A 230,686-nucleotide genomic window follows, 5' to 3' on the forward strand; every position below is an offset into this window, starting at 1 on the left:
CGGGTGGCGGCGGTCTTCACGTCCACGATGGGCCGGGCGGAGCAGACCGCGCAGATCGTCGCCGATGGGCTGGGCCTGGCCGCGGAAGAGCTGCCAGGGGTGCAGGAGTACGCCATCGGGGACCTGGTCGGGAGCGAGGACCAGGAACGAGTCGATGCCGTATTCGACTCCTGGGTGGCCGGCGACCTGACGGCGGCGTACCCGGGCGGGGAGTCCGGTGCCGACCTGGTGGCGAGGTTCGGCTTGGCGATCGACGACGTGGCGGACTCCTATCGCGGGGAGACCGTGGTGGTGATCAGCCATGGGGGAGTGATGGCTGTGGCGATCCCGCGACTGGCCGGGCGTGCCACCCCGGAACTGCTCGCCGCGCGCTGGCTGCCGCACTGCGCGATCGCGCGGGTGGACGTGGACAGCGACGGCTGGGCGCTGCAGCACTGGCCCGGGTCGCCTGATCCGGCAGCCGCCGAGGTTGTGGACAACTCGGCCGAGTAGGGGAGTTCCGGGCGAACCTGTGGACAACGTCCGCGCCCAGCGCGGAACTGCGGTTCGCTGGCGGGATGAGTGCGACGGTCACCGTTCCCGGCTACACCCTCACCGGCGTGGCGGGGTTCGGCGCGGACGGTGCCGTGCGCCGGGGTACCGACGCCGACGGCCGGCCGGTCGCGCTCCGGTTCCTGACCGAGGCACCGGCCGGACTGCGGGCTCGCGTCCAAGCGGCAGCGCGGGTACACGATCCCGGCGTCGCCGGAGTGCTGGGCCTGGTCGAGCTCGCGGACGGTCTCGCCGTCGTGCAGGACTTCATCGACGGGCCCACCCTGTCAACCCTGCGGGCGGCCCGCCGCGGTCTGAGCGTGCCCGAATGCACGCAGCTGGCCGGCGGGCTGCTGGCAGCGCTGGAGGGTCTGCATGCGGCCGGGATCATCCACGGCGATGTGTCGCCGGCGAACGTGATCGTCACCCCCACCGAGGAGGGCGCCGGCCGGCCGGTGCTGGTGGACCTGGTCGGGGGAGCGGGACCGGACCGCGGCACCCGCGGGTTCCGCGCACCGGAAGTGGATACCGGCGCCGCCCTCGGCACTGCGGCAGACGTCTACTCAGCCGCGCAACTGAGCCTGTGGGCCGCCGAGTCGGGAGCGCGTGAGGAGGTGGCGGCGCTACTCGCGCCGTTGCTGTGCCGGGAGCCCGGGGAGCGTCCATCTGCTCGGCGCGCGCGTCAGCTGCTCGACGGCGGAGCTCAGGTGGCGATCGCTCTGGCACCGGCCGAGGTGCTTGCCTCGGCAACCCTGCGTGAGCATGCGGCCCGGGAGCTCACCACCCGGGCGCGCAGCCGGCGCCTACGCCCACGGCGACGGCACCGGGCGGTGGGGCCACGGCAGTGGCTGCTGCGGGCGGCGGCCGCTGCGGTACTGCTCACGCTGGTGACGGGGTCTGCGGTGTGGCAGGGGGCCGTTGACCTGACACCGGAGGCGCCGCCGAAGGCCGCACCGGTGAGCATGGCGGCGGGGATAGCCAGTCGCGTCGCCCAGGCGGCAGGCGAGGCCCGCGCAGGCCACGTGCAGACGAGCCAGGGGCAAGCGGGTGACGAGGAGACCTCCACCGACACCACAGCCGAAATCGCCGCAGCGGTTCATGACCTTCTCGCCAGGCGAGATGCGGCGCTCACGGCACGGGACGCCGTCGCCCTGGCGGATGCCACAGTGCCCGGCTCGCCGCTGGCCGCCGCCGATGCCACGGTGCTCACCGAGCTCACCGACGCCGACCTGCAGCTGCGCGGCTATCGGACCGAGGTGGTCCAGCTGCGGGTCCTCAGCCGCGATCCGGCTACCGCAGCGGTGCAGGCCGAGCTCTCCCAACCGGCGCACGAGCGTCTCGCCGCGGACGGCTCCGTGTCGCGGGTACCCGAGCAGCCGGCGCGGTGCGTGCGACTGGAGCTGGACCGTACCGGCGACGACGCTTCATGGCGGGCTACGACCGCCACGCCCTGCTGAGCCCGGGACGCGAACACTCGCCCGCGCGACCTGATTCGACACGACGTCCGTACCAGGCACGCGCCCTCGGTCGCGCTTTCCAGGGAGGTTGTGTCCACACCCGCGCACGCTGACGCCTTGCCCGATTCGACGAGCAATTGAGGTGACCGCTCCGTAGTGACCGCGGGTAGGGTGTGCGGCATGTCGAGTCCCGAATCGGACAGGTCAGGGGTTGTCGGTCACACCGCCAGCCCCTTGAACCACTAGTTCCGACGCCCACAGCCTGTGTGGGCGTATGGGCGGCGTGCTTGAGCCGCTGGCCGTGGTGACAAGAAGAGCCAATTCTTGATCGCTCACCTCGGAGTCCTCGATGCCTTTTGCTCTCTACATGCTTGCCCTGGCGGTCTTCGTCATGGGCACTTCAGAATTCATGCTCGCGGGACTGCTCCCGGCGATCGCGGCTGACCTTGACGTGTCGGTCGGCACGGCATGTCTGCTCACCACCGCCTTCGCGATCGGTATGGTCATCGGCGCGCCAGTGATGGCAGCATTCGCTCGCCGCTGGCCACCGCGGCTGACACTGATCGTCTGCCTTCTGGTGTGTGCGGGAAGCCACGTGATGGGCGCGATGACCCCCGTGTTCTCGCTCCTGCTGATCACCCGGGTGCTCAGCGCTTTCGCACATGCTGGGTTCCTCGCCGTAGCACTGAGCACGGCCACGACCCTCGTGCCAGCGAACCAGAAGGGGCGCACACTGTCGATCCTGCTCTCCGGCACGACGATGGCAACTGTCGCGGGCGTCCCCGCAGGAGCACTGCTCGGCACAGTGCTGGGCTGGCGGACGACGTTCTGGGCGATCGCCATCCTCTGCATTCCCGCCGCCATCGGAGTGGCCCGGGGCATCAGTCCCAAGAGCGGGCAGTCGGCGACGAGCGCGTCCTCGCCACGGCTTCGTGCGGAGCTCAGCCAGTTGGCGACGCCCCGGCTCATCCTGGCCATGGCCCTCGGAGCACTGATCAACGGAGGGACCTTTGCGGCATTCACCTTCCTGGCGCCCGTCGTGACTGAGACGGCTGGTCTGGCCGAAGGCTGGGTCTCCGTTGTTCTGGTGATGTTCGGGATCGGTTCGTTCCTTGGCGTCACGATCGCGGGCCGGCTATCCGATCAACAACCTGGCCTCGTGCTCGCAGTCGGCGGACCGCTGCTGCTGACAGGCTGGATCATGGTGACATTCGCCGCCCCGGATCCCGTTGCGCTCATTCTCCTTGTCCTCGTTCAGGGCTTCCTGTCGTTCGGCGTCGGCAGCACCCTGATCACGCGCGTGTTGTACGCAGCGTCGGGCGCGCCAACGATGGGCGGTTCGTACGCCACCGCAGCATTGAACATCGGAGCCGCCGCGGGGCCGGTTCTCGGTGCAGTCGGCCTCGCGACCGGGCTGGGGCTGCTTGCGCCGGTCTGGGTAGCTTCCGCGCTGACAGCGATTGCTCTCGTCATCATGCTTCTCACCGGACGCGCACTCACGCAGAACCCTGCGGAGGTCCGTCGATGACTCACGCGAAGGTGCCTCTATGCCCTACCAACACGAGGTCAGCGGGCGAAGAAGTGGTCGGCGGCGGCATCCAGATCGGGCCACCGGAACTCGAACCCGTCGGCGAGCAGGTCATCCGGCGTGATCTTCTGTGAGATCGCCAGCTCCTCGGCGAACGCTCCGGCCACGATCTTCACCGCGAACAGCGGGATCGGCAGCAAGCCCGGACGGTTCTTCGCATGCGCTAGGGCCCTCATCGCCGAGGCGTTCCGGCGCGGGTTCGGTGCGCTCAGATGCACCGGGCCGGAGACCTCGGAGGTGACCAGATGCACCACGGCGCGCACCCAGTCCTCTCGGGTGATCCAGGACCACCACTGCTTCCCACCGGCGATCGGCCCGGCGATCCCGAGGCTCAACGGCAGCAGCATCTCCTCCAGCGCACCGCCGCCCGGATCGAACACGATCCCGGTACGCAGGTGCACCACCCGGTGCCCGGCTTCCTTCGCCGGCGCCGTGGCCGCTTCCCAGGCCACGCATACGCCGGCGAGGAACGACTCGCCGGGAGGGTCCGCCGTCGAGATCTGTTCCTCGCCCCGATCGCCGTAGTAACCGACGGCGGAGGCGTTGATCAGCGGCACCTCGGGGTGACCGGTGGCAGCCAAGGCGCGGGCGAGCAGGGTGGTCGAGGTGATCCGCGACGTGACCAGTTCCTGCCGCCGCGCGGGGGTCCAGCGTTTGTCGCCGACACCTGCCCCGGCCAGGTTCACTACTGCCGTGATGCCCTCGAGCGTGTCCTCGGGAAGGTGCCCGGTGGCCGGATCCCAGGTGATCTCGTCGGCGGTTTGCGCCGGGTGGCGAACCAGACGGGTGACGTCGTGTCCGGCCTCCCGTAGTGCGGTGACCAGCGGCGTGCCCAGAAAACCGGAGACTCCCGCGGCCAGTACGTGTCCCATCCGGTCAGCCTGCCAGGTTCGGCGGCAGACCGCAGCGGGCACCCAGCCATCCGCCCGGAGGAACGAAAAAGCTCGTCGATCTGGCGACGAATCGTCACCAGATCGACGAGCACTCTCCGATCAGAGGCCGAGCTGGCCTTCGAAGCTACCTTCCTCGAGCCGCTTCTTCATCGCGGTGAGGAAGCGTGCGGCGTCCGCACCGTCGATCAGGCGGTGGTCGTAGGAGATGGACAGGTACACCATCTGCCGGACGGCGATCACGTCGCCACCGTCCGGACCGGGTACGACTACCGGGCGCTTGACGATCGTGCCCACACCGAGCATCCCGACCTGCGGCTGGAACAGGATCGGGGTGTCGAACAGGGCACCACCGGAACCGGTGTTGGTGATCGTGAAGGTGCCACCGGCCAGCTCGTCCGGCTTGGCCTTGTTGGTGCGGGTGCGCTCGGCCAGGTCCGCGATGCTGCGGGCGATCCCGGCGAGATTCAGGTTCCCGGCCTCCTTGATCACCGGCACGATCAGGCCGCGCTCGGTGTCCACGGCGATACCGACGTTCTCCGAGCCGTGGTAGACGATCTCCTCGCCCTCGATGCTCGCGTTCAGCTTCGGGTACTGCTTCAGCGCCTCGACCGCTGCCAGGGTGAAGAACGGCAGGTAGGTCAGCTTGACGCCCTCGCGAGCGAGGAAGTCATCCTTCGCCCTGGCGCGCAGCCGGGCGATCTTGGTGACGTCCACCTCGAGCACAGTGGTGAGCTGTGCGGAGGTCTGCAGCGACTCGACCATCCGCTTCGCGACGATCTTGCGCAGCCGGGTCATCTTCTCCCGGGTGCCACGCAGCGGGGAGACCGCCGGAGCGGCGGCGCTCTTCGCTGCCGGGGCCTGGGCCGGTGCCGGTGCTTCCTCAGGTGCCGGCTTGGCAGCGGCCTCTGCGGCCTCGAGCACATCCTGCTTGCGGATCCGGCCACCGACGCCGCTCCCGGTGAGAGAGGCCAGGTCCACGCCCTTGTCCGCCGCGAGCTTGCGCACCAGCGGGGTGACGTAACTGGTGGCCGGCTCGGCGTCGCCTGCCGGCTCCTTCTTCGCGGGTGCCTCCTGCGCAGCACCCTGGGGTGACGGCGCCGGCTGCTGGGGTGCGGCCTGCTGCGCCGGGGCGGGCTCGGGCTGCTTGGCCTGCGCCTTCGGCTCCTCCTGGGGCTCTTCCTTCGGCTCCGGGGCGGACTCGGCAGGCGCGGACTCCTCGGCCGGAGCCGATTTCTGCGCCGGGGCGGGGGATGCCGCTGCCGGACTCGGGGCTGCGGCACCCTCAGCGCCGATGACCGCCAGCACACCGCCGACCTCGACGGTGTCGTCCTCGTTGGCGCGGATCTCCAGCAGCGTGCCGGCCACGGGGGAGGGCACCTCGGTGTCCACCTTGTCCGTGGACACCTCGAGCAGCGGCTCGTCCTCGGCGACGTCGTCTCCAACCGCCTTCAGCCACTGCGTGATGGTGCCTTCGGTGACGCTCTCACCGAGCGCCGGGAGCTTGACCTCCGTGCCCTCGGCGGCGCCGCCACCGGAGCTACCTCCCTGAGCGGGCTGCTCGGCGGGCGCTTCCTGCGCGGCTGCGGGCTGCTCGGCGGGCGCTTCCTGCGCGGCTGCGGGCTGCTCGGCGGGCGCTTCCTGCGCGGCTGCGGGCTGCTCGGCGGGCGCCTCCTGCGCAGGTGCGGGCTCCTCGGCGGGCTCCTCCGCCTGCGCGGAATCAGAGCCGGAGTCCTCGCTGCTGCCGCCTTCACCGGATCCGATGATCACCAGCTCGGCACCGACCTCGACGGTGTCGTCCTCCTCGACCAGGATCTTCTCGATGACCCCTGCCACCGGAGAGGGCACCTCGGTGTCCACCTTGTCAGTGGAGACCTCGAGCAACGGCTCGTCGACCTCCACCGAGTCGCCCACGGCCTTGAGCCACTGCGTCACGGTGCCCTCGGTGACACTCTCGCCAAGGGCGGGCATTTTCACGGATTCGGACATGACCGGGAGTCTCCTTCTCGGTGTTTCAGTTGTGGGAGTGCAAAGGTGAACCGGCCAAGGCCAGTGCAGCCTCACCCAGTGATTCGTTCTGTGTCGGGTGTGCGTGGATCAACGGTGCGACGTCCTGAGGGTAAGCCTCCCAGTTCACCAACATCTGCGCTTCTCCGATCTGTTCCCCCATCCTTGCACCCAGGAGGTGGACGCCGAGGATCGGGCCGCCGCGATGGCGGACCATCTTCACCATCCCGGTGGTGTGCAGGATCTGGCTCTTGCCGTTACCGGCCAGGGACTGCTCCACGGTATCGATCTCGTCGCCGAACCGCTCGCGGGCGGCCGGCTCGGTCAGACCCACCGACGCCACCTGGGGGTCGCAGTAGGTGACCCGAGGGATGTTCTCTTCCGGCACCGGCTGCGGGGAGCGCCCCGCGATCTCCTCAGCCACGAAGATCCCGTGGCCGAAGCCGCGGTGGGCCAGCTGCAGGCCGCGGACCACATCACCGACCGCGTAGATGCCCTCGGCACTGGTGCGCAACCGCTCGTCGGTGCGGACGAAGCCGCCATCGAGCTGGACACCGGCGGAGTCCAGGCCGAGGTCGGCCGTGACCGGTCCGCGGCCGACCGCCACCAGGAGGACATCACCTTCGAGCACGGTGCCGTCTTCCAGAGCCAGCCGCACTCCGCCGTCGTGCTCCTCGGCATTCGCTACCCGAGCACCGGTCCGGGCGGTGATGCCGCGGCGCTTCAGCGCACGCTGGAGTCCCTTGCTGATCGCGGGGTCCTCGCCGGGAAGCAACCGGTCCACGGCTTCCACGATGGTCACCTCGGCGCCGAAAGAGGCCCAGATCGAGGCGAACTCCACACCGATCACCCCGCCGCCGAGCACGAGCGCCCGCTGGGGCACCTGCTCCAGCCGCAACGCCTGATCGGAGGAGATGATCCGCTCACCGAAAGCTACGCCGTCGAGCGTGCGCACCTGCGAACCGGTGGCGATCACCACATGCCGCCCGCGGACCAACCGGGAAGAACCGTTGGTGCCCTGGACCGCCACCGTGTCCGGAGCCACTAGACGCCCCCGACCCGGGACCCAGTCCACGGTCGCTGCCGAGATCAGCCCCTGCAGGCCCTTGTGCAGCCGGTCGACCACGGACTGCTGGTAGGCGAGCAGACCAGGACCGTCCACGCCGTCGAAGGTGGCCCGCACCCCTACCTGGGACGCGGAGCGGGCCTCATCGGCCACCTCGGCGGCGTGCAGCAGCGCCTTAGTGGGGATACAGCCGCGGTGCAGGCAGGTGCCACCGAGCTCGGCCTCGTCGATCAGGGCGACCCGCAGGCCGAGCTGGGAAGCTCGCAGCGCGCAGGCGTACCCACCGCTGCCGGCGCCGAGGACGACGACGTCGTAGGCGGCCTCCTGCGCTTCGCTCACGTACTGCTCCTCATCCGATGCGCGCCGGGCACACCTTCGCCAGTGCTCCACCATCTTGTCACCGGCGAGGCGTCCTGCCCAAGGCTTGGCGGGCGTGCGTGGGTGAGTTTGCTCACCTACCGACGGCGGAGAGTAGCTCGACGAGGGTGCGTACCCCCATGCCGGTTCCCCCCTTGGGCACGTAATGCCGGGCCCCGCCCTCGTTGAACGCGGGGCCGGCGATGTCCAGGTGCGCCCAGGGCAGTCCGCCGGTGAACTCCTTGAGGAAGATGCCGGCCACCAGCATCCCGCCCATCCGTTCGCCGATGTTGGCCAGGTCCGCCGTGGGGGTGTTCAGCGAGGCGCGCAGCTCCTCCGGCAGCGGCATCGGCCAGAACTGCTCTCCGGCGCGGGTGGCGGCCTCGGCCACCGAACTGCGCTCGGCGTCGGTGCCCATCACCGCGCCGACCTGGTTGCCCAGGGCCACCGCCTGCGCACCGGTGAGGGTGGCGATGTCCACCAGCAGGTCCGGCTTCTCCTCGCTGGCTGCCACCAGCGCATCGGCGAGCACCAGGCGGCCCTCGGCGTCGGTGTTCAGCACCTCAACGGTCTTCCCGCCGCGGATGGTGACCACGTCCGAGGGACGCTGCGCCGCGGCGGAGGGCATGTTCTCCGCCAAAGCCAGCCAGCCGGTAACGGCGACCGGCAGCTCGAGGGCGGCGGCGGCGAGCACGGTGTGCAGCACTGCGGCGGCGCCGGCCATATCGGACTTCATCGTCTCCATGCTCTTCGGCGGCTTCAGCGAGAGGCCGCCGGAGTCGAAGGTGATGCCCTTACCCACCAGGGCGATCTTGCGCTTGGCGCGGGCGGGGGAGTAGCTGAGCCGGACCAGCCGCGGCGGCCGCTGCGAGCCCTGGCCCACACCGCTGATACCGCCGTAGCCGCCGTCGAGCAGCTGCTTCTCGTCGAGCACCTTGATCGAGATCTTGGTGCCCTTGACCGCCTTCGCCGCGCGGTCGGCGAAGGAGGCCGGGTAGAGCAGGTTCGGTGAGGTGTTCACCAGATCGCGGACACCGTGCACCGCGTTGGCAGTGACTTCAGCGCGGGCGAGGGCGTCCTTCGCAGCCTTGCCGCGGGCAGCGGTGGCAATCTCGATCGTGCCGACCGGGTTCTTGATCTTGTCCTTGGTGGTGCCGGGCCGGTCGTAGACGTAGTTGCCGAGCAGTGCGCCCTCGGCCACCGCGCCGGCGTCCTGTGCACCCTCGGTGGGCAGGGCGAAGACCACATGACCGGTACCGGCCAGTGCGGCGGTGGCGGAGCCTGCGGCACGGCGCAGCCGCTCCCGGCGTCCGTCGGGGTCCTCGACGGCGCTGCCCAGGCCGACCAGGACGAGCAGATCCGCCTTGACCGCGTCCCCAGCGGGAATCCTGGTGATCTGGCCGGTGTCCCCGGTGACCCCGAGCAGGGTGATCGCACGGGCGACCGACTCCGACGCGCTGCGGGAGAGGAAGTCGGCGCCCTCCACGGTGGCGGAGGCGCCGTCACTGCGGACTCCGATCACCAGGGCATCGGCGGCGAGGCGGGCAGGGTCCTTGGAGCTGAGATTGAGAGTGGTCACCGTTTCATCGTAGGGGAGGCGGCGCGGCAACGGCCCCGCCCCCCTTCCTGGGTCGTCCTGTCACCCGTGCGCTGGAGCGCACCCCTGACATGACGACCGCTGTACGAGCGGGTGCTGGGCACCGATTACCCTGCTCGGGTGACCGTTATCGTCGGCGTGCTGATCGCCTGCAGCCTGGCCCTGGCCGTCTGGGCAGTGGTCCGCGCGGTGCGGGATCAGGCAGTGATCACCCGGCAGCTGATTGCCGCCGCGGTGATCGAGGTCGGGATCCTGGTGCAGATGGTGGCCGCCGGCGTGTTGTCGGTGGGCGGGCACGAGCTGGCCGAGGGCTTCACCTTCTGGGGCTACCTGGTAGTGGCGCTGATGGTGCTGCCGGCCGCTGCCGTGGTGGCCGTCGTGGAACGCACCCGGTGGAGCTCGGTGGCTCTGATCGTCGCGTGCGCCACACTGGCGGTGATGCAGTTGCGGGTGCAGCAGCTCTGGAGCGGAGCGTGAGGAGACCGGATGGAACGGGAAGCGACGGGACCTCGTGCGCGCTGAGACCACGGAGCGGGACGTGACCGAGGACGGTCAGGTGGAGGACACCCGACGGCCTGCCTATGGCCCGGGGCGAGTGCTGATCTTCGTCTACGGCGTCTTCGCGGTCAGTGCCACGGCGCGCGCCTCGGTGCAGCTGATCCGGGACGCCAGCGAGGCGCCGGTGGCGTACTCGCTGTCCGCACTCTCCGCTCTGGTGTACATCGTGGCCACCGTGGCGATGGCGCACAATGGCCGCCGGATGCGCCGCCTGGCCTGGGGCGCCGTGACCTTCGAGCTGGTCGGGGTGATCACGGTGGGTCTGCTCTCGCTGACCCATCCCGAGCTGTTCCAGCACGCCTCGGTGTGGTCGAAGTTCGGCGCGGGGTACGGCTACGTTCCCGCAGTGCTGCCGGTGCTGGGCCTGTTCTGGATGTGGCGGTCCTCGCCGGCACGCATCGCGCACAGCTGAACGGTTCGGCGCGGGGTACGGCTTCGTGCCCGCCCGGCGCTGCCGATCCACTGATCCACCCCTCGCCGCCGATCCACTAGCCCCGAATACGCAGTGGCATCGGTAATCACTGCGTATCTCGGGCACGTCAATGGGGGTTCGAGCTGGCGGCGGGAAACGCATTAGGCTCGCATCCGTGCCCCGGATCTACGACACACTCTTCCGCCTCGGCTTCACCCGACTGGACGCTGAGCAAGCCCACCACCTCGCTGGGGCGCTGATCCGGGTGGCGGGTGCGACGCCTCCGCTGCGCGGTGCAGTGCGGGCCTCGTTCGGCAGGCCCGCCGGGGCTGCCGGCGAACCGATGACGCTGTTCGGCCGCGAGGTCTACGGCCCGCTCGGCGTGGCCGCCGGTTTCGACAAGAACGCGACGATGGCCGCCGGCCTGGGTGCCCTCGGCTTCGCATTCGTGGAGATCGGCACTGTGACCGCCAGGCCCCAGCCCGGCAACGAGAAGCCGCGGCTGCACCGGGTAATCGAGCGCTCCGCACTGGTGAACCGGATGGGCTTCAACAACGCCGGCGCACACGCGGCCGCCCGCCGGCTAGCCCGGCTGCGCCGCACCCCGCACGGGCGCCGGCTGGTGCTCGGGGCGAACATCGGCAAGACGAAGCTGACCCCGGCGAGTGACGCCGTCGCCGACTACGTCACCAGCGCCCGTGCCGTGGCCCCGCACGTGGACTACCTGGTGGTGAACGTCTCCTCCCCGAACACGCCGGGCCTGCGGGACCTGCAACAGACCGAAGCGCTGCGCCCGATCCTCGCCGCTGTGCGGGACGCCGCTACCGCCGCTGCCGCGCGGGAGGTGCCGGTGCTGGTGAAGATCGCACCGGACCTGGCCGATGCCGATGTCGACGGCGTTGCTCACCTGGCGAGCGAGCTCGGCCTGGCCGGGGTGGTCGCCGTGAACACCACGATCGCTCACGAGTACGGCGCCGGCGGGCTGTCCGGCGCACCGTTGGTCGATCGCGGAGTGGAGGTGGTCCGCCGGGTGCGCCGCGTGCTCGGGGACGACGCTGTGGTGATCGGGGTGGGCGGCATCTCCACCGAGAACGACGCTCGCCGCTATCTGGACGCCGGCGCGACCGCCGTGCAGGCCTACACCGCGTTCATCTACCGCGGACCGGCGTGGCCAGGCCGGTTGAACCGGGCGCTCGCGCGGCGCTGAGGAAGGAGCGGGGACACCCGATCCGCCCCGCACGCCGGTGAGGAAGGAGCGGGCGACACCCGATCCGCCCCGCACGGCGCCGCCCGCAGTGGCTCGGCGCCGAGCGAGGACCGGATGCTCAGACCAGCCGGATGCTCAGACCAGCCGCTCCTTGGGAGAGATGTCATAGGTGTGCTGCGGGTCGCGCACCACGGAGTCGCCGAGGATCTCGTCGATCCGAGTCATCAGTTCCGCAGGGATTTCCACCCCTGAGGCGGCCACGTTCTCGGCCACCTGCTCCGGACGGGAGGCGCCGATCAGCGCCGCGGCCACGTTCCGGTTCTGCAGCACCCAGGCGACCGCCAGCTGCGCCATCGTCAGGTTGAGCTCCTCGGCCACCGGCCGCAGGTCCTGCACCCGGCGGAGCAGCTCCTCGCGGCCGAGGAGACCGGAGATCATCTTCGCCCCGCCCTTGGTGTCGGCGGCCCGAGTGCCCTCTGGCGCCGCCTGCCCGGGCAGGTACTTCCCGGTGAGGATGCCCTGCGCCACCGGCGACCAGACGATCTGGGAGATGCCGAGATCCTCACTCGCGGGCACCACCTTCTCCTCGATCACCCGCCACACCATCGAGTACTGCGGCTGGGAGGAGATCAGCTGGATCCCCAGGTCACGGGCCAGCGCGTGCCCGGCGCGCAGCTGCTCCGCCGTCCACTCGCTGACCCCGATGTAGAGCGCCTTGCCGGAGCGCACCACGTCAGCGAACGCCTGCATGGTCTCTTCCAGCGGCGTGGCGTGGTCGAAGCGGTGAGCCTGGTAGAGGTCCACGTAATCGGTGCCGAGCCGGCGCAGCGAGCCGTTGATCGACTCCATGATGTGCTTGCGGGACAGACCAGTGTCGTTCGGTCCCTTCGGGCCGGTGGGGAAGTAGACCTTGGTGAAGATCTCTAAGCTCTCCCGGCGCTGGTCGGCCAGCGCCGCGCCGAGCACTTCCTCCGCCCGGGTGTTCGCGTAGGTGTCCGCGGTGTCGAACGTGGTGATGCCGGCATCCAGTGCGGCCTGCACACATTGCGCGGCGGTCTCGTTCTCCACCTGCGAGCCGTGGGTGAGCCAGTTGCCGTAGGTGATCTCACTGATCTTCAGGCCGGAGTGGCCGAGGTGTCGAAAGCGCATGCCCCGATCTTACGACCGGCTCAGACGGGGAACTCGCCGCGCTTGACCTGCGGTTTGGGCAGCCGGGTGCGCCGGATCTGGAACACCCGCATCGCGACGTACATCACTGCACCCTTGCGTGCCCCGTCGCCGAACTTCTCCACGGCCTTGCGGCGCACCCGGTAGCCGAGCAGCACGGCGTCGATCAGGGCGATGAACATCACGATGTACAGCCCGTAGAAGGCGCCGGTGGCCACCACCACCGGGATCGGCAGGAACGAGGCGAGCAGCAGGATCACCACGATCAGCACTGCCAGCGGCATGAACGCCTCACCGATGCTCCAGCGGGCGTCCACGTAGTCACGCAGGAACCGGCGGGCGCGCCCGCGGTGCTGGGCGGGCAGGTACTGGTCGTTACCGGTGACCATCGCCTCGTCCATCTTCGCCCGCGCCGAGGCCATCTTCTCCCGCTGGGCGCGGCGCGCGGCAGCACGGTCGCTGGGCACCAGGGGTCGCTTGTTGCGCGCCTCGGAGACCTTCCGCTTCGGTGTGGGGCGACCCTTGCCTATCGGCTCGGGTTCCTCCACCGCAGTGGGCTCCGCCGTTTCCTTCTTCCGTCCGAACACACCATGCAGACTAATCGAGACCAGCGGGCGCTGGGAGCCACGATCGCCACCGGCGCAATCTCGCAGCGGCCCTCCCGGCACCCGCCGGGTCCCTCACCAGTGCGTGGGCGGCTCCGCGGTCGGTTCGAAGTGCAGCTCCCGCCGTACCCGCACGCACGCCTGCGCCGAGTCCAGCCGTTCGACCAGGTGCAGGGCCAGGTCCACGGCATGGCCACCGGCCGCACAGGTCACCAGGTCGCCGTCGTCGACTGTGCTGGCCGCCGTGTCCAGCAGCGCACCCGGCTCCACGGACAGCAGCTCACCGGCCAGATCCGGATGCACGGTCACCGCTCGCCCGGCCATCAGCCCGGCGGCCGCCAACGGCAGGCAGCCGGCGCCGAGGGCTGCCAGCATCGGTGTCCGGTGGCGCACCCGGCGCAACCAGCCCAGGTACTGCGGATCCCGGGTCAGCCGTCGCGCTCCTGGCCCGCCCGGGTGGATCAGCACGTGCAGGTGCTCGAACTCCGCCGGGGCAGCAGTGGGTACCAGGTCCAGGCCTGCATCGCAGCGCACCGGCTCCCCGTCCCGGGAGATCAGCAGGACGTCCGGATGCGTGGACGCCGAGCGTGCCCAGGTGGACAGCACCGCGTGCGGGCCGACGATTCCCAGCTCATCCGCCCCGTCGAACAGCACGATGCCCACACGCACCGGCGAGTGTGTGCCCACCGCACGGATGCTGCCACAGCCGCCGCCACCGTGCGAGTGGGGGAGGATGGGGGCATGCACGTGCTGATCGCTCCCGAGTCCATCGCCCCGATGCTCTCGGCGGTGGACACTGCAGCCGCGCTGGCCGCACCCTGGCGGGAAGCCGGGCACCAGGTGCGGGAGATGCCACTGGGCACCGGCGCGACCGGCCTGATCGACGCCGTCTCGGCAGCCAAGGGTGGGACGACGCACCCGGTAGCAGTCCGCGGTCCGCACGCGGTTGCTGAGATGCTGCTCGTCGAGCGCACGGCGTTCCTGGAGGCCGGACCGGTGCTGGCCGGGGCTCCACAGCCGGACGCCCACGGTCTGCTGGGCAGCACGGCGCCGGTCGCCGAGCTGCTGTTGGCAGCCCAGCAGGCCGGGGCCACCCGGATGGTCCTGGGCCTGGGGGCCACCGCGATGCACGACGGCGGAGCAGGCGTGCTCTCCCGTCTCGCCGAGGCCTTCGGGTGCTCAGCCGAACCGTCCGCGGACACGCTGACCGCGCTGCGGAACGGTGTGGCGGGACTGCAGATCGACGTCGCCGCGGGCACCGACCTGCCACTGCTCGGACTGCATGGTGCCGGTGCGGCGCTGGCCCGGTATCCCGGCCTGGACGCGACGATCGCGCAACGAGCGGAGAACCGGGTGGGCGAGCAGGTCTCCGCCTGGGAGCGGGCCGATGCCGGCACTGTGCGGCACAGCCTGCTCACCGGCGACCGGGCACCGCGCCCCGGACGGGCTCCGCATTCTGGCGCCGGCGGGGGAGCGGGCTTCGCCCTCGCCCTGCTCGGCGCCCGGCTACTGCCCGGTACGGAGCTGGTGGCCGCCGAGGTAGGCCTGGCCGAGGCGGTGGCCGAGGCCGATCTGGTGATCACCGCGGCACCGGCTCTGGACGGCGACGCGATGCACGACGGGGTGCCGGCGGTCGTCGGCCAGAGCGCGATGGAGGTCGGGCTGCCCGTGGTGGCGATCGGGTGGGAGGTGCACACCTCCCGGCGCGACGGTGCCCGGGTGGGGATCTCCGCGACCTACCCCGTGATCGAGGCGAGGATGCCGGGCAGCCAGGCTCCGCCGTCGCCGGATCCGTTGACCGCCTTGCGGGCGCGCGGCGTGCGGATCGTGAAGACCTGGGCGCAGTGACGTAGTCTGGGAGATGTCAGGTTCACCAGCCGGCGGAACAATCCCGGCCCGGCGCGTGTTCACCCCTGGCGAAGAGACCGGCCCGCCGGTGCGAACGAGCCTCGGAGATACAGATGTCGCAGACCACCACCCCCACTGAGGAGCTCAGTCACGAAGTCGCCCTGACCGACCTCGCCGCCGGCAAGGTCAAGGCGCTGCTCAACCAGGAGGGCCGCGACGACCTGCGGCTGCGCGTCGCTGTGCAGCCGGGTGGCTGTTCCGGCCTGATCTACCAGCTCTACTTCGACGAGCGCATGCTCGACGGTGACGCGGTCCGCGACTACGAAGGTGTCGAGGTGATCGTGGACAAGATGAGCGTCCCCTACCTGGCCGGCGCCACCATCGACTTCGCCGACACGATCGAGAAGCAGGGCTTCACCATCGACAACCCGAACGCCGGCGGATCCTGCGCCTGCGGCGACTCCTTCCACTGAGCCGCCCGCGGCGACCCACACAGAGCATCACCACGGCCGCGTCGCTCCTCGCCGAGCGGCGCGGCCGTGGTGTGTCCGACCACGGCGGCCCCGGCGCCGCACCCGTAACGAGACGAGAGACCACGTGATCCGAACCCGACTTCTGCCCGGCCTGCTGGCCACCCTCACCTGCGCCGCTCTGGTGGCGGGTTGCGGCTCCGAGGATCCAGGGCCGGACCCGACCGGCCCGGCAGGCAGCGAGTCCCCGAGCGCGGAGGCGTCGGCCGATGGCGCCGGCGAGGCAGAGGGGGCGGGGGACGGTTCGGGCGAGGCCGGGACGGCACTGCCGGAGGCCACCGGGGAGTTCGGCGACGCCCCCGAGTTCACCTTCCCCGAGTCCGCACCGCCGGCGGACCTGCAGGTGGAGGTGCTCAGCGAGGGCGACGGGCCGATGGTGCAGCCCGGTGCGGCAGTGCTCGCCCACTACGCCGGGATCGTCTGGGGCGGCGACACCACGTTCGACGACTCCTACAGCCGCGGTGCGGCGTCCATGTTCTCCCTCAGTGGTGTGGTGCAGGGCTGGACCGAGGGCATCCCGGAGCACCCGGTCGGCTCGCGACTGCTGATCTCCATCCCGCCCGACCTGGGCTACGGACCCAGCGGCGGCAACCCGCAAGCCGGGATCGGTGCCGAGGACACGATCGTGTTCGTCGTCGACGTGGTGGAGACCTACAACCCGGACATGACCGGCCAGGAGGACGCGACGGTGCAGACGGAGGCCGCAGAACTGCCGGTGGAGGTCGCTGGTGAGCTGGGGGAGCCGGCCACCGTGACCATCCCGGAAGACGCTGAGGAACCGGCCGAGCTGGAGGTGATCACCCTGGCCGAGGGCAGCGGTGACCCGGTCGCCGCCGGCGATCAGGTGGCCCTCGCCTACGCCGTGGACTCGTGGGACGGGTCGATGCAGGGCAGCAGCTGGCCGAGCGACTCCGCAGAGGGCACCGGCCCGTTCGCGGCGGCTGCCGGTCAGGGCTCGATCGTGGACGCCGTGGTGGACATTCCGGTGGGATCGCGAGTCCTTCTCCTGGTCCCTGGCAACGAGCAACAGCCGGCGACTGCCTACGTCGTGGATGTGCTGGGCGCGGCCTAGTCCCACCCCGCGGCGGAACCGTCCCGATCGGGGCGACTTCCGGGTGCGTCCTGGCGGCCGGAGGGCCCGGTTCGGGATAGGGTAGGGCCTGACCGGTGCGGATGCGCGCGGATGCCGTTGGAGGTACGCGGGTGCAGACGAATCGGGACCTAAGTTGGTGAGACGTTGGAAGGCTTGAAGATCGTGCCATCGCCCTCTTCCCGATCCAGGAGGCGCCGCGCTGCGACCCTCGGCGGAGTCGGGCTCCTCGCGGCTCTCGTCCTGAGCGGCTGTTCTACCGAGCGGGTGGCTCGTGGGTGGATGCCCTCCGACCCCGGCATCACCGAGCACACCGAGGGGATCCTCAACCTCTGGACCGGGTCCTGGATCGCTGCCCTGGCGATCGGCGTCCTGATGTGGGCACTGATCATCTGGTGCGTGATCGTCTACCGCAAGCGCAAGGACGACAACCGTCTCCCGGTGCAGCTGCGTTACCACCTGCCGTTGGAGCTGCTCTACACGTTCGTCCCGATCGTGATGGTCGGCGTGCTGTTCTACTACACCGCCACCCTCCAGGAGGAGATCACCAACCCGGACGTCGAGCCGGACGTGCATGTGACCGTGTACGGACGCCAGTGGAGCTGGGACTTCGTCTACGAGGACGAGGACGTCTGGGACGCGGGCACGCCCGCTGAGCTGGACGGCACGATGGCCCCGGCCGGTGACCTGCCGACGCTGTACCTCCCGGTCGACCAGACCGTGGAGATCCAGCTGCGCAGCCGCGACGTGGCGCACTCCTTCTGGGTGCCGGCCTTCCTGTACAAGGAGGACCTGCTGCCCGGTGTGGAGAACGAGTTCATCATCACCCCCGGCGAGGAGGGCACCTACCTCGGTAAGTGCGCCGAGCTGTGCGGTGAGTACCACGGCAACATGCTGTTCAACGTCGAGGTGGTCTCGGCGCAGGAGTACGAGCAGCGAATGACTGAGTTGCGAGACGCCGGTCAGACCGGTGAGCTGGGTTCGGAGCTGGACCGGCAGAACGCCGCCGACGTGCCCGACCCCACGACTGTCGAGGGAGCTGACGACTGATGGCAGTCCAGGACGATGCCGCACCGGAGATCACGGAGACCACGGCGGAGCAATCCACGATCCCGGGTCTGCGTGATGAGCGGCGGACGTTGGGCCGCACGGTGGTCTCGTGGATCACCACGACCGACCACAAGACGATCGGCTACCTGTATCTGATCACCTCGTTCCTGTTCTTCTGCGTCGGCGGTGTGCTCGCGCTGCTGATCCGCGCCGAGCTGTTCGAACCGGGCGTGCAGATCGTGAACAGCTCCGAGCAGTTCAACCAGCTGTTCACGATGCACGGCACGATCATGCTGCTGCTGTTCGCGACCCCGCTGTTCGTCGGGTTCGGCAACGTCCTGGTGCCGCTGCAGATCGGTGCCCCGGACGTGGCCTTCCCCCGGCTGAACATGTTCGCCTACTGGCTGTTCCTGTTCGGTGGGCTGATGGCTGTGGCCGGGTTCCTCACCCCGCGCGGCGCCGCCAGCTTCGGCTGGACCGGGTATGCCCCGCTCGCGGATGCCACCTACAGCGCCGGCCTCGGCGGCGACCTGTGGGTGATGGGTCTGGCGATGACCGGGTTCGGCACGATCTTCGCCTCGGTCAACTTCATCACCACCATCCTGTGCATGCGCATGCCTGGGATGACGATGTTCCGGATGCCGATCTTCACCTGGAACATCCTGCTCACCTCGGTGCTCGCACTGATGGCGTTCCCGGTGCTGGCCTCTGCTCTGTTCGGTCTGGCCTCCGACCGTATCCTCGGCTCGCAAATCTTTGCCGCGAGCAACGGGGGAGTGATGCTCTGGCAACACCTGTTCTGGTTCTTCGGCCATCCAGAGGTCTATATCATCGCGTTGCCGTTCTTCGGCATTATCACCGAGATCCTGCCGGTGTTCTCCCGCAAGCCCGTGTTCGGCTATCTCGGCTTGGTGATCGCGACCATCTCGATCGCCGGACTGTCCACCACGGTGTGGGCGCACCACATGTACTCCACCGGTCCGGTGCTGCTGCCGTTCTTCTCGGTGATGACGATGCTGATCGCGGTGCCGACCGGGGTGAAGTTCTTCAACTGGGTGGGCACGATGTGGCGCGGGAAGCTGACGTTCCAGTCGCCGATGCTCTGGTCGATCGGCTTCCTGGTGACGTTCCTGTTCGGTGGTCTGACCGGTGTGATCCTGGCCAGCCCGCCGCTGGATTTCCACGTCACCGACACCTACTTCGTGGTGGCGCACTTCCACTACGTGGTGTTCGGCACGGTCGTGTTCGCGATGTTTGCCGGGTTCTACTTCTGGTGGCCGAAGTTCACCGGGAAGATGCTCGACGACCGGCTGGGCAAGGTGCACTTCTGGATGCTGTTCTTCGGCTTCCACGGCACGTTCCTGATCCAGCACTGGCTCGGCGTGATGGGGATGCAGCGCCGGATCCCGGACTATCTGCCGGAACCGGACTTCGTCTGGATGAACCAGCTGTCCACGGTCTCCGCGGTACTGCTGGCGGTGTCCACGCTGCCGTTCCTGTGGAACGTGTACAAGACCTGGCGGCACGCGCCCAAGGTCACCGTGGACGATCCGTGGGGTCACGCCAACTCGCTCGAGTGGGCGACCTCCTGTCCACCGCCGCGGCACAACTTCGTCACCTTGCCACGGGTGCGTTCGGAACGCCCAGCCTTCGACCTGCACCACCCCGAGGTGGCGGCGCTGGACCACGCCGAGCCTGAGCCGGCGCTGATGGGCGGCGAGCCGAGCAGCTCGTCGGAAAGGAAGGACCGATGAGCGTCAAGGTGCGCGCCCCGCGGCAGACCAAGTCCCACCACCCGCGGACCGACCCGTACAAGCCGATGCGGCCGGAGGCGATCTTCTTCATCGCCCTGGTGGCCTTCTTCCTGCCGGTGTTCCTCATCTACGGGTTCTGGTCCTCCTGGGAGCCGGTCGGCTCAACCGTCCTGCTGCTGTGCGTGGGCCTGTGGGGGCTCACCGGGTTCTACCTGATGCTGGTCAGCCGGCGGATCGACCCACGTCCCGAGGACAACCCGGTGGCCGAAGTGGCCGAGGGCGCCGGCGAGTACGGCACGTTCTCCCCGTGGAGCTGGTGGCCGCTGGTGATCGGGCTCGGGGTGACCTTCGCGTTCCTCGGCGCCGCCGCCGGCTGGTGGCTGACCGGCATCGGCTTCGTGATCGGCCTGGGCGGACTGGTCGGCCACGTGCTCGAGTACAGCCGCGGCCCGCACGCGCACTGAGCCACCACTGGTCCGTCCGGCGCGAGTCGGGCAACGAGGCGACGCCCGCCCACCGGGTGCCCGGTTCGAGTTGCCCCAGATGCGCAGTGTCGGACGACGGCCTTGCGCATCTGGGGCAGTTCGATGGGGGCGCGCTCAGCTCAGCGCCGGGTGAGCGGACTAAGCCACGCGAGCTGCGCCGTCAGGGGAGTGCGCCCTGTGCGCCCCTACGCCTGGGGCGAGACCTTATGCCACGCGAGCTGCGCCGTCGGCGGAATGCGGTTGGCCCACCCACGTCCGGCGGACCAACCGCCCGCCGGCGTCCTCCACCGCTCTCCCGAACGACTGGCATCTGCCCACGCCGCACCAGCGGACGTTCGGTGCACCCTGCGGACACACCTCGGCCCCCGCACCGACGAGTCGGTACAGGGGCCGTGAGAGCGCTCAGCGTGGCCGAGGCGCCCGAGGGTGGCGGCGTCAGACGGTGCTGTGCGCGCGAGCCTTCTCGAAGCGGGCAGCCACGTCCTGCCAGTTGGCGATGTTCCAGAACGCCTTGACGTAGTCCGCCTTGACGTTCAGGTAGTCCAGGTAGAACGCGTGCTCCCACATGTCCAGCATCAGCAGCGGGGTGATCGACACCGGCACGTTCGCCTGCTGGTCGAAGAGCTGGAAGATCGCCAGGCGCTGGCCCAGGCTGTCCCAGCCGAGCACCGACCAGCCCGAGCCCTGGATGCCGGTGGCGTTGGCCGTGAAGTGCGCCTGGAACGCCTCGAAGGAGCCGAAGAACTCCTTCACCGCTGCGGCGAGCTCACCGTCCGGCTGACCGCCGCCGTCGGGGGAGAGGTTGTTCCAGAAGATGGTGTGGTTGATGTGCCCACCGAGGTTGAACGCGAGGTTCTTCTCCAGCAGGTTCACCGCGGCCAGATCACCGCTGTCGCGCGCAGCCTCAAGCTTCTCCAGCGCGGCGTTCGCACCCTGCACGTAGGTGTTGTGGTGCTTGTCATGGTGAAGCTGCATGATCTTGCCGGAGATGTGCGGCTCGAGCGCCGCGTAGTCGTAAGGCAGGTCAGGAAGCGTGTACTGCGCCATCGGGTTCCTCCCAGTCGTCGTGGCCTTGCTGCTGCACGGCCACGCAGTCTGCGCCCGCCGTGCTCACCGGCACGGATCAGAATCCGATCGCCTGCCGGAGGGTTAGTGTCACCCCCACTTTAGGCACGTTCTCAGTGGGTGCGCGCTTCAAGCTGTTCCGTCTCAGATCCCTCGAGCTGATCGTGCTCCCCGTGGGACTGCGCCGCTGCCAGCTCGGCCGGGGTGACCGGCTCGATCCGGTCCTCGTAGAAGAACTGGGACAGCCGCCGCCGGCGCTTGTCCTTCTCGAACCCGGGCCGAGCCACACCGTTGGCGTCCTCGGCCGGCTCGATCTCCAGCGGGGCGGGGGAGTGATGGCTGACCAGCACCCACCGCTCGTAGGAGTCCAGCGGCTTGTGCACCTCGATGAACTCCCCGGAGGCGAACCGCACCACCCGGCCGGTCTCGTGCCCGTGCAGGGCGAGCTCACGGTCCTTGCGCTGCAGGCCGTAGCAGATCCGCCGGGTGATCATGAACGTGACCACCGGGAGCACGAAGAACAGGATCCGGAAGATCCAGGTGATCAGGTTCAGCGAGACGTTGAAGTGCGTGGAGATCAGGTCGTTCGAACCGGCGCCGATCAGCACGAACCAGATGCTCAGGAAGCCCGCACCGAGGGCGGTGCGAGTGGCGGCGTTGCGTGGCCGGTCCAGCAGGTGGTGCTCACCTCTGTCCTTGGTGACCGCCCCCTCGATGAACGGGTACAGCGCCAGGAAAGTGAACAGCAGCCCCGGTATCACCACACCCGGGACGAGGATGTTCAGCGACAGCGTGTAGCCCCCGATCACGAACTCCCAGCCGGGCATCAGCCGCAGGGAGCCCTCGAGGAAGAGCATGTACCAGTCCGGCTGCGCCCCGGCGCCGACGATCGAGGGGTCATACGGTCCGTACGCCCACACCGAGTTGATGCTCATCGTGGCCCCCATCAGGGCGATCACGCCGAACACGATGAAGAAGAAGCCACCGGCCTTGGCGGTGTACACCGGGAACAACGGGAAACCGACCACGTTCTTCTCGGTCCGGCCCGGACCGGGGTACTGGGTGTGCTTGTGCCAGACCACCAGGAACAGGTGCACGGCGATCAGCGCGAGGATCAACGCCGGGACCAGCAGGATATGCACGGTAAACAGCCGCGGAATGATATCCGTTCCCGGGAACTCACCGCCGAAGAGGCCGTAGCTGCCGTAGCTGCCGATGATCGGGATGGCCCGGAGCACACCGTCGGCGATCCGCAGGCCGTTCCCGGAGAGCACGTCGTCCGGCAGGGAGTAGCCGGAGAACCCGGCGAGCAGGCCCATGATCAGCAGCAGGAACCCAACCAGCCAGTTCAGCTCGCGGGGCCGGCGGAACGCGCCGGTGAAGAAGTTCCGCAGCATGTGGATGACCATCGAGCCGACGAACAGCAACGCGGCCCAGTGGTGGATCTGCCGCATCAGCAACCCACCGCGCACGTGGAACGAGATGTCCAACGTGGAGGCGAACGCCTCGGACATCCCCAGCCCCTGCATGGTGACCGGCAGTGCGTCCTCGGGGTAGGTCGTGTGCGCCATGCTCGGCACGAAGAACATGGTCAGGAACGTGCCGGAGATCAGCAGCACGATGAAGCTGTACAGCGCGATCTCGCCGAGCAGGAAGGACCAGTGGTCCGGGAAGATCTTCCGGGCGAACTCCTTGACGATCTTGGAGATACCTACGCGTGTGTCGAGGAAGTCGGCGGTGGCGGCGAGCCGCGGATCCGGCTTCTGCGCGGGCGCGTCAGTTCCGGCGCTCATTTCTGCTGCTCCCAATAGCTCGGTCCGACAGGCTCGGTGAAGTCACTCTGCGCGTAGAGGTAACCGTCCTCGTCGACGGCGATCGGCAGCTGGGGCAGCGGCCGTTTCGCCGGGCCGAAAATCACCTTGGCCTGGTCGGTGATGTCAAAGGTGGACTGGTGACACGGGCAGAGCACGTGGTGGGTCTGCTGCTCGTACAGCGCCACCGGACAGCCCACGTGGGTGCACACCTTGGAGTACGCGACGATCCCGTCGTAGGACCAGTCCTTCTTCTCTTCCGGCTCCTTGAGCAGACCCGGGTCCAGGCGCATCAGGATGACGATCGCCTTGGTCTTCTCCTCGAGGAAGTGCGGTTCATCCTCCAACCGCCACGGCTGGACGTGCACCATCGAGCCGCGGGTGACGTCGGAGGCCTTGATCCGCCGGTCGGTCGGGTCGGTCGCCAGGTAGCGGCGACCGCCGCCCGGAGCGGAGGCCCACGCGGTGTACCGGAACTTCGACACGTTCCAGTCGGCGCCGAGGTTGCCCACCAGCGGTACCAGGAAGGCCAGCGGTGCGATCGCCACCGCGGTGCCGAGAGCACCCTTGAGCATCGGTCGGCGGGCGATGCTGGAGTCCGCGACGCCCTCGGTCATGATGTCCACGGCTTCGGCCCGGGCGGCGTCGTCTCCCCGCTGGGGGTGGCGCTCCTCGACCTTCTCGTGGTCGTTCATCAGGCTCTTCGCCCAGTGCACCGCGGCCACACCGATGCCGAGCGCGCCGAGGCCCAGGCCAAGCCCGATCACCAGGGTGGACATCCGGACGTTACCGGCGTCGGTGCCGTCCACCGGGAAGGCGAAGTAGCCCCAGATCCCGGCGATGGTGGCCAGGATGGAGATCACGAACAGGACGACGACCTGGCGCTCGGAGCGCTTGTTCGCCTTCGGGTCCCCATCGCCGAGCCGCGGCCGGTGCGGCGGCAAGCCCGGATTCTCGAAACGCTCCGGGTGGGCCGGATCGGGTTCCTTGTGCTGCTCGATGGTCACGACGACCGCGCTCCGATCCACACGGCGAAGCCGATCAGCAGGCCCATCCCGACGGCGAAGGCCCACAGGCCCTCGGACACCGGGCCGAGCGAACCGAGCGAGAAGCCACCGGGAGCCGGCTCACGCTGCTCCATCAGGTACGCGATGACGTCGCGCTTCTCATCCTCGGTGAGGTTGGCGTTGTTGAAGACCGGCATCGACTGCGGTCCGGTCAGCATCGCCTCGAAGATCTCGGTGGGCGTGGAGTCGTACAACGCGGGCGCATGCTTGCCGTTGGTCAGCGCACCGCCGGCACCGACGGCGTTGTGGCACATCGCGCAGTTGGTGCGGAACAGCTGACCGCCGAGGGTCGGGTCACCCAGCGCGGGATCGACCTGCTGCTCGCTCGGGATGCCCGGGCCGGGGCCGAGGGACGAGATGTACGCAGCCACCTGCAGCGCCTGCTCCTCGTCCAGCTGCGGAGGCTTGGCCTCGGCCTGGGGCTGGTTCGCATCCATCGGCATCCGGCCGGTGGTGATCTGGAAGTGCACGGAGGCGGCGCCCACGCCGATCAGCGACGGGGCGGTGCCGGCTCCCTCAGCGTTCAACCCGTGGCAGGTGGAACAGTTCGCGATGAACAACCGCTCACCGGCTTCGACGTCACCAGCGCTGGCCGTCTCGGCCTGAGCCGGGGAGGGCGCCAGGGCGGCGTACAGCACACCGGTGAACAACAGCGCCAGCGTCATCAGGACGACTGGCGCCAACCGGTGCCGTCTGCCTGCGGCTAAAGCCTTCACTTCTACGAATCCTCAAATCAGGTGGGGACGGACAGTTACCGGGGAGGGAGCTACAGCTGCAGCAGCGGGAGCAGGTAGATCGTGCCGAACAGCACGATCCAGACGGCGTCGACGAAGTGCCAGTAGTAGGAGACCACGAGTGCGAACGTGGCGTCCCGCTCACCGAAGCGGTGTGCGGAGAACGAGCGCAGCAGCACGAACAGGAACGCGATCAACCCGCCGAGCACGTGCAGGCCGTGGAAGCCGGTCGGGATGAAGAACACCGAGCCGTAGCTGGAGTTAGCGATGGTCAGACCCTCGTGGGCCAGTTCGGCGTACTCGAAGACCTGCCCGGCGACGAAGAACGAACCCATCAGGAAGGTCAGGATGAACCACTCCTGCATCCCCCATCGGGTCACCTGCCAGATCGGCCCGGAGCGCACCTTGCGGAACTCCTCAGCGGCCCACACCCCCAGCTGGCAGGTCACCGAGCTGAGCACCAGCACCAGGGTGTTGATCGCGGAGAAGGTGACGTTCAGGTGGTCATATCCGGCCGACCAGACCTCGGGGCCGGCGACTGCCTGGTGGGTGAAGTACATCGCGAACAGACCCGCGAAGAACATCAGCTCCGAAGAGAGCCAGACGATGGTGCCGACCTGGGTCAGATTCGGTCGGTTGACCGCCAGGTGAGGGGTACTGGGAGCAGAGGTTGCAGACGACACGATGTCATTATGGCGGTTCTTCGGCGGTGATGGGCACCTTCTGCTCGCCGTGTTGTCACTTTTCGGTGTCCCGACGCGGTAAAACCATCGACCCGCCGCCTTCCGCCGGGCGTGGGTGGTGACGTTCGGATCGGCGGCGTCACCTCGACCTCGTGCGGGCGGCCTCTGGCCTGCAGAACACCTCGTGCCAGGCGGCTAGGATGCAGGTGGAGTCGACGGCGTAACCCGCGCGCCATGCCGCGGGCCGGAAGGAACACGATGACCGCGGTAGTTCGGGAGGACGCCATGGCGCCCAAGGGTGAGCAGACCGAGCAGGAACCGGTGTCGGTGCTGCTCTACAGCGACGACGTCACGACCCGGGAGCAGGTCCTGACCGGGGTGGGCCGGCGTGCCTCCTTCGACACCCCGAAGATCCGCTGGCACGAGGCCGCCACGCCGGCCGCCGTCGTCGACTACGTGACCAACCGGGAGTACGACCTGGTGGTGCTCGACGCGGAGGCCGCCAAGCTCGGCGGGATGGGGCTGTGCCGGACCCTGAAATCGGAGGTCTACCAGTGCCCGCCGGTGCTGCTGTTGATCGCCCGCGCACAGGACGCCTGGTTGGCGGCCTGGTCCGAGGCGGACGCCGTGGTCTCGATGCCGCTGGACCCGATCGAGCTGCAGGAGACGATGGCCGACATGATCCGGCGCCGGTGAGCCATGGCGACCGGCGAGGTGACCTGGCCTGACCTGATCACCCGGCTGATCGGTGGGGGCGACCTGGCCCCGGACGAGACCAGCTGGGCGATGGACCAGGTGATGTCTGGCAACTCTCACCCGATCGCGCTGGGCGGCTTCCTGGTGGCCCTGCGGGCAAAAGGAGAGACCGTGCCCGAGGTGCGCGGCCTCGCGGATGCGATGGTGGCCCATGCGGTGCCGATCGACGTCGATCGGGACGCTGTGGACATCGTCGGCACCGGGGGAGACCGGCACCGGAGTGTCAACCTCTCGACGATGGCGGCGTTGGTGGTGGCCGGCACTGGGACGACTGTGGTCAAGCACGGCAACCGGGCCTCCTCCTCGGCCAGTGGCTCAGCGGACGTGCTGGAGGCGCTCGGAGTACGCCTGGACCTGCCGCCGGAGGAGTCGGCGCAGGTGGTGCAGAGCGCGGGTATCACCTTCCTGTTCGCGAACGCCTATCACCCCAGCTTCCGGCACGCGGCAGCGACCCGACGCGAGCTCGGGGTGGCGACGGCGTTCAACATCCTCGGCCCACTGACGAACCCGGCGCGCCCGCGCGCCAGCGCTATCGGCGTGGCCGATCCGCGGATGGCCCCCCTGGTGGCCGGAGTGTTCGCCGATCGCGCGAACTCCACCCTGGTGTTCCGCAGCGAGGACGGTCTGGACGAGATGGCCACCACCGCGCCGGTGCGGATCTGGGAGGTGACCGAGGCCGGCGGCCCGGAGATCGCCGAGCACCTGCTGGACCCTGCCGAGGTGTTCGGCCTGCCCCGGGCCACGCTGGAGGACCTGCGCGGCGCGGATCCAGCACATAACGCGCAGGTGACCCGGGACGTGCTCGCCGGCGCCGAGGGCGCGATCCGGGACACGGTGCTGCTGAATGCTGCCGCTGCGCTGGTCGCGCACGCCCGGCTGGACGGCACCACCACCGGTCCGCTCACCGATCGGCTGCTCGCCGGGTTGGAGCACGCCCGCCGATCGATCGACGACGGCGCCGCAGCGGCCACGCTGCAGGCGTGGGTGGCTGCCTCGCAGGCTGCCTAGCGCACCACGTCGTGAATCGATTCACTCGTTACTGGTGTCGGTGATTCGTGCTCCGCGGTATCGACCGGCCGAGCGGAGTAACGACCGGGCGCGCCGGCCCCGGGCGCGCCGGGTACTCGCGATCGGGCCCGCTGTACTCGCGATCGGGCGTGCCGTCCCCAGTCACCGTCGGGTACTCGTGACCGGGCCGTACCCGCGACCGGGCGCCTCAGTCGTCCAGACCGAGGGCGAAGGCTGCGTCCAGGTCGTGCCGGGAATAGGTCTGGAACGCGATGTAGGTCTGGGTGCGGACCACGCCGTCGATCTTGCTGATCCGGTCGGCGATCACCCCGGCCAGGTCTTCGTGCTGGCTCACCCGCACCACCGCGATCAGGTCCACATCACCGGTCACCGAGAACGCCTCAGTCACCCCGGGCAGCTCGGCTACTTGGCCGGCGACTTCCGGAATGCTGTCGGCTTCGGTGTCGATGAGAACGATCGCGGTAATCATGGCGGCTCCCTCGGGGACGAACGGCGGGTCAGATAGGTCCATCATGCCGTGCCCGAGAGCCTACGGCCGCGGGCTGAGACGGTCCAGGTGCCGGCCGGCACCCCGCACCGGTAGCGACCAGCCAGGCCCATCCGCCCCGTCCAGGTCAGTCTCGATCAGGCGAGTACCCGGACGTTCCAACCAGTCCGCGAGCAAGGCAGTCTCCTCGTCGCTGGCCGCCCCGGCCCGGGTCTGGCCCGGCTGCACCTGCGCGCCGGTCTCGCGGAGCGAGTCCACCACCGGCATCGGTGAGCGCCCGGGCGGGGACACGGCGGTCCCGGCGAACCGGCCGTACCGGACCAGCAGGATCTCCCAACCGCCGCCGTCGGCCCGCCGGGCGGCGAGGATCTGCCGGGCCCGCCGAAGCGGGTCGAGGCGCTCGGCGCGGGCGGCAATGCGCAGGTAGGCAAGCAGCTGGTCCCGGCGCACGGCAGCCTCCTCGAAGCGTTCCTGGGCGCTGAGCCGGGAGATCGTCGCCGTCATCGTCTGCACCACGGCATCGGCGTTGCCACCGAGGACCTGTTCGGCGCGCAGCACCCGGTCACCGTAGTCGGTGTCCGGATGCACGCACGGAGCCGAACAGCGGCCCAGCTCGAGCAGAATGCAGGCATTTGCTTGGGGCTTCGGAATGCGGGGAAGGCTGCCGGTGCAGGTGCGCAGACCGGTAGCCGCGACCATCGCCTCCACCGCTAGGGCAGCAGAAGCACGCGAGGGAAAGGGACCGATCGCCGCACCGCCATCGACCTGCGGCGCGGAGCGCGCCACGGAGAGACGCGGGTAGGCCTCAGCGGTCAGCCGTACCCAGGGCCGCCGGCCGGGTGCCTTCGATCGACGGTTGTAGCGCGGATCGTGCTCGGCGATCGCGCGCAGTTCCCGCACGGCAGCTTCCAGCGCCGTGGCACACGGGATCGGCTTGACCGCCGTCGCCAGATCGACCATCTCGCCGATCCGGGCGCGCTTCTCCGCGGCGGTGAAGTAGCTGCGCACCCGCCGGCGCAGGTTGGTGGCGGTGCCGACGTAGAGCACCTCCTGGCGAGGACCGAGGAACAGGTACACCCCAGGGCAGGTGGGCAGATCGTCCGCCAGGGTGGCCTTCCGCCGTCGCGCCGGCGGAACAGGATCGGACGCCGTGGCGAGGTCCTCGACGTGGGTGAGCCCGAGCGAGGACATCCGGGCGAACAGCCCGTGCAACACGTCCACCGTGGCCCGGGCGTCGGTCAGGGCCCGGTGGTCAGGTGTCACCTCGGTGCGGAACAGCGCCGCCAGGGTGCCGAGCTTGTGGTTGGGCGCCTCGTCCCGGGTGACCACCCGGCGGGCCAGCGCCAAGGTGTCCACCACCATCGGCCGGGGCCAGGGGAGATCGAGCCGGGCGGCGTTCGCCTTCAGGAACCCCACGTCGAAGCGGGCGTTGTGTGCTACCAGCACGGCATCGCCGACGAACTCCAGGAACGCCGGCAGCACGGTAGAGATGCGCGGCGCCGGCAGCACCATGGCATTCGTGATCCCGGTGAGCAGGGTGATCGTCGGCGGGATACCTACGCCGGGGTTGACTAGGGTCTGGAACTCCCCGACGGTCTCCCCGCCGCGGACCTTCACCGCGCCGATCTCGGTGATCGCGGACTCGTTGGCCGAGCCGCCGGTAGTTTCCAGGTCCACCACCACGAAGGTGGCGTCGAACAGAGGAGTGCCGATCTCGTCGAAGCCCAGCTGCTGGGGGAGGCCGATAGCGCCCGCACCGGCATCCGGCCGGTCGATCCGGCCACCGGGGCGGGCCGCAGTGAACAGGCTGGCGCGCATCTCGGCTCACGCTAGCCGCGGGCACCGACATTCTCGCGCGCCCCGCGCCGAGGCCCCGCCGGGAGCGCACCAGGCCACACTGGCGCCGACTGGTCAAAATCCGTTGTCCGGTGGCGATCCGGGCAACGGACTTTGGCCAGTCGCGGGGCAGGTGGCGGGCGGGTTGGGCGGTGGGCGCGTGCACCAGGGGCAGGTGGCGCCCAGATCAGCCGGGTGGCCGCGCCCGGCGCCCGTGGCACCACCGGCACCCCACGCGCGGCGCCCGTGGTACCCCCGGCACCCGGCGCCCGTGGCACCACCGGCACCCCGCGCGCCCGTGGGGCACCACCGGCACCCCCGACCTACACCTAGTGCTGCTCGGAGGCCCGCTCCGCGGCCGCCTTCTCGTACAGGGTGTCGATCCGGTCGGCGAAGTCGCGCAGCACCAGGTTGCGCTTCACACTCAGCTTCGGCGTCAGGTAGTCGTCCAGGGTGAAGTCCTCGTCGAGCACCTCGTACTTGCGGATCGATTCGGCGCGGGAGACGGCCCGGTTGGCCCGGTCGATCGCCCCCTGCAACCCCTCCTGCACCTGCGGGTGTGCGGCCGCCTCGGTCACGCTCATCTCGGGCAACCCCTGGTTGGACAGCCAGGTCGGCAACATCTCTGTATCCAAGGTGATCAGCGCGGCCACGAACGGGCGCTGGTCGCCGACCACCACGCACTGGCTCACCAGCGGGTATGCACGGATCCGGTCCTCGAGCACCGAGGGCTGCACATTCTTCCCGGCAGCGGTGACGATGAGCTCCTTCTTCCGACCCGTGATCTTCAGGTAGCCGTCCGCGTCGAGCTCGCCGAGGTCACCGGTGTGGAACCAGCCGTCGGTGATCGACTCCGCGTCGGCCTCGGGGTTGTCGTGGTAACCACGGAAGTTCGCGATGCCCCGGGTGAGGATCTCGGTGTCCTCGGCGATCTTGATGCTGACCCCGGGCAGCGGGGGCCCCACCGTGCCGATCTTGGACCGCTCCGGCACGTTCACGGTCACCGGCGCGGTGGTCTCGGTCAGGCCGTACCCCTCGAGGACCCGCACCCCGACGCCGCGGAAGAAGTGTCCGAGCCGTTCGCCCAGGGGCGCCCCACCGGAGATGGCGTACTCCGCCTGACCGCCGAGCGCCTCGCGGATCTTGTGCAGCACCAGCTTGTCCGCCAACGCGTACTGGAGGCGCAGGCCAAGGCCTGGACCGCCGTCGTCCAGGGAGCGGGAATAGTCCCCGGAGACCTTGGCGGCCCAGCGGAAGATCTTCACCTTGCCGCCGGCAGCGGCCTTCTGCTCGGAGGAGTTGTACACCTTCTCGAACACGCGCGGTACGGAGAGGATGAAGGTGGGCTTGAACGTGGCGATGTTCGGCAGCAGCGTGGTGGTGTCCGAGACGTGCCCGATCGGCACTCCGCAGCAGAGGGTGAGGATGGACACGAACCGCGCGAACACGTGCGCGAGCGGCATGAACAGCAGGGTGCGGGCCTGATCGTGCAGGATCTGCGAACCCAGTGCGGCCTGCGCGTTCCTGGTCAGCTCCACGAAGTTGCTGTGGGTGAGCTCCACGCCTTTCGGCCTGCCGGTGGTGCCGGAGGTATAGATCACCGTGGCCAGGTCGCTGAGGCGCAGCGCGTCGTAGCGCTCCCGCACCTGCTCCTCGGTGACGTCGGCGCCGGATGAGGTCAGCTCGTCCAGCGCGCCGTCGTCGATCACCCAGACCGGGATCTCGCGCCCTACCTGCTGCGCCGCCTCGGACACGGTCGCGGCGTGGCCGGCGTTCTCCACGAACACCCGGTCAGTGCCGGAGTCCTCGAGGATCCACGCAGTCTGCTCGACCGAGGAGGTCTCGTAGACCGGTACGGTGACCGCCCCGGCGTACCAGATCGCGAGGTCCGCGATCGTCCACTCCGCGCGGGTGCGAGACATGATCGCCACCCTGTCACCAGGGCCCACCCCGGAGGCGATCAGGCCGCGGGCCAGGCCGAGCACCCTCTCGTGCAGCTGTGCTGCGGTGATCGGGGACCAGGCGTCGCCGTCCGGAATCTCCATCAGCACTCGCTGCGGTTCCTTGGCAGCCCAGTCGATCAAGAGGTCGGGAATGGACAGCTCATCGGGAGTCTCGACCAGTAACGGGGTCTCGGTCTGCGACATGGTCTGGCTCCTTCGGCAGGTCGGGAGGGGCTGGGCACAGCCTATCCGGGCAGAAGCCGTGCTCAGTGCGGTTCGGCGGCGAGTTGCCGCCACGTGCCAGGTGCCCGGGACTCAGAGGACAGCGCCGTTGTCGTCCCCGGAGTCGCTGCGCCCCTTCGGCATCCGCCAGAACAGCACGAGCCACCCGGCCAGCGAGGCGCCGACGGCGGACAGGTACAGCCAGCCGGGCGCGGTGGTCCAGAAGATCAGCAACAAGACGGTGAGGATCGGGCCGCCCAGGGCCATCAGCCAGGCAAGCGTGGGCAACGGGTCGGTGGCGCCGATCGGAGGCGGCTCGGGCGGGATGTAGCCCTCGTCCTCCTCATCGTCGGGCATCTCGTAGTCACGCGGTCCCGCGCTGGCGGAGCCCGGCGGGATGTCCCCCAGCGTGGGCGGCTGTGGCCGGGCCGACGACGGCGGTCGGCGTCCGAAGTCAGCGAGGTCACCGGGATCGGAGGTGCTCGGGGAGCGGCCACCGTAGGCGGGGAAGATTCGGGGCGTCTCCGGGTCACCGGGGGCAGGAGCGGTCGCTGTCGTCCCCGGCACACCGGCGGCGGGGTCATCGGGATCGCTCTCGTCCGGATCGTTCTCGGCACCGGGCCGGGTGTCGAGCTGGGCCAGATCGGACAACCCCGCAGTGATCCGCTCCCACTCCCGCTCGACGTCGGCGTCCGTGGGCTCGCGGCGCCCGGGGCGCGACTCGCCCTCCTCGGGACTTCCACCGGCCATGGGGCCACTGTACGGGGGATGCGGCTATCCACGCATCGCTGCCCGGGCGATGGTCGCCGGCCGGCTAGCCGCGCTCCGGGGTGGCGGCCGCCTTCGGCAGACCGGCCCGGCGTGCCGGATCGGTCACCCAGTGCATCATTCGTGCTGTCGTTCGGCGGCTTGCGAATCGGATCGCCGTGGCGGTGAAGCGGTTTGCCGCGCCGTCGATCACGCTGGGCCCTGGGTTCCGGCTCTCCAGATGTGCGAGCGCAGTGAGCACGACGGCCTCGGGTGTGCGCGGCTTCGCGCCTGCTGTGGCGTCCTCGGTGCCGACCACGGCGTTGAACTCGGTGCTCGTCGCTCCCGGCGACAGGGCGAAGACGGCCGCACCGGTCCCTTGGGTCTCGGCCCAGAGCGATTCGGTGAAACTGAGCACGAAGGCCTTCGATGCGCCGTAGACAGCCATCCGAGGGGTCGGGGTGTACGCAGCCATACTGGCCACGTTGATCAGGAATCCATGCCGAGTCACGATCTCGGGCAGGAAGGCATGACTGAGCTGCACCGGGGCTGACACGTCCACGGCAATCTCCTGCGCTAGCCTTGCGGGCTCTTCGGATCCAAACTCGCCGAACGTGCCGAAGCCCGCGTTGTTGATCAGGGCAGTCACCGAGACGTGGGCGGTCCGCAGCGCGTCGAGAATCGTGGCTACCGCAGCGGGAGAGGCAAGGTCGACCGATACCGCAAGCACGGCGACATCATGATCTGCTCGTAGCTCAGCGGCGAGTTCCTCGAGGCGATCACGGCGGCGTGCCACCAGCACAAGGCTCGCACCCCGTGCAGCCAGGGAGCGAGCAAACGACGCTCCGATGCCTGAACTTGCGCCCGTGATGAGGACGGTGTGCTGACGGTAGCCCTGGTACGACATGGCAACTCCCTGGCGGTGATCGACGGCGAATGAGTGCATCCTATGCCACTGTGGCACTCAGTGCCACAGTGGCGTTGAGTGTACGGTGGACGAGATGAGTGCAGCGGAGGGTCTGTGGGCGCGGTCGCGGCGCGCTGCGTATGCGGAGATCACACAGGTGGCGATGGCGCTGTTCCTCGAGCATGGGTTCGACAACGTCACGATCGATGAGATCGTCTCTGCGGCCGGCATCTCGCGCCGGTCCTTCTTCCGGTACTTCGGGACCAAAGAAGACGTGGTGCTGGGGGACCTCGCCGGACAGGGCGCAGTAGTACGTGACGCACTGGAGGCAGTACCGCTCAGCGTCGCACCGTGGGAAGCGCTGGATCAGGCGATATGGGAGACGGAGAGCCTTCAGGAGGAGTCGGGCGTTGCACTGAAGATCGCGCAAATGATGTACAGCACGCCTTCCCTGCGTGCCCGCAACGTCGAGAAGCACCTGCAGTGGCACGAACTCCTCGAGCCGAACATCCGAAAGCGGCTGGCCATGGATCCGGACGACCCCGACGATGCGGCCGCCGCCGCCATCGTCGCCAGCGCCATAGCGTGCCTCGATGCGGCGGGGAAGGTGTGGGCGAGAAGCAACGGGTCCCTCGATCTCAGAGACCTCTATCAGCGTGCCACCCGGGCAGTGCGTTCGTGAGTGCTGGCCAGCAGTCCCAGGCGCGCGTCATCGCCGTCCGGATCGAAGCACCGACCGCTCCTGAAGACTGAGGTGGACTTCCCGCGCGACTCGTCGTTGACGGACGCCCTAGATCCGAGCCACGGCCGCTGACCAGCTACCCGACGCCCTTCGCCACCCCGGCAACGGAGCGCCGCCCCGCGCTGGGCGCGCCGCTGAGGTGGCCGGTCACCATGCGGTCCGCGCGGTGCTGGCCGATCAGTAGCATGGGGCGCAGGCGTCGGCTGCTCGGCGGGCCCGAACCTGAGGTCCGTACCCGCCGGGCGCACCGACCTGTCTGTGCGCGGCCCTTCGATTCCGCGCTGCACCCCGCTACTGGAAAGGTCCGCCCCCATGACCACAGCTGCGCCGATCCGCCGGATCGCTCTGCTCACCGCCGGAGGCTTCGCGCCGTGTCTGTCCGCCGCCGTGGCCGGACTGGTACGCCGCTACGGCCAGGTTCTGCCGGAGGCGGAGATCATCGCCTACCAGTACGGCTACCACGGCCTGCTCACTGGCACCTCGATCGTGATCGACGACGACGCCAAGGCGGCGATCGACGTTCTGGACAATTTCGGCGGCAGCCCGATCGGGAACAGCCGGGTGAAGCTGACGAACGCGAAGAACCTCATCGAGCGGGGTCTGGTGGCCGAGGGTGAGGACCCGCTGAAGGTCGCGGCCGAACAGCTGCGCACCGACGGCGTGGACGTGCTGCACACCATCGGCGGCGACGACACCAACACCACGGCGGCCGATCTGGCCGCCTACCTGGAGGAGCACGGCCATCACCTCACCGTGGTCGGCCTGCCGAAGACGATCGACAACGACATCGTGCCCATCAAGCAGTCCCTCGGCGCGATCACCGCAGCCGAACAGGCTTCCCGGTTCGCGCAGAACATCATCGGTGAGCACCGGTCCAACCCCCGGATGCTGATCGTGCACGAAGTGATGGGTCGGCACTGCGGCTGGCTCACTGCTGCCGCCGCCGCCGACTACCGTGGCTGGCTGGATGAGCAGCAGTGGAACCCTGCACTCGGCCTGACCCGGCAGCGGTGGGACGTGCACGCGGTGTTCCTGCCCGAGCTGAAGCTGGACATGAAGGCCGAGGCGGCGCGGTTGCGCGCCATCATGGACGAGATCGGGAACGTGAACATCTTCCTCTCCGAGGGGGCCGGCGTGCCGGAGATCGTTGCCGAGCTCGAGGCTGCCGGCGAGGAGGTCCAACGGGACCCGTTCGGGCACGTCAAGCTGGACACGATCAACCCCGGTGCCTGGTTCGCGAAGCAGTTCGCCGAGCTGATCGGGGCGGAGAAGACCATGGTGCAGAAGAGCGGGTACTTCTCCCGCTCCGCTGCCGCGAACGCCACCGATCTGGAGCTGATCGCCGCGATGACCGATCTCGCCGTAGACACCGCGATCGCCGGTGACTCCGGGGTGATCGGGCACGACGAGGAGAATGGCGACACGCTCAGCGCCATCGCGTTCCCGCGGATCGCCGGCGGGAAAGCCTTCGACATCTCCCAGGCCTGGTTCACCGACCTGCTCGCCGACCTTGGCCAGCAGGTAGCCGCAGCGGACCCGGTCGAGCACTGACCCCTCACTCCGGGTCGTCCTGTCAGGGGTGCGCCATAGCGCACGGGTGACATGACGACTCGGGCAGGGTGGGGAGTCCGCGAGGTGGACGCGGGCCGGGGCACTCGGTGGGCGGGCCTATCCTGGACCGCGTGAGCGTTCTTCCCGATCCCGCAGTCGTTGCCGGCCTGGATCACTGGCGCCAGTTCGACGCCAAACAGCAGCCCAGCTGGCCCGATCCGCAGGCGCTGCGCGCGGCCACTGCGCGGCTGGCCGAGGTGCCGCCGCTGGTGTTCGCCGGTGAGGCGGACCGGCTGAGTGAGCTGCTCGCCGCCGCCTCCCGCGGTGAGGCCTTCCTGCTCCAGGGCGGGGACTGCGCGGAAACGTTCGCCGATCTGAGCGCCGACTCCATTCGGGACAAGATCAAGACCATCCTGCAGATGGCGGTGGTACTCACCTACGGCGCGAGCATGCCGGTGATCAAGATGGGCCGGATGGCCGGGCAGTACGCCAAGCCGCGCAGCTCCGACACCGAGACCCGCGACGGGCAGACCCTGCCCGCCTACCGCGGCGACATCATCAACGACTACGCGTTCACCCCCGAGTCCCGGATCCCGGACCCGCAGCGGCTGCTCGACGCCTATCACAACTCGGCCAGCACCCTGAACCTGATCCGTGCGTTCACCCAGGGCGGGTTCGCCGACCTGCGCCTGGTGCATGACTGGAACCGCGGCTTCTCCGCCAACCCGGCATACGCCCAGTACGACGCGTTCGCCGCTGAGATTGACCGTGCGATCCGGTTCATGAAGGCCGCGGGCGCGGACTTCGACGCGATGCGCACCGTGGAGTTCTTCTCCAGCCACGAGGGCCTGCTGCTCGACTATGAGCGCCCGCTCACCCGGATCGATTCCCGCACCGGATTCCCCTACGACTGCTCGGCGCACTTCCTCTGGATCGGAGAGCGCACCCGGCAGCTCGACGGTGCACACGTGGACTTCTTCTCCCGGGTGCACAACCCGATCGGGGTGAAGCTCGGCCCCACCAGCACGGTGGACGATGCCCGGGCGCTGATGGACAAGCTCAACCCGGACGGCCAGGCCGGCCGGCTCACCTTCGTCTCCCGGATGGGCGCCGACAAGATCCGTGACCTGCTGCCCGCCCTGGTGGAGGGCGTGAAGGCGGACGGCCGCCCGGTCACCTGGGTCTGCGATCCGATGCACGGCAACGGTTTCACCTCGGACAACGGCTACAAGACGCGCCGGTTCGCCGATGTGATCGACGAGGTCCGCGGCTTCTTCGAGGTGCACCGCGCGGCTGGAACCGTACCCGGCGGCCTGCACGTGGAACTGACCGGATCCGATGTCACCGAGGTGCTCGGTGGCAGCGAGCAAATCGACCAGGAGGCGCTGAGCCGCCGCTACGAGACCAGGGTCGACCCCCGCCTGAACCACCAGCAGTCCCTGGAGATGGCGTTCCTGGTGGCGGAGATGCTGCGGGGCGGCTGAGGATGTCCTCCGATGCTCCTTCCGGCGGCGCTGCCGGAGATCCGCCGCCAGGGCAGTATTGGCGCGACGAGCCGGAGATCATGCACTACGGCCGCATCCCGGCGCTGCGCCCGGACCGGTGGACGTTCGCGGTGGGCGGGGCGACCGCCGACGGGCTGGAGCACACGTTCGAGTGGGCGGAGGTTCTCGCGCTGCCTCGGCACGAGCTGGTCGCGGACATGCACTGCAATACCCGGTGGAGCGTCCAGGGGATGCGCTGGTCCGGCCCGCGGGCGACCGATGTGATCGCGATGGCTCCGCCGGGCCCGGAGGCCACCGGTGCCTTGGTGTTCGCGGAGTTCGGTTACGCCGCGAACGTGCCACTGGCTGACCTGGGCGTGCCGACCGCGCTGCTGGCCACCACGTTGGAGGATGAGCCACTCACCGCCGAGCGTGGCGCGCCGATGCGGTTGATCATCCCGCACCTGTACACCTGGAAGGGTCCGAAGTGGGTGCGCGGCTGGAACTACCTCACCACAGAGGACGACGACCTGGGCTTCTGGGAGAAGCGCGGCTACCACCGCCGCGGACACGCCTGGCAGGAGCAACGGTACGACTACCAGGGTGAGCATCCCTGACCGCGCCCCCACCTCCGGGTCGTCAGGTGAGGGGTGCGCCATAGCGCACTCCCGACATGACGACCCCGGAGGGTTACTAGACCACGGTGAGCACGATGACCGTGCCTGCCGGGACCATCTCGCCCGCGTCGACGGACTGCAGCCGGACGGTGCCGAAGAACCCGCCCAGGGTGTCCTCGCGCCGCACCTCGAAGCCGATCCCGGACAGCTCGTCCTCGGCGGCGCCGAACTGGTCCCCGACCACGTTCGGGACCTCGAACAGCTCCGGACCGCGGGAGAGGGTCAGGTGCACCACGTCCCCGCGTAGGGCCTCTCCGGTGACGGTCTGCTCCAGCACGTGCCCGGCCGGGACGTCGTCGCTGTACTCCCGACCGTCCACCTGCGGGACCGCACCGGCGTCCTCCAGGCTGGCGACGGCGTCGTTCTCCGCCTCGCCGGCCACGTCCGGGATGTCGATCGGCTCGCGACCTCGGGAGACCGTCAGCGTCACCTCGGTGTCATGGCGGACTTCCTCAGCCGGTTCGGGGTCGATACTGATCACCCGGCCCGCCTCGACCTCCTGGTGGTACTCCCGTTCCACTGCGCCGGCCGCGGTGAAGCCGTCCTCCTCGAGCTGGGCGAGGGCGTCGTCCTCCGGGCTGCCGACCACATCCGGCACCGCCAGCATCTGCACACCGAGGGAGACCACCAGCTGCACCTCGCCGTCCCGGCGCACGTCCAGGCCCGGGCCGGGGTCTGTGCTGATCACCGCCCCTTCCGACACATCGTCGGAGTAGCTGGTCTCGACCTGGTAGGCCAGGTCTTGTTCGGTCAGCGCAGTCTCGGCTTGCTCCTGCTGTGCACCGAGCAAGTCCGGTACTTGCGTGTAGGCCCCCGGGCCGATGTTCAGGTACCACCAGGTGCCACCCACGCCGAGCCCGGCGATTAACAGCACGAGCAGCACCACCAGCAAGACTCGCCCGCGGCGCACCCGGCGCCTCGGCGGGGCCTCCTCATCGATCGAGTCGGTGAGCGGGACCGCCCCGACCGGGAGGGCGATCGTGCCGGTATGCCCGACGGCGGTCGTCTCCTCTCCCTCCAGCTCACCGGTATCGGGGCTGATCGGGGACGGGTCCGGCTCCAAGTCAGTGGCCGTGTCGGCCTGGCGTTGCAGATCGTGCTCGTCGAGCGAGGTGCGCACCCGGTGCACCAGGATGCGTGCGGCTCCGGCATCGGCCGGCCGGCCGGCCGGGTCACGGGCGGTGAGGGTGGCGACCAGCTCGTCCACCTGGTAGGGCAGCCAGAGGATCGCCTCCGACGGCGCAGGCACGGTGGCGTGCACATGCTGGTAGGCGATCTGGATCGGGGTGTCGCCTTCGAACGGCTGGTGCCCGGTGAGCAGTTCATACAGCATCGCGCCGACGGCGTAGACGTCGGCTCGGGCGTCTGCCTCACCATCGGTGACAATCTCGGGGGAGAGGTAGGCCACGGTGCCGAGGAGGCTCCCGGTGGTGGCGACGGTCGCCTCGGATACCGCTCGTGCCAGGCCGAAGTCGGCCACTTTGATCTCGCCCTCGGTGGTGACGAGGATGTTCTCCGGCTTGACGTCACGGTGCACCAGACCGGCCCGGTGGGCGGCGGCGAGGGCGTCCAGGATGCGCTCGATGGTCTGCAGGGCCTCGCCGACCGGCAGAGCACCGCGGCGGCGGAGCACGGCCCGGAGGTTCGTTCCGTCGACGAACTCCATGGTCAGGTAGTTCATCTCGTCCGTGCTGCCCTGATCGAACACGCCGACCACCCCAGGGTGGGCCAGCCGGGCCGCGGCGCGAGCCTCACGGCGGAACCGGGCCGCGACGTCCACACCATCACCGAGATGCGGATGCATGATCTTCAGCGCGACTACTCGGTCCAACCGGCGGTCCAGCGCACGGTAGACCGTGGCCATCCCACCGCGGGCGATGCGCGCGGTGATCTCATACCTGCTGTCGACCAAGCGGCCGATCAGCGGGTCGGAGACAGTGGTGGCCATGTGCGGAGTTTACGGGCGAAACTCCGCAGATCGGTGGCTCAGGAGTAGCGTGTCATCAGCGTCTGCACGTTCGCCACATACCGGCGAGTGTCGTCATACAGACCGTTGCGCTCCACTGAGCCGAGGCCCTGGTAATAGCCGCCGATCGCATCGGAGCGGTTGTCCGCCGACCGCTGGAGCTGGCGCAGGATCGCCACACCGGCGGTGACATTGTCCTGCGGGTCGAGCAAGTTCAGCTCCTGGCCGACCAGCTGGGACGCCCACTCGCCGGAGGACGGAATCACCTGCATCACGCCGACGGCGTTCGCGGGGGAGACCGCTGCCGGGTTGAAGCCGGACTCCTGGTGGGCCACGGCCAACGCAAGCGCCGGGTCCACCCCCATCTGCCGGGCGGTCTGCCGGATGATCGACTGCATCTGGTCTCTGCTGGGCAGGTTCGCGTTCAGCAGCTGGCGCTTGTTCGAGTTCGCGGCAGCGGTGACATCGCCGGAGTAGGTGTAGTGCAGGAAGGTGTTCGAGACCAAGCCGTCCGGGATCTGCAAGGTCTGCCCGACCCGGATCGACGCGTTGGAACCGAGGTCGTTCGCATTCACGATCGCACTCACGCTGGTGCCGTACTGCGCAGCGATCGAGGACACCGTGTCTCCGCCGATCACCTTGTGCGACGTCGCACTGGAGGAGCTGCTGCTCGAGCCGGACGACGAGCTGGACGACGAGCTGGACGACGAATTGGAACCAGAGCTGCTGGAGTTGCTGGAGGAGCTCTGACCGGGGATACGCAGGCTCTGACCGATACGGATCATCGCGTTCGAGCCGAGATCGTTGGCGTTGATGATCGCCCGCACCGTGGTGTCATGCCGATGCGCGATCCCCGAGACGGTGTCCCCAGAACGGACCGTGTAGCTGCCGCCGCTGCCGGAGGTGGAACCGCCCGCATTCGAGCTGGAACCAGAGCTGCTGGAGTTGCCGGCGGAACTCTGACCGGGAATGCGCAGGCTCTGACCGATACGGATCATCGCGTTCGAGCCGAGATCGTTCGCGTTGATGATCGCCCGCACCGTGGTGTCATACCGATGCGCGATCCCCGAGACGGTGTCCCCAGAACGGACCGTGTAGCTGCCGCCGCTGCCGGAGGTGGAACCGCCCGCATTCGAGCTGGAACCAGAGCTGCTGGAGTTGCTGGAGGAGCTCTGACCGGGAATGCGCAGGCTCTGACCGATACGGATCATCGCGTTCGAGCCGAGATCGTTCGCGTTGATGATCGCCCGCACCGTGGTGTCATACCGATGCGCGATCCCCGAAACAGTGTCCCCGGAACGGACGCGATAGCTACCGTCTGAACTGCCGCCCGAAGAAGAGCTGGACGGTGACGACGCACCGGAACTGGCGCCGTCGGCGGGGATGCGCAGAGTCTGACCGATGCGGATCAGCGCCTGGGAGTTGAGGTCGTTGGCGTTGACGATCGCCCGCACCGTGGTGTCGTAGCGGTGGGCCAGGGCAGAGACGGTGTCTCCAGCGCGCACCGTGTACGCCACGCTCGAGCGCTGCGGTGCCCGCTCCACCGCACTCACCAAAGGGGTCCGCTCGGCCGCTCCGCCGGGCAGGGCCCGTGGCGAGAACAGTGGGGAACGAGCCTGTGCACTGTCCGACGGCTGAGCCTGGGCCGGTGCTGCCGAACCAAGACCGACAGCGGTGACCGCGCCGATGGCACCAAGCGTGCTCAGGGTGGAGTAGCGGCGAGCAGCAGCCCGCTGGGACCGACGATTCGTTCGGGACATGTGATCTTCCCCCCGGGAAGTAGGCCTCGGACTCACAATGCGGTTCACGACGGCGTGTTGCAGTGAACAACGTGGTTCATGTGGTGTAAGTGGATAGTGGGACAGGTGTGACAGTAGTGCTTATGCGAAATCGTGACAACCCCGTGACCTTTGCGCAGCGCTCGACGCCGAGCCGGCAGAAGCCACCGATTCCTCAGCCGCGCCCACCGCGGACTACGCTGATGGGGTGGTTGACGAGCAAAACTGGCTGAGCCTGCCCGAGGTGGCCGAGGCCACTGACCTGCAATTGCGTACCGTGCGCGGCTACCTGCGCGACCGGGTCCTGGTGGCCACTCGCCGCGGGGAGAACAACGCCCTCGCCGTGCCGGAAGGCTTCCTCGTCCCCGGTGAGGAGACCGGAACGCTGATCGTGTTGCCCTCGCTGCGGGGCACGATCACTATGCTCGCCGACTCCGGCTACGGCGACGACGAGATCGTCGACTGGTTGCTGCGAGAGAACGACGAGCTGGGGGCGACGCCGTTGGCCAACCTCCGCGATGGCCGCACGCACGCCGTGCGCCGGGCGGCGCAGGCACTGGCGTTCTGACCGGCCGCTGAGACTTCAGGACGTGCGGCTGACCGCCGCCCGCACCAGGGAGCGGAGCACGGCATCGGCTTGCGGGCTGACGGCGGCGGCGTCCAGCACCCCTAACCCTTCCGCCACCCGCTCAGCGATCAGCGCTTCCACTTCGTGGTCGGCGCCGGTCGCGTAGAGGATCTCTCGGACCTGATCGATCTCGTCCGGCTGCAGCTGCGCATTTCCTAGCGCCTGCTGAAGCACCGCCCGCTGCGCCGTGCTCGCACGAGTCATCGCCGAGGCGACCAGAACTGTGCGCTTACCCTCCCGGAGATCGTCACCGGCAGGCTTGCCCGTCAGGTCCGGATCGCCGAACACGCCCAGCATGTCGTCCCGGAGCTGGAACGCTTCACCGATCGGCAGGCCGAATGCCGCACAGGCCGCCAGTCCGGCATCGTCGGCTCCGGCCATCGCTGCCCCGAGCCGCAGCGGTTGCTGCACGCTGTAGCTGGCCGATTTGGCCCGGATCACGCGGCGCGCCCGGTCGAGGTCCACTGCGGGATCCTCGCTCCACGGGGCCGCTTGGGCGTAGATGTCCAGGTACTGCCCGACGGTGACCTCGGCCATCATCGTCAACAGGATCGACCGGCCACGCCGGTCGGCCGGGCTCGGCAGCACGTCCAGGCCGCGTTCGACCTCCTGCTGTGCGGCCACCAGCAGCAGGTCACCCAGGAGCAGCGCACCGCTCTCGCCGAACCGGTCCGCATCGCCGTCCATGCCCAGCTCACCGTGCCGGAGGGCAAGCTGGCGATGTGCGGCCGGCATGCCCCGGCGAGTGGTCGAGGCGTCGATGATGTCGTCGTGCACCAGAGCGGCCATCTGGAACAGCTCCAGACCGGCTCCGGCGCGCACCACCGGACCCGCCAGCTCGGCTCCGCCGAAGGCGGTCCACCCGGCGGCGGCGAATGCGGCACGCAGGCGCTTGCCGCCGCTGAGCAGGCCGGTGGAGATGGTGAACAGGTCGGCGACCTCCGGACCGATGTCCGCATGGCTCTCGGCCAGCTCGGCGATGCTGGCCGTCACTCTCGTCGAGACCGCCTGCCGAAGCTCGTTCAACCAGCGCTGCGTCTCGAGAGTGTCCACCGCCCCAGCGTATCCGCGCGTGAGCAGGCCCGATGCCGTCGTATCCACAACCCCCTCCACGCACTGGCATGGCCTCGGCCGACCTGCAGTGGGATCGGTAGATGGACGAGATCACCCCGTACCCCAGGACCGACCACCCCACGAACTCCCGTGGCCCCGCACCCGACGCTGCGCAGCGAGCCGCTGCCTCCGCGGCGGCCGAGCCACGGGCCGAAGACTTCCCAGACCCGGACACTCCCGAGGCCACCGACGACCGATGCCGGGACCGAGCGACCCTTCACCTCGATCGCCCCGCCGAGGTCCTCGCCTGGCTGCCGTACCAGGTCAAGTTCTGGCCGCAGGAGTCGGCGGTGCTGCTCTCCCTGCGACGCGGTCAGCGCGCAGGCCCGTCCTCGGACGGTGCCGGCGCTTCCACCACAGCCCTGGAACCGGGCCTGATCGCCCGCACCGATCTCGCAGTGATCGGTGGCCTCGCGGACGGGCGCCAGGCGCAGGTGGACATGGGTCGACACCTGCAGCGCGACGGTGCTCACCGAGCACTCTGCGCGATCTACACCGACCAGTCCTTCGCCTCGGTGCTCCGCGGCCAAGGCCCGGCCGGGCGCACGCTCACCTGGTGGCGGACCACCCCGTGGGCAGAGCTGGGCAAGACCTATCTGATCGGTCCGGAACGGTTCCGATGCGTGGACTGTGCCGACGCACCATGCTGTCCGCACACCGGACAACCGCTCGAAGTATTGGACAACACCGAGTCCGCCGCCTGGCACGTCTTCCACGGTCACGGCTACGTACGCGACCGGCGCCTGCTCGTGCCGGACCTGCGGGCGAGCACCCAGCGCCGGCGCGCGGTCGGGGCGGCCGCACGCCGTCACTACGACCAGCGCCCCGATCTTCCCGGGAAGAGCCGGTCCGACTGGCACCGGGAGATGGAGTACCGCTGGGTAGCCCTCGTGAAGGCCTGCGCCAAGGCCGATCGCGCCGCCCGGACCACACCGGCCGGCACGGCCCCAGAACAGGCGACCCTCGCGGAGCAGCTCCCTGCCGGGGACCTCGGCGCGGTCCTCGCCGGGCTGGCCGATCCGTGGGTGCGCGATGCCGCCCTGCTCTGGAGTGGGACCGGGCAACTTCTCGGCGACGCTGTCCGGGACAACGTGGTCGACGCCGTCTTCTCGGGCCGGCTGCTGCCGCAGATGCGCCGACTGCATGCTGCCGACCGGACCCTGACGGTCCTCGGCGCGCACGCCACCGATCGGTGGAAAGCCCCCGTCCTCGCCTCCCGTGCGTGGCTCGCCTGGTGGAGCGGCGAAGGCGCCAAAGCGAACATCCTGCTCGAGCGCAGCCTCCGGGCCGATCCGGACTACTCCCTGGCCCAACTGCTCGGCACGGCCCTGGCGCATGGCATCCCTCCCGGGTGGGCCCGCAGCGGACGCTTGGCGTCCTGACGGGAGCACCACCGCGCTGTGCCTCCCGACTGCAGCACCACCGCGCAGGGCCCTGTACGTCCTGACTGGAGGAGCACCGTGCGCGGCGCTCTGCCTCCCGACCGAACGACCGCCGGGCGGGTTGACCCTCGGCCCCCGATCGGCATCGCTCGACGACCCGACCCCGATCAGCGGGCTCACTCTCGATGGCATGCCCGGCCCCCTCGGACACGCTAGGGTCAGCCGTAGCCGATGGGAGGAGCACCAGGTGATCGTGGTCGGGTTCATCGCCACCGCAGAAGGACGTGCGGCCCTCGAAGCCGCTGTGGCGGAGGCACAACGTCGCGCGGAACGGCTCCAGGTGTTGGTGCACGGCGCCCGCGGCTCCGAACAGTCGGATATCGAGAGCGCTGTGGACGAGGCCCGCAAGCGGTTGGACGGCGGTGACGTCGGCTATGACGTCCGGCATGTGCAGCGTGGCGACGACGTCGCGGAGGCGCTGATGAACGCCGCCGAGAACGGCAACGCCTCGTTGATCGTCATCGGTTTGCGCCGCCGGTCTCCACTGGGAAAGCTCATCCTCGGCTCGAATGCGCAACGTATCCTGCTGGATGCACCCTGCCACGTGCTGGCAGTGAAACCGGCCCCGGCCTGAGGCCCGCCGCGGAAGCGGTCGGCACCCGATGGCGGCACCCGAGGATGAAGAGGTCATGACAGAGCTGAGCACACCCCTGCACACCACCCACGTGGCCGCCGGTGCGGTCATGACCGACTTTGCCGGCTGGCAGATGCCGCTTCGGTTCACCGGTGACCGGGCCGAGCACGAGGCAGTGCGCACCCGGGCCGGCTTGTTCGACCTGTCCCACATGGCGCAGATCGAAGTACACGGCCCCCAGGCTGCCCAGGCACTGGATGCGGCACTGATCAGCGCTGTCTCCCGGCTCACCCCCGGCCGCGCCCGGTACACGATGCTGGTCACCGCCGACGGCGGGATCCTCGACGACCTGATCGTCTACCGGCTCACCGAGGACGAATTCCTGGTGATCGCCAACGCCGCGAACCGGGGACACCGTGCTCGACCAGCTCACCGTCCGCAGTGCCGCGCACCAGGGTCGGCATCGTGGACCGGACCACCACCCGCGCCCTGATCGCCCTCCAAGGCCCGCGGGCGGCCGCGGTGCTCAGCAGTCTCACCGACGCCGACCTGACCGAGCTGCGCTACTACGCCAGCATGTCCGTCGAGGTCGCGGGTATCCCGGTGCTGCTCGCCCGCACCGGCTACACCGGCGAGGACGGGTTCGAGCTGTCCGCCTCCGCTGTCTCCGCGGTCGACCTGTGGCAGAGCCTGCTCGATGCCGGTCAGGACGCCGGGGTGATTGCCTGCGGTCTGGCCAGCCGCGACTCGCTCCGCCTGGAAGCAGGCATGCCGCTGTACGGGAACGAGCTCACCAGCCAGATCACGCCCTACGACGTGGGAATGAACCGCCTGGTGCACCTCGACCGCGAGTTCGTCGGCCAGGAGGCGCTTGCCGCCCGGGCGGACCAGCCGGCCCGCCATCACCTGGTGGCGCTGCAAGGCGCAGGCCGGCGAGCGGCACGGGCCGGTTACCCGGTCTACCTCTCCGGTCAACAGATCGGCGAAGTCACCTCCGGGATCCTGTCCCCGACCCTGGGGTACCCGATCGCGCTGACCCGGCTCGACCGGCAGCTCCCAGCCGAGACCGACGTCACCGTCGACGTACGCGGCACCCCGACACCGATGACCGTGACCAGCACACCGTTCTACCGCCGTCCGCAGTAGCCGAGAAGAAGGAGGGCCCACGATGAGCCTGCCGACCGACCGCCAGTACACCGCCGAGCACGAATGGGTGCAGATCTCCGGCGACGTCGCCCGGGTGGGCGTCACCGACTACGCCGCCAGCTCGCTGGGGGATGTGGTCTACCTCGACCTGCCGGATGCGGGCAGCACGATCACCGCCGGCGAGACCTGCGGCGAGATCGAGTCGACGAAGTCTGTCAGTGACCTGTACGCCCCGGCCACCGGTGAGGTGCTCGAGGTCAACCAGGCCGCTGTGGACAACCCGGAGCTGGTCAATACCGACCCGTTCGGCGAGGGCTGGTTGTTCACCGTACGGACCGGTGGGGATACCGCTGAGCTCCTCGATGCCGACGCCTACACCACCCTGACGCAGAGCTGAACCGACTAGCGATGACCTTGAGCTCCGACCCCACCGGCCGCACTGAGCCCGCTGCACCGTTCACCGCCCGCCACATCGGACCCACCAGCGCCGAGCAGCAGCACATGCTCGAGGCCCTCGGCTATTCGGGCCTCGATGCGCTGATGGCCGAGGCGATCCCGGAGAACATCCTCGACGCCGACATCCCGGACCTGCCCGAGGCTGCCGGGGAGGCCCAGGTGCTCGCTGAACTGCGCGAGATCGCGGCGAAGAACACCGTGCGCACCTCGATGATCGGCCAGGGCTACTACGGCGTGCACACCCCATCGGTGATCTCCCGGAACGTGCTGGAGAACCCTTCCTGGTACACCGCCTACACGCCGTACCAGCCGGAGATCTCCCAGGGCCGGCTCGAGGCGCTGCTGAACTTCCAGACGATGGTCATCGACCTCACCGGCCTGGAGGTCGCCGGATCCTCGATGCTGGACGAGGCGACCGCCGTTGCCGAGGCGATGCTGCTGGCGCGGCGGGCGGTGAAGGGTGAGGCCGGTGTGTTCTACGTGGACGCGGACACCTTCAGCCAGACCAAGGCGGTACTGCGCACCCGTGCCGACGCGGTAGGGATCGAGCTGCGCGAGTTCGATGCCGCCGCGCCTCCGGAGCAGCTCGACGGCGGGTTCGGCGTGTTGCTGTCCTACCCGGCCGCCAGCGGGCGGGTACTCGACCGGGCGACCGTGGCGCACTGGGAGCGGATCACCCACGATGCCGGCGCGCAGCTCGTGGTCGCCGCTGACCTGCTCGCCCTCACCCTGCTGGAAGCACCAGGGGCCTGGGGTGCGGACATGGTGGCCGGCAGCACCCAGCGATTCGGCGTGCCGATGGGTTTCGGCGGCCCGCACGCCGGTTACCTCTCGGTGCGCACCGGTCTGCAGCGCCAGCTGCCGGGCCGGCTGGTCGGTGTGTCGAAGGATGCCGACGGCCAGGTCGCCTACCGGCTCGCGCTGCAGACCCGCGAGCAGCACATCCGCCGGCAGAAGGCCACCAGCAACATCTGCACCGCACAGGTACTGCTGGCCGTGATGGCGTCGATGTATGCCGTCTACCACGGCCCGGACGGGCTGTCCGCGATCGCGCGGCACGCGCACACCCAAGCCGTGACCCTGGCGAGCAGGCTACGCGAGGCGGGTGCCGCCGTCGTGCACGAGCAGTTCTTCGACACGATCTGCCTGCACGTGCCTCGGCAGGCCGGCGCCCTGCACGAGGCGGCGCTGGCCGAGAACGTGGCCGTGCACATGGTCGACGAGAACTACGTGACGCTCTCCTGTGACGAGACCACCACCACCGAGCACCTCGACCGGGTGCTGTCCGCCTACACCCGGCTCACCGGCGGGACCGGTGGCGAGGCCACCGGCCAGCGGTGGGGGTTGCCGGAAGAACAGCTGCGCACCAGTGAGTTCCTCACCCATCCGGTGTTCCACACCTACCACTCCGAGACGTCGATGATGCGCTACCTGCGTCGACTGGCCGGCAAGGACTACGCGCTGGACCGGGGGATGATCCCGCTCGGTTCCTGCACGATGAAGCTGAACGCGGCCACCGAGATGGCGTCGATCACCTGGCCGGCGTTCGCCGATGTGCATCCCTACGCCCCGGCCGGGGATGTCACCGGCTATCTGGAGCTGATTGACGGGCTACAGACCTGGCTGGCGCGCCTGACCGGCTATGCGAAGGTCAGCGTGCAGCCGAACGCCGGCTCCCAGGGCGAGCTTGCCGGGTTGCTTGCGATCCGCCGCTACCACCAGGCCCGTGGAGACTCCCAGCGCACCGTGTGCGTGGTGCCGGCCAGCGCGCACGGCACGAACGCCGCCTCCGCCGTGCTCGCCGGGCTGGACGTGGCGATCGTGGCCACCGCCGAGAACGGGGACGTCGACCTCGACGACCTGCGCCAGGTGCTCGCCAAGCACGAGGGCACCGTCGCCGCGATCATGGTCACCTATCCCTCCACGCACGGTGTCTACGAGAGCGGGATCACCGAGCTGTGCGAGCTGGTGCACGCCGCCGGCGGGCAGGTGTACATCGACGGCGCCAACCTGAACGCCCTGGTCGGCTGGAGCGGGCCGGGCAGCTTCGGCGGGGACGTCTCCCACCTGAACCTGCACAAGACGTTCTGTATCCCGCACGGCGGCGGTGGGCCCGGCGTGGGACCGGTGGCGGTGGCCGAGCACCTCGTCCCCTACCTGCCCGGGCACCCCCTGGACCCCGCACAGGGTCCGACCGAGGGCGCGGTCAGCGCCGCACCGTACGGGTCGCCGTCGATCCTGCCGATCAGCTGGGCCTACCTGCGGCTGATGGGCACCGAGGGGCTCCGGTCCGCAACGGCGGCGGCCGTGCTCAGCGCGAACTACCTGGCACAGCGCCTCGGCGACGCCTTCCCGGTGCTCTACCGCGGTGAGAACGGCCTGGTGGCACACGAGTGCATCCTGGACCTGCGGGAGCTGACTGCCAGCACAGGGATCACCGTGGACGATGTGGCCAAGCGGCTGATCGACTACGGGTTCCACGCGCCGACGATGAGCTTCCCAGTGGCGGGCACGCTGATGGTCGAGCCCACCGAGTCCGAGGACCTGCGCGAGCTGGACCGGTTCGTCGAGGCGATGCTCGCGATCCACGCCGAAGCGCAGAAGGTGGCCGAGGGCACCTGGCCGGCCGAGGACAACCCGCTGGTGAACGCCCCGCACACGGCCGCGCACGCGCTGGGGGAGTGGGCGCACCCGTACAGCCGGACCGAGGCGGTGCACCCGGTGCCGGCCGTGGCCGCGGACAAGTACTGGCCACCGGTGCGGCGGGTGGACGGTGCCTATGGTGACCGGAACCTGATGTGTTCCTGCCCACCGGTGAGCGCCTTCGCCCAGGCGTGAGCGCGCGAGTTCAGGTGGTATCGGCAGGTCGCCGACGGCGGGACGTAGGTGGCATACAGCCCTCGCCGGTGGCGAGGCGTGGGCCAGTCGTGCGCGGTCGGCCGGGAACAACACAGCCGCCCGGTGCGTTGGACTAGCAGCCGAGTTGTCCCGGCGCGCCACCATCGGCGCGCATACCCGGCGAGCAGTGCGGAGCCAGGTTATAATTGTAGGGCGCCGCGACATCCAGTTCGCCGTTCGCCCCACGTTCCCACGCCGAAAGGTTCTCTGTGACGTCGCTTCGTCCTACCGCTGTGCTGCCCCGAGAGTTCGAGAACTCAGCCCTTCAGGAGGCATACCAGCGAGGTGTGGAGTGCGGATCGCTCACTGCAGCAGAAGTCCGGGCCGCCTGTGAGCAGGCAGACGTCAAACCTCGCCGACTCAAGGAGGTTCTCGGCGCCATGCAGGCAGCGAATATCACCGTGACCGAGGTGCCCGCGAAGGCAGTTGCCAACGCCGCACCCCGCCGCGGTACCACGATGACCATCGAGAAGGGGGAAGAAGCCACGTCCGCCACGAAGACCCAGCCGGCCGCGAAGAAGTCCACTGCGAAGGCCGCCACGAAGAAGAAGTCCACCACGTCGGCCAGTGCTGCGCCGGAGGCCAGCGCCACCGAGGCAGCATCGGATGCCGGCTCGACGACCGGCAAGACCGCAGTCGCCGCGAAGTCCAAGACCGCAGCGAAGAAGGCCACCACGGCACGGAAGAAGGCCGCCAAGGGCGCCGATGCCATCGTCCCGTCCAGCCCGGACGAGGCAGCCGAGGACGCTGTGGCAGAGGAAGCGCACGAGACCAAGGTGCAGGCCAAACAGGAGCAGAAGGCTGCAGCCGAGGAGGCGGGCGGCTTCGTCTACTCCGACTCGGACGACGACGACGCACCGGTGCAGCAGGTGGTCACCGCCGGCGCCACTGCGGACCCGGTCAAGGACTACCTGAAGCAGATCGGTAAGGTCGCCCTGCTGAACGCCGAACAGGAGGTCGAGCTCGCGAAGCGGATCGAAGCCGGCCTGTTCGCCGAGGAGAAGCTCGCCAGTGAGGCAGAGAAGATCCAGGGCAAGCTCAAGCGTGAGCTGAGCTGGATCGCCCAGGACGGACGCCGGGCGAAGAACCACCTGCTCGAGGCCAACCTGCGCCTGGTGGTCTCGCTGGCCAAGCGCTACACCGGCCGCGGGATGCTGTTCCTGGACCTGATCCAGGAGGGCAACCTCGGCCTGATCCGCGCCGTCGAGAAGTTCGACTACACCAAGGGCTACAAGTTCTCCACCTACGCCACCTGGTGGATCCGGCAGGCGATCACCCGTGCCATGGCCGACCAGGCCCGCACCATCCGTATCCCGGTGCACATGGTCGAGGTCATCAACAAGCTCGCGCGGGTGCAGCGGCAGATGCTGCAGGACCTCGGCCGTGAGCCTACTCCGGAGGAGCTCGCCAAGGAGCTCGACATGACCCCGGAGAAGGTCGTGGAGGTGCAGAAGTACGGCCGTGAGCCGATTTCCCTGCACACTCCGCTCGGTGAGGACGGCGACTCCGAGTTCGGTGACCTGATCGAAGACTCCGAGGCGATCGTGCCTGCCGATGCGGTGAGCTTCACGCTGCTGCAGGAGCAACTGCACGCCGTACTCGACACGCTCTCGGAGCGGGAGGCCGGTGTGGTGTCCATGCGCTTCGGGCTGACCGACGGGCAGCCGAAGACCCTGGACGAGATCGGCAAGGTCTACGGCGTCACCCGGGAACGGATCCGCCAGATAGAGTCCAAGACGATGTCCAAGCTGCGGCACCCGAGCCGTTCGCAGGTCCTGCGCGACTACCTGGACTGAGATCCCGCTGCGCTATCCGGTGGTCTGAGTACCGATCGGATATCTGAGTACCGAACTTTCGGGCCTCAGATGTCCAGGAAGTACTCAGACAACCGTCTGGCCCGGGACGGTCACAGCGCGCCGCCGGCGGCCTCCGGGGCATCTGTGGACCCACCCGCGTCCCCGATGGTCTCCCGGGCGACGAAGTTCTCCAGGTCGAACAGGTTCTCGCTGGCCCGCTCGGCGACGGTCAACAGGGTGGTGGCGGCAGCGACCTCCTCGACCTGCTCCTTGAGGAACCAGAGCATGAACTGCTCGCCGAGCACATCGTTCTCGGCGCGGGCCGCTTGGAAGATCGCCTCGATCTGCTCAGTGACCTGCCGTTCCTGGGCCAATGCCAGAGCGATCGGCTCGCGCACGTTTGTAAAGTCGCTGCGGACCTCGGCCGCCCGCGGGAAGCTGACGTCGAGGTCTCGATCGAGCATGTACTGCACGATCATCATGGCGTGGTTGCGCTCCTCCAGCGACTGCCGGTAGTAGTGCGAGGCGAGCTGGGGCAGGTCGTGGGAGTCGCACCAGACGGCGATCGCCACATACTGCATGTGCGCGTCGAACTCGTGGCCGATCTGCTCGGTCAGGAGGGTGACGAACCGGGAGTCGGGCGTGGGCGAAGTAGTCATGGCAAGACACTACTGACCGCCGCCGGTGACCGCACCGGTGGCAGGCGGTGACCGCACCGGTGGCAGGCGGTGACCGCACCGGTGGCAGGGGTCGCCGCGCGGCCGCGCGGTCACCCGCCCCGGGCAGAAAAGCCACGAGGGGCGGACCCTACGGGCCCGCCCCTCGTGCTCAGCGCTGTGCGCGCCGGATCACCGACCTGGTCGGTCAGCGCTCGTTCTCGGTCTCGGCGTGCAGCCGTTCCGTCTCGTCGTGGATGTGGGTGGCCACCGAGGACAGTGCCTCGGAGTGCTTGCGCGCATGGTGTGCGCAGAAAAGCAGTTCGCCGCCCCCGGCCATGAGGACCCGTACGTACGCCTGTGCGCCACAGGCGTCGCACCGGTCGGCCGCTGTCATCTCGGGTGCCGCGTTATCGGCAGTCAAGGTACTCACATTGGTATGTAACCATCGCGAGGCCCATTTGCGTCCATTGAACGCGGTGAGTTCGCTCACTGCGGAAACTGGCGAGATCCCGATCACCGCCGCCCCGGCCCCGGATCCATGCGCCGAGCCTGTGGAAAGGCATGGCGTTCAGCCGATCCGGCCCCGGAGCGGCCTATTGTGGTGATGTGTCGAAGACCTCCACTGAAACCAGCTATACCGCCCGGCACCTCTCGGTGCTCGAAGGCCTGGAGGCCGTGCGCAAACGGCCCGGGATGTATATCGGGACCACCGACTCCCGCGGCCTGATGCACTGCCTCTGGGAGATCATCGACAACTCCGTCGACGAGGCCCTCGAAGGGCACGGGGACGCGATCGAGATCGTGCTGCACCCGGACGAGTCCGTGGAGGTGCGCGACAACGGCCGCGGCATCCCGGTGGACACGGTGAGCAACGTCGGCCTCAGCGGTGTGGAGGTCGTCTTCACCAAGCTGCACGCCGGCGGAAAGTTCGGAGGCGGGTCCTACGCGGCCTCCGGCGGGCTGCACGGCGTGGGCGCCTCGGTGGTGAACGCTCTCTCCGCCCGCCTGGACGTGCAGGTCGACCGTGGCGGCAAGACCTACGCGATGAGTTTTCACCGTGGTGAGCCCGGCACCTTCAACGACTCGTCCGGCCCGTCGCCGGACAACCCGTTCAGTGCGTTCACGAAGAGTTCCGAGCTCGCGGTGGCCGGCAAGGTGAAACGGGGCGTGACCGGCACCCGGGTGCGGTACTGGGCAGACCGGCAGATCTTCCCCGCCACGGCTGCCTTCTCCTACGACGAACTGATCACCCGGGCGCGGCAGACCTCCTTCCTCGTTCCTGGGCTGCGGCTGGCCGTGCGGGACGAGCGCCGCCTGCCCGGCACCCCGGGGGAGGACGGTCCGGTGGAGGAGGTGTTCCGCCACGACGGCGGTGTGGTCGACTTCGCCGACTTCCTCGCTGCCGATGCGTCGGTGACCGACACCTGGCGGCTGCAGGGATCGGGCACGTTCACCGAATCCGTGCAGCAGCTGGACGGTCAGGGCCACCTGCGCCCCGTCGACGTGGAGCGCACCTGCGAGGTCGAGGTCGCGCTGCGCTGGGGCATCGGCTACGACACCGAGGTCCGGAGCTTCGTGAACATCATCGCCACCCCGAAGGGGGGCACGCACCTGTCCGGCTTCGAGCAGGGCCTGCTGAAGTCGGTGCGCAAGCAGGTGGAGGCGAACACCCGTCGGCTGAAGATCGCCAAGAACGGCAAGGAGAAGATCGAGAAGGACGATGTCCTCGCCGGGCTGACCGCCGTCGTCACCGTGCGCGTGCCCGAACCGCAGTTCGAGGGCCAGACCAAGGAGGTGCTCGGCACCGGGCCGGTGCGCGCGATCGTGAACAAGGTGGTGGACACCGAGCTCACCGGTCTGCTCACCTCCAGCAAGCGGCAGGAGAAGACCCAGGCCGCGGCTGTGCTGGAGAAGGTGGTGGGAGAGATGCGGGCCCGGATCGCTGCCCGCACACACAAGGAGATCTCCCGCCGGAAGAACGCCTTGGAGACCTCCACGCTGCCGGCCAAGCTCGCCGACTGCCGCACGGACGATGTCGAACGCTCCGAGCTGTTCATCGTCGAGGGAGACAGTGCCCTGGGCACCGCACGCCTGGCCCGCACCTCGGAGTTCCAAGCGCTGCTGCCGATCCGCGGCAAGATCCTGAACGTGCAGAAAGCGTCCCTGGCGGACATGCTGAAGAACGCCGAGTGCGCGTCGATCATCCAGGTGATCGGCGCCGGCTCCGGGCGCACCTTCGACCTCGCGGACGTGCGTTACGGCAAGGTCATCCTGATGACCGATGCCGATGTCGACGGCGCGCACATCCGCACGCTGCTGCTCACCCTGTTCTTCCGGTACATGCGGCCGCTGGTCGAGGACGGGCGTGTGTTCGCCGCGGTCCCACCGCTGCACCGGGTGGAGACGATGGCGCACGGCAAGCGAGCCCGCGAGGTCACCTACACCTACTCCGAGAAGGAGCTGCACCGGCACCTGGCCAAGCTGGAGAAGTCCGGCCGTCGGTACAAGGAGCCGATCCAGCGGTACAAGGGCCTGGGCGAGATGGACGCCGACCAGCTCGCGGAGACCACGATGGACCCTGCGCACCGGACGCTGCGCAAGATCACCATGGCGGACGTCGAAGCCGCGGAGACGGTGTTCGAGTTGCTGATGGGCAACGAGGTCTCGCCACGACGAGACTTCCTCATCGAGGGCGCCCAGGACCTGGACCGCGAGCGGATCGACGCGTGATCCCACCGGCGTCGTCCGGCAGCGGCGTACGCCTGACTCGGCCGGGCCCAGAGGGGCGGCGGTGCCCGCCTGGCCACGGGCCGGACCGGGTGAACGTCACGACTCACGCACCGGCCGCCGTCGGGCAGGCTTTGCTCCAGGGTGCCCTGGCCGCATACCCTGCCCATGACATAGACAGAGCACGCCCGGATGTCTGGGCCCCGGTTGCGGGGCTGATCGACACGTGCACCGCACTCAGCATCACCGTGCGAGGTACGTGCGTGCTGTATTCGATCGAGAGCTGAGAGACCCCTCCCATGCACCCAGCACCACCCTCCGCCTGCTCTGCCCCCGGTCTCCGGGAGGCAGCGTGAGCCCAGCTCTGCCCACGGCCGGCCACGACCTCCGCTGGTGTCCTCTGACTTCCGAGGACACCGGTGACCTCTATGCCCTGCTGCGCAGGATCGAGGAGCACGATGACCCGCCCTACCGCAGCACGCGGGAAGAGGTGGACGATGCAGCGCTCACCCAGTGGGGAGATCTGGCGGCAAACTCGCTCGCCGGACGCGACGCCGATGGCCTGCTGCGCGCCTACGGGGTGGTCATCGATGCCGAGGGACGCCGGGCGGCCCCCCGCACGCTGCTCGAAGGCGGGGTGGACCCGGCGGTCCGGCACCGGGGCGTGGGCAGCGCGGTCCTCACCTGGCAGGTGGACCGGGCCAAGGAGATGCTCATCGACGCCGAGGAGCCCGGCCGGGTGATCGTGCACGTGGAGGACGACATGTCCACCACCGCTGACCTGGTCGAGCGGCACGGCTTCGCCCCGGGCGGGTTTCACACTGAGATGCGGCGCGACCTGTCCTCGGTGGAGCTGGACGAGGTCAGCCTCGCCCGGCCGTTGGAGCTCGTCCCGTGGACTGCCGAGCTGGACGACGCCGTGCGCCTTGCGCACGGGGAGGCGTTCGGTACCGGTGTACACGCCCCCAGCCAGGAACGGTGGCAGGAGGGGCGTACCTATTTCGTGCCGGAGTGGAGTTTCCTGGTACTGGACCGCACCAGCGACCGCGCCCAGGTGGCCGGCTACCTGCTTTCCAGCAAGTACGAGCAGGACTGGCCCACGCTCGGCTGGAGCGAAGGCTATGTCGACATCCTCGGTGTCCGCGCGCCGTGGCGGGGCCAGCGGATCGCCACTGCTCTGGTCACCCGCGCCATGCGTGCCTTCGCCGACTCCGCGATGGAGTATGCCGCACTGGGTCTGGACCATGCGGCCAAGGAGGAGAACTTCGGGCTCTTCGACAAGCTCGGCTTCACCCCGACCCGGGGTTCGACCACCTACGTGCTGCAGGTGTGAGCGATGGGTGCGCGGTCGTGGCAGGTGGCCCTCGGCCTGGTCGCGATCACGCACCTGGTGGCGCAGCTGCTCGGCGCCCGTACCTGGGCGGACGGCACGCAGGTGCTGCTCATCCCCGCCCTGGCCGGGCTGGTCTGGTCCGCCGGGCTGCTGCCTGCCCGAGCCTGGAGCACCCGGGCGTACGCCACGGCGCTGCTGCTGTCCTGGCTGGGTGATGCGCTGCCGCGGGTGGTCGACGGCGATGCCTCCTTCCTCGTGATGGTCACCCTGTTCCTCGGCGCCCAGGTGGGCTTCATCCTCACCTACGTGCTGCTCACCCGGTCCTGGCCAGCCGTGCTGGTGATGGCGGCCTATGCCGTGGTGTTCGGGGCGCTCTACCTGCTCTGCGCCCCTGGAGCGGGCAGTCTGCTGCCGCTGGTGGCCGGCTACGGTCTGTTGCTGGTCACTGCCGGGTCGCTGAGCAGCACGGTGTCTGTGGTCACCGGGATCGGCGGGGCAATGTTCGTCGGTTCGGACGCACTGATCGCCCTGCACCAGTTCGTGGAGGGTTATGCGCTGCCGCAGCACGACTTCCTGGTGATGCTGACCTACATCGGTGCCCAGGTGCTGATCGCCTACGGACTGCTCAGCCGGGCACGGGCCGACGCCCGCCCGGCGTCACTCGGGGACGCCGCCGGCGGGCGCTCAGCCGAGCCCGGCGACCGGAGCACCGAGCGGCCGGCCTGAACCGTCTCGCCGCTCGTCCAGCTCGGGCAGCTCCACGGCCTGACCGGCGGAGCCGACGGCCCGCACCGGATCGGGGGCCACCGCTGCCAGATAGAGGGAGTCCTCCCCGCGCAGAAACCGGTGTGCGCGTACCCCGCCGGTCGCTCGGCCCTTGCCCGGGAACAGCGCGAACGGGGTGACCTTCGCCGATCCGCCGACAGTGCCCGGCAGCGCACCCTCGGACCCGGCCAGGGTGACGACGAGGGCATGCTCGGCCCGGGCAGGGGAGAGCACGGCAAAGGCGACCACCCGGGCACCGGCAGGGAGCTTCATCCCCGCCATCCCGCCGGCAGCACGTCCCTGCGGACGCACGGCGGAGGCGGGGAAGTGCAACAGCTGCGCGTCGGAGGAGACGAAGACCAGTTCGTCCTCGTCACGCGCGGGTGCGGCCGCCACCACCTCGTCATCGTCCTTGAGCGCGATGATCTCCCAGGAATCCTTGTTCCGCGGGTGGTCAGCGCTCACCCTCTTGATCTGCCCGCTCCGGGTCCCCAGAGCCACCGCCGGGGCATCCTCGGTGAGCGGCACCAGCCCGACGACCTGCTCCTCCGGCTCCAGCAGCAGCACCTCCGTCACACCCACCCCGCCGGACAGGCTCGGTGGTGAGTCCGTGGGGGGCAGTGCCGGTACGTCGATCACCGAGAGCCGCAGCACCCGGCCGGTGCTGGTGACCGCCCCGACGAATCCTCGGGCGGTGGCCCGCACTGTGGTCCGCAGCGCGTCGTGGGCACTGCGACGCCCGCTGCGCACCGGCTCGGTGTCGTCGGCAGTGCGGGCGAGCAGCCCGGTCACTGAGAGCAGCACCCGGCACGGGGCGTCGGCCACCTCGAGGGGAAGGGCAGCCGCCTTCCGACCGGCCGGTGCCTTGGCGGCCGTCGCGGTGGCGCCGGACGCCTCCAGCAGCACGGTCCGCCGGGGTGTGCCGTGCTCGGTGGAGACCGTGGCGAGCTCGTCGGAGACCACCTGCCGGAGCAGGGCGCCATCACCGAGGATCGCCTGCAGCTCCTCGATCTGCCGGGCCAGCTCGTCCCGTTCGGCTTCCAGGTCGATCCGGGAGAACTTGGTCAGCCGGCGCAGCCGCAGCTCCAGGATGTACTCCGCCTGCGGCTCGGACAGGTCGAAGACCACCTTCAACCGCTCCCGTGCCGTCTCGGCGTCGTCACTGCTGCGGATCACCTGGATCACCTCGTCGATGTCCAGGATCGCGATCAGCAGACCCTCCACCAGGTGCGCCCGCTCGGTCTTCTTCGCCAGCCGGTGCTCCGACCGGCGGCGGACCACCTCGAGCCGGTGGTGCACGTAGACCTCGAGCATCTCGCGCAGCCCCAGCGTGCGTGGCTGGCCGTCCACCAGAGCCACGTTGTTCATCCCGAAGGACTCCTCCATCGGGGTGAGCTTGTACAGCTGCTCAAGCACGGCGTCCGGGTTGAACGCGTTCTTCACCTCGATCACCAACCGCAGCCCGTGCTTGCGGTCGGTGAGGTCATTCACTGCCGAGACGCCTTGCAGCCGCTTGGCCTGCACCGCGTCCTTGATCTTCTCGATCACCCGCTCCGGCCCCACCTGATAGGGCAGCTCGGTGACCACGATTCCCTGCTTGCGGGCGGTGATCCGCTCGATCCGCGCCGTCGCCCGGGTGCGGAAGGAGCCACGCCCGGTGGCGTACGCGTCTCGGATCCCGTCCAGCCCGACGATCTTGCCCCCGCTGGGCAGGTCCGGACCGGGCACGAACCGCATCAGCTCCTCGAGAGTGGCCTCCGGGTTGTCGATCAGGTGCCGCGCAGCCGCGATCACCTCCACCAGGTTGTGCGGGGCCAGGTTCGTAGCCATCCCGACCGCGATCCCGCTCGCTCCGTTGACCAGCAGGTTCGGCAGCGCCGAGGGCAGCACCACCGGCTGGGTGAACTGGTTGTCGTAGTTCGGGACGAAGTCCACCACGTCCTCGTCGAGGTCCGCGGTCATCACCATCGCCGCCGGAGCCAGCCGTGCCTCGGTGTAGCGCGGTGCCGCCGGACCGTCGTCCAGCGAGCCGAAGTTGCCGTGCCCGTCCACCAGCGGCAGCCGGAGCGAGAACGGCTGCGCCATCCGCACCAGCGCGTCGTAGATGGCGGAATCGCCGTGCGGGTGCAGCTTTCCCATCACCTCGCCGACCACCCGGGCCGACTTCACGTGCCCACGGTCCGGCCGCAGGCCCATCTGGGCCATCTGGAACAGGATGCGCCGCTGCACCGGCTTCAGGCCGTCCCGGGCGTCCGGGATGGCCCGGGAGTAGATCACCGAGTAGGCGTACTCCAGGTAGGAGGCACGCATCTCCGCCGAAACATCGGTATCGAGGATGATCGACTCATCGGTGGGTTCTGCGGGCCCGGTGGAGCGACGGCGTGACATGGCTGCCATTGTCCCGGATCGGCGGGCTTCCGGGCGCCAGCACACACCGGGCGCCGTGGGATGTCACCGTGATCCTGCACATAGCGCTCGGCTGCAGCGGTCGTCATGGCAGGCGGGCAGCAGAGCCTCGTCCCACCTGACCGCCTGCTCGGGATCCGGCAGCGGGAAGGCGCCCGGTAAGGTCGAGGTATGCCAGACGGTGCGCCCCTCGACCCGCCGGCGGACTCGCCGAGCTATCCGGAGCACTGGGAAGCCGATGTGGTGCTGCGGGACGGGTCCACGATGCGGATCCGCCCGATCCACCCCGAGGACGGCGATGCGCTGCAACGCTTCCACGCCCGGCAGTCGCCGGAATCGGTGTACCTGCGCTTCTTCGCACCGTTGACCCGGCTGCCGGAGAGGGATCTGCACCGGTTCACCCACGTCGACCATCACGAGCGGGTGGCGCTGGTGGTGACCTGGCAGGAGGAGATCGTCGCGGTCGGCCGGTTCGACCAGATCGGCGGCGGCGACGCCGAGGTAGCGTTCAACGTCTCCGACTCCGCTCAGGGCAAGGGACTGGGCTCGGTGCTGCTGGAGCATCTGGCCGCTGCCGGCCGGGAGCTCGGGGTACGCCGGTTCCTGGCCGACGTGCTGCCGCAGAATGCCCGGATGCTGCGGGTGTTCACCGATGCCGGCTATGACGTGAAGCAGGCCTACGACGACGGCATCATGGCTGTCTCCTTCACCATCCGGCCCACGGACCGGTCCCTGGCGGTGCTCGCCGAACGAGAACGGCGTGCCGAGGCACTGAGCATGGCCGCAGTGCTCGCCCCGCGCCGGGTCCTGCTCGTCTGCGCCGGCGACGAAGGGCGCGCTTTCGGTGCCCGACTGGTGGACCAGCTGGGTGGTCCCGAACGGCTCCGAGTGGTGGGACTGCCCGGCCACCCGGACACGCTCGCCGAGCTGGAACCTCGGGAGGAGGAGGATCTGGCCCTGCTGGCCGCGGACGCGCCCACAGTGCTCGATCTCATCCCCGCCCTGGCCGACCACGGCATCAAGGCGGTGGTGCTCTACACCGGAGGCTTCGCCGTCGACCCGGGCACCACCAAGGTGGCCCAACGCACTCTGGTGACCACGCTGCGCCGGAACGGCCTACGGTTGGTGGGCCCCCGGTCGTTCGGGTTGCTCAGCGCTGCCGCTGACCCGGTGGACGCCACGCTGTGGCCCGGACCGCTGCGCCCGGGCACGGTGGGAGTCTTCTGCCAGTCCGCGGCCGCCGGCCTGGGCCTGCTCTCCGGCGCAGCCGAACGAGGACTGGGGATCTCCTCGTTCCTGTCCGCCGGCCACCGGCTGGACGTCTCCGGTAACGACACGATGCAGTTCTGGACCTCGGACGAGGGCACCGAGGTGGCGTGCCTGCGGCTGGAGTCGATCGGCAACCCGCGCAAGTTCTCCCGGGTGGCCCGCCGGCTCTCCGAGAAAGGACCGGTGGTGGCGATGATCGCCGGCTCCACCGGGCAGCTGAACCCGCCCGGTCACGCCGTGCGCACCACCGCCGAACCGCGCCGGGCACTCGATGAGCTGATGCGCCAGGCCGGTGTCCTGGTGGCCGACTCCGAACCGGCGCTGCTGGACCTGGCCGGGCTGCTGGCCGAGCAGCCGCTCCCGACCGGAGACCGGGTGGTGGTGCTGACCAACTCCGGCACCCAGGCCGCGATCCTCGCCGAGCTGATCCAGCACCACGGGCTCACCTCCTCGATCGAGCCGATCGCACTGCCGGCCGGGTCGGACGGCGCCGCCTACGCGGACCAGGTCCGTGACCTGACCGCTCGTTCGGACTGGGATGCGGCAGTCGTGGGGTACGTGCCGTTACTCACCGACGACGGCGCAGCCGTGGCGGACCAGGTACGTCACCTGGCCGCGGCGAGCGGGCGGACCACGCTCGCCTGCCTCTTCGGGGTCACGCTGCTCGAGGGGGGGCCCCGGGCGGGGCCCGGCCCGGCCGGGCGAGCGGGCCAGCCGCGACGCTCCGGCCGAGCCGGGACCGCGGGTGCCGACCTTCCCCAGCGCTGAGGCCGCGGTGACGGCGGTCGGCTCCGCCCGGGAGTACTACCGCTGGCGGCACAGCGACCGCGGCGCCCGGGTGGACCCTGGCGACATCGACCGGCGCACGGCCAAGGCGTTGGTGCAGTCGGCGCTGGCCGACCTGCCGGCGGGTAGCAGCAAACGCCTCGGCGGCCCGGAGGCGGAGCGGCTGCTCGGCTGCTACGGCATCCAGGTCTGGCCCGAGCGCCGGGTCACCGGTCCGGAAGCCGCACTGGCCGCGGCGGACGAGCTGGGCTGGCCGGTGGCGCTGAAACCCGCGGACGAGGTGCTTCGCCACCGGACCGATCTGGGCGGAGTGCGGCTGGACCTGTCCACGCCGCACGAGCTGGCCGAGGCCTACACCTCGGCAGCAGCACGGGTGGAGTCGATCATCGGGCGCCCCTGCGCCTTCGACATCCAGCCGATGGCGCCCCCGGGTGCGGGCTGTGTGGTTCGGGCGGCGGAGGACGAGCTGTACGGGCCGATCATCAGCCTGGGCCTGGCCGGTGACGCTGTCGAGCTGCTCGGGGACGTGTCCTACCGGGTGCCGCCGCTGACGGCTACGGATGTCACCGAGATGATCGGCTCCCTGCGCGCGGCCCCGCGGCTGTACGGGCACCGGGGGATGCCCCGACTGGACGTGACCGCTCTCGAAGGCGTGCTGGCTCGCGTCTCGGTGCTGAAGGAGGAGCTCGCCGAGATCTCCGGCATCGTGCTGCACCCGGTCCTGGTGGGCGAGCAGGGGGCCGCAGTTCTCGGGGTCCGGGTGGACGTGGCGCACCCGCGGCGCGGGGACGTGGCCCGCCGGGTGCTGCCGTGAGGCCGCAGCCGGACCGGACGCCAGAACCGCGCAGCAGGTGTCAGACTGGGCCTGTGACCTCACGGACCGAACATCTGCAGGACCTACGGCGGGACATCGAGCGCGCCGGCTACTACCCCGCCCTGGTGACCGATGTGCTGGAGATCGCCCTGGCCGGGGAGGAGGTCCGCGCCCACCTGGTGCACCAGGAGACCATGTTCGAGCGCACCGAGGTGCGCCGGCACATCACCACCCTGGTGCTCACCCCGACGCGGCTTGTGCTGGCGCACGTCGATGACATCCCTGCGGAGAACGCGGACGGGGACCCCACGGCGGCCGCGACCACGGAGGCGGTGGCGCTGCGGCAGGTTCGCTCGGTCGGCCTCACCCACGGGGTCGCGGACCCGGCGACCTACCCGGACGGTGCGGGCAGCACCGAACTGACCCTCGCCCTCAACTGGGGAGCGGTGCGCCGGATCGATCTCGAACCAGCCGCATGCGCCGACCCGAACTGTGAAGCCGACCACGGCCTGACCGGTACGTCGATGAGTGACGACCTGGTGGTACGGATCAGTGCCCATGCGGAGGGACAGTCGGCCATGCGGGCGGCGATCCACTTCGCCACTGAGCTCTCGGCGGCCACGGCGGGAGCCGGGCAGCCGAGGCCGTGACCGGACGGGGTGCCGAGAGCGGCGCCGAGCAGGAGGCACCACGCCTGGGGGAGGTGCTGCTGGGGGCTGCCGGGGCCTGCGGGATCAGTCTCCCGGGTGTGGATACGCTGGCGGCGGCCGCCGGGCTCGGCCTGCCGGAGGCGCGTCAGGTGTGCGTCGTACTGGTCGACGGGCTCGGCTGGCACAACCTCGCCGCTCGTGCTGACGAGGCGCCGTTCTTGGCTGGTACCGACCCGCGGCAGGCACGCGCGACCTTCCCGTCCACCACGGCCACCAACCTCGCCTACCTGGGCACTGGCCGAGAAGGAGGCCAGACCGGCATGCTCGGCTACACCGTGCGGGACCACGATGGCCGCCTGCTCAACCTGGTCTCCTGGAACCGGGACGTGGACCCGCTGCAGTGGCAGCCGGTGCCCACAGTGTTCGAGCGGCTGGCCGATGCCGGCCGGGTGGCCGTCAGTGTCGGCCCGTGGCGGTTCGCCGAGTCCGGCCTGACCCTGGCGGCGCTGCGCGGTAGCGAGTACAGCCCGGCCCAGTCGCTGGCCGAGCGGGTGGACTCCGCCCTGAGCCACCTGCGCGACCCCGAGGTGGACCTGGTCTACCTCTACTGGGGAGAGGTGGACTCTGCCGGGCACCAACACGGCTGGCGCTCGGCGCGGTGGACGGAGGAGCTACGCAGCGCGGACGCGGAGCTGGAGCGCCTCGCCCAGCGCGTACCGCCCGGCACGGTGCTGATCATCACCGCCGACCATGGCATGGTCGATGTTCCGCTGGCTGACCGCACCGATGTGGCCGACCACGAGCTGCTGGCCCAGGACGTCGACCTGGTCGCCGGCGAGCCACGCGCCGTGCACCTGTACACCCGGCCCGCCCGCGCGGCAGCCGTCGCCCGCCGCTGGCGGGAGCTGTTCGGCGATCGCGGCGAGGTGCTCGAGCGGGAGGAGGCGATCGCCGCCGGCCTGGTCGGACCGGTGGCACCGGCAATGCGCCGGGTGCTCGGGGACGTGCTGGTGATCGCCCGGGGCACCCATGCGGTGCAGGACACCCGGAGAGCATCGACGAGCGGGACCTCGATGATCGGCATGCACGGCGCCCGCACGGAGGAAGAGATGACCGTGCCGCTGATCGTGCTCACCGGCTGACCCTGGGCCAAGCAGGCAGTGCTCGTCGGTCTGGTGACCAGGTGGGCCCAGTTCGACGAGCAGTCTCGCGCTGGGGTGGACCAGCGCGGGTCAGTCGTTCTTGGCGCCGAAGACGATCTCGTCCCAGGACGGCACGCTGGTGCGGCGGTTCTTCCGGGTGCGGCGGCGTGGAGCCTGCTTCTTCTCCTGCTCCTCGCTCTCCGGCTCGACGGCCGGCTGCTCCCCGGGTGGGGTGAGCACCTCGGGACTCTCCGGTGTCTCCTCGGGATGGGACGCCGACGGGTGCGCCGCTGGCGGGTGGCCAGCCGGAGGATCGTCCCAGAGCATCGGTTCGTGGACGCCGTCGTCCTCGGCTACCGCGCCGGGGCGGACGCCGCGGCTGGCGCTCAGCTCCGCGAGCAGCGCGGCTGTCGCCTCGTCCTCGTCCTCGGGGTCGTGGTCGGTGCGGGCGTCCCGTTCGAGTCCGGCGTCCACCGCCTGCAGCGACTCCACCAGCTCGGCATCGGTGGCGGCCTCTTGTTCGTCGTCGGCCTGGTCGTACAGCGGAGTACTGCGGACCGATTGCAGGTGCCGGCGACCGGAGGGGGACTCCAGGTCGGTCTCGGACAGCCACCGGGCCTCGTCGTCGACGGCGCGGGTCATCTTGGCGGTGAGGTCCACCTCCCAGGTCGCCTCCCGGAGCTTGTCGCCGGAGCTGAACCGCACCAGCACCTGCCACGGCTCGTGGCCGTTGCGCCGGGCGTCCCAGCTGATGCTGTCGGTGTCCACGCCACGGGTGGCCAACCGGTCCAGCACCACATCGCCCAGCACCGGGGCGCCGGAGTCCCGGCCGATCGGTAGCCCTTGAGCGCGCATGCTCACGTGCTCCCGCTCAGCCAGCACCGGGCCCTCGTAACGCCGCACCGTCTCGATCGGCAGCCCGGAGACCTCGGCGACGTCTTCGGCACTGGCGCCGGCGCGGATCTGCACCTGGATGTCACGAGGACGCATCGCACCGGAGGAGCGCACCTTCTCCAGGTGCGGGCGATCACGGCGCACCGCTGCGCGCAGGGCCTCGTCAATGACCAGGCGGTAGCGCTCACCGTCAGGGGCCATCACGATGAGGTGCTCCCCATCGCTGTGGATCCCGACCAGTTCTAACTCAACCATGACGCCTCCGTGCCCTGTGCCTGATGACCTGCCCCGGGGCCGCCCGGGGGATGTGGCTTGCCAGCCATGGTGCGGCACTCGCGTCGAGCGTGCCAGGTGTCAGCGCCGGCACGCGACATTGTGCCCGGTGTGGCGCGGAATTTCCGCACCGTGGGTGCACCCGGCGACCAAGGAAGGTGCATTTGTCTCGCCGATGGTGCACAATGCCCTCGCCACGGGAACATTTCGGCGCGCCGAGCGTTGTACGTGCGAATGTCCATTCCGAAGAGAAACCGGAGCGCTTGCTCACTATGGCGACCGATTACGACGCACCCCGCAAGACGGAAGAAGACCTCTCCGAGGATTCCCTCGAGGAGTTGAAGGCCCGTCGCGCGGACAAGACATCGAATGTGGTCGACGAGGACGAAGCTGAGGCTGCAGAGGGTTTCGAGCTCCCCGGAGCCGATCTCAGCGGCGAAGAGCTGTCCGTCCGCGTCGTGCCACGGCAGGCTGACGAGTTCACCTGCTCCCAGTGCTTCCTAGTGCACCACCGCAGCCAGCTGGCGTATGAGAAGAACGGCCAGCCGGTCTGCTCGGAGTGCGCTGCCTGACCCTGGGTCGGGCACGGAAGCAGGCAGTCACCGTTCTGTCGACGGTGGCTGCCTTCTGCTGTGCGCGAACGCGCCGGGCCATCGCACTGCCGGGCTGACCCGGGCGTGCCAGCGATGGCCGCCCGGGTCTCAGCGGCCGGTGTGGCCTCGGGTCAGCGAGACTCGATCGGGTGACCGAGCGCTGCGGCTAGTTCCTCGGGTCGCCGGGTGGAGATCAACCAGTACGGGGTCGGGTCCTCCGGATCGTTCAGGACGATCCGCACCGAAGTCTTGGCCCAGGCGCGGTGGCGCAGGTGGGCCCGAGCGTCCAGGTCTGGCCCCATCGCCTGCTCGGTCTGGGGCCGGTCGAGGATGTCGACGGCGGAGATCAGCTGGATCGGCAGTCTCGCCCGGTCCACGGTCACCATCCCGTCTCGCACCAGGATCGCCGGTGATACCCGCCAGAGCAGCAGAGCGATCACCAGCGCGACGACCACCCCGCCGATCACCGCGGGAGTCGGCCCGATCGGCAGCAGCATGATCCCCACCAGCACGGCTCCGGCCGGCACCAACAGCCATACGGTCAGCGACGGTGAGACACGCTCGGAGAAGGACTCGGCCATACCGCAAGCCTGCCATGCCAGGCAGCCGCGGCCGTACCACTGGGCACGGGTGCCCGCCGGTAGGTGCGCACCGGCTGCCGGGGAGGTAAGCGCGCACCGGCTGCCGGGGACGGGTCGACACCAGCACGCACTGTCCCGGTGAGCCGGATGACCGTACTCACGGCTGAGAAGCTGCGCTCCCCGCACGCGTTAGGCTCACTGACGTGACCGAGACCCCGAACGCCGACGTCGAAGTGCTGCTGCAGCGCTTGGACGCCGACCTGCCGTTGCCCAGCTACGCCCACCCCGGTGACGCCGGACTCGATCTGTACGCCCGGGAGAGTGTCCAGCTGGCACCGGGAGAGCGCTACGCGATGCCGACCGGTATCGCGGTAGCGCTTCCGGCTGGCTACGCGGCGTTCGTGCACCCGCGCTCCGGGCTGGCCGCCCGGGACGGCGTGACGGTGCTGAACGCACCCGGCACCGTGGATGCGGGGTACCGTGGAGAGATCAAAGTGATCCTGGTGAACACCGGCACCGGCAGCACGGCAACTCTGAGCCGCGGCGACCGGATCGCCCAGCTGGTGATCCAGCGGGTGGCAGCCGCTCGGCTGATCGAGGTGGAGCACCTCCCCGGCAGCGCACGCGGTGACGGGGGCTTCGGTTCCACCGGGCGCGCAGCGATGGAAGGACGTGGATGATGGCGCTGTTCCGGCGCAAGCGGACCCGGGAGGATTCCGAGGCGGCCACCGACGTGGCCGAGTCCGCACAGAGTCCGGACGAGGCCCCCGACGGGGACGCAGGGGCCGAGCGGGCCGCGAGCAGCGGCGAGGAGCCCGATCAGGGTGAGGCCGCCGTCGGAGAGCTGATCGGCCCGTGGGACGTGACCGAAGAACCCGAGCTGGGTTCCCGGATGGACCTGGGCGCACTGCGAGTGCCGAAGCGACCGGGGCTGCAGATCCGCATGGAGGTGGACAAGAAGACCCGCCGGGTGGTGGCTGTGAACGTTGCCCTGGACGGGTCGTCGCTGCAGCTTCAGGCCTTTGCCGCTCCGCGGTCCGAAGGGCTGTGGGAGGATCTGCGCGGCGAGCTCGCGGCGCAGGTCGGTAAGCAGGGTGGGTCCACCCAGGAACGTTCGGGTCCGTTCGGTGAGGAACTGCTCGCCCGGCTCCCGGTACGGCTTCCGGACGGTCGCAGTGGCCACCGGCCGGCACGCTTCCTCGGTGTGGATGGGCCGCGCTGGTTCCTGCGCGGCGTACTCACCGGGAAGGCGATGGTCCAAGAGCAGGCGGGGGCCGATATGGAGACCATCTTCGGCGACGTGGTCGTCGTGCGTGGGGAGGGCGCCCGCGCGCCGCGGGACCTGCTGCCGCTGCACCTGCCGGGGAAACGTCAGGATCCCGCAGAAGAAAGCGGCCGGCCGAGCCTGGAGCTGCCCCGCCGCGGCCCCGAGATCACGGAAACCCGCTAGATGGGCCTGCGTCGATGAGTCTGCGCCAGGTGCTGCGCTCGGTGCTCGCCTCCCGGACCGAGCTGGACGCCGGTACGGAGCAGCAGGAGTCGCTCAAGCATGGTGCTCAGCCGGTGTCCGGCTGTCGGGTCCGCCAGCGGGTGGACGTGGCCGGACTGGTCCGATCGGTGACCTTCCCCCCGGCGGGAGCAGCACCAGAGCTCATCGCCGAGCTGTATGACGGCACCGGCAGCATCGACCTGGTCTGGCTCGGCCGTCGAGAGATCCCGGGCATCGAACCGGGCCGAAGGATGAGTGTCACCGGCACGCTGTGCGCCCCCGAACCTGGCCGGTCCCGGCCGGTGGTCTACAACCCGGGCTACCGTCTGTTTGCCGCCAGCGAGGCACCGCCGCGTTCATCTCAGGGTGCACAGTGAGCGAGGACCGGGTGAGCCGAACTGACCCGGAGAGCTCCGCCGTCGAGCCGGCCGGACCTCCCGACCCCGTCACGAACGCTGCGGCAGACGCCGCGCCAGACGGCGACGACGGTGCCGCCAGCGAGGAGCAGACCGCTGGGACCGGACGCGGGCTGCGCCAGCTCGATGCCGACGAGTTCGACGCGCTGGCCTCGGTGGGCGGGGTGCGGGGGCTGATCGAGACCGTGCTTCCCGGTGTGGTGTTCGTGGTGCTGTTCGTGATCACCCGGGACCTGACCACGTGCTTGATCGCCTCCGTGGGCATCGCCGTGGTGGCCGTGATCGCCCGGCTGGTCACTCGTTCCCCGATCACCCCGGCCGTCTCCGGGCTGCTCGGGGTGGGGATCGGCGCGGTCTGGGCGTGGCGGACCGGCGAGGCGGCGGACTACTACCGGTGGGGGCTGTATGTGAATCTCGCCTGGTCCGTGGGGGTGCTGGTCTCGATCCTCGCCCGATGGCCGGTAGTCGGCGTGGTGGTCTCCCTGCTGTTCAATCGAGGATTCGGGTGGCGCCAGGACCCGGTGCTGCGCCGCCGGTACGCGTTGGCGTCCTGGCTGTGGGTGGCGGCCTTCACCCTCCGCCTCGTGGTGCAGGTGCCCCTCTACCTGGATTCGCAGGTGGGCTGGTTGGGCACGGCCCGGTTGGTGATGGGGCTGCCGATGTGGGCGCTGGTGCTCTGGATCACGTGGTTGTTGGTCCGGCGCCGAGAAGCTCCTGAAGATCAAGAAGAGCCTGCGGCTGACCCGAGCTGACCACCAGCAGCAGCTCGTCTCCGGCTTCCAGGGTGTCATCGGTGCTCGGGGTGATCGGCCGGTCACCGCGGATGATCGCCGCCAGCGCCGCATCGGCGGGCCAGGGGATCTGCGAGACCTGCTGACCCACGACGGCGGCTCCCGTGGCCAGGGTGATCTCGTACATGCTCGCCCCGGACTGGTGGAAGGTGAAGATCCGCACCAGGTCGCCGACCGAGACCGCTTCCTCCACCATGGCGGTCATGATCCGCGGTGTGGAGACCAGTACGTCCACCCCCCAGGCGTCGTCGAACATCCACTCGTTCTTCGGGTTGTTCACCCGGGCCACCACGCGGGGGACACCGAACTCGGTCTTGGCCAGCAGTGAGACCACCAGGTTCGCCTTGTCGTCGCCGGTCGCGGCGACCACCACGTCGCAGCGGTCCAGCTCGGCATCGGCGAGCGAGGAGATCTCGCAGGCGTCCGCGAGCAGCCAGTCCGCCTCGCTCACCGAAGAGACCTTCATCGCGGCGGGCTCCTTGTCGATCAGGGTGACGTCGTGGCCGTGCCCGATCAGTTCTCGGGCGATCGAGCGGCCCACGCTGCCGGCGCCGGCGATGATCACGCGCATGGTCAGGCCTCCTCGGCCGGCGGCCGGCGGTTCAGGATGCGCTGGACGGTATCGATCTCCTCGCTGTAGACGAGTGCGTGCAGCAGATCGTGCTCCTGCAGCACGTCCTCGGCCGAGGGGATCAGTCCGTCCCCGAATCGGGACAGGAACGCTACCCGCACCCCGGTAGCCGCCTCCACCTCGGCGACGCTGCGGCCGAGCCAGCCCGGATCGACGTCGAGCTCGGACAGGCTGACCCGGCCGGAGGCGTCCCGGTACTCGCTGTTGGCGCCGGTGGACATCATCCGGCGAAGCACCTGGTCGGCGGTCCACCGGACGGTGGCCACCGTGGTGATGCCGAGTCGCTGGTAGATCTCCGCCCGGCCGGGGTCGTAGATCCGTGCCACCACGTTGTCCACACCGAACGTCTCCCGCACCACCCGGGCGGCGATGATGTTGGAGTTGTCCCCGCTGGAGACGGCGGCGAACGCGTAGGCGTCCTCGATCCCCGCTTGGGTGAGAGCGTCCCGGTCGAAGCCCATCCCGGTGACCCGCCGGCCCTCGAAGTCCTCCGGCAGCCGGCGGAAGGCGTCCGGGTTCTGGTCGATGATCGCCACCGAGTGGCCCCGGGAGGTCAGGGCCACGGCCAGCGTGGTGCCGACCCGGCCCGCGCCCATGATCACGAAGTGCACAGCGCTGACGCTACACGCCCCGATGCCCACCCGCCGGGGCGTGTGGACACACCGTCGCCGGGCGACGGCGCAGCTCTCACCCGAGGCCCTCGCCCGGCCGCCACCCAGGGCCCTGGCGCACCCGCCACCTGGCGCCCCCGCGCACCCGCCACCTGGCGCCCCCGCGCACCCGCCACACGAGACGCCAGGCGCTACCACCGCTCGTGGCGCCGCGCGGCGCCGCCGCGCGTAGCATGGCCGCGTGCCAGACCTCGCTGATGCCGCCAAACGGCTCCTGGTGGGCCGGCCGGTACGCAGCGACCGGGCCGGGCATGTGCTGCTCCCGAAGCGCGTGGCGCTGCCGGTGTTCGCCTCCGACGCGCTCAGCTCGGTGGCGTACGCCCCGGACGAGATCCTGCTCACCCTGGCGCTGGCGGGTACGGCGGCGTATGTCACCTCGCCGTGGGTGGGGGTGGCGGTCGCGGCGGTGATGCTCACCGTGGTGGCCTCCTACCGACACCTGGTGCGTGCCTACCCCACCGGGCGCGGCGACTACGAGGTGGCCAGCGAGAACCTCGGTGCCAAAGCCGGCCTGACCGTCGCCAGCGCCGTGCTGGTGGACTACGTGCTCACCGTGGCGGTCTCCCTCTCCTCCGGGACCCAGTACCTGGTCTCCATCCTCCCGGTGTTGCGCGGTCACGAGGAGTGGATCGCCACCGCCATGGTGGCCTTGGTGACGCTGGTGAACGTGCGCGGTGGGCGGCGGCCACGGATGTTCGCCGTCCCGGTGTACCTGTTCCTCGCCGCGATGGGGACGATGGCGCTGGTCGGTGGCATCCAGTGGCTCACCGGATCGATCGGGCGGGCCGTCAGCGCCGACTACCAGGTGCTCGCGGCTAGCGGCTACGAGGAGGGGTTGCTCGGCCTGGCCGGCGGCTTCCTGGTGCTGCGAGCGTTCTCCTCCGGTGCGGTGGCGCTCACCGGGGTGGAGGCGATCAGCACCGGCGTCCCCGCGTTCCGCCCGCCGAAGGCTCGCAACGCCTCGGCCACGCTGGTGCTGCTCGGGGTGCTCGGTGCGTTGATGCTGCTGACCGTGCTCGCCCTGGCGCAGGCCACCGGGGTGCGGATCGTGACCGACCCGTCCAGCCAGCTCCTGATCGACGGCCAACTTCCGGGTGAGGACTTCCGGCAGACGCCGGTGATCGGGCAGATCGCGTTGGTGGTGTTCGCCTCGGCGCCCTGGCTGTTCTACGTGGTCGGCGGCGCCACGGCGCTGATCCTGCTGCTCGCCGCGAACACTGCCTTCAACGGTTTCCCGCAGCTCGCCTCGGTGCTCGGCAAGGACGGGTTCCTACCCCGGCAGCTCCATGCCCGCGGTGACCGGCTGGCGCTGACCAACGGCATCCTCTCCCTCGCGGTGGCCGCGGTCGCGCTGATCTGGGTGTTCGAGGCGGAGGTCACCCAGCTGATCCAGCTCTACATCGTGGGCGTGTTCGTCTCCTTCACGCTCAGCCAGCTCGGCATGATCAAGCACTGGAACCAGCGGCTGCGGACCGTGGTGGCGGCCAAGGAACGGCGGGCGATGCTGCGCGCCCGGGCCACGAACGCGTTCGGTTTTGTGCTCACCGCGGTGGTGCTGGCCGTGGTGCTCGCCACCAAGACCACCCACGGTGCCTGGATCGCCCTGGGGCTGATGGCCGCGTTGTTCCTGCTGATGGGCTTCGTCCGGCGCCACTACGACCAGGTGGCACAGGAGCTGGCCGTAGTAGACCCCTCGAAGGCGAGGGCACTGCCCAGCCGGGTACACGCCGTCGTGCTGGTGGCAGGTGCGCACAAGCCGACCATGCGCGCCCTCGCTTACGCCCGGGCCACCCGCCCCTCCAGCCTGGAAGCGATCGCCGTGGCGGCCGACGCCGGCGAGCTGGCGGACCTGCGCCGCCAGTGGGACGAGCTGGGGGTGCCGGTGCCGCTGACCGTGCTGGACTCCCCGTACCGCGAGCTGACCCGGCCGGTGGTGGAGTTCGTCAAAGCGATCCGGCGCAGCTCGCCGCGGGACCTGGTGGTGGTCTACGTCCCGGAGTATGTGGTGGGCCGATGGTGGGAGCGGGCGTTGCACAATCGCAGCACCGCGAGGATCAAGGCCCGCCTGCTGCATATGCCGGGAGTGGTGATGGCCTCCGTTCCGTGGCAGCTGTCCTCCGCCGAACCTGAGACCCTGGACTGAGCAATGGACGACATCGTGGAGCTGACCGCCGGCCCGCCGGTGCACGGCGGGCACTGCCTGGCCCGGCTGGACGGGCGGGTGGTGTTCCTGCGGCACGCGATTCCTGGCGAACGGGTGCGCGCGAGGCTGACCGAGACCCGGCGGAAGGGGCACTGGCGGGCGGACGCGATCGAGGTGGTGGCGGCCTCGGAACACCGGGTGCCGCAGGTCTGGCCCGAAGCGGGTCCCGGTGGCGTGGGTGGGGGAGAGCTGGGTCATATCGACCTGCCCGGCCAGCTGGAGTTCAAGCGCGCCGTGGTGGACGATGCGCTGGCCCGGATCGCCGGCCTTCCGGCTGAGCATCCGATCCGCACCGGACTGCACGTGCAGCACCCGCCCGGCGAGGATGAGCGCGGGGGGCTGAGGTACCGCACCCGGATCGATCTGATCGCCGACGGCGCAGGCCGAGCGGGGATGTACCGGTACCGCAGCCATGAGGTGCTTCCCGTCACGCAGATGCCGCTCGCCGCGGCCGGGATCGACCTCGCTGAGCTGGTCGCGACCCGGTGGCAACCCGGTGCCCGGATCGAGGCAGTCGCACCGACTGTGGGTGAGCCGCTGGTACTGGTGGATGGCGAGCCGAGGCGAGGCCGCCGCCGGGTGGTCCGAGAACAGGTCGCGACCGCCGCCGGCAGCTGGAGCTATCGGGTGGATGCGGCTGGCTTCTGGCAGGTGCACACCCGCGCCCCGCAGGTACTGGTCACGGCAGTGCTGGCCGCAGCCGATGCGGCGCCCGGGGAGACAGCGTGGGACCTGTACTCCGGTGCCGGGCTGCTCACTCTGCCGCTGGCGGATGCCGTCGGCGAGACCGGCGCCGTGCACGCCGTGGAGGCCGACCCCCGGGCGGGGCGCAGCGCACGCCGCAATGCCCACGCCCGAGACCAGATCCGGCTGCACGAAAGCCCTACGGAAGCCGCGCTGACGGCACTGCCCGCGGCTGACGTCGTCGTCCTCGACCCACCGCGCAGCGGCGCCGGACAGGCGGTGATGTCCCACCTGACCGCCCGGCGCCCGCGGCGGATCGTGTATGTGGCCTGCGACCCCGCAGCCCTCGCCCGGGACCTGGCCTACGCCCGGGAGGGCGGGTACGACGTCACCGCACTGACTGGGTATGACTTGTTCCCGCACACCCACCACGTGGAGTGTGTGGCGGTACTGGAACCCGGCGTGCCGGTCGCATCGCAGGAGGAGGTGCGATAAGATATCTCGACATCGAGATAATTATCTGACGCGGGTGTTTCACAACTGGCAGCATGAAGGAAAGCACACCCGCACGTGAGCCGAGGAGTGGCCGTGAGCACCGTCGACAGCTTTTCCGCCAAGGGCACCCTGAAGGTGGGGGAGAAGGAATACGAGATCTACCGGCTGAGCGCCGTGGAGGGTGCGGAGCGACTTCCGTACAGCCTCAAGGTGCTCGCCGAGAACCTGCTGCGCACTGAGGACGGCGTGAACATCACCGCCGATCATGTGCGCGCGCTGGCCGCCTGGGACCCGAATGCGCAGCCGAGCACCGAGATCCAGTTCACCCCGGGGCGCGTGGTGATGCAGGACTTCACCGGTGTGCCGTGCGTGGTGGACCTGGCCACGATGCGTGAGGCGGTCGCCGAGCTGGGTGGGGACCCGTCCTCGATCAACCCGCTCTCCCCGGCCGAGCTGGTGATCGACCACTCGGTACAGATCGACGTGTTCGGCCGGGCCGACGCGTTCGCCCGGAACGTAGAGTTCGAGTACCAGCGCAACCACGAGCGCTACCAGTTCCTGCGCTGGGGCCAGACCGCCTTCGACGACTTCAAGGTGGTACCTCCGGGCACCGGCATCGTGCACCAGGTGAACATCGAGTACCTGGCGCGGGTCGTGATGACCCGCGAGGTTGACGGTGTCCTGCGCGCCTACCCGGACACCCTGGTGGGCACCGACTCGCACACCACGATGGTCAACGGACTGGGCGTGCTCGGCTGGGGCGTCGGCGGGATCGAGGCCGAGGCGGCGATGCTCGGCCAGCCGGTGTCGATGCTCATCCCGCGAGTGGTCGGGTTCAAGCTCAAGGGCGAGATCCCCTCCGGTGTGACGGCCACGGACGTGGTGCTGACGATCACCCAGATGCTGCGCGAGCACGGGGTGGTGGGCAAGTTCGTGGAGTTCTACGGCAAGGGTGTGGCCGAGGTGCCGCTGGCCAACCGCGCCACCATCGGGAACATGAGTCCCGAGTTCGGCTCCACTGCCGCGATCTTCCCGATCGACGACGTCACCCTGGAGTACCTGCGCCTCACCGGCCGGGACGAGGAGCAGGTGCAGCTGGTGGAGGCCTACGCCAAGGAGCAGGGCATGTGGCTCGCTCCGGAGGACGAGGACTACAGCGAACCCGCGTTCTCCGAATACCTCGAGCTGGACCTGTCCACTGTGGTGCCCTCGATCGCCGGACCGAAGCGCCCGCAGGACCGGATCGAGGTCACCCGGGCCAAGGAACAGTTCCACGCCGACCTGAAGAACTATGTGCTGAACGGTCACGGGATCGAGAAGAGCCCGGTGGACGAGGAGCTCGCGGATTCCTTCCCGGCCTCGGACGCGCCCTCGCACGATGCGCACGAGGAGTCCTCGCCGTTGGGCAGGTCCACCAGCTCGCCGGTGGTGAAACCGCGCCGTGCGCACAACCTGGTGGACGTGACCGGCGAGGACGGGAGCACCTACCAGCTCGACCACGGGCGGGTGGCGATCGCCTCGATCACCTCCTGCACGAACACCTCCAACCCCGAGGTGATGCTCGCCGCCGGCCTGCTGGCCAAGAAGGCGGTGGACAAGGGGCTGCAGGTCAAGCCCTGGGTGAAGACCTCGATGGCGCCCGGCTCCCAGGTGGTGACCAACTACTACGAGAAGGCCGGCCTGTGGCCGTACCTGGAGAAGCTCGGCTACCACCTGGTGGGCTACGGCTGCACCACCTGCATCGGTAACTCCGGCCCACTGCCGGAGGAGGTATCCAAGGTGGTCAACGAGCACGATCTCGCGGTGGTCTCGGTGCTCTCCGGTAACCGGAACTTCGAGGGCCGGATCAACCCGGACGTGAAGATGAACTACCTCGCCTCCCCGCCGCTGGTGATCGCCTACGCGCTGGCCGGCACGATGGACTTCGACTTCGCCTCCGAGCCGCTCGGGGAGACCGAGGACGGCACTGCGGTGTACCTGGAGGACATCTGGCCCTCCCCGCAGGAGGTGCAGGACACCATCAGCTCCTCGATGAACCGGGAGATGTTCACCTCCGACTATGCCGACGTGTTCGCCGGTGACGAGCACTGGCGCGCACTGGACACCCCGGAGGGGGACACGTTCGCCTGGGACGGTGAGTCCACCTACGTGCGCAAGCCCCCGTACTTCGAGGGCATGGGCGCGCAGGCGGAGCCGGTCGAGGACATCGCCGGCGCCCGGGTGCTCGCGAAGCTCGGTGACTCGGTGACCACCGACCACATCTCTCCGGCCGGGTCGATCAAGCCGGACTCGCCGGCGGGCAAGTACCTCGCCGAGCACGGCGTGGCGCGCAAGGACTTCAACTCCTACGGCTCCCGGCGCGGCAACCACGAGGTGATGATCCGCGGCACCTTCGCCAACATCCGGCTGAAGAACCAGCTGCTGGACGGCGTGGAGGGTGGCTTCACCAAGAACTTCCTCACCGGTGAGCAGGACACCATCTTCGATGCAGCCCAGGACTACCAGGCCAAGGACATCCCACTGGTGGTCCTCGGCGGGGCGGAGTACGGGTCCGGTTCCTCCCGCGACTGGGCGGCCAAGGGCACGCTGCTGCTTGGCGTTCGCGCAGTGATCGCAACCAGCTTCGAGCGGATCCACCGGTCGAACCTGATCGGGATGGGTGTGCTGCCGCTGGAGTTCCCGGAAGGCAAGAGCGCCGACGACCTGGGCCTGGACGGCACGGAGAGCTACGACATCTCGGGCGTCACGGCCATGAACGACGGCTCCATCCCGGAGACGGTGAAGGTGACCGCTACCAAGGAGGACGGCTCGACCATCGAGTTCGACGCGGTGGTGCGGATCGACACCCCGGGTGAGGCGGAGTACTACCGCAACGGCGGCATCCTGCAGTACGTGCTGCGCTCCCTCGTGGCGGCCTGACCGAACCGACGAGTTCCCCCGATGCCCGGGCCACCCACAGGGGGCCCGGGCATCGGCGTCTGCGCGTGACGCCGCATCGCCGTTCGCAGCCAACACCTCGAGCACCGCTACTTCGAGAGTTCGCATTCGGACCCGGTGGTGCGGCCTAGGAGCGTCTTGTGCCTCCCGCTGAGCAACCGATCAAATTTGAGTAGTAACTCAATATTTGTGTTAGCGTTTCCTGTGTAGCTTGCGCGCAGGTCTCGGCACGGTACTGGAGGTGGTCGCGTGCCTCGCTCTTGTCGAAGCCCGTCGGCCCTTCTTCCAGCACCACGAGCGCGAAGCCGGTGCGCAACCTTTCGGTCAGCTGTCTGACGAGCACCACCGTTCTCCGGGCGAAGGTCACGGTCGTGAGCACACCGCACCGTTTCACCTTCCCCCATGCTGCCGCATCGACTTCCCACAGAGATGGAACACACTATGGAACATCACCAGGCGGACCTCGTCATCGTGGGCGGAGGCCTTGGCGCGGTAGCCGCGGCGCGCGCGGCTACGCGGCTGGGTCGGACGGCGATCATCGCGACCCCGGGGGACTGGCTGGGAGGCCAGTTGACGGAGCAGGGCGTTCCACCAGACGAACATCCGTGGATCGAGACCGAGACGATCTCGGCCGGCTACCGCGAACTTCGTGAGCGCATTCGCGATCACTACCGGCGGCACTATCCGCTCACCGACGAGGCTCGGGCAGACGAGCGTCTCAACCCCGGCGGGGGCTGGGTATCGCAGTTGTGTCATGAGCCACGAGTCGCGGCCGTGGTCTTGGAGGAAGTGCTCGCACCTGCCATCGAATCCGGGCAACTCGCCGTGCTGCGCAACTGCTCACCGGTGACGGTGACGCGCTCGGCGGACACGGTTCGTTCGGTGACGGTCAAGGACGACGCCGGAATGCTGCACGAACTCACCGGCCACTTCGTCCTTGACGCGACCGAATTGGGTGATCTGCTCGCCCTCGGCGACATTCCCCACGTGATCGGCGCCGAGTCGCGTGAGCAGACCGGTGAGCTGCACGCTCTCGAGCACCCGGACCCCCGCGATCAGCAGGCCATCACCTGGTGCGCCGCGGTGGAGTATCGGCCCGGTGAGTCACATGTGGTGGATCGACCGGCGGGGTATGAGCGCTGGCGCGACACTCTCGACCCACGATGGCCGGGCTCGCAGCTCTCCTGGACCGATGTGCATCCGATCACCCTCGAGGACCGGTACCAGCCGCTGTTCGTCGGGGAACCTGAAGCGGCGGTACATCGTGATGACCGCGATCTGTGGCATTTCCGGCGCATCCTGGCCCGGAGCAAGTTCGACTCCTCCTACACGGGCGGCGAGATCACGCTCATCAACTGGCCGCACACGGACTACTGGGGCCTCCCACTGTTGGGTGTCTCCGAGGAGGTCCGGAAGAAGGCGCTGGACGAATCCCGCGACCTGACCCTGTCTTTCATCCACTGGATGCAGACAGAGGCACCGCGCAGCGACGGTGGTCACGGCTATCCCGAACTACGGCTTCGAGGCGATGTGCTCGGTACCGACGACGGTCTGGCACGCGAGCCCTACATTCGTGAATCCCGGCGTATCAAGGCCCTGTTCACGGTGACGGAGGCGCACATCGGTTGCGAGATGCGCGGGGAGGGCGCCGGTTCCGAGTTGTTCCCGGACAGCGTGGGCATCGGCCACTACCGCATCGATCTGCACCCGTCGACCTCGGGCCGGAACTACGTAGACATCTCCTGCTTCCCGTTCCAGATCCCGCTCGGCGCACTCGTGCCGATCGGCACCGTGAACCTGCTGGCTGCAAACAAGAACATCGGCACCACCCACATCACGAACGGTGCCTATCGGCTTCATCCAGTCGAATGGTCCATCGGAGAAGCGGCGGGGGCACTTGCCGCCCACTGTCTGAGCAGCACGCTGACCCCCGCACAGGTACGCGAGAGCGCACCAGACCTCCGCCGGTTTCAGGACACCCTTACCAGCGAGCTGGGGATTCCGCTCGCCTGGCCGGACGAGATCCGCCGCACCGGGAAGCCGGACGCGCCGGCCCGCCGACCGGTCCGGTAGTCGGCCCGCGGCGGGCCAGGCCGAGTGAGGGGGTTACGCGGGGGTGAAGCCGAAGACCTTGCCGTAGAAGGCGAGCTCGGCGGTCAGCGCCCGCTCGTTGGAGACCGCTTTGCGGAAGCCATGCCCTTCACCCTCGAACAGGTGCACCTCCACCTCGTGCCCGGCGGCGCGCACCGCAGCGGCCATCTCCTCCGCCTGGTTGGGTGGCACCACCCGGTCCTGAGCGCCTTGAAAGATGATCATCGGCGCCGTCAGCGAGGCCACGTGGTGGATGGGGGAGCGGTCCCGGTAGATCGCGGCGGCCTCCGGATACGGGCCCACCAGTCGGTCCAGGTAGCGGGACTCGAACTTGTGCGTCTGTGCCGCCAGGGCCTCCAAGTCGCCGATACCGAAGTAGCTGGCACCGGCGGCGAAGGTGTCGGTGAAGGTCAGCGCGGACAGGGTGGTAAAACCTCCGGCACTGCCACCCCGGATCGCCATCCGGGCGGAGTCCACGAGCCCGCGGTCGGCCAGTGCCTGGGCACCTGCCGCGCAGTCGGCCACGTCCACGATGCCCCATCGTCCGCGCAGCCGGTCCCGGTAGCTGCGGCCATACCCGGTGCTGCCGGTGTAGTTCACGTCCAGGACCGCGAAGCCGCGGCTGGTCCAGTACTGGGTGCCGGCATCGAACCCGGGAAGGGACGCCCCGGTGGGTCCACCGTGGGAGAGCACCAGCAGCGGCGGCAGCTCGCCGTCCGGCCCGGCCACGGCGCCGGCCGGCGGGTAGAAGAAGCCATGGGCGATCCCGGTACCCGAGCTCCAGCTGACCCCTTCGGCTACTGAGACCCACTCCGGCGGCACGCTCAGCTCACTGCTGGAGCGCAGCACGTTCACCTGGCCCTGAGCCAGATCCAGTTCCACCACGGCCGCGGCGTCGGTGTCGGAGCGGCCGACGAACACCACCCGGCCATCGGCGGCGGCTACCGATCCGATCGGCTGCCAGGGACCGTCCCACGCCTCCAACGCGCCGTTCGCGGTGCGCACTGCGGCCAGGTGGCGGCGTCCGGCCGCGGTATAGGCGGCCATCAGGTGGCCGGAATCCAGCACGCAGAGGGTGTGGGTGCCCAGCTGCCACTGCGGCAGGGTGAACTCGGCCTCGGCCGGGTGCAGGTGACGGGTGCGCAGCTCCCCGTCGCGCTGCTCGCTGCGGTACAGGTTCCACCAGCCGGTGCGGTCATCGACGTGCACCAGATCGCCATCGGTGGTCCACACCGGTTCGGCCACCGAGATCCCAGCACCTCCGGCCAGGGTGCGGCGATGGACCAGCCGGGCTCCGCCGTCGGTGACCGAGGCGATCTGCAGCCGGCTCGCGTCCCACGGCATGTCCGGATGAGACCAAGCGATCCAGGCGAGCACAGCGCCGTCGGGGCTCAGCCGGGGTGCGGCCACGAAGTCCTCGCCACGCACCAGGGTGGCGAGCAGGCCCGGATCGTGGGCAGCGGACCCGTCCAGCGGGATAGACACCAGCGTGGTGGCCGGGTCGGTCCGGAACTCACCCGGACCACCGTGGTCTTCGGCGACGGCGTAGAGCACCTCGCGGAGGTGGTCCACCTCCAGGTCGGCGTACCGGCGCCCGTCCGCCGGCACCAAGGCGATCGGCTCGGCCCAGCCGTCACCGTCGGCGTCTATCCGGTAGAGCCGGTCGTCGGCATGCGCACTGAGCACCACTCCGGTGGCGGTGAGCGCGTAGCTACCGCCGCCATACTCGTTCACCCGGGTGCGGACCGCCACGGGTTCGTCCTGGCCGCTGCGCCCCGGCCAGCACACCCGGGTCAGCGCCCCGCTGGAGTCGCGGCGGACCAGGAACGAACGCCCGGCCCCAGGATCGGACTCCACCCAGTAGGTCTCCGGCCCAGCGGCGCGCACCTCGCTCAGGCCGCGGGCGCCAGCGGCCAGATCGGCGGCGCTGATCGGCGCGGGCCACGACCCGTACGGCAGCTGCGGGTGCTGCTCGACGCCGCTGCGGGCGGGCGGGAGCCCGGTCATCGGGGAATCCGCTGTCATCCGCGCTCTCACCAGCCGGCCGGGAGCGGTCGGCCCTCGTCGTATCCGGCGGCGGACTGCAGGCCCACCACCGCCCGTTCGGCGAACTCCGCCATCGAGGTGGCCCCGGCGTAGGTGCAGGCGCTGCGCAGTCCGGCCGTGATGTGGTCGAGCAGGTCCTCCACCCCCGGGCGCTCCGGATCCAGGTACATCCGGGAGGAGGAGATGCCCTCTTCGAACAGCGACTTGCGAGCCCGGGCGAATGCCGTGGAATCGGCGGCCGTGCGTGCAGCCACCGCGCGAGCCGAGGCCATCCCGAAGCTCTCCTTGTAGGCACGGCCGTCGGCATCGTGGTGCAGGTCCCCGGTGGATTCGTGCGTCCCGGCGAACCAGGACCCGACCATCACCTGGGATGCCCCAGCAGCCAACGCCAAGGCGACGTCCCGGGGGTGCCGGACTCCGCCGTCGGCCCACACGTGGGCGCCCAGCTCGCGGGCGCGCTGGGCGCACTCCAGCACCGCGGAGAACTGCGGCCGCCCGACGGCGGTCATCATCCGGGTGGTGCACATCGCGCCCGGTCCCACCCCGACCTTCACGATGTCCGCACCGGCCTCGACCAGGTCGCTCACCCCCTCGGCGGTGACCACGTTCCCGGCCACCAGCGGCACCTGCGGATCGAGTGACCGCACTGCGCGCAGCGCGTCCAGCATCTTCGACTGGTGCCCGTGCGCGGTGTCCACCACCAGCGTGTCCACCCCGGCCTCGAGCAGACCCCGGGCGCGGGCGGCCACGTCACCGTTCACCCCGATCGCTCCGGCCACCCGCAGTCGCCCGGAGGCGTCCAGGGCGGGAGCGTAGATCGAGGATCGCAGTGCACCGATCTTCGTGAGCACGCCGGCCAACCGGCCCTCGGCATCGGTCACCGGGGCAAACCGGCGCCGCGCGGACTCCTGCGCCTCGTACGCCGTCTCCAGCGCGTCCGGACCGGTGAGCACATCCAGGGTGAGCATGGTGGGATCTGGCGTCATCACCTGTGCGGCCTGGGTGAACTGGTCCACGCCCTGGCAGTCCGAACGCGTGACCACACCCACCGGGCGGCCGTCGTCGACCACCACGGCTGCGCCGTGGGAGCGCTTGTCGATCAGGGTGAGCACCGTGTGCACCGTGTCGTGGCGGTCCACGGTCACCGGGGTCTCCAGCACCGGGTGCGCCGCCTTGATCTCGCCGATCGTGCGCTGCACCTGGTCCAGGGCCACATCCTGAGGGAGCACCGCCATCCCGCCGCGCCGGGCGACCGTCTCGGCCATCCGCCGGCCGCTGATCGCGGTCATGTTCGCCACCACCACCGGAATGGTGGTGCCGGTGCCATCTCCGGTGGTCAGGTCAACGTCGAACCGAGAGGAGACCTGGGAGTAGGAGGGGACGAGGAACACGTCCCCGTAGGTGAGGTCGTGTCCGCTGGAATGGCCGGGCAACATGCGCATGCTCGTAGCCTAAGCGGTGCGCGGGTCACCCGGCACCCAGAACCCGGGAGCAGAAGCTCAGGCGAGCGGCCGGAAGTACCCGGTGAACGAGACGGCCGCCAGGCGGCGGCATCCGCCGCGTGGGTGGCGAGAATCCCGCCGATGAGCTCGGCGTGGGCCCGGCCGAGTCGCACGGATTCGGTTCAGGCTCTCGACGGCGGAAGGTGGCCGCGGCTGCGCAGGGTCCGGCGTCGTGGCCGGGCGCCCTGGCATTCTCGCCTAGGTGAGCAGTTCTCACTTTGCCCTCGAGCCCAGCCGCTGCAACGCTCTGTTCGTGCCCTCTCTCCTCAGGCCAGCCATCGCGGCAGGTTCTTTGTCTCCCGCCCAGCCTGTTCTGACCGACGGAACGCTCACCCTACGGCCGTGGATCACTGGCGACATCCCCGGACTGGTGGCGGCGTACGCAGAGCCCGAGATCCAGCGGTGGCACGCTCGGTCGATGTCGGTAGCGGAGGCCGGTGACTGGATAGCGGACGCAGGCCAGACGTGGTCGGCGGGAACGGCAGCAAGTTGGGCTGTCGAGACCGACAGCCTGCTGGCCGGTCGCATGACCCTCAGATTTCACCTGCCCGACGGGTTCGCTGAAGCGGCGTACTGGACCCGGAGTACGTTCAGCGGACGTGGGGTCGCCTCTCGTGCGCTGCACGCGGCCACGGAGTGGGCCTTCTCGATCGGCATGCATCGAGTGGAGCTTGAACACTCCACGTTGAACTCCGCTTCGTGCCGAGTTGCCCTCAAGGCGGGGTTCACCGCAGAGGGGACTCGCCGTGAGGGGGCGCTGCACACCGACGGGTGGCACGACATGCACACCCACGGCAAGATTTCGGCAGAGGCGACGGGCAGTCAGGCGACGATGCCGTGCGCGTGACCCCGGTGGGGAGCCCATGCCGCACGCGTGCCCCCGGTCGGGCGACGACGCCGCACGCAGCGGCCGGGGGACATCCGTACTGGGGCAGGTCACCCGACGCCTCGCACGGGTGCAGCCCCTATGCGGCGGTGCCGGCCTGGTCCGCAGGGATGATCAGTTCGAGGTACTCACGCAGTCCAGCGGCGACGTCAATAGCAGGATTCAGCAGCCATTGGGTCTGCAGCCCGTCCCAGAGCGCGATCAACGATGCCGCCGCGCGCTCCGGGTCTACCCCGTCCCGCAACTTCCCCAGAATCTGCAGCTCGCGGAGCTCATCCGTGTATTCAGTGCGCAGTCGATCGAAGCGCTGCACGAAGTAGGACCGGCCAGGGTAGTCGTCGGTGACCGACTCACCGCACAGCACCGCATAGAGCTCAATCAGTCCCGGCACGCTCTCATTGAGGTGTGCCTGCTCCACGATCTGGTCCTGGAAGGCCATCCCTTCACCCAACTGGCTGGAGTCGGAGACTTCGTCCCGCCTGGCCAGGACCGCGACGAGCAGGTCGCGCTTGGAGGGGAAGTAGTGCAGCAGCGCCGTCTGGCTCAGTCCGACACGGTCGGCGACATCCTGCAACGATCCACCGCGATAGCCGTTCGCCGCGAACACCGCGAACGCCGCCGCGACAATGCTCCGGCGACGATACGCAGACTTCGCGTAGGGACCGCGGCGACGCGGCTTAGCCTCCTGTGCCATGGCTCCACACTAACGTCGAATGAATGTTGAGTGGGTACTCAACATTGATGCTACCGTCAATCCTGATGCTTGCGCACACCTCTCGCGACGAACACTGGGGGAGCCAGGCGTGGACCACTCGCCTCGGAGCTCCACCGCGGGGGCGCTCGTGGTTCCCGCGATCGGGCCCGACTCACCCAGTCGCCGCATCGATCGTCACCCATGACCGCCGACGCGTCCCGTTCATTGCGCTCACGATGACCGTGCAGAGGTGGTGACTACTGTGGCCGCTGGCAGCTCCCACACTTCCAGGAGAACAATGGATATCTACGCTCATCGTGGCGCATCGATCGAGTTGCCGGAGAACACGCTTGGAGCCTTTGCGAAAGCGATCGAGTACGGCGTCGACGGTGTCGAGCTGGATTGCTATCGGGCCCGGGACGGGCGGATCGTGGTGATCCATGACGAGACCCTGGAGCGCACCACCAATGCCACTGGCCCGGTGCGGGAGCGGACCGCGGCCGAACTGCGCCAGGTCGATGCCGGCCAGAGCGAGTATGTCCCCACTCTCGACGAGGTGCTTGCTCTGGTGGCCGGGAAGGTGCGGGTCAACATCGAGATCAAGGATCCCGAAGCCGTCGATGGAGTGATCGCGGCAGTGGCGGCTGTGGAGGGTCTGGACTGGTTCGCCTCCTCAGGAGACTGGTCTGCCCTCGAGCAGCTGTATGAGCGCGCGGGAGCGCCCGTGTACCCCTTGACCATCGGGGCGGAGGCAAACGTCACCGAGCGGATCGAGCGGCACCGCGGGCAGGCCAGCGCCGAGCAGCTGGAGAGGCTGAGCAGGGACTGGACAGACGCCGTGGCCTTCGCTCGGCGGCTGAGCGCCCCCGGCATCTCCATCTTTCAGCAGAACCTCACCGCCGATATCGTTGCCGGAGTTCACGACGCCGGACTGCAGGTGTGGGTCTGGACGGTGAACGAGCCCGCACGTGCCCTGGAGCTGATGGCGATGGGGGTGGACGCGATCTGCACGGACGCCCCTGCCGATCTCCTGACCGCCCGAGACAGTGTCGACCGATAGCTCAACCACTCCCATTCTTCCGCGGCAGTTTGCGAATGGGGGGCATGTGGCCCCGCGGTCTATCGGCGCGGATGAGCATGCCTCGAGAGGCGGCACGCACCTGAGGCCCTGAGGGAGGGATCGCGGCAGAGTGTGCCGTTCCCTCGGTCGGCGCCGGGCACCTGCCTCTCGCCGCCATACCCGCTCGCTCCCGTTCGCAGATCGTCACCGTCACGTCACCCGGCGGCCACGGCGGCGACGGATTCGGGACACCGTAGCCGTGTCAGATGGTGGCGCAGCTGTGCGTGCGCGGCCTTCTCGTACAGCGGAACTTGAATTTCGAGTGGCTACTCGAGTTTGTGTTAGCCTGCAACGGCACCGGCTCACCAGTCACGACGACAGCCCAGGAAGAAGAGGCCGACGATGCAGGAAAATGGAGCATGTCCGCGCTGAATGAACTGGCGCAGATGCGCCGCACGCGGGGCAAGAAGCGTCAGAGTCTGACGGGACGCGAGCGGCGGGAGGAACGCACCGCCTTCGGTTTCCTTACTCCGTGGCTGCTCGGCCTCGCACTCATCACTGTCGGCCCGATGGTGGCATCCCTGTATCTGTCGTTCACCGACTACAACTTCCTCCAGGACCCACAATGGGTCGGCGGAGAGAACTACGTCCGGTTGCTCAACGATCCAAGGTTCCACCAGGCACTACTGGTGACCTTCAAGTACGTCGTGATCTCCGTGCCTGTCCAACTTGCCGCGGCCCTACTGGTGGCGATCGTGCTGGACCGTGGCCTGCGGGGTCTGGCGCTCTACCGCTCCGCGTTCTACCTTCCGTCGCTGCTCGGCGGCTCGGTCGCGATCGCGATCCTGTGGCGCCAGATCTTCGGCGCCGAGGGGCTGGTGAACTGGGTGCTCGGGCTCGTCGGCATCGAAGGGATGAGCTGGATCGCGAATCCGGAGACCGCCCTCGGCACGCTCATCGTGCTGAATGTGTGGACCTTCGGTGCACCGATGATCATCTTCCTTGCCGGATTGCGGCAGATCCCCACGATGTACTACGAGGCAGCGGCAGTGGACGGCGCAGGCCGGGCACGGCGCTTCGTCAAGATCACGCTGCCGCTGCTCTCGCCCATCATCTTCTTCAACCTGATCCTTCAGTTGATCGGCGCGTTCCAGGCATTCACGCAGGCCTTCATCATCTCGGGCGGTAATGGCTCACCGGCCGATTCCACCCTCTTCTACACGCTCTATCTCTACATGCGCGGGTTCGGCAATTTCGAGATGGGCTACGCCTCGGCCATGGCCTGGGTGCTCGTCGCCATCATCGGCCTGTTTACGCTCATCAATTTCGTGGTCTCCAAGTACTGGGTTTTCTATGACGACTGATCGATCTGGAATCATCCGCCGCCTCGGGCGCCACGCAGTCCTTATCGTGGTGGCGGTGCTCATGCTCTATCCCGTGCTGTGGATGCTGCTTTCCTCACTACGGCCAGATGAAGCGATCTTCAACAGCGGCGGGATCTCCTTCTCCGACCTCTCCTTCGACAATTACGTCGAAGGATGGAACGCGCTGCGTCATCCGTTCACGCACTACCTGATCAACTCCGTGATCATCACCGCCGGCGCCATCATCGGCAACTTGGTCTCCTGCAGCATGGCGGCCTACGCCTTCGCACGGCTCAATTTCCGCGCGAACAAGGCCTTCTTCGCGATCATGTTGATGACGATCATGCTGCCGGTGCACGTGCTGCTCGTGCCGCAGTACGTCCTCTTCTCCGAACTCGGCTGGATCAATACCCCGCTCCCGCTCATCGTGCCGAAGCTGCTGGCGACCGACGCCTTCTTCGTGTTCCTCATGGTGCAGTTCATCCGTGGCATCCCCCGGGAGCTGGACGAGGCAGCCACGATCGACGGCGCAGGTCCCGTGCGCATCTTCGTGCGGATCATCCTGCCGCTGACCGTGCCGGCCCTCGCCACCACAGCCATCTTCACCTTCATCTGGACGTGGAACGACTTCCTCGGTCCGCTGATCTTCCTCACCGACTCCGACGCCTACACCGTGCAGTTGGCGCTGCGCACGTTCATCGATTCCAGTGGTGGCGGTGGCGGTTCGTCGTGGGGGTCGCTCTTCGCGATGTCCACAGTGTCCCTGCTGCCGGTCTTCGTGATCTTCCTGGTTGGCCAGCGGTACCTGGTTCGAGGTATCGCGACCACCGGCGGTAAATAACCCGACGGCGAGTGACCGTCAAGCACAGTCCAATCGAAAGGATTCACCATGAGAAGGCCGACAAAGCCGCGGGCGGTCGCCGCAGTCGCCGGGACCGCCGTGTTCAGCTTGGCTCTCGCCGCATGCTCGTCTGAGGAGGCCGACGACGGCACGGTCGTCATCGAGTACGGCTGGTGGGGGAGCGCGGAGAGCAACGACGCCACCTTCGCCGCTATCGAGGCCTTCGAAGCCGAGAATCCGGAGATCACCGTCGAAGGGGAGGCCTCGCCCTGGGACGGCTACTGGGACAAGCTGGCGACGATGACCGCCGGTGGGGACGCTCCCGATGTGATCCATATGCAAGAGCGGTACATTCGCGAGTACGGCGAGCGCGGCGCTCTTGCCGACATCCGCACCCTGGACGGGGTCGACCTGGACGCGCTGGACGAGGAGATGGTCTCCCTCGGTGACGTCGATGGCGCGCTGTACGCGCTCCCGGCAGGAGTCAACACCTTCACCGTTGCCGTGAACGAAGACCTCTTCGCCGAGGCCGGGGTCGAGGTGCCCGACGACCGCACTTGGACCTGGGAGGACTACTACGAGGCGTCGGCGGCGACCGCCTCCGAGGACGTGACCGGAGTCAACTACCGGGCCGGGATCGAGAACCTTCGCCCATGGCTGCACCAGCACGGCGAGACGATGTACAACGAGGAAGGCACCGGCGTCGGATTCTCCCGCGAGGTCTTGGTCTCCTACCTCGAGAACATCTTGACCCAGCGAGAGAACGGCGGGCCCACAGCCGATCAGGTCTCCGAAGAGATGGGACTGCCGATCGACGCCACGCTGTTCGGCACCGGCCGCCAGTCGATGACCTGGTTCTACACCTCCGAGCTCTCGCCGTTCGCCGACGCCGTAGGCGATCACGTGCGGCTCATGCGCGTCCCATCCCAGACCGGGGAGCCGACCGACTCGGGCATGTATCTCCGGGGCTCATCGTTCTACTCGGTCTCGGCGTACGCCGACGAGGAGGAACAAGAGGCAGCAGCACAGTTCATCGACTTCATGATCAACGACGCGGACGCGCTGGCAGAGATCGGCATGCTCCGGGGCGTACCGCCGAACACCCAGCTGGTCGAGGACATCAGTGGCGACCTGGGCGAGTCCGACCAGCAGGTACTCGACTTCGTGACCGAGCTCAGGCCCGACCTCACTGTCGACCCGGTGGCTCCGTCCGCACCGGGCACTGGCAACGTGCAGGGCATCTTCGACCGCGAGGTGCTCGAGATGCTGTACGACCGCACCACTCCGGACGAGGCAGCAGACCGAATCATCGAGGCGATCGACAGTGAGCTCGCCTGAGCAGCGGCGCCCCCCGGTGCGCCTGGCCGTGATCCGAGCAGAAGATCGCGGCCAGGCGTACCCGAACAGGATTCGTTCGACCTTGGACCAGGACCACGTCGCGCCGTGGCTCGCAGTAACCGAATCGGGGCTCTCCGACCTGCCGGGAAATGACCTGACGGCGAGTGGCCCTCGAGCACAGTCCCATCGAAAGGATCCATCATGAGGAAGCCTGCAAGGCCACGGGTGGTGGCCGCAGTCGCTGGGACAGCGGTGATCAGTCTGGCCCTCGCCGCCTGTTCGTCCGAGGAGGATGACGGCACTGTCGTCATCGAGTACGGCTGGTGGGGGAGCGCCGAGTCCGACGAGGCCACCTTTGCGGCCATCGAGGCGTTCGAAGCCGCGAATCCGGGGATCACTGTGGAAGGGGAGGCCACGCCCTGGGACGGCTACTGGGACAAGCTGGCGACGATGAGCGCCGGTGGGGACGCCCCCGATGTCATCCACATGTCCGAGCGATACATTCGCGAGTACGGCGAGCGCGATGCTCTCGCCGACATCCGTGGTCTCGACGGGATCGACCTGGACAGCCTGGACGAGGCCGTGGTCTCGCTCGGTGAATCCGACGGCGCGTTGTACGCGGTTCCGGCGGGAGTCAACACCTTCACTGTTGCCGTGAACGCGGACCTCTTCGCCGAGGCCGGGGTCGAGGTGCCCGACGACCGCACTTGGACCTGGGAGGACTACTACGAGGCGTCGGCGGCGACGTCATCGGGGGAGGTGACCGGAGTCAACTACCGGGCGGGAGTCGAGAACCTTCGCCCGTGGCTGCACCAGCACGGCGAGACGATGTACAACGAGGAAGGTACCGGCGTCGGGTTCTCCCGCGAGGTACTGGTCTCCTACCTCGAGAACATCTTGACCCAGCGGCAGAATGGTGGGCCCACGGCCGATCAGGTCTCCGAAGAGATGGGACTGCCTCTCGAGGCCACGCTGTTCGGCACTGGTAGCCAGTCGATGACTTGGTTCTACTCCTCCGAGCTGGGGCCGTTTGCCGCAGCTGCGGGTGAGGACGTGCGGCTCATGCGCGTCCCATCTCAGACCGGGGAGCCGACCGACTCGGGCATGTATCTGCGCGGCTCATCGTTCTACTCGGTCTCGGCGTACGCCGACGAGGAGGAGCAGGAAGCGGCGGCACAGTTCATCGACTTCATGATCAACGACGCGGACGCGCTGGCAGAGATCGGCATGCTCCGGGGCGTGCCGCCGAACACCGAGCTGGTCGAGGAGATCAGCGGCGACTTGGACGAAGTCGACCAGCAGGTGCTCGAGTTCGTGACCGAGCTCAGGCCCGATCTCGCCGTGGACTCGCCGCCTCCCTCCCCACCGGGCTCCGGCAACGTGCAGGGCATCTTCGACCGCGAGGTGCTCGAGATGCTGTACGACCGCACCACTCCGGACGAGGCAGCAGACCGAATCATCGAGGCGATCGATAATGAGCTCGCCTGATCAGCGGCGCACCCCGGTGCGCCTGGCCGTGATCGGAGCAGGAAACCGCGGCCAGGCGTACCTGGACTGGGTTCGCTCGAACCAGGATCGAGCTGTTCTGGTCGCGGTCGCCGATCCGCGGTCCTCGGCGAGGAACGAGATCCGGCGCGGTTTCGCCGAGGTGCACGAGTACGAGGACTGGCGCCCGCTGATCGCGGCAGCCGATGCACTCGAACTCGACGCAGTGATCGTCGCGACCCAAGATCGGGACCACGTCCAGCCGTGCCTCGCAGTCGCCGAATCCGGGCTCGCATTGCTGGCGGAGAAACCGCTCGGAGTCACGGCCGAGGAGTGCGAGACGATCGTCACCGCCGTGCAGCGAGCGGACATCCCGTTCGCCGTCGGGCACGTGATGCGGTACACCCCGTACACCGACCTGGTGCGTCGCGTCATCGGATCGGGGCAGATCGGCGAGGTGATCAATGTCCAACACCTGGAGCCGGTCGGGTGGTGGCACGCCGCGCATTCCTACGTCCGGGGGAACTGGCGCAACACGGCGCAATCGTCGCCGATGCTGCTCGCGAAGAGCTCGCACGACATCGACTGGCTCATGTACGTCACCGGGAAGACGATCGACTCGGTCGCCAGCTTCGGCAACCGTTCCCACTTCCGCGAGTCGGCGGCTCCCGACGGGTCGGCGGAGCGTTGTCTGGACTGTGCGGTCGAACCGGACTGTCCCTACTCTGCGAAGAAGATCTATCTCGAACCGACACAGCGTTCAGGGCGTGTCCAGTGGCCGGCCACTGTCGTCACCGACGGCGAATCGGAGGCCGAGCTGATCGAGGCGCTTGCCTCCGGCCCGTATGGCCGCTGCGTCTACCGCTGCGACAACGACGTGGTCGACCACCAGGTCGTCGCGCTCCGCTTCGACGACGGGACGGCCGGTACCTTCACCATGACGGCGTTCTCGGAGCACGCGAACCGGCGGACGCAGTTCTTCGGCACCCGGGGGAGCATCGATGGTGACGGCGACAGCATCGAGGTCTTCGACTTCGCCACCGGAGAACGCGAACGGATCGAGGTGACCAGCCAGGGATCGTTCGACGCTGGTGGGGGTCACGCCGGCGGCGACGACGGCCTGATCTCCGCCTTCGTCCAGGCGCTCGCCACCGGGGATCGCTCGCACATCCGCTCCGGACCGACCGAGACGTTACGCAGCCACCTCAGTGTGTTTGCTGCCGAGGAGTCCCGGCTCGATGGACAGACGAAGCAGGTAGTTCTCCCAGCCCGGTAGCCACGACACCCGACCCGCGAGGCACCACCGGTTCTCGGTTCATCGAGGCTACGGTAGGCGGGTGCCCGAGTACCGCTTCGCCCGCAACCCCGGTGGTGGGGTGGTCTCCTCGGCGGACCGAGTGGCCTGGCTGCGCGCGCGGCTCTGGGGCGTGACCGCCACGGACGCCCGGCGTCTGGTCACCTCCCGGGGCAAGGTAAGCAAACAGCGCACCCGCCTGCTCGCGGAGAAGCTTTCCGGGCGCACCCTGCCTCGCCTGCCGCAGTTCGCCCACGGGATCGAACGCGAGCCGGTGATCGCCCACTGGGTGCACCAGCGGTTTGGCATCGCCCCGAGCGGGGCGCTCTGCCACGGTGCGAACCACCGGCACCTGGCCACCCCGGACGGTCTCGGCGAGCATTCCATCGCCGAGATCAAGACCTCGGTGGCAGATCTGGACAGCACTGCCCGCACCTACACCGACCAGCTGCAGTGGCAGCTGCACGTGACCGGCTGCGAGCAGGTGCTGTTCGTGGTGGAGCACCGGCACACGATGCGCCGCGACTTTCGCTGGGTGGGCCGGGACGAGGCACGGATCGCACTGCTCGCCGAGCATGCGGACACCTTCCTCGCCGAGCTGGACGCGGCCCGGGCTGCCTGGGTCGAGCGCGCCGAGCAGGAGGAGCAGGTGGCCCGCTGGTGGGACGAGCGGGCACCGGAGACTGCCGCCGCACCACCGGACTGGGCCGGCGCCGGCCATGCGCCAGCGTCCTCCCGCGCGGCGACGTAGCATGGGAAGCCGCGCGTGGCACAGCGATCGGAGGGCGCCGGGTGAGCGAGCTGGAACGGCTACACAGCCCTGAGGACCTGCGCAGGTTGTCCCCCCGCCGGCTGGAAGCGCTGGCTGAGGAGATCCGCACCTTCCTGATCGAAGCGGTCGCCCGCACGGGCGGCCACCTCGGCCCGAACCTCGGCGTGGTGGAGCTGACGCTGGCGATCCACCGGGTGTTCCGCTCACCGCGGGACTCGATCGTGTTCGACACCGGCCACCAGGCCTATGTGCACAAGCTGCTCACCGGCAGGCAGGACTTCGCCACGCTGCGCCGCCGCGGCGGGCTCTCCGGCTACCCGAGCCGGACCGAGTCCGACCACGACATCGTGGAGAACTCGCACGCCTCTACCGCCGTCTCCTGGGCGGACGGCATCTCCCGGGCCCGGTTGCTGGCCGGCGACACCGACCGGCACGTGGTGGCGGTGATCGGTGACGGTGCGCTCACCGGGGGACTGGCGTGGGAGGCGTTGAACAACCTCGCCTCCTCTCCGAACCAGCGCGTGGTGATCGTCGTCAACGACAATGGCTGGTCCTACTCACCGACCGTGGGCGGCCTGGCCCGCTACCTGGACGCCGTGCGTACCGACCGCAACTACGAGCGCATGCTCGGCTGGGGCAAGCGCACGCTGCACCGCGGGGGGCCTCCTGGCCGGCTGGCCTATGACGCACTGCACGGGATGAAGAAGGGGCTCAAGGACGTCCTGACTCCCCAGCGCCACATGTTCGACGAGATCGGGATCAAGTCGATCGGCCCGGTGGACGGGCACGATCTGGACGCCATGGACGCCGCGCTGCGGGCCGCGAAACGGTTCGGTGGCCCCGTGATCGTGCACGCCATCACCCAGAAGGGCCACGGGTACACGCCGGCCGAGAGCGACGGCGTGGACCGGTTCCACACGGTCAAGGCGATCCATCCGGAGACGGGGCTACCGGTCGTTGCCTCCCGGTTCGAGTGGGGGGCGGTATTCGCCGACGAGATCGTCAAGATCGCCCGGGCCCGCTCGGACGTGGTCGGGATCACCGCGGCGATGCCGGTCCCGGTGGGCCTGGCGCCGATGGCCGAGCAGTTCCCGGACCGGGTGGTCGACGTGGGGATCGCCGAGCAGCACGCGCTCACCTCCGCCGCCGGGATGGCGTTCGCCGGCCTGCACCCCGTGGTGGCGCTGTACGCCACGTTCCTGAACCGCGCCTTCGACCAGCTGTTGATGGACGTCGCGCTGCACCGGGCCGGCGTGACGCTCGTGCTCGACCGCGCAGGCCTCACCGGTGACGACGGGCCCAGTCACAACGGGATGTGGGACCTGGCGATGCTGCGTCTGGTGCCCGGTCTGCAGTTGGCCGCCCCGCGGGACGAAGCCACGCTCCGCGAGGCACTCCGGGAGGCGATCGCCGTCGACGACGCACCCACGGTGCTCCGCTACCCCAAGGGGGCGCTCGGGGAGCCCATCCGGGCGATCGCTCGCACCGGTGGGGTGGACGTGCTCGCCCGGCACACTGGCCTGGGGGAGCACCGGGTCCTGATCGTGGGCATCGGCGCCTTCGTCAAGGCCGCGGTGGAAACGGGGGAGGCGCTGGCCGAACAGGGATTCTCGGTCACCGTGGTTGACCCCCGTTGGCCGATCCCGATGCCGGAGGCAGTGCTCGACGGCGCTGCTCGCCACTCTCTGGTGGTCACCATCGAGGACGGTCTGGTCTCCGGTGGGGTCGGTGCCGGGTTGCGGGAGCAGCTCGCCGAGCGGGGGGTCAGCACGCCGGTGCTCACCCGCGGTGTGCCGCACCGGTTCCTGGCCCACGCATCCCGGGCGGAGCTGATCGAAGAGTTCGGTCTGCGCGCCCAGGACATCGCCCGTGACGCTGCGGCCGCGGTGATGGCACACACGAGTAGTAGAGCCGATGACCGCCTCGCGCCGCGCGCACCAGGTTCCGCGGGCTAGCATGGTCGCCAGGCAGGTCACCGACGCGAAGGGAGGCCGGATGCGTCACGCCGGCGGGTGGGATGGCACGAACGACATCGTGGTCTTCAGCGGCAGCGCTCATCCGGCGCTGACAGACCGCATCTGCGCTGAGCTCGGCCTGCAGGTCGCACCGTCGCGGACCTCGCGGTTCAGCAACGACTGCCTGCAGTCACAGCTATTGAGCAACTGCCGGCAGCGGGACGTGTACATCGTGCAGCCACTGGTGCCGCCCACCCAGGACCACCTGATGGAGCTCCTGCTGATGGTGAACGCCGCCCGCGGCGCGTCGGCGGCCCAGGTGACGGCGGTGATCCCGCACTTCGCCTATGCCCGCTCGGACAAGAAGGATGCGTCCCGAATCTCCTTGGGCGGGCGCCTGGTAGCGGACATGCTGCAGACCGCCGGGGTGGACCGGGTGCTGACGATGACGCTGCATGCCCCGCAGGTACACGGCTTCTTCTCTGTGCCGGTGGACCACCTCACCGCCCTCGGTGTGCTCGCCGACCACTACCGGGAGCAGGACCTCAGCAACTCGATCGTGGTCTCCCCGGACCTGGGCAACGCCAAGGAGGCCACCCAGTTCTCCCGGTTGCTCGGGCTGCCGGTGGCCGCCGGGTCGAAGCAGCGGATGAGTGACGACCGGGTAGTGGTGGACGCGATCGTCGGTGACGTGGCCGGGAAGCGGGCGATCATCCTGGATGACGAGATCGCCACCGGTGGCTCGATCATCACGCTGTTGGAACGCCTTGCCGCCGACGGCGCCACCGGAGCCTCGGTCGCCTGCACGCACGGGCTGTTCACCGGATCCGCGCAGGAACGGCTCACTGAGCACCCGATGATCACCGAAGTGGTCACCACGGACACGGTGCCGGCGCCGGCGGACTGGCACGACCTGACCACCCGGTCTGTCGCGCAGCTGTTCGCCGAGGCGATCCGGCGGGTGCACGAGGGGGAGTCGGTCTCCAGCCTGTTCGACGGCGTCGACCCCACCCACGCACCCCCGCAGCCCAGCCTGTTCGAACCGGACCGGCGGACCATGCCGCGCCGGGACTACGCCAGCGCGCCCGCCCGCTGAAGGTAGGGGGTGATCCCGCCGAGGTGGAAGGGCCATCCGGCGCCGAGGATCATGCCCAGGTCGATGTCCTCCTTCTCCGCCACCACACCCTCGGCGAGCATGAGCTGCGTCTCTTCGGCCAGTGCCTGCTGCACCCGGGTGAGCAGCCCCGCCCCGTCCTGGCCGCCGGCTTCGGCGCGGGAGCCGAAGTACCGGCCGATCGACTCATCGACAGGTGAGGCGGCGCTCGGGCGAGACTCGAACGCCACGAACGGGGCGCCGTCGGCAATCATCTGCTCCAGCCCCGGTGACGTGGGGTAGCGGTCCCCGAGCTGCTCGCGCAACGTGTCCAGCACGTGCCCGGCGACGGCCGGGCCAACCAGCTGGAGCAGCTGGAACGGCCCCATCGGCAGGCCCATCGGGCGTAGGGCCCGGTCGGCCACCGCAACCTCGGTACCGTCCTCCAGGGAGCCGAGCACCTCGCCGAGCAGGCGCACCAACAACCGGTTCACCACGAAGCCGGGAGCATCGGCCACGGCGATCGCGGACTTGCGGCACGCCTTGGCGACGGCGAACGCGGTGGCATAAGCGGCGTCGTCAGTGCTCTCGGTGCGGATCACCTCGACCAGCGGCATCTGCGCCACCGGGTTGAAGAAGTGGATGCCGACCACCCGCTCGGGGTGCGCCAGCCCGCTCGACATGGCGGTGATGGACAGGGCGGAGGTGTTCGTCGCGAGCACGGCGTCGGGGCGGATCACCTGCTCCAGCTCGGCGAACACCTGCTGCTTGACGCTCAGTTCCTCGAACACCGCCTCGATCACCAAGTCCGCCTGGGCGAGGTCCGACAGTTCGGTGGTGCCGGAGACCAGGGAGCGGACCCGGTTGGCCTCCGCGTCGCCCATCCGGCCCTTGCCGACCAGCTTGTCCAGCTCGGCATGGACATAGCCGACGCCGCGCTCGGTGCGCTCAGTGTCCAGGTCGCGCATGATCACCGGGACCTGCATCCGGCGGGCGAACAGCAGCGCGAGCTGGGAGGCCATCAGGCCGGCACCCGCGATGCCGATGCTGCGGACTGGGCGCGCCTGATCCGCATCCGGGGCACCGGCGGGGTTCTTGGCGCGGCGGCTGGTCAGATCGAAGGCGTATACCGACGCGGCGAACTCGGGAGAGCAGATCAGCTCGGCGAGCGCCTGGTTCTCCGCCTCGAAGCACTCCGCCCGCTCACTGGTTGCGGACAGCTCCAGCAGGTCCAGGGCGCGGTAGGCGGCGGGTGCGGCGCCGTGCAGGCGGGCGTCCACCTGCTCGCGGGCGGCGCTGATCAGCTCGTGCGCCTCGTCCGCGGACGTCGGTTCCCGGCGGGGTGGGGTGATCTCGCCACGGAGCACACCCGAGGCGAACCGGATCGACTCGGCGAGGAAGTCCGCGGAGTCGATCACGGCGTCGGCGATGCCGAGCTCGCCGGCCTGGGCGGACTTCAGCTGGGTGTTCTGCTTCATCGGGTTGCTGATGATCACCTGCAGCGCATTGGCCATCCCGATCAGCCGGGGCAGGTGGTAGGTGCCGCCCCAGCCGGGGATCAGACCGAGGAACACCTCCGGCAGGCCGATCCCGCGCACTGCGGAGGACACGGTGCGGTAGTCACAGGCCAGGGCAAGCTCCAGGCCGCCGCCGAGGGCAACCCCGCCGACGAAGGCGAACGTGGGCACCGGCAGGTCGGCGAGGATCGTGTAGGTCTCGTGGCCCATCTCGGCGATCTGCCGGGCGGCCTCGGGGGTGGTCAGCTGGGCGGCCTGATGCAGGTCGGCGCCGGCGGCGAAGTGGAACTGCTTCCCGGTGACGCCGACGGCGACGATCTCGCCGGCCTCGGCACGGGCGCTGAGCTGCTCGAGCGCCGTGCGCAGCTCGGCCATCCCCTCTGGTCCGAAGGTGATCGGCTTCGTCGGCCCGGCGCCGTTCTCCAGGGTGATCAGGGCGAGGGTGCCCAGATCGGCCAGCTGCACGTCCCGCACGAGGGCGCGGGTGATCCGCTCGGTCATCGCTGGGTCTCCTTCTCGTCGGTGTGGTGCGGGTTGGCCCAGATCACCGAGCCGCCCTGACCCAGTCCCACGCACATCGTGGTCAGGCCGTAACGCACCTCGGGGTGGGCCTCGAACTGGCGGGCGAGCTGGCTCATCAACCGGATGCCGGAGGCGGCCAGCGGGTGGCCGACGGCGATCGCGCCGCCGTAGGGGTTCACCCGAGGGTCGTTGTCAGACAGATCGAAGGCGTCCAGGAACGCGAGCACCTGCACGGCGAACGCCTCGTTGATCTCGAACAGGCCGATGTCGGAGATCTGCAGCCCGGCCCGCTCCAGGGCTCTCCGGGTGGCCGGCACCGGGCCGAGACCCATCAGTGCGGGATCCACCCCGGCGTAGGCGTAGGAGACCAGTCGGGCCCGTGGGGCCAGGCCGTGCTCGGCGGCCAGGTCGGCGGAGGTGAGCAAGGCGGCCGTGGCGCCATCGGTCAGTGGTGAGGAGGTGGCGGCAGTGACCCGGCCGCCCGGGCGGAAGGGTGTGGGCAGATCGGCCATCCCGGCGACGGTGGTGCCCGGGCGGGGCGGCTCATCGGCAGACGCCAGGCCCCAGCCACGCTCGGGGTCGGGCACACCGACCGGCACCAGGTCCGGATCGATGTGGCCGGCGGCCAGGGCCTCTGCGTACTTGCGCTGGGAGGCTTCGGCATAGGCATCGGCGCGGGCCCGGGTGAGGGCGGGGTAGGCATCGTGCAGGTTCTCCGCGGTGGCGCCCATCACCAGGGCGTCGGTGGAGACCAGGCGTTCGGTCATGAACCGGGGGTTCGGGTCGGCATCCTTCCCCAGCGGGTGGTGCCCCATGTGCTCCACCCCGCCGGCGATGGCGGCGTCCCCGGCACCGATCGCGATCTGCGCGGCCACGCTGGTGACGGCGGTCATCGCCCCGGCGCACATCCGGTCGATGGCGTAGCCGGGCACCGTTCCGGGCAGGCCGGCGAGCACGCCGACCGTGCGGCCGAGAGTCAGGCCCTGGTCGCCGACCTGAGAAGTAGCAGCGATCGCGACCTCGTCGATCTGCTCCGGCGGCAGCTGCGGATGGCGGCGGAGCAGATCGCGCACCACCGCCGTGGCGATGTCGTCGGCACGGGTGTGGGCGTACAAACCGTCCGGCCTGGCGCGGCCGAACGGGGATCGGAGCGCGTCGACAAGCACGACGTCACGGCCGAGGAGTGGCATCAGGACCTCCCGGTCACCTCAGTGAGACTGTGAGTACTAGGTACTTCTCGTCCCACTCTAGTACCAGGTGGAGGGGAACGCTGCCCATGGCTTGGCACAGACCGGCGCGTCGAGTGGTCGCCAACGATGGGTCCACCGTCATCGCACCCGGCAGGAGTGGCGACGCGCGGGGGAGGGCGGGCAGCTGGGTGGGGTGGGATCAGTGGTCGGTGGCGGTGACCAGCTCGTGGCTGAGGGCGTCGGCGACCGCCTGCACCTGCCAGTCTCGGGCACCGAGGCCGCGGAGGTAGTCCGCCACCGACTCGGTGCTGAGGTCCTTCGGGGGTGACCAGGCGAGCCGGCGCTGATACTCCGGGGTGAGCAGGTTCTCCTGTGGCAGGTGCAGCTCCTCGGCGAGCATGCGCACCGTGGCCCGCACCAGCACCAGGCGCTGCGCCCCCTCAGGATTGCGGTCCTTCCACGCCTTCGGCGGCGGTAGCGTGTCCGAGGCAGGCGCGCGCCGGGAGGGGTAGCGGGACGGGTCCAGGTCCTTGGCCCGCTGCAGCGCCTCGAACCAGGTCCGCATCCGGCGGGCGGCGTTCTTGGTGCGGAAGCCGGGCAGCTGAGCCAGCTGAGGCATCGTGGCCGGCCGGCTCACCGCAGCAGCCACGATCGCGGCATCGGTGAGCACCCGGCCCGGGGCGATGTCGGCGCTGCGTGCCTGGGCGTCCCGCGCGTTCCACAGCTCGCGCACGACTGCCAGACCCAGCCCGTCCCGGACCTGGTGGCTGCCGGAGGTGCGCCGCCACGGCTCGCGCCGCGGTGGCGGTGGGGGCGCCGTGCGCACCGCCTCGAACTCCTGAGTGGCCCAGTCCAGCTTGCCGGCGTCGGACAGCTCGGCAGCCAGCTTCGTCCGGAGCTCGACCAGCACCTCCACGTCCAGTGCGGCGTAGCGCAACCAGTTCTCCGGCAGCGGCCGGGTGGACCAGTCGGCCGCCGAGTGCTCCTTGGCCAGCTCCAAGCCAAGCTCGGCGGCCACCATCGTGGCCAGACCTACCCGTTCGTAGCCGAGTAGCCGGGCGGCCAGCTCGGTGTCGAACAGGGTGGCGGGAGTCATGCCTACTTCGGCGAGACAGGGCAGGTCCTGGTTCGCGGCGTGCAGCACCCATTCGGCCGGGGCGATCGCCGCGGACAGCTCGCTCAAGTCGGGGACCGCCTGCGGGTCGATCAACGCCGTCCCGGAGCCCTCCCGGCGCAGCTGAACCAGATAGGCGCTCTGCCCGTACCGGTAGCCGGAGGCCCGTTCGGCGTCCACGGCCACCGGCCCGTTGCCGGCGCCGAAGGCGTCGATGGTTTCGGCGAGAGCGGCCGGGGTGTCCACCACGCCGGTCAACCCGTCGGCGGGTTCGGTCAGCGGCGTCAGCGTCTGGTCGCTCTCCGGGGTATCTGCAGCACTCATCGCTTCGGCTTCAACGGGCTGACGTTGTCCGGCATCGGCGGCAGCCCGGCGGCCTGGCAGGTCATCAGCGCCCAGGACCGCAGGTGCGGTGCGAGATCGGTGGTGCGAGGCGTCCAGGAGGCCCGGATCTCGATCTCCACCTCACCAGAGCGCAGCTCGAGTCCGCCGAAGGTCTCCGAGAGTACCCGGGTGACGGTGCCGGACAGCGAGTGGTAGGGCGCTTCCTGCGCCTCGAGGGCGTCGGTGAGCCAGGACCAGCCGACCTCGCCGAGCATCGGGTCGCCGGCGAACTCTGCCTCCAGCGTGGCTCTGGCCATCACGATCACCCGGAACTCCCCGTTCCACGCCTCCTGACCCTCCGGGTCATAGAGCACCACGAACCGCCCGGAGCCGAGCAGCTCGTCCGGATCTCGGCTCGGATTCACCTCACCGGTCAGGGCCAGCGCGTACGGCGCGATCCGGGTGGGCGGCGGGATCTCCTCGAGATGGAACTCGGGCCGCATCCGGTGCCCGCGCAGGCTCAGCAGGGCGGCCTCGAAGTCCGGAGGCGCGACCGGGGTGCGCTGCACGTTCACGTGTACAGGCTAGGCCGCGTACAGCATCTGGGCGGACAGGGCGCGCCGAGAGGGAGCCGGTAGACTCACCGCCGCCCACCGGTACCGCATCAAGGAGGTCCACGTCCGGATGAGTCCCACCTCGCCCCGGCCAGTGCTGCTCGGCACCGACCTCGGCATCTACGCGATGGCGCGCTCCTTCCACGAAGCATTCGGCGTCACCTCCGTGGTGATCAGCGAGCTGCCCCGCGGGCCGGTCAACGATTCGGCGATCGTGCGGAACGTCTTCACCGGATCGGGCTCCAGCGATGAACAGATCCTGACCGCTCTCCAGCGAGTGGCCGAGCAGGAGCCGGAGGCCACGCCTGTGCTGGTGGTGAACTCCGACCACCAGCTCGCCTTCGTGCTCCGGCACCGGGAGCGGATCGAACGGCACTACGTGGTGCCGTACGCGGCGGAGCGGACCATCGCCACCCTCGCGAACAAGACCGCGATGTACCAGGTGACCGAGCGCCTGGGCATTCCCACACCGGCGACAGTGGAGGTCGACCCGTCCGCGGACCCGGAGACCTGGCGCACAGCTGCGGCCGAGCTGACCTTCCCGATCGTGATGAAACCGTTCGCCGGTGCCGAGTTCGAGGAGCTGGAGTTCGCCGGGCATCGCAAGGTGTACCGCCTCGACGACCCTGCTGAGCTCGTCACCGAGCTGGAGCGGATCGCCGCCGCCGGGTACACCGGCACCATGCTGCTGCAGCAGCTGATCCTGGGTGATGACGCCTATAACCGGGTGGTCAACCTGTACCGGGACGGCCGGGGCCAGATCACCATGGCCGCCTCCGGCCGGGTGCTGCTCGCCATGCACCAGCCCACGTTCATCGGCAACTCCGCGATCATCATGGTCGACTACGACGAGGAGCTGATCGCCCAGGCCACCGCCGTGCTGGACGCAGTCGATTACCGCGGCTTCGCCAGCATCGACTACAAGGTCGACTCCCGGGACGGCCTCGCCTACCTGCTGGACATCAACCCGCGCCCCGGCCGCTCGCACTACTACGCCGGGGTCGGCGGCGCTTCGGCCGCGCGCAGCGTGGTGGCCGATTTCGTCACCGACGAGCCACTGCCTACCCAGCGGGCTACCACCCCGGGCATCTACGCCTACATCCCCACGTTCGTGCTTCGCCGGTACGTACGCGATCGGGAGCTGCTGCGCCGAGCGCGAGCCGTGCTCCGCCGTCGCCGGGCAGTGCACCCGTTGGCCTACGCCGCGGACCGCAACCTCAAGCGCTGGTGGTACCGGATCCTCGCTCAGGTGAACCAGTTGCGCGGACTCTGGCGGTTCTACCGCCGGCCGACCGACTCGGGATTCTGACCGCGCGCCGGTCACCGGCAGCGGTCTTGACCTTGACACCGTGTCACGGGATCAGATGGGCGGCGTCATGTTGAGCATCGGAGAGATCGCCCGCACCACCGGCACCACCCGCCGGATGCTGCGGCACTGGGAGAGCCTCGGACTGGTCGAGCTGGCCGCGGTGGACGAGACCACCGGCTATCGCCGCTACGCCCCGAGCCAGATCGGCCGGGTCCGAGCCGTGGCGTCCTTACGGGCGCTCGGTTTCGGGTTGGAGGCGATCGGCGGGTTGTTGGATGCCGGCCTGACTGAGGAGCGCCTGGTGGCGCTGCTGCAGTCCCGTGAGCGTGAGCTCGTGGCCCAGATCGACGATGACTCAGCCCGCCTGGCCCAGGTGCGTTCGCGCCTGCTGGCCTTCGAGAAGGGACACGCGATGATCAGCAGTACGTTGGAGCTGAGCCCGTTGCCTGGCGTCGGACTGAACGCAGCCAGCACCCGAGTGCTGGATGAATCCGAGATCGGTGCTGCGGTGACGGAGGTGCTGCGCACGCTCCGGGAGACGATTCCTGCCACGGCGAGCTCCGCCGTCGACCTGGTGCTGGTCTACGACGGCCGGTCGGAGGAGTACATCGGTGTGGCCGCCGGCCATCCCGGCGAGGAGCAGGTACCCGGCCTGCAGCGTCTGGATCTGGCAGCGGTGGCCGACGGCGTCACCGTCACGTTCGCGGAAGCCCCCGGGGATGTGGGCGATGCGTGGATCGCGATCGACAGCCGGCTGGCGGAGCGGGGCCTGCGGACCAGTGGCGTGTACCGGCAGGTGGTCACCGCTGCTGGCCCGGTGCTGCTGCAGGCCCCGGTGGTGGCGCGTTAGCCGAGCCGGTTCATTCCGGCGTACAGGTGCAGGACCGGCAGGCCGAGCTCCTCCCGGGCGCGGGAGGCCCAGTCGGCGTGGAAGGTGTCCTCCACGGCGTGCGGGCGCGTGATCACCACCAGCTCGTCGGCGTCCAGGTTGTTCACCGCCTGGGTCACCGCCGGGAGCGGATCGTCGGGCACCACGTACCCCTCTGCTTCCAGGCCAGCCTCGGTCAGCTGCCGCAGGGTGGTCGCCAGTGCCTCGTCCGCCTCCTGCCGGGCCTCGGCGGGCTCGGTGCGCTCGGTCAGGGCTTCCCAGGCCTCCCGCAGCTCGAACAGGCTGAGGTGGTTGATGATGTCCGAGATCACGTTCCGCTCAGTGTCGGCCGGCACGAGCACGTGGAAGGTGGCGCCGGAGTACAGCTCCCGGAGCTTCGTCACGTCGTAGTCGCTGAGGGCTTCCTCGGTGAGGACGATGATCGTGGCCATGCCTCGAGCATAAACGTGCGACGGCGGCCCGCGCCCGGCGTTGGCCAGCCAAGTGCCGTACTGGTCCAGATCGGCCGGTGCACCGGGTCCGGAGCGAGGCTAGTCTTCCGGCACGTGTGCTGCGTGCCCGGCCGTGCGGAGCGCCTGGCGCAGCGTGGTGGCGGCCGCGTCCAGGTCCTTACCGGGGACGTCGGTGGCAGCGGCGCTGAGGTCGAAGTCGGCAGCGGACCGGCTCGGCCACACGTGCACATGCGTGTGTGGGACCTCATAGCCCTGGATCAGCAGCCCGATCCGGTTCGGGGTGAACGCCTGCTGCTGGGCTTTGCCGATGGTCTGCGCGACGGCGAACAGGTGCGCGGCCAGATCGGGCGGCAGGTCCACCCAGTGCGCGATCTCCTCCCGCGGCACCACCATCATGTGACCGGGCTGCAGCGGCTCGATGGTCGCGAAGGCGACGCACCGCTCGTCGGTCCAGACGAACCGACCCGGGATCTCGCCGGCGATGATGCGGGTGAAGAGACTGGCCACGGATTCCTCCTTGGGTGTGCGGTGTCCCCACGCTAGCGGCTCGCCGCACCCACAAGGTCCTGTAGAACCGGTCACCGATGCCCGATGTTGCGTGACCTTGTGGTCGGTAGTCCGGGGGTGGCTATCCTGCGAGAGTGAGTACACCTTCCACCGCGCCACAGTTACCGCTCTTGCTCATCGTCGACGCGCCCACCGAGAGTGAACCGCTGACCGGTACCGGTTATACCCCGGCCGACCCGGCCACACCGCAGCTCCGGGTCGACGATCTGGGCGCGAGCCGCGGCGACGGGGTGTTCGAGACGATCGGCGTGTTCGACGGACAGCCCCGGCAGCTGGAGCCGCACCTGGACAGGTTTTCTCGGTCCGCGGCCCTGCTGGATCTGCCTGCGCCGCGGCTCGACGTCTGGCGTGCCGCCGCGCTCGAGGCGATCGATGCTGCCGGTGGGAGCACCGACCTCGCGGTCAAGATGGTGCTGACCCGAGGAGTGGAGCAGGCGCAGACGTGCACCGGATGGGTGCTCGCCTTCGCGATCGCGAATATGGACGCCGTACGCACCGACGGGGTCCGCGTGGTGACCCTGGACCGGGGGTACACCTCGGACGTCGCGGTCACCTCGCCGTGGCTGCTGCAGGGGGCGAAGTACACCTCCTACGCGGTGAACATGGCCGCCCTGCGCGAGGCCCGGCGCCGGGGCGCGGACGATGCGATCTTCGTCAGCTCGGACCGGTTCGTGCTGGAGGGCCCGACCTCGACCGTGGTGCTCCGCGACGGTGACACGCTGATTACTCCGGCCACTGATCAGGGCATCCTGCCCGGCACCACCCAGACCGAGGTCTTCGCGTTCGCGGCCGCACGCGGACTGCGCACCCACGCTCGCCCGGTGCCGGCCGCCGAGCTCCACGCGGCCACCCAGGTGTGGTTGTGCTCCAGCATTCGGCTGTGCGCGCCGGTCCGAAGCATTGACGGCCGTGAGCTGAGCGTGGACCGGGACTTCACCGCCGAGCTGCAGGCCTATCTCCGCTCCGGGTCCTGAGGCCTCTCCATGCCCGTGAGCTACACCAAGTCGCGGCGAGAGGCGCCACCAGGGTTCTTCGTCACCGAGGCGGCCGGCCTCGGCTGGCTCGCCGCAGCCGGTGGGGCGCCGGTGGTCGGGGTGCACCGGGTGGAGGACTCCGCGCTGGTACTGGACCGGCTGCAGCCAGTCCGTCCGGACCCGGACGCGGCACGCACCTTCGGGCGCGGGCTGGCCACGACCCACGCCGCCGGTGCCGAGGCGTTCGGAGCACTGCCACCGGGCGCAGCCGGCTACTGGTTCGGCCCGATGTCCGATCCGTTGCCGCTCCCGGAGGTCACCACGGAGCGGTTCGGCACCTTCTACGCCGAGGGTCGTCTCTGGCCGTTGACCGAGCGGTGCCGGCAGGCCGGCGCGATCGACGAGTCGCTCGCCGCGGACCTGTCCCGGGTGTGCGCAGAACTGGCTGCCGGTCGGTGGGATGACCAGGACGGTCGGCCGGTGCTCCCGGCACGGCTGCACGGCGACCTGTGGGCCGGGAACCTGTTCTGGACCTCCGACGGCGTCACCCTGATCGACCCGGCCGCCTGCGGTGGGCACCCAGAAGCCGACCTGGCGATGCTGGAGCTGTTCGGCGCCCCGCACCTGAGCGAGATTCTCGCCGGCTACGCCGAGGCCGGCAGGCTGGCTCCGGACTGGCGCAGCCGGATCGGGCTGCACCAGCTGTTCCCGCTGTTGGTGCACGCGCTGCTGTTCGGCGGCAACTACGCCTCGGCGACCCGGACTCGGGTGGACTCGCTGCTGTCCTGACGCAGGATCACCACACCGACCGGTGGGAGGGTGATCCCTGCGCCGGTCACCGCGACCGGTGGTTCCCAGCTGAGCAGGGTGGTCATCGCGGCCGCTCCGGGCAGCGGAATCTCCACCGGTGCACCGCCGGGGGCGTGGCTGATCGCCACCTGCACCCGGCCCCGGGTGAGCACCAGCCAGGTTCCCTCCGGATCGTGCTCGACGCCGGTGGCGGTCCGATCGCCGGTGGCCAGGTCCGCTTCCTGCGCGCGGAGCGCAATCAGCCGGGTGTAGAAGTCCCGGATCGCCGCGTGCCGACCGGTGCCGGTCTCGCCCCAGTCCAGCACGCTAGCGGCCATCGTGGCCGGGGACTGCGGGTCGGGGACCGTGAGGTCGCCCTGGCCGTAGATCTGTTGCCAGCCGTGTTCGGCGAATTCGCGCTCCCGGCCGGCCCGGACGGCGGCGGCGAGCTCGGGATCGGCGTGATCGGTGAAGTACTGCCAGGGGGTGCTGGCGGCCCACTCCTCGCCCATGAACAGCATCGGCGTATACGGTCCGCAGAGCAGCAGGGCTGCCGACACGGCGAGCTGGGCATCGTCCAGGCTGGCCGCCGGCCGGTCGCCGAGGCCGCGATTACCCACCTGGTCGTGGGTGGTGGTGGAGACGACGAACCGGTGACCGTCGGTGTCCGCCGGCACCGGGGCGCCCCAGTCCTGGCCACGGAAGGTGGAGTAGCCGCCGTCGTGCACGAACACCTCGGTGAGCGCCTTCGCCAGCGTCGTCACCGCACCGAAGTCTGCGTAGTAGCCGTGCCGTTCTCCGGTGAGGAACGCGTGGATCGCGTGGTGCACGTCGTCCGCCCACTGCGCGGTCATCCCGAGCCCGCCGGCGGTGGTCGGGGTGACCATGACCACGTCGTTCAGGTCGGACTCGGCGATCAGGCTGAGCGGCCGGCCGAGCTCGACCGACAGGTCCGCGACCGCGTCGGCCAGCTCCGTGAGCAGGTGCGTGGGTGAGTCGTCGATCAGTGCGTGCACGGCATCGAGGCGGAGCGCATCCAGGTGGAAGTCGCGGAGCCAGCGCACGGCGTTGTCGATGATGAACGCGCGCACACCGGTACTGCCGGGGCCGTCCAGGTTCACCGCCTGACCCCAGGGGGTGTGGTGCGCATCGGTGAAGTACGGGCCGAACTGGGCGAGATAGTTACCGGCGGGCCCCAGGTGGTTGTAGACGACGTCCAGGCTGACCGCCAGGCCCAGACCGTGGGCGGTGTCGACGAACGCCTGGAGCGCTTCCGGCCCGCCGTAGGCGCGGTGCACCGCGTACAGGTCCACGCCGTCGTATCCCCAGCCGCGTTCGCCCTCGAAGGCGGCCACCGGCATCAGCTGCACCAGCTGGACGCCGAGAGCCACCAAGTCGGGTAGCCGCTCGGTGGCGGAGGCGAGCGTGCCCTCGGCGGTGAAGGTGCCCAGATGCAGCTCGTAGATCACCGCGCCGCGGGCGTCCCGTCCCCGCCAGCCGGCATCGGTGAACGCGAACCGGGTGGTGTCGAAGTGCCGGGAGGCGCTATGCACCCCATCGGGTTGCCACGGACTGCGTGGATCGGGGAACGGGCCCTCGCCGTCGAGCACGAAGGCGTAGTCCTCGCCGTGTTCCAGCGGGCGAAAGGTGTGCCACCCGTCGCCGTCGGGGTGCATCGACTCGCGGCCGGTGCTCAGCTCGACCTCGACCCGGCTGGCGTTCGGGGCCCAGACCCGTAAGGGTTCGGTGCTCATCGCGGCTCCAGCTGCTCCAGCACGGCGACCGGTCCGCTGCGCAGCAGGTCGGCGAGCGACACCTCGCCGGCCGGGTGCTCAGCGCCGGTGATCACGTCCCGCCAGCGCCCTGCGGGCAGCACCAGGCTGTGCGTGCCCCACCCGCCAACAGCCCGCAGCTGGTGGTGGCGCCGAGTGATCACGGTGACCACCTGCGGCGCCTCGGCCACGGTCCGGGCGAACGCTACCGCGTGCCCGGTGGAGGTGCGCAGCACCTGGTAGCCGGCGTCGACACCGACGAAGACCTCCGGCCGTCGACGGCGGAGCCGGAGCAGGGCAGCGGTCATCCGTAGCTTTTCGCTACTCAGGTCCCAGGGCCCGGCGCCGTCATCGAGCCGGGCGAGGTCTTCGGTGATCGGCGAGTAGTCCACCGGCCGCCGGTTGTCCGGGTCGACCAGGGCCACCGTCGTCACCTCGGTGCCCTGGTAGGTGTCGGCCACCCCGGGGATGGTCAGCTGCACGGCGCGCGCACCCAGGATCGCGGTGCGGACCGCCTCCGCCGTGCGGTCGGTCCACGCGGACATCGCGGCGGCCACCTCGGCCGAGCCGAGGACGTGGTGGGCGAACGAGACCAAGGCGGCTTCGCCGTCGTCATCCGGTGCGGTCCAGCTGGTCCAGACCTTCGCCTCCCGGGAGGCTTTGACCAGGTAGTCACTGAACCGCTCGGCGGCCAGCGGCCCCTCGGCGGTCCAGGTCCCGGCCAGCGTCTGCCAGAGCAGGTTCTCGGTCCGGCCGTCCAGATCGGCCGGTCGGGCGCCGGCGGTGCTGGTGCGCAGGAGCTGGACCAGCTCCACCCACTCCGGCGCGAGCTCGGCCAGCACGCCGATCCGGGCACGGACGTCCTCGCCACGCTTCGCATCATGGGTGCTGAGCGCGGTCAGCGTGTGCGGGTAGAGCTGCTGAGTGCGTGCGCTCCAGGCATGCAGCTCGTCCGGTTCCACCGCGAAGGAGGTTGGCGCTCCACCCACCTCGCAGAGGCTGGTCAGGTGAGTCCACCGGTAGTACGCGGTGTCCTCGACCCCCTTGGCCATCACCGCTCCGCACACCTGCTGGAACCGCACCACCGCCTCGTCCCGGCGCTCCTCTCCCCGGCGCCCGGCGCTACCGGCCTCCTGGCCGAGTATCAGCGCGGTCACCACGGCCAGGGTCTCGTGCCGTTCGGGATCCAGCGCCGTGGCTGCCTGCTCGGCCCAGCCGTGCACCAGGGTTGCCGTGGCGGCATCGAGCGGCTCCCCGGGCCGGAGATAGGCGCGGTATCGGTGGCAGGCGACGACGAGCTCGCGGACACAGTCGGTGATGGCGCCGAGGGTGTGGTCGCGCAACCGGATGTCGTCGTCGCAGATCTCGGCGAGGAGCGAGGCGAGCCGATGGAGCTCCGCCCGCAGCGAGGTGGTGATGACCTCCCGCTTCGCATCGGTGATCAGCGCCGGCAGAGTTCCCAGCGCATCCGGGGTGAGCGTGGCCATCACCCCGCCCAGGGGCAGGGACCCCGCCTGGTCGGTGAGCACCTGGCCGATCCGCCAGGCGGCGTCGTACCCGGTGGTCCCGGCGACCGACCAGCCGGACGGCAGGTCCTCGTGCGGTTCGAGAATCTTCTCCGCGACCGTCCACACGCCGCCGGTCGCCTCAGCCAACCGGCGGAAGTACTCGCCCGGGTCGGCCAGACCGTCCGGGTGGTCGATGCGCAGCCCGTCGATCAGGCCGCCGGTCACCAGCTCGAGGATGAGCGCGTGCGTAGCCTCGAACACCTCAGGCCGCTCCACCCGCAGCCCGACCAGCGAGCCGACGTCGAAGAACCGGCGGTAGTTCAGCTCCTCACTGGCCACCCGCCAGTAGGCCAGCCGGTAGTGCTGGCGTTCCAACAGCTCCTCCAGCGGCAGGTGCTCGGTGCCTTCCCGGATCGGGAACCGGTGCTCGTAGTAGCACAGCACCGGGCGGTCCGGCCCGAGGTGTGCCTCGGGCTCGTCCACGTGGTCCACCCGCAGCGCACCGGAGGCCAGGGCCGCACCGATCCGCTCACCGAGCACCGGCATCAGGACCTGGTCGGACTCGGAGGAGTCCACATCGAACCAGTCGGCGTAGGCCGATGCCGGCCCATGGGTGAGCACGTCCCAGAGCACCCGGTTGTGGCTGGCGGGGGTCGGGACCGCCATGTGGTTGGGCACCACGTCCACCACGATGCCCAGGTCCCGTTCCCGGGCCGCTCGCACCAGCGCCTCGAAGCCGTCCCGGCCACCGAGCACCTCGCTTATCCGGGTGTGGTCCACCACGTCGTAGCCGTGCGTCGATCCAGGTGCGGCGGTGAGGATGGGGGAGAGGTACAGGTCGGTGACGCCGAGGGTGACCAGGTGGTCGAGCAGACCGGCGGCATCGGCGAAGGTCAGGTCCGGGCCGAGCTGCAGCCGGTACGTGGAGACCGGGATACGGGTGCTCACGCAGAAGGCTCCTCGTTGCTGGGCTGGCGGGCGAGGATCACGATGCAGCGCCCGGTGATCGTCAGGGTGGCCCCTGCCTGAAGCTCATCGGGAAGGTCCAGCTCGGTGTCGGTACTGAGCACCGGGGTCCAGGACGCACCGTAGTCCGCACCCGGCAGGGTGAACTCGAGCTGCTCGGCGTTGGCACTGACGAAGACCAGCAGCGAGTCGCCGATGATCCGACCACCGGTCATATCCGGTTCATCGATCGCTTCCCCGTTGACGAATACCGCCAGGGAGCGGGCGTAGGAGGTGGTCCACGCCTCGGTGTCCATCGGTGCCCCGCTCGGTTCGAACCAGGCGATGTCCGGCAGCTCGGGCAGTCCGTTCGCGGCCGAGGTGGAACCGTTGAAGAACCGGCGGCGGCGCAGCACCGGGTGTTCGGCGCGGAACGCGATCAGCTGCCGGGTGAATGCCAGCAGCGGTTCGTCGACGTTCTCCCAGTCGATCCAGGACAGCTCGTTGTCCTGGGCGTAGACATTGTTGTTGCCCTGCTGGGTGCGCCCGACCTCGTCGCCGTGGGAGAGCATCGGCACCCCCTGGGAGATCAGCAGGGTGGTGAGGAAGTTGCGCTGCTGCCGCCTGCGCAGCTGGAGGATCTCCTCGTCGTCGGTGGGGCCTTCGACGCCGGAGTTCCAGGACCGGTTGTGGCTCTCGCCGTCGTTGTTGTCCTCACCGTTGGCCTCGTTGTGCTTGTCGTTGTAGGAGACCAGGTCCGCCAGGGTGAATCCGTCGTGCGCGGTGACGAAGTTGATCGAGGCGATCGGCGTGCGCCCGGTGCGCTCGTACAGGTCTGAGGACCCGGTCAGCCGGCTGGCGAACTCACCCAACGTGGAGGGCTCACCACGCCAGAAGTCGCGGACCGTGTCCCGGTACTTGCCGTTCCACTCGGTCCACAACGGGGGAAAGCCACCCACCTGGTAGCCGCCGGTGCCCAGGTCCCACGGTTCGGCGATCAGCTTGGTCTGGGAGATCACCGGGTCCTGCTGGATGATGTCGAAGAACGAGGACAACTTGTCGACTTCGTGGAACTGTCGGGCCAGCGTGGCGGCCAGGTCGAACCGGAACCCGTCCACATGCATATCGGTGATCCAGTAGCGCAACGAGTCCATGATCAGCTGCAGTACGTGCGGGGAGCGCATCAGCAGGGAGTTGCCGGTACCGGTGGTGTCGAAGTAGTGCGCCTTGTCGTCATCGACGAGCCGGTAGTAGGTGGCGTTGTCCAGGCCGCGGAAGGAGAGCGTGGGGCCCTGGTGGTTGCCTTCGGCGGTGTGGTTGTAGACGACGTCGAGGATCACCTCGATATTCGCGGCGTGCAGTGCCTTGACCAGGCTCTTGAACTCCAGCACCTGCTCACCGCGTGAGCCCCAGGCGGAGTACCCGTTGTGCGGGGCGAAGAAGCCGATGGTGTTGTAGCCCCAGTAGTTGCGCAGGCCGCGGTCGATCAGGGGCGGGTCCTGGACGAACTGGTGCACCGGCATCAGCTCCAGTGCGGTCACCCCCAGATCCACCAGGTGCTCGATGATCGCGGGGTGGGCGAGTGCCGCGTAGGTACCGCGAATCTCCTCGGGCACCTCCGGGTGCAGCATCGTCAGGCCGCGTACGTGCGCCTCGTAGATCACGCTCTCGTGGTACTCGTGGTCCGGCGGACGGTCGTGCTCCCAGTCGAAGAACGGGTTGATCACCACTGACGTCATCGTGTGCGGTGCGGAGTCCGCCTCGTTGATCTCGCCGGAGTCGTCACCGAAGTGGTAGGAGAACAGCGCCTCGTCCCCGTCGATCTGTCCGTCGATGGCCTTGGCGTACGGATCGAGCAGCAGCTTGGCGGGGTTGCACCGGTGCCCGGCGTCGGGGTCGTAGGGGCCGTGCACCCGGTAGCCGTACCGCTGGCCCGGGCTGACCCCGGGCACGTAGGCGTGCCACACGTACGCGTCCATCTCGGTGACGTCGATACGCTCCTCTGTGCCGTCGTCGTCGATCAAGCACAGCTCGACCTTCTCCGCCACGCTCGAGAACAGGGCGAAGTTCGTGCCGCTGCCGTTGAACGTGGCGCCGAGTGGATAGGGCTGTCCGGGCCAGGTACGCATTCTCACAGCGTGCCATTATCCCTGGTCCCGCGCCCTTCGCACGAATGTCGTCCGGTCCGGCGCCGGCTCCAGCCTCCGCCAGAGCGGACGGCCGATCCGTCAGCGGACGTCCAGCGAGATCACGTGGTAGCCGCTGGAGCCGTTCGGTGCCGGTGCAGCGGTGGTGGCCGTCTGCACGCCGGTGGGGTCCCACGCCCGGCAGCGCACCGCGTGCCGTCCGGCCGGTACGTCCGCGAGGGTGAGCGACCACTGCCGCCAGGTGTCCACGCCGGGTGTGGCGGCCAGCTCGGCGTCCAGCCAGGGGCCCTCGTCGAGTTGCACCTGCACCCGGTCGATCCCGCGATGCTGCGCCCAGGCAGTGCCAGCGACTGTGACCGAGCCGGCCGACGGTTTGGCACCGGAGCGCGGGACGTCGATCCGGCAGGCGGTCTTGATCGGCCCGCGGGCATCCCAGCCGCGGGTGGTCCAGTACCCCTGATCGTCGGCGAACCGGGTCACCTTCAGCTCGGTGACCCACTTGGTGGCCGAGACGTAGCCGTAGAGCCCAGGCACCACCATCCGGACCGGGAAGCCGTGCTCCACCGGCAGCGGCGCACCGTTCATCGCCACCGCCAGCAACGCGTTCCGGTCATCGGTGAGCGCCTCCAGCGGGGTCGAGGCGGTGAATCCGTCCGCGCTGCGGGAGAGGACCATGTCCGCCTCGTCCTGCACCCCTGCCCGAGCGAGCACCTCTCGCACCGGTAGCCCGATCCAGGTGGCGTTCCCGACGAGGTCGCCACCGACGGTGTTCGAGACACAGGTGAGGGTCACGTGCGCCTCGACCAGCGCGCTATCGAGCAGCTCGTCGAAGGTGAGGACCACCTCGCGGTCCACCAGCCCGTGCACCTGTAGCTGCCACTCCTGCGGATTCACCTGCGGCAGCACGAACGCGGTGTCGATGCGATAGAACTCCCCGTTCGGGGTGACGAACTCCGGCATTCCCGCCACCTCCAGCTGGGCGCCGGCCGGTATCGGATCCACCGGATCGGTCGGCTCTGGCAGGGCGATCTCGGCTCGCACCGTTTCCGTGTTGCTCCGCGCCCGGCTGAGGAGCCCGCCAGCGCCGGCCACCAGGGCCGAACCGGCGGTCACGCCGCCGACCGCGGCGAGGAACCTGCGCCGGTCCAGACCCTCGCCGCCGGTGTCGGCCCGGCGGAGCAACAGCTGGAGGGTGCCAACACCGGCCACAGCGCCGAGCACGCTGGGCAGCACCGCCCAGGAGCTGGTGTCCGCACGGGTGGCCCCCGCGAGTGCGCACACGGCAGCGAGCAGACCCACGGCCAGCACGCCGAGACTCGCCCGACGGGCAGCGAGCACGCCGATCCCGGCCGCCAGAGCTGCCGAGACCAGCGCCAGGCACACGGCGAGGGCGACCTTGTCCGCGGTGCCGAAGGTGGAGATCGCGAAATCCTTCAGCCAGGCCGGCGTGAGATCCACTACCGCGGCGCCCAGGGCAGCGTGCGGAGCGGCCGGTGGGTCCAGCAGGGCAGCAGCGGCCCAGCCGACCAGGAAGAAGACTCCGCCGGCGATCAGGCCGGAGAAGGCGGCTGCGCCGCGCGTGGCGCGCGAATGAGCTGGCATGCGGCCACGGTACGCCGCGGCCCTGGGCTGCAGCCGAGTTATTGCAGAGCCGTAACCATCAGGTGCACCAGCGCATCGACCTGCACGGTCTCGCTGGAGACGATCTCCTCGTCGCTGCCGTCCAGGGCACGTGCGGCCAACGACTGCTTGGAGTCGATCAGCTCGGCGATCTTGGTGTCGATCGTGTGCGCGGCGAGGATGCGCCAGGCGGTCACCGGTTCCTCCTGGCCGATCCGGTGCACCCGGTCGATCGCCTGCTCCTGCTCGGCCGCGGTCCAGGACAGCTCCGCGAGCACCACGTTCGAAGCGGCGTGCAGGTTCAGGCCAACACCCGCTGCCAGCAGCGAGCAGACGGCCACCGACACGTCCGGGTCCTTCTGGAACGCGTCGATCGACGCCTGGCGAGCCTTGGCGGACTGGTCACCGCGAATCGACACGGTGCGCAGACCAGCCTCCTCGAGCACCTGTTCGGCGGTGTTCATCACGTCGATGTGCTTGGCGAAGAACACCACCTTGCCCACCGAGTGCACGAGCTGGGCGGCGTAGTCGGCGGCCAGCGCAGCCTTGGCCTGCCCGATCCGGCGGACCATGGTGAAGACGTTGTCACCCTTGGAGCTGGGCGAGGTCGAGTCCACCTCGGCCCGAGCGATGCGGCGCATCAGCTCCAGGTCCGGTCCGTCGGCAGGATCGGCGTGGGACTCACCGGCCTCGAGCATCCGCTGGTAGCGCTGCAGCAGCCGGCGGGCCAGGTCCTGCTCCGCGGATCGGATGGAGCGGCCGATCTCGTTGTCCAACTCCACCGGCAGGTCGGCCACCCGCTTCGCGGGCAGGTCCTTGGCCACGTCCGCCTTGGTACGCCGGACGATGCCGAGGTCGATGACGGCGGCTCGCGCCTGAGGGTAGAAGTCCCGGTCCGCGGGGGTCAGCCCGGTGGCCTCCAGCTTGGCGGTCAGCTCCCGGCTGGGGCGCTCACCGTCGGTCCAGCCGAGGAACTGCCAGATCGCGTTGAAGTCTTCGACATCGTTGATCAGCGGAGTCCCGGTCAGCGCCATCAGCAGCGGGTTGCTGCCGGGGGTCCGCTCGCGCAGCTGACGGGAGAGGTTGAGCACGTGCTGCGACCGCTGCGAGCTGAGGTTCTTGATGAAGTGCGCCTCGTCCACCACCATCGAGCGGAAGCCGAGGTTCGCGAGCCAGGTCAGGTGCCGGTCCAGCACGGCGTAGTTCACCACGAACACGTCGGCGAAGGCGTTCATGTCCTGGCCGTCGCCGTTGATCACCGTGACGGTCCGCTGCGGCGTCCACCGTTCCACCTCGCGGGCCCAGTTGATCTTCACCACGTTCGGCACCACGGCAAGCATCGGGAACGCCTGGGCGGCGGAGGCCGCCAGCACTGACTGAGCGGTCTTGCCCAGACCCGGCTCGTCGGCAAGCAGGAAGGTGCGGTGCCCGCGGCGGACAGCCTCGAGCAGGCGCGCCTGGTGGGCCATCAGCTCCAGCCCGGGCGGGGAGTACCAGTCCTTGCGAGGTGGCTGCGGGAGCTGCTTGGAGGCGGCCCCACCGCCGGCACCTTGTTCGAAGGCACGGTAGAGCGGGCCCATCAGGTCCCATCCGGAGAGGTAACCCGGGGGCACCTCGGACACCGGCTGAGACAGGTCAGGCTCCAGGAACGGGTTGGCGCGGGCGCGCGCCCGCACCTGAGTGGGCACCACCTGCCGGGAGGCGAGCTCGGCGGGAACCAGGGGAGTGCGCCGCTGCTCCGGAGCCTTGATGACCAGTTCTTCCTCGGACAGCTCGGCACCGGACTCCAGCAGCCACTCATTGCGCATCCGCTGCGCGGCGGCGCCGGGTTCGGTGTCCGGGTCGAGCAAGGAGAGCAGCGACGTGTCCTGCGCCGCCGTGCGGGCCAGGATGGTGGCCACCCCGTCGAGCCGTTTCAGGATCTCGCTGCGGGCCGAGGTGGAGACGTCCTGATCAGACTTGATCCGGGCCCGCTCCTCGCGCACCAGCAGTGCGATCACCTGGAACTTCACCCGGTTGGTCGGGCCCACTTTGCCCTTGACCGACTTGGCCTCCACCTCGCGCACCCGGCGGGCCAGGATAGGCAGGATGGGCGCCGGGTCGTTGCGGCGCGAAAGAGTACGGGTCCCGTTCCGACCCGAGGTACGGCGGCGGCCGTTCGACGGCATGATCCTCCTGGATACGACGGGGAAGCCAACGGCTAGAACCCCGTGAGGCGTGGCGTCCCGGACAAGACAGCGGACACAAGAGCCGACGTCGTAATCGAGAAGTCGGACCGCTGCGCACGGGACCTGCGCAGCACCAGTCTACGGGAGAACTTCGCCTCCGGGCACCAGGGTTCTCCGGCGAGTGACGTGGTACACATCACGTGCCCCACCCGGTGGTCAATCGTCGGAGGCGACCACCAGAAGCAGACACTCGGTTACGCGGTCGATGACCACGAACTCGTGGAAGCCCAAGCTTCCGGTGGCGAAACCGTACTCGTGCTCGGCATCGGTGCCAGGGTTGTTCAGGCGGTAGAGGCGCCCTGACCGGAGCAGGTTCACGACGCCCTCCACCCGGGCTCGGACCTTCGGCGGTTGGCGGTAGCCCGGCTCCGTCCACTGCTGCTCGTCGACCCACACCTGCAGCAGGGCCTCGGCATCGTGCGGGGTACACCGCGCGAAGAGAGCGGGGTGAATCGTCTCCAACCGCCAGCGGCCATGAACGGCGCTCTGTTGCACCTCCTCGTCCGGATCGAAGGGAGAGGCGTAGTCGTGGGCGTACCCCGGGCTGGCGATCAGCGAGCTGAGGAGGGACCGATCACTCTGCTCAGCCTCGATGGCGAAATGCGTGACCTGGATCCACATGTACGTGCCCTCGTCCAGGTGGATGAGGTCCGAACCACGCAGTCGCAGGGTCATCCGCGCACTGTAGTGCGATTCGCACCGGGCGATGGTCGCGCCGACTTCCGCGCCGCACCGGGCGCCCGTCTCCCTGGGCCAAAACCCAGAAGACCGCGGTGGGGAAACTCCCTGTCCGCGGCCTGCTGTGGGCGATACTGGGATCGAACCAGTGACCTCCTCGGTGTGAACGAGGCGCTCTACCGCTGAGCCAATCGCCCGCATCACGACCCTCGCCGTGACGGATAACGATCCTAGCAGCCGATTTCGGGTGGCTCGTCCACGTGTGCGGGCCCACCGCTGGCCAGTCCGACCAACCGCGCGGCCTTCAGCTCGGTCTCCGCCCACTCCCGCTCGGCATCCGATCCGATCGTGATGCCCGCACCGGTGCCGAAGGACAGCAAGCCCTCCGCCCAGGTGAACGTGCGGATCGCCACAGCCACCTCCGCCGTCCCGGCGTCAGCGTCGATCCAGCCGAACTGGCCGCAGTAGACCCCGCGATGGGCGGTCTCCAGCTCACCGATCAACCGCAGCGCGCTCGACTTCGGGGCCCCGGAGGTGCTGCCGGGAGGATGAAGTGCGCCGAGTACCTCGCTCCAGGCGACCGGCTCGCGGGCCAGCGAGCCGCGGATCCGGGAGACCAGGTGCACCAGGCCGGGATGGGTCTCCGTCGCCAGCAGGTCGGTGACGGTCACCGTGCCGGGGGAGCAGATCCGCTGCAGGTCGTTGCGCACCAGGTCGGTGATCATCACGTTCTCGGCCCGGTCCTTGGCCTGCAGGTCCGAGGGGGTACGGCCGGTGCCCTTGATCGGACCGGAGCGGATCACGCCATTCTCGACGGCGAAGGACAGCTCGGGAGAGGCGCTCACCACCCAGGCGCTCGGCCAGGCAGGCCCGGCCGGCACATCGAGGTACCCGGCATAGGGGGCCGGGTTGCCGCGGCTGAGCACGGCCGCCAGGGTGGCCGCGTCCGGGCGGGAGGGGAGCGGCGCGGACAGGATGCGGCACATGTTCGCCTGGTAGACGGCGCCCTCGCGGATCGCATCCTGCGTGGACCGCACGGCGGCCACGTAGGCCGCGCGGTCCATCGACGTGGACCACAGACTGTGGTGCGGTCCGGACCATAGGTAAGCTCCGCCGTCGCCGGTGACCTCCGCGGGCTCCGTGCCGGGTGGAACGTCTACCACCGCCTCCTGGCTGCTTTGACTACGCGGGCGCGCCCGCACGCGAGCGAATCGCCAGGCGTGCACCGGGCCATCGAACTCACCGGCCACCGCCCACCATCCGCCGCCCTGCAGAGCGTCCGGCGAGCGGGTCAGATCGGCGTAGTCACACACCCCGCTGGCCTGCATTCCGGCGAACGTCGCCACCCCCGGGAAAGGGCCGCTGCGGACCGTGGCGGAGTGTGACATGACCGACACGCTAACGGTGTGGAGCCGATTGGACGTTGTCGGATCGGTTGGGTTAGAGTCTTCGACGCACGCAGAACGCATTTCGATGCGGAATGCGGGTATGCGGATGTGGCTCAGTTGGTAGAGCATCACCTTGCCAAGGTGAGGGTCGCGGGTTCGAGTCCCGTCATCCGCTCGGAGGCGGCGGCCCCAAATGAGACGGCGAGTCTCACGTCGTTCCAGGGTGGGTTGGCCGAGAGGCGAGGCAGCGGCCTGCAAAGCCGTATACACGGGTTCGAATCCCGTACCCACCTCGCACGGGCGATTGGCGCAGCGGTAGCGCGCTTCCCTGACACGGAAGAGGTCACTGGTTCGATCCCAGTATCGCCCACCACCTGACATCCTCTTCGGAGCAGCAGCGCCCTGGTCCGAGCGCTCTGGTCCACCTGCGCCGCTAGGGTGTGCGCGCTTCGTCGAGGTGGTCCAGGAGGTAGCTGACCGTCTCCTCGACAGTCCACCCGGTGCTGTCCACGTGCAGTCCTCCCGTGGTGGATCGGGCCGCTGCATCGAGCTCGCCAGCGGTCCATTCTCGGTAGGTGTGCTTATGTCGAGCGTCATCGCGGGCGGCGAGCGTGTCAGCGTCCGGGGTGAGGATGAAGGCATAGCAGGGCCTGGTGCGCACCCGTCGGGTGAACCGCACCAGGTCGTTCTCCAGCAACAGGTCCTGAACCACTGCGGTGATACCTGCGGCGGCATAACCGTCGGCCGCCTGCGCGGCGAGGCTGTGCCGCAGCTCCAACTGGGCCCGAGCCTGCTCGGACAGCGGTGGATCCATCGGTGCCTGCCCGCTGACGATGAACCGCCGGAACATGTCTCCGCGGACGTGGGCGGCCACCGGGAGGCGGCGGCTGAGCGCTTCGGCGACTGACGACTTTCCGGCGGCCATCGCTCCGGTGATGACGATGACCGCAGGGAGGTCAGACAGGCGGCCCTCGGCCGGCGGCGGCACGGACATGCCCTGGACCGTACGCAGCGGCCGGGCCGGCGTCGAGGGCTTTTGCCCAGATGCGCGGGCGCCGCCGTAGCCTGGTGTGGTGCCTCGCGTCGTCCTCATGTGCGGTCCGGCCGGATCCGGAAAGACCACCTATGCCCGTGGGCTGGAAAGCGATGGCTTCGTCCGGTTGTCCATCGACGAGGAAGCCTGGGCACTGGGACTGGACCAGCAGCCGCTGCCCGAGCCGGTCGCCGCTCGGATCGAGGCACGGCTGACCGATCGCCTGCTGGAACTGGTCCACGCCGGCGTCGATGTGGTGATCGACTTCTCCTTCTGGTCCCGCCGCAAGCGGCTCCAATACCGGGCTCTGCTCGCCGAGGTCGGGGTGAGCGCCGAGACCGTGTACCTGACCACCAGCCGCGAGGTGGTGCTGGAGCGGGTGGCGGCGCGGCGCGGCGCCCACGCCGACCACGTGGTCCTGGACCACGCCACGGCGGCGCACTACTTCGACCACTTCGAGCCACCGACAGAGGACGAGGGCCCCCTCACCGTGATCGACGGAGCCTCCCGCCAGCAGCGATGAGGGCTGCCTGCCGACCCTGCGAACCAGCCGCGCTGGGCGAGCAGAGCCTCGGCCGGGCGGCGTGCTTGGATCTGGCGAGAACCACGACGGCGGAGCACCCGTGCCGCGGCCACGTCACCGGGGCGCGTCAGGGAATCAGGTGTGGAGCAGGCATTCGGACTCGCTACCATCGATGGGTCCGACCATCACCCAGCTCAGGAGCATGACCGTGCCCGAGATCTCCCTGCTCATCGACGGAACACCACGATCGTTCCCGGCGGGCACTACGGGAACGGACGTGTTCGGCCAGGACCGGGCGATCGTCGCGGTGCGAGTGGACGGCGAGCTGAGTGACTTGGCGGCCGAGCTGCCTGCGGGCGGGGCGGTCGACGGGGTACGCATCGACTCGCCGGACGGACTGGACATCCTGCGCCACTCCACCGCCCACGTGCTCGCCCAGGCGGTGCAGCAGGTGAACCCGGACGCGCGGCTGGGTATCGGCCCGCCGATCGCCGATGGCTTCTACTACGACTTCGACGTGGCCGAGCCGTTCACCCCGGAACAGCTCAAGGCCCTGGAGAAGGCGATGCAGCGCATCGTCAAGGAGGGGCAGAGCTTCCGTCGCCGGGTAGTCACCGATGCGCAGGCCCGCGAGGAGCTCGCCGCCGAACCGTACAAGCTCGAGCTGATCGGGCTGAAGGGTGCCGGTGACGATGGCGGCGACGCGGCCGAGGGTGCCTCGGTGGAGGTCGGCGCCGGTGAGCTGACCATCTACGACAACCTGCGCCGGACCGGCGAGACCGCCTGGAAGGACCTCTGCCGCGGCCCGCACCTGCCGTCCACCAGGCTGATCGGCAACGGCTTCTCGCTGATGCGCAGCGCGGCCGCGTACTGGCGGGGGAGCGAGAAGAACCCGCAGCTGCAGCGGATCTACGGCACCGCCTGGCCGAGCAAGGACGAGCTGGTCGCTTACAAGGAGCGACTGGCCGAGGCAGAGCGGCGCGACCACCGCAAACTGGGTGCCGAGCTGGACCTGTTCTCGTTTCCGGACGAGATCGGCTCTGGGTTGCCGGTGTTCCACCCGAAGGGGGCGATGGTCCGGATGGAGATGGAGGACTACTCCCGCAAGCGGCACGTGCAGGCCGGGTACTCGTTCGTCACCACCCCACACATCACCAAGGCGAAGCTGTTCGAGACCTCCAAGCACCTGGAGTGGTACGCCGACGGGATGTACCCGCCGATGCACCTGGACGAGGTCCGCGACGGGGACGGCCAGGTGACCAAGCCGGGCCAGGACTACTACCTGAAGCCGATGAACTGCCCGATGCACAACCTGGTCTACGGCTCCCGGGGCCGGTCCTACCGTGAGCTTCCGCTGCGGCTGTTCGAGTTCGGGCAGGTGTACCGGTACGAGAAGTCCGGGGTGGTGCACGGCCTCACCCGCGCCCGCGGCTTCACCCAGGACGATGCGCACATCTACTGCACCCGCGAACAGCTGCGCGACGAGCTCGCCTCGCTGCTGTCCTTCGTGCTCGACCTGCTGAAGGACTACGGCCTGGACGACTTCTACCTGGAGCTCTCCACCCGGGACCCGGAGAAGTCGGTGGGGGACGAGTCCACCTGGGAGGAGGCGACCCGCACCCTGGCCGAGGTGGCGGATGCCTCCGGCCTGGACCTGGTAGATGACCCGGGTGGGGCGGCGTTCTACGGTCCGAAGATCTCGGTGCAGGCCAAGGACGCGATCGGGCGGACCTGGCAGCTGTCCACGATCCAGCTGGACTTCTTCGAACCGGAGTTGTTCGAGCTGGAGTACACCTCGCCGGACGGCTCCCGTCAGCGACCGGTGATGATCCATCGCGCACTGTTCGGTTCCATCGAACGGTTCTTCGGCGTGCTGCTCGAGCACTACGCCGGCGCCTTCCCTCCGTGGCTCGCCCCGGTGCAGGTACTCGCCGTACCGGTGGCCGAGGTGTTCGACGACTACCTCGCTGAGGTGGTGGCGAAGCTGCAGGCCGCCGGGGTGCGGGCCGAGCTGGACAACTCCGATGACCGGTTCAACAAGAAGATCCGCACCGCCACCAAGGCGAAGGTTCCGTTCGTCCTGATCGCCGGCGGTGAGGACGCCGAAGCCGGGGCGGTCTCGTTCCGCTATCGGGACGGCAGCCAGCGCAACGGTGTCGGAGTCGAGGAAGCGATCGAGATCATCACCGAGGCGATCTCCTCCCGGGTGCAGGTCTGAGCGTGACCAGGCCGGAGCAGCATCCGCGGGTCCCGGACGGTTACGACCGGCTGTGGACCCCGCACCGGATGGCCTATATTGATGGTGAGAACAAGCCGGTCGATGACGGCGCGGGTCCAGGGTGTCCGTTCTGCCGGGCGCCGGGGGAACCGGATGAGCAGGCCCTGATCGTGCACCGGGGCCAGTCCTGTTACGTGGTGCTCAACCTGTATCCGTACAACCCGGGCCACCTGTTGATCTGCCCCTACCGGCACGTTCCGGACCTGACCGAGATGACCGCCGTCGAGCGCGCCGAGATGACCGAGCTGGCCGCGACAGCGATGGTGACCCTGCGCCGGATCAAGGACTGCGACGGGTTCAACCTGGGCATGAACGCCGGCCCGGTGGCCGGCGCCGGGGTTGCCGCCCACGTGCACCAGCACGTGGTGCCTCGGTGGGCCGGAGACGCGAACTTCCTGCCGATCGTGGGCCAGACCAAGGCGCTGCCCGAGCTGCTCGGCGATACCAGGGAGCAGCTCGCCGCCGGGTGGGGCGATGGTCCTCGGTAACCGCGGGCGGTCGGTCACCACCGCACTGTTCGGGCCGCTCGCCCGCCTCCTGGTACGGGCCGGGGTGAGCCCGAACGTGGTCACCGTCCTCGGTACGGTGGCGACCAGCGCCACCGCGCTGTGGCTGCTTCCGACCGGGAATCTGGTGGTCGGTGTTCCCGTAGTGGTGGTCCTCGTCTTCGCCGACTCGGTCGACGGTCTGATGGCACGAGAACGAGGAACGGAGAGCGCGTTCGGCGCCTACCTGGACTCCACGATGGACCGGGTCAGCGATGCGGCGATCTTCACCGCCCTGGGCCTGTACCTGCTCTGGCAGGACGAGCAGCAGTGGCAGGGCATCGGGTTCGCACTCGGGATGGCGTGCGTGTTCTTCGGCATGCTGGTGTCCTACGCCCGCGCGCGGGCCGAGGGCCTGGGCATCAGCGCCAAAGCGGGGATCGCCGAACGCGCCGACCGGCTGATCTTCGCCGGTGTCGCGGCGCTGGCGGTAGGACTCGGCGCACCCGCGGTGGTGCTGGTGCTCGCGCTCGGCCTGCTGGTGCTGGCCAACATCATCACCGTGATCCAACGAAGCCTGGTGGTCTACCGCGCCTCGGCGGAGACGGAACCGGAATGAGGGCGTTCGATCCGGCCCGGCTGATGCTGCTCGCCTGGCGTGTGGTGCCGCGGCTGCCGCGCGCCCTGGTGCGGGGGATCTTCGATGTCGTCGCCGTGGTGGCACACACGCTCCGGATCGACGGCGTGAAGCAGCTGGAGCGCAATCTCGCCCGGTTGACCGGCACGACCTCCGCACCGGAGCTACGGCGCCTGTCCCGGGCCGGGATGCGGTCCTATATGCGGTACTACGCTGAGGCCTTCCAGCTGCCCGGGATGAGCGAGGCGGAAGTAGACGCCCGGGTACGCTCCACCGGCTACGAGCAGTACACCGAGCGGGTCGCCCAGGGAGGCACTGCGGTGCTCGCACTGGGTCACGCCGGCAACTGGGACCTGGCCGGGGCCTGGGCGAACCGGCACATCGGACAGGTCATCACCGTGGCTGAGCGGCTGGAGCCGCCGGAGCTGTTCGAGGCCTTCATGGGCTTCCGAGAGTCGCTCGGCATGGTCATCCTTCCCCTGGAGAAGGGTGGGGGAGTCTTCCGCCGGCTGCTGAAGGAGAGCCGGCGGCCCGGAGTGATTCCGCTGCTGGCCGACCGGGACCTGTCCAGCACCGGTGTCGACGTGCAGGTCGGCGGCCACGAGGTGCGGGTGGCACCGGGACCGGCAGCTCTCGCGCTGGCCCGGGGGATACCGGTGATGCCGGTGCTGATCCACTACGAGCGGCTCACCGGGGCTCGGCGCCGTGCCGCCCGCAGCCCGTGGGGGATCCACATCCAGTTCCTGCCCGAGGTGGAGGTGCCGGCTGCCGGACCCGGCGTGACCAGCGCCGACCGGGTGGCCCAGATGACCCAGGACTGGTTCACTGCCTACACTCGCGCTCTGGCACAGGTTCCACAGGATTGGCACATGCTGCAGAAGGTGTACACCGCAGACCTGGATCCGGAGCGACTGGCACGCGCCCGGGCCCAGGCGGAGGAGACATGAAGATCGGCCTGGTCTGCCCCTACTCCTTCGATGCGCCCGGCGGGGTGCAGTTCCACATCCGGGACCTCGCCGAGCACCTGATCGGGCTCGGCCACCAGGTGTCGGTCCTGGCGCCGGCCGACGAAGACACCGACGTCCCCCCTTACCTCACCTCGGTGGGCGGAGCGATGCCGGTGCGGTACAACGGATCGGTCGCCCGGCTGAGCTTCGGCCCCGGAGTGGCGAGCCGGACCGCCCGTTGGCTCACCCACGGCGAGTTCGACGTCGTGCACGTGCATGAGCCGTTCGCCCCCTCGGTGGGGATGATCACCCTGGCCCGCTCCGAGGCGCCGGTGGTGGCCACCTTCCACTCCGCCCAGGAACGCTCCCGGATGATGCAGGTCGCCTACCCGTTGATCCGCCCGGGACTGGAACAGATCAGCGCACGGATCGCCGTCTCCGAAGATGCCCGCCGCACGGTGGTGGAGCATCTCGGCGGTGACGCGGTGGTGATCCCGAACGGGGTGAACACCACGTTCTTCGCCGACGCCGCACCCCATCCTGCCTGGCAGGGCACCCCGGAGCGGCCCACGCTCGCGTTCCTGGGCAGGCTGGACGAACCGCGCAAGGGTCTGCAGGTGCTGATGGCGGCCGTGCCGGCGATCCGCGCCAGGTACCCCGGGCTGCGCGTCCTGGTGGCCGGTCGTGGAGACCTGGAGGCTGCTACCGCGGGTCTCGGCGAGCACATCGAAGCCGTGGAGCAGCTCGGTGGGATCAGCGACGAGGAGAAGGCGTCCCTGTTCTCCTCGGTGGACGCCTACATCGCCCCGCAGACCGGGGGCGAGAGCTTCGGGATCGTGCTGGTGGAGGCGATGAGCGCCGGGGCCTCGGTGATCGCCAGCGACCTGAACGCGTTCCGGCGGGTCCTCGACGACGGTGGGTCCGGTTTCCTGTTCACCACCGGTGCGCCAGCCTCGCTGGCGGACACGGTGATTCGCGCACTGGACGATCCGGCCGAGCGGGCCCGTCGCCAGGAGTACGCCGGCCGGGCGGTCCGCCGGTTCGACTGGGATGAGGTCGCGGCCCGGATCCTGGATGTCTACGCGATGGCCTCGGGTCACGGCGCTGAGGCCAGGCCCGGGCTCCTCGGCCGGCTGTTCGGCTCCCGAGGACCGTCATGAGCGGTGCCGAGGTCGGCCTGATCGTGGTCGCCGTGGTCGCGGTGATCCTGTTCGCCCTGACCAGCGTCGCCCGGCGACTGGACCGGTTGCACCGCAGAGAAGGAGCTTCTCGGGCCACGCTCGAGGCGCAGCTGGTGCGCCGGGCCGAGGCAGCGATGGCGCTCACCGAGTGCGACCTGCTGGACCCGGCCGCGAGGATCGTCGTGGCCGAGGCAGCCTGGCGGGCCGCGGCGGGCGCACCGCGGCTGATCGGTGACGATACCCCGGGTGCTGCGGAGGAACGCGGCCTGGCGGAGAGCGAGCTCACCCGGGTGTTGCGCGCCGCCCTCGGTGATGGTCAGGACCAGCGGCCGTGGGCAGAACGGGAAGACAGCGCCGCACTGCTGGAACATCTCGGCACCGCCGGCTACCGCGCCCAGCTGGCTCGCCGGTTCCACAACGACGCAGTGGTCCAGATCCGGCGGATCCGCCGCACTCCGCTGGTCCGGATCTTCCGCCTCGCCGGCCGGGCCCCCCTCCCGGAGACGTTTGAGATGGATGATGATCTCCCGGTGCCGGCGTCCGCATCGCCGACGGTGCCGGACTCTGGTCCGCCACCTGAACTACGCTGACCGGCATGCCCGTGCCACCTTCGCCGGACCCCGCGCGCCGGGAGTACCCTCCCGCTGCCCGTCCAGCCTCCGGACCGACGCCGGCCGCTCCCGGTGCGCCGCACCCCGGCGCCACTGGTGCGCCGCACCCGGCCGCCCCCGCAGCAGCGCCCGCCGCTGCCGGCTACCCGCCGGCGTACCGGCCGCAGGCGTTCGCACCGGAGCCGGCGGTCCGCGGGACGATGAACGCTACCTACGCACCGCCGCCGAACACCACCGGCCCGATCGAACAGGTCTGGTCCCCCGGGCAGCGCACCAGCAACCGGTTGGTGTTCAACGTGGTGATCTATGTGATCGGCGGCATCGCCCTGCTGGTCGCCCTCGGCTACATCGCTCTCGCCACCGGGCTGTCCAGCACCTCGGTCGCCTTCGTGCTCGCCCTGGTGCCGCTGACCATCGTGCTCCTCGGGGTGCGCTGGCTGGACCGCTGGGAGCCCGAACCGAAGACGATGCTGCTGGTCGCGCTGCTCTGGGGTGCCGGTGTAGCAGTGCTCAGCGCCCTGGTGCTGAACACCGCGATCCAGCAGTGGATCTACAACAGCACCGGGGATCCGCAGGGCACCAGCACCACGACGGCGGTCGTGGTCGCGCCGATCGTCGAGGAGACCGTCAAGGGCATCGGCGTGCTGATGATCTACCTGTTCCGCCGGCAGCAGTTCGACGGCCCGGTGGACGGAGTGGTGTATGCCGCCACCGTGGCCGCCGGGTTCGCTTTCACCGAGAACATCCTGTACTTCTCCCAGTACGTCGACGTCGTCGGTGAAGTGTTCGTGATGCGGGGTATCTTCTCGCCGTTCGCCCATGCGCTGTTCACCGCCTGTATCGGCATCGCGGTCGGCCTGGCGGCCCGGTCCTCCCGGATGTATGTGATCGTGCTGGCGTTCCCGGTCGGGCTGGTCGGAGCGATGGGTCTGCACGCCCTGTGGAACGGCTCGGCGCTGATCGGCAACAACTTCCTCTTCATCTACGCGGTGATCCAGGTGCCGTTGTTCCTGGCCATGCTGGCGCTGTTGATCTGGCTGCGGCGGCAGGAGTCGAACGTGGTCCGCTCCCGGCTCTCGGAGTACTCCCAGGCCGGCTGGTTCGCCCCGCACGAGGTGGACATGCTCGCCTCCCTGCGGCTGCGCAGCCAGGCCAAGATGTGGGCCACCAGCTATGGCGACCGGGCGAAGGCGGCGATGGTCTCCTTCCAGCGCAGTGCCACCGTGCTGGCCTTCCGCCGCCAGCAGGTGCTCAGCCACCGGCTCCGGGAGAACGCCAGCGAGCACGAGTTGCTGAACGCTGTGCAGCGGGATCGACACACCTTCGCCCAGGCTGCGCTCGGGCGGTAGCCCCCCCCCCCCACCAGCGCGGGAGCCTCCCCACGCTGCGCACCAGACGGTCGTCTGCAGACGGATCGGCAGGTGGAGGACCGAATTTTCGGACCTCCACCTGCACACTGGTCCTCAGCCGCCGCTCCGCGCCCGCGCCCGCCGGTCGGGACGACAGTCCGGCGAGGCGGGTGTCACCTTCCGCCGGGGCTAAACTGGTGAGCAGTTTCCCGCCGTCGAGAACCCCTTGAGGTCACTGTGTCCGAGCACATCAGCGCTGCCCCTGCCCCGTCTGCCCCCGACCGTGGCACCACCCGCGTGAAGCGGGGGATGGCGGACATGCTCAAAGGCGGGGTGATCATGGACGTGGTCACCGCAGAGCAGGCGAAGATCGCCGAGGACGCCGGCGCCGTCGCGGTGATGGCTCTCGAGCGAGTCCCCGCCGATATCCGCGCCCAGGGTGGGGTATCCCGGATGAGCGATCCGGACATGATCGACGGCATCGTCGAGGCGGTCTCCATCCCGGTGATGGCGAAGGCCCGGATCGGGCACTTCGTCGAGGCGCAGGTGCTGCAGTCCCTCGGCGTGGACTACATCGACGAGTCCGAGGTGCTCACCCCGGCCGACTACACCCACCACATCGACAAGTGGTCGTTCACCGTGCCGTTCGTCTGTGGCGCCACCAACCTGGGCGAGGCCCTGCGCCGAATCACCGAGGGTGCCGCGATGATCCGTTCCAAGGGGGAAGCCGGCACCGGCGACGTCTCCAACGCCACTACGCACATGCGCTCCATCCGCGCCGAGATCGCCCGCCTCGCCGGTCTGCCGAAGGACGAGCTGTACGTCGCCGCCAAAGAGTTGCAGGCCCCGTACCCGCTGGTCGCCGAGGTCGCCGAGGCCGGCCGACTGCCGGTGGTGCTGTTCACCGCCGGTGGGATCGCCACCCCGGCCGATGCGGCGATGATGATGCAGCTCGGCGCCGAGGGCGTGTTCGTCGGTTCCGGCATCTTCAAGGCCGGCAACCCCGCCGAGCGAGCGGCCGCAATCGTCAAGGCCACCACGTTCTTCGACGACCCGGACGAGATCGCCAAGGCCTCCCGCGGCCTCGGCGAGGCGATGGTGGGCATCAACGTCGACGACATCCCGGTCCCGCACCGGCTCGCCGAGCGCGGCTGGTGAACCGACCCGCGTGAGCAACCTCGGCCCGGACTGGCGGCGGCTGCCTGACGGCACCGCCTTCCGCACCGCTGCCCGGGTGGTGGTGCTCGACGCCGCGGGCCGGGTGCTGCTCGCCCGCGGACACGATGCGGACCAGACCGAACGCACCTGGTGGTTCACCATCGGCGGCGGTATCGAACCGAGGGAGACGCCGCGAGAGGCGGCGGTCCGAGAGCTCGAGGAGGAGTCCGGGCTGGTGGTCGAACCCGGTGATCTGGTCGGCCCGGTGCTGGCCCGGGAAGCCGAGTTCGACTTCTTCGCCGAGACCGTCCGACAGGACGAAGTCTTCTTCCTCACCCAGGTCGATTCCACGGCAACGCTGACCACGCAAGGATGGACCGCCGTCGAGCGCAGCTTCATGGACGAGCTCGGCTGGTGGCACGCCGAGGACCTCGCCGAGGTGGAGGTGGAGGTCTTCCCGGCCCAGCTTCCCGGGCTGGTGCGCACCTGGCGGAGCGGCTGGGACGGCCGGATCGTCGAGCTCGGGCTGCAGCAGGAGGGCACTGGCGGTACTACCGCCGACGACGGCGCAGAGCGGCCGGGCGGGTGACGGCACCTGTCGTCGGGGTGCTCGCCCTGCAAGGAGACGTGGCCGAGCACAGCCGAGCGCTGCAGGCCTGCGGTGCACGGGTGGCCACCGTGCGCACCCTCGCCCAGCTCGCGAGCGTGGACGCCTTGGTTCTGCCCGGGGGTGAGTCGACCACGATCGACAAGCTGCTCCGCCGCTTCGAGCTGATGGATCCGCTCCGGGAGCAGATCCGCACCGGTCTGCCGGTGTACGGCTCCTGTGCCGGGATGATCCTGCTCGCCGACCGGATCACTGGGGGGATCGCAGGCCAGCAGACCATCGGCGGTCTGGACGTGACCGTGCGGCGCAATGCCTTCGGCCGCCAGGTGGACTCGTTCGAGGAACGCCTGGACGCACCGGCGCTGGGCGCCGCTGCGACGGATCCGCCGATGCGTGCCGTATTCATTCGTGCCCCCTGGGTCGCCCAGCACGGCCCGGACGTTCAGGTGCTGGCAACGGTGAGCACCGGACCGGCGGCGGGTAAGATCGTGGCGGTGCGCCAAGGCGCGCTGATGGCCACAGCATTCCACCCGGAGATCAGCGGGGACCTGCGGATCCATCGCGCCTTTCTCCGGCTGGTCTCCCAGCGGTAGCGGGCGCAGAAGCGACGAACGAGAGGTAACCACCATGTCGGGGCACTCCAAGTGGGCGACGACCAAGCACAAGAAGGCCGCGATCGATGCCAAACGCGGCAAGCTCTTCGCCAGGCTCGTCAAGAACATCGAGGTGGCCGCCCGGACTGGCGGTGGTGACCCGGCCGGCAACCCGACCCTGTACGACGCCATCCAGACGGCGAAGAAGTCGTCGGTACCCGGCGACAACATCGACCGTGCGGTCAAGCGGGGCTCCGGTCTGGAGGCCGGCGGCGCCGACTATCAGACCGTGTTGTACGAGGGTTACGCTCCCGGCGGTGTCGCCGTGCTGGTGGAGTGCCTGACCGACAACCGCAACCGTGCCGCCTCCGATGTCCGGGTCGCGTTCACCCGCAACGGCGGGTCGCTCGCCGATCCGGGGAGCGTCTCCTACCTGTTCACCCGCAAAGGGGTGATCCTGGTGCCGAAGACGGACGGGGTCACCGAGGACGATGTGCTGGCCGCTGTGCTGGAAGCCGGCGCCGAGGAGGTCAACGAGCACGGTGAGACGCTCGAGGTGGTCTCCGAGGCGACCGACCTGGTCGAAGTTCGTACCGCGCTGCAGGCGGCTGGTCTGGACTATGACTCTGCCGAGGTGCAGTTCGTGCCAGCCACTCAGATCGATGTGGACGCTGACGGGGCGCGCAAGGTGCTCCGGCTGATCGAAGCTCTGGAGGAGAGCGACGACGTGCAGAACGTGTTCGCGAACTTCGATGCCTCGGACGAGGTGCTCGCCGAGCTCGAGCAGGACGACTGAGCAGGACGACGGAGCAGGACGACGGAGCAGCACGACTGCGCAGGCCCGACAGGTTCGATCGTCGGCGCGCCGAGCCGATACCTGCCCGGCACGACCGAACGCGGGAGGTATCGCGTGAACCGATTCACCCCGCGGTCGGGTGGGTCGGTGGCGGATCTCGGCCGGCGCACCTGAGAACCTGAGTCTGTGAGCTTTCGGATCCTCGGCGTCGACCCCGGGCTGACCCGCTGTGGACTGGGCGTGGTGGAGGCCGGGCGTGGCCGTCAGCTGCGCCTGGTGGATGTGGCCGTGGCCCGCACCGCTGCCGGCGACGACCCGGCGCTACGGCTGCTCCGGATCGCTGACGAGATCGACGCCTGGATCACCAGGCTCAGCCCGGATGCTGTGGCCGTGGAGCGGGTGTTCGCTCAGCACAACGTGCGCACCGTCACCGGCACTGCTCAGGTTGCCGGCCTGGCGATGGTGGCGGCGGCCCGCGCCGGGCTGCCGCTAGCCCTGCACACCCCCAGCGAGGTGAAGGCGGCGGTCACCGGGCACGGGCGCGCGGAGAAGGCGCAGGTCCAGGAGATGGTGCGCCGGCTGCTCAACCTGGACGCCGCCCCGACCCCGGCCGATGCCGCGGACGCCCTGGCCCTGGCGATCACGCACGCCTGGCGAGCACACGCCGTCGGCACCTCACACGGCACATCGACCGCCCAGCAGACCGCCGCCCAACGCGCCTGGGCACAGGCGGAGACCCGGGCGCGCACGGCGCGTCGGACGGGACGGCCTACGGCGAGCAGGTAACCTGACCGTAGTACAGATGTTCGCGCGCGGGAGGTTGACAGGATGATCGCTTCGGTCACGGGCCAGGTGGAGCACGTGGGCCTGGACGCCTGCGTGGTGGTGGCCGGCGGGCTGGGTGGTGGCCGGCGGGCTGGGGTACCGCGTGCACACCACTCCGGCGACCCTGGCGAGCGTGCGCACCGGCACGTCGGCCACACTCGCCACCAGCCTGGTGGTGCGCGAAGACTCGATGACCCTGTTCGGCTTCGCCCAGGCCGAGGAGCGGGACGTCTTCGAGCTGCTGCAGACGGTCAGCGGAGTGGGGCCACGGCTGGCGCTGGCGATGCTGGCCGTGCACACCCCGGACGACCTGCGCCGTGCGGTGGCCAGTGAGGACGTGAAGGCGATGACCATGGTCCCCGGGATCGGGCAGAAAGGCGCCCGGCGGATCATCCTCGAGCTCGGCGACCGGCTCGGTCCCGCCACGGATGCCTCCGCGCCGGCGGCCACGCCCGCCGGCGGTGCCCGGACGGACGTGGTGACCGCGCTGGCCGGGTTGGGCTGGCCGGCCAAGGCGGCGGAGTCCGCCGTCGATGCCGTGCTCGCTGCCGATGACGCCGCAGCGGGCGCCGATACGGCTGCCGTGCTGCGGGCCGCTCTGCAGCAGCTGGGTGGAAACCGACATGGCTGACGAAGAAGGCATGCTCGCCGCCGAGGCCGACGAGCTGGACCGGGCCGCTGAGGCGGCGCTGCGTCCACGGCGGCTGCACGAGTTCATCGGGCAGCCGGTGGTGCGTGACCAGCTCTCGCTCGTGCTGGACGCTGCCGTGGCTCGGTCCCGGCCGCCGGACCATGTGTTGCTCGCCGGACCGCCCGGTCTGGGCAAGACCACGCTGGCGATGATCGTGGCCAGCGAAGTGGAGGGTGCACTGCGGATCACCTCCGGTCCCGCCGTGCAGCACGCCGGGGACCTGGCGGCGATCCTGTCCTCGGTACAGGAGCACGACGTGCTGTTCATCGACGAGATCCACCGCCTGGCCCGCCCGGCCGAGGAGATGCTCTACCTGGCGATGGAGGACTTCCGGGTGGACGTGGTGGTGGGCAAGGGCCCCGGCGCCACCGCCATCCCGCTCTCCCTGCCGCCGTTCACCGTCGTGGGCGCCACCACCCGGTCCGGACTCCTGCCCGCACCGCTGCGGGACAGGTTCGGCTTCACCGCGCATATGGACTTCTATTCCACCGACGAGCTGGAGCAGGTCCTCACCCGGTCCGCTCGGTTGCTCGAGGTGGACCTGCACACCGATGCTGCGGCGCAGATCGCCTCCCGCTCCCGCGGTACCCCCCGGATCGCGAACCGGCTGCTGCGTCGGGTCCAAGACTGGGCACAGGTACGGGGAACCGGTGTGCTGGACCTGGCCGCTGCGATGGCCGCCCTCGAGGTGTTCGAGGTGGACCGCCGCGGCCTGGACCGGCTCGACCGCGCAGTCCTGGAAGCGCTCTGCCGGCGATTCGGTGGTGGGCCCACCGGTCTGACCACCCTGGCGGTAGCGATCGGGGAGGAGCCGGAGACCGTGGAGACAGTGGCCGAACCGTTCCTGGTGCGTGAAGGTTTCATTGCCAGGACCCCGCGCGGCCGCGTGGCGACAGCCGCCGCGTTCGACCATCTCGACCTGCCCGCACCCAACGCTCCGGGAATGCTCTGGGACTGATCTGCGGGCACCGAAGCCGGTACGGCCCGGCGCGGGTGGTTCGCCAGGCGTTCGATCTCGCCTAGAATCGGGCGGAACCTGATTTCGAAGCACTGGAGTGTGTCCACTCATGGACCCGACGTTCATCATCATCCTGGTCGTAGGACTGGGTGCCCTGCTGTTCATGAACTGGCGCACGCGGAAGAAGCAGCAGGAGCAGCTCTCCTTCCGGGACCGGCTGGAGATCGGCCAGGAGGTCCAGACTATCGGTGGCCTGATCGGGACGATCACGGCGGTCGAGGACGACCGGATCACGCTGGAGACCGCGCCGGGCACCGAGGTGGTGTTTGTGAAGATGGCGCTGGCCAAGCTGGTCGACCCGCCGGTCGAGGAGTTCGATGACGAGACTGAGCTCGAGGGCAGCGACGAGGCCAGCGAGCCCGCCGAAGCAGTCGAAGCCGACGTGGTCGAGAGTCCAGAGGTTCCGGACGAGCAGCTCAGCGCGGCGACGTCTCCCGACGCTGGCGACGACGACACGCCCCGCCGCAACCAGAACTGACCGTCCGGCCGCAAGGCCGGCAGCACACGGAAGAAGATCCCGTTGGCATCTCGTACGCGTGGAGTGCGCCCGCTGCGCACTCTGACCTTTCTGCTGTTCCTCGTCGCCCTCGTCTATGGAGGGCTGACGGCGAACAGCCTCTGGGGCGAAGGGGAGATGACGCCCGGCCTGGCGCTCGACCTGGAGGGCGGCACCCAGCTGATCCTCACTCCGAGCGCCGAGGGCGCGCAGGTCAGTGACGACCAGATCGGCGAAGCCATCCGGATCATGCGGCAGCGGGTGAACGCGTCCGGTGTGTCCGAAGCGGAGATCTCCAGCCAGGGCGGCACGAACATCGTGGTGCAGCTTCCTGGTGACCCCGACCAGGAGACGATCGAACTGGTGCAGGCCAGTGCGCAGCTGCGCTTCCGGGTGCTGCTGACCGAGGCCGGCCCGGGGCAGATCGACCCCGCCGCGGCAGCCGCCCAGCAGGAGCAGGCCACCCAGCAGGACCAGGCCAACCAGGGTGGCGGTGGCCCGGTCAGTGGTGCGCAGGCGCGTGCCCCTGAAGACGCTCCGGATGACGGCACCGAGGAGCCGTCCGACGAGGCCAGCGAGCAGCCCACGGACGAGGGCGCCGAGCAGCCCAGCGAGACGCCGTCCGAGCAGCCACAGAGCTTCAGCCCGGAGGAGATCGAGGCAGCGGCGATGCAGGCGGCCGACACCGACGGTAACGGTGAGTTGTCCAACGAGCCGGCCACCGAGCCGACCAGCGCCTCGGACACCGCGTGGATCACCGAGCAGGTGATGTACGACTTCTACATGCTGGACTGCACCGACCCGGCGAACCTGGCCGGTGGCGGCGGCGACGACCCGGAGCAGCCGCTGGTCTCCTGCGGCACTGACGGGCAGGCGAAGTACATCCTCGGCCCGGCAGAGCTCGAAGGCACCGACGTCAGCTCGGCGAACTCCGCACTGGAGACCACCGAACAAGGTGCGGTCACCAACAACTACATGGTCCAGCTGAACTTCACCTCCGAGGGCGGGCAGAAGTTCGAAGAGGTGACCCAGCGGCTGGCCTCGATGACCGCTACCGGGCAGAACCGGTTCGCGATCGTCCTGGACCGACTGGTGATCTCCTCGCCGTCGGTGACTCAGGTGATCGCAGGCGGGCAGGCGCAGATCACCGGCAACCCGCAGAATCCGTTCACCCAGGAGCAGACCATCGGTCTGGCGAACCAGCTGAACTACGGTTCGCTGCCGATCACGTTCGAGCTGCGCAGCCAGGAGGAGATCTCCGCCACGCTCGGCACCGAACAGCTGGAGCGGGGAATGCTCGCCGGACTGATCGGGCTCGCGCTCGTGGTGGTGTACTCGATCGTGCAGTACCGCGGCCTGGCGATCGTCACGCTGCTCAGCCTCAGCGTCGCCGGTGCCCTCACCTACGGGTCGATCACCGCGCTCTCCGAGCTGATCGGCTACCGCCTCTCCCTGGCCGGTGTCGCCGGTCTGATCATCGCCATCGGTATCACCGCCGACTCCTTCATCGTCTACTTCGAACGAATACGCGATGAGGTCAGAGAGGGCAGACGGCTGGAAGACGCCGTCGAACTCGGCTGGAAGCGCGCCCGCCGCACCATCCTGGCCTCCGACGCCGTGAACCTGCTTGCCGCAGTCGTGCTGTACACCCTCTCCGTCGGCGGAGTCCGCGGATTCGCGTTCACCCTCGGCCTGACCACCATCATCGACGTGATCGTGGTGATGCTGTTCACGCACCCGATGGTGCAGGCGCTGGTCCGGACCAAGTTCTTCGGTGGCGGGCACCGCTTCTCGGGGCTGGACCCGAAGCACCTGGGTGCCACGGTCCCGGTCTACCGCGGCCGCGGGCGGCTGCGCTCCGGGGAGTCGATCGCCGAACGACGGCGCGCGGCCGAGCGAGCCGCCTCCGGCTCATCGGCGGGATCCGCAGGTTCGCCAGGATCCGCGGACGAACCGGACAGCGCGGACTCGGCAGAGGATGGCCCCGCCGACTCCGAACTCTCCTCCACCAGCCGGAAGGGTGACCGCTGATGGCCAGCTTCGCCAAGTTCGGAAACGACCTGTACTCCGGTCAGCGTTCGTACGACATCGTCGGCAGGCGCCGGATGTGGTTCACCATCGGCCTGGTGATCGTGGTGCTCTCCGGGCTGCTGGTCGGCATCAAGGGCCTGAACGCCGGGATCGACTTCCGCGGTGGCTCGGAGTTCACCGTCTCCAACGCCCAGTCCCAGAATGAGGACCTCGCCCAGTCTGCGCTCGACGAGGTGGTCACCGGCCAGGTGGCTCAGGTCACCAGCGTGGGCGGATCGACGGTGCGGGTGCAGACCGAATCGCTCAGCGAAGCCCAGACCCAAGACGTCGCCGAGCAGCTGGCCGAGGCCTACGGCACCAGTCCGGACGACGTCACGTCCTCGTTCGTCGGGCCCACCTGGGGTGCCGATGTGACCAGCAAGGCCGTCCAGGGACTGGTCATCTTCCTGGTGCTGGTCTCCATCGTGATGACGCTCTACTTCCGGCAATGGACGATGGCTGCCGGTGCCCTGGTCGCACTCTTCCACGACCTGGTGATCACCGTCGGCATCTACGCTCTGATCGGATTCGAAGTCACCCCAGCGACGGTGATCGGGTTCCTCACCATCCTCGGCTATTCGCTGTACGACACCGTGGTGGTCTTCGACAAGGTCCGGGAGAACACCGCCGGCGTGCTGGACCAGACCCGGTTCACCTACGCCGAGGGCGCGAACCTCGCGGTGAACCAGACCCTGGTCCGCTCGATCAACACCTCCGTGGTGGCCGTGCTCCCGGTGGCGGCGATCTTGTTCGTCGGTGCGTTCCTGCTCGGCGCCGGAACGCTCCGGGACATCGCGCTGGTGCTATTCATCGGGATGCTTGTGGGCACGTTCTCCTCGATCTTCATCGCCACACCGATGCAGGTCGCCTTCTACCAGCGCACCGCAGCGATCAAGGAGCACACCGAGAAGGTGTTGGCGCTGCGCGAGGACCGGATCTCCGCGGCAGAGGCGGAGGGTCTGCCGGCGGAGTCCGTGGCTGTCGGGGCCGCCGGCCTGCGTGCCGGGTCGCACCTCGGGCAGCAGGCGCAGCCGCGACGGAAGTCGAAGCGCAAGAAGTGACGCCGAGCGTGGTCTCCACCCGGCTGCACGACCTGATCTCCAGCCGAGTCCGAGACGTTCCCGATTTCCCCGAGCCCGGCGTACTGTTCCGGGACATCACCCCGCTGCTGGGCGACGCCACGGCGTTCTCTGCGGTGATCTCCAACCTCGCGGACACCTTTGGGGGTGAGGTGGATGCTGTCGCCGGTATCGAGGCACGCGGGTTCCTGTTCGCGGCACCGCTGGCCGCAGTGCTCGGCTGCTCGCTGATCGCCGTGCGCAAGGCAGGCAAGCTGCCGCCACCGGTGCGCAGCGCCGACTACTCGCTCGAGTATGGGACGGCGACGCTGGAGGTGTCCGAGCATGCGGTGCGTCCCGGCTCCCGGATCGCCGTGCTCGACGACGTCTTGGCCACCGGCGGTACCGCGGCCGCGGCGTGCACGCTGCTTCAGGAGTGCGGAGCGCGAGTGGCGGGTCTCGGTTTCCTCATCGAGCTGTCCGAGCTGGGTGGCCGCAACCGGGTCGCCGACCGGGACGTTCACGCGCTGCTGACCTACTGAAACGAGGGCCGCCGCGCTGGCGGCTCGCCGGCGAGAAACCTGCGGCCTGCGGCGTATCATGGCCGAATGAGCGAGGAGCTGGCCGCACAGGAGCAGGATGCCCGCCCGGGCCATGCTGTTCCGCCGGCCCGGGTGCGCTCCCGGCTGGTGCGGTTCGGTGGCCGCGGCCACTCCACGCCAGCGGCGATCGAGCCGCTGGTCCGCGTGGTGCGGACGAATCACCCGCGGATGGATACCTCGATCCTGGACCGCGCCTACCGGGTGGCCGAACGCGCCCACACCGGTCAGGTCCGCAAGAGCGGCGACCCGTACATCACCCACCCGGTGGCCGTGGCCACCATCCTCGCTGAGCTGGGCATGACCCCGCCGACGCTGGCGGCGGCACTGCTGCACGACACGGTGGAGGACACCAGTTACGGCCTGGCCGAGCTGCGCAAGGAGTTCGGCGAGGAGATCGCCCTGCTGGTGGACGGCGTCACCAAGCTGGACAAGGTCAGCTACGGCGAAGCAGCCCAGGCCGAGACCGTCCGCAAGATGGTGATCGCTATGGCGCGCGATATTCGCGTGCTGGTGATCAAGCTTGCGGACCGGCTGCACAACGCCCGGACCTGGAAGTACGTCTCCGCCGAGTCTGCGTCCCGCAAGGCGCGGGAGACGCTGGAGATCTACGCGCCACTGGCGCACCGACTCGGGATGAACACGATCAAGTGGGAGCTCGAAGACCTCTCCTTCGCCACCCTATACCCGAAGGTGTACTCCGAGATCGTGCACTTGGTCACCGAGCGGGCGCCTGCTCGGGAGGAATTCCTTGCGATCGTGCGCGACCAGGTGGTCGAGGATCTGCGTGCGGCGAAGATCAAGGCGACGGTGACCGGCCGGCCCAAGCACTACTACTCGATCTACCAGAAGATGATCGTGCGGGGGCGAGACTTCGGCGACATTTACGACTTGGTCGGCGTGCGGGTGCTGGTGGACAGTGTGCGGGACTGCTACGGAGCACTCGGTGCCCTGCATGCGCGATGGAACCCGGTACCCGGGCGGTTCAAGGACTACATCGCGATGCCGAAGTTCAACATGTACCAGTCGTTGCACACCACAGTGATCGGTCCGACCGGCAAGCCGGTGGAGATCCAGATCCGCAGTCACGATATGCACCGGCGGGCCGAGTACGGCGTCGCCGCACACTGGAAGTACAAGGAGACCGCCCGGCAGTCGGCCAAGGCCGGTGCCAAGGCCAGCGCTGAGGCCGACTCGATGCCGTGGCTGCGCCAGTTGGTGGACTGGCAGCGGGAGACGGCCGACCCGGGGGAGTTCCTCGACTCGCTGCGCTATGAGATGTCCGGTGCGCAGGTGTACGTGTTCACCCCGAAGGGGGATGTGATGGCGCTGGCTGCCGGTGCCACCCCGGTGGACTTCGCCTACGCCGTGCACACGGAGGTGGGACAGCGCACCGTGGGCGCACGGGTGAACGGTCGTCTGGTGCCGTTGGACTCCACGCTGGAGAACGGCGACACCGTCGAGGTGTTCACCTCCAAGGCGGACGGTGCCGGGCCCAGTCAGGACTGGCTCGGCTTCGTGAAGACACCACGCGCCCGGAACAAGATCCGGTCCTGGTTCTCCAAGGAACGCCGCGAAGAGGCGGTCGAGTCCGGCAAGACGCTGATCGCTAAGGCGCTGCGCAAGCAGAATCTGCCGATGCAGCGGCTGCTGAACCACGACACGCTGGTCGCCCTGGCCGACGAGATGCGCTACAACGACGTGTCCGCGCTGTACGCGGCCGTGGGCGAGGGGCACGTCTCGGCGCCGAACGTCGTCAAGCGCCTGGTGGCCTCGATCGGGGGAGAGGACGCCGCAGAGGAGGACATCGCCGAGGTCACGCGCCCGGGCACGCGCCAGCACGCCGGCAAGGCCGGCGACCCCGGGATCCTGATCACCGGGATGGACTCCGGGGACATGTGGACGAAGCTGGCCAAGTGCTGCACGCCGGTGCCCGGTGACCCGATCGTCGGTTTCATCACCCGCGGGGCGGGTGTCTCGGTACACCGGGAGGACTGCACCAACGTGGCCGGGCTGCGCCGGCAGCCGGAGCGGATGATCGACGTCGAGTGGTCGCCAGGAGCGCAGAGCGTGTTCCTGGTCCAGATCCAGGTGGATGCGCTCGATCGCAACGGTCTGCTCTCCGACGTCACCAAGGTGCTCTCCGAGAACCACGTGAACATCCTGTCCGCGAACGTGGCCACGTCCCGGGACCGGACAGCCCAGTCCCGGTTCGTGTTCGAGATGGCCGAGCCGTCACACCTGGGCCACGTCTTGCGAGCGGTGCGCAACATCGACGGCGTATACGACGTGTTCCGGTTCACCGGCAGCCGACCGAGGCAGACCTCGCCAGCGGACGCCCAGTAGCCCCCAGTCTCTCGTCTGGGGTGACCGGGGTCAGCGGGCGTCGTCTGCCGCCCGCTGCACCTGCTCCAACCAGGCGCGGCGGGCGTCGAGTGCCTCCTGGGCCTGGTGGATCTTCTTTGCCTCACCACTGGCCTGAGCCTGGCTGAGCTCGGCCTCCAGACCGGCGATCGCTTCTTCAAGCTGGGCGGCGGCACCTTCTGCTCGAGCGCGCACCCGCGGGTTCTTCCTGCGCCACTCCTGCTGGTCGGTGTCCCGGACCGCCTGCTCCACAGCGCGCATCCGGCCTTCGACCCGCTGCAGGTCGCCGCGGGGCACCTTGCCCGCCTCTTCCCAGCGGTCCTGGATATCGCGCAGCTTCGCCTTGGCGGCCTTGAGGTCCCGGACCGGGAGCAGCGCCTCAGCCTCGGCCAGGATCGCCTCCTTGACCTTGAGGTTCTCCCCGTACTCGGCGTCGACCTGGGCGTTCTGCGCGTTCCGCGCCTCGAAGAAGACGTCCTGGGCGCCGCGGAAACGGGCCCAGAGGGCGTCGTCATCCTTGCGGGCAGCGCGGCCGGCAGCCTTCCATTCGGCCATCAGGTCACGGTAAGCGATCGTGGTGGGCCCCCAGTCGGTGGAGGAGGAGAGCGCCTCTGCTCGGACGATCAGACGCTCCTTGATCTCCTTCGCCTCACCGTGGGTCTTGTCCAGTTCGGCGAAGTACTGCCGGCGGTGCCGGTCGAACTGCGACCGGGAGGCGGCGAACCGCTTCCACAGCGCGTCCTCGCTGGGGCGGTCCAGACGCGGACCGGCCTTCTGCGCCTTCTTCCACTCCTCCAGCAGCGTGCGCAACTGTTCGCCCTGGGCCCGCCACTGCATCCGGGACGGGTCGGTGGCGGCGATCGCTTCGGCCCGTTCCACGATCTTGGTGCGCTCTTCGAGCGCTTGGGCTCGGGCCTTCTCCCGCTCGGCGGTAATCTCCCGACGGCGTTCCTTCGCCTGCTCGCGAAGCTCCTCCAGGCGAGTACGGAGGCCATTCAGATCACCGACGGCGGCAGGCTCGGCCAGTGCTTCGGTCAGGCTCCGCAGTGTGCCGTCGATGTCCTTGATCGTCAGTTGGGGCAGACGGGTGGCGAACAGGTCGACCTGTGCCTTCAGGTCCAGGAAGCGGCGGATGTACAGGGACAGCGCCTCGTCCTCGCTGACGTCCGGGAACTGCCCGACGATGCGCTCGTCGGCTTCCTCCCGCACGTAGACGGTGCCGTCCTCGGCCACCCGACCGAACTCTCGGGCGGCGGCCACCTCGGCCGGATCCATCGCCGCGGCTTCCGGTTCGGTGACCGGAGTGACCGGTGCCGCCGCGCCTGGAGCGGTGGTACCGCCAGCGGGTGGGGCCGGCCGCGCCTTGGCCATCGCCTTCGGGGTAGGGATCTGCGCGGGAGTCGGGATCTGTGCCGGTGTGGGAATCTGCGCCGGAGTAGGTACGGGCGCCGGTGCCTGCTTGCTCGCCGCGGCATCCTCACCCGCCGACTCCGGGGTGCTGCCTCCGGTATCGGTCGCGTCGCCTGCGGGGGCATCGGCATCGGTCGCCTCGCCCGCGGGGGCATCGGCATCGGTCGCGTCGCCCGCGGGGGCATCGGCATCATCAGCGGCCGCCTCACCCGCAGCCGCATCGCCGTCCGGCGTATCACCAGCGACCGCATCGCTCGCGGCTTCTGCCGGAGCCTCCGCCACGGCGTCCGCCTGCTCAGCCACGGCGGCGGTCTCCTCCGCCTCGGCAGCCGCCTGATCGCCGTCCGGCGGGGGAGAGGTGACGGGGCTACCCTGCGCGGGGGCGCCGGCCGCGGGCGCGGCCGGCTCAGACGATGTCTCCTGCGCCGCGGCCTGCTCAGGCACGCCCTCCTGCGCCGCGGCCTGCTCAGGCACGCCCTCCTGCGCCGCCGCGTCCTGCGACACCGCTTCGTCTACTGCAGCCGATGCGCTGACCGTCTCCTCCTCGGCGCTGGTGGCAGGAGCATCGGGCCGGTTCTGCTCGTTCACAGGTGTCTCACTCGTCTCGGTGGCCAGGGCTTGGTCAGGTAGTGGCTGCTGCTCGGTCACTGGATGTCCACACTCTCGATGATCACGTTCTCGGCCGGTCGGCCGTCACTGCTGCCTTCGGCGGTTCCGGCGGCACCGATCTGCTGGAGGATGTCCAGGCCCTCGGTGATCTGGCCGAACACCGTGTACCCGCCGGCTTCGTCGCTGGGCAGCGTGACCTCCTCGAAGACGAGGAAGAACTGCGACCCCATGCTCTCTCCGTTATTGCCCTGCCGGGCCATCGCGAGGGTGCCAGCGGGGTACACGTCGTCGCTCGGGGCATTCTCGACCGGGCCGAAGGAGTAGCCGGGACCACCAGTGCCCGATGCCGTCGGGTCACCGCACTGCAGCAGCGAGTCCGGCAGCAGGCGGTGGCACGCTGTGCCGTCGAAGTAGCCGTCACCGGCGAGCATCAGGAACGAGGACACGGCCTGCGGAGCGTCGGCACCGGCGAGCGTCACCGAGATGTCGCCCATGTTCGTGTGGATCGTCCCCTGCCAGTCGGTATCCAGCGCGTCAGTGGCCGGCGGGGGAGCGGAGTAGGGCTGCGGCGCAGTGGTCGGCAACGGCTCCAGCGAGGAGTCCTCACCCGGCGCCGTCTCCTCCCCGGGGGTCTCCTCGGCGGCGGGTGTGGGGGTGTCTGCGGCCTCCGGGACGCTCTCGCCCTGCTGGGTCACGATCAGAGCGATCGCTCCCGCCGCGATCAGCACCGCCACCACCGAGGCGGCAATGATCCGCTTCCGCCGCGCGGAACGGGCAGCCCGGGCCTGGCGCGCGAGCCGTTTCTGGTGCCGTCGACGGGCATACTCACGCTCCCGCTTGCTCGGGGACACCCCGCCTCCTTCGTCGCTGATCATGGTCGAGAGCGCAGCTCTACCGGCTCCGCCTAGCTCTGCTGGTCGCAGCACAACGAGTGCTGGCCTGGCCAATACTAGGCAACGCTGCCACATCGATCGGACACGGCGGGCCCTCGACGGGGTTACGGGATGGTCACAACTGGCCTCACCAGCACCTCGAACAGCCCGGTGTGGACCCCGCGCGACGCACTGCGGTCAAACCGATGGGAGGATACCGCTATGGCACGAATCGCACCCCTGTCCGGATTCCCCGAATGGCTGCCCGCTGGGCGCATCGTGGAGACGACCATCCTCGACCAGGTGCGCCGGGTGTTCGAACTGCATGGCTACACCGGGATCGAGACCCGGGCGGTGGAACCACTGGAGCGGCTGCTGAGCAAGGGGGAGACGTCCAAAGAGGTCTACCTGCTGCGCAGGCTGCAGGCGGAGGGCGAGGAGACCGACGCCCGCTCCCTCGGTCTGCACTTCGACCTGACGGTGCCGTTCGCACGGTACGTGCTGGAGAACGCCGGGCACCTGTCCTTCCCCTTCAAGCGCTACCAGATCCAGCGGGTTTGGCGGGGGGAGCGGCCGCAGGATGGCCGCTTCCGGGAGTTCACCCAGGCGGATATCGACGTCGTCGCGGCCGACACGCTGCCGTTCCACTACGAGGTGGAGATGCCACTGGTGATCGCGGAGGCTTTCGCCGCCCTCGCCGAGCTGGGCCTGCCGCCGGTACGAATCCGCGTCAACAACCGCAAGGTGTCGCAGGGGTTCTATGAAGGTCTCGGCATCGAGGACGTCGACGGTGTGCTGCGCACGATCGACAAGCTGGACAAGATCGGTGCAGCCGGAGTCCGCGAAGCGCTCCAGCGAGACAATGGCGCCACCGCCGAACAGGCCCAGGCGTGCCTGGACCTGGCCGCGATCTCGGGTAACGACGCCCGGGTCGCCGACCAGGTCAGAGGCCTGGGGGTCACCTCCGAGCTCCTCGAGGAGGGCCTGGGGGAGCTGATGGCACTGGTCGAGACGGCCGAGCGGCGTCTGCCGGGCGTGGTGGTGGCCGACCTGCAGATCGCTCGGGGCCTGGACTACTACACCGGCACTGTCTACGAGACGGTGCTGCTCGGGCACGAGAGCCTCGGCTCCATCTGCTCCGGCGGACGGTATGACTCGCTCGCCTCGGACGGCTCGAGGACCTTCCCGGGGGTCGGCCTGTCCATCGGGATCTCCCGTCTGGTCTCCCGGATCCTCGCCGAGGGGCTCGCCGAAGCCACTCGGCCGGTACCGACCGCGGTGCTGGTGGCCGTGGCGGACGAGGAGCACCGCCAAGCGAGTAACGACGTGGCCGCTGCGCTGCGCGCGCGGGGCATCCCCACCGATGTCGCACCCAGTGCTGCCAAGTTCGGCAAGCAGATCCGGTTCGCCGACCGCCGGTCGATCCCGTTCGTGTGGTTCCCTGCCGGCACCGGCCACGAGGTCAAGGACATCCGTTCCGGGGAGCAGGCGCCGGCCGACCCGGCCACCTGGGCGCCACCGGCCGAGGACCTCTGGCCGCGGGTCGTCCGCGCCGACTGAGGACACGCGAACGCCCCCTGGTGCAGTAGTTCATCTACCGCCCCAGGGGGCGTTCGCATCCCTGATCCGCAGTCAGGTCTGCTCGGGTCTACCGGGTGCTGTCGTAGCTCTTCCGCCGAAAGCCGTCCCGGCGGGCCCCCGGGCCGCGGTGCGAGTCCGGACCACGGCCCCGGTCCGAACGCGGACCGCCGCGGTGCGGACGATCGCCACCGGCCCGGCCGCGCGGGCCCTCATCCGGCCGGATCCGCAGCTGCTGACCGGCCACCCGGGCGGCACCGATCTTGCCCAGGGTCGCCCCACTCAGCTCGGTAGTGATCTGCACCAGGGAGAACCGGGAGAAGATCTGGATCTTGCCCAGGTCGCTGCCGCGCAGACCACCCTCACCGGTGATCGCGCCGACGATGTCCTGCGGGCGCACCCCGTTCGTGTGCCCCACGGCCACGCGGTACACGGTGCCCGGCCCGGCGAACTGAGCCGGACCATTCGCCCGGGCGCCCCCGCGCGGACCGTTCCGGCGGTCACCGCGGTCGCCACCCCGGCCGCTGTCCGGCTCGAAGCTCTGCGACGTGATCTCGTCCTCGTCCCGGGAACGCTGGGGGCCCTCGTCGCCCACGCTCTGCGCAAGGAGCGCGGCAGCGGCAGTCACCACATCGCCGTCGCCGACGTGCCCGGCAAGCAGGTCCCGGTACATCTCCAGCCTGCCGGCCGACACTCGCGCCGGCAGGGCGTCCAGCACCCGGCGGGCCCGGTGCTCGCTCACCTGCGCCGGTGTGGGGATCGACGCCTCGGTCATCGTGGCGCCGGTGTGCCGCTCGATCATCCGCAGCCGGCTCCGCTCGCGCGGGGTGAAGAAGGTCAGTGCCTGCCCGGCACGCCCGGCGCGGCCGGTGCGCCCGATCCGGTGCACGTAGGCCTCCGCCTCGCGCGGGATGTCGAAGTTGACCACCAGCCCGAGCCGGTCCACATCCATGCCCCGGGCGGCGACGTCGGTGGCCACCAGGACGCGCACCAGCCCGCTGCGCAACCGCTCGATGATCCGCTCCCGGTCCCGCTGCGCGACGTCACCGCTGATAGCCGCTGCGGACACGCCGCGCTCGACCAGCGCGTTGCCGACCTCCTCGGCGGTCTGCCGGGTGCGCACGAACACCACAGCGGCCTCGGCCTCCGAGGTCGCCAGCACCCGGGCGAGTGCCCCGACCTTGTGCCGGAAGGGCACCACGGCATAGGTCTGGGTGATCGTCGTGGTGGTGGAGGACGGACGCGAGGTGGCCACCTCCACCGGGTCGTTCATGTGCTCACGCGCGACCGTACGGATCGCACGCGGCATCGTGGCGGAGAAGAGGGCCGTCTGCCGGGTGGGCGCCGCAGAGGCGAGGATCCGGTCGACATCCTCGGCGAAGCCCATGCGCAGCATCTCGTCGGCCTCGTCGAGCACCAGGTAGCCCAGCTCGGACAGGTCCAGCGCACGCTTGTCCAGCATGTCGATCACCCGGCCGGGGGTACCGACCACGATCTGCGCGCCGTCGGACAGGCCACGCAACTGCGGCCCGTACGGTGCACCACCGTAGATCGCCAGCACCCGGGCCAGGCCGCGCGGAGCCATCGACTGGACGGCGTCGGCCACCTGGATCGCCAGCTCGCGGGTGGGTACGAGCACCAGCGCCTGTACCCGGCGCGCAGCCGGCTCCAGGCCGGCGAGCATCGGCAACGCGAACGCGGCGGTCTTGCCGGTACCGGTCTGCGCGACACCGGTCACGTCCCGGCCGGCGAGCAGGGCCGGGATGGTGGCCGACTGGATCTCGGTGGGCGTGGTGAAGCCGAGCTGCTGCACAGTGGCGAGCAGGTCAGCGGGCAGGTCGAGATCGGCGAACGTCGGAGTCGTCGCGGCCTGCGGCGCGGCGTCGTTCTCGGCGGCGCGGGCAGACACAGGGGCAGTATCGGTCGTCACAGGAGACATCCAGCACTTTCATCGGGGATGGAGGCGGCGGACCGGTGGGCCCTGCTCCGCCTCAGCCCGAACGTCCTCGATCACCTCGTGTGATCGGGCCAGCTCAACTGCCGCTGGGATCCGGCCTGGCCAGGCATCGTCGTGCCTGAGTGCCGGTAGAAAGGGGCTTGTCCGCGGGATCTGCGCTCCAAGTACTCACCAGTGTACGCGCCAGGGACTCAAATCCGCGGGTACTGTGCCCAACCTCACCTCCGCACGCGCATCGGCGCCCACCTGGCATGATCGCCGCATGGACGACGCGCTCAGGGCCCTGCGGGAGGCGATCGCCGGCGCCGCCCTGCCCCTGGAACTGCCCGAGGCTGCTGCGGCCCGCACAGCGCGCCAGCAGCTCGGTGACCAGCTCGAGGACTACCTGATCCCACGCGCGGCCTCCCTGGAGGCGCCGCTGCTCGCCGTCGTGGGCGGCTCCACCGGTGCGGGCAAGTCGACCCTGGTCAATGCACTGGTCGGCGACGTCCTCACTCCTGCTGGCGCGATCCGGCCCACCACCCGGGACCCGCTGCTGATCCACCACCCCGACGACGCGCACTGGTTCGCCGAAGCACGCATCCTGCCGCACCTCCCTCGGCTGACCACCAGCTCGCCAGGGCAGGAACCGCCGTCGGCTGGCACCTCCCAGGTGCTCCGGCTGACTGCCAGCGAGGCGATCGGCCCCGGCCTGGCGCTGCTGGACGCACCGGACATCGACTCGGTGGTGGATGCGAACCGGCACCTCGCCGCCCAGCTGCTCGCCGCCGCCGACCTGTGGCTGTTCGTCACCACGGCACACCGCTATGCCGATGCGGTGCCCTGGGACCTGCTCACCGCCGCCGCCGCGCGGGACGTGGTGGTCTCGGTGGTACTGGACCGGATACCGCCGCAGGTGCAGGCGGAAGTCAGCGACGATCTGGCCGGCATGCTCGCCGATCACGGCCTCCGCGAGGCGCCGCTGTTCCTGCTCACCGAGACCGAGCTGGACGTGCGCGGCATGCTGCCTCACGGCGCTGTGGACGATCTGCGCGGCTGGCTGGACCACCTCACCGAGGACGCCGCGGCCCGCAGTCAGGTCGCCCGGCGCACCCTGGCCGGTGCGGTGCGCGGCGCCACCACCTCGGCCGGCACCATCACGGCCGCCGTCGACGCGCAGACCCGCGCCGCGCAGGACCTGCACCAGCAGGTGGCGGAGATCTTCGACGTCACCGAGCTGCTCGGCCGGGTCGCCGACGGCGCACTGCTGCGTGGCGAGGTGCTGTCCCGCTGGCAGGACTTCGTCGGCACCGGGGAGTTCTTCCGGTCCGTCGAGGCAGGCGTCGGTCGCCTCCGGGACCGCGCGACGGCGTTCGTCACCGGCAAGCCCCGCCCGGCCCGCCGCGTAGAGCGTGCGTTGGAGCAGGGGCTGCACAGTGTGCTCACCGAGCAGGCGGATCAGGCCGCCTACCGCGCCTACAGCCAGCTCTGGCAGCAGCCGGCCAGCCGCCCGATGCTCACCGGCGCCGAGCTGGAGCGAGCCGCAGAGACCTTCTCCGCCGATGCCGCCACCGCGATCCGGGACTGGCAGCGGTACGTGCTCGAGCTGGTGCGGACCGAGGGCAAGGACAAGCGGTTCACCGCCCGGGTACTGGCGTTCGGGGTGAACGGGATCGCCGTGGTGCTGATGGTGCTCGCGTTCGCCTCCACTGGAGGCCTGGTCGGCGCCGAAGTGGCGATCGCCGGCGGTACCGCAGTGGTTGCACAGAAGCTGCTCGAGGCGATCTTCGGCGACCAGGCGGTGCGGCGGCTTGCCGAGAACGCGCGGCAGGACCTCGCCGAGCGGGTCACCGGCCTGTTCGAGGGCGAACGGGCCCGGTTCACCCAGTTGCTACCGAACCCTCGCGGCACGCAGGCCTCCGCAGAGCAGATCCGCCGGGCTGTGACCGCGCTGGGACGCGCGGCCGAGGAGCTCGCGTGAAGCGGGCCCAGGGCTCGTTGGCCCAGCGGCTCGCCGCCCTGCAGCGGGCCACCGACCTGGCGGAGAAGGTTCGCCACGCGGCCGGAGGCAGCCATCCCGAGCTGCAGAACGCGATCCAGCTCGCCCGCGGGGCCACCACCCGGGCCGAGCAGCGGGTCGAGCTGTCCGCGGAGCACACCGTGGTCGCCCTGGCCGGGGCCACCGGCAGCGGCAAGTCCTCGCTGCTGAACGCCCTCGCCGGCGCGGCGGTCGCCACCGTTGGTGCCCGGCGGCCGACGACTGCGCAGGCGCAGGCGGTGATCTGCCGCGGCGGCGAACCTACGGACCCGGGTGAGCTGCTGGACTGGCTCGGTGTGACCCACCGCGCCGAGGTGAACCACTCCCGGCTCGCGTCGGCCGTGCTGATCGACCTGCCGGACGTGGACTCGTTGCGCCGGGACCACCACCTGCGTGCTGAGCACCTCACCCAGCGCGCCGATGTCCTGGTCTGGGTGCTCGACCCGCAGAAGTACGCCGATGCCGTCGTCCACCAGCAGTACCTGCGCCCGATGGCCCGGCACGCGGACGTGATGCTGGTGGTGCTGAACCAGGTGGACACCCTCGCCGGCGCGGACCGCCGGCCGGTGCTCGCCGACCTCACCGACCGCCTGGCCGCCGACGGGCTGGAGAAGGTCACCGTGCTGCCCACCTCGGCGACCACCGGCGAAGGGCTCGAGGACCTGACCACGGCGATCTCCGCCGTCGCCCGGGACCGGAAGAACGTGCAGCGCCGGCTCTCGGCCGACCTGGCCACTGCGGCGGACACGCTTGCCCAGGTCTGCCCGCCGGTGCAGGCACCCGGGGTGAGCCCCGGGGTGCGGCGCGCGCTCACCGAGCAGCTGAGCACCGCAGTCGGGGCCGACCGAGTCGCCGATGCGGTGGCCAGCTCGTTCCGGATGCGGGCCAAGGCGCGCACCGGCTGGCCGATCACCCGGTGGCTCGGCCGGTTCCGGGTGGACCCGCTGCGGCGACTGCACCTGGGCGGCGGCCTCGGTCGGCACCCCGCCCCGGGCCACCCCACCGACGGCCACGATGGCGAGGTGCTCACTGCGCCATCGATGCCGGAGCAGGACCCTGCCGCACAGGCCGCAGTGGGTCGGGCGCTCACCCAGGCCACCAGCGACGTGGTCGGAGCCAGTGAGCCACCGTGGCGGCAGTACCTGCACGCCGAGGTCTCCCAGCAGGGCCCCGAGGTGACCCAGAGCGGTCAGGAGGCGATCGCCGGGGTGCTCGCCCGCAGCCCGGACCGGCGCGCCGGGAAGGACCCCTCCTGGTTCGCCCTGTGCAGCGCGCTGCAGTGGTTGCTGTTCGCAGTGCTGGCAGTCGGACTGCTGTGGCTGGCGGCGATCCTCGGACTGCGCTACCTGGGCGTGGGTCCGATCTGGACGCCTCAGCTCGGACCGGTGCCGGCGCAGCCGCCCTGGCCGGAGCTGCCGGCAGTGCCGTGGCCGGTGGCGCTGCTGGTCGCCGGGGCGGCGGCCGGGGTGCTGGTCGCCGTGGGCACGGCCGTGGCAGCTCGGGTCGGGGCGGGTCGGCGCCGGCGCCGGATGCACCGGCGGCTGACCGAGGCGATCGGGGTGGTTGCCGGGCGGGACGTCCTCGACCCACTGGCCGGACGCGTCGGTGAGGCCGAGGAGTACGCCGACGCGATCCGGCAGGTGGTGGGGAAGCATTAGGATCGACTGGCGTCGCGACCACCGCGGCCCAGTCACGTTCCCGGGAGGATCCTCGTGCTTCGTACCCACCAGGCCGGCACCCTGCGCGCCGGTGACATCGGCACCATCGTCACCCTGACCGGGTGGGTGGACCGTCGTCGCGATCACGGTGGGGTCGCGTTCCTGGATCTGCGGGATGCCTCGGGGATCGTGCAGGTGGTGGTGCGCGATGAGGAGGTGGCCCACCCGCTGCGCTCGGAGTTCGTCCTGCAGGTGAGCGGTGAGGTCGCCGAGCGCCCGGAGGGGAACACCAACCCGAACCTCGGCACCGGTGAGATCGAGGTGATCGCGAGCGACGTCGTCGTGCTGAACACCTCCGCTGCGCTGCCGTTCCAGGTCTCCACAGCCATCGACGAACAGGTGAGTGTGGGGGAGGAGGTGGCGCTGAAGTACCGCTACCTCGACCTGCGCCGGCCGGGTCCGGCCAGTGCGCTCCGGTTGCGTTCGGCGGTGAACCGGGCCGCACGGACCGTGCTCGACGGCGAGGGGTTCGTGGAGATCGAGACACCCACGCTGACCAGGTCTACTCCGGAGGGGGCGCGGGACTTCGTGGTGCCGGCGCGGTTGGCGCCGGGCTCCTGGTACGCCCTGCCGCAGTCGCCGCAGCTGTTCAAGCAGCTGTTGATGGTGGCCGGGATGGAGCGGTACTACCAGATCGCCCGCTGCTACCGGGACGAGGACTTCCGTGCCGACCGGCAGCCGGAGTTCACCCAGCTGGACGTGGAGCTGAGCTTCGCCGAGCAGGACGACGTGATCGCCCTGGCCGAGCAGGTGCTGACGGCCCTGTGGGAGCTGATCGGGCACACCATCACCACCCCGATCCCGCGGATCACGTACGCCGAGGCGATGCGCCGGTACGGCACCGACAAGCCGGACCTGCGCTTCGACCTGGAGCTGACCGACCTGACCGACTACTTCGCCGACACCTCGTTCCGGGTGTTCCAGGCGCCCTACGTGGGCGCTGTGGTGATGCCCGGTGGTGGCAGTCAGCCGCGCCGGCAGTTCGACGCGTGGCAGGAGTGGGCCAAGCAGCGCGGCGCCAAGGGGCTGGCGTACGTCACGGTCGCCGACGACGGCACCCTGGGCGGCCCGGTGGCGAAGAACCTCACCGACACCGAGCGCGACGGGCTGGCCGCCGCCACCGGTGCCGCACCGGGGGACTGCATCTTCTTCGCCGCCGGCACCCGGAACGCCGGCCGAGCCCTGCTCGGTGCGGCCCGGCTGGAGATCGGCCGCCGCTGTGAGCTCATCGACACCGAGGCCTGGGCGTTCGTGTGGGTGGTGGATGCACCGTTGTTCGAAGCCGCCGACGAGGCAGTGGCCGCTGGTGACGTGGCCGTGGGCAGTGGCAAGTGGACGGCGGTGCACCACGCGTTCACCTCGCCCCGGCCGGAGTACCTGGACTCCTTCGACACCGACCCCGGCAGCGCCCTGGCCTATGCCTACGACATCGTCTGCAACGGCAACGAGATCGGTGGTGGGTCGATCCGTATCCACTCCCGCGAGGTGCAGGAGCGGGTGTTCGCCGTGATGGGGATCAGCGAGGAGGAGGCCGAGGAGAAGTTCGGGTTCCTGCTCGAGGCGTTCGCCTACGGTGCCCCACCGCACGGCGGGATCGCCTTCGGCTGGGACCGGATCGTGGCGTTGCTGGCCGGAGCCGACTCCATCCGGGACGTGATCGCGTTCCCGAAGTCCGGTGGCGGTTACGACCCGCTCACCGGTGCGCCGGCGCCGATCACCGCGGCACAGCGCAAAGAGGCCGGAGTGGATGCGAAGCCGGAACCGAAGGGCGGGCCGGAGGCCGCTGCTGCTGCGGCGGGCGGTGCAGACGCCGCCAGCACCGCCTCGCGGTGAGCACGGCGCCCACTCCGCGCTTCTTTCCGGTCCGCAATCCATCGGACGTTCCACAGCCGTGGCGCACGTTCCCGTTTCTGGCCGCCGACCTGCCTCGGTACACCGACACGATCGCCTGGGGTGATGCCCGCGCCCTCGCGCTGACCACAGTGGCCGGTGACGGGACCAGCCGGGCGCTGGTCGGCGTCGGCGAGCCGGAGGAGCTGGCCCCCGTGGTCGCGGCGGCGTTCGACGACGGTGGGTCAGCACTGCCGGGTAGCGGCCTGGAGTCCACTTCGGTGGCCGTGGCCAGTCTGACCCGGGGCGCCTGGGACCTGGTGCCGGCCCTCGTGCGCGATCGGCTCGGGCTCGAGCAGGTGGCGCACTGGGACTGGCTGGTGACCACCACCGAGCCGCCGGCCCAGCCCGGGGAGGATCGGGTGGTCGAGCTGGATCTGACCACCGACCGGGCGGAACTGGCGGGTCTGCAGCGCCTGGTGCTGCCGCAGAGCTACACCACCCTGGACCGGCCGGACACACGCTGGTTCGGCTGGCGGGACTCCGGCGGTGTGCTGCGCTGCATGGCGGCAGCGACCGTCCGGGCGGGTGAGCTGCACCTGGGCTCGATCGGTACGCACCCACAGTGGCGCCGTCGTGGCTTGGCCGCGATGATGACGGCGGCGCTGACCCGGATCGGGCTGGCCCAGGCCGGTCAGGTGAGCCTGGGGCTGTACGCGGACAACGTCGCCGCCCGGCGGGTGTACCTGCGGCTGGGGTATCGCCTCGGCCAGGAGGTGGAGTCCCGCCGCCCCGCTCGCTGACTTCGGCCTGGTCGTCCTGTGGGGAGTGCGCTGGGGCGCACCTCTGACATGACGACCCGTGCTTAGTGCTGGATGCCGAAGCGGCGGTGCAGGCGGGCGAGCGGGCGGGGTGCCCACCAGTTGCGCCGGCCGAGCAGGGTCATCGTCGCCGGTACCAGCAGCATCCGCACCAGCGTGGCGTCGATCAGCACGGTCACCGCTAGCGCCACCCCGACCTCCTTGATCGGCAGCAGCTCCCCGCTGGCGAAGCCGGCAAACACCACGATGATCACCAGCGCCGCCGAGGTGATGATCCGCCCGGACTGCTGCAGGCCAGCGCGCACCGAGGCGTCATTGTCACCGAGGTGGATACCCCCGCGGCCACCGTCGTAGAACTCCTTGATCCGGGCGATGAGGAACACCTCGTAGTCCATCGCCAAGCCGAAGCCGAACGCGACCACCACCGCCACCACATAGGACTCCAGGCCTCCGACCGGGGTGAAGTCGAGCAGCCCGGCCAGATGCCCCTCCTGGAACACCCAGGTGGTCACGCCGAGCGACGCGGACAAGGACAGCGCGTTCACGATCAGCGCCTTCAGCGGCACCAGCAACGAGCCGGTCATCAGGAACAGCAGCACGAAGGTGGCCAGCACCACGATGCCGGCAGCGAGGGGGAGTCCTTGCACCAGCGCCTCGGTGAAGTCGAGCTGGTTCGCCGCCTGGCCGAGTACCCAGATCTGGGCCACCGGTGTCGGGTCGAGGTCACGGATGGCCCGAACCACGTCGGTCGCGACCTCACCACCGGGGTCGGCGGAGTCCACCTGGACGGCGAGGACCTGGTACTGCTCGTTCACCTCCTCGGCGACCGTGGCCTCGGTCACGCCGGCGACTCCGGCGACCTGCTCGGCGAACGTCGCAGCGTCCTCCGCACTCCCGGCCACCAGCACCTGCACCGGAGGCGTGTTGAACGCCGGGTACTGCTCCTCGACCACGGTGAGGAACTCACGCTGGTCCGAGCCTTCCGGCACCATCTCGGTCGTGGTGTTCCGCAGGTTCAGGCCGAGCAGCGGGGAGGCCAGGAACACCAGAACACCGGCGGTCGCGACCATCACCAGCCACGGGCGCCGTTGCACCCCACCGGCCAGTCGGGAGAAGAACCCATGCTCGGGTGCACTCTCGCCGAGCGTGCCGAGCAGCGCCCGGAGCCCGGGAACCCGGCGCAGCAGCGGCGGACGGAGCATCCGCCGCCCGCGCAGCGCCAGCAGCGCCGGCACCAGAGTGAGTGCCGAGGCCACCGCGATCACCACCACCGAGACCCCGGCAGCTCCGAGCGAGCGGAGGATCTCCGGGCGGAGCAGCAGCAGCCCGGCGATCGCGATCGCCACGGTGAGGGCGGAGAACGTGACTGTACGCCCCGCCGTCGTGAGCGTGCTGCGCAAGGCACGTTCCACTGCGGCATCACGGCGCCGCGACTGCCGCCGAGCCCGGGTGCGGCGCCGCTCACCCGGTAGCGTCTCGGCCAGCTCCGCATCCACTTCGCGGCGGATCTCCTCCCGGTACCGGGAGACGATCAGCAGGCCGTAGTCGATGGATAGCCCGAGGCCGAGGACGGTGACGACGTTCACCACCACCGAGTCCAGCTCGATCAGGTGGGAGAACCCGAGCAGTGCCCCCAGGCCCCCGCCGATCGACGCGATCGCACCGGCGAGCGGCATCCCCGCCGCGAGGAACCCGCCGAAGACCACCACCATGATCAGCAACGAGATCGGCAGCGCGACCGCCTCACCGCGGGTGAGGTCCTTCTCCATCTGGTCCACGATCGAGGCGGTGAGCAGGGCGTCGCTGGAGACGACCACGCGGGCCGGCTCGCCCAGCTCGGTCCCGAAGGCGGTGAGCTGATCTGCCACGTCCTGCTCCGCCGCCGTCTCCGCGTCCGCCGAGAGGGCACCGTCCAGAGTGACGGTGATCAGGAACCCGTTGCCGTCGGCGGCCAGGAACGGTGCAGCCTGCTCGGACTCGAGGCCCTCGGGGAACACGAACGGGTCCGCGACCGCTTCCACCCCCTCGGTACCGAGCAGCCGGGAGTGCGTGCTGGTGAGGGCCCGGCCGGCGGTGCTCACCGCCTGCTCGTCTGCCATCTCCACGCCGAGCACCACTGCGGTCACCGTGGTCGGCTCCTCGGCCGCGTCGGCGAGGATCTCCCGGCCTTCCTGGCTCTCGGCCCCGGGCACCTGTGGCTCCCCGGAGTGCAGCCGGTCGAAGAGCCCTTGGCCACCGAAGCCGGTCAGCGCGAGGCTGCCGGCTACGGCCACCAGCAGGATCCAGGACAGTACCGTGAACAGAGGGTGTCGGGCGATCGTGCGCCCCAGGCGATCGAACACGGACCAATCATGGCAGCCGCGTAGGCTGGCGTCGTGGATCTGTTCGAGTCCGCCGGTCAAGACAACAGCGGCGTCCCCCGCACCTGGGACGCGGCACCGTTGGCGGTACGGATGCGGCCGGCTGCGGCCGATGAGGTGCTCGGGCAACAGCATCTCCTGGAGCCGGGGTCACCGCTGCGCCGACTGATCGAGCCGCCCCAGCCGGGATCGCTGCCGCCGTCCTCTGTGGTGCTCTGGGGCCCGCCGGGCACCGGGAAGACCACCCTCGCCTACCTGGTGGCGCAATCCTCCGGGCGCCGATTCGTGGAGCTGTCCGCAGTGACCGCCGGGGTGAAAGACGTCCGCGCGGTGATCGAGGCGGCCCGCCGACGGCTGGTCACCTCCGGGGAGGAGACCGTGCTGTTCATCGACGAGGTGCACCGGTTCTCCAAGACCCAGCAGGACGCGCTGCTGCCGGCGGTGGAGAACCGGTGGATCACCCTGATGGCCGCGACGACGGAGAACCCGTCCTTCTCGGTGATCTCCCCACTGCTCTCCCGCTCGATCATGCTGACGCTACGGGAACTGACCAGCGCCGACCTGGACGCTCTGGTGACCAGGGCGCTGACCGACGAGCGGGGTCTCAATGCGAGGATCGAGCTAGCCGACGAGGCTCGGGACTACCTGCTCCGCCTCGCCGGCGGTGATGCCCGCAAGGCACTGACCATCGTGGAGGCCGCCGCCGGTACCGCCCTGGAGTCCGGTGCGGAGCAGATCACCCTGGAGGCGATGGAACAGGCCATCGACGTTGCCGCCGTGCGCTACGACCGGGACGGCGACCAGCACTACGACGTGATCAGTGCATTCATCAAGTCGATGCGCGGCAGCGATGTGGACGCCGCGCTGCATTACCTGGCCCGGATGGTGGTCGCGGGGGAGGACCCCCGGTTCATCGCCCGCCGGATCGTGATCGCCGCCGCCGAGGACGTCGGGATGGCCGACCCCACCGCGCTGCAGACTGCAGTGGCGGCAGCCCAGGCGGTGGCGCTGATCGGGATGCCCGAAGCCCGGATCATCCTCGCTGAAGCCGTCGTGCACGTGGCCAGCGCGCCAAAGTCGAACGCGGCCTACACCGGGATCGACGAGGCGATCGCGGAGGTCCGGGCCGGCAATGCCGGCACGGTGCCCGCCCACCTGCGCGACACCCATTACAGCGGTGCGAAGAAGCTGGGCCACGGCCTGGCGTACGTCTACTCGCACGACGAACCACACGCCGTCGCCAAGCAGACCTATCTGCCCGAGGAGCTCACCGGCGCCCGATACTACCGACCGACCGACCGAGGCTTCGAACGGACGTTGTCCGAACGGTTGGAGCGGGTGCGTGGGCTGCTCGGACGCGATAGTTGACCTCAGCCGGGGAACCCCGAGACCACCGCAGCGCCCACCGCTGGCCGTCCGGCCAGCAGGTGCCGCCACCGGTGGGCATGCGGTGACCGTGGTCACCACCGGTGGCCCGCCGGGATGGGCTACACTTGCCAGGTTGCCCAGACGGGCACGCCTGGGGTCTTAGCCGACGGCTCTGCCACCCACCGACGCTCTGCCGAGCACTTGCTCGGGTGAGGCGCTCGGGAACGAGCAGACCTGGAGTTGACCCCGCACGCCCGGTGCGAACCTCGCCCGGTGGTGTGACGTTGAGATCACGACAGGAAGTAGTTCATGGCTTCGAAGAACCGCACGCGCCGGCAGGTCCGGCTCTCTCGCGCCCTGGGGCTCGCGCTGACCCCCAAGGCCGTCAAGTATTTCGAGAAGCGGCCCTACCCGCCGGGTGAGCACGGCCGCGCCCGCCGCCGCACCGAGTCCGACTACGCGGTCCGGCTGAAGGAGAAGCAGCGTCTGCGCGCCCAGTACGGCCTCCGCGAGGCTCAGCTGCGCCGCGCGTTCGAGGAGGCCCGCCGCGAGGAGGGCCTGACCGGTGAGACGCTGGTGGAGAACCTGGAGACCCGCCTGGACGCCTTGGTACTGCGTGCCGGCTTCGGTCGGACGATGGCCCAGGCCCGCCAGCACGTGGTGCACCGCCACATCCTGGTCGACGGCAAGCTGGTGGACCGCCCCTCCTACCGGGTGAAGCCCGGCCAGGTCGTGCAGGCGAAGCCACGCAGCCAGACCATGGTGCCGTTCCAGGTGGCCGCCGCCGGCGCCCACCGGGACGTGCTGCCGAACCTGCCGGAGTACTTGGACGTCCAGCTGGAGAAGCTGCGCTTCGAGTTGGTCCGCCGTCCGAAGCGGGCCGAGGTGCCGATCACCTGCGACGTGCAGCTGGTCGTCGAGCACTACTCGCGCTGACCGAGCACCACGCGCGCCCCGGGGGGACACCGCTTGCGGTGTGCACCCGGGGCGCCGTTGTCGGTGCCACACCCGCCCCGGCCCGGGTAGGGTCACCTGTGGGCTGCCGCATCCGGCGCCCGCCCCACGACATCAGGAGGAGCCACCGCCATGTCCATCGGCGACATTGCCGGACTCATTGCCGCGATCGCCTTCGTGCTCCTGGTTGGCGCACTGGCCGTACCGCTGCTGAAGCTCGGCCGCGTGATGGACGAGGCTCGCCGCAGCCTCGCCGACGTCACTGAGCACACCCTCCCGGTGATCGACGAGGCCGCCACCACCATCAGTTCCACGAATGGCCAGATCGCGAAGGTGGACACCGTCACCACAGCGGCAGCCGAGGTCTCCACGAACGTCTCCGCCCTCACCTCGCTGGTGGCAGCCACGGTCGGTGCCCCGCTGATCAAGATGGCAGCGTTCTCGATGGCCGTGCGCGGACTCTTCCGCCGGGGGGAGAAGAAGTCGTGAAGCGTGCCGTCTGGATCGGACTCGGCGTGGTCGGAACCATTGTGGTGCTTCGGCAGGTCGCCAAGGCGAACGAACGGTTCGGGGCCGTGGCCAAGCTGACCAGCCCGGCGGGCATCGCCGACTCGATCGCCTCCCTGGCCGTCGCCGCGAAAGAGCTCGGCGAGCAGGTGCGCACCTCGATGGCGGAGAACGAGGCCGCGCTGATGGAGGCGCTGATGCCCAGTGAGGAAGAGCTGGCTCGCGCACGGGACGTGCGCGCCCAGCGCCGCAACACCGACGCCGACGACCCGTTCGCCGCCGGTGTGGAGTTCACCGACGACGACTGGTCCGACTGACCGGACCCTGCCCACCCAGACCTCCCGCTGAGTAGACGAGACCCGATGCGTACCGCAGAGATCCACCGCCGATGGCTGACCTACTTCTCCGAACGTGGCCACACTGTGGTGCCGAGCGCGCCGCTGGTGTCCCCGGATCCATCGATCCTGTTCACCATCGCCGGCATGGTGCCGTTCATCCCCTACATCGTGGGCACGGAGAAGGCTCCTTGGCCCCGTGCGGTCAGTGTGCAGAAGTGCATCCGCACCAACGACATCGAGAACGTCGGCAAGACCACCCGGCACGGCACGTTCTTCCAGATGGGTGGGAACTTCTCCTTCGGTGACTACTTCAAGCGGGAGTCGATCGGCTTCTCCTGGGAGCTGCTCACCAGCTCGGTTGCCGACGGCGGATTCGGCCTGGACGGCGACCGCATCTGGGTGACGATCTGGGATCAGGACGACGACGCCCGGCAGGCGTTGGCCGAGATCGGCGTCGATCCGGCGCACGTGGTACGGCTGCCCAAGGAGGAGAACTTCTGGGACACCGGCCAGCCCGGACCGGCCGGCCCCTGTGCGGAGTTCCACTACGACCGCGGCCCCGCCTACGGTCCGGATGCCGTCGGTGGCACGGTGGACCCTGGCGGCGACCGGTACCTGGAGATCTACAACAACGTCTTCGACCAGTTCCTGCGGGGTGAGGGTCAGGGCAAGGACTACCCGCTCCTCGGTGAGCTCGAGCAGAAGTCGATCGACACCGGCCTCGGCGTGGAGCGCCTGGCGTTCCTGCTCCAGGACCGGGAGAACATGTTCGAGATCGATCAGACGTTCCCGGTGATCCAGTCGGTCGAGGAGCTGACCGGCCGGCGGTACCGGCTCGGTGAGAACTCCGCCGAACCTGACCAGGTGCAGATGCGCGTGGTGGCCGATCACGTGCGCTCTGCACTGATGCTGATCACCGACGGCGTACGGCCGGGAAATGACGGCCGCGGCTACGTGCTCCGGCGGCTGATCCGCCGCGCGGTGCGCTCGATGCGGCTCCTCGGCGTGGACGAGCCGGCGATGCCGCACCTGCTGCCGGTCTCCAAGGGCGCCATGGCGGAGGTGTACCCGGAGCTGGAGGAGTCCTTCCCGACGATCTCCCAGGTGGCCTACGAGGAGGAGCAGGCGTTCCGCCGCACGCTGGCTTCGGGGACCACCATCCTGGACACCGCCGTCGGCCGGGCCAAGTCCTCGGGTGCCAAGCCCGTGCTCTCCGGCGACGACGCCTTCGCGCTGCACGATACGTATGGTTTCCCGATCGACCTCACCCTGGAGATGGCCGCCGAGCAGGGTGTGCAGGTGGACGAGGGGCGCTTCCGTTCCCTGATGGCCGAGCAGCGTCAGCGCGCCCGCGCCGACGCGCTGGCGAAGAAGACCGGGCACGTCGACCTTGCCGTCTACCGCGACTTCCTCAGCGCGCTCGACGGTGGCGACACGTTCCTCGGCTACACCGACGCCACGACCTCGGCTCGGGTGGTCGGGCTGGTGGTTGACGGCACGGCCGCACCGGTGGCCCATGCACCGGCGGACGTCGAGGTCATCCTGGACCAGACCCCGTTCTACGCCGAGGCGGGCGGACAGCTCGCCGACCAGGGCACGATCAGCCTCGCCAGCGGTGGCGTGGTGGACGTGGCCGATGTGCAGTCCCCGGTGAAGGGCCTGCACGTCCACCGCGGCCGCCTCACCGAGGGCAGCATCGCCCTGGACGAGGTGGCGGTGGCCCAGATCGACACCGACCGTCGTCGTGCGATCGCCAAGGCGCACACTGCCACGCACATGGTGCACAAGGCCCTGCACGAGATGCTCGGCGAGCAGGCCACCCAGGCCGGATCGGAGAACGCGCCGTCCCGGCTGCGGTTCGACTTCCGGCACGGCAGCCAGGTACCGGCCTCGGTGATCGGGGAGATCGACCAGCGGGTAAACGAGCGACTCGCCGACGATCTGGACGTCACCGACGAGGTGATGGATCTGGACACCGCACGCGCCCAGGGCGCGATGGCGCTGTTCGGCGAGAAGTATGGTGACCGCGTGCGGGTGGTGTCCATCGGTGGCGACTGGTCCAAGGAGCTCTGCGCCGGTACGCATGTGCAGCGCAGCGGACAGCTCGGTTTGGTCACGGTGCTCGGCGAGTCGTCGATCGGCTCCGGGGTCCGCCGGATCGATGCCCTGGTGGGGCAGGGGGCGTATGACCACCAGGCGAAGGCGCATGCGCTCGTCGGCCAGCTCTCCCAGCTCGTGGGGGTCCGTGGCGAGGAGCTGCCGGAGCGGATCAGCACCGTGCTGAGCCGGCTGAAGGACGCGGAGAAGGAGCTCACCACGCTGCGCCAAGGCCAGCTCCTCGCCCGGGCCGGCGAGCTGGCCAGTTCGGCCACCACCCGAGGAGGCACCCGGTACGTCGGCGCCACCCTCGACGGGCTCGCCGGCGGCGATGACCTTCGTACCCTCGCACTGGACGTGCGCGAGCGGCTCGGTTCGACCGAGGCGGCCGTGGTCCTGCTTGGTGGGGTGGTCAAGGAGCGGCCGATTGTGGTGATCGCCACGAACGAACCGGCACGCGCCGCAGGGATCAAGGCGGGAGCCTTGGTTCGCACGGCGGCGAGCCGGCTCGGTGGCGGTGGAGGAGGTAAGGACGACGTCGCCCAGGGGGGCGGTACCGACGTCGAGGCGCTGCCGGAGGCAGTGTCGGCGGTCGGGGCCGACCTGGACGGTGCCGGTGCCTGACCTGCGAACCGGCGTGCGACTGGCCGTCGATGTCGGCTCGGTCCGCATCGGCGTCGCCCGATGCGATCCGCACGGGATCCTCGCCACACCGGTGCGCACCGTATCCCGCAAGGGACCCGGTGAGGGCCTGACCGAGCTCACCGCACTGGTCCGCGAGCACGAGCCGATCGAGGTGATCGTCGGGCTGCCACGCAGTCTGCACGGCGGGGAGGGGTCGGCAGCAGAGGGGGTGCGGGCGTATTCTGAGAGACTGAGCGCAGCCATCCACCCGGTGCCGGTGCGGCTGGTGGACGAGCGGCTGACCACGGTTTCGGCGCACCAGGCGCTACACGCGGCCGGCCGGAGCGGTCGGAAGCACCGGGCGGTCGTGGACCAGGTGGCGGCGGTGATGATCTTGCAAACAGCACTCGACAACGAACGCAACTCTGGCAGTCCGCCTGGTACGGCGCTCGATGCGCCGCAGGGTGAACAGAACCCCGGAAGCGAGGAGGATCGCACGTGACGGACCTCTTCGACCACCGTAACGAGGTGGCCGACGATGCAGCCGCCGGAACCGCCCGGGCCGAGGCGCGCCGCGTCGAACGGCGGCAGAAGGCGAAGCGGCGCGTACAGCGCCGCCGGAACATCGTCTCGTTCGTGGTGATGATCATCGCGCTGGCCCTGTTGATCGGCGGTGGCTGGGTGCTGGTGCGCCCGCTGCTCACTCCCGAGGACACCGAGACGACGATCACCGACTACCCCGGGCCCGGGACCGGGCAGGTGCAGGTCGTCGTCAGCGAGGGGGACAACGGCTCCGACATCGCGGCCACGCTGACCGAAGCGAACGTGGTGGCCACCGAGGGCGCCTTCGTGTCCGCGTTCAGCGCGAACCCCGATTCCGGGTCCATCCAACCCGGCACCTATGCGCTGCAGGAGGAGATGGCGGCCAGTGACGCGGTCCGTGCCCTCCTCGATCCTGCCTCTCGCGCGGATATGTCGATCACCGTGCCCGAGGGCACCAGGGCGACGACCATCTACGAACGCATCGCCACCCAGCTCGAGGTGGAGGTGGCCGACGTCGAGGCGGCCGCCGAGGACGTGGCCGAGAACCACCTCCCGGACGAGGCGAACGGCAACATCGAGGGCTGGCTGCTGGCCTCCACCTACAACATCCACCCCGACGACACCCCGCAGTCGATCCTGGAGAAGATGGTCGACCGCACCGTGGCCACACTGGACGACCTGGAGGTGCCCAGGAACCAGCGCGAGGACACGTTGACCATCGCCTCGATCATCGAGGCTGAGGTGGTGCTCCCCGAGGACCGGGGCAGGGTCGCACGCGTGGTGCAGAACCGGATCGACGGGTGCAGCGGGGACGGCACCATCGGGATGGACTCCACGCTCGCCTACGGGCTGAACACTCCCGCGGCCGAGATCACCAGTGACCAGTGGGACGACGCAAGCCTGCCGTACAACACCCGGCGGGTGCCGGGGCTGCCCCCGACGCCGATCAACTCGCCGGGGCAGGCAGCCATGGAGGCTGCGCAGAGTCCGGCGAACGGCAACTGGTGCTACTTCGTGACCGTCAACCTGGACACCGGCGAGACCCGCTTCACCGACGACGTGGACGAGCATCACCAGAACCAGGAGGCCTTCCGCGAGTGGGTCGCCGAGAACCGATGACGGCGGAAGTCACTCGCCGCGCCGCCGTGCTCGGGCACCCGGTCGCACACTCCCTCTCGCCGGTGCTGCACCGCAGCGCCTACGCAGCACTCGGCCTCACCGACTGGCAGTACCAGCTCCATGACGTGGACGAGGACGCGTTGGCGGCGTTCCTCACCGGTCTGGACGACTCCTGGGCGGGCCTGAGCCTGACCATGCCGCTCAAGCACGTCTCGCTCACCCTGGCCGACCATGTGGAGCCGCTGGCGAAGGTCGTCGGTGCGGTGAACACGCTGCTGCGCTCACCCGGCGGACTGCTGATCGGTGCGAACACCGACGTGCACGGCATCGCCGCCAGCGTGCGCGAGGTCCAGCCCGCCGAGCACCGGCCACGGCGCGCCGTGGTGGTAGGTGGTGGCGCCACGGCGAGCTCCACCCTCGCCGCACTCGGTGAGCTCGGGATACACGACCCGCTGGTGCTCGCCCGCTCGCTGGCCCGGGTCGGTGCGGTACGCCGGGCCGCCGCCCGGATGGGCATCGAACCGGAGTATCTGGCGCTGGACGCGGCGTCCGTTCCGGACCGCCTGCGGGAGGCGGACATCGTGGTGCTGACCCTGCCGCAGTATGCCGCCGACCCGCTCACCGAGCACTTGGCCGGTCACCGGCTGCGGCCGGACCAGGTGTTGTTGGACGTGGTCTACGCCGGCTGGCCGACGGCGATGGCCGCCGCCTGGTCCGCTGCCGGCGGCACGATCGCTCCGGGCTACCTGATGCTGCTGCACCAGGCGGCGGAGCAGGTGCGGCTGATGACCGGCCACGAGGCCCCAGTGCAAACGATGCGCAGCGCGCTGCTGTCGGCGCTCGAGGAGCGGCAGGTGGCCGGCCCTCTGCCGAGCCCGGGCACCGCACCGGATACGGGCACCGCACCGGACCCGGCCGCTGCAGGCCCGGCCACCGCGCCGGAAACTTCCGGCACCGGTTCTCCACAGGGCTGAGCGCACGCCGGTCTCCGCCTGCCAGACTGGCCCGATGCCGACCGAGCTGCTCGCCGCAGTGCTGTGCGCGCTGGCCGCGGGCGGGCTCGCCTGGGCCGCCTCCCCGGCGCTGGTGCAGATGATCGGTGCCCGGACGGTCTGGACCGCCCGCCGCACACATGTGCTGCTCGCCGTCCTCGGTGGCTTGGCCGCCGGGCTACGCGGGCCCGGCCTGAGCGGGACTGGCCTGAGCGGGACTGGCCTGAGCGGGACCGGCCTGAGCAGCCACAGCCTGGGCGAGACGATCGCCCTGACCGGCACCGCCGTCGGGCTGGCTCTGCTGGTGACAGCAGACCTTGCCGTGCACCGCCTGCCGGACCGGCTCACCGTGCCCACTGCCGGCTGGGTGCTGCTCTGCTGGCTGGTGCTGTGCCTGACCGGGGCGCCGTGGGCAGACCTGGGCCGGGCGCTGCTCGCTGGAGCCGTGCTCGGCGGGGCATTCCTGCTGCTGTGCCTGCTCACCCCCGGTGGTCTCGGGCTCGGCGACGCGAAGCTCGCGGGTGTGCTCGGTCTGGTGCTCGGCTGGTTCGGCTGGCTGGAGGTGCTCGCCGGAGTGCTCGGAGCGTTCCTGCTCGGGGGACTGTTCGCGATGGTGCTGCTGGTTTCGCGGCGAGCCGGCCGTCGCACGGCGGTGGCGTTCGGACCGTGGTTGGTGGCGGGGGCAGCGCTCTCCCTGGGCTGGGCACCGGTGCTGCTCGGCTGAGACGGTCGCCAGCCGAACGGGCGGACGCCAGCCGAACGGACGGTGGCCATCCGATGAGACGGCGGCTAGCCGAGAACGCGGTCGCCATCCCGGCCGCGTCTACCACCCGGACGGCGGATCGGTGCTCTGCCGTGGCATGGGAGGATGAGGACATGCTCAGATGGTTGACCGCAGGGGAGTCCCACGGCGAAGCCGTTCTCGGTGTGCTGGAGGGTCTGCCCGCCGGGGTGCAGATCACCACCCAGGACGTCGCCGATGCACTGGCCCGCCGCCGCCTCGGCTACGGGCGCGGCGCCCGGATGAAGTTCGAGCAGGACCAGGTCCGCCTCCTCGGCGGCGTGCGGCACGGGCTGACCATGGGTGGCCCGGTCGCGATCGAGATCGGCAACACCGAGTGGCCCAAGTGGGAACAGGTGATGTCCGCCGACCCGATCGAGGCGGCAGCGCTGGCGGTCGACGCCGGCACCGGGGACGTCCGCGAACAGGCGCGGAACAAGCCGCTCACCCGGCCCCGCCCCGGGCACGCCGACCTGACCGGGATGACCAAGTACCACCTGGACGATGCCCGGCCCGTCCTGGAGCGTGCCTCGGCGCGGGAGACCGCCACGCGGGTGGCGCTCGGCCGGGTGGCCTCCGCGCTGCTCGCCCAGGCCGCCGGCATCGAGCTGGTCTCGCACGTGGTCCAGGTCGGTCCGGTCGCCGTTCCCGACGACGCTCCTCGCCCTGGTCCGGGAGATGTCGCCGCGCTCGACGAGGACCCGGTCCGCTGTTTCCACGACGCCACCTCCACGGCGATGGTGGCCGAGATCGATGACGCGAAGAAGGCCGGAGACACCTTGGGCGGCGTCGTGGAGGTGGTCGCCTACGGCCTCCCGCCCGGGCTGGGCAGCTACGTGCACGGAGACCGCCGGCTGGACGCCCGGCTCGCGGGTGCGTTGATGAGCATCCAGGCGATCAAGGGAGTGGAGGTCGGGGACGGCTTTCGTACTGCCGCCCGCCGTGGCTCGGTCGCCCACGACGAGATCGTCCGCGACGGCGAGGGCCGGCTGCACCGGCAGACCAACCGGGCCGGAGGTATCGAGGGCGGGATGAGCAATGGCGAGGCGATCGCCGTGCGCGCCGCGCTGAAGCCGATCTCCACCGTGCCGCGGGCGCTGGCCACAGTGGACGTGACCACCGGGGAGCCGGCCACGGCGCTGCACCAGCGCTCCGACGTGTGCGCGATCGCACCGGCCGCCGTGGTGGCCGAGGCGATGGTGGCTCTGGTGCTCGCGCAGGCGCTGCTGGAGAAGTGCGGGGGTGACTCCGTAGCCGAAACCACGCGCAATCTGGAGGGCTACCTGCAGGCGATCCCGGGACAGATGCGATGACCGCGCCGCGGGTGATCCTGATCGGTCCGCCGGGGGCTGGGAAGTCCACTGTCGGCCAGCTGCTCGCGCGCACCTGGGGAGTGACCTACCGGGACACCGACTCCGACGTAGAGGCCGCGCAGGGCCGCAGCATCGCCGATATCTTCCTCGATGACGGCGAGGACTACTTCCGCGCCACCGAGCGCGAGGCGGTGCATCGCGCCCTGGCCGAGCACGACGGCGTTCTCGCCCTGGGCGGGGGAGCGGTGCTGGACGAGGTGGTGCAGCAGGCGCTGGCCGGCCACACCGTCGTGTTCCTGGACGTGGGGCTGGCCGATGCGACCAAGCGGGTCGGCCTCGCGCGCAGCCGCCCGTTGCTGGTGGGCAGCCCGCGGCGGCAGTGGCAGCTGTTGATGGACGCCCGGCGCCCGGTCTACGAGCGGCTCGCCAGCACAGTGGTCGCTACCAACGGACTGACCCCCGAGCAGGTCAGCGACGCCGTGCTGACCGCGCTCGGTGACCGGCCGGCGGCCGAAGGCGGGCAGCGAGGATGACCGAGCCGCTCGCGGTCCCGGTGCGCGCAGAACGAGACTACGAGGTGCTGATCGGGCGCGGCGTGCGCGCCCGGCTGACCGCTCTGCTGCCCGAGGGGGTGCGGGTGTTCCTGCTGCACCCGCCCGCGCTCTCGGACGCGGTGGACACGGTGGCCACCACCCTGTCCGAGGCCGGTCATCAGGTGCTGCGGCACTGCACACCGGAGGGTGAAGCCGCCAAGACCGCCCTGGTGGCGACCGAGTGCTGGGCGGCACTGGGCCGGGCGTCCTTCACCCGCGACGATGTGATCATCGGCATCGGCGGCGGAGCCACCACCGATCTGGCCGGGTTCGTCGCCGCGAGCTGGCTGCGCGGCGTGCAGGTGATCCAGGTCCCGACCACGCTGCTCGGCATGGTGGACGCGGCAGTAGGCGGCAAGACCGGGATCAACACCGGTGAGGGCAAGAACATGGTCGGCGCGTTCCACTCGCCGATGGCGGTGCTGGCCGACCTGGACTGGCTGAGCACACTGCCGGCAGCGGACCTGCGCGCCGGGATGGCCGAGATCGTCAAGTGCGGCTTCATCGCTGACCCTGCGATCCTGACCCAGATCGAGGCAGACCCGGAGGCGGCCGCCGATCCGGCCGGGACCGTGATCGGCGAGCTGATCCACCGCGCCGTGGCAGTCAAGGCCGACGTCGTCTCCACCGATCTGAAGGAGGCCGGCCGCCGGGAGATCCTCAACTACGGGCACACTCTCGCCCACGCGATCGAGCACCAGGAGCAGTTCCGCTGGCGGCACGGGGATGCGGTCTCGGTCGGGATGGTCTTCGCAGCGGAGCTCGCTGCCAGAGCGGGACTGCTCGCACCGGAGGTGGTGACTCGGCACCGGGAGATTCTCACCCGGCTCGCACTGCCGACCGGCTACCGCGGCGATGTCTGGCCGGCGCTGCGGGAGGCGATGGGTCGGGACAAGAAGGCCCGCGGCTCCGCGCTGCGGTTCGTAGTGCTCACCGAGGTAGGGGCCCCCACCCGGCTGGACGACCCGGACCCGGTGTGGCTGCAGGACGCCTACGCCGCAATCACCGAGGAGAGGCGATGACTCGACGCTCAGGAACTGACGTGCTGGTGCTGAACGGGCCCAACCTGGGCCGGCTGGGCACCCGGGAGCCGGAGATCTACGGCCATCTGGACCTGCCCGGCCTGACCGCACTGGTCCGCGGGTGGGCCGCCGACCTCGACCTGCACGCCGAGGTGCGCCAGAGCGACGATGAGACGACCTTGATCGGTTGGCTGCACGAGGCGGTGGACTCCGGCGCCGATGTGGTGCTCAACCCGGCGGCGTTCACGCACTACTCCTACGCCCTGCGCGATGCCGCCGCCCTGGTGACCACGGCCGGCCTCCAGCTGATCGAGGTCCACCTGACCAACCCCGCCAGTCGGGAGACGTTCCGGCACACCTCGGTGATCGGTGGGGTGGCGACCGGCACCATCGCCGGGTTCGGCGCACACTCCTACCGGCTGGCACTGGCCGCACTGGACGTCGAGCGGGCCGACCACTGACAGCAGGGCTGCAGCCTTGACCCTTCATCATCAAGTGTCACTACTTGATACCAAGGCATCTAGGCTGTAACCTGGATCAATGTTCGTCATCACTGCTGATCAGGACGCCTCCCGCCGCACCGGGGAACATGTCGACACCCTGCTGACCACCCTGGCCGCGCTGATCGAGGACCAGGAACTGCCCGGCGTGCGGCTTCCGTTCGAACGCACGGTGGGCGATGAGGTCCAAGCAGTGCTCGATGATGCCGCCACCACGGTCCGGCTCACCCTGGAGCTACAGCGCCTGCAGGAGTGGGCGGTCGGGATCGGCGTGGGCGAGGCCGAGCACCTGGCGACGACCTCACGCGCCTCCTCCGGTGCGGTCTTCATCCACGCCCGGGAGGCGGTGGAACGAGCCGGGGGTCGGACCGTTCCGGCACCGGTCGCCGTGGTCGCCGCCGATCCGGCCACAGCTCGCGACGCCGAGGCGCTGCTGCAGCTGATGGCCGCAGTGGTGCGCCGGCGCAGCGCGGCCGGCTGGGAGATGATCGACGCTCGCCTGCGAGCACCCACCGCCCGGGCCGCAGCCGACGCGCTCGGCATCTCCCCGCAAGCCGCCAGCCAACGGTTGCAGGCCGCCCTCTGGGACGAGGTGCGCGGAGTCGAACCTCTCGCGGCGGGTCTGCTGCACGCTCTGGACACCGGCACGGCAGGATGAACGGTATGGACACGCTGTGGACCGTGGGCATCGTGATCGCGGCGTTCGCTCTCTCCGCGGGCGCCGGTGCTCCGCTGACCGCCGGCATCCTCCGCCTGGCCGGCCGCCGGCGGCGCACACCGGAGGCGGCCACCCCCACGCTGGCCCCGGCTGCCGAGCTGGCCCCGGAGGAGATCCTGCGCGGCGGGCTGTGGATCGGCATCCTGGAACGGCTCGCCGTGACCGGCGCCATCCTGGTGGCCTACCCGGCAGGGATCGCCGTGGTCGTCGCGATCAAGGGGCTGGGCCGGTTCTCCACCCTGCGGGACGAACCGGCCACCGGGGTCTCCGAACGGTTCCTGGTGGGCACGCTCACCTCGTACCTGTGGGCCTGCGCCGTCGGTGTGGCAGCAGTAGGGGGTCTCGGGGCGATACTCTGAGCGGGCGCAACGGTCGACCGGGTCACCCCGGCAGTCGCCGCTGCGGCGCTCAGGATGTCCCTCACCCAGCAAAGGAAGCTTGTGGCAACGACCAACGACCTCAAGAACGGCATGGTGCTCAACCTCGAAGGCCAGCTCTGGTCCGTGGTGGAGTTCCAGCACGTCAAGCCGGGAAAGGGGCCGGCGTTCGTGCGCACCAAGCTCAAGGGCGTGACCAACGGCAAGGTGGTCGCGAAGACCTTCAACGCCGGACTGAAGATCGAGACGGCCAATGTCGACCGCCGGGACATGCAGTACCTGTACAACGACGGCACCGGCTTCGTGTTCATGGACACGGCCGACTACGAGCAGATCACCATCACTGACGACATCGTCGGAGACGCCGCGAACTTCCTGCTCGAGGGCCAGGAGGCGATCGTCGCGATGCACGACGGCCTCCCGCTGTACATCGACCTGCCCACCTCCGTGGTCATGGAGATCACCCAGACCGACCCCGGCCTGCAGGGCGACCGGTCCTCGGCCGGTACCAAGCCCGCAACGATCGAGACCGGCTACCAGATCCAGGTGCCGCTGTTCCTGGAGACCGGGACCAAGGTGAAGGTGGACACCCGCTCAGGTGACTACCTCGGCCGAGTGAACGACTAGTGCCCGCACGTACCCGTGCCCGCAAGCGCGCCGTCGACATCCTCTACGAGGCCGACCAGCGCGGCGGGGCGGCCACCTCCGGCGGTGCGGCCGTGACCGCCACCTCGGTGCTCGCGCAGCGGTTGGTGCACCCGGGTGCGCAGACCGCCCTGCCCGAGTACGCCGTCGAGATCGTGGAAGGGGTGGTGGCCCACTCCGAGCGGATCGATGAGGTGCTCGCCACCTTCTCCCAGGGCTGGACGCTGGAGCGGATGCCGGCGGTGGACCGGGCGATCCTGCGGATGGGCACCTGGGAAGTGCTCTACAACGACGACGTCGACGACCCGGTGGCCATCGACGAGGCGGTCGGTCTGGCCAAGGAACTGTCCACCGACGAGTCGCCGAACTTCGTCAACGGGCTGCTCGCTCGGATCGCAGACCTGGGATCGTCGCTGGTGGAGTGAGATGACCACCGAGATCAGCCGTCGCGTGCGGACCAGCTATGCGCTCGGCTCGGTGGGTACAGGGGGGTTCGGCACGCTGCCGGGCCTGGTGCTGAGCTACTACCTGACCGACACCCTCGGCGTAGGAGCGGGTCTGGCCTCGCTGGTCGTCACCGTGCCGAAGGTATGGGACGTGCTGATCGACCCGTTCATCGGCCGGTTCAGCGACCGGTACGCCGCGCGGCACGGCTCCCGGCGGGCGTTCATGCTGATCGGCGCCCTCACCCTGCCACTGACGTTCACCGCGGTGTTCGCCGCGCCGATCACCGGGACCTGGGCGGCCGTCTGGGTGGTCGGGGCGTTCGTGCTGGCGACCACCTCGTTCAGCCTGTTCCAGGTGCCCTACATCGCGCTACCGGCGGATCTCGCCCCCGACTACCACTCCCGCACCCGGCTGCTGGCACCTCGGATCGCGGTGCTGGCCGTGGCCATCCTGCTGTTCGGGGCCGGCGGCCCGGCAGTTCGCGACGTGGCCGGTGGCGGGGCGAGTGGCTATCTGGTGATGGCGGTGGTCTGCGCGCTGATGATGACCCTGGGCATGCTGGTCACCACCTGGGGCGCTGGCCGGCCGGCCCGGGCGCTGGTGCCGGCAACACCGGCCGAGGAGTCCGGCACCGGAGCCCTGCGTGCCGGGTGGCACGCGGTGCGCACGAATGCGCCGCTGCGCACCCTGCTGGCCGCGTTCGTGCTGCAGGCACTGGCCACCGGCGCGATGTTGGCCGCTGCTCAGTATGTGGCCACCTACACCCTGGGCGACGAGTCGGCGGTGACGTTCCTGTTCGCCGCGCTGGTGGCCCCGGCGTTGCTGGTGATGGTGCCGGCCCGCAAGTTGGCGGAGCGGATCGGTAAGCAGCGCGCGTTCGTGGCCGCGACCGTGCTGTTCGCCGGCGCCTCGGGCTCGTTGCTGCTGATGACTGCCGGCACCGGATGGTGGGTGTATGCCAGCGTGGCGCTGGCCGGGATCGCCTACGCCGGGATGCAGCTGTACCCGTTGGCGATGCTGCCGGATGTGATCGCCGCCGACCGTGCGGTCTCCGGGGACCGGGCGGGGGTGATCTCCGGAGTGTGGACTGCAGGGGAGACCGCGGGCCTGGCACTGGGACCTACGCTCGCACTGGCGGTGCTGGCGGTGACCGGTTTCGTCTCCCGGACCGGGCCAGAGGTGCTCGACCAGCCGGCGAGCGCACTGACCGGGGTGGTGCTGATCTTCAGCGCCCTGCCGGCGCTGCTCGCGCTGGCGTCCTTGGTGCCGCTACGGCGCTATCGGCTCGATCAGAAGGGAGTGGCTCTGTGACCGACACGGACGACATCGGGGCTCAGCTCAAGGCGCTGCGTGCCGCCGACCCGCCCACCCACGGCGGGCGGGTGCTGTCCTATGTGTATGACCATGGCCGGCCGGAGCTGGACGAGGTGGTTGCTGCAGCGGTGCAGGCCTTCCTCCCGGTGAACGGTCTGGATCCCACCACGTTCACCTCGGTGGCCGTGCTGGAGCGGGATCTGGTGGCGTTCTCCCGCTCGGTCACCGGCGGGGACGAGGAAGTGGTCGGGTCGGTCACCTCCGGCGGCACCGAGTCCTGCGTGCTCGCTGTGAAGGCGGCCCGGGACCGCTGGCTCGAGCGCAACCTCGGCGGCACGCCCACGATCGTGATGCCCACGACGGCGCACCCCGCCTTTCGTAAGGCCGCCGCCTATCTGGGGCTCCAGCTGGTCGAGGTGCCGGTCTCCGCCGAGACCGGCACCCTGAGTGCGGCCACCATGCTCGCCGCCGTTGCGGCCGCCGGCGAGGGCGGCACGGCACCGGCCCTGGTGGTGCTCAGCGCGCCGAACTACCCCTTCGGTGTGCTGGACCCGATCGCAGAGGTCGCCGAGGTGCTCGCCGACCTGGGCATCTGGCTGCACGTGGACGCCTGCATCGGCGGGTGGCTGCTGCCCTGGTGGCCGGGGGTGACGCGCGGCTGGGACTTCCGGCTGCCGGGGGTGACGTCGATCTCCACCGACCTGCACAAGTACGGCTACGCCCCCAAAGGTGCCTCCGTGGTGCTCTACCGCGGCCGGGAGAACCACCGGGCCCAATACTTCGCCACTGCGGCATGGCCGGGCTATCCAGTGGTGAACCCGACGCTGCTGGGTTCGCGTTCGGCCACTGCGCTGGCGGCCGCCTGGGCGGTCACCCGCACGCTCGGTGCCGCCGGCTACGCCGAGCTGGTGGCGGAGACCGCTGGGGCGACGGATCGGATTCGCTCTGCGCTCACCGGCATCGAGGGGCTGAGTCTGGTCGGCGATCCGAGCACGGCACTGCTCGCGCTGCGCGCTGACCCGGCCTTCCCCCCGGCCCGGCAGGTGGACCCGTTCCTGCTGGTGGATGCTGTCCGCCGCCGAGGCTTTCTGCTGCAGTCCCAGCCGGCTCTGCACCAGTCGGACGGCACGTGGTTGCCACGCACAGCGCACCTCACTCTGACACCGGTGAGCGCCAGGATCGCCGGTGAGCTGACCGAGGCTCTGGTCGGGGCATCGAACGAGGTGCGTGGCCGAAGTGCGCCGGCCCCGGACCCGGCGCTGGTGCAACGCGTGGCCGCCGACGGGCTGCCCGAGGAGCTGGCCGGGGTGATGGCCACCCTGGAGGCGTTGCCGAAGGACCAGGCACCGGCCGCGCTGGTCGGGCTCCTTGCCGGAGTGATCGATCCCGACGCACGCTGAGGGAGAGATGCCGCTCGCGCGGGAAGCGAAGGCGAAGCGGAAACGCGGCACGCACGCGACGCCCGCCGCGGGCGCGGTACAGAAGCGCCGGTCTCGGGCGGATACTCGAGGCATGGCTACTCGTGCAAACCCCGGTACTACCCACCCCCGGCTGTTCCGCCGCCTGATCGCCCTGCACCAGCAGGTGGAGCAGACGGCTGAAGAGGTGGGCCTGAGCGCGGACGTCGTCGAGCTGGTGAAGACCCGCGCCTCGCAGATCAACGGCTGCGCCTTCTGCACCGACATGCACGCGCAGGACGCGCAACGCGCAGGCGTGACCACCCGCCAGCTCGCCGTCCTGCCGGTGTGGCACGAGACCGAGCTGTTCACCGACGAGCAGCGGGCCGCCCTCGCGCTGGCTGAAGCGATGAGCACGCTGAGCCAGACCCAGCAGGTTCCGGACGAGGTGTACGACCGGGCCGCGGAGGTGTTCACCGCGGAGCAGCTCTCCGTGCTGGTCTGGGCGGGCGCGGTGATCCAAACCTTCAACGCGCTCAACGTCACTGCGCCGAAGCCACTGCCCGCGGACTGAGCGGCTGGCCCCGAGGTCAGTCCCGGCACCGCCTCAGCCCCGGCGGCTCGTCAGCCCCAGCGGCTCGTGAGCCCCGGCGGCTCGTCAGTTCTCGCCTCGCGTCACGGCTCGGACCACCAAGTCCAACGATGTCGCGGCGGCGGCCTCGCTCTCCGAAGGGTCTGCCGGACGTGTTCCGGTTCCGGTTCCGGTTCCGGTTCCGGTTCCGGTTCCGGTTCCGGTTCCGGTTCCGGTGAGCATCGCCGCCGTGCGCGGGTAGCCCGCCAAGGAGACGTCTTCAGTCAGCGGGAGGTTCGACGGCGAGAGCAGGAGCGCGCCGTGTACCCACTCGGTGACGAGATCGGTCGCGGCGGCGGCCACCGGAGGAGGATGGCCCACGCGTTCGATGAAGAAGAGGAGCAATGCCTCGTTCAGCGCGAGTGCGTGCGGGCCGAGGATGCGCTGGCTGGCCAGGATCTGCACCTGGCCCGGAGCGCGCGCGAACACGTCGAGCACGTGGCGGAGGAACTCTCGCAGTGCCAGCGGGGCGGCCGGCGGATCGGTGAGCAGGTCCAGGTCGAGGGTGCCGAGGAACCGGTCAGCGAGGCGATGGCGCAGATCGGCCATGTCGGAGAAGTACGTGTACACCGCCGTCGGGGTGACATCGGCCTCGTGCGCCACGGCGCGCAGCGACAGCGCCGGTAACCCACCTGCCTCGAGTACGCGCTCAGCCGCGGCGAGGAGTAGATCGGCACTGAGGTCCCCACGTGGTCCTCTGCGCCGCCGACTCTGCATCGCCTCATGGTAGCGTCCTGGTTTGTGCAGCGAACAAATACGCCGGTGAGCCGCACCGCGGCCTGGTTCGTGATCGGAACCCTGGGGCTGATCACCGCGATCTGCGGCATCTTCTGGCTGCTCGACGCGGAAATTCCGGAGTGGTTCACGGTGGTGGGCCGGTGGCTCCCTGCCCTGGTCTCGTTGGTGGTGCTGCGCCTGACCGCACTACCCGGTGGGCTGCTCGTGTGGTGGAGGCTGCGCCCCGGGGGGATACGTCGTCTGCTGGCCGGTGCGGTCACCGGTGTCGCCGTTCTGCTGGTGGTGTATGCCCTGAGTGCCGCAGTGCTCACCGCCCTCACCAGCGCCGAGTTCCAGCCGTGGAGCGTGCTCGGGCCGGCGGCAGTGATGCTCATCCCATCGATCCTCATCTTCTCACTGAGCACCCTCGGTGAAGAGGTCGGCTGGCGTGGCTTCCTGCAGCAGGCTCTGCCGTGGGGTTTTTGGCCCTCGGCCGTGGTGGTAGCCGCAGTGTGGGTGGCCTTCCACCTCCCGCTGCACGGTGTGATGGCCGCGCAGGGAACGATCAGCCCGACGATCGCAGTGGCCTCGACCCTCGGGTTGTTCCCCTTGGGTCTGCTGCTCAGCGCCCTGGTGCACCGGTTCGGCAGCGTATGGCCGGCCGTGCTCGGCCACGCCCTGCCGCTGTCCGCGCTGAACCTGGTAGCCGACGCCGGCGATCTCACCGGGGCCGACCATGCGCTGCTCGCTACGGTGACCGGGCTGCTCCTGGTGCTGGCCGCCTGGTGGATCGTCCGGACCGGTCCGCTGCGGCCAGCTTCGCCCGCGGACCACATAGCAGGCGAAGCCGCCGACGCACGCTGACCCGGCCCGCCCGCGCGACGTGGCGCCCCTCACACACCGCAGCACCGACGGGTGCGGCAGCAGCGGTATGCTCGGTCCTGGCCATCATCCTTTAACCCCGTCCTGTGAGGCGGAGAAGGAGGCACCTGCCGGTGACTTCTGGCGCCCAACCCACGGTCGTCCTCAGTAACGACGACATCCACCGGGCTCTGACCCGGATCGCCCACGAGATCCTGGAGCGGAACAAGGGCGCGGCCGAGGTGCTGCTGCTCGGTATCCCGACCCGAGGCGCCCCGCTGGCAGCGCGGCTCGGCGAGCGAATCCTCGCCGCGGAGTCCCGCCCCGAGTCCGATCTGGAACATCTGGTCGGCACGGTCGACGTCACGATGTACCGGGACGATCTTCGCCGGCACCCCACCCGAGCCCTGGAACCCACGCGGATCCCGCCGGGTGGTTTGGAGGACCGCGTGGTGGTGCTCGTGGACGACGTGCTCTACTCCGGCCGCACCGTGCGCGCCGCCCTCGATGCCATCTCCGACCTGGGCCGTCCCCGTGCGGTGCAGCTCGCCGTGCTGGTGGACCGTGGCCACCGGGAGCTACCGATCCGGGCCGACTTCATCGGCAAGAATCTGCCGACCTCGCGCAGCGAGCGGGTAAGCGTGCACCTGCGCGAGCTCGACGGCCGCGACGAAGTGGAGCTGTCATGAAGCATCTGCTCTCTACCGCTGACCTGACCCGGGCCGAGGCCGTGCAGATCCTCGACACCGCCGCCACGATGGCGGACACCCAGTCCCGGGAGATGAAGAAGCTCCCCGCGCTGCGCGGGCGGGCGGTGGTGAACCTGTTCTTCGAAGACTCCACCCGAACCCGGATCTCCTTCGAGGCCGCCGCCAAACGCCTCTCGGCCGATGTCATCAACTTCTCCGCGAAGGGCTCGTCCGTCTCCAAGGGCGAGTCGCTCAAGGACACCGCCCAGACGCTGAAGGCGATCGGAGCCGACGCGGTGGTGATCCGGCACGGTGCCTCCGGTGCACCACAGCGGCTGGCTACCTCCGGGTGGATCGACGCACCCGTCGTCAACGCCGGTGACGGTCAGCACCAGCACCCCACCCAGGCCCTGCTGGACGCCTTCACCATCCGCCGCCACCTGGTGGCTGCGCCCACCGGTGCCGGCCTGGACGGCCTCCGGGTAGCGGTCGTCGGTGACGTGCTGCACTCCCGGGTGGCGCGCTCGAACGTCGATCTGCTGCACACCCTCGGCGCCGAGGTCACCTTGGTCGCACCGCCCACGCTGCTTCCGGTGGGGGTGCACACCTGGCCGTGCGAGGTCAGCTACGACCTGGACGGCACGCTCGCCGATGTCCGCCCGGATGCCGTGATGATGTTGCGGGTGCAGCGGGAACGGATGTCCGCGGCCGGCGGCGGGTTCTTCCCCTCGGCCGCCGAGTACTCCCGCCGGTACGGCCTCGACCCCACCCGGCTGTCCCGGCTGGCCGAGCACACCATCGTGATGCACCCCGGACCGATGAACCGTGGCCTGGAGATCTCTGCGCAGGCCGCCGACTCGCCTCGCTCCACCATCGTGGAGCAGGTCGCCAACGGGGTGGCCGTCCGGATGGCCGTGCTCTACCTGCTGCTCTCCGGCACCGACGAAGGGACGACGAGATGACCGCCTACCTGATCCAGGGTGCCGCCCGGTACGGCCAGGACCGCACCGATCTGCTCCTCGACGGTGGCCAGATCACCGCAACCGGACCCGAGGCGGCGGCCGCTGCTGGGGATGCGGTCCGGATCGACGCAGATGGCCTGATCGCCCTGCCCGGCCTGGTGGATCTGCACACCCACCTGCGCGAGCCCGGCCGCGAAGATGCCGAGACGGTGGCTTCGGGCACGCGGGCCGCTGCTGCCGGCGGCTATACCTGCGTGCACGCGATGGCGAACACCACTCCGACCGCCGACACCGCCGGTGTGGTGGAACAGGTCTGGCGGCTCGGCCGGGACGCGGGCTGGGTGGAGGTCCGCCCGATCGGCGCGGTCACCGTGGGCCGGGCCGGGACCCAGCTGGCTGAGCTCGGCGCGATGGCAGACTCCGCTGCAGCAGTGCGGGTGTTCTCCGACGACGGTGACTGCGTGCACGATCCGGTGCTGATGCGCCGGGCGCTGGAGTATGTCAAGGCCTTCGACGGCGTGATCGCCCAGCACGCGCAGGAGCCTCGCCTCACCCAGGGTGCGCTGATGCACGAGGGTGTCGTCTCCGCACAGCTCGGGCTCACCGGGTGGCCGGCGGTGGCCGAGGAGGCGATCATCGCGCGGGACGTGCTGCTCGCCGAGCATGTGGGGTCCCGGGTGCACATCTGCCATGTGTCCACGGCGGGCTCGGTGGAGATCCTGCGCTGGGCGAAGCAGCGCGGTATCGCGGTGACCGCCGAGGTCACTCCGCACCACTTGTTCCTCACCGACGAAGCGGTCCGCGGCTACGACCCGCAGTTCAAGGTGAACCCGCCGCTGCGCACCGCCGAGGACGTGGCGGCCGTGCGGGCCGGGCTGGCCGACGGCACGATCGACATCGTCGCCACCGATCACGCCCCGCACCCCCGCGAGGACAAGGACTGCGAGTTCGCTGCCGCGGCGATGGGCATGACCGGGCTGGAGACCGCCGTCGCCGTGGTGGCGGCAGCAATGCTCGCCCCGGGCGAGCACGAGTTCAGCTGGGCGGACGTGGCACGCACGATGGCCACCCGGCCGGCCGAGATCGGCGCTGTCAGAGGCCAGGGCCGACCGTTGGCAGCTGGCGAGCCGGCCCACCTGACCCTGATCGACCCCGATGCGAACTGGCGGGTGCGGCCGGAGAGCCTGCGCACCGCCAGCGAGAACACTCCGTTCACCGACCACGAGCTTCCCGCACGGGTGGTCGCCACGTTCTACCGTGGTGTGGCCACTGTGCTGGACGGCGAACCCCAAGACGACCGAGAGGGCGCACCAGCGTGACCCAGGCCAGCCAGAACCCCACCCCCGTCGACCGGGCGCTGCTCGTCCTCGAGGACGGCACCGTCATGACCGGCCGTGCCTACGGCGCCCGCGGGGCGACCTTCGGCGAGATCGTCTTCTCCACCGGGATGACCGGGTACCAGGAGACCCTCACCGATCCCTCGTACCACCGGCAGATCGTGGTGATGACCGCACCGCACATCGGCAACACCGGCATCAACGACGAGGACCCGGAGTCCCGCCGCATCTGGGTGTCCGGGTACGTGCTCCGTGACCCGGCGCGGCGAGCCTCCAGCTGGCGGTCCAACCGCGAGCTGGAGGACGAGCTGCGCGACCAGGGCGTGGTGTCCATCGCCGAGGTGGACACCCGGGCACTGACCCGGCACCTGCGCGAAGGCGGGGTGCTGCGCGCCGGCATCTTCTCCGGTGACGCCCTCCCGGAGCTGCCCGGCGACCTCGGCACGGCCACGCTGCTGGAGCAGGTGCTCGCCTCCCCGTCGATGACCGGCGCGAACCTGGTCGGTGAGGTGACCACGGAGCAGGCCTACGTCGTCGAGCCGATCGGTGACTTCGCCGATCAGGAGCCGGTGGCCGTCGTCGCCGCCCTGGACCTGGGGATGAAGTCGATGACCCCGCAGCGTCTCGCCGAGCGCGGGGTGCGGGTACATGTGCTGCCCGCGAGCACCGGCTTCGCCGAGATCGAGGCGTTGTCGCCGGACGGCGTGTTCTTCTCCAACGGTCCCGGCGACCCGGCCACGGCGGACGAGCCGATCAGCCTGCTGCGTCAGGTGCTGGACGCCCGGATCCCGTTCTTCGGGATCTGCTTCGGCAACCAGCTGCTCGGCCGGGCGCTCGGCTACGGCACGTACAAGCTCGCCTACGGCCACCGTGGGATCAACCAGCCGGTGCAGGACGTGACCACCGGAAAAGTGGAGGTCACCGCGCACAACCACGGTTTCGCCGTCGACGCACCCCTAGGGACCGAGTCTCAGGCACCCCACGAGGACGGCCGGTACGGCCGCGTGATCGTCTCCCACGTGGGCCTGAACGACAACGTGGTGGAGGGGCTGCAGTGCCTCGACCTGCCCGCGTTCTCGGTGCAGTACCACCCGGAGGCTGCCGCCGGCCCGCATGACGCCGCCTACCTCTTCGACCGGTTCATCGCCATGATGACCGGCACCGACCAGCACCCCACCGCCGTGAAGGAAGCCTGATGCCCCGCCGCACCGACCTGTCCAGCGTCCTGGTGATCGGCTCCGGGCCGATCGTGATCGGTCAGGCCGCCGAGTTCGACTACTCCGGGACCCAGGCGTGCCGTGTGCTGCGCGAGGAGGGCCTGCGAGTCATCCTGGTGAACTCCAACCCGGCCACGATCATGACGGACCCGGAGTTCGCCGACGCCACCTACGTCGAGCCGATCACACCAGAGGTGATCGCCAGCATCATCGCGCGGGAGAAGCCGGACGCGCTGCTGCCCACCCTGGGCGGTCAGACCGCACTGAACGCAGCGATCTCCCTGCATGAGGCGGGGGTGCTCGCCGAGCACGGGGTCGAGCTGATCGGGGCGAACATCGAGGCGATCCACCTCGCTGAGGACCGGGAGAAGTTCAAGGGCGTGGTCGAACGCTGCGGCGCGGAATCGGCCCGGAGCCATATCTGCCACTCGATGGACGAGGTGCTCGCCGCCGTCGACGACCTCGGCTATCCGCTGGTGGTGCGCCCCTCGTTCACCATGGGTGGACTCGGCTCCGGGATCGCCTACGACGAGACCGACCTGCGCCAGATCGCCGGCGCCGGCCTGCACTACTCACCGACCACCGAGGTGCTCCTGGAGGAGTCCATCCTCGGCTGGAAGGAGTACGAGCTGGAGCTGATGCGCGACGCTGCGGACAACGTGGTGGTGGTCTGCTCGATCGAGAACGTCGACCCGGTGGGGGTGCACACCGGTGACTCGATCACCGTCGCCCCCTCGCTCACGCTCACCGACCGGGAGTACCAGAGCATGCGGGACGTCGGCATCGCCGTGATCCGCGAGGTCGGGGTGGATACCGGCGGATGCAACATCCAGTTCGCGGTACACCCGCAGACCGGGCGGATCGTGGTGATCGAGATGAACCCCCGGGTCTCGCGGTCCTCGGCACTCGCGTCCAAGGCCACCGGGTTCCCGATCGCCAAGATCGCCGCCCGGTTGGCCGTGGGCTACACCCTGGACGAGATCCCGAACGACATCACCGGATCCACACCGGCCTCGTTCGAGCCGACGCTGGACTACGTGGTGGTGAAGGTGCCGCGGTTCGCGTTCGAGAAGTTCCCGGCCGCGGACCCCACGCTGACCACCACGATGAAGAGCGTGGGGGAGGCGATGGCGCTCGGGCGCAACTTCACCGAGGCGCTGCAGAAGGCGATGCGCTCCATCGATGTGCCCGGATCGTCGTTCGACTTCTCCGGCCGGGACCCGGACGCGGAGACCACCGCTGTGCTGCTGGAGTCCATCCGTACCCCGACCGACCATCGGATCCACGACCTGATGCGGGCCATCCGGGGTGGGGCGACACTGACCGAGATCGTGGACTCCACGGAGATGGACCCGTGGTTCGTGGACCAGTTCTTCCTGCTGCACGAGGTGGCCGAGCGGGTGCGCGGCGCAAAGACACTCGGCGCGGACCTGCTCGCCCTGGCCAAGCGACACGGCTTCTCTGACGCGCAGATCGCGGGCATCCGCGGCCTCGGCGAGGAGACCGTGCGGGAGATCCGGCACGCCTATGGACTGCGGCCGGTGTACAAGACCGTGGACACCTGCGCCGCCGAGTTCGCCGCCCGCACCCCGTACCACTACTCCAGCTACGACAGTGAGACCGAGGTCGAGTCACGGGACCGGCCTGCGGTGATCATCCTCGGTTCCGGTCCGAACCGGATCGGGCAGGGCATCGAGTTCGACTACTCATGCGTGCACGCTGCGCTGGCGCTGCAGGACCGGTTCGAGACGGTGATGATCAACTGCAACCCGGAGACGGTCTCCACGGACTACGACACCGCCGACCGGCTGTACTTCGAGCCGCTCACCCTGGAGGACGTGCTCGAGGTCTACTACGCGGAACTGGCCGTGGGGCCGGTGGCCGGGGTGATCGTGCAGCTCGGCGGTCAGACGCCGCTGAGCCTGGCGGCCGACCTGGAAGAGGCGGGCGTGCCGATCTGGGGGACACCACCTGGTGCGATCGACTCGGCAGAGGACCGGGGGCACTTCGGTGAGGTCCTGCTCCGAGCTGGGCTGCCCGCTCCGGCCTTCGGTACGGCGCAGACGCTGGGGCAGGCGCGCGGGATCGCCGACCGGATCGGCTATCCGGTACTGGTGCGGCCCTCGTACGTGCTGGGTGGCCGCGGGATGGAGATCGTCTACGACGAGGCACAGTTGACCGACTACGTCACCCGCGCGACCGGAGCCGACATCGAGGGCATCCTGCCCGCACCGGTGCTGGTCGACCGGTTCCTGGACCAGGCCATCGAGATCGATGTGGACGCGCTCTACGACGGCACCGAGCTGTACCTGGGCGGCGTGATGGAGCACATCGAGGAGGCCGGGATCCACTCCGGTGACTCCGCGTGCGTGCTGCCCCCGGTCACGCTCTCGGACTCGATGATCGCCCGGATCCGCACCTCCACCGAGGCGATCGCCGACGGCGTTGGGGTGCGTGGGCTGATCAACATCCAGTTCGCACTGGCTGGTGATGTGCTCTACGTGCTCGAGGCGAACCCGCGTGCGTCCCGTACCGTTCCGTTCGTGGCCAAGGCCACCGGGGTTCCGTTGGCGAAGGCGGCCGCGCTGCTGATGAGCGGGCGGTCGATCGCTGACCTGCGCACCGCTGGGATGCTTCCGGTCCAGGACGCTGCCTGCACCGATCTGGACGCCCCGCTGGCGGTGAAGGAGGCGGTGCTGCCGTTCAAACGGTTCCGGACCGCGACCGGGCAGGTGGTGGATACGGTGCTCGGTCCGGAGATGCGTTCCACCGGTGAGGTGATGGGCTACGACGTGGACTTCCCGTTGGCGTTCGGCAAGTCCCAGGCCGCCGCATTCGGTGGGCTACCCACCTCGGGCACGGTGTTCGTCTCGGTGGCGGACCGGGACAAGCGGTCCTTGACGCTGCCGGCAAGCAGGCTCACCGAGCTCGGCTTCACCCTGATGGCGACCTCCGGTACGGCGAGCGTGCTACGCCGCAACGGGATCCCGGCAGAGGTGGTTCGCAAGGCCTCCGACGGGCGAGGCCCGAACGGCGAGCCGACGATCGTGGACCTGATCAACAACGGCGCGGTGGACATGGTGGTGAACACCCCCGGATCGAAGGGTGCCCGTGCGGACGGCTACGACATCCGCACCGCGACCACGGCGGCCGACAAGGCGATCGCCACGACGGTGCAGCAGTTCACCGCTGCCGTGCAGGCGATCGAAGCGATCCGGCGCGGTCCGTTCCAGGTGCGTTCGCTGCAGGAGCACGACGCCGCGCGGGCAGACCGTCTCGAGGCACGCGGATGAGTACCCCCGCACCGTTCGGCGAGCGGCTGACCGAGGCCGCCGACCGGCTCGGACCGTTGTGCGTCGGCATCGACCCGCATCCGGGACTGCTGGCCTCCTGGGGTCTGGGCGACGACGTCGCTGGGCTGCGGGAGTTCTCCCTGCGCGCGGTGCAGGCGTTGTACGGGGCGGTAGGGATCGTGAAGCCCCAGTCGGCGTTCTTCGAGCGGTTCGGGAGCGCCGGGGTAGCGGTGCTGGAAGAGGTCATCGCAGCCAGCCGAGCCGCTGGGTTGCTGTGTATCGTCGATGCCAAACGGGGCGATATCGGCTCCACGATGGACGGGTACGCGGCGGCGTACCTCACCGAAGGCTCGTCGCTGGCCGGCGATGCGGTGACCCTGTCACCGTATCTGGGTGCCGGGTCACTGCAGACGGCGTTCGAGACCGCCCGCGCGAACGGCCGAGGCGTGTTTCTGCTCACCATCACCTCCAACCCGGAGGGTGCCCAGGTGCAGCATGCCCGCGACGGCGAGGGTGTGCCGGTCGCCGCGAGCATCGCCCGGGCTGCTGCCGAGCAGAACCGGGCCGAGCGATCCACAGGTGCGGAGCTGGGGTCGGTGGGCCTGGTGGTGGGTGCCACGATCGGCTCTGCGGCAACGGACCTGGGGGTGGATCTTGCCGGGGCCGGTGGGCCGCTGCTGGCGCCGGGGCTGGGTGCACAGGGGGGACGGCCCGAGGACCTGGCGGCCGTCTTCGCTGGTGCCACCCGCGCAGTGGTGCCGACCAGTTCCCGCGGTGTGCTCTCTGCCGGAGCCGACAAAGAAGCATTGGCCGCTGCGGCCCGCTCACTGAACGCTATGCTGAGACCTCTGCGTACCGGTTCGGGCAGGCCGGCCAAGGCTTGATCGCGCCTGCCTCGGCTCGCTACGTTGCCTGACATCCCCTTTGTCCCCGACGCTGAAGGTGACCCGCTGTGGCTCTTCCCCCCCTCACACCGGAGCAACGCGCCAAGGCGCTCGAAAAGGCGGCTGAGGCCCGCGCTGTGCGCGCAGAGGTGAAGAACCGACTGAAGTATTCCGGTGGCAAGCTCTCGGAGGTGATCGCCGAGGGGCAGCAGGACGGCGCGATCGGCAAGCTGAAGGTGCTGGCGCTGCTGGAGTCACTGCCGGGCGTGGGCAAGGTGACGGCCCGCACGGTGATGACCGAAGTGGGCATCTCCGAGTCCCGACGGGTGCGCGGGCTTGGGCCGCAGCAGATCGCCAAGCTGGTCGATCGGTTTGGCTGAGCCGGGCATCCACCCGGCGCGACTGACCGTGCTGGCCGGCCCCACTGCGGTCGGCAAAGGCACGGTCTCGGCAGATGTGCGGGAGCGTTATCCGCAGATCTGGCTCTCGGTCTCCGCGACCACACGTGCGCCGAGACCGGGCGAGGTCGACGGGGTGCACTATCGGTTCCTGCCCTCGGCGGAGTTCGCCCGGATGGTCGCCGAGGGGGAGTTCCTGGAATGGGCAGTGGTGCATGGCCGCAACTCCTACGGCACCCCGCGCGGGCCGGTGGAGGAAAGGCTGGCGGCCGGCCAGCCGGCGTTGTTGGAGATCGACCTGCAAGGCGCGCGGCAAGTGCGTCAGACGATGCCGGAAGCGCAGTTTGTCTTCCTCGCACCGCCGAGCTGGGAGGAGTTGGTCCGCCGCCTGGAGGGGCGCGGCACCGAGGATGCCGAGGAGCGGGAGCGCCGCTTGGTGACGGCCGAGGTAGAGCTGGCAGCGGCGTCGGAGTTCGACCACAGCATCGTCAACGACGATGTGCACCGGGCCACTGACGAACTCGCTGCGCTGATGGGATGCACGCTCCGGGCCTGAGCCGGCTGCTGGCCGTGGGGACCCGAGCCGGACCCGGGCAGCGCGAGCCTGAGCCGGGTATGGGTTGTGGGGACCCGAGCCGGACCCGGGCAGGCCGACACCGAAGCCGAAGCCGGGTATGGATCGTGCCAACCCGAGCCGGGCACGGGCAGGCCGACGCCGAGCCGAGGCACCGGTGATGTCGTCCTGAGTCGCACGCAGGTTGCGCCGCCCGGGGTGGCGCCGCCCGGGGTGGCGCAGCGCACTGCGCGTCGGCGATGAACCCCGCCGCGATGGCCGCTAGACTGGATGGCTGGTGCCTGGTGCGCTGGCTGGCGCTCTGAGTGCTGACTGGTGCCTGTGCACCGACCCGAACGCGTTCCGGGGACGTGCTCCCCGCGGAGAAGAGGAACTATGACTGGAATCGTGGCTGCCCCCGAGGGCATCACCGACCCGCCGATCGACGACCTGCTGCAGTCCGCGGACTCCAAGTACGCGCTGGTGATCTACTCGGCCAAGCGCGCCCGGCAGATCAACGCCTACTACGCGCAGCTGAACGAGGGCCTGCTGGAGTACGTGGGTCCGTTGGTGGAGACGAAGCCGCAGGAGAAGCCGCTCTCGATCGCCATGCGGGAGATCAATGACGGTCTGCTGACCCTGGAAAAGACCGAGGACTGAGCATCGCATGCGCATCCTGCTCGGCGTGAGCGGGGGGATCGCCGCGTACAAGGTGGCGATCGCGCTGCGCCTGCTGCGCGAGGGCGGCCATCGAGTACGGGTAATTCCGACCGAGGCCGCCCTTGAGTTCGTCGGCCGGGCGACCTGGGAGGCGCTCAGTGGGGAACCCGTGACGACTTCGGTGTTCCAAGGCACTGCGCAAGTCGATCATGTCCGGCTGGGCCGGGAGGCGGATCTGGTGGTCGTAGCTCCGGCCACTGCTGATCTGTTGGCCCGCGCCGCGACCGGCCGTGCCGACGATCTGCTCACCACCACACTGCTCACGGTGAGCTGCCCGGTCCTGGTGGCGCCGGCGATGCACACGGAGATGTGGGCACACCCGGCCACTCAGGCGAATGTGGCGACACTGCGTCAGCGCGGGGTGTCCGTGCTCGACCCGGCCGTCGGACGGTTGACCGGTGCTGACACCGGAGCGGGCCGGATGCCGGAGCCGGAGGAGATTGTCACCGCTGCGTTGGCGCTGGTGCACGGCCGCACCGGTGACAGCGTGCTGGGCGATGGGGCCGATGAGCAAGGCGCTGGTACTGATCAGCACGGCAACGGCCGGCCGGGGGTGTCGGCCAAGGGGCAGAGCAGCGCCGACCTGCGTGGAGTCACCGTGGCGGTCAGCGCCGGTGGCACGCGGGAGGCGCTCGACCCGGTGCGGTTCCTGGGGAACAGGTCCTCGGGGCGGCAGGGTGTGGCCCTGGCCCGCGCTGCGGCGGACCGGGGAGCCACGGTGCACCTGGCTGCAGCCAATGTCGATTCGGCTCTGCTCCCCGCGGGTGTGCAGGTGCACGAGGTGGAGTCGACCGCCGAGCTGCAGGACGTGATGACGAGGTTGGCCGCAGAGGCCGATGTGCTCGTGATGGCCGCGGCCGTGGCGGACTTCCGGCCATCACAGTCGGCCGCTGCGAAGACGAAGAAGCGTGCCGACGGTTCGGTAGCACCGATCGAGCTGGTCCAGAACCCGGACATCCTTGCCGGTCTCGTCTCGCGACGCCAGCCGCGGCAGGTGATCGTCGGCTTCGCCGCCGAGACTGGTGACGAAAGCGGGTCCGTGCTCGACCACGGGCGCGCCAAAGCCAAGCGGAAGGGCGCAGACCTGCTCGCCGTGAACGCCGTCGGATCGGGTGCCGGATTCGGGGACGTGCCGAACACGGTGCACCTCCTGAATGCGGCGGGGGAGCAGGTCGGTCACGCCAGTGGGAGCAAGGACGAGGTGGCGGCGGCGATCTGGGACGCAGCCGCTGAGCTTCTCGACCAGCGATCACCGGAGACAAACGGGGCCGAAATGTCCACCGACACCGGTACGCTCGGCTCGTGACCCTGCGACTCTTCACCTCCGAATCCGTCACCGAGGGACATCCCGACAAGGTGGCGGACCTGATCTCGGACTCGATCCTCGACGCCATGCTGGCTGCGGACCCGCGGTCCCGCGTGGCCGTCGAGACCCTCGTCACCACCGGTCTGGTGCATGTGGCCGGCGAGGTCACCACGGAGAGCTACGTGGAGATCCCGAAGCTGGTCCGCTCTGTGGTGAACGGAATCGGTTACACGTCCTCCGATATCGGCTTCGATGGCGCCTCGTGCGGGATTTCGTTGTCCATCGGGCAGCAGTCCGGCGACATCGCGCAGGGTGTGGACAAGTCGTTGGAGTCGCGCACGGACACTGCGGACTTCTCCGAGTACGACCTGCAGGGTGCCGGTGACCAGGGTCTGATGTTCGGCTACGCCACGGACGAGACTCCGGAGCTCATGCCGCTGCCGATCCTGCTGGCGCACCAGATCTCCGCACGCCTGACCAGGGTGCGCAAGACGGGTGTGCTGCCGGGGCTGCGCCCGGATGGCAAGACTCAGGTAACAATCGCCTATGACGGCGACCGTCCGGTAGCGCTGGACACAGTAGTTCTCTCCACCCAGCACGAGGAGGGCATGCGCCTGGAGGACGAGTTGACGCCAGGGATCCGTGAGCACGTCATCGACGATGTGGTCTCGCACCTGGCCGACGGGCTCGGTCTCGATGTGAGTGGCTATCGCTTGCTGGTGAACCCGACGGGTACGTTCGTGGTCGGCGGCCCGATGGGGGACGCGGGCCTGACCGGTCGGAAGATCATCGTGGACACGTATGGCGGAATGTCTCGGCATGGTGGGGGAGCGTTCAGCGGGAAGGACCCGTCGAAGGTGGACCGGTCCGCGAGCTACGCCATGCGGTGGGTAGCGAAGAATGTCGTGGCGGCGGGGCTGGCGCGCCGCTGTGAGGTCCAGGTGTCCTACGCGATCGGGCGTGCGCACCCGATCGCCGTGTACGTGGAGACGTTCGGTACGGAGACCGTGCCGACAACTCGCATCGCCGAGGCGATCCAGGCGGTCTTCGACCTACGCCCGGCCGCGATCATCCATGACCTCGACCTGTTGCGGCCCATCTACGCGCTCACCTCCAACTACGGGCACTTCGGTCGTGAGCTGCCCGAGTTCACCTGGGAGCGAACCGACCGGGTAGCCGACCTTCGGGCTGCGGTCGGCTGACGATGTGAACGCGGCTCTCGCCACGAAGAGCCCGCAGCCAGGCACGAGGATAGAGGCATCGAGGCATCGAGGCGTCACGACAGTCCAGGGCCTCAGACTGACGCACCACCGGCAGCACCAATGCACGGCGTAGCCTGGCATCAGCTCGGTCAGGTGCTCCACGACCAGCGTTTGCGGATCTGGCTCCCGTTCGCTCACCGAGCTTCGTCACGAGGTGATCCAGCGCTCCGGCCCGGCTCACTGCCGAAGTGGAGGCTGGGGTGGCTCGGTCGCCGATGCACTCGCTGCCGGGGGTGGCACGTTCTGGATGGCCCGGCCGTCCGGGTCGGTGAAGGTCCACCAGCCGGGCCGGTCAACGTCCGGGCTGGTGTGGCGGGTGATGCTCAAGTGCCGCTGATGCACGAGAGCATGGTGGTGCCAGCAGAGCAGAATCGCATTCTCCGTGCTGGTGCGGCCCTGGTGGTACCACCAGATACTGTGATGGATCTCGCCTTGCCCCGGAGGTGCGGAGCAGCCCGGGTACTGGCAGTGCCGATCCCTGGCGATGACGGCTCGCGTCTGCGCTGGGGTGAACAACCTCTCAGTGCGCCCCGAGTCCAGGATCTCACCATCGGGGCCGAAGACGACCCGGTGGAACTCACCGTCACAGAGCAGTTTGCTCAGGTGCCCGTGCGGGATCGGAGTCCCGTCCGCGAACGTACCGGGAGCAACATCGGTCAGCAGCGTGTAGTCCAGGCCCGCTGGGATCGCCGGCTCCGGGCCAGACCACGGTGTGGTGCGGCTCCTTCCTGCTTCCACTGCGGAGGTGGGCAAACCAAAGGCGTCCCGGACCAAGCACGCGGGATTGCTGGCGTTGATCAGGCGTTCCAGCGTGGTGTAGTCGATCGTGATGGCTAGGTGCGGCCGTATTCTCGCCCCTGGCTGCAGCGTGCCGGAGTCGAGGAACACTCGGCACAGGTGCACCAAAGCATCAGCACGCCGTTGGGCCGGGGTGCGCTCATCATCCGCCGCCGGGGTGCCGATGATCGCGTTCAGTGCCTCGGCGACTACGGCACCTTCCTCGGTTCCCAACCAACCGCGCACATCGGTGCCGTCCAGCACCGGAGCGATGAACAACTCCCTGCCGGCATACTCGTCGCGCCAGTTGCGGTCGGCGGCATCGGGGTCGCTACGGGTGGCCCACTCACGAACAGCAGCGGTGAAGTCCTCCACCCCCATCCGCGCGGCCTGGGCAACGAGGAACCCTTCACCCATCGGCTCCTCGCGGAGCTGCAGCTGCTGGGCCTCGCTCTTGGTGAAGCGCGCCAACACCCGGGCATGCTCGGCTCCCAACTGCCCCTGGGTCAGAGCTCGCGCAGTCAGAGGGAGCCTCTCCCGCAGATCCCGAGCGAGCATCCGGGCGGCGTGGGAAGTCGAGCGGCGCCGGTGAGTGTGCAGGCTCCACCACTTCGCGAAAGACTGATAGCCGGACGCAGCCCACGCCTGACCGGCATCGATGCCGCCGGCGCACTGCGTCTGCAGCGCTTCCACCCCGCGGGTGACCTGCTCTACCTCGGCGACGACCGAGCCCGCCTCAGGTTCCGTGAAGGACGCGAACGCTGTCTGAGCTAAGGTGGCCAGCTCGGTTCGCACCGCCCTCAACCGCTCGCACATCTCGCCAGCTGCCAAGGGAACTCGAGTATCCGTGATCAGTGTCATGACGCCTTCACCTCCCTCACGTTCTTCGGTGAGCTATTCGGGTCGCTAATCGTCTCATACTGCCGTTCGAGTGTACGTTCTATTCTACGCTCGCCCACTGACAATCTGCAGAGGTGCGACACGCCCGGATCGACCGCGCTGGTCGGCAGCACACACTGAACGCGACTCGCGCCGAGGCATGGGCTCGCCGACTCCTCGGCCTCGCATTTTCTGGACGATTTCCCACATTGCAGCAACCCTGCCACTAGGCGAGACCTTCGCGTCGCCGCGGCCTCACGGGTTGTGGATATCGCGGCATGAAACGGACATCACGCGGAGATGTGGCGGATAAGTGGGCAAAACATTAGCCAGCACACGAATCGTTCGGAGCGCATAGCGCAACGGCGGGACTTCATCAATGAGTGGCGATATTGTCAGTCCCAGCATGATCCCGAGCCGCTGACCTGCTTCGCCGGTCGCCGCTGACTCGCTCTGCCGGTCGCCGCTGACTCGCTCTGCCGGTAGCGCTCCCGTTCGCGGGGCGACCCGAGCATCGGGACCACCGGCTTCCACAGCCCTACGTGCACGCCGTCGGTGTCTCGTGGTGAGATCTGCACTGTGACCGAGACCCATCAGCCCAGTCTGCTCGACGTGCGCAGCGCGCCACGTCCGCAGTCGGACGTGGCCGGTGTGGCACAGGTTCTGGTGGACGTGGCGCTGCCGCATCTCGATCACACCTTCGACTACGCGATCCCCACGAAGTTCGCCCACCAAGTCAAACCGGGTGTCCGGGTCAAGGTCCGCTTCGCGGGCGTGGAGCGCGACGGCTTCGTCCTCGGCCGCAGCACCAGCTCCACGCACGAAGGCTCGCTCGCCCCGCTCCGGCGGGTGGTCTCCGACGTCCCGGTGCTTACCGCAGCGGTGTTCGACCTCGCCCGACAGGTGGCGGCCCACTATGCCGGCACCACGATGGACGTCCTCCGGATGGCAGTGCCGCCTCGGCACGCCCAGACGGAGAAGTCAGTCTTCGAGAAGCCGGCCGTCGCTGCCCCACAGTGGCGTGCGGAGCCGGACTCGCTGCCCGATCCTGCCGCAGTGGAGAACTCCACGGTGCGCGAACCGGTCGCACCCGCTACCGAAGCATGGGCCCGGTATCCCGGGGGCGCTGCCTTTCTTCGCCGGATCCAAGCAGGAGAGTCACCCCGGGCGGTGTGGGCAGCGCTGCCTGGCGGGCCAGTCGTGCCCAGCGCCGACTCCGCCGCCACCGCCGCCGCCCCGCACTGGGCCGAGGCGATCACCGCGGCCGCCACCGCCAGCCGCCTCGGCGGCCGATCCACCGTCGTCTGCCTACCGGACCAGCAGGACGTGGACATTCTCAGCGCGGCGATGAAGGCCACCGGCCTCGACCATGTGGTGCTCACCGCCGAACAGGGCCGCGCGGCCCGCTACCGACGGTTCCTCCTTGCCCTGACCGGCCAGGCGCACGTAGTGATCGGCACCCGGTCGGCAGCTTTCGCCCCGGTCACCCAGCTCGGTCTGGTGGTCTGCTGGGACGACGGCGACGACCTGCACATCGAGCCGCGCGCCCCGTACCCACACATTCGCCAGATCCTCACTCTCCGGGCCCGCTCTGCCGATGCCGCCGCCCTGTTCGGCGGCTTCATCCGCACCCCCGAGGCGCAGCTGCTCGTCCGAGACGGCTGGGCCCGTTCCCTGCAGGCACCGCGCGCGGTGGTCCGGGAGCACACGCCACAGGTGCAAGCCCCCTCGGACGTCGATCTGGACCGCGAGGGTGCAGCAGGACGAGCACGGGTTCCCGGATCCGCGATCCGGCTCCTGCGCTCAGGCCTGGAGAATGGCCCGGTCCTGGTCCAGGTTCCCCGTAGTGGCTACTTGCCTGTGGTGGCATGCGCCGACTGCAGAACCCCGGCCCGATGCACGCACTGCCACGGCCCGCTGGCACTGGACGGTCACCACACCAAGGCGCGCTGCACCTGGTGCGCGCGGTCACAGCTGGACTGGCGCTGCGCGGAGTGCGAGCACACCGGTCTGCGTGCGATGCGCGTGGGCTCCCAGCGCACCGCGGAAGAACTGGGCCGGGCATTCCCCGGCGTCGTCGTGCGCACGTCCGGGGCCGACGGCGGAGTGTTGCCCCGGGTGGAGGACGCACCAGAGCTCGTGGTCGCCACTCCCGGTGCCGAGCCGCGGACCGAGAACGGCTATGCCGCCGGGTTGCTTCTGGACGCCGCGGTGTTCACCTCACGCCCTGAGCTCGGCGCCGGGATCGAGGCGCTGCGCCGGTGGATGCGCGCGGCGGCTTTGGTGCGTTCGAACGCGCGAGTGATGCTCCTTGGTCACGGGGCCCCCGTTCCGGTGCAGGCACTCGTCCGGTGGGACCCGGTCGGCTATGCCGAGCGGGAGCTGGACGAGCGCACCGAGCTCGAGTTCCCGCCCATAGTGCGGATGGCCTCGGTCATTGGTGACGCGTCCGCCGTGCGTGGACTGATTCGGCGCCTGGAACTGCCGGCCGAGTCGATGCTCCTCGGCCCGGTGCAGACGGCCGATGCACAACCCGGCGGCGAGCCGCAACTGCAAGTGTTGGCACGCGTGCAACGCGAAAGCGGGGCGGAACTAGCCCGGACGCTCACCCACGCACAAGCCATCCGCTCCGCGCGGAAAGAGGGCGGCTCGCTCCGGGTCCGGCTGGATCCGGACCGACTCGCCTGAGCGCCGTGCCGTTCCAGTCCGCCTGGATCCGGACCGACTCGCCTGCGTCCAGGCCATCTCGCCTGAACTCCCGGCCGAGCAGGTACCCGACTCCAGCCGGACACGCATTCCCGGCTGCGCCACGCCGTCGCCGGCATGTGGTGGGCTGGAGCCATGACGATCGAAACGGTGGTGTTCGACTTCGGCCAGGTGCTCGTGGGGTGGGACCCTCGCCGGGTCTGGGCCGATTCCCTGACCCCAGAGCAAGCCGAGGCACTCCTCGAGGAGGTGGACTTCGCCGTCGTGAACCGCCAGCTCGATGCCGGTGCCCGCTGGGCGGACCTGCGCCCCGAGGTAGAGCGGAAGCTGGGGGAGCGGGTGGCGCACCTGGATACCTACCTGCGCGACTACCACCGGTCCCTGACCGGTCCGATCCCCGGAATGAGCGAGCTGGTCGAGGACGTGCGCCGCGCCGGTCTACGCACGGTGGGACTGACCAACTGGTCCGCGGAGACCTTTCACCACGCTCCGGCGGCCGCGCCGGTGATCGGCACGATCACCGAAGTCCTGGTCTCCGGGCGTGAGGGAGTGGCCAAACCCGACCCGGCGATCTTCGCCCTCACCGAGACCCGCTTCGAACTCGATCCCGCGCGCACCGCCTTCCTGGACGACTCCGCAGCGAATGTGCGCGCAGCGCAGGAAGCCGGCTGGCAGGCGCATCTGTTCACCGACTCCGCCGGCGCCCGCTCCTGGCTCACTGCACTCGGGATACCGCTTCCGCCCGTCTGATCGGCGCCCGGCGCCTTCTAGACTGACCCGTATGCGAGTTCTGTTCGCGGGGACGCCCGCGGTGGCCGTGCCGTCCCTTGAGGTCCTGACCGGCAGTGATCACGAGGTGGTCGGTGTGCTCACCCGGCCACCTGCACCCGTGGGAAGGCGGCGGGTACTCACCCCGAGCCCGGTACACGCTGCCGCGGAAGCCGCGGGACTACCCGTCCTGACCTCGAACCGGCCGCATGACGAGGACACGCTCGCGGCCCTGCGCGAGCTCGCCCCTGAGGCCGTGGCCGTGGTCGCCTACGGGGCCCTCATCCGGTCCCCGGCGTTGGAGCTGCCCCGGCACGGCTGGATCAACCTGCACTTCTCCCTGCTGCCGGCCTGGCGCGGCGCCGCCCCGGTGCAGCACGCGATCATGGCCGGCGACGAGATCACCGGGGCGAGCACGTTCCAGATCGAGGCCGGCCTGGACACCGGGCCCGTCCTTGGCACGATGACCGAGACGGTGCGTCCCCGCGACACCAGCGGGGAACTGCTCGATCGCCTCGCCCACGCCGGCGCACCGTTGCTGGTTGCCACTCTCGACGGCCTCGCCGCCGGTACCGCGCGTGCCCTCCCGCAGCCAGCCGAAGGAGTCAGCCTGGCGCCGCGCCTGATCAGCTCCGATGCCCGGGTGGACTGGAGCCTTCCGGCACATGTGGTGGACCGCCGGATCCGTGGCTGCACGCCGGCTCCGGGTGCCTGGACCAGCCGCGACGACGCTCGGTTCAAGCTCGGCCCGGTGCGCCCGCAGCCGGACGCGTCACCGCTGCGACCCGGGGAGCTTCACGCCGTGGGGGAGTCGGTGCTGGTGGGCACCGGCACGCACCCGGTGCAGCTGGACCAGGTGGCACCACCGGGGAAGAGCTGGATGTCCGCTGCCGACTGGGCACGCGGTGCGCGTCTGGAGTCCGGCGCAGCTTTCGACGGCGGAGCTGGGGTGGCCCGGTGAACGCGCCTGGCCAGGGAGGTCGCACAGGTGGCGGCTCGGGTCACGGTGGCGGCTCAGCCGGCCGCGGAGGCCGGCCAGGTGGCGGCTCTGGTCGCAGCGGCGGCGGGCCGGGGCGTGACCGGCGCCCGAGCCACGGCCAGCGGCCGGACCACGGCCAGCGGCCCGAGCGCGGCAAGCGGCCGGACCGGGGCGAACGTCCGAACCGGGGCGAACGTCCGAACCGGGGCCAGCACTCCGACCGCAGCCGGCAGGCACCGCGGGAGCGCGCTCGCTCGACCGACCCCGCCCGCCGTGCCGCCTGGGACGCGCTGCGCGCCGTGGCCGAAAGCGATGCCTATGCCAATCTCGTTCTCCCACCGCTGCTGCGGGAACGCCGAATCACCGGGCGGGACGCCGCGTTCGCCACTGAGCTGGCTTACGGCACGCTGCGGCTGCGCGGCCGGTACGACGCCGTGCTTGCGACCGTCGCCGACCGCCCCCTGACCACGCTCGACCCACCGGTGCTGGACGCGCTGCGCCTGGGCGTGCACCAGCTCCTCGGGATGCGGGTGCCCGACCACGCCGCGGTGTCCGCCACTGTGGGCCTGGCCCGAGACGCGATCGGCGCCGGACCCGCCCAGTTCGTGAACGCGATCCTGCGCAAGGTCGCGGGCCAGGACCTGGACCAGTGGCTCGAGCAGATCAGCGCCGATGCGAAGGATGAGACCGAACGACTCGCCATCGGTGGCTCGCACCCGGCCTGGATGGTGCGGGCCTTCCGGCAAGCGCTGGCCGAGACCCCGACCGGCTCCGGCGACCTGCCTGAGCTCCTCGCGGCGAACAACGAGCCGCCAGCGGTGCACGTGGCGCTGCGGCCCGGCCTGGTCGACGCCGAGGAGATCCACGGAACCCGCCCGGGCCGCTGGACCGACACCGCCCGTGTCCTCACCGCCGGTGATCCGCATGCCATCCCGGCAGTGCGGGAGGCCCGCGCCGGGATCCAGGACGAGGGCAGTCAGCTGGTCACCCTGGTGGCTGCGGCGGCACCGGTGGCCGGCAGCGATCGGGCTTGGCTGGACCTGTGTGCCGGTCCCGGCGGCAAGGCTGCGCTGTTCGGCGGGCTGCTCGCCGAACGGGACGCCGGTGGTGAGCTGCTCGCCAACGAGGTGGCTGAGCATCGCGCCCGGCTGGTCCGCTCCTCCACCGCCGCCGTGCGGCAGCGACTGCCCGGGCTCGAGGTCCGCACCGGCGATGGCCGAGAGCTGGGCGCCGACCTGCCCGATCACTTTGACCGGGCCCTGGTGGACGTCCCGTGCACCGGCCTGGGCGCGCTGCGCCGCCGGCCCGAGGCCCGATGGCGCCGCAGTGCCAGCGATCTGGCTGAGCTCGGCATGCTGCAGCGCGAGCTACTCGCCTCCGCCCTCGCCGCTGTGCGACCCGGGGGAGTGGTCACCTACGTGACCTGCTCCCCGCACGTGGCCGAGACCCGACTGGTGGTCGAGGACGTGCTCGGACGCACCCGGAACGGCGAAGTGCTGGACGCCGTCGAGATCGCCGCCGGAGTCACCACAACCCCGCTGACCGACCAGAGCGGCCCGTATCTGCAGCTGTGGCCACACCGGCACGGTACGGATGCGATGTTCTGCGCCGTGATTCGCCGCACCGGCCAGTAGTCTCAGGCCATGGCGATCCTCATCTCCCCGAGCGTGCTGAACTCGGACCTGGCGCACCTGGCCGACGAGGTCGGCCGGATAGGTGCCGCGGACTATGTCCACCTGGACGTGATGGACAACCACTTCGTTCCCAATCTCACCTTCGGTCTGCCGGTGGTGGAGAAGGTGATCGCGAGCACCGGGCTCCCCGCCGATGTGCACCTGATGATCGAGAAGCCGGACGTCTGGGCACCGGCCTACGCCGAAGCCGGCGCCGCCTCGGTCACCTTCCACGCCGAAGCCTCAGCGGCACCCGTGCGGTTGGCCCGGGAGCTGCGCCAGCTCGGCGCACGCGCGGCGATCGCGCTGCGGCCGGGCACCGGGGTGGAGCCCTACCTGGACCTGCTCACCGAGTTCGACATGGTGCTGGTGATGACCGTGGAACCAGGGTTCGGCGGCCAGTCCTTCATCACCGGAACCCTGCCGAAGATCAGGCGCACCCGAGAGGCGATCACCGCGCTCGGACGGGACATCTGGATCCAGGTGGACGGCGGCGTCTCCACCGGCACCATCGCCCAGGCCGCCGGCGCCGGAGCCAACATGTTCGTCGCCGGGTCGGCCGTCTACCGGGCCGAGGACCCGAACGCCGAGATCGAGGCATTGCGTGCCCTGGCCACCGACGCCTACCGGGGCTGAGCCGACCCTCCGACCGCAGGTCCCGTCGATCTGCCCCCGATCGCGATTCACTGCGCATCCCGGGCACGTCGAGTGGGCGGGGCTCGAGCGCGCAGGGAGATCTCAGGGGTGGGGAGCACGGTGGGGCCTCATCTCGGGTGTGGCTCAGCACACCCGGCCGCCCTGTCGACGTCTTAGCCGGTATGCGATACTAGAGAACGAGTTCAACGTGCTCCGGGGTCGGTGAAAGTCCGAACCGGCGGTGATAGTCCGCGACCCGGCCATTTCGGTGGCCGGTTGACCTGGTGAAATTCCGGGACCGACGGTTAAAGTCCGGATGGGAGGTAGCACGCGGCGTCGGCACGCCCGACGTCGAGGGATGGGTGGCGCCGCGCACCATCCCGGCCCCGGGTATGCACTTGGGGAAGGGAAACACAGACCGGTGCAGCGAGCAGCCACATCGCGGCAGATGATTGCCGCCCCGGTGATCTTCGCCGTCGCCGTACTGGCGCTGTGGCAGGCGAGCAGCCTGCTCGTCCCCTCCCGGGTGCTACCCGCGCCGAGCGATCTCGCCGGTCGGCTGCTGCTCGAGCTGACCGACGGCGGAATCCTCGGCTATGCCTCTGTCACCCTCTCGGAGAGCTTCTTGGGATGCCTCCTCGGCCTCCTGGTCGCCCTCCCGTTGGGCTATCTGGTGGCACATTCCGCGTGGGCGAACCGTGCGATCGGTCCGTATCTGGCCGCATCGCAGGCGATCCCCGCCGTCGCACTGGCACCGCTGATCGTGATCTGGTTCGGATACGGCCAGTTCCCGATCTCGCTGCTGTGCGCGCTCCTGGTCTTCTTCCCGATCTTCGTCAACACCCAGCTCGGGCTGACCACACTGGACGAGGACATCGTCGGTGCCGCGCAGCTCGACGGCGCGGGCCGGTGGCGGCGACTGATCTGGATCGAGGCGCCGATGGCGCTGCCGGCGCTGCTCGCCGGGATCCGGAACGGGTTCGTGCTCTCGGTCACCGGCGCGGTGGTCGGGGAGTTCGTGATGGGTGGCGAGGGCCTCGGCCTGTTGCTCTCCGTCTATCGGGACCGCTCGGACACCGAGGGAATGTTCGCCACGCTCATCGTCCTGGCCGCCTGTGCGGTCGGGATCTATCTACTGATGCGAGCTCTGGAGAGGCGAGTGCGATGGTGGTGACCCGACGACAGCTGATCGCGGGAGCGGTGGCGGCCACGGGCCTGGTGGCCCTGGCCGGCTGCTCCGGCGAGACCGAGAACGGCGATGGCGAACTGCCACACCTCACCCTCGGTCTGACCTATGTTCCGAACGTGCAGTTCGCACCGTTCTACCTGGCCGCGCAGAACGGCTACTTCACCGATGCCGGAGTGGACGTCACGCTGCGCCACCACGGCGAGTCCGAGGACCTGTTCGGTGCCCTCAGCGGGGGCAGCGAGGACCTGGTGGTCGCTGGCGGGGACGAGATGATGCAGGCCCGCGATCAGGGCGTGCCGGTGGTGGACATCGCAACGATCTACACCAGCTACCCGGTCGCCCTGATCGTGCCCACCGACTCCGAGATCACGGAACCGGAGGACCTGGCCGGCCGGTCCGTGGGTATCCCGGGGCCGTTCGGCGAGACCTACTTCGGGCTGCTGGCGATGCTGCGCGCCGCCGAGCTCACCGAGGACGATGTGGACATCCAGCATATCGGCTTCACCCAGCAGGATGCGCTCAGCGAGGGCCATGTGGACGCGGTGATGGGCTACAGCAACAACGACATCCCGCAGTTCGCGGCTACCGGTCTGGACGTGCGAGCCGTACCGCTCGGGAACGTGCCCCTGGTCGGCATCGGCCTGGGCACCACCGACGAGTTGCTCGCCTCGAACACCGATGCGCTGCGCGGTGTGGTGCAGGCTGTCGGCCGGGCGGTGGCGGACATCGTCGCGGACCCGGCGGTGGGCGTGCAGGCTGCCGCCGAGGAGATCCCCGGCACGCTGGACGAGCAGCAGGAGGCGATCATGACCGCCACGATGGCCGCCACTGTGCCGCTGTACGGCGATCTCAGCACGCCGTTCGGGCTGCACACCGGGCCGTGGGAGGAGATGTCGGCGTTTCTGGCCGACGCCGGCCTGACCAGTGAGCAGGTGCCCGCGCAGGAGGCGTACACCGATGTACTGATCGAGGCCGAGTAGGCTCTTGCGGGTGAAGACGTTCGAGGACCTGTTCGCCGAGCTCCAGCACAAGGCCCAGACCCGACCCGAGGGTTCGGGCACAGTTGCCGAGCTGGACGCCGGCATCCATACCGTCGGCAAGAAGATCGTCGAGGAGGCCGCCGAGGTGTGGATGGCCGCCGAGTACCAGAGCGACGCCGAGACCGCCGAGGAGATCTCTCAGCTGCTCTACCACCTGCAGGTGATGATGATCGCCCGTGGCCTCACCCTCGAGGACGTCTACACCCATCTCTGACCGGCCGGATCCACCGACCGGACCCCCGACCCACCCGCCACCACCCTGACCACTGTGGCCACTGCGCCGGCCACGAGAGCCGAGAAGGAACCCTGTGCTTCGAATCGCCGTGCCCAACAAGGGAGCCCTGTCCGAACCTGCGAGCACCATGCTGCGCGAGGCCGGCTACCGGCAGCGCCGGGACGGGCGCGAACTGGTCCTGCCGGACGTGGAGAACGACGTGGAGTTCTTCTTCCTCCGCCCGCGGGACATCGCCGTGTACGTCGCCGAAGGTGTGGTCGATGCCGGCATCACCGGCCGGGACCTGTTCCTGGACTCCGGGATGGAGGCGGTGGAGCACCGCTCGCTCGACTTCGCCCGGTCCACGTTCCACTACGCCGCGCCCGCCGGCACGATGACCGAGCTCGCCGACATCCAGGGCAAGCGGGTGGCCACCTCCTACGAGGTGGTGGTGCGCCGGCACCTGGCCGAGCAGGGTATCGACGCACATGTGGTCCGCCTGGACGGCGCGATCGAGTCCACCGTGCAGCTCGGGGTCGCGGACCTGGTGGCAGACGTGGTGGAGACCGGCAGCACCCTGCGTGCTGCCGGGCTGGAGATCTTCGGTGAGCCGATCCTGACCTCGGAAGCCGTGCTGATCCGACCCAGCGGCGAGCCGAAACCCGGACTGCACGTGCTCGACCGACGTCTGCACGGAGTGCTGGTGGCGCACGAGTACGTGCTGATGGACTACGACTGCCCGGTGGAGCACGTGAACGCCTGCGTGGCGGTCACCCCGGGGCTGGAATCGCCCACGGTCTCCCCGCTGCACGACCGCGGCTGGGTGGCGGTCCGGGCGATGGTGCCGCGCAAGCGGACCAACCCGATCATGGACGAGTTGTACGGCCTCGGCGCACGCGCGATCATCGTGACGACGATCCACGCCAGTCGACTCTGAGAGGTAGCTGATGGCCTCCGGAGGTGCCGGCCCCGAGAATCGGCACCCGGACGCGGGGCCGGGCGACCTCTACGCGCCGTTCCGGTCCCGGGCCACCCGCATCGTCACGCTCGTGCTGATCGTGTGGATCCTCGCCGGCTGGGTGCTCTTCGTGGTGCTCACCAACCGGCTGGACGACCCGCACCGCGAGTATCAGGTGGGCAGTGCGGTCCTGGCACTGGTGATCTGTGTGTTCCTGCACCTGATCGGCAGCGTGGCCGCGTTTCCGTCCCGCTCCGGGCTGCGGGTGCGCAACATCATCGGCACCGCTCGGCTGGACTGGGCGCAGATCGTCTCGGTGCGTTTCGGCGAACGGGACTGGGTACAGCTGGATCTGTCGGACGGCCGGGTGCTGTCCGTCCTCGCGATCCAACGCGTCGACGGCGCACGGGCCCGGGCGGCCTCACGCCGGCTGGCCACCCTGGTCGCCGAGCACGAGCCGGGCGGCATGGACACCGGCGGCAGCAGCGGCTAGGAACGGGGCGGCGTCCTCGGCCAGGCTGCGGCCCATACTGCTCAGTGGCACCGGCGCGGAGGCCAGCGCCTCGGCCAGCCCGGTGGTCGGCACCGACACCAACCGGTGCCGGCTCTCCAGCGTGCGAGCCTGCTCGCGCACCCGGGAGCCGAGCTCACCGTCCAGCTCGGGTACCACCACGTCGGCCGGGGCGAGCGCCGCCCGGCCGATCGCGGTGAGGCTGTGGTGGGAGATGCCGAAATGGCGTTCGCGCCGGTCGCTGCCGGAGACCCGCAGACTGGCCACCGGGCGCCCCCCGAGCACGGCGGCCGCGTTCAGCGCCTCACCGGCCGCCACCCCGGAGAATCCCCACCGGGTGCCGGTACCGGCGTTACCCGGCCCCTGAGCGAGCACCACCAGATCGGCCTGGACCACCAGGTGCGCGGCGAGTAGCCCGGAGTGCACGGTGACCGCCTCGAGGTCGCCCCCGTAGGCCTGGCCGGTGGTGATCGTGGCGGCCAACCAGCCGGACTCGCGCAGCCCTGCCACCGTGCGGGAGAACGCGGCAGGCAACGCCCCGCCGTCGGTCATCACGTAGGCCACGGTGAGCGGCGTGCCGCGCTCGGCGCCCGCCCACCGGGTACCGGCGAGCACAGCCGGCACGGCCGAGTGCAGGTCCGCCACCACCACGGGCATCCCGGCCAGATCGTCGGCCTCCCGGAGCAGCTCGTGGTGGCCGGACTCCTGCTCATCCACCCCGAGCACCATCACCTGCTGCGGGGTGTACCGGGCCTTGACGATATGCCCGGGGCTCGGCGGCGGGTCGGCCGGCAGATCCTCCGGCAGGGCGATGACCAGGGCGTATCCGCCGGTGCCCAGCCCGCGTACCTGGGCGGTGGTGTTCAGCAGCACCCGCTGGCCGGGCCGGACCTGCCCGACGACGTCGGTGTAGGCGAGCGCGCGCACGGTCGCGGTGCTCTCTGCTTCCGTTTCCACTGCGGCGGCTTCCTCCGCCCTGTCCAGCGCGCCCGGGCCCTCGGTCCCGGGAAGCACCAGCACCTGCAGCTCCTGCGCTCCGGACCAGGACCGCCCGAGGGAGCGAACCACGCCGTGTCGCCAAGTCATCACACCGGCAACCTATCGCTACTAGCCTGTGTGCCATGAACCGCAACGGACCTGGAGACGGCACAGATGGCTGAGCGCGTCCCCGCGGCCGAGCGTCTGCTGGACCTGGTGATCGCACTGACGCACACGCGGCACCGGATGACCAAGGCGGAGATCCGCGCCTCGGTGAACGGGTACTCCGGCGCCACGTCGGACGAGGCGTTCGACCGAATGTTCGAACGGGACAAGGACCAGCTCCGCGCCCTCGGGCTGCCGATCGTCACCCTCACCGACTCCACCCATGAGGACGATGTCGGCTACCGGATCGACACCGCCGAGTACGAGCTGCCGCCGGTGCAGTTCACCCCGGCGGAGATCGGGGTGCTCTCCCTGGCCGCGCAGGTGTGGCAGGACTCCTCCTTCGCCGCCGACTCCCGCCGCGGGCTGACCAAGCTCCGTGCGGTCAGCGACGCCGCCGATCCGGGCCGGTTCGCGGGGCTGTCCCTCCGGGTCCGGGGGCCGGACCCGGCATTCGGCGAGCTGCTGGACGCGATCGAGGACCGGATCGCCGTGCGGTTCACCTACCGGGCCGCCAGCACCGGCAGCACCGAGGCACGCACAGTGGAGCCGTGGCGGCTGTTCGCGAAGGACCGGGGCTGGTACCTGGTCGCGTTCGATACCGACCGGCAGGCCCAGCGGCTGTTCCGGCTCTCCCGGATCGTCGGCAAGGTGCGGCGGGTGGGGGAGCCCGGTCAGGTACAGATCCCGGCGGACACACAGCAGCTCGTCGCCGAGCCGAGCACCACGACGGCGGTGCTCGCCCTGGCCCCCGAACGCGCCTCGGCGCTGCGCGCCCGGGGCGAGGCGGACACCGGCGCTGCCGGGCCGGCCGGCCGCGATGTGTTCCGGCTGGAGACGACCGATGTGGACCGACTGGCCGAGGAGATCGCCGGGTACACCGACGCTGTGGTGGTGCTCGACCCACCGGAGCTGCGCGCGGCGGTGCTGCGCCGCCTGCGGGCAGCCGCGGCGCTGGGAGGGGAGCGGTGATGGCGGAGACGGCCGGTGACCGGGTGGTGCGGATGCTCGCGCTGATCACCTACCTCGACTCCCATCCCGGGGTCCCGGTCGAACAGGTGGCCGAGCACTTCGGGGTGAGTACCGGGCGGGTGCTGCTGGACGTGAACACGCTCTGGGTCTCCGGCACCCCGGGCTACCTGCACGACGACCTGATCGACTTCTCCGCCGACGACCGGGAGCGGAACATCCTCACCCTCACCGAGGCTCGGGGGATGCACCGGCCGTTACGACTGGGCCCGCAGGAGGCGGTGGCGCTGCTGACCGCGCTGCGTTCCCTGCAGGTGACCCCGGGCCTGGCCACCGACCCGGTGCTGACCTCCACGATGGAGAAGCTCACCGAGGCGGCCGGTACCGCCGCTCGCTCCGCAGAGGCCGTACAGGTGGCCGGACCCGACGACGACGGGGCGCGGGTGAGCGGGTGGCTCACCGCGATCCGGGCGGCGATGTCCGCAGGCCGCCGGCTGCACCTGCGCTACGTCTCGGCAGCGGACGAGGTCAGCGAGCGTGATGTCGATCCGCTCCAGCTGCTCACCGACTCCCGCCGGTGGTTCCTGGTGGCCTGGTGCTACCGGGCGAAGGACGTGCGCCAGTTCCGGTTGGACCGGATCCTCCAGCTCACCGAGCTGAACGTCGCCGCCGAGGAACACCCGGAGGTGCAACCCGCCGCGGACACGGAGCCGGAACTGGCGGCAGCACCGTGGCGGGTGCACCTGGAGCTGGCCTCCCGGGCCCGGTGGGTGGCCGAGCAGTACCCCGTGACCGGGGTGCGGGACACCGGTGAGGGGAGTTTCGCCGTCGAGGTGGCAGTGGTGGATCTGGCCTGGCTGCACCACCTGGTGCTCGGCCTGGCCGAGGATGTGCGCGCCGTCGCCCCTGCGGACGTGGCGGCCGGTATCGCCGACCGCGCCGAGGCCGCCCTGGCGGCTTATGCCGACGCCGGCCTGGACGATGCCGCCGGCGACGACACGCTCGATCCGCCGGTAGGCTGAAGCGATGTGGTGGTTCGCGGTGTGGACGGTGCTGGTGCTCGGTGCGCTGGCCTGTTTCGTGCTGCTCGCGCTGCACCTGTGGCGCCACTTCAAGGCCCTGATGGCACAGCTCAGCCGCAGCGGCGAGGTGTTCGAGCGGCTGGACTCGACCATGGCAGAGCTGGACGAGCAGTTCGCTCAGCGGACCTTCACGCCGGACCTGAGCGCCACCGAGGCGGAGCGCGAGGTGTGGCGGCAACGGCGACGCGATAATCTTTCCGCCCGTGCAGAACGGGTACAGGCTCGTCGATCGCGTACCCTGGAGAGGTGGCGGGCGATCGGACTCCCGTTCTGAGCGCTGACGGTCACGAGATTTCACGGAGGAACACAGATGTTGAAGAATCCAGTCTTCTGGATCGTGATCGTGGGACTGGTGCTGCTCTTGTTCGGTGCCAGCCGCCTGCCGGACATTGCTGGCAACGTGGGCAAGTCGCTCAAGGTCTTCAAGAAGGAGATCAAGGAGCTGCAGGACGACACCGACATGTCCGACGCGAAGACAGTGCTCCAGGACGACCAGCCCCACCAGACCAGCCCCTCCACCTCGACCAGCCAGACGACCTCTGACCAGCAGGCATCGCAGCCGACCTCGGAGCAGCGCAGCAACGACTCCAGCACCACCTGACGCCAGTGGTCTCACGCACCAACCCCGAGGGGAAGATGCCTCTCGGGGAACATCTTCGTGAACTGCGCAAACGGCTGATGCTTGCCTGCGCCGGCATCCTCGTCGGTGCGATCGGCGGATGGTTCCTCTATGACCCGGTGTTCCAGCTGCTCCAGCTCCCGGTCAGCGACCTGCGCGAGCGTGGCGTCGACGCCACGCTGAACTTCTCCAACGTCGCAGCCAGCTTCGACATCAAGCTGCGGGTCGCCGCGTTCCTCGGCTTCCTCGCCAGCAGCCCGTGGTGGATCTACCAGGTGTGGGCCTTCCTCGCGCCCGGGCTGCGGAGCAAGGAACGCCGGTGGGCACTGATGGTGATCGGCGCCGGCGTGCCGCTGTTCGCCGGCGGAATCTTCATGGCCTGGACCGCACTGCCGAACACGTTCTTGCTGCTCACCCAGTTCGTCCCGGACGGGGAGACGTCCTCGGCCCTGATCGACGTCACCACCTACCTGAAGTTCGTCATGCAGTTCCTGCTGATCTTCGGCGTGGCGTTCGTGCTGCCGCTGATCCTGGTGTTGTTGAACTTCCTCGGCGTAGCCAAGGGGATGACCTGGCTGAAGGGCTGGCGCTGGGCGGTGATCATCATCTTCGTCCTGGCCGCACTGGCCACGCCGACGGCGGATGCGGTCACCTTCGTGCTGATGGCGCTGCCGATCATCGGGCTGTACTTCGCTGCCGTCGGCATCTGCCTGCTGAACGATCGTCGGGTGGCGAAGAAGGCGCTGGCAGCCGGTGTCGGCTCGGACGTGGACACGGACGTCAGCTCTTGACCAGGGCCTAGTCTGATCCGCATGAGCCGTCTGGGTGTGCTGATCAATCCCACCGCCGGGCATGGGCGCGCCGACGACGGCGGCCGGGATGCCCTGGCGCTGCTCGGCCGCAGCGGGCACGAGGTGATCGATCTCAGCGGACGCACTGCCGAGATCGCGCTGGCCCGCGCCCGGGACACGCTCTGGGAGCTGGACGCCCTGGTGGTGGTGGGCGGGGACGGCATGGTTCACCTGGGTGTGAACGTGGTGGCTGGGACCACAGTGCCGCTGGGGATCGTGCCGTTCGGGAGCGGCAACGACCTGGCCCGCACGCTGGGCCTGGTCGAGCACGACTGCCGCCGGGCGGTGGCCGATGTGCTCGCCGCCCTGGACAGCCGGCCCCGGGTGGTCGATGCCATCGCCACCCGGGTGCACGTGCCCGAGGCCGAGGACGCCGGGGCTGCTGGTAGTGCAGCCGGTGCTGGCGGCGCTGGCGGCGCTGGCGGTGCTGGCGGCAGCACAGCTGCCAGTCACGCCGATGAGCTCGAGGACCCGACTGCGGTGGAGTGGACCGCCTGCGTGCTCTCCGCCGGGATCGACGCCGCGGTGAACCACCGCGCGAACACCTACCGGTGGCCCCAGGGCGGTGGCCGGTACGTGCGCGGTACGCTTGCCGAGCTCAGCGTGTTCCACCCCTACGGCTACCGGCTCACCATCGACGGCGTGGTCCGCGAACAGGACGCCACCTTGGTGGCGCTGGCGAATGCGCCGTCCTTCGGCGGCGGGATGCAGATCGCGCCGGATGCACAGATGGACGACGGCTGGATGGATGTGGTGATCGCACACGCGATGGGCCGGGCCCAGCTGATGCGGCTCTTCCCCCGGCTGTACCAGGGCACGCACGTGCGCTCGCCCCGGGTAGAGATCCTGCGCGCCCGGGAAGTGGTGCTCGAGCCGCTGCCGGGCCGACGGCGTCCCCCACCCGTCTACGCCGACGGTGAGCTGCTCGGCCGGTTGCCGCTCCGGGCGCGGCTTCGCCCGGGTGCGTTGCGACTGCTCACCCCGGAGGCCACCTAGGCTGGGGGTATGTCCTCGCCCGCCGAACGGTATGCCGCCTTTGCGCAACGCCAGGTGACTGAGCGCTCACCGTGGGGACGCTTCCGGGCCGCCCTGGGCTTCGAGCTGGACGAGTTCCAGGTCCAGGCGTGCGAGGCGTTGCAGGCCGACCGGGACGTCCTGGTGGCCGCACCCACCGGTGCCGGGAAGACGGTGGTGGGGGAGTTCGCCATCGCCCTGGGCCTCGCGCACGGCCGGAAGGCGTTCTACACCACGCCGATCAAGGCGCTGAGCAACCAGAAGTTCGCCGACCTTCGCGAGGCGCACGGCGCGGCCAATGTTGGTTTGCTCACCGGGGACACCACGATCAACGGCGAGGCCCCGGTGGTGGTGATGACCACTGAGGTGCTGCGGAACATGCTGTACAGCTCATCGCCCACGCTGGCCGATCTCGGCTACGTGGTGATGGACGAGGTGCATTACTTGGCTGACCGGTTCCGTGGACCGGTGTGGGAAGAGGTGATCCTGCACCTGGCCAGCGACGTGCACCTGATCTCACTCTCGGCCACAGTGTCCAACGCCGAGGAGTTCGGTGACTGGCTTACCGAGGTGCGGGGCGACACAGCCGTGGTGGTCTCCGAGGTGCGGCCGGTACCGCTGTGGCAGCACGTGATGGTCGGCCGGGACGTCCTCGATCTGTACTCCGCGCACGTGGACCCGACTCGCCCCGGCACGAACCCGCCGATCAGCCCGGACCTGGTGGAGTCGATCCGGTCCGCAGAACGCCAGCTGAACCGCGGGCCCACCGGGGGCCGCCGGGGCCGCGGCCGGGGCAGAGGCCGCCCGGCACCGGCCCGGCACCGGATCGTGCGCACCCCGCCGCGGCCGATGGTGGTCGACCGGCTGGACCGGGCCGGGTTGCTGCCCGCGATCTTCTTCATCTTCTCCCGGGCCGGCTGCGAGGCGGCAGCCGACCAGGTGGTCCGCCACGGGATCACCCTGACCACCGAGGCCGAGCGCAAGGAGATCGCCGAGGAGGTGGAGCGACGGTGCGCCGACCTGCCCCGGGAGGACCTCGGTGTGCTGGACTTCTGGGCCTGGCGTGAATCGTTGCTGGCGGGGGTGGCCGCGCACCACGCCGGACTGCTGCCGGTGTTCAAGGAGGCGGTCGAGGCCCTGTTCGCCGCCGGCCTGGTGAAGGTGGTGTTCGCGACCGAGACCCTGGCACTCGGGATCAACATGCCGGCCCGGTCGGTAGTCCTGGAACGGCTGACCAAATGGGACGGACGCGGGCACGCGGACATCACCCCGGGGGAGTACACCCAGCTGACCGGACGAGCGGGGCGACGCGGTATCGACGTGGAAGGGCACGCCGTCGTGCTCTACTCCAGCGGCCTCGACCCGGTGGCGGTCGCAGGTCTGGCGAGCCGGCGCACCTATCCGCTGCGGTCCAGCTTCCACCCCACGTACAACATGGCGGTGAACCTGATCTCCACGACCGGGTTCGGCCGTGCCCGGGAGACGTTGGAGACGTCCTTCGCGCAGTTTCAGGCGGACCGGTCCGTGGTGGGCCTGGCCCGGCAGGCGCGGTCGATGACCGAGGCGCTGGACGGGTACGCCGAGGCGATGGCCTGCCACCTCGGGGACATCGAGGAGTACCTGGCGCTGCGTACGGAGATCACGGCCCGAGAGAAGGACCTCTCCCGGGCCCGCTCCCGCGCCGCGCGGGAGGCGACCGCCGAGCTGGTCGGGTCGCTGCGGCGCGGGGACGTCATCCAGATTCCGCACGGCCGGCGGGCCGGGTTCGCCGTCGTGCTCACCACCCCGGACCCGCCGGGCCTGGACGGGCCACTGCTGCACGTGCTCACCACCGACGCCCGGCAGGCCCGGCTGACCGCTGCCGACCTTCCGCACGGCACCGACCGGTGGGGTCGGATCACGATCGGCAAACACGTCAACCCGCGCCGGCCGCAGGAACGGCGGGACCTGGCAGCCACGCTGCGCAACGCCCTGGGTGCGGCCGAACCCGAGGTCCGGCCGCGCCCACCGTCGACCAGCGGGAGCGACACAGACCTGGCGACCGCCCGGGAACGGCTGCGGCACCACCCGTGCCACGGCTGTTCGGACCGGGAGGATCACCTGCGCTGGGCTCGGCGGCGGGAGAAGCTCGCCAAGGAGCACCAGCAGCTGCTCGGCCGGATCGAAGGACGCACCTCATCGATCGCGCGGGACTTCGACCGGGTGTGCCAGGTGCTCACCCAGCTCGGCTACCTGAGCGGCTCCGGGGACGAGACGAGCGTCACCGCACAAGGCACCTGGCTACGCCGGCTGTACTCGGAGAAGGACCTGGTGCTGGCCGAGTGCCTTCGCGGCGATGTCTGGGCCGAGCTCGACCCGGCTGCTCTGGCCGCGGTCACCTCGATAGTGGTGTACTCCTCCCGCTCCGATGACACCGGCGAGCTGCCCATCCCGCCGGGACGGGCGGACGGGCCGCTCGCGCTGGCGGTCCATGCCACCAGACGGATCTCCCGCCGCCTGGACTCCGTGGAGCGGGAGCACGGGGTGCGCCGGGCGCAGCCGGTCGATCTGGGCCTGGTGCGGCCGATGTACGTCTGGGCACAGGGAGGCACGCTGACCGACGTGCTGGATGCGGGCGACCTGGCCGCCGGGGACTTCGTCCGGTGGAGCCGGCAGGTGATCGATCTGCTGGACCAGATCGCCATCGCCGCACCCTCCACACAGCTGCGCCGCACCGCCCGTCAGGCTCTTGACGCCGTGCGCCGAGGCATCGTCGCGTACGGGACCACCTGAGCCCCGACCACATGTTCTGGCCGACACACCAGACGACACGCCGAGGGAGCTAAAAACCTTGCCTGAATTCCATCCGCTCTGACCTGCACGTACGCCGTTGACCTGCACTGTTGACGCCTTGGCGGGAACGACCTGGGCCGGTATGTTCGCTTCTTGTAACTGCTCCTGATCACAGGGAGTGGGCACCGACCAGGCCCGTGCATTCACTAGAAAACGGGGCGTCCGCGCAGGGGGTTCCGGCCCGAAGGATGCACGGGCCGGTCGGTGTGATCACACGGGGCCAGCCGGTGTGATCAGCCAGCCCGGTCACCGCCGACCGCGAGCGGCACCGAGGGCCCGCTCCGGGCACGTATCCTGCTGTGGTGCCTGCATCCCGGACCCCGCGAGCGTTGACGCTGCTCGTCGCCGCGCTCGGCGGCTGGTTGACCGATGCCGCCTTCCCGATGCGCGGCTGGTGGCCGCTCGCGCTCGTCGGTGTGGCGGCCCTGGTGTGGGCCATCGGCCGGGACAGTGCACGGTGGAACGCGCTGGTGACCTGGGTGTGGGGGCTCGCGTTCTTCCTGCCGCACCTGTGGTGGGCGAACTACGCCGTCGGGGTGATCCCCTGGATTGCGCTCTCGGTAGCCGAGGCCGGCATCCTCGCCGGTGCGGTAGCCGCCTGGACCTGGGCGCGCCGGGCGCGTTGGTTGCGGCACCGGACCTGGCTGCATGCGCCGACGTTCGCGGTGATCTGGGTGGCCGCCGAGCAGCTCCGGCAGGTCTGGCCGTTCGGCGGCTTCCCGTGGGGTCGGCTGGCGTTCTCCCAGGGGGACTCGCCGCTGCTCTCCCTCGCTGCGATCGCCGGGGCGCCGCTGGTGTCCTTCGCGGTCGCGCTGATCGGGCACTATCTGGCCGATGCCGTCCGGCTGCTCACCGGTGCCCGTGCGGCAGCTCGCGACGGTGCCGGCGCCACGCCCGAGCCGTCAGCCGGGGCCGCAGGCCGCGTGCACGTACGCGCGGCGACCTACCGGGTGCTCGCCGGAGCTCTCGTGCTCGCGCTGGGCGCTCTGTTGCCGCTGCCGGGCACACAGGCCGAGGACGGCACGTTGCAGGTCGGTGCGGTGCAGGGCAACGTGTCCGAACCGGGGCTGGGTGCGTTCAACAACGCACGGGAAGTGCTGCACAACCATGCCGATGGCACCCACGAGCTGGCCGAGCAGTACGGCCCGGACGCACTGGACCTGGTGGTCTGGCCGGAGAACGCCACGGATATCAACCCGCGGGAGAACGCCGAGGCCGCCGCGGAGATCGATGCGGCCGCGCAGGCGGTCGGTGCGCCGATCCTGCTCGGTACCGACCGGTACACCGAGGACGCCCGGTACAACGAGATGATCCTCTGGCAGCCGGGGGAGGGATCGACCTTCGCCTACGCCAAGCAGATCCCGGCCGCATTCGCCGAGTACATCCCGATGCGCGACATCGCGCGCCTGTTCTCCCCGGCGGTGGACCTGGTGCAGACCGATATGGCTCCGGGCCAGGAGGTCGGCGTGGTGCCGGTGCCGATCGCCCGTACCGGCGAGATCGTCAACGTCGGTGCGGTGATCTGCTTCGAGGTCGCCTATGACGCGCTGATCCGGTCCGCTGTGCAGGAGGGCGCCCAGTTCCTGGTGGTACCCACCAATAACGCCTCGTTCGGCTATACCTCCGAGTCCGAGCAGCAGCTGGCGATGTCGCGGCTGCGGGCCGTGGAGCACGGCCGGACCACATTGCAGATCTCTACCGTGGGCGTCTCCGGCGTGATCGCTCCGGACGGCACCGTGCTGGAGAGCACGGGGCTGTTCACCCACGAGACCTTCACCGCGGACGTGCCGCTGCGCTCCACGTTGACGGTGGCCGATCAGCTCGGCGACTGGCCGGTGATCGTGATCAGCGTGCTGGCGGTGCTCGCCCTCGGTATCGGTATCGCCACCGGACGCCGGCCGCGATCGCAGCCGAGCCCGCCGCCCGGGTCGCCCACGGGTCGGGCTCCGGGACCGGAGCCGAAGAGCCCGGAGCCGAAGAACCCAGGGCGGCAGGGCGCGACGAGCCGCCAGGGCCGCGGGCAGCAGCAGCCCGGGACGCAGGGACCCGAGCAGACCGGCGCAACAACGAAACCCTCCGGCCAAGACCTGGGACCCGACGCCGAGGCTCCGGTCGGGGCTGCTCCATGACCCTGGTGATCATCCCCACCTACAACGAGCGGCAGTCCCTCCCAGACACGTTGCGCCGCACCCGCGCTGCCGTACCCGAGGCGCACGTGTTGGTGGTCGATGACGCCAGTCCGGACGGCACCGGGACGTGGGCAGAGGGGGTCGCCGGTCATGACGAGCAGGTGCACGTCCTGCACCGCAGCAGCAAGGACGGGCTCGGCCGCGCCTATGTGGCCGGTTTCGCCTGGGGGCTGGCCCGCGGCTACGACCGGCTGGTGGAGATGGATGCCGACGGCTCGCACCATCCCGAAGACCTACCGCGGCTACTGGCGGCGTGCACCGATGATGTGGCCCTGGCGATCGGCTCCCGATGGGTGCCGGGCGGGGCGACACAGAACTGGCCGGCCCACCGTCAGCTCCTCAGCCGGGGCGCGAACCGGTACGCGAACGTGATGATCGGTCTCGGGGTACAGGACGCGACTGCCGGTTTCCGCGTGTTCCGCGCCGAGACCCTGCGCCGGATCGACCTGGCCGGGGTGAACTCCCAGGGCTATTGCTTCCAGGTGGACATGACCCGCCGGGTCCGGATGCTGCAGGAGCGGATCGTCGAAGTACCGATCACCTTCACCGAACGCCTTGAAGGGCAGTCGAAGATGAGCCGGGCGATCGTGCTCGAAGCCCTCTGGCGCACCACTGCCTGGGGCGCCGAACGGCGCACCAGGCAGTGGCGGGCAAAGTTCTCTCAGGCGCTCCGGCGGCGCAGCTGACCGCTGCGAAGCAGCGCCAGCCGCTCGTCCAGCAGTTCCTGCAGCTCCGCCTCGGTCCGGCGCTCCAGCAGCATGTCCCAGTGGGTCCGGACCTTCTTGCCGGGCTTGATCTCCGGGCGGTCCGCATCCCGCAGCAACGCCTCACCGCCGCCGGGGGCTTCCCAGACCGGGGGGATCTCTGCTTCAGCGGAGAACGGGATGATGATCACGCGGCCGTCGGGGCAGTCGTAGACGGCCTCCACCCGGGGTGCGAACTCGACCCCCTCTTCGGTCTCCATGCTGTTGGCGCCGATCCGCATGCCACGCAGTGCTCGTTCAGCCATCGTGACTCCTCCTGTCCGTGACGTGTGGTCTCCAACCTGTCCAACGGGTGGGACGCCGGTTCTGTTCCGCCCGGGCGGTGAAGGTGGTGTGAAGTTGGCGGGGACGCCTCGTGATTAAAGTGGAGTTCGTGACTACCGAGACGATGACCTACCGCCAGCTGGGTGCCTCCGGGCTGACCGTGTCCACTGTGGGACTAGGCTGTAATGCTCTGGGCGCAACGGTAGCGGACCACGACGTCCCTGGCTTGGTGAGAGCCGCCATTGAGGCAGGAATCACCTTCTTCGACACCTCCGACACCTACTCGCTCGGCCGGAGTGAGCACCTGCTCGGTCGAGCGCTCGGGCCGATGCGGGACGACGTGGTGGTGGCCACCAAGTTCGGGATGGACGCCCGGGGACTGAACGGCCCGGACTGGGGGGTGCGCGGCTCGCGCCGATACATCCGCAGAGCCGTCGAGGGCTCGCTGCGCCGCCTGGGCACCGACCATATCGACCTGTACCAGATGCATCAGCCCGATCCCCGGACCCCGATCGAGGAGACGCTCGCGGCGCTGCACGAGCTGGTACTCGAGGGCAAGGTGCGCTATCTCGGCTCCTCGAACTTCGCCGGCTGGCAGGTGATGGACGCCGACTGGACCGCCCGCACCGGCGGGCTCACCCCGATGATCTCCGCGCAGAACCAGTACAACCTGCTCAACCGCGGGATCGAGACCGAACTGGTGCCCGCCGTCGAACATGTCGGTGCCGGCATCCTGCCGTTCTTCCCGCTCGCCTCGGGCTTGCTGACCGGGAAGTACCGTCGCGGTCAGGACGCCCCCGCCGGCACCCGGCTGACTAGCCGGCCGGACCGGCTGGCGAACGCCGATTTCGACATGATCGAGGCGCTGCAGAGCTTCGCTGCGGAGCGGGAGCTGAGCCTGCTGCAGGTGGCCATCGGTTGGCTCGCCGCTCAACCGGCGGTCGCCTCGGTGATCAGTGGTGCCTCCAAGCCGGAGCAGGTGCGGGCCAACGCTGCTGCCGCAGCCTGGGAGCCGACAGCGGCGGACCTCGCCGCCCTGGACGAGATCACCGGCAGGTGAGAACGGCCCCGCCGGCCGAACTGGTCGCGCGGCTGCGCTCTGCCGGGTGCGTGTTCGCCGAAGAAGAGGCCGCGCTGCTGGTCGAGACGGCCGAGAACGAGGCGCAGCTGGCCGAGCTCAGCAACCGGCGCACCGGCGGCGAGCCGCTGGAGCAGGTGCTCGGCTGGGTAGCCTTCGACGGGCTCCGGCTGCGCCTGCGGCCGGGCGTTTTCGTCCCACGGCAGCGGACCACCTTCCTCGTACAGACCGCGGCCGCGCTTGCTCCCCGCCGCGGCGTCGTAGCGGATGTGTGCTGCGGCGTGGGCGCTGTTGCTGCGGCGCTGGCCGCGCGGCGTCCGGATCTGGACCTGTTCGCCACCGACCTGGACCCGGTGGCGGTGGCCGTGGCGCGGGAGAACCTGCCCGATCAGGTCGGCACCGGCTGTGGTGACCTACTCACAGCGGTCCCGCTGAGCTGGCGCGGGCAGCTGGGGGTCGTGGTGGCGAACACCCCGTACGTACCCTCGGCAGAGATCTCGGGGTTGCCGCCCGAGGCGCGCGAGCACGAGCCGCTGGCCACGCTCGACGGCGGAGCGGACGGACTGGACCTGCAGCGTCGCCTTGCTCAGCAGGCACCCGGGTGGCTGGCGCCGGGGGGCAGGGTGCTGACCGAGATCGCCGCCGCTCAGACCGATGCCGCTGTCACGGCATTCGCTGCGGCCGGGTTCGACGCCCGGGTACGCATCAGTGCCGAATGGGGCAGCGGGGTACTGGTGGCCCAGCTGTCCGAGTGAGGGCCATCCCGCGCTTTCCGCAGATCGTCGCACGCGTTCGCCGCGTCCCGACAGGACGCGGCACACCGATGGACTGCGCCACGGAGCGCGGCAAAGCGGCGTCCGGCTGCCGCGGCTACTCGCCGGTGGCGCCGTCGATGGCCTCGCGGATCAGGTCCGCGTGGCCGTTGTGCCGGGCGTACTCCTCGATCATGTGCACCAGGATCCAGCGCAGGCTGTGCCGCTGCCCGTCCGGCCAGCCGCGGACCGCGAGTGCGTCCAGTCCGTCGGTGAGCCCGTTCTGGGCAGTCTCTCGGGAGTGGGTGACCGCGTCCTGCCAGAGAGTGAACAGCTCGAGCGGGGAGTCCTCCGACGCTGAGGTCCACTCCCAGTCCGGCTCGGCGTTCCAGTCCACCTCACGCCAGAGGGCGGGCATATCTTGGCCGAGGAACATCTCGGTGAACCAGTGCTCCTCCACCCAGGCCAGGTGCTTGAGGATGCCGCCCAGGGTCATCGTCGAGGCGGCAACGCGCACATTGAGACCGGCGGCAGCCAAGCCGGAGCACTTCCAGTGCAGGGTGCCGCGCTGGAACTCCAGGAAGCTGGTCAGCGTGTGCCACTCGTCCACGGCCAACGGCGGATCGACGCGGCCCTGCTCGTCGAGGATCACCTCGCTGAGCTCCGGTGCTGCGGCGGGCAGTGCGGGAATCGTGGCATCAGTAGTCATCGGAATCGAATCTATCGCCTCAACGGGGGCAGGCACGGATCAAGTGCCGGGTGGAGTGCGCAACGAATACGCCGTCGGCGCGGATCTGCGCATCGAGATCGCGCAGCCGGTCGGCGTAGCCAGCCACGGTGAAGTCTGGCACCCACCAGACACATTTGCGCAGGATCCACACCACTGCGCCGATGTCGAAGAACTCCATCCGGCACCGAGCGGTGCGCAGCTCGACCCTCTCGAGGCCGGCCCGCTCGGCAGCGCGGACCTCCTGCTCCGGGTCCCGGCCCTGGCCGTCGCGGGGGAGCGGGCCGAGGAAGTGCTCGCTCAGCTCGACCGCGGACGCCGGGCCCACGTGCTGGGCGAGGTAGTGGCCATCGGGAGCGAGCAGGCGGGCGATCTCCGCCCACTGCGGGGAGACCGGGTGCCGTGCGGTGACCAGCTCCACGGAGTGGTCGGGCAGCGGCACAGGTGCACCGGCATCAGTCTCCAGCACCTGCACCCCTCGCGGACCCAGCAGCGCCCTGGCTCGGGCGACGTTCGGTGGCCAGGCTTCGGTCACGGACATCGAGGCCGGCAGCCGCGGCACCTCAGCGATCACCTCGCCGCCGCCGGTGTCCAGATCCACAGCGCTCTCGACCCTCGCGAGCGCGTCGGTGAGCAGCTGCAGGTACCCCCAGGGCGGCCGCTCCTCGGTGGCCCGTCCGTCCAACCAGGAGAAGCCCCATCCGGTCACGTCGGCGCCGGCCGCCTCACCCACCAGGTCCTCGAAGTCACGCATCTGTCGATGCTGGCTGACTCCGCGACGTCCGGGCAAGGGAGATTCTTCGCTCTCGATCCCTCCCGGATCGAGCCGCGCTCAGGACGCGGACGGGGTGCGCTTGGTGACCAGGCGCTGGACGGCGTCGTCCATATGCGCCACCAACAGGGACTTGGCCTGCTCCAGGGTTCCGGCGGCGATCGCGTCCTGGAGTTCGACGTGCTCACGCACCTGGGTGCTCAGGTCCGGGTAGGTGGTCTCCAGCTCGCCGAGGCACATCCGGGTCTCCACCACCAGGGTGCGCATCGCGCGGATCAGCCGCGGGCTCTGCGAGCACGCCACCAGCTTCTCGTGGAAGGCGTGGTCGGCGTCGGAGACGCCCGGAGCGCTGTCCCGGCGGGCCGCCGAACGCATCGCGGTGATACTCGGCGTGAGCGCCTGCGCGGTCTCCTCCCGGCGCCCCGCCATCACCAGCTCCAGGGCGCCGCGCTCGATCGCCGACCGGGTCCGGTAGATGTCCTCGACGTCGTCGGTGGACAGTTCCGTGACGAACACGCCACGGTTGCGGATCGCCTCCAACAGCCCTTCGGCCACCAGTCGTTGCATCGCCTCGCGTAGCGGTCCGCGGGAGACATCGAGGCGTTCGGCGAGCTCGGTCTCGCCGAGCTGCTCACCCTGCTCCAGCCGGCCGGCCATGATCGCCCCGCGCAGCTGCTCGGCCACGTACTCCACCGTCGACTGACGCTTCGGCGGTCTCAGCTCACCGACCGGCATCGACCCTCCCCGCTGCGAACAGTGCTCCGAGCCGGGCACTGTACCGGGGCGCCCCGGCAAGGCGCAGGCCCTCCCAGATGGTGACCTGGTTCGCGGTCAGCACCGGTTGACCGAGCCGGCGTTCCAGCTCCGGCAGCACGGCGAGGGTGCGCATCGCGGTGTCCGGAATGAGCAGTGCCTGGGCGTCGGCATGGTCGTTTCCGATCGCGAGCGCGGTGACCTCGTCCGCGGAGAGGTTCCCCACCTCGGCGGCGGTGTCGATCCCGGCGCTGGAGAAGGAGACCACCTCGACCCCCGCGGAGGCGAGGTAGTCCGCGAACAGGCGGGCGACGTCGTCGGGGTAGCTGGCGGCGACCGCGACCCGGGTGAGTCCGAGCGCAGCCAACGCCGCCAGGTAGGCGCGGCTGGTACTGGAGGTGGGGACACCGGTGATCTGCGCCAGCTGGTCCACCTGCTCCTCGGCACCGTCCGGTCCGTAGACGAAGCTGCCGGAGGTGCACGCCCACACCACCGCCTGCGGATGCTGCGGTGCCAGCAGCCGTGCGCCTTCGGCCAGCCGGCCCGGGCTGCCCAGATCGAGCAGCTCGGGCACTGCGTGCAGGTCAGTGCCGTAGATGTGCGCCACCGGGAAGTGGGCGTCGAGCCAGCCGGCGGCCAGTGGATAGTCGTCCTCAGCGGCGTGGTCGGGATAGATGAACCCGACAGTCGGAGTCGTGTTCATGACACTCCTTCCTCGAGTACGTCTGGCGGTGCCCCGATCTCGGGCGAAGGCGGCACGTCGGCGTCCTCCTGAAACACCCCGCGCAATGAGTCGCCGGGACCGACCATCGGCAGCCCCATCCGGCCCAGGCAGGCCCAGATGGTGAGCTGGTTCGCGGTCAGCACCGGTTTGCCCAGGTTGCGCTCCAGCGGGGCGATGATGTCGTACGTGGGCAGATTCGTGCAGGAGACGAAGATGGCCTCCGCGGCCGGGTCGTCGGCAGCCATCACCAGGTCGGCCACCGTACGGTAGTTCACCTTCCAGATCCCGCCACCCAGTCCGAGATACTGCGAGCGCACCACGGTCACGTCCAGCTCGCCGAGGAACTCCTCCAGCCGCCGGGTGAGCGGCTCGTCGTAGGGGGTGACCACCGAGATCGAGCTCAGTCCCAGCGTGCGGACCGCCTCGGCCAAGGCGCCGGACGTGGTCAGGCCGGAGGGTGCGCCGGCCGACTCGATCGCCGCACAGAGAGCCTCCTCGTACGCGACGCCGTGCACGAAGCTGCCAGAGCTGCACAGGAACGCGACTACCTCCGGCTCCACCCCGAGTACATCCCGGGTAGCGGTCTGCAGGTGGTCGGTGGCGGAGACCAGCTCGGCCATCTCCAGGCTGACCGGCACCGGTTCGTACGGGGTACGGGCCAGGTGCAGGCTCACCTCCATCGGTGCCCAGCGCCACAGCTCGCGCTCCAGTGCCAGGTCGAAAGGCGCGATGATGCCGATACCGCGTTGGGCCAGTGGGCCCTCGAACTCCGCGTCGCTCACTTCCACATATCTCACCTTTGCATCGGCGGATCATCTGATTGTTGACAATAGTAGGAGCGGCTCATACGTTGTCAATATGCGAGATCGGCCCGTTGTCGTGCTGCACGACGGCGAGGTGCCCAGCCCCGAGACGATGGCACCTCTCCAGCAGCTCACCCAGGTGCAGTACACCGATGAGGCGGGCCTCGCCGAGGCCTTGCCCGGCGCCGAGGTGTTGTTCGCGTACCACTTCACCTCGAAGGCGCTACCGGGGGCCTGGCACGCAGCCGATACGCTGCGCTGGCTGCATGTGGCGGCCGCCGGTGTAGACCCGTTCATGACCGAGGACGTGCTCGCCTCCGACGTCGTGGTGACCAACAGCCGGGGCGTGTTCGACGAGGCGATCGCCGAGTACGTGCTCGGCCAGGTGCTCGCGTTCGCCAAGGACCTGCCCGGCTCCTGGCGGCGGCAGCAGGAACAGCACTGGGAACACCGGGAGTCCGAGCGGGTCGCCGGCACCCGCGCGCTGGTGGTCGGCACCGGTCCGATCGGGCGGACGATCGCACGGTTGCTGCGCGCGGCCGGACTGCAGGTGCGAGGCTCCGGGCGCCGCGCCCGCGAGGACGATCCGGACTTCACCACGGTGTGCGCCCAGGAGGACCTGCCCCGTGAGCTCGCTCGAGCGGACTGGGTGGTGCTCGCGGCACCGCTGACCGACGCCACCCGGGGAATGATCGACACCGACGCGCTGGCCGCGATGCGCCCTGGTGCCCGGCTGATCAACGTCGGCCGCGGCGAGCTGGTCCGCACCGACGACCTGGTCAGTGCACTGCGCGATGAGGTGATCGCCGGTGCAGCCCTGGACGTGATGGATCCGGAGCCGTTGCCGGCCGCGCACCCGCTGTGGCAGCTGCCCACGGCGCTGATCACCCCGCACAACTCCGGGGACTTCGTCGGCTGGCGCCGTGCGCTGGTCGAGCTGTTCGCCGAGAACCTCGCCCGCTGGCAGGCGGGGGAACAGCTGGAGAACATCGTGGACAAGACCATGGGATACGTACCAGGGAGCTGACGTGGAACCCACCGAGATGACCGCCGTCGAACTCGTCACCGCCTACGGCGCCGGTGACCTCTCCCCGGTGGAGGTGACTTCCGCCGTCCTCGATCGGATCGAGGAGGTGGACCCGGAGCTGAACGCCTACAACCTGGTGGACTCCGAGGCGGCGCTGGCCCAAGCAAAGGAGTCCGAGCAGCGGTGGCAGTCCGGCTACAGCAAGGGCTTGCTCGACGGTGTGCCGATCTCGATCAAGGACATCTTCCTCACCAAGGGCTGGCCCACGCTGCGCGGGTCGGCCTCGGTGGATCCGGACCAACCGTGGGAGGTGGACTCCCCGGTGGCCGCCCGGCTGCGCGCGGACGGGATGGTGTTCGTCGGCAAGACCACCACCCCGGAGATCGCGTGGAAGGCCGTCACCGACTCCCCGCTGACCGGGATCACCCGCAACCCGGCGGACCCGACGAAGACTGCTGGCGGCTCGTCCGGTGGAGCCGGTGCAGCAGTGGCTGCCGGGATGGCACCGCTGGCTGTGGGTACCGACGGCGGGGGAAGCGTCCGGATCCCCGCGAGCTTCTGCGGGATCGTCGGGTTCAAACCCACCCAGGGTCGGATCCCGATGTTCCCGGCGAGCCCGTTCGCGCCGCTGGCTCATGCCGGGCCGATGACCCGGACAGTGGAGGACGCGGCGCTGCTGATGGACATCCTTGCGCTGCCGGACCACCGCGATCCCACGTCGCAGGCGCCGCCGCACCTGACCTACCGGGGGGAGTTCAACCGGGAGGTCACCGGGATGCACGTGGCCTACTCCCGCGACCTCGGCTACCTGCAGGTGGACGAAGAGGTGGCGCAGATCGTGGACGCCGCTGTAGCCAAGATCGACCAGGCCGGACTGCACGTGACCGCGGCCGACCCTGGCTTCGGCGATCCGATCGAGTCGTTCGAGAAGATGTGGGCCAGTGGTGCGGCGACGCTGCTGCGGACGATGCCCGGCGCCCGGGAGACCATCGATCCCGGTCTCGGTGCGGTGTGGGACCTGGGGGAGAGTCTCAGCGCGATCGACTACATCCAGGCCCGTGGTGTCGGTGCCGCCGTCGGCATCCGGATGGGGGAGTTCGGCGAGGAGCACAACGCGCTGCTCACTCCGACCGTGGCGATCCCGCCGTTCGAGGCCGGCCACGACGTACCCCCGGACAGCGGGATGACCCGGTGGCCGCAGTGGGCCGGGTTCAGCTTCCCGTTCAACATGACCGGGCAGCCGGCGATCAGCATCCCGGTCGGCCACACCGCCGCCGGACTGCCTGTCGGCCTGCAGATCGTCGGTCCCCGGCACGCGGACGACCTGGTGCTCGCGCTCGGCCGGTTCGTGGAGTGGCTGCTGGCCTGATCAGGGGGTAACTCCGGCGGCGGCCGGGCCGGGGTCACGTTGTTCACCGGTAGCCGTGCGCCGGCCATGGGGAGGTCACCTGCGCGTCATTCGCAGGTCTCAGGCTGGCGTGGTCCATCACCGCCACCCCTTGCCGGAGACACCGTGCTGCCTGACCACCGATCCCTCCGACCACTCGCCACCGCGGCCCTCGCCACCGCGCTCGGCGCCATGCTGACCCTGCCGGCGAGCGCCGCACTCCTCGAGACCGACGATGCCCGGACGAATGTGATCGTCCTGATCGCCGACGGTATGGGCTACAACCACATCGATGTTGCCAACCTCTTCACCGACGGCCAGGCGACCTACCAAGACCAGGAGGTGAATCCCCACCTGGCCACCCACGGTTCGGACTCGGTTCCGGTGCAGGACTACCAGAGCTTCGACGTCCAGCTCGCCGTCGAGACCGGCTACATCTACTCCCAGCCGTACGCCGGGATCGGTGCGTGGGACACGCCGCGGCACGCGACCCGCGACAACCCGAACGAGCGGCTCAACGTCACGGACTCCGCCGCCGCAGCGACCGCCATGTCCACCGGAGTCCGGACGAAGGGTGGCTTTCTTGGCCTGGACGATGACGAGGAGCCGCTCCTCGACATGGTGGACGTCGCCAGCACCGAGGGTCTGGCGACAGGGATCGCGACCACGGCGCGGTTCTGGTCCGATACTCCGGCGGGTTTCGCCGTGCACACCGACGACGATGACACCGACGGCATCATCGCCCAGTTGCTGGGGCACGAGGACCTCGACGTCATCATGGGCGGCGGGCACCCTGAGTTCACCAACGACGGTGAACCGAAGCCGGGGTACTTTCGCTACCTCCACCAAGACGTGTGGGAGGGCCTCAACGGCGGACCGGCCGTCGAAGGGCTCCCGGACTGGACATTGGTCGACGATCGCGCCAGCTTCCAGGGGCTGGCGACCGGCGAGACTCCGCAGCGGGTCTTCGGTCTCGCGCCCACGGACGGCGCCCTATTCCACGATCGCCCCGGCGATCGTGAGATCCCGTTCGCCGAGCCGAGGTCGGAGGAGATTCCCCGGCTGCCCGAGATGGCCCTAGGCACGCTGAACGTCCTCGCCAACGCCAGTGCGGACGGGTTCTTCGCGCTGATCGAGCAGGCGACCGTCGACAGCGCCGGCCACGCCGGCGAGCTCGGTCGCACCATCGAGAATATGGTCGCGTTCCACGAGACCGTCGACGCCGTTATCGAGTGGGTGGAGACCGAGTCCTCGTGGGCGGAGACCACTGTCATCGTGACCGCCGACCACGAGACCGGAAACCTGCAGGGGGCAGGCACCCTGGACAGCGGTGGCTTCGAGCCGATCACCGGCTCCGCCGGCGAGCTTCCCGCCGCCGAGTTCACCGACTTCACGGACGGCGAACCGGGGGAGCAGAACCCGCACTACCACACCCACCAGCTCGTTCCGCTGTTCGCCCAAGGACCGGCCGCGGACGCCTTGGCGGCAGCCGCCACGAACACCGACCCGGTGCGCGGCGCCTACCTGCAGAACACTGATATCGCCCACGTCCTGCACGCCGAGCTGCGGTCCGCGAACGATGCACCAGAGCCAGAGCCAGAGCCAACGCAGGACCCGGAGCCGGAGCCGACCGACGCGCCGTCACCTGACCCTGCCCCGGCACCGGGGCCCGAACCGGAACCGACCGGACCCGGTGAGGCTCCGGGGATGGACCCCACCGCCGGTGGCGAGCCCCAGCCGGACGAGACCGACGCCCCCGAACCCAGCGACGGTGCACCGGAACCGGCCGACGAGCCGGCCACCGGGACGGCTGCCTCCGACAGTGGCGCCCTGGCGCAGACCGGGGTGAGCGCCGCTGGCCTCCTCGCCACAGTCGCCGCCGCTTTCCTGCTCACCGGCGGCCTCACCCTCGGCATCCGCCGGAGCCGAGCCCACGCAGGCCCGCCGACCGAGGGGTGAGTTCAGTCTGCCCGCGCATAGCTGAGCCGCTCGCCGACGAACCCGTGCCGCCACAGGTCGTTGCAGGCGGCCGCTATCGCGGGCAGACCCACCTCGATGGTGGCGAACACATTGCCCGGCACCCAGCCGACGTCTCCGTTCAGCAGCAGGTTGTTCCGGTCGTAGAAGATCGCCAGGTCGGTGGCCCCGTTCTCGGCGTGCGCCTGGGAGTCAGCCTCGTAGCCGTAGGCGGGGTTGCCGATCTCCCACGGTTCGAAATCGAACAGACACACATCTCCCGGGATCGGGGTCACGGTCGGGTTCTCCCGCCGCGGGGCGGTGGTGATCCGGGGGACCAGGGCGTAGACCTCGTTCCGAGCGAACTTGGCGTGCACGGCGTCCCCGGACTGCGGGAGCGAATCCCAGACCGCCCGGCTGGTAGCCGGCGCAGCCTCGTCCAGCAGCCGCGCCCGGCAGCTGATGCCGGCGCGCTCCAGGGTGATGGTGATGTATCGCGGCATGACCGCCTCCTAGCATCCGAGGGCTCAGACTTCGGCGAGGACGTCGGACCAGATGCTCAGTCCTTCCTCGATCTCCGCGGCGGTGATCACCAGCGGCGGGATCATCCGCACGGTGTTCATGTACGCCCCACAGGTGAGCATCAACAGCCCCTTGTCCGCGGCAGCCTGCTGGGCAGCGGCAGCCCGAGCGGTGTCCGGCCGACCGTCGGCGGTGGTGAACTCCGAGCCGACCAGCAGTCCGAGGCCCCGGACATCACCGATGGCATCAGTGGCCAGATCCCTCGCCCCGGCGAGTAGTTGATGGCCCCGCTCGGCGGCGTTCGCCACCAGGCCCTCGTCCTCGATCACGTCGATCGTGGCCAGCGCCGCGGCACAGGAGACGGCGTTCGCACCGTAAGTTCCGCCCTGAGAGCCAGGCCAGGCCTTGGCCATCAGCTCGGCGGAGGCCGCCATCCCGGAGATCGGGAAGCCCGAGGCCAGTCCCTTGGCGATGGTGATCACGTCCGGTCGGACGTCGAAGTGGTCGTGTCCGAAGAACTTCCCGGTGCGGCCGAACCCGGTCTGGATCTCGTCCATCACCAGCAGGATGCCGTGCTCGTCCGCGCGCTGGCGCAGCCCCTGGAAGAACGCGGTGTTACCGGGGATGTACCCACCCTCACCGAGCACCGGCTCGACGATGAACGCGGCCGTCTCCGCCGGGGAGCTCACAGTGGCGAACAGGTAGTCCAGCTCCTGCAGCGCAAAGGCGGTGGCCTCCTCCTCGCTCCAGCCGTACCGGTAGGCGGTGGGGAACGGGGCCACGTGCACACCGGCCATCAGCGGTGCGATACCAGCAGAGAACCGGGTACCGGAGGTGGTCATGCTGGCGGTGGCCAGAGTGCGGCCGTGGAACCCCCCGTGGAAGACGATCACGTTCGGGCGGCCGGTGGCCTGCCGGGAGAGCCGCAGCGCCGCCTCGACCGCCTCGCTGCCGGAGTTGGCGAAGAACACCGAGTCCAGGCCCTCAGGCAGCACGTCACCGAGGCGGGTGACCAGGTCCTGCAGCGGCCGGTGCATCACCGTGGTGTACTGCCCGTGCACGAGCTTGCCGATCTGCTCCTGAGCAGCAGCAACCACCCGGGGATGGCAGTGCCCGGTACTGGTGACCCCGATCCCCGCGGTGAAGTCCAGATAACGGCGACCCTCGCCGTCGAAGACCTCACAGCCACGGGCGTGGTCCACCACGACAGGGGTGGCCTGGCGCAGCAGGGGTGACAGGGTAGCCATAAGTCCTCCAAGCAAAGTATTGTCGGATTGTCGACAATACTTCTCGGCTAGCGATGAGGCAAGGAGTTGCAGATGGAAACCAGCACGAGCATCACGACCAACGAGCGCGCGGCGATCGACTCAGTCCCCAAGGGCCTGTTCATCGGCGGCCAGTGGCGCCCCACCGCAGCGACCCTCCCGGTGGAGGATCCGTCCACCGGCGAGGTCCTCTGCGAAGTCGCCGACGCCACACCCGCGGAGGCCCTTCCGGCCCTGGATGCTGCCGCTGCCGCGCAGGCGGACTGGGCCCGCACCGCTCCGCGCGAGCGCAGCGAGATCCTCACCCGCGCGTATGACCTGATGATCGCGGAGAAGGAACGGCTCGCGCTGATCATGACGTTGGAGATGGGTAAACCACTGGCGGAGGCGCGCGGCGAGGTCGGCTATGCGGCCGAGTTCCTGCGGTGGTTCGCCGAGGAGGCGGTGCGCATCGACGGCGGGTACATGACCGCCCCCGCAGGCGGCTCGAAGTTCCTGGTGTCCAAGCAGCCGGTCGGCGTGAGCCTGATGATCACGCCGTGGAACTTCCCGCTGGCGATGGGTACCCGCAAGATCGGCCCAGCGATCGCCGCCGGCTGCACCTCGCTGATCAAACCGGCGGCACAAACGCCGCTGTCCACGATGGCGTTCGCCGAGCTGCTCACCCGCGCTGGTCTGCCGGACGGGGTGGTGAACGTGGTCACCACCTCCAGCTCGGACGAGGTGATGACCCCGCTGATCCTGGACGAACGGTCCCGCAAGCTGTCCTTCACCGGTTCCACCGGGGTGGGCAAGCACCTGCTCGAGCTGTGCGCGAAGACGGTGATGCGCACCTCGATGGAGCTCGGCGGCAACGCACCATTCCTGGTGTTCGCCGATGCCGACCTGGACGCTGCCGTGGACGGGGCGATGCTGGCCAAGATGCGCAACATCGGCCAGGCCTGCACGGCGGCGAACCGGATCCTGGTGCAGCGAGAGGTAGCGGCGGAGTTCGCCGAGCGACTAACCACCCGGATGCGCGAGCTGCCGATGGGGCGCGGCACCGAGGACGGTGTCGTGGTGGGTCCGCTGATCGACCAGCGCGCCGTGCAGAAGGTCACCGACCTGGTCGCCGATGCCACCAGCCGGGGCGCAACCGTCCACCTGGGTGGACAGGCCCACGAGGGGAAGGGCCACTTCTACCCGGCGACCGTGCTCACCGACGTCTCCCCGGACGCCGAGATGGGCAGCACCGAGATCTTCGGACCGGTCGCCGCGATCACCCCGTTCGACTCCGAGGAGGAGGCCATCGCCCTGGCCAACGACACCCCCTACGGCCTGGTCTCCTACGCCTACACCCGGGATCTGGCCCGCGGCTTCCGCGTCGGCGAGGGGCTCGAGGCGGGCATGGTCGGGCTGAACCTGGGCGTGGTCTCCAATCCGGCCGCCCCGTTCGGCGGGATCAAGGAGTCCGGATTGGGCCGCGAGGGCGGTTTCCTCGGCATCGACGAGTTCCTGGAAACCAAATACATCGGGATCGCGATCTGAGGGCTTCACCCCGTGGTGGAGGTCGTGACACGATCGGGGCATGGCCTCCACCACGGCTGCGGAGCAGCGGCTGCAGGATCTGCGGCTGCTCCGGCGCGTCCGCGACCGGATCGACCGGGAGTACGCGCAGCCGCTGAACGTCGAGGCGCTGGCCAGCGAGGTGCACATGTCCGGCGGTCACCTGAGCCGGCTGTTCCGGGCTGCCTACGGCGAACCGCCGTACAGCTATCTGATGACCCGGCGGGTAGAGCGGGCGATGACGCTGCTGCGCCGCGAGGAGACCTCGGTGACCGACGTGTGCTTCGCCGTCGGCTTCTCCTCGCTGGGCACGTTCAGTACCCGGTTCAGCGAGCTGGTGGGGATGCCGCCCAGCCAGTACCGGGACGAGCTGGCGGAGTCGGTGCAGGGCATCCCGCCGTGCATGGCCAAACGCGTCACGCGACCGGTCAGGAATCGAGAAGCCACCCCGGGGGCCGCGCTCTAGGCTGAATCGCATGGACATCACGATTCACGCAAGCTTCCTCCCGCACACCGACGCCGAGGCAGCGCTGGGCTTCTATCGCGACGCGCTCGGTTTCGAGGTCCGCAAGGACGTCGGCTACCAGGACATGCGCTGGCTCACCGTCGGCCCGCCGGGACAGCCGGACGTCAACATCGTGCTCTACCCGCCCACTGCCGACCCGAACATCACCGAGGAGGAGGGCAAGGTGATCACCGAGATGATCACCAAGGGCACCTTCGCTTCCCTGCTGCTCGCCAGCCCGGACGTGGACGCCGCGTTCGCTGCGGTGCAGGCCCACGACGTGGAGGTGGTCCAGGAACCGACCGACCAGGACTGGGGGATGCGCGACTGCGCGTTCCGCGACCCGGCCGGCAACATGGTCCGGATGCAGCAGGTGGGCTGACCGCCATGTGCAGCCCGGGCAAGGAAGGTCCACCAGCGATGCGCACGGCGCGCAACCTCGCCGCAACCTCCGCGGCCCGCCTGGGGGTGGGTCCCACCCGGGACGTGGTGATGATCGACGCCCAGGTGGAGCGGATCGTCTCCGCCAGCGACCCGCAGGCTGCGGACACCATCGGGGAGGCCTACGCGGCCCAGGCGGACTGGGACCCGCGCGGTGCGGACTCGCAGGTGTACGTTGTCCTGCACCCGGCCCGCATCCAGGCCTGGCGGGAGGCCGACGAGCTCACCGGTCGCACCGTGATGCGCGATGGCGCGTGGTTGGTCTGACCCGTACGGCCGCCAGCCGGCCGATACTCTTGTCCCCGCCTGCTCGACCGATCGAAGGAGACCAGCCCTGATGGCCAGCACTGCACAGGCCCCCGCGAGCACGCATCTGGCGGACAGCCACGAGAAGATTCGGGTACACGGCGCGCGGGAGAACAATCTCGCCGGCATTGACGTAGAGATCCCGAAGCGCCGGTTGACCGTGTTCACCGGGGTGTCGGGCTCGGGGAAGAGCTCGCTGGTGTTCAACACCATCGCCGCCGAGTCCCAGCGGATGATCAACGAGACCTACAGCGCCTTCGTCCAGGGCTTCATGCCCAACCAGCCGCGCCCCGATGTGGACCTGCTGGACGGACTGACCACCGCGATCATCGTGGACCAGGAACGGATGGGCGCCAACCCCCGGTCCACCGTCGGTACCGCGACCGACACCTACACGATGCTGCGCATCCTGTTCAGCCGGATCGGCACCCCGCACATCGGCTCACCGCAGGCGTTCGCCTTCAACGTCGCCTCGATCAGTGGTGCCGGGGCCGTGGAGATCGAGCGCGGCGGAGAGAAGGTGCGCGAGCGGCGCGACTTCAACATCGTCGGCGGCATGTGCCCGCGGTGCGAGGGCCGCGGAGACGTCAGCGATTTCGACCTCACCGCGCTGTACGACGAGAGCAAGTCCCTGTCCGAAGGGGCGCTGACCGTTCCCGGCTACAGCATGGACGGCTGGTACGGCCGAATCTTCTCCGGCGCCGGCCTACCGATGGACAAGCCGATCGGCCAGTACACCAAGAAGGATCGGCACAAGCTCCTCTACGCGGAGCCGACGAAGATCAAGGTGGAGGGCGTCAACCTGACCTACGAGGGGCTGATCCCGAAGATCCAGAAGTCCATGCTGAGCAAGGACCGGGAGGCGATGCAGCCGCACATCCGCGCGTTCGTGGACCGGGCGATCACCTTCGACGTCTGTCCGGAGTGCCAGGGCACCCGGCTCAGCGAGGGGGCGCGCTCGGCGAAGGTTGCCGGGATCAACATCGCCGAGGCCGCCACGATGCAGATCACCGATCTGGCCGAGTGGGTGCGCGGTCTGGACGAGCCGTCGGTGGCTCCGCTGCTGACCTCGCTCGGCGAGACGCTGGACTCGTTCGTGGAGATCGGGCTCGGCTACCTGAGCCTGAACCGGCCAGCCGGGTCCCTCTCCGGCGGCGAGGCACAGCGGACCCGGATGATCCGGCACCTGGGCTCCTCCCTGACCGACGTCACGTACGTGTTCGACGAACCGACGATCGGGCTGCACCCGCACGACATCGAGCGGATGAACACGTTGCTGCTGCAGCTGCGGGACAAGGGCAACACGGTGCTGGTGGTCGAGCACAAGCCGGAGACGATCGCGATCGCCGACCATGTGGTCGACCTCGGCCCCGGCGCCGGCACCGACGGCGGGCAGATCACCTTCGAGGGCACCGTGGACGGCCTGCGCGGCAGTGACACGATCACCGGCCGCCATCTGGATGACCGCGCCCGGCTGAAGGAGTCGGTGCGCGCCGGCTCCGGCGCGCTAGAGGTGCGCGGCGCGGACACGAACAACCTCCAGGGTGTGGACGTCGATCTCCCGCTCGGGCTGCTCTGTGTGCTCACCGGCGTGGCCGGCTCCGGGAAGAGCTCGCTGATCGCCGGGTCGGTGGCCAAGCGCGACGGTGTGGTGCTGATCGACCAGAGCGGGATCAAGGGTTCGCGTCGGTCCAACCCGGCCACCTATACCAACCTGCTGGACCCGATCCGGAAGGCATTCGCGAAGGAGAACGAGGTCAAGCCGGGCCTGTTCAGCGCGAACTCCGACGGCGCCTGCCCGGCCTGCAAGGGCGCCGGGGTGATCTACACCGAGCTCGGCTTCATGGAGACGTTCTCCACCACCTGCGAAGAGTGCGACGGCAAACGGTTCCAGGCCAAGGTGCTGGAGTACACCCTCGGCGGGAAGAACATCGCCGAGGTTCTGGAGATGTCGGTGGCCGAAGCCACGGCGTTCTTCGCCGATGGTGCGGCGAAGGTGCCGGCGGCGCACAAGATCTTGGACCGGCTGGTGGACGTAGGCCTCGGCTACGTGAAGATCGGCCAGCCGCTGACCACCCTCTCCGGTGGCGAACGGCAGCGGTTGAAGCTGGCTGTGCAGATGGGCGCCAAGGGTGAGGTCTACGTCCTGGACGAGCCGACCACGGGGCTGCACCTGGCCGATGTCGAGCAACTGCTCGGCCTGTTGGACCGGTTGGTGGACAGTGGCAAGTCGGTGATCGTGATCGAGCACCACCAGGCGGTGATGGCGCATGCGGACTGGATCATCGATCTGGGTCCGGGGGCAGGGCACGACGGCGGTCGCGTGGTTTTCGAGGGCACGCCGGCTGATCTGGTGGCCGGTAAGAAGACCCTGACCGGCAAGCACCTGGCGGAGTACGTCGGCGCCTGATCGGTCTCAACTGGCCGTGGTGGGCTCGGTTCGTCCGAACCGGGCGAGGTAGTGCCAGACGCGCTTGAGGGACTGCAGGTCGTGCCGGCCCGTGCGGGCGGCACGACCGACGAGGTCCGGGGTGAGCACCGGCCCGAGCGATAACGCGAGCTCGACATACTCGGCGCCGCGATAGCTGGGGTCGAGATCGGCCGTGGCCACCCGGAACCCGGGGTGGTAGCGCACCGGGCAACCGAGGCCTGCGGCCGACGCGGCCACCGGGGAGCCCGCGAAGCAAGGGTCGAGCACGATTGCCTCGACGTCGTGGGCGAGCACGACCGGCCCGTGTACCTGTGCCTCCACGGCGTCGTCCAGGTGGTCCAGATCGGTGGCACGGTCCGCGAGCACGCAGAGCCGGGGGAGCAGCTCCGGGCCGCCATGGTCCGCGGGCTCGAACACCGAGTCCGGGAAGCAGAACGTGGTCCGGTCCACGACGGCAGGACGGAGCTGCAGGTAGGCGGAGCCGAATCGGGCAGCGCCGCCATAGGGGTCACCGCGCCGGTTCCACGCGCCGTAGACGGGGCGTTCTTCGGCCGGGCCGGAGTCGTACCGGCCGGCGAAGAGCCGGCTCTCCCAGCGCCAGCGATCACCACCGGGGTGGGCGGTGAGCCCGCCGTTGGAGATACCGGTGACGAACTGTGACCGGTAGCGGCCGGTGGCTGCGAGCGCCTCGATCACCATCCGACCCTGGTGCGGGAAGTCCGGGTGGAACTGCAGCGTCACGGCGGGCTCGACCAGCAGCGGGTCGGTCCCGCTCCCTCGATCGGACATGCTGAGCCTCCACCGCGCACAGACTGGGCTTGCCATGATGCCAGTGGGCGGATCATCGCATCTGTTGCTCACCAGCGAATATGGCGCCATAATGGCGCCATGCCCAGCGTGCAGATCAAGAATGTCCCCGAAGAGACTCATCGGGTGCTGCGCCGTCGCGCCGCAGCAGCGCACCAGTCTCTGCAGGAGTACCTTCGCGCCCAGTTGATCGAGCAGGCGAAGCAACGCAGTCTTGATGACGTGCTTGCCGATGCGGCGGCGCAGTCCGGCGGATCAGCAACTTTCGCCGACACGGTGGCCCTGGTGCGGTCCGATCGTGATCGTCGTTGATGCCAGCGTCCTCGCCCCGGTACTGGCGGACGACGGCCCGGACGGCCGCGTCGCTCGTGCCCGGCTGGCTGGAGAGCAACTCGCCGCTCCGGAGGTGATCGACCTGGAGGTCGTCTCCGTGGTCCGTGGTCTGGCCATCGCCGGAAAACTCGGAGCCGCCCGGGCAGATCACGCGATCGAGGCACTAGCGGCGCTACCCATTGCTCGTGCCTCCCATCGTCACCTGACCAGGCGCTGCTGGGAACTGCACCACAATCTCACGCCGTACGACGCGGCCTACGTCGCTCTGGCGGAAGCACTGGAGGTGCCGCTGGTCACCGCGGACGCACGGCTGGCGCGCGCGTCTGGTCCACAGTGCGCGATCGAGTTGCTCAGCTAGGCTCGGCGACCGCCACGCACGGTCTGGGACCATCGGAAACCCGGCGCGCTCAGTCCAGGCAGAACTCGTTGCCCTCGGGATCCTGCATCACGATGAAGCCGTGGCTCATCGGTGGGTCGGGCTCGAACCGCTGCACCCGAGTGCCGCCGAAGGCCACCAGCCGAGTGCACTCCGCCTCCAGCGCAGCCATCCGCTCCTCACCGTCCAGCCCGGCTGCGGCCCGCAGGTCCAGGTGCAGCCGGTTCTTGGCGGTCTTCGGCTCGGGAACCCGCTGGAAGAAGATCCGCGGTCCCACGCCGTCGGGATCTTCCAGCGCCGAGTTGCTCCGGCGCTCGGACTCCGGCACCCCGGTGCGCGCGAGGAACTCGTTCCAGACGCTGAACGGGTCGGTGCCCTCGGGGATCTCGTAACCCGGGGGAGCGGGGTGCACGTACCTCAACGCCTCGGCCCAGAAGTAGGACAGCGCGACCGGGTCGTGAGCGTCGAACGTGACTTGGAACGTGGTACTCATGCGGTGCCTCCATGGGTGTGCAGGTACAGGTCGCGCAGCAAGCAGACCTCGGACATGTGGTGGATCAGCTCGCGGTTGATGTGCAGCACCAGGACCGCCATCGCGGCGTCCGGGTACGGCTCCGCTGCACCCACCGGCACGGCGAGACCGTCCGCACCCAGCGAGCGCACGCCGTCCAGCCAGACGTCGAGCTGGGTGTTGAACTGCTCCAGCGCCCCAGCCGCGGTGCCGGCGTAGTCCCAAGATTGATAGGTCGCCGGCGGAGCCCCGAAGTGCGCGGCGTTCCGGGCGGCGAGCACCCCGACGATCACGTGGCCGAGTCGCCAGGCGATCGTCGTGAATGGCGCAGGGTCCGGCTCGGGGAGCGCGAAGTCGATGGTGAAGTCGCCGGAGCCCGCCTGCACCGGCGCCGTGGAGGCGCCTCGCGGGTGCACGTTCCACGCGCCGGGTACGGGGGAGTAGAAATACTCCTCATCGGTCAGCCCGGCCAGCCGCCGCTGCCAGAGGGCACTGCGGTGGAAGGTGATCTGTTCGAGGAGTTCGTGGTTCCAGTCCACTGTCGTCGTCATACCACCACCGTCCTCGACCAAGAGGACAGGAGCGGTCCGCTAGGACACGGATATCCCTCGAGCGGCGCGGTACTCCTCGAGGAACTCCGCGATCCGCCCGATCGCTTCTTCGAGCATCTCCACGTCCGGCAGCGTCACCAACCGGAAGTGGTCCGGGTTGGGCCAGTTGAAGC

General features: G+C 69.7%; 207 protein-coding genes, 4 tRNA genes and 1 riboswitch (2 of these 212 only partly in view). Of the genes, 147 read left to right on the forward strand and 64 right to left on the reverse strand.

The window, feature by feature from the left end; all coding sequences use genetic code 11:
* The 3 genes from FU260_RS11965 to FU260_RS11975 form a co-directional block, all read left to right on the forward strand.
* Positions 1-492, forward strand: partial view of a histidine phosphatase family protein gene (locus tag FU260_RS11965; RefSeq protein ID WP_168211760.1) — the 3' portion only. It extends 153 nt beyond the left edge of the window; the window shows 492 of its 645 coding nt (coding positions 154-645); the start codon falls outside the window, past its left edge; the stop codon is at positions 490-492.
* A 65-nt stretch (positions 493-557) separates the two neighbouring features.
* The gene (locus FU260_RS11970) at positions 558-1,988 is read left to right on the forward strand and encodes a serine/threonine-protein kinase (RefSeq protein WP_147917270.1); all 1,431 of its coding nucleotides are present in this window, start codon (positions 558-560) and stop codon (positions 1,986-1,988) included.
* A 349-nt stretch (positions 1,989-2,337) separates the two neighbouring features.
* Entirely contained in the window at positions 2,338-3,516 is a 1,179-nt protein-coding gene (locus FU260_RS11975; protein ID WP_147917271.1) for a Cmx/CmrA family chloramphenicol efflux MFS transporter, read from the forward strand.
* Between the two features lie 38 nt (positions 3,517-3,554).
* Here the strand turns inward: FU260_RS11975 and FU260_RS11980 are convergent, their stop codons facing one another.
* From FU260_RS11980 to FU260_RS11995, 4 genes are all read right to left on the reverse strand, one after another.
* The gene (locus FU260_RS11980) at positions 3,555-4,448 is read right to left on the reverse strand and encodes a TIGR01777 family oxidoreductase (protein WP_147917272.1); all 894 of its coding nucleotides are present in this window, start codon (positions 4,446-4,448) and stop codon (positions 3,555-3,557) included.
* 120 nt (positions 4,449-4,568) lie between these two features.
* The gene (gene sucB / locus FU260_RS11985; RefSeq protein WP_147917273.1) at positions 4,569-6,455 is read right to left on the reverse strand and encodes a 2-oxoglutarate dehydrogenase, E2 component, dihydrolipoamide succinyltransferase; all 1,887 of its coding nucleotides are present in this window, start codon (positions 6,453-6,455) and stop codon (positions 4,569-4,571) included.
* A gap of 25 nt (positions 6,456-6,480) precedes the next feature.
* The gene (gene lpdA, locus FU260_RS11990; protein WP_235912319.1) at positions 6,481-7,878 is read right to left on the reverse strand and encodes a dihydrolipoyl dehydrogenase; all 1,398 of its coding nucleotides are present in this window, start codon (positions 7,876-7,878) and stop codon (positions 6,481-6,483) included.
* A gap of 112 nt (positions 7,879-7,990) precedes the next feature.
* Complete coding sequence (locus FU260_RS11995) at positions 7,991-9,475, reverse strand: leucyl aminopeptidase (protein ID WP_147917275.1); 1,485 nt, start codon at positions 9,473-9,475, stop codon at positions 7,991-7,993.
* A 138-nt stretch (positions 9,476-9,613) separates the two neighbouring features.
* Here FU260_RS11995 and FU260_RS12000 point away from each other — a divergent pair, with 138 nt between their 5' ends.
* From FU260_RS12000 to FU260_RS12010, 3 genes are all read left to right on the forward strand, one after another.
* Positions 9,614-9,970, forward strand: coding sequence for a hypothetical protein (locus FU260_RS12000; RefSeq protein WP_147917276.1), 357 nt, complete (start codon positions 9,614-9,616; stop codon positions 9,968-9,970).
* 61 nt (positions 9,971-10,031) lie between these two features.
* Entirely contained in the window at positions 10,032-10,463 is a 432-nt protein-coding gene (locus FU260_RS12005; RefSeq protein ID WP_147917277.1) for a hypothetical protein, read from the forward strand.
* A 184-nt stretch (positions 10,464-10,647) separates the two neighbouring features.
* Positions 10,648-11,670 carry a quinone-dependent dihydroorotate dehydrogenase gene (locus tag FU260_RS12010; RefSeq protein WP_244951279.1) on the forward strand — a complete coding sequence of 341 codons (1,023 nt, stop codon included), beginning with the start codon at positions 10,648-10,650 and terminating at the stop codon, positions 11,668-11,670.
* 135 nt (positions 11,671-11,805) lie between these two features.
* On the opposite strand, the gene FU260_RS12015 is transcribed toward FU260_RS12010, so the two are convergent.
* The 3 genes from FU260_RS12015 to FU260_RS23595 all read right to left on the reverse strand — a co-directional run bounded on the left by FU260_RS12015 (position 11,806) and on the right by FU260_RS23595 (position 14,129).
* The gene (locus FU260_RS12015) at positions 11,806-12,819 is read right to left on the reverse strand and encodes an aldo/keto reductase family protein (RefSeq protein WP_147917279.1); all 1,014 of its coding nucleotides are present in this window, start codon (positions 12,817-12,819) and stop codon (positions 11,806-11,808) included.
* Positions 12,820-12,839: 20 nt separating this feature from the next.
* Complete coding sequence (locus tag FU260_RS12020) at positions 12,840-13,424, reverse strand: DUF3043 domain-containing protein (RefSeq protein ID WP_168211761.1); 585 nt, start codon at positions 13,422-13,424, stop codon at positions 12,840-12,842.
* A gap of 93 nt (positions 13,425-13,517) precedes the next feature.
* Positions 13,518-14,129, reverse strand: a complete 612-nt coding sequence (locus FU260_RS23595) for a DJ-1/PfpI family protein (RefSeq protein WP_168211762.1) — start codon at positions 14,127-14,129, stop codon at positions 13,518-13,520.
* Between the two features lie 54 nt (positions 14,130-14,183).
* Here FU260_RS23595 and FU260_RS23600 point away from each other — a divergent pair, with 54 nt between their 5' ends.
* The 6 genes from FU260_RS23600 to FU260_RS12050 all read left to right on the forward strand — a co-directional run bounded on the left by FU260_RS23600 (position 14,184) and on the right by FU260_RS12050 (position 20,178).
* Positions 14,184-15,290 carry a glycerate kinase gene (locus tag FU260_RS23600; protein WP_168211763.1) on the forward strand — a complete coding sequence of 369 codons (1,107 nt, stop codon included), beginning with the start codon at positions 14,184-14,186 and terminating at the stop codon, positions 15,288-15,290.
* A gap of 113 nt (positions 15,291-15,403) precedes the next feature.
* Positions 15,404-15,763: an iron-sulfur cluster insertion protein ErpA gene (gene erpA / locus FU260_RS12030; RefSeq protein WP_147917282.1), complete on the forward strand. Its 360-nt coding sequence runs from the start codon at positions 15,404-15,406 to the stop codon at positions 15,761-15,763.
* A 124-nt stretch (positions 15,764-15,887) separates the two neighbouring features.
* Positions 15,888-16,892 carry an FKBP-type peptidyl-prolyl cis-trans isomerase gene (locus FU260_RS24475; RefSeq protein WP_147917283.1) on the forward strand — a complete coding sequence of 335 codons (1,005 nt, stop codon included), beginning with the start codon at positions 15,888-15,890 and terminating at the stop codon, positions 16,890-16,892.
* Positions 16,893-17,075: 183 nt separating this feature from the next.
* Entirely contained in the window at positions 17,076-17,960 is an 885-nt protein-coding gene (ctaC, locus tag FU260_RS12040; RefSeq protein ID WP_459565298.1) for an aa3-type cytochrome oxidase subunit II, read from the forward strand.
* A complete protein-coding gene (ctaD, locus tag FU260_RS12045; protein ID WP_147917285.1) occupies positions 17,960-19,714 on the forward strand; it encodes an aa3-type cytochrome oxidase subunit I in 1,755 nt (584 codons plus the stop codon). Before ctaC ends, ctaD begins: the two co-directional genes overlap by 1 nt.
* On the forward strand, positions 19,711-20,178 hold the full coding sequence (locus FU260_RS12050) for a cytochrome c oxidase subunit 4 (RefSeq protein WP_328593003.1): 468 nt from the start codon (positions 19,711-19,713) through the stop codon (positions 20,176-20,178). The genes ctaD and FU260_RS12050 overlap by 4 nt, the downstream gene beginning before the upstream one ends.
* A 456-nt stretch (positions 20,179-20,634) precedes the next feature.
* Here the strand turns inward: FU260_RS12050 and FU260_RS12055 are convergent, their stop codons facing one another.
* From FU260_RS12055 to ctaE, 5 genes are all read right to left on the reverse strand, one after another.
* The gene (locus tag FU260_RS12055) at positions 20,635-21,246 is read right to left on the reverse strand and encodes a superoxide dismutase (RefSeq protein ID WP_147917286.1); all 612 of its coding nucleotides are present in this window, start codon (positions 21,244-21,246) and stop codon (positions 20,635-20,637) included.
* Between the two features lie 131 nt (positions 21,247-21,377).
* Positions 21,378-23,057, reverse strand: a complete 1,680-nt coding sequence (qcrB, locus tag FU260_RS12060; RefSeq protein ID WP_147917287.1) for a cytochrome bc1 complex cytochrome b subunit — start codon at positions 23,055-23,057, stop codon at positions 21,378-21,380.
* Positions 23,054-24,076 carry a cytochrome bc1 complex Rieske iron-sulfur subunit gene (gene qcrA, locus FU260_RS12065; RefSeq protein WP_168211936.1) on the reverse strand — a complete coding sequence of 341 codons (1,023 nt, stop codon included), beginning with the start codon at positions 24,074-24,076 and terminating at the stop codon, positions 23,054-23,056. Before qcrA ends, qcrB begins: the two co-directional genes overlap by 4 nt.
* A 2-nt stretch (positions 24,077-24,078) precedes the next feature.
* Positions 24,079-24,858 carry a cytochrome bc1 complex diheme cytochrome c subunit gene (gene qcrC / locus FU260_RS12070; protein ID WP_147917289.1) on the reverse strand — a complete coding sequence of 260 codons (780 nt, stop codon included), beginning with the start codon at positions 24,856-24,858 and terminating at the stop codon, positions 24,079-24,081.
* Positions 24,859-24,908: 50 nt separating this feature from the next.
* Positions 24,909-25,559, reverse strand: coding sequence for an aa3-type cytochrome oxidase subunit III (gene ctaE / locus FU260_RS12075; RefSeq protein WP_147917290.1), 651 nt, complete (start codon positions 25,557-25,559; stop codon positions 24,909-24,911).
* Positions 25,560-25,817: 258 nt separating this feature from the next.
* On the opposite strand from ctaE, the gene FU260_RS12080 reads away from it, so the two are divergent.
* Both FU260_RS12080 and trpD read left to right on the forward strand, forming a co-directional pair.
* Positions 25,818-26,255, forward strand: coding sequence for a response regulator transcription factor (locus FU260_RS12080; RefSeq protein ID WP_235912320.1), 438 nt, complete (start codon positions 25,818-25,820; stop codon positions 26,253-26,255).
* Between the two features lie 3 nt (positions 26,256-26,258).
* Positions 26,259-27,323, forward strand: coding sequence for an anthranilate phosphoribosyltransferase (gene trpD / locus FU260_RS12085; protein ID WP_147917291.1), 1,065 nt, complete (start codon positions 26,259-26,261; stop codon positions 27,321-27,323).
* A gap of 208 nt (positions 27,324-27,531) precedes the next feature.
* On the opposite strand, the gene FU260_RS12090 is transcribed toward trpD, so the two are convergent.
* From FU260_RS12090 to FU260_RS12110, 5 genes are all read right to left on the reverse strand, one after another.
* A complete protein-coding gene (locus FU260_RS12090) occupies positions 27,532-27,813 on the reverse strand; it encodes an Lrp/AsnC family transcriptional regulator (RefSeq protein WP_147917292.1) in 282 nt (93 codons plus the stop codon).
* A 60-nt stretch (positions 27,814-27,873) separates the two neighbouring features.
* Entirely contained in the window at positions 27,874-29,649 is a 1,776-nt protein-coding gene (locus FU260_RS12095) for a DEDD exonuclease domain-containing protein (RefSeq protein WP_147917293.1), read from the reverse strand.
* A gap of 347 nt (positions 29,650-29,996) precedes the next feature.
* Positions 29,997-31,814 (reverse strand): AMP-dependent synthetase/ligase, encoded by a 1,818-nt coding sequence (locus tag FU260_RS12100; RefSeq protein WP_147917294.1) that lies wholly within the window; start codon positions 31,812-31,814, stop codon positions 29,997-29,999.
* Between the two features lie 111 nt (positions 31,815-31,925).
* Positions 31,926-32,582, reverse strand: coding sequence for a hypothetical protein (locus FU260_RS12105; RefSeq protein WP_147917295.1), 657 nt, complete (start codon positions 32,580-32,582; stop codon positions 31,926-31,928).
* A 64-nt stretch (positions 32,583-32,646) separates the two neighbouring features.
* Positions 32,647-33,525: an SDR family NAD(P)-dependent oxidoreductase gene (locus FU260_RS12110; protein WP_328593004.1), complete on the reverse strand. Its 879-nt coding sequence runs from the start codon at positions 33,523-33,525 to the stop codon at positions 32,647-32,649.
* Between the two features lie 55 nt (positions 33,526-33,580).
* Between FU260_RS12110 and FU260_RS12115 the strand changes: the two genes are divergently transcribed.
* The 4 genes from FU260_RS12115 (at position 33,581) to FU260_RS12130 (ending at position 37,880) form a co-directional block, all read left to right on the forward strand.
* Positions 33,581-34,168: a TetR family transcriptional regulator gene (locus tag FU260_RS12115; RefSeq protein ID WP_147917297.1), complete on the forward strand. Its 588-nt coding sequence runs from the start codon at positions 33,581-33,583 to the stop codon at positions 34,166-34,168.
* Positions 34,169-34,540: 372 nt separating this feature from the next.
* Positions 34,541-35,779, forward strand: coding sequence for a pyrophosphate--fructose-6-phosphate 1-phosphotransferase (locus tag FU260_RS12120; RefSeq protein ID WP_147917298.1), 1,239 nt, complete (start codon positions 34,541-34,543; stop codon positions 35,777-35,779).
* 131 nt (positions 35,780-35,910) lie between these two features.
* On the forward strand, positions 35,911-37,263 hold the full coding sequence (locus FU260_RS12125) for a class II 3-deoxy-7-phosphoheptulonate synthase (protein ID WP_147917299.1): 1,353 nt from the start codon (positions 35,911-35,913) through the stop codon (positions 37,261-37,263).
* A 2-nt stretch (positions 37,264-37,265) separates the two neighbouring features.
* Complete coding sequence (locus tag FU260_RS12130) at positions 37,266-37,880, forward strand: molybdopterin-dependent oxidoreductase (RefSeq protein WP_147917300.1); 615 nt, start codon at positions 37,266-37,268, stop codon at positions 37,878-37,880.
* 76 nt (positions 37,881-37,956) lie between these two features.
* On the opposite strand, the gene pknB is transcribed toward FU260_RS12130, so the two are convergent.
* Both pknB and FU260_RS12140 read right to left on the reverse strand, forming a co-directional pair.
* A complete protein-coding gene (pknB, locus tag FU260_RS12135) occupies positions 37,957-39,888 on the reverse strand; it encodes a Stk1 family PASTA domain-containing Ser/Thr kinase (RefSeq protein ID WP_147917301.1) in 1,932 nt (643 codons plus the stop codon).
* A 38-nt stretch (positions 39,889-39,926) separates the two neighbouring features.
* On the reverse strand, positions 39,927-41,666 hold the full coding sequence (locus tag FU260_RS12140) for a LysM peptidoglycan-binding domain-containing protein (RefSeq protein ID WP_147917302.1): 1,740 nt from the start codon (positions 41,664-41,666) through the stop codon (positions 39,927-39,929).
* Positions 41,667-41,892: 226 nt separating this feature from the next.
* Between FU260_RS12140 and FU260_RS12145 the strand changes: the two genes are divergently transcribed.
* Positions 41,893-42,252: an Rv2175c family DNA-binding protein gene (locus FU260_RS12145; protein ID WP_147917303.1), complete on the forward strand. Its 360-nt coding sequence runs from the start codon at positions 41,893-41,895 to the stop codon at positions 42,250-42,252.
* A 15-nt stretch (positions 42,253-42,267) separates the two neighbouring features.
* On the opposite strand, the gene FU260_RS12150 is transcribed toward FU260_RS12145, so the two are convergent.
* Complete coding sequence (locus FU260_RS12150; RefSeq protein WP_168211764.1) at positions 42,268-43,365, reverse strand: polyprenyl synthetase family protein; 1,098 nt, start codon at positions 43,363-43,365, stop codon at positions 42,268-42,270.
* A 101-nt stretch (positions 43,366-43,466) separates the two neighbouring features.
* Here FU260_RS12150 and FU260_RS12155 point away from each other — a divergent pair, with 101 nt between their 5' ends.
* The 7 genes from FU260_RS12155 to FU260_RS12185 all read left to right on the forward strand — a co-directional run bounded on the left by FU260_RS12155 (position 43,467) and on the right by FU260_RS12185 (position 51,737).
* Complete coding sequence (locus FU260_RS12155; RefSeq protein ID WP_147917305.1) at positions 43,467-44,807, forward strand: DUF4192 domain-containing protein; 1,341 nt, start codon at positions 43,467-43,469, stop codon at positions 44,805-44,807.
* A 247-nt stretch (positions 44,808-45,054) separates the two neighbouring features.
* A complete protein-coding gene (locus tag FU260_RS12160; protein WP_235912321.1) occupies positions 45,055-45,441 on the forward strand; it encodes a universal stress protein in 387 nt (128 codons plus the stop codon).
* Positions 45,442-45,496: 55 nt separating this feature from the next.
* Positions 45,497-45,934: an aminomethyltransferase family protein gene (locus FU260_RS24385; RefSeq protein WP_280527351.1), complete on the forward strand. Its 438-nt coding sequence runs from the start codon at positions 45,497-45,499 to the stop codon at positions 45,932-45,934.
* The gene (locus FU260_RS24390) at positions 45,907-46,587 is read left to right on the forward strand and encodes an aminomethyl transferase family protein (protein WP_280527352.1); all 681 of its coding nucleotides are present in this window, start codon (positions 45,907-45,909) and stop codon (positions 46,585-46,587) included. Before FU260_RS24385 ends, FU260_RS24390 begins: the two co-directional genes overlap by 28 nt.
* 22 nt (positions 46,588-46,609) lie before the next feature.
* A complete protein-coding gene (gene gcvH, locus FU260_RS12175) occupies positions 46,610-46,984 on the forward strand; it encodes a glycine cleavage system protein GcvH (RefSeq protein WP_147917309.1) in 375 nt (124 codons plus the stop codon).
* An 11-nt stretch (positions 46,985-46,995) separates the two neighbouring features.
* Positions 46,996-49,881 carry an aminomethyl-transferring glycine dehydrogenase gene (gene gcvP / locus FU260_RS12180; protein ID WP_147917310.1) on the forward strand — a complete coding sequence of 962 codons (2,886 nt, stop codon included), beginning with the start codon at positions 46,996-46,998 and terminating at the stop codon, positions 49,879-49,881.
* Positions 49,882-50,150: 269 nt separating this feature from the next.
* A complete protein-coding gene (locus FU260_RS12185) occupies positions 50,151-51,737 on the forward strand; it encodes an RNA polymerase sigma factor (RefSeq protein WP_147917311.1) in 1,587 nt (528 codons plus the stop codon).
* Between the two features lie 110 nt (positions 51,738-51,847).
* Here the strand turns inward: FU260_RS12185 and FU260_RS12190 are convergent, their stop codons facing one another.
* Positions 51,848-52,396, reverse strand: a complete 549-nt coding sequence (locus tag FU260_RS12190; protein WP_147917312.1) for a ferritin — start codon at positions 52,394-52,396, stop codon at positions 51,848-51,850.
* Positions 52,397-52,601: 205 nt separating this feature from the next.
* A complete protein-coding gene (locus tag FU260_RS12195; protein ID WP_147917313.1) occupies positions 52,602-52,826 on the reverse strand; it encodes a DUF7455 domain-containing protein in 225 nt (74 codons plus the stop codon).
* Positions 52,827-53,002: 176 nt separating this feature from the next.
* Between FU260_RS12195 and FU260_RS12200 the strand changes: the two genes are divergently transcribed.
* From FU260_RS12200 to FU260_RS12210, 3 genes are all read left to right on the forward strand, one after another.
* A complete protein-coding gene (locus FU260_RS12200) occupies positions 53,003-55,126 on the forward strand; it encodes a DNA gyrase/topoisomerase IV subunit B (protein ID WP_235912322.1) in 2,124 nt (707 codons plus the stop codon).
* A 349-nt stretch (positions 55,127-55,475) separates the two neighbouring features.
* Positions 55,476-56,456 carry a GNAT family N-acetyltransferase gene (locus FU260_RS12205; protein ID WP_147917315.1) on the forward strand — a complete coding sequence of 327 codons (981 nt, stop codon included), beginning with the start codon at positions 55,476-55,478 and terminating at the stop codon, positions 56,454-56,456.
* Between the two features lie 3 nt (positions 56,457-56,459).
* The gene (locus FU260_RS12210; protein ID WP_147917316.1) at positions 56,460-57,182 is read left to right on the forward strand and encodes a lysoplasmalogenase family protein; all 723 of its coding nucleotides are present in this window, start codon (positions 56,460-56,462) and stop codon (positions 57,180-57,182) included.
* Here FU260_RS12210 and FU260_RS12215 read toward each other — a convergent pair.
* A complete protein-coding gene (locus tag FU260_RS12215) occupies positions 57,141-59,609 on the reverse strand; it encodes a DNA gyrase/topoisomerase IV subunit A (RefSeq protein WP_147917317.1) in 2,469 nt (822 codons plus the stop codon). The two genes, FU260_RS12210 and FU260_RS12215, sit on opposite strands and share 42 nt — an antisense overlap.
* Positions 59,610-59,798: 189 nt before the next feature.
* Between FU260_RS12215 and FU260_RS12220 the strand changes: the two genes are divergently transcribed.
* Genes FU260_RS12220 through FU260_RS12235 form a run of 4 tightly spaced genes read left to right on the forward strand, consistent with a single transcriptional unit; the run spans position 59,799 to position 64,288 of the window.
* Positions 59,799-61,664: a GNAT family N-acetyltransferase gene (locus FU260_RS12220; RefSeq protein WP_147917318.1), complete on the forward strand. Its 1,866-nt coding sequence runs from the start codon at positions 59,799-59,801 to the stop codon at positions 61,662-61,664.
* The gene (locus FU260_RS12225; protein ID WP_147917319.1) at positions 61,642-62,496 is read left to right on the forward strand and encodes an acetate--CoA ligase family protein; all 855 of its coding nucleotides are present in this window, start codon (positions 61,642-61,644) and stop codon (positions 62,494-62,496) included. Before FU260_RS12220 ends, FU260_RS12225 begins: the two co-directional genes overlap by 23 nt.
* Positions 62,497-62,549: 53 nt before the next feature.
* On the forward strand, positions 62,550-63,146 hold the full coding sequence (locus FU260_RS12230; protein WP_147917320.1) for a DUF5998 family protein: 597 nt from the start codon (positions 62,550-62,552) through the stop codon (positions 63,144-63,146).
* On the forward strand, positions 63,143-64,288 hold the full coding sequence (locus FU260_RS12235; RefSeq protein WP_147917321.1) for an alkaline phosphatase family protein: 1,146 nt from the start codon (positions 63,143-63,145) through the stop codon (positions 64,286-64,288). The genes FU260_RS12230 and FU260_RS12235 overlap by 4 nt, the downstream gene beginning before the upstream one ends.
* Positions 64,289-64,378: 90 nt before the next feature.
* On the opposite strand, the gene sepH is transcribed toward FU260_RS12235, so the two are convergent.
* The gene (sepH, locus tag FU260_RS12240) at positions 64,379-65,437 is read right to left on the reverse strand and encodes a septation protein SepH (protein WP_147917322.1); all 1,059 of its coding nucleotides are present in this window, start codon (positions 65,435-65,437) and stop codon (positions 64,379-64,381) included.
* A gap of 290 nt (positions 65,438-65,727) precedes the next feature.
* Between sepH and FU260_RS12245 the strand changes: the two genes are divergently transcribed.
* Positions 65,728-66,027, forward strand: a complete 300-nt coding sequence (locus tag FU260_RS12245; RefSeq protein ID WP_147919461.1) for a DUF4193 domain-containing protein — start codon at positions 65,728-65,730, stop codon at positions 66,025-66,027.
* A gap of 152 nt (positions 66,028-66,179) precedes the next feature.
* Here FU260_RS12245 and FU260_RS12250 read toward each other — a convergent pair whose 3' ends face one another.
* Positions 66,180-66,629: a DUF3093 domain-containing protein gene (locus FU260_RS12250; RefSeq protein WP_147917323.1), complete on the reverse strand. Its 450-nt coding sequence runs from the start codon at positions 66,627-66,629 to the stop codon at positions 66,180-66,182.
* Positions 66,630-66,832: 203 nt separating this feature from the next.
* On the opposite strand from FU260_RS12250, the gene dut reads away from it, so the two are divergent.
* Genes dut through FU260_RS12270 form a run of 4 tightly spaced genes read left to right on the forward strand, consistent with a single transcriptional unit; the run spans position 66,833 to position 69,286 of the window.
* Positions 66,833-67,309, forward strand: coding sequence for a dUTP diphosphatase (gene dut, locus FU260_RS12255; RefSeq protein ID WP_147917324.1), 477 nt, complete (start codon positions 66,833-66,835; stop codon positions 67,307-67,309).
* Positions 67,306-68,079: a DUF3710 domain-containing protein gene (locus tag FU260_RS12260; RefSeq protein ID WP_235912323.1), complete on the forward strand. Its 774-nt coding sequence runs from the start codon at positions 67,306-67,308 to the stop codon at positions 68,077-68,079. Before dut ends, FU260_RS12260 begins: the two co-directional genes overlap by 4 nt.
* 14 nt (positions 68,080-68,093) lie before the next feature.
* Positions 68,094-68,495: an OB-fold nucleic acid binding domain-containing protein gene (locus tag FU260_RS12265; RefSeq protein ID WP_147917325.1), complete on the forward strand. Its 402-nt coding sequence runs from the start codon at positions 68,094-68,096 to the stop codon at positions 68,493-68,495.
* Positions 68,496-68,506: 11 nt separating this feature from the next.
* On the forward strand, positions 68,507-69,286 hold the full coding sequence (locus FU260_RS12270) for a DUF3159 domain-containing protein (protein WP_147917326.1): 780 nt from the start codon (positions 68,507-68,509) through the stop codon (positions 69,284-69,286).
* Here the strand turns inward: FU260_RS12270 and FU260_RS12275 are convergent.
* Positions 69,216-69,896 carry a potassium channel family protein gene (locus tag FU260_RS12275; protein ID WP_147917327.1) on the reverse strand — a complete coding sequence of 227 codons (681 nt, stop codon included), beginning with the start codon at positions 69,894-69,896 and terminating at the stop codon, positions 69,216-69,218. The genes FU260_RS12270 and FU260_RS12275 overlap by 71 nt on opposite strands.
* A gap of 2 nt (positions 69,897-69,898) precedes the next feature.
* A complete protein-coding gene (locus FU260_RS12280) occupies positions 69,899-70,552 on the reverse strand; it encodes a potassium channel family protein (protein WP_147919463.1) in 654 nt (217 codons plus the stop codon).
* 256 nt (positions 70,553-70,808) lie between these two features.
* Here FU260_RS12280 and FU260_RS12285 point away from each other — a divergent pair, with 256 nt between their 5' ends.
* The 4 genes from FU260_RS12285 to FU260_RS12300 all read left to right on the forward strand — a co-directional run bounded on the left by FU260_RS12285 (position 70,809) and on the right by FU260_RS12300 (position 79,019).
* A complete protein-coding gene (locus FU260_RS12285) occupies positions 70,809-72,770 on the forward strand; it encodes an APC family permease (protein ID WP_147917328.1) in 1,962 nt (653 codons plus the stop codon).
* A 3-nt stretch (positions 72,771-72,773) separates the two neighbouring features.
* Complete coding sequence (locus FU260_RS12290; protein ID WP_147917329.1) at positions 72,774-74,009, forward strand: class I SAM-dependent RNA methyltransferase; 1,236 nt, start codon at positions 72,774-72,776, stop codon at positions 74,007-74,009.
* A 93-nt stretch (positions 74,010-74,102) separates the two neighbouring features.
* The gene (acnA, locus tag FU260_RS12295) at positions 74,103-76,928 is read left to right on the forward strand and encodes an aconitate hydratase (RefSeq protein WP_280527353.1); all 2,826 of its coding nucleotides are present in this window, start codon (positions 74,103-74,105) and stop codon (positions 76,926-76,928) included.
* A 459-nt stretch (positions 76,929-77,387) separates the two neighbouring features.
* Entirely contained in the window at positions 77,388-79,019 is a 1,632-nt protein-coding gene (locus tag FU260_RS12300) for an FAD-dependent oxidoreductase (protein WP_147917330.1), read from the forward strand.
* 33 nt (positions 79,020-79,052) lie between these two features.
* Here FU260_RS12300 and FU260_RS12305 read toward each other — a convergent pair whose 3' ends face one another.
* Both FU260_RS12305 and FU260_RS12310 read right to left on the reverse strand, forming a co-directional pair.
* Positions 79,053-81,062 (reverse strand): S9 family peptidase, encoded by a 2,010-nt coding sequence (locus FU260_RS12305; RefSeq protein ID WP_147917331.1) that lies wholly within the window; start codon positions 81,060-81,062, stop codon positions 79,053-79,055.
* Positions 81,063-81,070: 8 nt separating this feature from the next.
* A complete protein-coding gene (locus FU260_RS12310) occupies positions 81,071-82,525 on the reverse strand; it encodes a GuaB1 family IMP dehydrogenase-related protein (protein ID WP_147917332.1) in 1,455 nt (484 codons plus the stop codon).
* A gap of 313 nt (positions 82,526-82,838) precedes the next feature.
* Here FU260_RS12310 and FU260_RS12315 point away from each other — a divergent pair, with 313 nt between their 5' ends.
* A complete protein-coding gene (locus FU260_RS12315) occupies positions 82,839-83,432 on the forward strand; it encodes a GNAT family N-acetyltransferase (RefSeq protein ID WP_147917333.1) in 594 nt (197 codons plus the stop codon).
* A 118-nt stretch (positions 83,433-83,550) separates the two neighbouring features.
* Here the strand turns inward: FU260_RS12315 and FU260_RS12320 are convergent, their stop codons facing one another.
* Positions 83,551-84,165 carry a TetR/AcrR family transcriptional regulator gene (locus FU260_RS12320; RefSeq protein WP_147917334.1) on the reverse strand — a complete coding sequence of 205 codons (615 nt, stop codon included), beginning with the start codon at positions 84,163-84,165 and terminating at the stop codon, positions 83,551-83,553.
* 298 nt (positions 84,166-84,463) lie between these two features.
* Here FU260_RS12320 and FU260_RS12325 point away from each other — a divergent pair, with 298 nt between their 5' ends.
* From FU260_RS12325 to FU260_RS12365, 9 genes are all read left to right on the forward strand, one after another.
* The gene (locus tag FU260_RS12325) at positions 84,464-85,225 is read left to right on the forward strand and encodes a glycerophosphodiester phosphodiesterase (protein WP_147917335.1); all 762 of its coding nucleotides are present in this window, start codon (positions 84,464-84,466) and stop codon (positions 85,223-85,225) included.
* A 419-nt stretch (positions 85,226-85,644) separates the two neighbouring features.
* Positions 85,645-86,589, forward strand: coding sequence for a carbohydrate ABC transporter permease (locus FU260_RS12330; protein WP_147919465.1), 945 nt, complete (start codon positions 85,645-85,647; stop codon positions 86,587-86,589).
* Positions 86,579-87,430 (forward strand): carbohydrate ABC transporter permease, encoded by an 852-nt coding sequence (locus FU260_RS12335; protein ID WP_147917336.1) that lies wholly within the window; start codon positions 86,579-86,581, stop codon positions 87,428-87,430. Before FU260_RS12330 ends, FU260_RS12335 begins: the two co-directional genes overlap by 11 nt.
* Before the next feature lie 48 nt (positions 87,431-87,478).
* Positions 87,479-88,768 (forward strand): ABC transporter substrate-binding protein, encoded by a 1,290-nt coding sequence (locus FU260_RS12340; protein ID WP_147917337.1) that lies wholly within the window; start codon positions 87,479-87,481, stop codon positions 88,766-88,768.
* Between the two features lie 201 nt (positions 88,769-88,969).
* A complete protein-coding gene (locus FU260_RS12345; protein ID WP_147917338.1) occupies positions 88,970-90,256 on the forward strand; it encodes an ABC transporter substrate-binding protein in 1,287 nt (428 codons plus the stop codon).
* Positions 90,243-91,529 (forward strand): Gfo/Idh/MocA family protein, encoded by a 1,287-nt coding sequence (locus FU260_RS12350; protein WP_147917339.1) that lies wholly within the window; start codon positions 90,243-90,245, stop codon positions 91,527-91,529. The genes FU260_RS12345 and FU260_RS12350 overlap by 14 nt, the downstream gene beginning before the upstream one ends.
* A gap of 61 nt (positions 91,530-91,590) precedes the next feature.
* The gene (locus tag FU260_RS12355; protein ID WP_147917340.1) at positions 91,591-92,298 is read left to right on the forward strand and encodes a YqaJ viral recombinase family protein; all 708 of its coding nucleotides are present in this window, start codon (positions 91,591-91,593) and stop codon (positions 92,296-92,298) included.
* 41 nt (positions 92,299-92,339) lie between these two features.
* A complete protein-coding gene (dxs, locus tag FU260_RS12360; RefSeq protein ID WP_147917341.1) occupies positions 92,340-94,274 on the forward strand; it encodes a 1-deoxy-D-xylulose-5-phosphate synthase in 1,935 nt (644 codons plus the stop codon).
* Positions 94,275-94,314: 40 nt separating this feature from the next.
* Entirely contained in the window at positions 94,315-95,370 is a 1,056-nt protein-coding gene (locus tag FU260_RS12365; RefSeq protein WP_147917342.1) for a ribose-phosphate diphosphokinase, read from the forward strand.
* Here the strand turns inward: FU260_RS12365 and FU260_RS12370 are convergent.
* The 4 genes from FU260_RS12370 to FU260_RS12385 all read right to left on the reverse strand — a co-directional run bounded on the left by FU260_RS12370 (position 95,346) and on the right by FU260_RS12385 (position 100,609).
* Complete coding sequence (locus tag FU260_RS12370; protein WP_147917343.1) at positions 95,346-97,385, reverse strand: 3-hydroxyacyl-CoA dehydrogenase NAD-binding domain-containing protein; 2,040 nt, start codon at positions 97,383-97,385, stop codon at positions 95,346-95,348. The genes FU260_RS12365 and FU260_RS12370 overlap by 25 nt on opposite strands.
* Complete coding sequence (locus tag FU260_RS12375) at positions 97,382-98,596, reverse strand: thiolase family protein (RefSeq protein WP_147917344.1); 1,215 nt, start codon at positions 98,594-98,596, stop codon at positions 97,382-97,384. Before FU260_RS12375 ends, FU260_RS12370 begins: the two co-directional genes overlap by 4 nt.
* A 199-nt stretch (positions 98,597-98,795) precedes the next feature.
* On the reverse strand, positions 98,796-100,034 hold the full coding sequence (locus FU260_RS12380; RefSeq protein ID WP_147917345.1) for an HRDC domain-containing protein: 1,239 nt from the start codon (positions 100,032-100,034) through the stop codon (positions 98,796-98,798).
* Positions 100,031-100,609, reverse strand: coding sequence for a DUF3000 domain-containing protein (locus FU260_RS12385; protein ID WP_235912325.1), 579 nt, complete (start codon positions 100,607-100,609; stop codon positions 100,031-100,033). Before FU260_RS12385 ends, FU260_RS12380 begins: the two co-directional genes overlap by 4 nt.
* 109 nt (positions 100,610-100,718) lie before the next feature.
* On the opposite strand from FU260_RS12385, the gene FU260_RS12390 reads away from it, so the two are divergent.
* Both FU260_RS12390 and FU260_RS12395 read left to right on the forward strand, forming a co-directional pair.
* Entirely contained in the window at positions 100,719-101,957 is a 1,239-nt protein-coding gene (locus FU260_RS12390; protein ID WP_147917346.1) for a carboxylate--amine ligase, read from the forward strand.
* Positions 101,958-101,997: 40 nt separating this feature from the next.
* On the forward strand, positions 101,998-102,807 hold the full coding sequence (locus FU260_RS12395) for a MerR family transcriptional regulator (RefSeq protein WP_235912326.1): 810 nt from the start codon (positions 101,998-102,000) through the stop codon (positions 102,805-102,807).
* Here the strand turns inward: FU260_RS12395 and FU260_RS12400 are convergent.
* Positions 102,804-103,277 (reverse strand): universal stress protein, encoded by a 474-nt coding sequence (locus FU260_RS12400; RefSeq protein ID WP_147917347.1) that lies wholly within the window; start codon positions 103,275-103,277, stop codon positions 102,804-102,806. The two genes, FU260_RS12395 and FU260_RS12400, sit on opposite strands and share 4 nt — an antisense overlap.
* Positions 103,278-103,376: 99 nt before the next feature.
* Positions 103,377-103,805, reverse strand: coding sequence for an HIT family protein (locus tag FU260_RS12405; protein ID WP_147917348.1), 429 nt, complete (start codon positions 103,803-103,805; stop codon positions 103,377-103,379).
* 134 nt (positions 103,806-103,939) lie between these two features.
* On the opposite strand from FU260_RS12405, the gene FU260_RS12410 reads away from it, so the two are divergent.
* Together FU260_RS12410 and FU260_RS12415 are read left to right on the forward strand one after the other, a co-directional pair.
* On the forward strand, positions 103,940-104,839 hold the full coding sequence (locus FU260_RS12410; protein WP_235912327.1) for an aminodeoxychorismate lyase: 900 nt from the start codon (positions 103,940-103,942) through the stop codon (positions 104,837-104,839).
* Between the two features lie 9 nt (positions 104,840-104,848).
* Positions 104,849-105,628 carry a fructosamine kinase family protein gene (locus FU260_RS12415; protein WP_147917349.1) on the forward strand — a complete coding sequence of 260 codons (780 nt, stop codon included), beginning with the start codon at positions 104,849-104,851 and terminating at the stop codon, positions 105,626-105,628.
* Here FU260_RS12415 and treZ read toward each other — a convergent pair.
* The 8 genes from treZ to FU260_RS12455 form a co-directional block, all read right to left on the reverse strand.
* Positions 105,583-107,382: a malto-oligosyltrehalose trehalohydrolase gene (gene treZ, locus FU260_RS12420; RefSeq protein ID WP_147917350.1), complete on the reverse strand. Its 1,800-nt coding sequence runs from the start codon at positions 107,380-107,382 to the stop codon at positions 105,583-105,585. The genes FU260_RS12415 and treZ overlap by 46 nt on opposite strands.
* On the reverse strand, positions 107,379-109,856 hold the full coding sequence (treY, locus tag FU260_RS12425; RefSeq protein ID WP_147917351.1) for a malto-oligosyltrehalose synthase: 2,478 nt from the start codon (positions 109,854-109,856) through the stop codon (positions 107,379-107,381). Before treY ends, treZ begins: the two co-directional genes overlap by 4 nt.
* Positions 109,853-111,982, reverse strand: coding sequence for a glycogen debranching protein GlgX (gene glgX / locus FU260_RS12430; RefSeq protein WP_147917352.1), 2,130 nt, complete (start codon positions 111,980-111,982; stop codon positions 109,853-109,855). Before glgX ends, treY begins: the two co-directional genes overlap by 4 nt.
* 99 nt (positions 111,983-112,081) lie before the next feature.
* Entirely contained in the window at positions 112,082-113,602 is a 1,521-nt protein-coding gene (locus tag FU260_RS12435) for a molybdopterin-dependent oxidoreductase (protein WP_147917353.1), read from the reverse strand.
* A 38-nt stretch (positions 113,603-113,640) separates the two neighbouring features.
* Entirely contained in the window at positions 113,641-115,788 is a 2,148-nt protein-coding gene (locus FU260_RS12440) for a DEAD/DEAH box helicase (RefSeq protein WP_147917354.1), read from the reverse strand.
* A 216-nt stretch (positions 115,789-116,004) separates the two neighbouring features.
* Positions 116,005-116,523: a hypothetical protein gene (locus FU260_RS12445; RefSeq protein WP_147917355.1), complete on the reverse strand. Its 519-nt coding sequence runs from the start codon at positions 116,521-116,523 to the stop codon at positions 116,005-116,007.
* Positions 116,524-116,651: 128 nt separating this feature from the next.
* Positions 116,652-116,723: transfer RNA gene (locus FU260_RS12450), tRNA-Val, on the reverse strand.
* Between the two features lie 33 nt (positions 116,724-116,756).
* The gene (locus tag FU260_RS12455) at positions 116,757-117,914 is read right to left on the reverse strand and encodes a chorismate-binding protein (protein ID WP_168211765.1); all 1,158 of its coding nucleotides are present in this window, start codon (positions 117,912-117,914) and stop codon (positions 116,757-116,759) included.
* A 102-nt stretch (positions 117,915-118,016) separates the two neighbouring features.
* On the opposite strand from FU260_RS12455, the gene FU260_RS12460 reads away from it, so the two are divergent.
* The 3 genes from FU260_RS12460 to FU260_RS12470 all read left to right on the forward strand — a co-directional run bounded on the left by FU260_RS12460 (position 118,017) and on the right by FU260_RS12470 (position 118,287).
* Positions 118,017-118,089, forward strand: a tRNA-Gly gene (locus tag FU260_RS12460).
* Between the two features lie 47 nt (positions 118,090-118,136).
* Positions 118,137-118,207: transfer RNA gene (locus tag FU260_RS12465), tRNA-Cys, on the forward strand.
* A 5-nt stretch (positions 118,208-118,212) separates the two neighbouring features.
* Positions 118,213-118,287: transfer RNA gene (locus tag FU260_RS12470), tRNA-Val, on the forward strand.
* A gap of 60 nt (positions 118,288-118,347) precedes the next feature.
* On the opposite strand, the gene FU260_RS12475 is transcribed toward FU260_RS12470, so the two are convergent.
* Positions 118,348-118,908, reverse strand: a complete 561-nt coding sequence (locus tag FU260_RS12475) for an AAA family ATPase (RefSeq protein ID WP_147917357.1) — start codon at positions 118,906-118,908, stop codon at positions 118,348-118,350.
* Between the two features lie 79 nt (positions 118,909-118,987).
* Here FU260_RS12475 and FU260_RS12480 point away from each other — a divergent pair, with 79 nt between their 5' ends.
* The 20 genes from FU260_RS12480 to FU260_RS12575 all read left to right on the forward strand — a co-directional run bounded on the left by FU260_RS12480 (position 118,988) and on the right by FU260_RS12575 (position 139,215).
* Positions 118,988-119,470: a P-loop nucleotide/nucleoside kinase family protein gene (locus FU260_RS12480; protein ID WP_235912328.1), complete on the forward strand. Its 483-nt coding sequence runs from the start codon at positions 118,988-118,990 to the stop codon at positions 119,468-119,470.
* A 202-nt stretch (positions 119,471-119,672) separates the two neighbouring features.
* Positions 119,673-121,688 (forward strand): threonine--tRNA ligase, encoded by a 2,016-nt coding sequence (thrS, locus tag FU260_RS12485; RefSeq protein ID WP_413038340.1) that lies wholly within the window; start codon positions 119,673-119,675, stop codon positions 121,686-121,688.
* Positions 121,685-122,236 (forward strand): HIT family protein, encoded by a 552-nt coding sequence (locus FU260_RS12490; RefSeq protein WP_147917358.1) that lies wholly within the window; start codon positions 121,685-121,687, stop codon positions 122,234-122,236. Before thrS ends, FU260_RS12490 begins: the two co-directional genes overlap by 4 nt.
* Positions 122,223-122,852, forward strand: coding sequence for a phosphatidylinositol phosphate synthase (gene pgsA, locus FU260_RS12495; protein ID WP_147917359.1), 630 nt, complete (start codon positions 122,223-122,225; stop codon positions 122,850-122,852). The genes FU260_RS12490 and pgsA overlap by 14 nt, the downstream gene beginning before the upstream one ends.
* Complete coding sequence (locus tag FU260_RS12500; RefSeq protein WP_147917360.1) at positions 122,849-123,817, forward strand: phosphatidylinositol mannoside acyltransferase; 969 nt, start codon at positions 122,849-122,851, stop codon at positions 123,815-123,817. Before pgsA ends, FU260_RS12500 begins: the two co-directional genes overlap by 4 nt.
* Positions 123,814-124,977, forward strand: coding sequence for a glycosyltransferase family 4 protein (locus FU260_RS12505; RefSeq protein WP_147917361.1), 1,164 nt, complete (start codon positions 123,814-123,816; stop codon positions 124,975-124,977). Before FU260_RS12500 ends, FU260_RS12505 begins: the two co-directional genes overlap by 4 nt.
* The gene (locus FU260_RS12510; protein WP_147917362.1) at positions 124,974-125,588 is read left to right on the forward strand and encodes a hypothetical protein; all 615 of its coding nucleotides are present in this window, start codon (positions 124,974-124,976) and stop codon (positions 125,586-125,588) included. Before FU260_RS12505 ends, FU260_RS12510 begins: the two co-directional genes overlap by 4 nt.
* 5 nt (positions 125,589-125,593) lie before the next feature.
* The gene (locus FU260_RS12515; protein WP_235912330.1) at positions 125,594-126,958 is read left to right on the forward strand and encodes a PrsW family intramembrane metalloprotease; all 1,365 of its coding nucleotides are present in this window, start codon (positions 125,594-125,596) and stop codon (positions 126,956-126,958) included.
* Between the two features lie 237 nt (positions 126,959-127,195).
* Positions 127,196-128,116 carry a pyridoxal 5'-phosphate synthase lyase subunit PdxS gene (gene pdxS / locus FU260_RS12520; protein ID WP_147917363.1) on the forward strand — a complete coding sequence of 307 codons (921 nt, stop codon included), beginning with the start codon at positions 127,196-127,198 and terminating at the stop codon, positions 128,114-128,116.
* Positions 128,117-128,126: 10 nt separating this feature from the next.
* The gene (locus FU260_RS12525; protein ID WP_210418077.1) at positions 128,127-128,705 is read left to right on the forward strand and encodes an NUDIX hydrolase; all 579 of its coding nucleotides are present in this window, start codon (positions 128,127-128,129) and stop codon (positions 128,703-128,705) included.
* Positions 128,702-129,316 carry a pyridoxal 5'-phosphate synthase glutaminase subunit PdxT gene (gene pdxT, locus FU260_RS12530; protein ID WP_147917364.1) on the forward strand — a complete coding sequence of 205 codons (615 nt, stop codon included), beginning with the start codon at positions 128,702-128,704 and terminating at the stop codon, positions 129,314-129,316. Before FU260_RS12525 ends, pdxT begins: the two co-directional genes overlap by 4 nt.
* Positions 129,317-129,350: 34 nt before the next feature.
* Positions 129,351-130,112 (forward strand): YebC/PmpR family DNA-binding transcriptional regulator, encoded by a 762-nt coding sequence (locus FU260_RS12535; protein ID WP_147917365.1) that lies wholly within the window; start codon positions 129,351-129,353, stop codon positions 130,110-130,112.
* Positions 130,113-130,298: 186 nt separating this feature from the next.
* Positions 130,299-130,898: a crossover junction endodeoxyribonuclease RuvC gene (gene ruvC / locus FU260_RS12540; protein ID WP_147917366.1), complete on the forward strand. Its 600-nt coding sequence runs from the start codon at positions 130,299-130,301 to the stop codon at positions 130,896-130,898.
* A gap of 142 nt (positions 130,899-131,040) precedes the next feature.
* Complete coding sequence (ruvA, locus tag FU260_RS12545) at positions 131,041-131,568, forward strand: Holliday junction branch migration protein RuvA (RefSeq protein ID WP_342355238.1); 528 nt, start codon at positions 131,041-131,043, stop codon at positions 131,566-131,568.
* Positions 131,561-132,586 (forward strand): Holliday junction branch migration DNA helicase RuvB, encoded by a 1,026-nt coding sequence (ruvB, locus tag FU260_RS12550; protein WP_147917367.1) that lies wholly within the window; start codon positions 131,561-131,563, stop codon positions 132,584-132,586. Before ruvA ends, ruvB begins: the two co-directional genes overlap by 8 nt.
* Before the next feature lie 109 nt (positions 132,587-132,695).
* Positions 132,696-133,124: a preprotein translocase subunit YajC gene (gene yajC / locus FU260_RS12555; RefSeq protein ID WP_147917368.1), complete on the forward strand. Its 429-nt coding sequence runs from the start codon at positions 132,696-132,698 to the stop codon at positions 133,122-133,124.
* Positions 133,125-133,166: 42 nt separating this feature from the next.
* Positions 133,167-135,173 (forward strand): protein translocase subunit SecD, encoded by a 2,007-nt coding sequence (secD, locus tag FU260_RS12560; RefSeq protein ID WP_147917369.1) that lies wholly within the window; start codon positions 133,167-133,169, stop codon positions 135,171-135,173.
* The gene (secF, locus tag FU260_RS12565) at positions 135,173-136,273 is read left to right on the forward strand and encodes a protein translocase subunit SecF (protein WP_147917370.1); all 1,101 of its coding nucleotides are present in this window, start codon (positions 135,173-135,175) and stop codon (positions 136,271-136,273) included. The genes secD and secF overlap by 1 nt, the downstream gene beginning before the upstream one ends.
* Before the next feature lie 8 nt (positions 136,274-136,281).
* Entirely contained in the window at positions 136,282-136,812 is a 531-nt protein-coding gene (locus FU260_RS12570) for an adenine phosphoribosyltransferase (RefSeq protein ID WP_210418078.1), read from the forward strand.
* A gap of 66 nt (positions 136,813-136,878) precedes the next feature.
* Positions 136,879-139,215 (forward strand): RelA/SpoT family protein, encoded by a 2,337-nt coding sequence (locus FU260_RS12575; protein ID WP_147917372.1) that lies wholly within the window; start codon positions 136,879-136,881, stop codon positions 139,213-139,215.
* A 30-nt stretch (positions 139,216-139,245) separates the two neighbouring features.
* Here FU260_RS12575 and FU260_RS12580 read toward each other — a convergent pair whose 3' ends face one another.
* Together FU260_RS12580 and FU260_RS12585 are read right to left on the reverse strand one after the other, a co-directional pair.
* Positions 139,246-141,231: a DUF349 domain-containing protein gene (locus FU260_RS12580; RefSeq protein WP_147917373.1), complete on the reverse strand. Its 1,986-nt coding sequence runs from the start codon at positions 141,229-141,231 to the stop codon at positions 139,246-139,248.
* Positions 141,232-141,287: 56 nt separating this feature from the next.
* Positions 141,288-142,103: a peptidylprolyl isomerase gene (locus tag FU260_RS12585; protein ID WP_235912331.1), complete on the reverse strand. Its 816-nt coding sequence runs from the start codon at positions 142,101-142,103 to the stop codon at positions 141,288-141,290.
* Between the two features lie 243 nt (positions 142,104-142,346).
* Between FU260_RS12585 and hisS the strand changes: the two genes are divergently transcribed.
* Positions 142,347-143,684, forward strand: coding sequence for a histidine--tRNA ligase (hisS, locus tag FU260_RS12590; protein ID WP_147917375.1), 1,338 nt, complete (start codon positions 142,347-142,349; stop codon positions 143,682-143,684).
* Between the two features lie 88 nt (positions 143,685-143,772).
* Here the strand turns inward: hisS and FU260_RS12595 are convergent, their stop codons facing one another.
* On the reverse strand, positions 143,773-145,611 hold the full coding sequence (locus FU260_RS12595) for a DEAD/DEAH box helicase (RefSeq protein ID WP_328593005.1): 1,839 nt from the start codon (positions 145,609-145,611) through the stop codon (positions 143,773-143,775).
* Positions 145,612-145,921: 310 nt separating this feature from the next.
* Between FU260_RS12595 and FU260_RS12600 the strand changes: the two genes are divergently transcribed.
* The 4 genes from FU260_RS12600 to FU260_RS12615 are packed head-to-tail and all read left to right on the forward strand — an operon-like array spanning position 145,922 to position 152,027.
* Positions 145,922-147,619 (forward strand): dynamin family protein, encoded by a 1,698-nt coding sequence (locus FU260_RS12600; RefSeq protein WP_147917377.1) that lies wholly within the window; start codon positions 145,922-145,924, stop codon positions 147,617-147,619.
* Positions 147,616-149,334, forward strand: coding sequence for a GTPase (locus FU260_RS23605; protein WP_168211766.1), 1,719 nt, complete (start codon positions 147,616-147,618; stop codon positions 149,332-149,334). The genes FU260_RS12600 and FU260_RS23605 overlap by 4 nt, the downstream gene beginning before the upstream one ends.
* 54 nt (positions 149,335-149,388) lie before the next feature.
* Positions 149,389-151,227 (forward strand): aspartate--tRNA ligase, encoded by a 1,839-nt coding sequence (gene aspS, locus FU260_RS12610; protein WP_147917378.1) that lies wholly within the window; start codon positions 149,389-149,391, stop codon positions 151,225-151,227.
* Positions 151,224-152,027: a GNAT family N-acetyltransferase gene (locus tag FU260_RS12615; protein WP_147917379.1), complete on the forward strand. Its 804-nt coding sequence runs from the start codon at positions 151,224-151,226 to the stop codon at positions 152,025-152,027. The genes aspS and FU260_RS12615 overlap by 4 nt, the downstream gene beginning before the upstream one ends.
* Before the next feature lie 62 nt (positions 152,028-152,089).
* Here FU260_RS12615 and FU260_RS12620 read toward each other — a convergent pair whose 3' ends face one another.
* Positions 152,090-154,387: an MMPL family transporter gene (locus tag FU260_RS12620; RefSeq protein ID WP_235912332.1), complete on the reverse strand. Its 2,298-nt coding sequence runs from the start codon at positions 154,385-154,387 to the stop codon at positions 152,090-152,092.
* 33 nt (positions 154,388-154,420) lie between these two features.
* On the opposite strand from FU260_RS12620, the gene FU260_RS12625 reads away from it, so the two are divergent.
* The 20 genes from FU260_RS12625 to FU260_RS12720 all read left to right on the forward strand — a co-directional run bounded on the left by FU260_RS12625 (position 154,421) and on the right by FU260_RS12720 (position 172,628).
* Complete coding sequence (locus tag FU260_RS12625; RefSeq protein ID WP_147917381.1) at positions 154,421-155,773, forward strand: replication-associated recombination protein A; 1,353 nt, start codon at positions 154,421-154,423, stop codon at positions 155,771-155,773.
* A 309-nt stretch (positions 155,774-156,082) separates the two neighbouring features.
* Positions 156,083-156,709 (forward strand): 30S ribosomal protein S4, encoded by a 627-nt coding sequence (gene rpsD / locus FU260_RS12630; protein WP_147917382.1) that lies wholly within the window; start codon positions 156,083-156,085, stop codon positions 156,707-156,709.
* Between the two features lie 150 nt (positions 156,710-156,859).
* On the forward strand, positions 156,860-157,216 hold the full coding sequence (locus FU260_RS12635) for a DUF948 domain-containing protein (RefSeq protein ID WP_147917383.1): 357 nt from the start codon (positions 156,860-156,862) through the stop codon (positions 157,214-157,216).
* Entirely contained in the window at positions 157,213-157,551 is a 339-nt protein-coding gene (locus tag FU260_RS12640; protein ID WP_147917384.1) for a hypothetical protein, read from the forward strand. Before FU260_RS12635 ends, FU260_RS12640 begins: the two co-directional genes overlap by 4 nt.
* 45 nt (positions 157,552-157,596) lie before the next feature.
* Entirely contained in the window at positions 157,597-160,293 is a 2,697-nt protein-coding gene (gene alaS, locus FU260_RS12645) for an alanine--tRNA ligase (RefSeq protein ID WP_147917385.1), read from the forward strand.
* Positions 160,286-160,795 carry a Holliday junction resolvase RuvX gene (gene ruvX / locus FU260_RS12650; RefSeq protein WP_235912333.1) on the forward strand — a complete coding sequence of 170 codons (510 nt, stop codon included), beginning with the start codon at positions 160,286-160,288 and terminating at the stop codon, positions 160,793-160,795. Before alaS ends, ruvX begins: the two co-directional genes overlap by 8 nt.
* Positions 160,792-161,955, forward strand: coding sequence for an endolytic transglycosylase MltG (mltG, locus tag FU260_RS12655; RefSeq protein ID WP_147917386.1), 1,164 nt, complete (start codon positions 160,792-160,794; stop codon positions 161,953-161,955). The genes ruvX and mltG overlap by 4 nt, the downstream gene beginning before the upstream one ends.
* On the forward strand, positions 161,952-162,929 hold the full coding sequence (locus FU260_RS12660; protein WP_147917387.1) for a shikimate dehydrogenase: 978 nt from the start codon (positions 161,952-161,954) through the stop codon (positions 162,927-162,929). Before mltG ends, FU260_RS12660 begins: the two co-directional genes overlap by 4 nt.
* A 34-nt stretch (positions 162,930-162,963) precedes the next feature.
* The gene (locus FU260_RS12665; RefSeq protein ID WP_235912334.1) at positions 162,964-163,671 is read left to right on the forward strand and encodes a prepilin peptidase; all 708 of its coding nucleotides are present in this window, start codon (positions 162,964-162,966) and stop codon (positions 163,669-163,671) included.
* Positions 163,672-163,823: 152 nt separating this feature from the next.
* Positions 163,824-165,041, forward strand: a complete 1,218-nt coding sequence (gene aroC / locus FU260_RS12670) for a chorismate synthase (protein ID WP_147917388.1) — start codon at positions 163,824-163,826, stop codon at positions 165,039-165,041.
* Entirely contained in the window at positions 165,038-165,574 is a 537-nt protein-coding gene (locus tag FU260_RS12675) for a shikimate kinase (protein WP_147917389.1), read from the forward strand. The genes aroC and FU260_RS12675 overlap by 4 nt, the downstream gene beginning before the upstream one ends.
* On the forward strand, positions 165,571-166,656 hold the full coding sequence (aroB, locus tag FU260_RS12680) for a 3-dehydroquinate synthase (protein WP_147917390.1): 1,086 nt from the start codon (positions 165,571-165,573) through the stop codon (positions 166,654-166,656). Before FU260_RS12675 ends, aroB begins: the two co-directional genes overlap by 4 nt.
* Positions 166,653-167,117: a type II 3-dehydroquinate dehydratase gene (locus tag FU260_RS12685; protein WP_147917391.1), complete on the forward strand. Its 465-nt coding sequence runs from the start codon at positions 166,653-166,655 to the stop codon at positions 167,115-167,117. The genes aroB and FU260_RS12685 overlap by 4 nt, the downstream gene beginning before the upstream one ends.
* Before the next feature lie 79 nt (positions 167,118-167,196).
* Positions 167,197-167,814, forward strand: a complete 618-nt coding sequence (locus FU260_RS12690) for a hypothetical protein (protein WP_147917392.1) — start codon at positions 167,197-167,199, stop codon at positions 167,812-167,814.
* Between the two features lie 5 nt (positions 167,815-167,819).
* The gene (locus FU260_RS12695; protein WP_235912335.1) at positions 167,820-168,233 is read left to right on the forward strand and encodes a hypothetical protein; all 414 of its coding nucleotides are present in this window, start codon (positions 167,820-167,822) and stop codon (positions 168,231-168,233) included.
* Positions 168,234-168,314: 81 nt separating this feature from the next.
* Positions 168,315-168,878 carry an elongation factor P gene (efp, locus tag FU260_RS12700; RefSeq protein ID WP_147917394.1) on the forward strand — a complete coding sequence of 188 codons (564 nt, stop codon included), beginning with the start codon at positions 168,315-168,317 and terminating at the stop codon, positions 168,876-168,878.
* Positions 168,878-169,321: a transcription antitermination factor NusB gene (gene nusB, locus FU260_RS12705; RefSeq protein WP_147917395.1), complete on the forward strand. Its 444-nt coding sequence runs from the start codon at positions 168,878-168,880 to the stop codon at positions 169,319-169,321. The genes efp and nusB overlap by 1 nt, the downstream gene beginning before the upstream one ends.
* Position 169,322: 1 nt before the next feature.
* The gene (locus FU260_RS12710) at positions 169,323-170,654 is read left to right on the forward strand and encodes an MFS transporter (RefSeq protein WP_147917396.1); all 1,332 of its coding nucleotides are present in this window, start codon (positions 169,323-169,325) and stop codon (positions 170,652-170,654) included.
* The gene (locus FU260_RS12715; RefSeq protein WP_147917397.1) at positions 170,651-172,057 is read left to right on the forward strand and encodes a pyridoxal phosphate-dependent decarboxylase family protein; all 1,407 of its coding nucleotides are present in this window, start codon (positions 170,651-170,653) and stop codon (positions 172,055-172,057) included. The genes FU260_RS12710 and FU260_RS12715 overlap by 4 nt, the downstream gene beginning before the upstream one ends.
* Before the next feature lie 112 nt (positions 172,058-172,169).
* A complete protein-coding gene (locus FU260_RS12720; RefSeq protein WP_147917398.1) occupies positions 172,170-172,628 on the forward strand; it encodes a carboxymuconolactone decarboxylase family protein in 459 nt (152 codons plus the stop codon).
* An 84-nt stretch (positions 172,629-172,712) separates the two neighbouring features.
* Here FU260_RS12720 and FU260_RS12725 read toward each other — a convergent pair whose 3' ends face one another.
* Positions 172,713-173,402 carry a TetR/AcrR family transcriptional regulator gene (locus FU260_RS12725; RefSeq protein WP_147917399.1) on the reverse strand — a complete coding sequence of 230 codons (690 nt, stop codon included), beginning with the start codon at positions 173,400-173,402 and terminating at the stop codon, positions 172,713-172,715.
* Between the two features lie 45 nt (positions 173,403-173,447).
* Between FU260_RS12725 and FU260_RS12730 the strand changes: the two genes are divergently transcribed.
* The 12 genes from FU260_RS12730 to metK all read left to right on the forward strand — a co-directional run bounded on the left by FU260_RS12730 (position 173,448) and on the right by metK (position 186,824).
* Complete coding sequence (locus FU260_RS12730) at positions 173,448-174,266, forward strand: CPBP family glutamic-type intramembrane protease (protein WP_168211767.1); 819 nt, start codon at positions 173,448-173,450, stop codon at positions 174,264-174,266.
* A 131-nt stretch (positions 174,267-174,397) separates the two neighbouring features.
* Positions 174,398-174,952 carry a bifunctional pyr operon transcriptional regulator/uracil phosphoribosyltransferase PyrR gene (gene pyrR / locus FU260_RS12735; RefSeq protein ID WP_147917401.1) on the forward strand — a complete coding sequence of 185 codons (555 nt, stop codon included), beginning with the start codon at positions 174,398-174,400 and terminating at the stop codon, positions 174,950-174,952.
* Entirely contained in the window at positions 174,949-175,914 is a 966-nt protein-coding gene (locus FU260_RS12740; RefSeq protein ID WP_147917402.1) for an aspartate carbamoyltransferase catalytic subunit, read from the forward strand. Before pyrR ends, FU260_RS12740 begins: the two co-directional genes overlap by 4 nt.
* Complete coding sequence (locus tag FU260_RS12745; protein ID WP_147917403.1) at positions 175,911-177,233, forward strand: dihydroorotase; 1,323 nt, start codon at positions 175,911-175,913, stop codon at positions 177,231-177,233. Before FU260_RS12740 ends, FU260_RS12745 begins: the two co-directional genes overlap by 4 nt.
* Positions 177,230-178,447: a glutamine-hydrolyzing carbamoyl-phosphate synthase small subunit gene (carA, locus tag FU260_RS12750; RefSeq protein WP_268957793.1), complete on the forward strand. Its 1,218-nt coding sequence runs from the start codon at positions 177,230-177,232 to the stop codon at positions 178,445-178,447. Before FU260_RS12745 ends, carA begins: the two co-directional genes overlap by 4 nt.
* The gene (gene carB / locus FU260_RS12755; RefSeq protein ID WP_147917404.1) at positions 178,447-181,761 is read left to right on the forward strand and encodes a carbamoyl-phosphate synthase large subunit; all 3,315 of its coding nucleotides are present in this window, start codon (positions 178,447-178,449) and stop codon (positions 181,759-181,761) included. Before carA ends, carB begins: the two co-directional genes overlap by 1 nt.
* Positions 181,758-182,645 carry an orotidine-5'-phosphate decarboxylase gene (gene pyrF / locus FU260_RS12760; RefSeq protein WP_147917405.1) on the forward strand — a complete coding sequence of 296 codons (888 nt, stop codon included), beginning with the start codon at positions 181,758-181,760 and terminating at the stop codon, positions 182,643-182,645. The genes carB and pyrF overlap by 4 nt, the downstream gene beginning before the upstream one ends.
* A 68-nt stretch (positions 182,646-182,713) precedes the next feature.
* A complete protein-coding gene (mihF, locus tag FU260_RS12765) occupies positions 182,714-183,025 on the forward strand; it encodes an integration host factor, actinobacterial type (RefSeq protein WP_147917406.1) in 312 nt (103 codons plus the stop codon).
* Positions 183,018-183,599 (forward strand): guanylate kinase, encoded by a 582-nt coding sequence (gene gmk, locus FU260_RS12770; RefSeq protein ID WP_235912336.1) that lies wholly within the window; start codon positions 183,018-183,020, stop codon positions 183,597-183,599. Before mihF ends, gmk begins: the two co-directional genes overlap by 8 nt.
* A 393-nt stretch (positions 183,600-183,992) precedes the next feature.
* The gene (gene rpoZ / locus FU260_RS12775) at positions 183,993-184,256 is read left to right on the forward strand and encodes a DNA-directed RNA polymerase subunit omega (RefSeq protein WP_147917407.1); all 264 of its coding nucleotides are present in this window, start codon (positions 183,993-183,995) and stop codon (positions 184,254-184,256) included.
* Positions 184,257-184,263: 7 nt separating this feature from the next.
* A complete protein-coding gene (locus FU260_RS12780; RefSeq protein ID WP_147917408.1) occupies positions 184,264-185,622 on the forward strand; it encodes a bifunctional phosphopantothenoylcysteine decarboxylase/phosphopantothenate synthase in 1,359 nt (452 codons plus the stop codon).
* Positions 185,623-185,624: 2 nt separating this feature from the next.
* On the forward strand, positions 185,625-186,824 hold the full coding sequence (gene metK / locus FU260_RS12785) for a methionine adenosyltransferase (protein ID WP_210418317.1): 1,200 nt from the start codon (positions 185,625-185,627) through the stop codon (positions 186,822-186,824).
* Between the two features lie 237 nt (positions 186,825-187,061).
* On the opposite strand, the gene FU260_RS12790 is transcribed toward metK, so the two are convergent.
* Positions 187,062-188,522, reverse strand: coding sequence for an HNH endonuclease signature motif containing protein (locus FU260_RS12790; RefSeq protein WP_147917410.1), 1,461 nt, complete (start codon positions 188,520-188,522; stop codon positions 187,062-187,064).
* A 597-nt stretch (positions 188,523-189,119) separates the two neighbouring features.
* On the opposite strand from FU260_RS12790, the gene FU260_RS12795 reads away from it, so the two are divergent.
* The 10 genes from FU260_RS12795 to FU260_RS12840 all read left to right on the forward strand — a co-directional run bounded on the left by FU260_RS12795 (position 189,120) and on the right by FU260_RS12840 (position 199,196).
* Complete coding sequence (locus FU260_RS12795) at positions 189,120-191,228, forward strand: primosomal protein N' (RefSeq protein WP_147917411.1); 2,109 nt, start codon at positions 189,120-189,122, stop codon at positions 191,226-191,228.
* A gap of 153 nt (positions 191,229-191,381) precedes the next feature.
* Positions 191,382-191,996, forward strand: a complete 615-nt coding sequence (locus FU260_RS12800; RefSeq protein WP_147917412.1) for an HAD family hydrolase — start codon at positions 191,382-191,384, stop codon at positions 191,994-191,996.
* Between the two features lie 31 nt (positions 191,997-192,027).
* A complete protein-coding gene (gene fmt, locus FU260_RS12805; protein ID WP_147917413.1) occupies positions 192,028-192,975 on the forward strand; it encodes a methionyl-tRNA formyltransferase in 948 nt (315 codons plus the stop codon).
* A complete protein-coding gene (locus FU260_RS12810; RefSeq protein WP_147917414.1) occupies positions 192,972-194,627 on the forward strand; it encodes an RsmB/NOP family class I SAM-dependent RNA methyltransferase in 1,656 nt (551 codons plus the stop codon). The genes fmt and FU260_RS12810 overlap by 4 nt, the downstream gene beginning before the upstream one ends.
* A 9-nt stretch (positions 194,628-194,636) precedes the next feature.
* Entirely contained in the window at positions 194,637-195,302 is a 666-nt protein-coding gene (rpe, locus tag FU260_RS12815) for a ribulose-phosphate 3-epimerase (protein ID WP_147917415.1), read from the forward strand.
* Between the two features lie 205 nt (positions 195,303-195,507).
* Positions 195,508-195,635, forward strand: a riboswitch (FMN riboswitch).
* A 115-nt stretch (positions 195,636-195,750) separates the two neighbouring features.
* A complete protein-coding gene (locus tag FU260_RS12820) occupies positions 195,751-196,476 on the forward strand; it encodes an ABC transporter permease (protein ID WP_210418079.1) in 726 nt (241 codons plus the stop codon).
* Positions 196,473-197,471, forward strand: a complete 999-nt coding sequence (locus FU260_RS12825; protein WP_168211769.1) for an ABC transporter substrate-binding protein — start codon at positions 196,473-196,475, stop codon at positions 197,469-197,471. The genes FU260_RS12820 and FU260_RS12825 overlap by 4 nt, the downstream gene beginning before the upstream one ends.
* A 10-nt stretch (positions 197,472-197,481) precedes the next feature.
* Entirely contained in the window at positions 197,482-197,745 is a 264-nt protein-coding gene (locus FU260_RS12830) for a phosphoribosyl-ATP diphosphatase (protein ID WP_147917418.1), read from the forward strand.
* Positions 197,746-197,839: 94 nt separating this feature from the next.
* Complete coding sequence (gene hisG / locus FU260_RS12835; RefSeq protein WP_147917419.1) at positions 197,840-198,682, forward strand: ATP phosphoribosyltransferase; 843 nt, start codon at positions 197,840-197,842, stop codon at positions 198,680-198,682.
* Positions 198,683-198,692: 10 nt separating this feature from the next.
* Positions 198,693-199,196, forward strand: coding sequence for a PH domain-containing protein (locus FU260_RS12840; protein WP_147917420.1), 504 nt, complete (start codon positions 198,693-198,695; stop codon positions 199,194-199,196).
* Here the strand turns inward: FU260_RS12840 and FU260_RS12845 are convergent.
* Positions 199,125-200,303 (reverse strand): DUF3866 family protein, encoded by a 1,179-nt coding sequence (locus FU260_RS12845; protein ID WP_147917421.1) that lies wholly within the window; start codon positions 200,301-200,303, stop codon positions 199,125-199,127. The two genes, FU260_RS12840 and FU260_RS12845, sit on opposite strands and share 72 nt — an antisense overlap.
* A 63-nt stretch (positions 200,304-200,366) precedes the next feature.
* On the opposite strand from FU260_RS12845, the gene FU260_RS12850 reads away from it, so the two are divergent.
* The 9 genes from FU260_RS12850 (at position 200,367) to FU260_RS12890 (ending at position 210,599) form a co-directional block, all read left to right on the forward strand.
* Complete coding sequence (locus FU260_RS12850) at positions 200,367-201,329, forward strand: helix-turn-helix transcriptional regulator (RefSeq protein WP_147917422.1); 963 nt, start codon at positions 200,367-200,369, stop codon at positions 201,327-201,329.
* Entirely contained in the window at positions 201,329-202,348 is a 1,020-nt protein-coding gene (locus FU260_RS12855; RefSeq protein ID WP_147917423.1) for a helix-turn-helix transcriptional regulator, read from the forward strand. The genes FU260_RS12850 and FU260_RS12855 overlap by 1 nt, the downstream gene beginning before the upstream one ends.
* A 4-nt stretch (positions 202,349-202,352) precedes the next feature.
* Complete coding sequence (locus FU260_RS12860) at positions 202,353-202,682, forward strand: hypothetical protein (RefSeq protein WP_147917424.1); 330 nt, start codon at positions 202,353-202,355, stop codon at positions 202,680-202,682.
* A 36-nt stretch (positions 202,683-202,718) separates the two neighbouring features.
* Positions 202,719-203,009: a twin-arginine translocase TatA/TatE family subunit gene (gene tatA, locus FU260_RS12865; RefSeq protein WP_147917425.1), complete on the forward strand. Its 291-nt coding sequence runs from the start codon at positions 202,719-202,721 to the stop codon at positions 203,007-203,009.
* A gap of 35 nt (positions 203,010-203,044) precedes the next feature.
* Positions 203,045-203,818, forward strand: coding sequence for a twin-arginine translocase subunit TatC (tatC, locus tag FU260_RS12870; protein ID WP_147917426.1), 774 nt, complete (start codon positions 203,045-203,047; stop codon positions 203,816-203,818).
* Between the two features lie 21 nt (positions 203,819-203,839).
* Positions 203,840-204,874: a diacylglycerol/lipid kinase family protein gene (locus tag FU260_RS12875; RefSeq protein WP_147917427.1), complete on the forward strand. Its 1,035-nt coding sequence runs from the start codon at positions 203,840-203,842 to the stop codon at positions 204,872-204,874.
* 9 nt (positions 204,875-204,883) lie between these two features.
* Positions 204,884-207,664, forward strand: a complete 2,781-nt coding sequence (locus FU260_RS12880; protein WP_147917428.1) for a DEAD/DEAH box helicase — start codon at positions 204,884-204,886, stop codon at positions 207,662-207,664.
* Positions 207,665-208,026: 362 nt separating this feature from the next.
* Entirely contained in the window at positions 208,027-209,853 is a 1,827-nt protein-coding gene (gene lnt, locus FU260_RS12885; RefSeq protein ID WP_235912337.1) for an apolipoprotein N-acyltransferase, read from the forward strand.
* Positions 209,850-210,599, forward strand: coding sequence for a polyprenol monophosphomannose synthase (locus tag FU260_RS12890; protein WP_147917429.1), 750 nt, complete (start codon positions 209,850-209,852; stop codon positions 210,597-210,599). The genes lnt and FU260_RS12890 overlap by 4 nt, the downstream gene beginning before the upstream one ends.
* Here FU260_RS12890 and FU260_RS12895 read toward each other — a convergent pair.
* On the reverse strand, positions 210,575-210,922 hold the full coding sequence (locus FU260_RS12895; RefSeq protein WP_147917430.1) for an RNA polymerase-binding protein RbpA: 348 nt from the start codon (positions 210,920-210,922) through the stop codon (positions 210,575-210,577). The two genes, FU260_RS12890 and FU260_RS12895, sit on opposite strands and share 25 nt — an antisense overlap.
* A gap of 143 nt (positions 210,923-211,065) precedes the next feature.
* Here FU260_RS12895 and FU260_RS12900 point away from each other — a divergent pair, with 143 nt between their 5' ends.
* On the forward strand, positions 211,066-212,001 hold the full coding sequence (locus FU260_RS12900; protein WP_147919478.1) for an aldo/keto reductase: 936 nt from the start codon (positions 211,066-211,068) through the stop codon (positions 211,999-212,001).
* Positions 211,998-212,774, forward strand: coding sequence for a putative protein N(5)-glutamine methyltransferase (locus tag FU260_RS12905; protein ID WP_147917431.1), 777 nt, complete (start codon positions 211,998-212,000; stop codon positions 212,772-212,774). The genes FU260_RS12900 and FU260_RS12905 overlap by 4 nt, the downstream gene beginning before the upstream one ends.
* Positions 212,775-212,889: 115 nt before the next feature.
* Here the strand turns inward: FU260_RS12905 and FU260_RS12910 are convergent, their stop codons facing one another.
* The 5 genes from FU260_RS12910 to FU260_RS12930 form a co-directional block, all read right to left on the reverse strand.
* Positions 212,890-213,480, reverse strand: a complete 591-nt coding sequence (locus tag FU260_RS12910; protein ID WP_147917432.1) for a DinB family protein — start codon at positions 213,478-213,480, stop codon at positions 212,890-212,892.
* Positions 213,481-213,499: 19 nt separating this feature from the next.
* Positions 213,500-214,252 (reverse strand): class I SAM-dependent methyltransferase, encoded by a 753-nt coding sequence (locus FU260_RS12915; RefSeq protein WP_147917433.1) that lies wholly within the window; start codon positions 214,250-214,252, stop codon positions 213,500-213,502.
* Between the two features lie 78 nt (positions 214,253-214,330).
* Positions 214,331-215,005, reverse strand: a complete 675-nt coding sequence (locus FU260_RS12920; RefSeq protein ID WP_147917434.1) for a GntR family transcriptional regulator — start codon at positions 215,003-215,005, stop codon at positions 214,331-214,333.
* Entirely contained in the window at positions 214,992-215,726 is a 735-nt protein-coding gene (locus FU260_RS12925; protein WP_147917435.1) for a maleate cis-trans isomerase family protein, read from the reverse strand. The genes FU260_RS12920 and FU260_RS12925 overlap by 14 nt, the downstream gene beginning before the upstream one ends.
* Positions 215,723-216,535 (reverse strand): maleate cis-trans isomerase family protein, encoded by an 813-nt coding sequence (locus tag FU260_RS12930; RefSeq protein ID WP_168211770.1) that lies wholly within the window; start codon positions 216,533-216,535, stop codon positions 215,723-215,725. The genes FU260_RS12925 and FU260_RS12930 overlap by 4 nt, the downstream gene beginning before the upstream one ends.
* 70 nt (positions 216,536-216,605) lie before the next feature.
* Here FU260_RS12930 and FU260_RS12935 point away from each other — a divergent pair, with 70 nt between their 5' ends.
* The 3 genes from FU260_RS12935 (at position 216,606) to FU260_RS24395 (ending at position 220,923) form a co-directional block, all read left to right on the forward strand.
* On the forward strand, positions 216,606-217,577 hold the full coding sequence (locus FU260_RS12935; RefSeq protein ID WP_147917436.1) for a D-2-hydroxyacid dehydrogenase: 972 nt from the start codon (positions 216,606-216,608) through the stop codon (positions 217,575-217,577).
* Position 217,578: 1 nt separating this feature from the next.
* The gene (locus FU260_RS12940) at positions 217,579-218,946 is read left to right on the forward strand and encodes an amidase (protein WP_210418080.1); all 1,368 of its coding nucleotides are present in this window, start codon (positions 217,579-217,581) and stop codon (positions 218,944-218,946) included.
* Between the two features lie 144 nt (positions 218,947-219,090).
* On the forward strand, positions 219,091-220,923 hold the full coding sequence (locus tag FU260_RS24395) for an alkaline phosphatase (protein WP_168211771.1): 1,833 nt from the start codon (positions 219,091-219,093) through the stop codon (positions 220,921-220,923).
* Positions 220,924-220,925: 2 nt separating this feature from the next.
* Here FU260_RS24395 and FU260_RS12950 read toward each other — a convergent pair whose 3' ends face one another.
* Together FU260_RS12950 and FU260_RS12955 are read right to left on the reverse strand one after the other, a co-directional pair.
* Complete coding sequence (locus FU260_RS12950; protein WP_147917438.1) at positions 220,926-221,423, reverse strand: DUF3830 family protein; 498 nt, start codon at positions 221,421-221,423, stop codon at positions 220,926-220,928.
* Positions 221,424-221,447: 24 nt separating this feature from the next.
* Complete coding sequence (locus FU260_RS12955; protein WP_147917439.1) at positions 221,448-222,689, reverse strand: aspartate aminotransferase family protein; 1,242 nt, start codon at positions 222,687-222,689, stop codon at positions 221,448-221,450.
* A gap of 72 nt (positions 222,690-222,761) precedes the next feature.
* Here FU260_RS12955 and FU260_RS12960 point away from each other — a divergent pair, with 72 nt between their 5' ends.
* From FU260_RS12960 to FU260_RS12980, 5 genes are all read left to right on the forward strand, one after another.
* Complete coding sequence (locus tag FU260_RS12960) at positions 222,762-224,234, forward strand: NAD-dependent succinate-semialdehyde dehydrogenase (RefSeq protein ID WP_147917440.1); 1,473 nt, start codon at positions 222,762-222,764, stop codon at positions 224,232-224,234.
* A gap of 40 nt (positions 224,235-224,274) precedes the next feature.
* Complete coding sequence (locus tag FU260_RS12965; protein ID WP_147917441.1) at positions 224,275-224,718, forward strand: helix-turn-helix transcriptional regulator; 444 nt, start codon at positions 224,275-224,277, stop codon at positions 224,716-224,718.
* Positions 224,719-224,728: 10 nt separating this feature from the next.
* Entirely contained in the window at positions 224,729-225,139 is a 411-nt protein-coding gene (locus tag FU260_RS12970) for a VOC family protein (protein ID WP_147917442.1), read from the forward strand.
* Positions 225,140-225,177: 38 nt separating this feature from the next.
* Positions 225,178-225,465 carry a hypothetical protein gene (locus tag FU260_RS12975; protein WP_147917443.1) on the forward strand — a complete coding sequence of 96 codons (288 nt, stop codon included), beginning with the start codon at positions 225,178-225,180 and terminating at the stop codon, positions 225,463-225,465.
* A gap of 70 nt (positions 225,466-225,535) precedes the next feature.
* Positions 225,536-227,914 carry an ATP-binding cassette domain-containing protein gene (locus FU260_RS12980; protein WP_147917444.1) on the forward strand — a complete coding sequence of 793 codons (2,379 nt, stop codon included), beginning with the start codon at positions 225,536-225,538 and terminating at the stop codon, positions 227,912-227,914.
* A gap of 6 nt (positions 227,915-227,920) precedes the next feature.
* Here the strand turns inward: FU260_RS12980 and FU260_RS12985 are convergent, their stop codons facing one another.
* The gene (locus FU260_RS12985) at positions 227,921-228,724 is read right to left on the reverse strand and encodes a DUF3626 domain-containing protein (protein ID WP_187368391.1); all 804 of its coding nucleotides are present in this window, start codon (positions 228,722-228,724) and stop codon (positions 227,921-227,923) included.
* A gap of 99 nt (positions 228,725-228,823) precedes the next feature.
* Here FU260_RS12985 and FU260_RS12990 point away from each other — a divergent pair, with 99 nt between their 5' ends.
* Together FU260_RS12990 and FU260_RS12995 are read left to right on the forward strand one after the other, a co-directional pair.
* Entirely contained in the window at positions 228,824-229,054 is a 231-nt protein-coding gene (locus tag FU260_RS12990) for a FitA-like ribbon-helix-helix domain-containing protein (protein ID WP_147917445.1), read from the forward strand.
* Entirely contained in the window at positions 229,041-229,433 is a 393-nt protein-coding gene (locus FU260_RS12995) for a type II toxin-antitoxin system VapC family toxin (protein ID WP_147917446.1), read from the forward strand. Before FU260_RS12990 ends, FU260_RS12995 begins: the two co-directional genes overlap by 14 nt.
* 49 nt (positions 229,434-229,482) lie before the next feature.
* On the opposite strand, the gene FU260_RS13000 is transcribed toward FU260_RS12995, so the two are convergent.
* The 3 genes in view from FU260_RS13000 to FU260_RS13010 are tightly spaced (at most 39 nt apart) and all read right to left on the reverse strand, a layout consistent with a single transcriptional unit that may run on beyond the window.
* Positions 229,483-229,944, reverse strand: a complete 462-nt coding sequence (locus FU260_RS13000) for a VOC family protein (RefSeq protein ID WP_147917447.1) — start codon at positions 229,942-229,944, stop codon at positions 229,483-229,485.
* Positions 229,941-230,513 (reverse strand): DinB family protein, encoded by a 573-nt coding sequence (locus tag FU260_RS13005; RefSeq protein ID WP_147917448.1) that lies wholly within the window; start codon positions 230,511-230,513, stop codon positions 229,941-229,943. The genes FU260_RS13000 and FU260_RS13005 overlap by 4 nt, the downstream gene beginning before the upstream one ends.
* Before the next feature lie 39 nt (positions 230,514-230,552).
* Positions 230,553-230,686: the 3' portion of a pyridoxal phosphate-dependent aminotransferase gene (locus FU260_RS13010; protein WP_147917449.1), read on the reverse strand. Its footprint extends 1,105 nt past the window's final position; the window shows 134 of its 1,239 coding nt (coding positions 1,106-1,239); its start codon lies beyond the right edge, outside the window; the stop codon is at positions 230,553-230,555.

This window comes from Ruania zhangjianzhongii (assembly GCF_008000995.1).
GTDB classification, from domain to species: Bacteria; Actinomycetota; Actinomycetes; order Actinomycetales; family Beutenbergiaceae; genus Ruania; species Ruania zhangjianzhongii.

Coding starts and splice junctions, on each gene's coding strand:
- FU260_RS12985 (WP_187368391.1), bottom strand. CDS start 228,724: ATGTCCGATCGAGGGAGCGGGACCGACCCGCTGCTGGTCGAGCCCGCC.
- FU260_RS12850 (WP_147917422.1), top strand. CDS start 200,367: ATGGCTGAGCGCGTCCCCGCGGCCGAGCGTCTGCTGGACCTGGTGATC.
- FU260_RS12130 (WP_147917300.1), top strand. CDS start 37,266: ATGTCCTCCGATGCTCCTTCCGGCGGCGCTGCCGGAGATCCGCCGCCA.
- FU260_RS12675 (WP_147917389.1), top strand. CDS start 165,038: ATGACCGCGCCGCGGGTGATCCTGATCGGTCCGCCGGGGGCTGGGAAG.
- FU260_RS12800 (WP_147917412.1), top strand. CDS start 191,382: ATGACGATCGAAACGGTGGTGTTCGACTTCGGCCAGGTGCTCGTGGGG.
- sucB (WP_147917273.1), bottom strand. CDS start 6,455: ATGTCCGAATCCGTGAAAATGCCCGCCCTTGGCGAGAGTGTCACCGAG.
- FU260_RS12280 (WP_147919463.1), bottom strand. CDS start 70,552: ATGGGCGCGGGCCGGGTCGGCACCACGCTGGCCGTGGCCCTGACCTCC.
- FU260_RS12260 (WP_235912323.1), top strand. CDS start 67,306: ATGATGGCGCTGTTCCGGCGCAAGCGGACCCGGGAGGATTCCGAGGCG.
- FU260_RS12515 (WP_235912330.1), top strand. CDS start 125,594: ATGCCCGTGCCACCTTCGCCGGACCCCGCGCGCCGGGAGTACCCTCCC.
- thrS (WP_413038340.1), top strand. CDS start 119,673: ATGACCGTGCCCGAGATCTCCCTGCTCATCGACGGAACACCACGATCG.
- FU260_RS12095 (WP_147917293.1), bottom strand. CDS start 29,649: ATGCGCGCCAGCCTGTTCACTGCGGCCCGCCCCGGTGGCCGGATCGAC.
- FU260_RS12475 (WP_147917357.1), bottom strand. CDS start 118,908: ATGTCCGTGCCGCCGCCGGCCGAGGGCCGCCTGTCTGACCTCCCTGCG.
- tatC (WP_147917426.1), top strand. CDS start 203,045: ATGCCTCTCGGGGAACATCTTCGTGAACTGCGCAAACGGCTGATGCTT.
- FU260_RS12290 (WP_147917329.1), top strand. CDS start 72,774: ATGGACGACATCGTGGAGCTGACCGCCGGCCCGCCGGTGCACGGCGGG.
- FU260_RS12190 (WP_147917312.1), bottom strand. CDS start 52,396: ATGACTACTTCGCCCACGCCCGACTCCCGGTTCGTCACCCTCCTGACC.
- FU260_RS12375 (WP_147917344.1), bottom strand. CDS start 98,596: ATGCCACTCCTCGGCCGTGACGTCGTGCTTGTCGACGCGCTCCGATCC.
- FU260_RS12900 (WP_147919478.1), top strand. CDS start 211,066: ATGACCTACCGCCAGCTGGGTGCCTCCGGGCTGACCGTGTCCACTGTG.
- FU260_RS23600 (WP_168211763.1), top strand. CDS start 14,184: ATGCACGTGCTGATCGCTCCCGAGTCCATCGCCCCGATGCTCTCGGCG.
- FU260_RS12790 (WP_147917410.1), bottom strand. CDS start 188,522: ATGACACTGATCACGGATACTCGAGTTCCCTTGGCAGCTGGCGAGATG.
- FU260_RS12265 (WP_147917325.1), top strand. CDS start 68,094: ATGAGTCTGCGCCAGGTGCTGCGCTCGGTGCTCGCCTCCCGGACCGAG.
- FU260_RS12980 (WP_147917444.1), top strand. CDS start 225,536: ATGGCCAGCACTGCACAGGCCCCCGCGAGCACGCATCTGGCGGACAGC.
- FU260_RS12990 (WP_147917445.1), top strand. CDS start 228,824: ATGCCCAGCGTGCAGATCAAGAATGTCCCCGAAGAGACTCATCGGGTG.
- FU260_RS12890 (WP_147917429.1), top strand. CDS start 209,850: ATGACCCTGGTGATCATCCCCACCTACAACGAGCGGCAGTCCCTCCCA.
- FU260_RS12535 (WP_147917365.1), top strand. CDS start 129,351: ATGTCGGGGCACTCCAAGTGGGCGACGACCAAGCACAAGAAGGCCGCG.
- secF (WP_147917370.1), top strand. CDS start 135,173: ATGGCCAGCTTCGCCAAGTTCGGAAACGACCTGTACTCCGGTCAGCGT.
- FU260_RS12855 (WP_147917423.1), top strand. CDS start 201,329: ATGGCGGAGACGGCCGGTGACCGGGTGGTGCGGATGCTCGCGCTGATC.
- FU260_RS12100 (WP_147917294.1), bottom strand. CDS start 31,814: ATGTCGCAGACCGAGACCCCGTTACTGGTCGAGACTCCCGATGAGCTG.
- FU260_RS12275 (WP_147917327.1), bottom strand. CDS start 69,896: ATGCGCGTGATCATCGCCGGCGCCGGCAGCGTGGGCCGCTCGATCGCC.
- FU260_RS12320 (WP_147917334.1), bottom strand. CDS start 84,165: ATGGCACAGGAGGCTAAGCCGCGTCGCCGCGGTCCCTACGCGAAGTCT.
- hisS (WP_147917375.1), top strand. CDS start 142,347: ATGGCACGAATCGCACCCCTGTCCGGATTCCCCGAATGGCTGCCCGCT.
- FU260_RS12370 (WP_147917343.1), bottom strand. CDS start 97,385: ATGACCGAGCGGATCACCCGCGCCCTCGTGCGGGACGTGCAGCTGGCC.
- aroB (WP_147917390.1), top strand. CDS start 165,571: ATGACCGAGCCGCTCGCGGTCCCGGTGCGCGCAGAACGAGACTACGAG.
- rpoZ (WP_147917407.1), top strand. CDS start 183,993: ATGACTGGAATCGTGGCTGCCCCCGAGGGCATCACCGACCCGCCGATC.
- FU260_RS12915 (WP_147917433.1), bottom strand. CDS start 214,252: ATGCGTGACTTCGAGGACCTGGTGGGTGAGGCGGCCGGCGCCGACGTG.
- FU260_RS12155 (WP_147917305.1), top strand. CDS start 43,467: ATGGACGAGATCACCCCGTACCCCAGGACCGACCACCCCACGAACTCC.
- FU260_RS12400 (WP_147917347.1), bottom strand. CDS start 103,277: ATGGCCACGATCATCGTCCTCACCGAGGAAGCCCTCAGCGACTACGAC.
- FU260_RS12415 (WP_147917349.1), top strand. CDS start 104,849: ATGCCCGTGAGCTACACCAAGTCGCGGCGAGAGGCGCCACCAGGGTTC.
- treZ (WP_147917350.1), bottom strand. CDS start 107,382: ATGAGCACCGAACCCTTACGGGTCTGGGCCCCGAACGCCAGCCGGGTC.
- FU260_RS12510 (WP_147917362.1), top strand. CDS start 124,974: ATGAGCGGTGCCGAGGTCGGCCTGATCGTGGTCGCCGTGGTCGCGGTG.
- pgsA (WP_147917359.1), top strand. CDS start 122,223: ATGGTCCTCGGTAACCGCGGGCGGTCGGTCACCACCGCACTGTTCGGG.
- FU260_RS12935 (WP_147917436.1), top strand. CDS start 216,606: ATGCGAGATCGGCCCGTTGTCGTGCTGCACGACGGCGAGGTGCCCAGC.
- FU260_RS12600 (WP_147917377.1), top strand. CDS start 145,922: ATGGACGACGCGCTCAGGGCCCTGCGGGAGGCGATCGCCGGCGCCGCC.
- FU260_RS12440 (WP_147917354.1), bottom strand. CDS start 115,788: ATGCCGTCGAACGGCCGCCGCCGTACCTCGGGTCGGAACGGGACCCGT.
- FU260_RS12340 (WP_147917337.1), top strand. CDS start 87,479: ATGAGAAGGCCGACAAAGCCGCGGGCGGTCGCCGCAGTCGCCGGGACC.
- carB (WP_147917404.1), top strand. CDS start 178,447: ATGCCCCGCCGCACCGACCTGTCCAGCGTCCTGGTGATCGGCTCCGGG.
- FU260_RS12215 (WP_147917317.1), bottom strand. CDS start 59,609: ATGTCACGCCGTCGCTCCACCGGGCCCGCAGAACCCACCGATGAGTCG.
- FU260_RS12455 (WP_168211765.1), bottom strand. CDS start 117,914: ATGTCACACTCCGCCACGGTCCGCAGCGGCCCTTTCCCGGGGGTGGCG.
- FU260_RS11980 (WP_147917272.1), bottom strand. CDS start 4,448: ATGGGACACGTACTGGCCGCGGGAGTCTCCGGTTTTCTGGGCACGCCG.
- gcvP (WP_147917310.1), top strand. CDS start 46,996: ATGACCTTGAGCTCCGACCCCACCGGCCGCACTGAGCCCGCTGCACCG.
- FU260_RS12690 (WP_147917392.1), top strand. CDS start 167,197: ATGTTCGTCATCACTGCTGATCAGGACGCCTCCCGCCGCACCGGGGAA.
- trpD (WP_147917291.1), top strand. CDS start 26,259: ATGGCGACCGGCGAGGTGACCTGGCCTGACCTGATCACCCGGCTGATC.
- FU260_RS12505 (WP_147917361.1), top strand. CDS start 123,814: ATGAAGATCGGCCTGGTCTGCCCCTACTCCTTCGATGCGCCCGGCGGG.
- FU260_RS12210 (WP_147917316.1), top strand. CDS start 56,460: ATGGGTGCGCGGTCGTGGCAGGTGGCCCTCGGCCTGGTCGCGATCACG.
- FU260_RS12220 (WP_147917318.1), top strand. CDS start 59,799: ATGCCAGACGGTGCGCCCCTCGACCCGCCGGCGGACTCGCCGAGCTAT.
- FU260_RS12875 (WP_147917427.1), top strand. CDS start 203,840: ATGAGCCGTCTGGGTGTGCTGATCAATCCCACCGCCGGGCATGGGCGC.
- FU260_RS12710 (WP_147917396.1), top strand. CDS start 169,323: ATGACCACCGAGATCAGCCGTCGCGTGCGGACCAGCTATGCGCTCGGC.
- FU260_RS12380 (WP_147917345.1), bottom strand. CDS start 100,034: ATGAGTGCTGCAGATACCCCGGAGAGCGACCAGACGCTGACGCCGCTG.
- FU260_RS12745 (WP_147917403.1), top strand. CDS start 175,911: ATGACCGCCTACCTGATCCAGGGTGCCGCCCGGTACGGCCAGGACCGC.
- FU260_RS11970 (WP_147917270.1), top strand. CDS start 558: ATGAGTGCGACGGTCACCGTTCCCGGCTACACCCTCACCGGCGTGGCG.
- FU260_RS12090 (WP_147917292.1), bottom strand. CDS start 27,813: ATGATTACCGCGATCGTTCTCATCGACACCGAAGCCGACAGCATTCCG.
- FU260_RS12500 (WP_147917360.1), top strand. CDS start 122,849: ATGAGGGCGTTCGATCCGGCCCGGCTGATGCTGCTCGCCTGGCGTGTG.
- FU260_RS12345 (WP_147917338.1), top strand. CDS start 88,970: ATGAGGAAGCCTGCAAGGCCACGGGTGGTGGCCGCAGTCGCTGGGACA.
- FU260_RS12965 (WP_147917441.1), top strand. CDS start 224,275: ATGGCCTCCACCACGGCTGCGGAGCAGCGGCTGCAGGATCTGCGGCTG.
- erpA (WP_147917282.1), top strand. CDS start 15,404: ATGTCGCAGACCACCACCCCCACTGAGGAGCTCAGTCACGAAGTCGCC.
- FU260_RS12245 (WP_147919461.1), top strand. CDS start 65,728: ATGGCGACCGATTACGACGCACCCCGCAAGACGGAAGAAGACCTCTCC.
- FU260_RS12335 (WP_147917336.1), top strand. CDS start 86,579: ATGACGACTGATCGATCTGGAATCATCCGCCGCCTCGGGCGCCACGCA.
- aroC (WP_147917388.1), top strand. CDS start 163,824: ATGCTCAGATGGTTGACCGCAGGGGAGTCCCACGGCGAAGCCGTTCTC.
- FU260_RS12695 (WP_235912335.1), top strand. CDS start 167,820: ATGGACACGCTGTGGACCGTGGGCATCGTGATCGCGGCGTTCGCTCTC.
- sepH (WP_147917322.1), bottom strand. CDS start 65,437: ATGGTTGAGTTAGAACTGGTCGGGATCCACAGCGATGGGGAGCACCTC.
- FU260_RS12115 (WP_147917297.1), top strand. CDS start 33,581: ATGAGTGCAGCGGAGGGTCTGTGGGCGCGGTCGCGGCGCGCTGCGTAT.
- yajC (WP_147917368.1), top strand. CDS start 132,696: ATGGACCCGACGTTCATCATCATCCTGGTCGTAGGACTGGGTGCCCTG.
- alaS (WP_147917385.1), top strand. CDS start 157,597: ATGCGTACCGCAGAGATCCACCGCCGATGGCTGACCTACTTCTCCGAA.
- FU260_RS12975 (WP_147917443.1), top strand. CDS start 225,178: ATGCGCACGGCGCGCAACCTCGCCGCAACCTCCGCGGCCCGCCTGGGG.
- FU260_RS12325 (WP_147917335.1), top strand. CDS start 84,464: ATGGATATCTACGCTCATCGTGGCGCATCGATCGAGTTGCCGGAGAAC.
- FU260_RS12350 (WP_147917339.1), top strand. CDS start 90,243: ATGAGCTCGCCTGATCAGCGGCGCACCCCGGTGCGCCTGGCCGTGATC.
- FU260_RS12685 (WP_147917391.1), top strand. CDS start 166,653: ATGACTCGACGCTCAGGAACTGACGTGCTGGTGCTGAACGGGCCCAAC.
- FU260_RS12840 (WP_147917420.1), top strand. CDS start 198,693: ATGGCCTCCGGAGGTGCCGGCCCCGAGAATCGGCACCCGGACGCGGGG.
- gcvH (WP_147917309.1), top strand. CDS start 46,610: ATGAGCCTGCCGACCGACCGCCAGTACACCGCCGAGCACGAATGGGTG.
- FU260_RS12435 (WP_147917353.1), bottom strand. CDS start 113,602: ATGCCAGCTCATTCGCGCGCCACGCGCGGCGCAGCCGCCTTCTCCGGC.
- FU260_RS24385 (WP_280527351.1), top strand. CDS start 45,497: ATGACAGAGCTGAGCACACCCCTGCACACCACCCACGTGGCCGCCGGT.
- FU260_RS12300 (WP_147917330.1), top strand. CDS start 77,388: ATGGAACATCACCAGGCGGACCTCGTCATCGTGGGCGGAGGCCTTGGC.
- FU260_RS12925 (WP_147917435.1), bottom strand. CDS start 215,726: ATGAACACGACTCCGACTGTCGGGTTCATCTATCCCGACCACGCCGCT.
- FU260_RS12250 (WP_147917323.1), bottom strand. CDS start 66,629: ATGGCCGAGTCCTTCTCCGAGCGTGTCTCACCGTCGCTGACCGTATGG.
- pknB (WP_147917301.1), bottom strand. CDS start 39,888: ATGGCCACCACTGTCTCCGACCCGCTGATCGGCCGCTTGGTCGACAGC.
- ruvB (WP_147917367.1), top strand. CDS start 131,561: ATGGCTGACGAAGAAGGCATGCTCGCCGCCGAGGCCGACGAGCTGGAC.
- FU260_RS11975 (WP_147917271.1), top strand. CDS start 2,338: ATGCCTTTTGCTCTCTACATGCTTGCCCTGGCGGTCTTCGTCATGGGC.
- FU260_RS13000 (WP_147917447.1), bottom strand. CDS start 229,944: ATGAGTACCACGTTCCAAGTCACGTTCGACGCTCACGACCCGGTCGCG.
- FU260_RS12050 (WP_328593003.1), top strand. CDS start 19,711: ATGAGCGTCAAGGTGCGCGCCCCGCGGCAGACCAAGTCCCACCACCCG.
- FU260_RS12780 (WP_147917408.1), top strand. CDS start 184,264: ATGCGCATCCTGCTCGGCGTGAGCGGGGGGATCGCCGCGTACAAGGTG.
- FU260_RS12445 (WP_147917355.1), bottom strand. CDS start 116,523: ATGACCCTGCGACTGCGTGGTTCGGACCTCATCCACCTGGACGAGGGC.
- fmt (WP_147917413.1), top strand. CDS start 192,028: ATGCGAGTTCTGTTCGCGGGGACGCCCGCGGTGGCCGTGCCGTCCCTT.
- FU260_RS12960 (WP_147917440.1), top strand. CDS start 222,762: ATGGAAACCAGCACGAGCATCACGACCAACGAGCGCGCGGCGATCGAC.
- FU260_RS12015 (WP_147917279.1), bottom strand. CDS start 12,819: ATGCGCTTTCGACACCTCGGCCACTCCGGCCTGAAGATCAGTGAGATC.
- FU260_RS12950 (WP_147917438.1), bottom strand. CDS start 221,423: ATGCCGCGATACATCACCATCACCCTGGAGCGCGCCGGCATCAGCTGC.
- FU260_RS12390 (WP_147917346.1), top strand. CDS start 100,719: ATGAGTCCCACCTCGCCCCGGCCAGTGCTGCTCGGCACCGACCTCGGC.
- FU260_RS12920 (WP_147917434.1), bottom strand. CDS start 215,005: ATGCCGGTCGGTGAGCTGAGACCGCCGAAGCGTCAGTCGACGGTGGAG.
- FU260_RS13005 (WP_147917448.1), bottom strand. CDS start 230,513: ATGACGACGACAGTGGACTGGAACCACGAACTCCTCGAACAGATCACC.
- ctaD (WP_147917285.1), top strand. CDS start 17,960: ATGGCAGTCCAGGACGATGCCGCACCGGAGATCACGGAGACCACGGCG.
- FU260_RS12660 (WP_147917387.1), top strand. CDS start 161,952: ATGACGGCGGAAGTCACTCGCCGCGCCGCCGTGCTCGGGCACCCGGTC.
- FU260_RS12365 (WP_147917342.1), top strand. CDS start 94,315: ATGCGTCACGCCGGCGGGTGGGATGGCACGAACGACATCGTGGTCTTC.
- FU260_RS12970 (WP_147917442.1), top strand. CDS start 224,729: ATGGACATCACGATTCACGCAAGCTTCCTCCCGCACACCGACGCCGAG.
- FU260_RS12080 (WP_235912320.1), top strand. CDS start 25,818: ATGACCGCGGTAGTTCGGGAGGACGCCATGGCGCCCAAGGGTGAGCAG.
- glgX (WP_147917352.1), bottom strand. CDS start 111,982: ATGCGTACCTGGCCCGGACAGCCCTATCCACTCGGCGCCACGTTCAAC.
- FU260_RS12820 (WP_210418079.1), top strand. CDS start 195,751: ATGATTGCCGCCCCGGTGATCTTCGCCGTCGCCGTACTGGCGCTGTGG.
- FU260_RS12635 (WP_147917383.1), top strand. CDS start 156,860: ATGTCCATCGGCGACATTGCCGGACTCATTGCCGCGATCGCCTTCGTG.
- FU260_RS12055 (WP_147917286.1), bottom strand. CDS start 21,246: ATGGCGCAGTACACGCTTCCTGACCTGCCTTACGACTACGCGGCGCTC.
- pyrF (WP_147917405.1), top strand. CDS start 181,758: ATGAGTACCCCCGCACCGTTCGGCGAGCGGCTGACCGAGGCCGCCGAC.
- FU260_RS12305 (WP_147917331.1), bottom strand. CDS start 81,062: ATGACAGCGGATTCCCCGATGACCGGGCTCCCGCCCGCCCGCAGCGGC.
- FU260_RS12110 (WP_328593004.1), bottom strand. CDS start 33,525: ATGCACTCATTCGCCGTCGATCACCGCCAGGGAGTTGCCATGTCGTAC.
- FU260_RS12860 (WP_147917424.1), top strand. CDS start 202,353: ATGTGGTGGTTCGCGGTGTGGACGGTGCTGGTGCTCGGTGCGCTGGCC.
- tatA (WP_147917425.1), top strand. CDS start 202,719: ATGTTGAAGAATCCAGTCTTCTGGATCGTGATCGTGGGACTGGTGCTG.
- FU260_RS12725 (WP_147917399.1), bottom strand. CDS start 173,402: ATGCAGAGTCGGCGGCGCAGAGGACCACGTGGGGACCTCAGTGCCGAT.
- FU260_RS12720 (WP_147917398.1), top strand. CDS start 172,170: ATGGCTACTCGTGCAAACCCCGGTACTACCCACCCCCGGCTGTTCCGC.
- FU260_RS12575 (WP_147917372.1), top strand. CDS start 136,879: ATGAGCGAGGAGCTGGCCGCACAGGAGCAGGATGCCCGCCCGGGCCAT.
- FU260_RS12120 (WP_147917298.1), top strand. CDS start 34,541: ATGACCACAGCTGCGCCGATCCGCCGGATCGCTCTGCTCACCGCCGGA.
- FU260_RS12880 (WP_147917428.1), top strand. CDS start 204,884: ATGTCCTCGCCCGCCGAACGGTATGCCGCCTTTGCGCAACGCCAGGTG.
- qcrB (WP_147917287.1), bottom strand. CDS start 23,057: ATGAGCGCCGGAACTGACGCGCCCGCGCAGAAGCCGGATCCGCGGCTC.
- FU260_RS12105 (WP_147917295.1), bottom strand. CDS start 32,582: ATGGCCGGTGGAAGTCCCGAGGAGGGCGAGTCGCGCCCCGGGCGCCGC.
- rpsD (WP_147917382.1), top strand. CDS start 156,083: ATGGCTTCGAAGAACCGCACGCGCCGGCAGGTCCGGCTCTCTCGCGCC.
- FU260_RS12955 (WP_147917439.1), bottom strand. CDS start 222,689: ATGGCTACCCTGTCACCCCTGCTGCGCCAGGCCACCCCTGTCGTGGTG.
- FU260_RS12665 (WP_235912334.1), top strand. CDS start 162,964: ATGCCGACCGAGCTGCTCGCCGCAGTGCTGTGCGCGCTGGCCGCGGGC.
- FU260_RS12910 (WP_147917432.1), bottom strand. CDS start 213,480: ATGACTACTGATGCCACGATTCCCGCACTGCCCGCCGCAGCACCGGAG.
- FU260_RS12140 (WP_147917302.1), bottom strand. CDS start 41,666: ATGTCCCGAACGAATCGTCGGTCCCAGCGGGCTGCTGCTCGCCGCTAC.
- FU260_RS12740 (WP_147917402.1), top strand. CDS start 174,949: ATGAAGCATCTGCTCTCTACCGCTGACCTGACCCGGGCCGAGGCCGTG.
- FU260_RS12330 (WP_147919465.1), top strand. CDS start 85,645: ATGTCCGCGCTGAATGAACTGGCGCAGATGCGCCGCACGCGGGGCAAG.
- FU260_RS12895 (WP_147917430.1), bottom strand. CDS start 210,922: ATGGCTGAACGAGCACTGCGTGGCATGCGGATCGGCGCCAACAGCATG.
- FU260_RS12310 (WP_147917332.1), bottom strand. CDS start 82,525: ATGCGCATGTTGCCCGGCCATTCCAGCGGACACGACCTCACCTACGGG.
- rpe (WP_147917415.1), top strand. CDS start 194,637: ATGGCGATCCTCATCTCCCCGAGCGTGCTGAACTCGGACCTGGCGCAC.